Here is a 230,686-nt window from a genome sequence, read left to right as displayed (position 1 = left end):
CATGTCATGGAGGGCGGCGCGCGCCTGCCGCGCGAACAGGTTCAGTATTTCGTCTTCCAGCGCCTTGTCGCCCATGGTCTGTACGGCAAGATGCACCAGATCAATTGGACTTCCCGAGCTCATGCGACCGTGCTTTTCCAGCGAAGGAGCTTCGAATGCGATGCTTGCCGATGCCATGTCCCGATACCTCTTTTGCCTTGGCCTTTACGATCAGCCTACATCAAGAAGGAACAGGATGGAGTTCGGTTTAATTTCGGCACAGCAGCGACGCTATTTCTTTGCTTATGGTTAATTTGCGCTAAGCGCTACCAAATTAACGGGAATCGATCCGTGATCCGGTTTAAAAACTGTTAACAACAACCCGCTGTTGATCCACACTGGGGAGGCTGAATTGTCTAACACGCGGTAATGTGCCACTACAGTACGCTTACAGCAGGTGTGAACATGACGCTCTCAACTGCTAAATTATTGGACCAAGCCTTTCTTAAGTCCTGTTTGCAAGGAAGGTACGGACTGAAGTGAATAGGCGGCTTTTGCAAGGTTTTCTGCGCAGAGCCGTTGGCTTGATTGATGGTTTCGCGAGCGGCACAACGGCGTATACCGCAATCGGCCGGACGAGTATGTAACGAGGCGTAACCTGCATGGCAAAGAATCCGCACAGCGAGTCGATGGACGAGACCGCATTCCAGGCACTGGAAGATGCGCTGAAAATCGACTTCAACGATGAGCCGGAGCCCAAGGCAGCGCCGCGTCGAAAGTTATCATCATCTGCCCAGGAGGCGCCGGTGCCAGAAACACCGCAGCAGCGTTCATCAGCATCGCAGCAGAAGACCTCCGGAGGCGGATCGGGCCAGTTTCAGGAGAACCTCAAAGGCGGCTCCGAGCCGGTGGCACCAAAGTCGCCCGCATTCGCGCCGGCAAATGATAGTGGTCGGCGTACGACCTCTGCCATCATGCGATCGCTTGAGAGCGGCTCGATGCGTTCGGCGCTCCGCAACGCGGCAATCATTTCGGTCCTCTGGGCCGTTGGAGGTCTGGGCCTCGCACAACTCCTCTTCGGCAGCGCTCTTTGGGATGTAGGCTCCACGGCGGACGTCGTATCGCGTCCCGGCATTCTGGCCGTGATCGTCGGCATCATTGTGCCGATCATGCTGTTCTTCGCCTTCGCGATCATGATGGCGCGCGCACAGGATCTGCGAAACGCCGCACGCTCGATGGCGGAAGTCGCACTCAGGCTTGCCGAACCCGAGACGATTGCATCCGAACGTATCATGTCGGTCGGTCAGGCCGTCCGGCGCGAAGTCTCTGCCATGAACGAAGGCATCGAGCGGACCATTGCCCGTGCCACGGAACTGGAAACGCTTGTCCACTCGGAAGTCAGCGCGCTGGAGCGTAGCTATGCCGACAACGAGCTTCGCGTACGCGGTCTCGTGCATGAACTGGGCTCGGAGCGCGACGCGATCGTCAATCACGCTGAACGCATCCGCTCGTCCATCGTCGGCGCCCATGATCAGTTGAAGGAAGACCTGTCGCTGGCAACGGAGGAAATCGCCGTTCGCCTTGCGACCTCCGGCGAAGCCTTCGCGTCGATGATCGACACCCGCGCGGCGACGCTCATGGAGCGTTCAAACGCAGCAGGAGAAGCTTTGAGCACGCTTCTGGCCGCCAAGACGGAAAGTCTCGTCAAGGCGCTGGGAGCGTCCGGCTCCAGCCTGGCGAATGAATTCGACAGCCGCCTTGAAAACCTGAATTCCACGCTTGCCTCTCGTGGCCGTGAAATCCTGCGGGATTTTGAAACCCGTGCCTCGACGCTCGACGCGAGCACGGAAAAGCTCAATGCCGCGCTTGCCGAGCGCACCCGCCTGCTCAACGAGACGCTGGTTACCCGTACCCGCGAGATCAGCGAGAGCCTGACAGGCGGCGAGCGCCAGATTACCGGCTCCCTGAATACCGTCCTCAAGTCTCTGAACCAGTCGCTGGAAGACAAGGGCGCAAGCTTCCGCCAGAGCCTCCAGACCGCGGCAGATGACGCCATCATGGATCTCGACCTGCGAACAGGTCTCTTCGAGGATCGGCTGCAGGCTTCCATTGGCCAGCTGAGCACCACGTTCGATGACGGACTGGAGCATTTCACCTCAGCCTTCGACAAGCGTTCCGGCACGCTCGCCTCAAAGCTCACCGAGAGTCTCGCCCGCATCAGCGAAACGGTAAACGGCGGATCCGACTCCATCGAGGGCATTCTTTCGACCAGTATCGAGCGCCTTGGATCAACCCTGACCGATCATTCGCTTTCGATCGCGACGACGCTGAGCACCAGCCAGGAGGTTCTGGAGAGCTCGCTCGAGCGCGGCTCCAGCCAGTTGGGCGATGTGCTCGATAACCGGACCCGCAAGCTGACTGCTGAGCTGGAAGAACGTAACCGTGTTCTGAATGAAGGAATTGAAACACGCGGTCGCGTCCTGATCGACGATCTTCAGACACGCGGTCGCGCCGTGACGGAGAGCTTTAGCCAGACCGCAGGCCAATTGTCGGACGGTCTCGAGATCAGGACCGCCATCCTGACGGAAATGCTCGATTCGCGCCGCACGGCGCTGGTGGATACCTTCGACAGCAGGGCCGCGGCTCTGACATCAGAACTTGATCAACGCCAGACAACGATTGATACCGCCCTCGCCCAGAACAACCAGCGCCTCGAACAGACACTGAACTCGCATCAGCAGGCGCTCCTCGGCGGCCTTGAAGAGAGAACGCGCGGTCTGTCGGAGACGTTGGAAAGCCGAAGCGCCGCTCTGATCGAGGACCTCGATGACCGAAACCTGCAAATGGCGAGCGCTCTTGCGGCACATAGTGCCGTCATTACGGACAATGTCGCCAATGCGCACGAGCGGATGCAGACCGTTCTGAACGAACGCGGCGAAGCGCTCACCTCCGCACTTCAGGAAAGCGAAGCGCGCTTCCAGAGCACGATCACCACTCGCACCACGGCTCTCGAAGCTGCTGTGTTGAATGCACCGGACCGCATGGCCAATGTTCTGGACGAGCGCATCAGCGGAATGTCGCGCGTCCTGAGCGAGGGTCAAAGCCGCATCGAAACCAACCTGTCCCGCAGCATGGGCGAACTGGGCGAATTGGTGACCGGCGTGAGCGATCGGATCGCAGACACGTTAGACGACAAGGCCATGGCCCTGACGACCAGCCTCTCCGTTGGCGAGGATCGCCTGACACAAGCGATCGAGATGCATACGGAATCGGCATCGCGGGTTCTGTCGCAGGCTCATCAGAAGATCGAGGGCGACCTCGGTCAGCGCGTGAATGAACTCGGCACTCTGGTCGGCGAAGTTGGTGATCGCATTGCGGATTCCATGGGCGAGCATGCGCTTGCCCTGACCACCAGCCTGTCGCTCAGCGAAGATCGCATCACCGGCGCTATTGACGAGCGCACGGATGCCGCCGAGCGCAAATTGGTGCAGGCGCAGGAAAAACTGGAAGCCGGTGTCGGTCGCCGAATCGGCGAACTCAGCGAAATGGTCGAGGGTGTCACCGGACGCATTACCGAAGCGCTTGACGATCGGGCCATGACGCTGACGACGGGTCTCGCTCTCGGCGAGGATCGGTTTGCCCAGGCACTTGAAGATCACGCCAACAATGCCGAAGGCCGCATTCTGTCTGCCCATCGGCGAATTGAAGAGAACCTTGGCAGCCGTCTTGACCAGATTGGCGGTCTTGTCGCTGGCGCGTCGGAACGGATTGCAGAAACACTGGACGACCGCACGCTCGCTCTGTCGACCGGGCTGGCACTCGGCGAAGATCGGCTCGCACAGGCGCTCGAAGATCATGCCAACAATGCCGAAGGTCGCCTTCTATCTGCGCATCGGCGAATTGAAGAGAATCTCGGCAGCCGTCTTGACCAGATCGGCGGGCTTGTCGCTGGCGCGTCGGAACGTATCGCAGAAACACTGGACGACCGCACGCTCGCTCTGTCGACCGGGCTGACACTCGGCGAAGATCGGCTCGCACAGGTTCTGGATGAGCATGTGGAGACTGCGGAGCGCAGACTGGCAACAGCGCGGGATCGGATTGAAACAGGCCTGGGGCAACAGGTCGAGCAGCTGGCAAACACGGTTTCTGGTGCAAGCGAGCGTATCGCAGATGTCCTGGACGATCGTACTCTGGCGCTCGGCACCTCCCTTTCGCTGGCCGAGGATCGTCTGGGCTCGGTCCTGGATACCCAGTCTGAGCGCATGGCTCGCACCCTGTCGGACGGTCATCGCCAGCTGGATTCGGATCTGGAACGCCGTGTCGATCAGCTGTCCGGCACTCTCGGAAACGCCAGCGAACAGATCACCTCTGTTCTGGACGACCGCGCCACGGCCTTCGCGACTGCACTTTCGACGGGTGAGGAGCGGCTTGGCAACCTTCTCCACAGCGGAACCGAGCGAGTATCCCGCACCTTGACCGAAGGCCACCAGCAGATTGAGAGCGAACTCGGTCGCCGCGTCGAGGAACTCGGTTCCATCGTCAGTGGCGCTGGCGAGCGGATCGGCGAATCGCTTGATGACCGCGCACTCTCTCTGAGCACCACGTTTGCGCTGAATGAAGATCGTCTTTCGATGCTGTTCGAGGAAAAGGCAGCATCGCTGATGTCGACGGCCGAGCAGGCCGACGCGCGTATCGAACAGAGCTTCTCCTCGCGGGCGGAAGCCATCCGTTCTGCCTACGAAGACAACCAGCAGCGGCTTGACCAAACGCTTGCCAGCCGCCATGACCAGATTGCCCGGACGCTCTATACCGGCGCGGAAGCCATTGATCGGACCGTCGGCACAGCTGCCGAGCGGATCGACAACGCGCTGGCCTCCAGCACCTCAAGCATCGAACGTAGCCTGGATACCGGCATTGCACGTGTCACCGACGTGATCGGCAGTGGCCAGGCGCAGATCTCGACGGTTGTCGATTCCGCCGCGGAGAACTTCGCCAAGGCATTCGATACCGGCCATGATCGTTTGCGCGACACGCTGCAGAACAGCGAAAGCGCGATAAACTCTACGCTGGACAATGCGCAAACGCGCCTCAGCGATCTGATGACCGATCAGTCGATGTCGATCGGCGCTACGGTAGCCACAAGCGTTGGCATGCTCGAAATGTCGTTCGAGAACCAGGCTGACCAGCTTCGCAGCCAGATCGAGGCCGCAGGTTCCAGCCTTGATGAGCGGCTCCGCAATACGGCTGGCACCATCACGCAACGTCTCAGTTCTGCGGCGACCGAGATTGAGAGTTCCGCAGAGACCCTGTCGTCGCGGGTCCAGCAGACGGTGAGCGGCGTTGAATCGTCCCTCGCCCAGACAGGCGACCGCATAGAAACCACCTTCGGCGGTGTTGAGCAGCGTATCCGTGGCCATATCGATGATGTGACCGGACTGGTCGAGCTGGCAGGACAGGATCTGTCGCAGCGTCTGGCCGAACGCACGAGCGAGATCGAGCGCGTCAGCACCGAGAGCGTCAACCGTCTGAGTGAAACCGTCACGAAGGGCGTTTCCGATTTCGAGCGAATTGCAGGCGATGCGTCGAACCGACTCGACAGCACCTTCGCGACCGGAACGTCCCGTGTCGATGAGCGTCTTTCGACGATGGACCGCGCTATCGGCATCGGTCTCGAGAATGTCAGCAAGACGATCGAAGGCCGCGCCGCATCGCTGGCGACAAGCCTGCGCGATGCAATTGGAACGGCTGCGCGCGAATTCGATGCAGAAGCGCTCCAGGCTTCCGAGGCCTTGACCAAGGCTGGCGCTCAGTTTTCCGAACAGCTTGGCTCGAAGAACGAGGAATTCGCGCGTGCGCTGGAAGAGCGCTCGAATGAAATCGCCGGTCGCATCGGTGAAACGCAAAACCGCCTTGCGGGTCAAGCTGCTGCCGTCGCACAGGCGTTCTCTGAAGCTGGCAACTCGATCATGCATAAGGTTGCCGAAGCCGGATCTCTCGTTGAAAAGCAGGTCGGCACCATCAATGAATCGCTTGATGCGGCCCAGCAGCAGTTGGATCAACGGGGCGAAACCATTCGCGGCAAGCTTAGCCAGACGGTTGCTTCCATCGAGGGCACATTGCAGTCTGTCGATCAGACGATGGTCAACCGTGGGGCCGAACTGCGTGCCACACTCAACCAGACCGCGGATGACATCAACACTGCGATCGAGGCCGTCGACAAGGCTCTGGAAGCGCGTGGCGAAGCGATCCGGGCGAACCTTGATAACCGCACCCGCGACCTGAACTCCATGCTGGCGTCTCGCTCGGCAGAGCTCTCGCGTCTCATCGAGGAGCAGGCTCGTCCGCTTGTGAACCAGTATGCGGAAACCGGCCGTTCGGCCGCGGAACGTCTTGCTGCCGCCGCGGAAGAAGGCGCAAGCCGCGTCTCCGCAGCTGCGGAAGGCAGCAGCGTTCGGGTCCGTCAGGAAAGCGCGTCGATCGTCGAAGCCATCACGGCACGCACGAATGAAACGCTGGCCGCGATCACCGAACGCACACAGATGGCGGCAGGCACCGTCCGCAACCTCGAAAGCGGTTTGCTGCGGAATGTCGAAGATCTCGTCAGCCGTCTGGAAGCCAGCAATACTGGCATTTCCTCGCTGATCGATCAGGCCGCTCGCGAGATCGGCGTCACGGTCGATCAGGCCTCGGCACGTCTCGCGGCTGCCGATCAGAAACTCGACGCTGCGGCAGCCCGCTTCACCGAAAGCTCCTCCAACGCTGCCGATATGGTCGCAAGCTCCAGCCGTCTGCTCGACAACAACGTCGATCGGCTCACCCACATCTCTGGCCACACACTTGGTCAGGTTGGCAGCATCGTCGGTCGTTTCGACGAATACACGCGCGTGCTCGATCAGGCTTCGGAGCTTCTGTCTGCCGCCCAGTCGAACCTGTCCAGCACCCTGACCGAACGTCAGGATGCATTGCGCGCCCTCTCCTCCGGCCTTGTTCAGCGCTCGGAAGAGATCGAAACGAACATGCGCAACATTTCCACTATCGTGGAAGGTGCCCTGCAGCGTGTCGAAGAACGTTCCGCAGAGGTTGGCGGCACCATCCGCCAGAACCTCCAGTCGTCGTTCACCGATATCAGCCGCAACCTCGATGCAGCCCAGCGAGAAGCCGCCCAGACGGCAGAGGGCATGCGCAACGTCCTGATGAGTGCCAGCGAACAGGCAACCCAGGCCATCGAAGGAACCCTGTCGGAAGCCGAGAAGCGTTCACGCCTGCTGGCAGATCGTATGCGCGGTGGAATCGCCGGTTCGCTGGCGGATGTCGAGAAGGTGTTGGCAGACGCGGCGGACAAGTCCGATGCGACCGCGGAGCATATGCGCGACAGCCTGCGCCGGTCCGTGGAAGAGGCCGTACAGCGTTTTGCCGGTGCCACCGATGAAATCCGCCGTGCCTCGTCGGATATTCGCCGCGAGCTTGATGATACGCGCAGCGAACTGAAGCGCGGCGCGTTCGATCTTCCTGAAGAAGCAAAGGAAAGCGCTGCTGCCATGCGCCGTGCGGTCTCCGAGCAGATCAAGGCGTTGCAGGATATTTCGGCGCTGGTTGGGCGCTCCAGCCAGTCGCTTGAAGTCTCGCGGCCAACGACCCCGTCTGCCCGTGTCACAACAACGGCACCTGCCCCGGCGCCTGCACCCATGCCCGCCCCACCGCGCGCTCAGGTAGCTCGTCCGGAAGCGCAGCCGCAGCAACGTATCGAAGCACAACCGCAACCTCAGCCCCAGCCAGAGCGGATGACACAACGTGCGCCGGCTGCACCTCAACAGCCCACACCGCGTTATGACGACTTCGGCGGCGGGCTGCGCGGGAGCCTGCCCATAGATCGTCCGGCACCGCCACAGGCCCCGGTTCAACCTCAGTCCCCATCGGCTTCGGCTCAGCGGCGTCCTGAATCTGCTGCGCAGGCAACGCAGACCGGTGGCTGGATCAGCGACCTCCTTCGCGGCGCGTCGCGCGACGATGATGGCCACGAGGAACGCCCGGTTCAGCGTACCCAGGCGCGCCCGGCAGAGCAGCCGGTACGCAATGGCGATAGCCGCAATCCCCGTCATATGGTTGAATCGCTGAATTCACTGTCCGTCGATATCGCCCGCGCGATCGACCATGATGCATCCGTCGACCTGTGGCGTCGTTACCAGCGTGGCGAACGCGATGTCTTCACCCGTCGGCTTTACACACTGAAGGGGCAGCAGACGTTCGATGAGATCCAGCGCAAGTATCAGCGGGAACCGGAATTCCGTGTCGCAGTAGACCGCTATATCGCCGACTTCGAAAAGCTTCTTTCCGATGTTGCCCGCACCGACCGTGATCGTACCGTGACGCAGAGCTACCTGACCTCCGATACCGGCAAGGTCTATACAATGCTTGCTCACGCGGCAGGACGCTTCAACAGCTGATCGCAAGAGAGACCGGACCATAAATGCAAAACAGCCGCCCCATGAGGCGGCTGTTGTCGTTTCAGGATTGGTTGGCAAGGCCAAACCCAGTGGTCCGGGTTTCCCGCTACCTGCCTTCAGTGCAGGGAAGCACTCGCCGCAAGCCGTTCGTCCTTGTCGTGCAGGGCAAAGCGGTCGATCATGTCGGCACTGGCTTCATTGAACCCAAGAACCTGCACGTCGTGACCGGCCTGGCGAAACTTCAACACCACCTTGTCCAGCGCGCCAATGGCAGTGATATCCCACAGATGGGCCTTCGTGAGATCGATCGTAATCCGCTTGGTGGCGTCGGAAAAATCGAAGGAATGGATAAAGGCTTCCGCCGAGGCAAAGAAGACCTGCCCTTCGACCGAATAGGTCACGCTATCATCGTCAGCCTTCATCTGGCGCGTGACCTTGAAAAGCCGTGCTACCTTGCCGGCAAAGAAGATGCCCGACAGCAGCACGCCGACGATCACGCCCTTTGCCAGATCATGGGTTGCGACAACAGTGATTACCGTCGCCAGCATGACCACGGAGGACGGCAGCGGATGGCGTCGCAGATCAAGGATTGATCTCCAGGAAAAAGTGCCAATCGAAACCATGATCATGACGGAGACAAGCGCTGCCATGGGAATGATCTTGACCAGATCGTTGAGCACCACGATCAGGAACAGCAGAAAGGCGCCCGCGACGAATGTCGAGAGGCGCCCCCGGCCCCCGGAAGTCACGTTGATGACCGACTGGCCGATCATGGCGCAGCCACCCATGCCGCCAATAAGCGCCGAGGCAATGTTCCCGGCGCCCTGTCCGACGCATTCCTGGCTCTTGTTGCTTGGTGTGTCTGTCATGTCGTCGACGATCTGTGCCGTCAGTAGGGATTCAAGAAGACCGACCGCAGCGAGCGTCACCGAATAGGGAAAGATGATCTGGAGCGTCTCAAAGGTTAGCGGAACCTGCGGGAGGGTTAGAAACGGGATCGTCGATGGGAGTTCGCCGAGGTCCCCGACGGTGCGCAAATCCATGCCGAACCACCAAGCGACGGCAGTCAGGACAGCGATCGCCACAAGCGGCGACGGTATGGCTTTGGTGACATAAGGGAAGAGATAGATGATGGCGAGACCGGCTGCGATCATTGCATAGGTGAGGTTGGGAACGCCAACAAGCTCCGGCAACTGCGCCATGAAGATCAGGATTGCCAGCGCATTGACGAAGCCGGTGATGACGGACCGAGAGACAAACCGCATCACGCGCCCGAGCCGCAGCCAGCCGGCTGCAATCTGAAGGATGCCCATCAGGATGGTGGCGGCGAAGAGATATTGCAGCCCGTGCTCCTTGACGAGCGAAATCATCACGACGGCAGTTGCTGCGGTCGCAGCGGAAATCATGCCCGGTCGACCTCCAACAAAGGCTGCAACGCAGGCAATTGCAAAGGAGGCATACAAGCCGACCTTGGGATCGACACCCGCGATGACCGAAAAGCCAATCGCTTCAGGAATAAGCGCAAGGGCGACGACGATGCCGGAGAGGATGTCGCCACGAATGTTGGAGAACCACTCCTGACGGTAGTTTGAAAGTGTTTGCATGGAGGTTTTTTTTCACAGTTGATGCAACGGGCCGAGAAAGACTCGGTCCTTGAAAGCGAAAATTGGTTGCGTTGCTGTGTTGTCTGGCGGATCGGCGGCCAGAAGAGCCACCCGGGTTTTCACCGGGTCCTTGTGGATAAAGCTAGATAGCCCACACAATCAGATTTTGCAAACGCGCAGCGTACGCGGCCCCGGCCGGATATGGCGCATCAAAAAAAGGGAGGCGCTGCCGGCACCTCCCTGAAAAATCCTTGATCTTTGAAAACTCAGATCGAGCGAAGCGTCCAGTCCACGATATCGGCTCCCACCTTTGCGAAGGCTCGATTGATAGCGCCAATGAACTTTGCATTGTCTTCGCCGGAAACCGGTACAGAAGCCCGGAAGACATTCTGTGCTCGCACCGATCCGTTGCGATCGTTGAGAATCTTGACGGAGATCTCAACCTTCGCAGTCCGTGGGCCGGACGTATCGATCTCAAACGAGCGAATATCCGCGACCACCTGATAATCGATGGCAAGGCCCTGCCCCGGTTTGCCGACACCCGCCAGCTTGCCCGAATTTTCGAATGCCTGGACGAGCTTGGACTGCACCATCTTCGGCAGCCTGTCACCCCACTGTGAATTCGCCAGATACTGGATTTCAGAAGGCGAAACGCGCACCACCACCTGCTCGCTATCCAGCGATTTCAGTGCGGTCGGCTCTGGAACCAGGATCTGCTTGCTCTTGGCAGAAGGTCCTTGCGCCATCGGCGTGATCGACAGATCGAACGTGTCATTGTTCGCCTTGCTACCACAGCCAACAAGCAGCAGGGCCATGACCGGAAGGGCAAAGAGCGCCTTGGGAATGGAAATTGCCGGAACCATCTGCACCTCGGTTTTATCAAATCTTCGCATCAGCGCCGCGTCCTGCCATCATATTCCTTCACCGTTTCCCCGCCAAAGATCAGGCGCTGCGGGTTCTGGTCGAAGTTGGTGATCGTCTCGTTGAGATTCTGAACAGCCTTGCGGGTATCGCCAATCAAGGTTTGAACATCGCGCAGGCCGGTATTGGAGAAGCGGGCAAGGTTGTCCGCAATCGGCCCGATCCGGGAATTCAGATTGTCGGCGGTGGCCCGAATGGATTGCAGGGTTTTCTGCGCTTCGGCGAACAGACCCTTGGATTCATCGCCGCTGACCATCGTATCCACCTTGGCCAGAATGCCGTCGACACGTGTGGACGCCTGGTTCAGCTTCTGCGCCAACTGCGTGAAATCTTCGATCGCCTTGTTGATCTCATCGCGGCGGTCAGCCACTCCATCCACAACCTCGCGTGCGGAAGATAGTGCGCTGCGCGCATCCGCTGTCGCAGAGGTAATGTTGTCGACTGCGGTATTGACCTTTTTCGGATCGACCGCCGCCAGCAATTGATCGGCTCGCTTCAGCACCGACTGCGCCTCTTCGCTTGCCTTGTTGAACCCGGCAGCCGCATCACGCACTTCCAGCATGATACCGTCGATCTTGTCGGACGATTTGGCAATGTTGCCCGTCACGGTTTCAGCGTTTGTCAGGATATTGTTGATCTTGTCCGGATTAACGGCCTTTACCAGACCTTCAGCCGCTGCCAGCGTCGAATCCAGACGTTCCGAAACACGGTTGAACGTGCCGGAAAGCGCGGAAAGGCTCCGCAGGAAGTCGTCAATTGCATCCGAATTCGCGCTCAGGGCGCCGGTAAAGGCTTCAGCGTGCTGGATCGTCCGGGTCAGCGGACCGCGCGCATCCGTTACGAAACCTTGAATCTGGCCAATTGCATCATCCGCACGCTGCAGAATCTTGTCTGCGGTCGCCAGAAGGTTGGTCACGCTCGATTGATCCGCGATCAGCACCGCTGGCCGGCCCGTATCCTGCGCCTTCTGCAACAGGTTGTCCTCGCCGGTCTTGCCGCCTGACAATTCGATATAGGCAGCACCTGTCAGGCCCTGCACTTCCAGAACCGCCTTCGTCGAAGGGTATACCGGAGCACTGGTCTGGACCTCTGTGAACGCGATCGAATAGCGCGGATCATCCGGGTCGATATTCAGGCTGCGAACGGAACCAACGGGAATGCCGTTGAACCGCACCGCGGAGCCGACCGATAGACCGTTTGCGGAACCGGGAATACGAATGGCAAGCTCGGCCATGGGCCCGCTGCGGCCATACTGCGCCATCCAGTAGACGAAGCCGAATGCGGCAGCGACCACCAGCAGCGTGAAGAAGCCGACAAGGGCGTAGTTTGCTTTAGTTTCCATGGGCGTTACTTTCCTGGCACCGCATTCGCATCGCCGTAATCCGTTGTAACGGACCGGGCGCGCTTTCCGCGGAAATAAGACTGAACCCACGCATCGTCGCAGGCCAGCATGTCGTCCAACGTCCCTTCCACAAGCACTCGCTTCTGGCCCAGAACCGCAATGCGGTCGCAGACAGAAAACAGGCTGTCTAGGTCGTGGGTCACCATATAAACCGTCAGCCCCAGCGTATCACGCAATCGGGCAATCAGCATGTCGAACTCGGCGGCACCGATGGGGTCAAGACCAGAGGTTGGCTCATCGAGGAAGACGAGGTCCGGATCGAGCGCAAGAGCGCGAGCAAGCGCCGCACGCTTGATCATGCCGCCCGAAAGCTCTGAAGGATATTTGTCAGCCGCATCCGCCGCGAGGCCCACCATGTCGATCTTGAGATAGGCCAGTTCATCCATGAGCGATTGCGGCAGATCGAGATATTCCCGCATCGGCAGTTGGATGTTCTCCTTCACGGTGAGCGAGGAGAAAAGAGCGCCATGCTGGAACAGCACGCCCATGCGCATATCCAGCGCCATGCGGGTCTTCACATCGGCCTTTTCGTAATCGACACCGAGGATATGGATCGATCCCGAACTGTGCGGAACCAACCGCAAAACCGTGCGCATGAGAACGGATTTGCCCGTACCGGACGCGCCGACAAAGCCCAGGATTTCCCCGCGATAAACGTCGAGATCAAGGTGATCCAGCACGGTCTTGGTGCCGAAGCTGACGGTCAGATCCCGCACGGACAGGATCACCCGGTCATCATCCGGGTGTTTCTCTTCAGCCGTGGTATCGTCCTGAACTGCCATGCTCATCCTAGAAGTCGATTGCGGAATAGAAGATTGCAAAAAGGGCATCCATAAGGATGACCACGAAGATGGATTTCACCACCGAGGCCGTAACATGTGTGCCGAGCGATTCGGCACTGCCACCTACCTTCATCCCTTCGACAGCCGAAACGATGCCAATGGCAAGCGCCATGAACGGCGCCTTGATCATGCCAGATGCGACGGACGAATAATCCACCGCCTCATGCAGCCGTGACAGGAAGGTCTGGAAGGTGATCCCGGAGTAAATGAAGGTCACGATGGCCGCACCGTACAGGGCCGCGAAATTGGCGATGATCGTCAACAAAGGCAGCGCAATCGTCAGCGCAACGAGACGCGGAAAGACCAGAACCCCGACAGGATTGAGACCGATTACCGTCAGGGCGTCGATCTCCTCGCGCATCTTCATGGAGCCGATTTCGGCGGTGATGGCGCTGCCAGACCGGCCCGCAATCATGATGGCGGTCAACAGAACGCCGATTTCGCGCAACTGCAGAATGCCGACCAGATCCACGACGAAGAGTTCAGCGCCAAAATAGCGGAGCTGGAAGGCGCCTTGCTGGGCAATGATGGCGCCGATCAGAAAGGACATCAGGACGATGATAGGTACAGCCCGCACACCCATACGGTCGATGTGCGTCACCACAGATGCCGGGGAAACGCCAGCGCCGCGACCACCCTTGAGCTGCGCGCCGCCGACGGCTGAGCCGAGGATGTGCAGCCCCGCCAGCGCGTCCTGCCCCAAGCTCCAGACGGCCTTGCCTGCTGGCTCAAATATGCGCTGGAACAATGTGCGTTGATCTTTATCGGAAGACGGTCTTTTCAGCCCGTCCTCCGGCAGGACGTCAACCAGATCGGACAGCGTCTTGCTTGCGCCGATCAGTTCCACATCGCGTCCTTCGGCCTGCTTGCCGTTGATCAGACGACGAATCAGCCAGGCGCCGGACGTATCGACAGCGTCGATACCGGATGCATCGATTTCGAGTTTCCCCTGGCCTTGCTTCTGCTCGGCGGCCATGAGGTCGTTCAGAACCTGGCTGATGCCACGGTTGCGCCAGTCTCCAGCCAGAACGAAGCGTTCAACACTCTCAGCCGTAGAGGTCATCTCAAGGGTTGCGGCCTGTTCATCGGCCGACTTCGGCTTTGCCTGCATGTAGGGGTGCTCGATACGCTTTCGAAAATTGAATAGAACCTGTCGGCAATATATCCGCCAGTCTGTGAAATGCCATGGCATCCGATCCTGAAATCACCCTCCAGTAACCCTAAAGCCACAGAACAATTTCAGGTTAGGCCATCAATAGTCTGCAACTTCAACCTCTGTCCATCTACGCTTTCCAGGCTCGGCGTGAAACGGTCCATGTAATCAACAAGCCGAAAGCTGCCACCGCAGACATGACGTAGTAGGAATTCTGCCCGAGCGAATGATAGATCAAGCCTGACAGGAAGGTAGATGCAGCCAGGAAGGCGCCATTGTAGAAGAAGAACGTGCCTTGAATGGAGGATTCCTGACTTTCGTGCACTACCTCGACGATCTTCTGCTGCATTCCGAAATGAAGAAACGCGAAACTCAGCGCATGGCTGCACTGTAGCAGGACAGAGGCTTCAAAGCTCAAGGGGGTTGCAAACAGCGACCAGCGAATCACGGCGGCCACTGACCCGATCAGGATGAGACTGACCGCTGAAACATGCCGGACAATCCGTCCCGCGCAGAAAAAGAACAGAATCTCGGCAATGACGCCGGATGCCCAAAGAATGCCGATCTCCTGACCGCTGAAGCCTATGCCCTGCCAGTAAATTCCAGAGAAGGCGTAATACATTCCATGTGTGGACTGCACGATCGTACAGCCTATCATGAGCAGGTTGAGACTTGAACGAAACGGCAAGCGGGCCACCTGCCGCATACCGGTCGGATCAGCCGTCGGCGCTCTCATCGCTCTTCCCAGGCGCGGCGCCATCAGGGCAGCACACAGTGTCAGGAGATAGGTCAGCGCTGTCGCTTCCGGAACAATCCGGCTGGAGAGATGCGAAATCGCCCAACCGGCGATCAGGGTCGAAACCACAAAACCGATCGATCCCCAGACACGAATGGTACCGTAACGATATCCCCAGCGGCGAACGCCCATAACAGTAATCGATTCGAGAACCGGCATGAACGGAGCAAAAGCTGCGCCCTGCAGGCTGAAAATAATGAGAACCGTCCAGAAGCCACCGGCCCAGATCAGAAGCACGGCGGTCATCAGGGAAAGCACCGCAGAAACGATGAGGACCAGAACACGCTCCGACATACGGTCTGCGAGGGCGCCCGCAAGCGGCGCGGAGACAAGTCGAAGGATGATCGGAACTGTCAAAATGACGCCGATCTCGAATTCGTTCAGGGATAGCGACTTCAGCCACGCGGGAAAGAAAGGCAGCAGGATACCGTTCACGCTCATCGCCGCCGCATAGGCAAAGGCGCATCGCACGGCAAAGCCCGAAGGTGCGGAAGGAACGGCAGTCTCGGCCACGGCGGGCTCCGGCGATTCTCGAATTCAGAGATCGCCTCTCTTAAAGAAATTTCGGATGTTTGACAGCCCCGGTTGCAGCGGTTTGGGCAGCCAGACCGGCAATTCTGATAAAGCCTCGGCAATGTTGCGCAACGGCAATAGAGGCCACGCAAGCACGGGCAGCATGCAGGCCTTTGTTTGGATCCTGCCCTATGCTGCCTGCATGTCCTCACGCTGGTCCTTAGGCATGGGCAGTGTCTTGATATCGGCGGTCACGGCAACCTTTTGCCAGGAGATCAGCTCGAACGTACCATCCATATGCTCGGCTATGGCCGTGCAGCTTTCCACCCAATCGCCCGTATTGATGTAGCGAATGTCGCCGATATCCTCCATCGTGGCGTGATGAATGTGACCGCAGATGACGCCGTCCACGTTGTTGCGGCGCGCCTCCTCGGCAACGACGTTCTGGAACTCGCCGATGAAATTGACGGCCTGCTTTACCTGCAGCTTGGCCCAGGCGGAGAACGACCAGTAAGGCAGATGCAGCTTGCGGCGAATGGCCGCCAGAACCACGTTGATTGCGATAGCCGCATCATAGGCCCAATCGCCCAGGTAAGCGAGCAGTCGGATGTTGCGCACCACGACATCGAACTCGTCGCCATGAAGAACCAGATACTTCTTGCCGTCCGCCGCTTCGTGGATCATGCGCTCGGCCACCTCGATGCCGCCGAAGTGAACGCCGGGGAAGGAGCGGAGAAACTCATCGTGATTGCCGGGAATGTAGACGATACGCGTTCCCTTGCGCGCTTTGCGCAAGAGCTTCTGGACGACATCGTTGCAGCCCTGCGGCCAGTACCAGTTACGCTTCAGGCGCCAGCCATCAACAATATCGCCGACAAGAACCAGCGTTTCCGCTTCATGGTACCGCAGGAAGTCGAGAAGAAAGTCGGTCCGCGCCGCCTTCGATCCCAGGTGGATATCCGAGATGAAAAGCGTTCTGAAGTGTCTGGTTTCCGTCGTCACAGTCACGAGATCTTCCTTTCGTCGCACCGCCCCCATGACATTCAGAAATCAGAGTCATTTATCAGGAAGATGACAGGTGACCGGGATAACGGATTTTGCAGTCTCTCAACTGCCGTGAGATGTGCCCTTGAGTATGTGATACCCAAGAATTCAGTACTGTTCCCAGCCACGGATTGTTGTAAGAGACCACGAAGCACATGATGAAACGGAAGGAGCTGGCGATGGAGCAGCAGGGCAAGGATCAATCGGCGAAAGCAGCCCCACAGGCGGATCTTGATGAACAGGCATTGTTCTTCCACCGCTATCCGCGCCCCGGAAAGCTTGAAATCCAGCCGACAAAGCCTCTGGGCAACCAGCGCGATCTGGCTCTCGCCTATTCGCCGGGCGTTGCAGCTCCGTGCCTTGCGATTCGCGACAATCCGGAAGCCGCTGCCGACTACACTGCCCGCGCCAATCTGGTCGCGGTCGTTTCCAACGGAACCGCTGTTCTTGGCCTCGGCAATATTGGTCCCCTCGCCTCCAAGCCAGTGATGGAAGGCAAGGCCGTCCTCTTCAAGAAATTTGCTGCCATCGATGTTTTCGATATCGAGATCGCTGCCGAAACGGTCGACAGCATGGTCTCCACGATTGCCGCTCTGGAGCCCACCTTCGGCGGCATCAACCTTGAAGACATCAAGGCGCCGGAATGTTTTGAGGTTGAGCGCCAGCTTCGCGAAAAGATGAATATTCCGGTGTTCCATGATGACCAGCATGGTACAGCCATCATCGTCGCCGCAGCTATCCTCAACGGTCTGGAACTGGCCGGAAAGAACATCGAGAACGTCAAGATCGTCACTTCGGGCGCTGGCGCCGCTGCCCTGGCCTGCCTGAACTTGCTGGTATCGCTGGGCGCGAAACGCGAAAACATCTGGGTCCATGACATCGAAGGTCTGGTCTATGATGGCCGCAACGTTCTGATGGACCCGTGGAAGGAAATCTACGCCCAGAAGAGCGACAAGCGTCTGCTGGCCGAAAGCATCGGCGGTGCGGACGTTTTCCTCGGCCTCTCCGCCGCTGGTGTCCTGAAGCCGGAACTGCTGGAGCAGATGGCCGAAAAGCCGCTCATCATGGCGCTCGCCAATCCGACCCCGGAAATCATGCCTGAACTTGCGCGCGCTGCCCGTCCGGACGCGATGATCTGTACTGGTCGTTCCGATTTCCCGAACCAGGTCAACAACGTCCTCTGCTTCCCCTACATCTTCCGCGGTGCGCTGGATTGCGGTGCAACGACCATCAACGAAGAAATGAAGATGGCGGCGGTCAAGGCGATTGCCGGTCTGGCACGCGAAGAAATTTCCGATGTCGCCGCACGCGCCTATGCTGATGAGACGCCGGTATTCGGACCAAACTACCTTATCCCCTCGCCCTTCGACCCGCGCCTGATCCTGCGCATTGCGCCGGCAGTGGCAAAGGCTGCGGCAGAGAGCGGCGTCGCGGCCCGCCCGATCGCTGACTTCGATCACTACCTGGATCAGTTGAGCCGTTTTGTCTGGCGCTCCGGCTTCGTCATGAAGCCGATCTTCACCAGTGCGCGCGCCGCAGAAAAGAAGCGCGTGATCTTCTCCGAAGGCGAGGACGAGCGCGTGCTGCGTGCGGCCCAGGTGCTGCTTGAAGAAAAAACAGGCGTACCGGTTCTCATCGGTCGCCCATCGGTCATCGAGGCACGTCTGCAGCGTTTCGGCATTCGCATCAGGCCAAACGTAGACTTCGAGGTGGTAAACCCCGAGGATGATCCGCGCTACCGCGACTATGTCGATGAATATCTCTCGCTTGTCGGTCGCGCGGGCATCAACCCGGAAACGGCCCGCACCATTGTGCGTACGAACAACACCGTAATCGGCGCGCTTGCCGTCAAGCGTGGCGATGCGGATGCCCTGATCTGCGGCGTCGAAGGCGGTTTTGACCGTCACCTGCGTGATGTCAGCCAGATCATCGGCAAGCGGAAGGGCGTCTGCGCCTTCTCCAGCTTGAGCCTTCTGATCACGCAGAAGGGCCCGGTCTTCTTCACGGATACCTTCGTGAACGACAACCCGACGCATGAGGAGATTGCCGAGATCACCATTCTGGCGGCTCAGGAAATCCGCCGCTTCGGCATCGTGCCAAAGGCAGCCCTGCTGTCGCATTCCAACTTCGGCAGCCGTGATTCAGAAAGCGCACGCAAGATGCGCGCAGCACTGGAGATCATCCGCCAGCGTGCTCCCGACCTCGAAGTCGATGGTGAGATGCAGGCAGGTTCTGCCCTGTCGGAAAGTTTGCGCAAGCGTGCCATGCCCAATAGCGACCTGTCGGGCGAAGCGAACCTTCTCGTGTTTCCTAACCTCGATTCGTCGAACATCTCGCTGGGTCTTGTTCGCACCATGATGGACGCCCTGCATGTCGGGCCAATCCTTCTGGGTGCGGCCCAGCCGGCGCATATCCTGTCCACCTCGGTCACGTCCCGCGGTGTCGTCAACATGGCGGCGCTGGCAGTCGTGGAGGCATCCCATACGGATTTCGCCGCGATCTCTTAAGCCTCACACAGGCCGTTTATGATAATTTAAACCCGGAGGCCGGAAACTGCCTCCGGGTTTTCGTTTGTGTCGAAGCAGGGAAGCATCGTTCATGCCTCATCGCCAGCTATTCGCGGCTATTGTCCTGTGTCTGCCAGCAGTCGCATCTGCAGCGGATAATGCGGCACGTTGCGTGGCTCTCGGCAAGGAACTGTCAGGTGCGACGACTGTCATTGGCAGCACGCAGACGGCTAATTCCCACGCAAAGGCGTTGAGCGACATCACCGCAGCATCCCGCGAAATTCGCGGCGAAATGCAGCGACTTCGTTGCGGCACCGGCAGCATCGTCACCTTCGGGCGAAACGACCCCTGTCGGGATCTGGAGCAGCAACTTGCCGATACGGAGCGAGACAGGCAGGCCGTCCTTGCCTCTCGTACGGCACAGGGAAAGCTGGTGAATTCTCTCGGCAGGGATCCAGAGGTCATCCGCAAGGAAATGCTGCAGCTCAAATGCGGCGAGATCGACTATGCCAACGTGCCGGCCTCGATCAATCCCGATGCTCCGGGCGCAGCCTCATCGTCCATTCAGCGGACGGATACGCAGAAACCGGGTTCCTCGGTCATCACGCTTGGCAAAATGCGCCCCTCCACGCCAAAGGATCTCTCTCCGGTCCCGCCGGTCAGGGAATGGAAACCGGATCAGCCGGTTCGCACGGTTGGCCCGCAATTCTATCCGGACAGTCAGGACGCGGAGTTGAACCGGCCCGGCATAGAGCCGACTCAGTAATAAGCGGCCTAGACGTTACGACCTCTCTCGCCAGCGCTCCTCGCAAATGAGCTGGTCGAGATCGAGCCTTTGCCGCCAGCCTTTCACCGCCAGTTCCGGCTCCTGATAGAGTTCGCGCACATAGCCAAGGCAAAGCCATGCCACGATCTGGATCCGCTCAGGAATTCCGAGCAGCGCGCGAACATCGTCATCCTGGAAAATGCTGACCCAGCCAACACCTACCCCTTCGGCTCGTGCGGCAAGCCAGAGGTTCTGAACGGCGCAGACGGTCGAATAGACATCCATGCGCGGATTATGGGTACGCCCCAGCACCACCGGTCCGGCGCGGTCCGGATCGCAGGTCACGATAATGGACAGCGGCGCCTTGCGTATGCCCTCAAGCTTGAGGCTCCGATAGAGCTCTCGCTTCTCGTCGGCGAACATCGCCTCTGCTTCTGCATTCGCCTTGCTGAAGGCCTTCCAGGCTGCTTGCTTCGTTTCCTCTGACCGCACCAGGATGAAGCTCCAGGGCTGCATAAACCCGACGGAGGGCGCGGCATGGGCAGCTTTCAGCAAGCGACGGACCAGATCATCCGGCAGAGGATCACTCAAGAATTGGTCGCGCACGTCCCGGCGCGTGTGAATGGCTCGGTATACGGCCTCCCGGGCGTCGGCTGCAAAGGCTTCACCATCGACCATACAGTCTCGCACGCCGACATACCTCTCAATTTCACATCGATGGCCGGAACAAACGGGAAGCCTTTCAGCCTGAAGACGCAGCCAGCGTCGACGGACAGAGAGAAAGACGAGATCAAGCTCCGCCCTACCTCACCGATCGCGAAAACGGTTGGTGATGGGATAGCGGCGATCCCGGCCAAAATTCTTCTTCGTGATCTTTACGCCGGGCGCAGACTGACGACGCTTGTATTCCGCCAGATAGAGAAGATGTTCCACGCGATGTACGGTTGCAATGTCATGGCCGCGTGCCACGATCTGGTCGACCCCCATTTCGCCCTCGACAAGGCATTCGAGAATGTCGTCGAGCACGGGGTAAGGCGGCAGCGAATCCTGGTCCGTCTGGTTGGGGCGCAGCTCTGCCGAGGGTGCCTTGGACAGAATATTGGCGGGAATGACTTCGCCAACCGGACCGAGCGCCCCTTGCGGCACATTCTGATTGCGCCAGGCTGCCAGCGCATAGACCTGCATCTTGTACAGGTCCTTGATAGGGTTGAAGCCGCCGTTCATATCGCCGTAAAGCGTCGCATAGCCAACCGACATTTCGGACTTGTTGCCGGTTGTCACCACCATGGCCCCGAACTTGTTCGAAATCGCCATCAGAATGGTGCCACGCGTCCTGCTTTGCAGATTCTCTTCCGTGATACCTTCCTCGGTCCCCTCGAACATTTCCGAAAGCGCCGACAGAAAGCCTTCAACCGGCTCAGAGATCGGCACGATATCGTAATGCGCACCAAGCGCCTTCGCGCATTCTGCCGCATCCTTGAAGCTTTCTTCGGATGTGTAGCGGTAAGGCAGCATGACTGTGCGCACCCGGTCGCTTCCGAGTGCATCCACGGCAATCGCAGCGCAGACGGCAGAATCGATGCCGCCGGACATGCCGAGGACGACAGATTTGAACCCGTTCTTGTTCACGTAATCGCGGAAGCCCAGAAGGCAGGCGCGATAGTCCGCCTCTTCCCGCTCAGGAATGGTGACAACGGGTCCATTATTGCAACGCCATCCATCGTCGGAACGAACCCAATCCGTCGTCTCCAGTCCGGTTTCGAATTCTGCCATCTGGAAAGCAAGCGTCTTGTCAGCATTCAGACCGAAGCTCGCACCATCGAAAACCAGTTCGTCCTGACCGCCCAGCTGGTTGACGAAAATCAGCGGCAGACCGCTCTCGATAACCTGCTTCAGCGCCACTTGATGGCGAACTTCCACCTTGCCGCGATAATAGGGCGAGCCATTCGGCACGATGAGGATCTCGGCACCGCTTTCCGCCAGTGTTTCGCACACACCAAGATCGTTCCAGATCTCTTCGCAGATCGGAACACCGATGCGCACACCGCGGAAATTCACCGGTCCCGGCATCTCACCTTCAACGAACACGCGCTTCTCGTCGAACTCGCCATAGTTCGGCAGATCGATCTTGTCGCGCAGCGCCAGAATCCGACCGTTATCGACGATGGCAACGGAATTGTGGCGTCCCTTGTCGCTCTGGCGCGGAAGGCCGATCACGAAGCCCGGTCCACCATCCTTGCTGTCCTCGACCAGGTCTTCCAGCGCCTTCCAGCATGCTTTCAAGAAAGCAGGCTTCAGCACCAGATCCTCCGGGGGGTAGCCGCTCAGAAAGAGTTCGGTGAAGACCACGATATGCGCCCCGCTCTTGGCGGCATCGCGCCTGGCCTGGCGGGCGAGAGCAAGGTTTCCCGCGACGTCACCGACTGTCGGATTCAGTTGAGCGAGCGCGATATGGAAAGTCGAAGCGATATCCTGAGTCATGCCCCTGATTTAGCGTGCAGGACAAAGCTCCGCAACGCGCATGAGACAAATTTCGCCGGTAAACTTCAGCCGAAGCGGATGCGGCCGATGTCAGAAAGTTGAGCAACTTTCTCCCAAAATTCTGCGTGCAAAGCTTTGCAATCCCTCAACCATTAATGAATTAGTAAGAACACAACTATAACCTGAGCTACATCAGCAAGCAGTAATAAACCTTGGGTGAAAGTGCCCTTCCACTTTGATCCAAGACATGAGGCTTTGCCAGCACAGCCTCACAAAGAGAAAGGCCGGTTCCCCCCACCGGCCTTTCCTTTTTTCAAGCTTTCCTGAGAGACAGGATCAGGCGTTAACCGCCAAACGCTTTTCCTCACGTCCCGACTTCATGCGCTCTGCCAGCAGGAATGCCAGTTCAAGCGCCTGATCGGCGTTGAGGCGCGGATCGCAATGCGTGTGGTAGCGATCCTGAAGATCGCCAGCCGATACGGCACGCGCGCCGCCAGTGCATTCGGTCACGTCCTTGCCGGTCATCTCGATGTGGATACCACCCGGATGCGAGCCTTCCGAACGATGGATCTGGAAGAAGCTTTCCACTTCTGACAAGACGCGGTCGAACGGACGTGTCTTGTAGTTGTTCAACGTGATTGTGTTCCCGTGCATTGGATCACAGGACCAGACCACCTTGCGGCCTTCCCGCTCTACGGCGCGAATGAGGCGCGGCAGATGCTCGGCAACCTTGTCGTAGCCGAAACGGCAGATGAGCGTCAGACGGCCTGCTTCATTGGTCGGGTTCAGGATATCGATCAACTGAAGCAAACCATCGGCAGTCATGGATGGACCACACTTCAAACCGATCGGATTTTTGATGCCGCGGCAGAACTCGACATGAGCGTGATCGGGCTGACGCGTACGGTCACCGATCCAGATCATGTGGCCGGACGTGGCATACCAGTCGCCGGACGTCGAATCGACGCGCGTCAATGCCTCTTCGTAGCCCAGCAGCAGCGCCTCGTGGCTGGTGAAGAAATCCGTTTCACGCAGCGCAGGATTGTTTTCCGACGTAATGCCGACGGCCTTCATGAAGTCCATCGTTTCGGAGATGCGATCCGCCAGCTTCTTGTAGCGCTCACCCTGCGGGCTATCCTTGACGAAACCCAGCATCCACTGATGAACGTTTTCGAGGTTCGCATAACCACCCATGGCAAAGGCACGCAAAAGGTTCAGCGTGGCTGCCGACTGGCGATAGGCCTTGAGCTGACGCTCAGGCGCGGGAATGCGCGCCTCCGGCGTGAACTCGATGCCATTGATGATATCGCCGCGGTAGGACGGAAGCTCAATGTCGCCCTGCTTCTCGAAGTTCGAGGAGCGCGGCTTTGCGAACTGGCCAGCAATACGACCAACCTTGACCACTGGCTGCTGCGCGCCAAAAGTCAGAACGACAGCCATCTGCAGGAAGGCGCGGAAGAAGTCGCGAATATTGTCTGCGCCATGCTCCAGGAAGCTTTCCGCGCAATCGCCGCCCTGCAACAGGAAGCCATTGCCTTCGGCAACATTGGCGAGAGACTTCTTGAGACGACGCGCCTCACCTGCAAAGACGAGTGGCGGGAACGTGGAAAGCTGGGCTTCCGTCGCCTTCAGCGCGTCCGCATCCGGATAATCCGGAACCTGCTGGATCGGTTTTTGCCGCCATGTGCTTGGTGTCCAGGTTTCTGCCATTGTCTTTCGTCCGTTTTGATTACGCAGTGCCTCATCGCACCTCGTTTGAAGTTGGCGGCTTATAAACCTTTGAGGCAGCCTTGCATAGAGCGGAAAGGCGCATGTCTGGCCTGTATCGGGACCAATAAGAGGCCATCTCATGCACAGCAGAGACCGAACCAGGCAATGCCTGCCAACGCTGCCTACTTCATCGTTCCAAAATATAAGTCAGCTCTGATGTAAATTAACTCTAATATAAGTTAATCTATGTTAAACCAATCTCGTTTCGAAGATAGCAATACATAGTACTATATGGATAGACAAAGCTAATATTTTCGCCGCCGAGACGATTTAATGAAAAAATTTCGACTAAACAACTACAGGGCGATCACGTCGGACCAGCAAGGAAACTTCGGTGTCATGACTGCCCTCCTCATTGTACCGCTCATCGCTGCGGCCGGTCTGGCCGTAGATTTTGGCATGGCCGTGGATGAGCGAACCGCGCTGATGAATGCCGCCGATGCGGCGGCGGTAGGAGCCCTGTCGGAAAAATCGACATCCGTGGCGCAAGCCATGACCATGCCCGCGAACGGCGAAATCCAGTTAGGCAATGATGATGCCAGACGGCTTTTCCTGGCGCAGTTGCCACAGACACTTCGCGACCGTCTCAAATCCGTCAGCGTGAGTATAAAGCGTGAGAATTCGGAACTGACTTCCAATGTCAGCTTCACGGCAGCCATACCCACAGCCTTCATGGGCGTCATTGGCAAGGAGAGCATCGGGGTCAGCGGCGCGGCCAAGGCGACCTACCAGACCAACGCCTTCATCGATTTCTTCATGCTGCTGGACAACACACCTTCCATGGGTCTGGGCGCAACGAATGCCGATATCGACAAGTTGGAGGCAAACTTCGGTTGCGCTTTTGCCTGTCACGCCACCGGGAAAGCCGAGGACAATACCTTACAGGCTGCCCGTAACCTGAGCGTAAAACTGCGTATTGATGTTGTGCGTGATACAACGAAGAAGCTCACGAAAGACGTCGACCTATACAAACTGGTAAACAATCAATACCGCATGGCGGTTTATTCATTTGGCACAAACGCGGATAATCTCGGACTGAAGGAAATTGCCAAATTGACATCCAACATGGACGATGTCGATAAAGCCGTAACCAATCTTGATTTGATGTCCACGGTAAAGAACAACTATAACGAAAATACACTGACAGACTTTGCCAGCACTTTCGCGAGCATCAAGCCGGTGGTCGGCACAGTTGGCACGGGCAACAGTACGACTGATCGGCAAAAGGTAGTCTTTCTTGTTTCAGATGGCATGACCGATGCAGAAAAGGCGGTCTGCTCCGGCAGCCAGAAGGATGACCGCTGCATGGAACCTATAGATCCAGCTGCATGCAAGGACCTGAAAGACAAAGGCATCAAGGTCGCCGTCGTCTACACCACCTACATTCCATTGCCGGACGACAAATTTTGGGTGAACAGAATCAAGCCCTTTGATTCGCGTCTGCGCCCGAGCATGGAAGCTTGCGCAACACCCGGTTACTTTATTGAAGCATCTCCGAACGAAGACATCGGCAAAGCCATGCAGACCCTGTTCCGCAAGCTGATGAACTCCCCTCGCCTGACAACCTAAGTGCCATATTGGGAATATCGAAGCGCGAGCCCTGGCTCGCGCTTCCTAAAAATCAAGCAAAGCGAACGCATCAACCGTTGATGCGCTCTCCACCCTTCACGCGGTAGCTCGGCTTGTACATGGTCACAAGCTCTTCGGCAGCGGTCGGATGAACCGCCATGGTGCGGTCGAAGTCGTCCTTGGTCACGCCGGCTTTGAGCGAAATGCCCAGCAGCTGCGCCATTTCACCCGCGTCGTGCCCCAGGATATGCGCTCCGACCACCTTCCGATCTGCCGCATTGACCACGAGCTTCATGATCATCTTTTCGGCGCGTCCGGAAAGTGTTGCTTTCATCGGACGGAACTCCGCGCGATACACTTCGATTTCGTCGAAGCGTTTGCAGGCCTCTTCTTCGGAAAGCCCAACCGTGCCGATTTCCGGCTGGGAAAACACGGCGGTCGCAATCAGATCATGGTCCGGTGCGGTCGGATTGTTCTTGAACTCGGTCTCGATGAAGCACATCGCTTCGTGAATGGCGACTGGAGTAAGCTGGACCCGATCCGTCACATCACCCAGCGCGAAGATATGCGGCACATTCGTGCGTGAATAGGCATCCACGACAATGGCGCCCCGCGCATCGATTTCGACACCCGCGTTTTCAAGACCGAGGCCAGCAGTGTTCGGATCACGGCCGAGTGCGAGCATGATCTGATCGGCAGAAACGCTGGCGCCCGCCTTGGTGCGCGCTGTCAGCCCGCCCGCCGGAGATTTCGTGACCTCTTCGATCACGTCTGTCAGCATGATGCGGATGCCCTTGTCGACCATCGCCTTATGAAGGCCCTCACGCATGTCGCGATCGAAGCGGGACAGGATTTCCTTTCCGCGATAGATCAGTGTCGTGTCAACACCAAGCCCATGGAAGATGTTGGCGAATTCGACAGCGATATAGCCACCGCCCGCGATCAGGATGGATTTCGGTAGCTCCTCCAGATGGAAGGCTTCGTTGGAGGTGATGCAGAATTCGGAGCCCGGCAGCGATGCGTGCGGGTTTGCCGTGCCGCCGGTTGCAATCACGATGCGTTCTGCCGTCACGGTCGTGTCCGTCTTGACGAGACGGATCGTATGGGCATCCACAAGTTCTGCACGCGTATCCAGAATTTCAGCCCCGGCATTTTCGAGCCCGCGACGATAAAGCCCTTCAAGGCGGGCAATTTCCTTGTCCTTGGCTTCAATGAGCGCTTGCCAGTTGAAGCTGCTTTCACCGACAGTCCAGCCATATCCGGCCGCATCTTCGAAGTGCTCATGATATTGGGAAGCATAGACGAATAGTTTCTTCGGCACGCAGCCGCGGATGACACATGTGCCGCCGAAACGGTATTCTTCCGCAATCGCCACCTTCTTGCCCATCGAGGCCGCAAGCCGTCCGGATCTTACACCACCTGACCCGCCGCCGATAACAAAGAGGTCGTAATCATAGCTGGTCATGTGAGGCTCCTGTGGATTGTCCGGCGAACGGGATTGGCACTTCATATAGTGTGCGATGGCACACAAGGAAAAGCCCGGCAGAACCGGGCTCATCTTATAAACATCTGGAAGCGGTAGATCAGGGCTTCGGAGCGTTGCCCGTTGCATCTGCCGTCGGAGCCTTCACCTTGTTGGCATCCATCACGGTGCGCAGCTTGGCGGTGCTGTTGGCAGTCAGATCACGCGAAATGCCATTCGCCCAGATTTCTGCGGCGCGCATCGTTTCGCGCTGCACGAGCGGGAGCGTCTGAAGATATTTCTTGCCAACTGGCGAGGAGTAGAAAGAAGCGATCTGCTTCAGCTCATCAACCGTGAAGGACTTCGCGAAGGTCACCGCGACTTCTTTTTCCAGGTCGGCACGACGCGGAGCCAAAGCCAAGGCCTCCGCCTCGACAGTCTTTGAAATCTGCGTCTGGAAGTTCGGCGAAGCAACCGTGTATTCGTTCTTCAGGCGCTCGGCGAGATTCGGAAGAATGGCATCGAAACGATCCGTGGCATTCAGGGCTGCAATCGCATCCCGTGCCGCCTTCAGATGATCGGCAGGAATTTCCTGGGCGCTGACGGGGGCGCTCAGCGCTACACCGGAAAGAAGAATGGCGAGCGCGGCGGTACGGCCGAAAACCGCTTGTCTGATCATGTGTCAATGCTCCTGTCTTATTTCGCCTGCATCGTTCGCGCACCCGCCGGTCCGGCAATGATCGCAAACGATGCCATATTGATGAACAGCCCGTGCTCTACGACGCCGGGTATTGAATTCAGCTGGGTAGCCAATGCCTCTGCATCAGGAATACGGCCAAAAAAAGCATCGAGAATCAGGTGGCCGCCATCGGTCGTGAAGGCGCCATCGTCCGACTTTCTCAACTTCAAATCGCCCGAAAGCCCAAGCTTGGAAGCCAGTTTCTCGATCGCAATGCGCGTTGTGGCGAGTCCAAACGGATTGACCTCGATCGGCAATGGAAATTTGCCGAGAGTTTCCACGACCTTGCTTTCATCCGCAATGACAATCATCCGGCTCGACGCAGACGCGACGATCTTTTCGCGCAACAAGGCGCCGCCGCCGCCCTTGACCAGACGCAGCGCGCCGTCGACTTCGTCGGCACCGTCAATGGTCAGATCCAGCTCGGGAAGTTCATCCAGGGATTTGAGTGGAACACCAAGCTCCAGGCAGAGGCGCGCGGTTCGCTCCGATGTTGGTACACCCTGAACCCGCAGGCCGCCCGACACCTTTTCCGCAAGCAGTCGAACAAATTCTTCCGCCGTCGATCCGGTGCCGATTCCAAGACGCATCCCGTCTTCAACATGCTGGAGCGCAGCCTCGGCTGCCTTGATTTTCATTTCCCGGGCGTCCATCCGCCGCAAGCTCCCATCTGTTTCGTTGTGTGCTGTTTACACGGCCCGCCTGATAAACAAAAGTCCCAGTTTCTGCTTCTTGGAGACTATTCGAAGAGCAGAATACAAAGGCACACTCTCTCCTCTCCATTTGCAATTCTTGCTCACGATCCATAATCTCGCGCCACCCATGGACTTGGCGACACCCCCATTCTCTGCTTCGGAAGGTTTGATTTTGACTGCTACCCTTGTTGTTTTCGATCTCGACGGCACGATGATCGACACTGCGCCCGATCTGATCGAAAGCCTCAACCACACCATCGCAGCACGCGATCTGGAACCTGTCAGTTTCGATGATCTGACGCATCTGGTCGGACAAGGAGCACGGGTCATGATCCGGCGTGCATTTGACCTGCGCGGATATCCGCTGTCGGATCAGGAAGTCGACCCGCTGTTTGATCGCTTCATCGATCACTACAAGGCGCATATGCCAGGACAAAGCAGGCCTTTCGCCGGTCTTGAGGCAAGCCTGGACCGGTTGGAACGTGATGGCTGCCGCGTTGCTGTCTGCACGAACAAGGCAGAACAGCTGGCAGTGCCCCTTCTGCGGAAGCTGGGCCTCGCGGACCGAATGGCAGTCATCACTGGGGGAGATACCTTTGCGTTCCGCAAACCGGATGGGCGGCATCTGCTCGAAACGATCAGACTGGCAGGCGGCGATCCTGCCAAAAGCCTACTGGTCGGCGACAGCGTCAACGACATCCAGGCGGCCCACAATGCCTCAGTCGCATCGCTTGGCGTAACATTCGGCTATTCCGATGTGCCGATCGCCGATCTGAACCCCACACGCATCATCAGCCATTTCGACGAACTGACCGTCGAGTTGGTGCAGGAAACGCTCGCCGCAAGCCATCGCGCCCCGTTCCCGGTCACCGCCTGAACGCAAGAGGCCAGCCTGAAAGGCTGGCCCCTATGCTTACATCAGCATTCGGAAATCAGGCGCCGCGCGCCTTGCTTGTGATTTCGAAGGCCTTTTCAACAGCAACATCACGCTTGTAGACATCATCGAAATACTCGATGTGACCGTCCTTGTTCGGCCATGCCGTGAAATAAGCCACATAGACCGGGAACTTCTGCGGAACCTGTATAGCCTGGTTCTTGCCCTGAGCGATCTTGCCGGCCAGGTCCTGTTCGGTAATGCCCAGCACGGCGGCAGCCATCTTGCGGGGCTCCGCCAAACGCACACACCCGTGGCTCAACGCGCGCATGTCACGCTGGAAGAAGCTCTTCTGCGGCGTGTCATGCATATAGATGGCGTGGGCGTTCGGGAACAGGATCTTCAACTCGCCCAGAGCATTGTCGCTCGATGGCGGCTGGCGCACGGAAATCGCCTGCGTGGATCCGCGCCAGTCGACGGCAGTGGATGAGACCGCCTTGCCAGAGACTTCCACCTGGTAGCCCATGCGGTCGAGATAGCTTGGATCCTGCCGAAGCTTCGGCAACATCTCATTGATGATGATCGACTGCGGGACGCCCCAATACGGATTGAGCTCGACCGTCTGGATTTCGTCCTGGAAGAAGAAGGTCTGATGGCTCGGCGAACCCACCACCACGCGCATGGAGAACTGCTCCTGCCCGTTCTGGTGATAGTAAACCCGGAATGCTGGCTGGTTGATGAAGACATAGCGGCTGCCGAGATCGTCCGGCAACCATTTGCTCTGCTCCATCGCCACGATCAGCTTCTCGATCTTGTCGTCGGAGGTATGGCCGGTCATGGCGCGCACTGTCGCCGGACCGATGACACCATCGGCCTTCAGGCCGATTTCCTTCTGGAAGCTCTTGACGACCTCCACCAGCTCCGGCGCGTAGGTCGGCGTATTCTGGTATGACGCAAAGACAGCGGAATGCTGCGTCTTCAAGGCATCAGAACCCTTGTGCTGGATAGCAGCAATCACCTTGGCCAGATCAGCATTGCTTTCACCCGGCTTCAGCTTCAGTGTTTCAGGCACCTGCACCGCTTGCGCTTCATTCCCGGCAGCGGCGCGCACCTTGGCAAGCTCCGCCTTCAGCGCCAGGAATTGCGCGCTCTTCGGCGCCATGCCGTCCAGATAGACGCTTGCATCTGCAGCACTCTGCAGCCCTGGCAGAATGGAGGAAAGGTTGACGTCGCGTCGCTTCAGGTCGTGATATTCCGAGATCCGGTTCGGGTCGATCCGGCCACGTGCCATATCCTGCGCAAACAGCACAGCCTTGGCAGACAGCGCCAGCTCGAACTGCATCAGTTCCTTCTGATGCTCATCTGGAGCCTGAGCGACAGCAGGCTTGACCGCCGTGGCAGCAGGACTCTCCGCAGCGGGAGTGGGTACGGAAGAAGCATCGGCCGATACAGGCGTAACCGCCGGTGCTTCAACAGGCTTCTGGGCATCGGACACGCTGGATGTCACGAAAGTCGGCACCGGAATGCGATAATCAGCCGGGTTCAGACCGTAATCGCCAGCCTTTTCCATCAACGCTATTACCGCACGGGCGCGTTCGCTCACATCTTCCTTGTCTACCCAGAGGAGAGCGGCGTTCTTGGCGTAGAAGGCTTCGACCGCGTTCGCGACATCACTCGGCGCGGAAACCTTTGCCTGCGCAAGGAAACGGCTGGCATCCGTGGCCGACGCAGTCGCGAAACCAGAGGTCTTCACGGCGCGGAAGGCGTCTGCCTTGTAGGTGAAATATTTCGGGGCCGAAACTTTCGGCAGTGGCTCCGGATCGCTGAGATCAATCGCACGCTGGCTGATGGGTGGCTGCACACTCGTCGGCACGCGACCTTCAACCTGCTCCTGAACGCTTTGGCGCTTCTCGCCGCGCAGCATGTCCATAAGGGTCAAGGCGTTGGCCGTACCTGCGCCGATGGCAGAAGAAGCAATGCCGGAAAGCAGGGCGATTGCGAGAGAAGTCTTTGTGTATGCGTGCGGCAACGTCATCCCCGTCACGTTGAGGGCCTTGAATCAGCGGGCCTTGTGAGCCTTTGCGCCTGAATAGCTGGTCGTGAGCGCTGTGAAAAGTAAACGAAAAGCGATGCCTGACCGGTGAAAGAGCGCTGATCCTGCTCGCGATCGTTGCCGGAACATTAAGAAATCATTGGTTAATTTTTTACTGATAACTTGCTTGAAGAGGCATCAAGACGGTTCACAGGCGCTTGATCGGGCTCAATATAAATCCTTGGCGTGTCATTAAAAACACGCGACTAACCCACAATTTAGCCTCTCCTCATCAACCTTCGCAGTGCTTGCAGTCGCAAAACAAACGTATAGTAATGCCCGCGCCCGACCTTGCATCGGAAACCGACACCGCATAGGTGCAGCCGAGCAAACCAGTTTACGTCCGTGTCACGCAGAGGCTTTAAGATGACTACGCGCACCGAAACCGATACATTTGGCCCGATTGAAGTTGCCAGCGACCGCTATTGGGGCGCTCAGGCGCAACGCTCGCTTGGAAACTTCAAGATCGGTTGGGAAAAGCAACCCCTCTCCGTCATCCGTGCGCTTGGTATCGTCAAGCAGGCTGCGGCGCGCGCCAACATGGCCCTCGGCGGCCTGGATGCGAAGATCGGCGAAACCATCATCGCCGCCGCGCAGGAAGTCATCGACGGCAAGCTGAATGATCACTTCCCGCTTGTCGTCTGGCAGACCGGCTCCGGCACGCAGTCGAACATGAATGCCAACGAGGTTATCTCGAACCGGGCAATCGAAATGCTCGGCGGCGTCATGGGCTCCAAGAAGCCTGTTCACCCGAACGATCATGTCAACATGAGCCAGTCGTCGAACGACACCTATCCGACGGCCATGCACATCGCCTGCGCAGAACAGATCGTTCGCCATCTCATTCCAAGCCTCAAGCACCTGCATGCGGCGCTGGATGCGAAGTCGAAAGCCTTCGCGCATATCATCAAGATCGGCCGCACGCACACGCAGGACGCAACGCCCCTGACGCTGGGTCAGGAGTTTGGCGGTTACACCGCGCAGGTGGCTTCCGCCATCAAGCGGATCGAAGTCTCCCTGTCGGGCCTCTATGAACTGGCGCAGGGCGGCACAGCCGTAGGCACGGGTCTCAATGCGCCGGTCGGCTTTGCTGAAAAGGTTGCCGAAGAAATCGCCGCGATCACCGGCCTGCCCTTCGTCACCGCGCCGAACAAGTTCGAGGCACTGGCGGCGCATGATGCCATGGTCTTCGCTCACGGCGCCATCAATGCCGCAGCCGCTGCTCTGTTCAAGATCGCAAATGACATCCGCTTCCTCGGCTCCGGCCCCCGTGCCGGCCTCGGTGAACTGGCCCTGCCGGAAAACGAGCCGGGCTCGTCCATCATGCCGGGCAAGGTCAACCCGACCCAGTCGGAAGCCTTGACGCAGGTCTGCGCGCATATCTTCGGCAATCAAGCGGCCATCACCTTCGCTGGCAGCCAGGGCCATTTCGAACTCAACGTGTTCAACCCCATGATGGCCTACAACTTCCTGCAGTCCGTCCAGCTTCTGGCAGATGCAGCGGTTTCCTTCACGGATAACTGCGTTGTCGGCATCGAGGCGCGCGAAGACAACATCAAGCGCGGCGTCGAAAACTCGCTGATGCTGGTCACGGCTCTGAACGGCAAGCTGGGCTATGATGCCTGCGCCAAGATCGCCAAGACCGCGCACAAGAACGGCACGACCCTGCGTGAAGAGGCAGTCGGCGGCGGATACCTCACGAACGAGGAATTCGACCAGTATGTCCGCCCTGAAAACATGATCGGACCAAAGTAAGAAGCTGTTCCCTGACGCATGTGACTGGATAGAATTTCTATTCTTCCCTTGCGTCAGGGATCTGCAGCATAAGGGTTGCGCTCATCACTGGACGAACAACCGCGCTGACACTTGACTATAATCAAGCCCGACTTCGCGGCCTCTCTGTAATTGTTTAATTGCAATGGTATTTTAGCGCGCTAGGCGCTCCGACATTAATGCTTTTCCAATAAATTGCGAATAACCATTACCATCAGTCTCAAATCGATGACCGGAGCAGAGCAATGACGACGGCAGCTGCGCAGAAGGCGCAAGCCGCCGATGTGGCCGGACAGATCATACACGCCATGCGTGTAATGAATGTCTCTCCCATCCCGCGGAACTACCAGCTCTTCTACGAGGCCTACATAGGTACGAACCCGGCGTTGACCCGGGAACTCTCGCTGCTGGGGAACCGGCCTCGCCAGGAAGAACTCGACGAGCTTGCCGCAACATTCATTGGAACCGGTCAGGCTTCGATGATGGAGAAAGCCCACGGCAGGCTGGTGGAAGAGCTCGATGCGCTGCTCAGCCTCTTGCGCCGGGAACAGACCTCGCTCGAAAGCTACAATCGTCTGCTGGATGAAACTGCCACGACCATCAACGCGAAGAACAATTTCTCCGCAGACCTGCTGCGCAACGCCATATCTCTCCTGAGCAAGGCGACCGGCGACACCCTTGCACAGGGTGAGAAAACGGTTGAAGGCGTGGTTCAACGCAGCCAGGAAGTGGATCAGGTTCGTAAGGAACTGGACGAGTACAAGCGCATTGCGAACACGGATTCGCTGACCCGTCTCTCGAACCGCCGCGCCTTCGACGAGAAGCTGGCGACGCTTTACGACGATAGCATGCAATTGCCCGTCACGGCGCTCGTGCTGGCCGATATCGACCATTTCAAGAAATTCAACGATGCCTACGGCCATCCGGTGGGTGACAAGATCCTTGCATCCGTTGCTGCCGTCCTCAGATCAAGCGTCCGCAAGGATGTTTTCGTAGCCCGAACCGGCGGCGAGGAATTCGCTCTGATCATCGAGGGCAATACGACCGAAGAAGTGATGGCCATCTGCGAGCGTCTGCGCAAGGCGCTCGAAACAAGGCCATTCCGCAATTCACGCACGGGCATGGATTATGGACCGATCACGATTTCGATCGGCGTTGCCATGGCATCGCAGGCCGATGACGCCGGTGATCTCTACGTCAAATCCGATACGGCTCTGTATTGCGCCAAGAATGCCGGCCGCAACCGCCTGATGCTCTTCGAGGACGGCATGCGCAAGGACTATGGCGGCAAGAGCTGGCTGATCTACAAGAAGTAATCCGGCATAGATCGCCTGCGCCGTAAGCGACCATCACCACATGGTCGCTTTTGCGCGTTCAGGCCATTCCCTGTCATAGGTCTGTTGATCGAAATCCGCCTTCGCTCCCTTCAGCATCTGCCCGGGAGTTGGCAGTGTCTGCGGGTCGGCAAATCTGTCCGGGTTCCAAAGCTCGGCACGCATGACTGCACGCGCGCACTGGAAATACACCTCCACGATGGTAACAATGGTGACACTGCGCGGATGATACCCATCCATCTCAAAGCTCTGCAGCAGTTCAGGCTCGATGGAAACCACAGCCCGACCGTTGATGCGCATCACGCTGGTGGATCCCGGAATGAGAAACATCAGCGCAACACGCGGGTCGCGAACTATATTCTCAAGCGAGTCGACACGATTATTGCCTCTCCAGTCCGGAAGCAGGATCGTTCGATTGTCCTGAATGCGGACAACGCCGCCTAGGTCTCCGCGCGGAGAGCAGTCCAATCCTTCCGGTGCGACAGTTGCCAGCGCGACGAAAGGTGATGCCTCGATCATCTGGCGATATTCCGGCGTCAGCGCCTGTGTCACTTTGACGAGAGACGCTTCGCTCGGGTTCTTGTAGATGTCCCGCAATTGCTCGACGGATGTGATGACGGTCATGTGTTCCTCCCGTTGCATCACTGGAGTAAATCACGCGATCCAGGGCTGCAAGCGCGTTCTTGTGCTCTACTCGCCGCGCAGCTCTCCCACTTCATCCGCCTCATGGGGTATGCGCGCCAGGCGCCTGTACTCCCAGATCGCAACCGCAAACAGAATGCAAACCGCAAGCGCAGCAGTCCAGAGAGTTACCCATCCCCGCGTGACAAGCAGAAGCGCAAGGAGAGCTGCAATACCGGCAATATGTGACCAGGGCAGATAACCGGTCGTCACGCGCTTGACCCACAGGTTCCCGGCCAGAAATACCATCGGGCCGCCACATATCACCAAGGCTCTGGCCAATCCTCCGGTTTCGACCGGATGCGCAATCAGGTGTTCGGCGGCAACGGCACAAAGGATGATACCGGCCACGACCGGGATATGAGCATAGGTGAAGACATGGAGCGCGACCTCACCCGGCTCGTCCGACTCCTCGATCTCCTGCGATGCCTTTTCGTGACCGAAGTGAAAATAGATCCACCACATGAGGCCGGTCGCCAGAAATGAACCTGCGAGAATGACAACGATCAGCGGAGATATGTCCTGATCCGAGAAACTGCGACCCGTTGCCAGGATCGACTCGCCAAGACAGATCATGACGAACAATCCGCAACGCTCGGCCATATGCTCGCCGGATATGTCCCAGTCTTCGGTTGTAGAGCGACCATAGCCGGGCACCACGAACCTGAGCTCGGGGGCTAGAAATTCCAGTAGCAGGGCGCCATACCAGATGATCAATCGCGCATGCGGATCGCTCAGCGCACCCCAGATCCAAAGAATGGCGGACAGTGCAAACCAGAGGGAAACCCGCACGAAGTTGCGGCGGACATTTTCCATGACGCCGTTGAAGGCATAGATTGCAAACAGTGACCGGCCCAGCTGCATGGCGACATAGGTCGCAGCAAACATCAGGCCCCGTTCCTCGAAAGCCTTGGGAATGGCCGAAGACATCAGCAGGCCGAGAAACATGAGGCCGAACAGCAGCGCCCGAACGGGCATGCGCTCCGGATCCAGCCTGTTCGTCACCCAGGCCGTATGAATCCAGACCCACCAGAGGGCAAGGGCGAAAACGCCGCCTTCTGTCAGTCCCGCCAGCGTAAAGTCTTCCACGATGAAATGGGAAAGCTGGATGAGTGCGAAGACGAAGACGAGGTCGAAGAAAAGTTCGGGAAACCCGACCGTGCGTTCACGCTGGTCGCCATCCTTGACCCAATGGTCGTCGGCTTTGGTGTCGGTGTGCGCCATGAAACGTAAGCATTCTATGAGAGGCCGGGAAACGCACGAGGCCGTGCGCCCGTCAAATCACTGGCGGCTTAAAAGTTCCATCAATATCGATCTGTCTACGTTCAAGTTAGCGCATGTCGCGCAAAAGTGTGCAGCGGTTTTGCGATAACGACGTGCGACAAAACAGAGAGTTAAAGCGTCAGGAGCGAATCTGAAAGATCGCGATACGCTTTAGCGCGCGATGCCGGGTGTGTCCCTGTTCATCCCCTTCGCGGCAAGCTCCCGTTCGTATTCCGCGAACAGATCCTGTCCCTTTTCACCCAGTTCTCGCAGGTATTTCCAAGTAAAGATGCCGCTGTCGTGGCCATCATCGAACGCGATCCGGATCGCATAATTACCGGCAGCAACAACGTTTCGAATGCCCACCAATCGCTTGCCCGGCACCGTTACCTTCTGCCCCGGTCCATGCCCCTGCACCTCCGCTGAGGGGGATAGAACCCGCATCATTTCTGCAGGTACGGCAAAAGCAGCTCCGTCGTCAAAGCTGATTGTCAGGCTGCGCTTGTCGGCTGCCACCTTGATTTCGGTGGGCCAGGAAGAGGCGCTTGCATCACTCATATCGTCTATTCCGCATCTTCTATGCTTGCTGGCCCGGATGTTGGTGACCATTCAAGCATCTTCTGTCAAAACCATTTCCATCCGCCTTGACGCATGTCGCAGCAAGTCCCATCTTCCGCGAAGGAGGACACGCGCCTTGAACAGTCTGGTCAATCCCAACGATACCCATACGCCATTGCGCACGAATGCGCATCCAATGATTGACCCATTCGGTCGCATGGTGAGCTATCTCCGTGTGTCCGTGACGGATCGGTGCGATTTCCGCTGCACCTATTGCATGGCGGAAAACATGACTTTCCTTCCGAAGAAGGATCTTCTGACGCTGGAGGAGTTGGACCGACTCTGTTCCGCCTTCATCGGCAAGGGCGTCCGCAAACTGCGCCTGACAGGCGGCGAACCGCTTGTGCGCAAGAACATCATGTACCTCGTCAGGGCGCTCGGTCGGCACATCGAAACCGGTGCGCTGGAGGAACTGACCCTGACGACAAACGGCTCGCAGCTAACGCGTTATGCCGAAGAGCTTTACGATTGCGGCGTCAGGCGCATCAACGTCTCCGTCGACACGCTGGATCCGGACAAGTTCAAGGCCGTCACACGCTGGGGTGACCTTCAGAAGGTTCTTGAAGGCATTGAAGCCGCTCGCAAGGCGGGCCTGAAGATAAAGCTCAACGCAGTGGCTCTGAAAGGTTTTAACGAGCACGAGATCCCGTCAATGCTGCGATTTGCGCATGAACGCGGCATGGATCTGACGGTCATCGAAACCATGCCGATGGGCGAGATCGAAGAGGATCGGACGGATCAATATCTGCCGCTCTCCCAGGTGCGAGCCTCGCTCGAGGAACAGTTCACCCTCTCGGATATCCCGTTCAAAACGGGCGGTCCGGCACGATATGTCACTGTTCAGGAAACGGGCGGCAAGCTTGGGTTCATCACTCCCATGACCCATAATTTCTGCGAAAGCTGCAACCGCGTCCGGCTCACCTGCACAGGAACGCTCTACATGTGTCTTGGCCAGAACGATGCGGCCGATCTCCGCACCGCTTTGCGGGCATCCCCGGATGACGCCTATCTTTCGGCGGCCATCGACGAGGCGATCTCACGCAAGCCGAAAGGCCACGACTTCATCATCGACCGGAACAACCGGCCTGCCGTCAGCCGGCATATGAGCGTCACAGGCGGATGATCCTTCAGGAGGCCCGTCTGATAGCCACCTGTGCCGGTTGCTGAATGACGAAGCCTGAAATCCGCTCATAGAGAGCGCGGGCTTCTTCCGCCAGGGATTGGGCGGCAGCACTGGCCTCTTCCACTGTTGCGGCATTTCGCTGTGTCGTCTGATCCAGAACATTCACCGCTGAACTGATCTCGGCGATACCGGTCGCCTGTTCGCGAGAGGCCTGAGAGATTGCCACGACGTTGATATCGACGTCCTTGACCTGTCGGACGATTTCGTCGAGCGCAGACCCTGTCTGGTTCACGAGTGAAACGCCCTCGGCAACCGCTGCACCGGACGAGGAAATCAGTCCCTTGATATCCTTGGCCGCGTTGGCAGATCGCTGTGCAAGTTCGCGAACCTCCTGGGCGACGACGGCAAATCCCTTCCCGGCTTCCCCGGCACGTGCGGCTTCAACGCCCGCGTTGAGGGCCAGAAGGTTCGTCTGGAAGGCGATGGAATCGATCACGCCGATGATATTGCTGATTTCACGGGAAGACGCTTCGATCTTTGCCATGGCCGCAGTCGCATTTTCGACAATGGCGCCCGATCTCTCTGCACCCCGGCGCGTCTCCTCCACCAGGCGCTGCGCTTCTGCGGCACGATGGGAGGCGTCTCGCACCGTCGTCGTCAATTGATCCAGCGCGGCAGCCGTTTCCTCCAAAGACGCCGACTGCGTTTCGGCGCTGCGCGCAATATCGTTCGAGACCGAATTGATTGTCTGCACGTTTCCGGTCAGGCCCTGAGCCGATGCTTTGATGCCTGACACCGTCTCACCGAGCGTCTGGAACGCCAGATTGAGATCAAGCCGAACCTGCTCCAGCGCCGGGTCCAGTCTGTCGTCAATCTGCGCGGTCAGATCCCCGTGGGCGAGCCTGCCGATAGCCGCGCCGATCCGTTCAACGGCACTCATGCGCGCCGTAATATCCGTCGCGACCTTGATGACCTTGTAGACCACGCCCTTCGAATTGAAGACGGGCGTGTAGGCAGCCTGAATCCATACCTTTCGTCCGCCCTTTCCGAAGCGAATGAAGTTATCGGCGACAAATTCCCCCCGTCTCAGCCGTTCCCAAAACGCGGCATACTCGGCACTGCGCACATAGTCTGGATCGCAGAACATGGAGTGATGCTGACCGACGATCTCGCTGAGTTGATACCCCATCGCACCGAGAAAGTTCTCGTTCGCCTTCACCACTCTGCCGTCGCGTTCGAATTCGATGATCGCCTGGCTCTGGTCAATCGCAATCAGACGATTCTCGTCATCCTGAGCGGCAAGCTTGCTGGCTGTAATGTCACTCGCAATCTTCAGGATCCGCACGACCCTGCCATTTTGCATGACGGGATTATAGGACGCCTCGATCCAGAGATCGTTCCCCGCCTTCGTCTGGCGAAGGAATTGGCCGTGCTGAAATTTACCTGCGGAAAGGTCGGCCCAGAACCTGCGATATTCTTCCGAAGAACGGAGAGCCTCGGTACAGAAGAGCCGGTGATGCTGGCCAATGATCTCGCCGATCTCATACCCCAACGCCTTGCAGAAATTCTCATTGGCATGGAGAATCCTGCCCGACGGATCAAACCAGATCATCGCCTGAGAGCGAGAGATCGCCGCCATCTCATTGGCAAGGCGGGATGCACTGAACAGGTGACGAATGGCCATGTGTTTAAAATCCGAGCGAGTAACAACTTGCGGATTACAACTCATCAGCATTTAATTAATTGCTAAATATCAAGGACCACTTCCACTGGTTGAGAATTTGTGTTGTGACGGCATCGAAGTTTAGCGGATGCGTTGCCAGGATGCCCGAAGTCAATTTTCAGACCCGCAGTTGCGCCCGATGTACGCTGTGCTGCCGCCTTCCGGATATCGATGAACTCGACAAGCCGGCCAACGTCAATTGCGTCCACTGCGTCGAAGGCTTCGGCTGTCGTACCTATGAAAAGCGCCCCCACACCTGCCGGCAATTCCAATGCGACTGGTTGACTGATCCGGCTCTGGATGACGCGTGGAACCCGCTCGACTGTTACATGATGGTCTATCGTCAGGGGGCCCAGAGAACTGTCCTTGTCGATCCGAGCCTTGGCAAAGCCTGGCAACAGGGTCACTACGCCTCAATGCTCAAGGACCTCGCACGCCAAAGCGAGGCTGAAGGCGGATACCTCATCCTGTTTGCGGGGGATGAAGTTCGCCGTATTCGGCCAATCTGAGCGAAACGCAAGCCCCCGAAGTTCGGCGCAAGCTAAAGGGCCGCACGATGAAGCGCGACCCTTCGAATGTTTGCACGAGGCGATGCTGATCAGGCAGCCCAGCCACGCCGCGCTTGGCCGCCACCGGCATCTCCAACGCGGAAGTGCTCGATCTTTTCGGCAAGCGCCACCGCACGGCCTCTCAGTCCGTGGATTTCGGCATTGTTTTCCTCCACCATCGCCGCGTTGCGCTGCGTGATGAGCTCGACCTCGCCAAGCGCCTGGCTCACCTCGCCGATACCCACCGACTGCTCGCGCGTCGCTGACGAAATATCGGCCACCAGCTTCTGGACTGTGCTGACATGGGAGATGATCTGGCTCAGAGCCTCACCGGTCTGTTCCACCAGTTGAACGCCGTTGGATACCTGATGCGCACTCTGGGAAATGAGCCCCTTGATCTCCTTGGCAGCATTCGCGCAGCGTTGCGCCAGCTCGCGCACTTCCTGTGCCACCACCGCAAAGCCGCGGCCTGCCTCGCCTGCACGCGCCGCTTCGACGCCTGCGTTCAATGCGAGAAGGTTCGTCTGGAACGCGATCTCGTCGATCACACCGATGATCGTGCTGATCTTTTCGGAAGACCGGCTGATTTCACCCATGGCAGTGATGGCGTTGGTTACGACCTGACCGGACTGCACCGCGAAGGCTTCCGTCTGGTTGACTGATTCCGACGTGCGCTGAGCGCTGCCTGCCGTCGATTTGACGATATCGCTGAGTTGTCTCAGGGCACGCGTGGACTGTTCCAGTGCCGCCGCCTGCTGTTCGGTGCGCCGTGCCAGGTCATCCGCAGAACTGGAGAGGTTGCTGGAGCCGCTGTTGATGTCGGCTGCGACCGATCGAACGTCTGCGAGTGTTGCTGAAAGCGTGCGGACAGCCACGTTATAGGTACGGGCCATATCGACGAAATCGGCTGGCAGGTTTTCGTTCATCTCGACCTGCAGGTTGCCTTCAGCAAGTTGATGCAGAACGTCGGAGAGGGCCGAAAGCGCCATGCGTTGCTCGTTCGAGACCTTGGCACGCTCTGCGGCGCGACGTTCGGCTTCAGCAGTCGTGGCGTCACGCGCAGCAGAGGCTTCCTGCTCGAGCCGGATGTTTTCCAGCGCCGCATCGCGGAAGACGGTGACGGAACGAACCATGTCGCCGATTTCATCGCCGCGTTCACGTCCCTCGATACGGACCTCCAGATCGCCGCTTGCGAGACGGGTCATGATTTCGGTAACGCGGCGCAGCGGCGCCCGCAGCGTTTCAACCAGCATCAGAGCGCCGATGATGGCCAGCAGGGTGCCGATGACCGTTGCGGCGATCGAAAGGTTGGCGGAGCGTTCGCTATCCTGCTTGCCAGCCTCCTGAGCCTGGGCCACGAAATTCTTGAGGCCAGCCATGCCGTCCAGCAACTGCTTCTCGGTCGTCACGCGTGCGGCTTTCCACTGCCCCGCCAGCTCCAGCATCGTCGCGGATTGCTTTTCGACAGTGTCAAGAATCGGTGTAACCTGAGATGCGAAGTCCCGCATCGTCGGGTTCTTCTTGCCAAGGTCGGAAACCTTTTCGCTGGCTGCACGAAGCGCACGGATGTCGGACAGAAGTTCCTCGCGGGCACTGTTTGTCAAAGCCACCCGCAAACGTTCAGTATGCAGCTGCAGCATGTCGTTCAGGCGCAACGATTCGGTCAACTGCTCGACCAGCGCACGGTTGATCTGCAGATCGTCTTCCAGTGTCGCGAACCGGTCCGCTGCCGTATTCGTGTTCTGGTTCGCCGTCATCAGATAGGTATCGCGAACCGGCTGGAGAGCAGCCATCGCGTCACGAATGGCGCTCGCCTTGTCGGCAGCAGGCTGGTCGCTCTTGGCAATCGTCTCGATGGCGGTCAGCTTGTCCTTCAGCGTCGAGAGCGAACTCAATGCCTTCGTGGTGGCCTTTGCCTCAAGCTTCGGCAAATCCTTTCGAAGAACGCCGATATAGGTCACCGCGGCACGCGGCAGAGCCTCGTCATTCGTGATGTTCTTCACCGCATCGAACAGGCTATCCATGCGGGCCGCTGTTGTTCTCAGCGCATAGGCATCGAAAAGCGCGCCCTTCGCAAACTTCTCCTTGCTTTCGCCTTCCTTCCGCACGGTCTCGAACTGCGCGCTGACAGCACCGGCAAGCGCGCGGATTTCGTCCACGCTGGCCTCCATGGTCTGTTCGGTGCGGGTCGTCTTGCGCTCGATTTCCCAAAGCCCGGCAGTAGACTGCTTGAGCGCCGGCGCGGTCTGCTGGACAACAGAAAGACGCTGCCGATCCTCAGGCGTAACCACCAGCCCTTCCAGAATGGAGATTCCCTTCTCCTGCTCGGCAATCGCATCGTTCAATGCCTTGAGGCTTGCGCTACTTGGCTGAGCAAGAAACCCGAGAAGGGAAGCCTGCAGTCGCTCGAAATCGCCAATGTTCTCGATGGTGGCGCGTGTCACGGTCATGTGCCCGTTGAGCATGCGCGCGGTGTAGAAACCAGCGAGCCCCACGCCTGCGATCAACAGGATAAGGGGAACGACAAACAGCAAAACCTTCGTGACGATACGGCGGCTTTGTAACAAACGATCCAGGAACGACATTGCACCTCCTCGTGCAACTTCGGCGCGTCCATTCATGGGCGGCGGTACACGGCCATCCCTCATCATGCGGGAGCTTGAAACGAAGCTTTGCCAACTAGCTATTGAGCAATCGTTAATTCAGAACTCTACCAATTGACATGGATTTACAATCGAAAATTGAAACCTATGCCATCGAATTCGATCTAGAAGTATAAACTGCAGTAAATAATAATATGAGGACAATCAATTCAGATGAATTTCGAAATATGCAACATTAATTCAACAATTTATTTTTAAAACTGTTCCCATGTCATGTTTTTGACCGACATTACAAGCAATTTGGATTTCCGGGATGAGACAATGCGCGCAAACCATGGCCCTTGTCTCGGAACGCAAGACCGTTTTTCTGACGCGCGTTTTCCACCGTACAAGGGGTCCCGAAGATGGCTTGATCAACACGGATACTCTAAAGGCTTGCTTTTCCACTCATCCCCGCCAAGTGTTGAAGCGTCTGCCGGAACAGCGCGCCAATCCTGGCATGCTGTTCGATGAAATCGTCTTTTCATAACCAAACAACTGGTGCGTGCCGCTGTGATCGACTACAGCGAAATCGCTAATATATGCCTGAGGGAATCGAGAATGCCGTTATCATCGAATTCGCGTGGCGCCCTGATGATGACGATTGCCATGGGAGCCTTCACCACCAATGATGCGCTCATCAAATCGATCACGCATGACCTGAACATTGCGCAGATCATCTTTCTGCGCGGCATCGCGACAGCCATCATTCTCGCCGTCATGGCCTGGTCCTACGGAATCCTCGGGCAGTTCCGATTGATGTTCAATAAGGCCGTCATCCTCAGATCCGGCTTCGAGATCGGTGCGACCATTACCTATATCAGCGCCCTTTCGCACATCGATCTGTCTGTCGCCGCGACAATATTGCTCTCTCTGCCGCTTGCCGTGACCTTCGGAGCCTGGGCCTTCTTCAAGGAACCGGTCGGATGGAGGCGCTGGCTGGCCATCATCGTCGGCTTCGTCGGTGTCATCATCATCCTGAAGCCGAGCCCGGAAGCTTTCGTGCCCGCATCTCTGTTGGCGGTCATCACGGTCTTCTTCACAGCCGGCCGCGACCTGACCACGCGGCGGATCAACTCAGCCATCCCGACCCTGCTCGTCTCGCTTTTTGCCGGCCTGACCAACACGGTCTTCGGCGCGGTTCTCATTGTTCCCATGGGCGGCTGGATGCCCGTGAGCGGTCACTCCGTGCTCATCATCGTCGTGGCCGCCTGTTTCATTATTGCGGGCTATCTGTCGATCATCAGTGCCATGCGAACGGGAGACATCTCCTTCATCGCGCCGTTTCGCTACACGAGCCTCATCTTCTCGCTGAGCCTTGGCTATTATCTGTTTCAGGAGCGACCGGACGGCTACATGACACTGGGCGCCAGTCTCATTGTTGCATCGGGTCTTTATGCCTTCTACCGTGAGAAACAGCGCACACGGGAAACGCCCGCTGCCAAGAGTACGCAGACACCCAATTGAGAACGCAAATGCCCCTGCCTTCCGCGCCTGCCGTCGCCGTCATCCTCGCCGGGGGTCTTTCCCGCCGGATGGGTCGAGACAAGGCCGAAGTCTTGCTGGCGGGAACCAGACTGGTGGATCGCGTGGCCGCCCGGTTGCGTCACCAGAACCTGTCCGTATTCCTCAACGCGTCGGATGATCTCGGAACGTCGCTCCCCCTTGTTCCGGATACGCTGCAGGGTCATCGGGGGCCGCTTGCCGGAATTCTTGCCGCCATGCGCCACGGCGCAAGCCTGCGCGATCCCACGAGCCATGTGCTGACGGTGCCGATCGATAGCCCCTTCATACCGCTGGATCTTGCGGCCAGATTGAGCGCGGCTGCGACATCCGATGCAAGCATCGTGATCGCCGTGTCGCAAGGCGCTCTCCATCCGGTCGTCGGCTTTTGGCCGATCCGTTTGGCCGATGAGTTGCAGGCGTTTCTCGAAGGTCCGGAAAATCCGCGCATCAAGACGTTTCTGTCCCGCCACGATACCCGGACTGTCGAGTTTGCCGACATCGATACGCCCGTTGGTCCGTTCGACCCCTTCTTCAACGTCAATACGCCGGAGGACCTGCAATTGGCCCATCGCTACGTGGAGTTTGTGGGATGACCCCGAAGCTGTTTGGTATTGCTGGCTGGAAAAACTCCGGCAAGACGGGCCTCGCCGTACGCGTGGTGGAGGAGCTGACGCGCCGCGGTTTTCGCGTCTCGACCGTCAAGCACGCGCATCATGATTTCGATATCGATAAGGTCGGCGCAGACAGCTACCGTCATCGGCAGGCAGGCGCGCACGAGGTCGCCCTCGTCTCCGGCACGCGGTATGCAATCATGCACGAATTGCGTGGTGCCGATGAACCAAGCTTCGAGGAAATCATCTCCCGCCTCGCTCCGTGCGATATCGTCATCATCGAGGGCTACAAGCGCGAACCGATCCCGAAAATCGAGGCACGCCGCCTTGAAGCAGCCAAGCGCGAACCGCTGGCACCCAGCGATCCGTTCATTCTGGCCATCGCTGCGGATCATGCCGTGGAAGACACCGCCCTGCCCGTCTTCGATCTCGATGATACCAATGCGATTGTCGATTTCGTCATCGAGACGACAGGCCTGAAAGCCTGATGCGAAAAGACCGCCGGAACGATCTGGCCCGGCGGTCTCTGCATCATTCGGATACCGTTTAGCGGTTCTGTGCGACCGGCTTCACCAGCGCAGTGATACGACGGATCGTCACGCGGCGGTTCTGCTGCTCTGGTCCCTGTGTCGCGACCTTGAGGTAACGCTCGCCATAGCCCTGCGTCACCATGTTTTCCGGCGGAATACCAAAGGCATCCGTCAGAACTCGCGCAACCGATTCGGCTCGGCGGTCGGAAAGCACAAGATTGCTCTCGTCAGAGCCGACAGCATCCGTATGGCCTTCGATCAGGAAGGTCTCGGATGGATCGCGATCCAGAACCTTCTTGATGGCGTCCGCCACCTTCCGCAGGCTGGATGCCTGGTTCATCGGAATGTCGGCACTGCCCGTGGCAAAAGTGACTGTATCGAGATCGATACGACGAACCTTGTCGCGGATACGGGCCGAGTAACGCACTTCATCGACGGAGTAGACCCGCTCCACCCGTTCGACAGGCGGCTGTTCGAGGAAGCGATAGTAGTCGCGATCCGGATCGCTGGTCGTGTCTATGATATACTGGTTGACCGGAATCGTCAGGCGCATCGGGGGCAATTCGGCACCCGGATCACGCCAGCGGTAGTCGCGATCGGCCCGTTCATCGGCAAGCTCCGGCGCATAGAACAGGATGATTTCGCGGCCATCGCGTCCGACGCGAGAACGCTGGACCACATCGCCATAGCGATTTCGGATCGTCACGATCTGCACGCCGCCATCACGCTCGTAGATCTCACGGGTGCGTCCACCCGGCAGACGGTCATATTCGGGACGATAGCCGTCGCTGATGAAACGCTCACTATCGTCATGGCGAACGAAGGTCCGGTTATCGAACTGAATGATCACGCGGCCATCATCGGCACGGCGCACGTCATCCCAGCCACGTGGGTCTTCGAAGCGCGGGCGCTCGCGCAATCTCTCACCCTGAACGCGCGAGAAGGACTCGATGCGAACAGGTGCTGCCTGTTGCCCACCCGGCGCGGCTGCCTGGGCAGCGGCATCGGATGTCGGCGGTGGTGGCGGCGGAGCTGTCGGTGCTGGTACAGGCGCCTGCGCCTGACCTGGCGCCGGAGGCATACCGGGACGCTGACCATCTCGACGCTGACCCGGAGCAGCCGGTGCTCCGGGCTGGCCCGGTGCTGCGGCAGCGGCAGGCGCTTCCTTGGCACTATCAAGCACAGCGGCACCATTCTGGACAGGCAGGACCACTGGTCCCTGAGCCTGCGCGGGATTGTTGGCGATGGCCTTTGCCCGCTCGATTTCCTGCGGCGTGGTCGGTGACGCAGCAACAGGAGGCTGACCTGCTGCCTGGCCTGCTGCTTGACCGGGAGCCGGCGCAACGGCTGGAGCGTCGGAACGCTGGCCCGGCGCTACCGGCGGCTGGGCGGGTGCAGGTGCAGCCGGTGGCTGGGCAGCAGGCGGAGCTGCCGGGGGTGCTGCTGGAGGAGCAGGTGGAACGGATGGCTGCGTGCCGGCAGCGGGCGGTACTGCAGGAGGGTCGGCAGGTGCCGGTCTCCCGGGCTCGCCCTGAGGCGCCTGACCCTGAGGCGATTGACCCTGGGGCGCTTGACCTTGAGGCGCTACACCGGGGCGTGTTTCAGGTCGCGCATCGTTGCGCGGACGTTCACCCGCTGGACGTTCACCTGCCGGGCGCTCTCCCGCAGGACGCTCGGCACTTGGACGCTCGGCACTTGGGCGCTGCGCAGGTTCAGCCGGTGGTGCCGCGCGCTGCGCTGGCTCGGCAGGCGGCGCGGGACGTTCGGCAGGTGCCGGCTCTGCAGCTTTCGGCTCCCGACGTGGCGGATTATCGCCCTGCGGCTTCGGCTCTCTCTGGGGCTCTGGCTTGGCTTCCGGTTTGGGCTGTTCGGTTCTTGGCTGCTCTGCCTTGGGCTGTTCTGCCTTGGGTTCGGGCGCTGCACGGGCAGGTGCTTCCGCTGGCGGCTCGGCTCGCTTGGGTCGCGGCTGCTCGCCCTGCGGTTCAGCACGTTGAGGTTCACCACGCGGGCGACCCTGCGGCTCGGCCTGCGGTTCAGCGGCGGGACGCTCCGGGCGGGCGCCACCCTGCGCGCCGCGCGGCTGCTCGGGCTCTCCACGCGGGCCTCCGCCCTGCGCCTCTGGCGGCGGGCGACGCTTCTTCTGCTCTTCCTCGCCTGCTGCACCTTCCGGTCCCGGCGGCGGAGCCTGAACGTGAATGATGTCGGACTGGATGCCCTGTGCAGGCACCTGAATGCCCGGCATCGCGGCATGCACGCTGGGTGCCAGAAGGCTGATGGAAATCAATGGCATCGCCACACTGGCGAGGAGTATTGTACGCTTGGGCATGATTGCTCCCTAACTGCGTTATCAGTCGGTCGTCCCGAAGCATCGGCCCGAAAATCAGGGATTTTCGGCAAGAACGATGCGTAGATGCAGATGCAAGGGTGTCATACCGACGATGGTAGGACACCCTTGCCGATACCCTTCTTTTTCAGGGGCATTCGGCTCGCACCAACGGGAAGGTCAGTACTTTGTTCCAGAGGGAAATTGGCGCCGCGCCGCCTGAACCGGCGATGAATCGCTTTGGCAGCAGTTATTCATATTGAGTGCTAAGACATTGAATACAAACAATAATAAGCGTGATTTAGCGTCTTGACCTTAAGCTTCGGTTAAGGCTCCAATGGTCCAATCTTCTTGGCAAACCGCAAATTGCCGCAGAAGAGATCGACGTTACGGAGCCACGGAATGACGCCTGAAATGGAACTGATGCTGAAGGGCTACGGCATGACAACGGCCCAGATCCTCTATCGCATGCCCGACCACAAGAACCTGCTGCAGACCTATATCTGGCAGCATTACGATCTCGCCCCGGACTTCCCGGAAATGAAGACCTTTCTCAAATTCTGGCAGGAGAAGCTGGACGGGCCATTGCACTCGGTGCGCTATGTCCACCGAAAACTCATCGCGGCCAATGAATGGCGTGCTCTGAAGGGCGAATTCATCATCCACTGAGAACACGAAATGTCGGCAAATGCCGCCTGCGCTTGCCTTCCGGCGACCTTCAGCTTAAAGCCGCCTCTCTAGAGACGAAGTTTTGACGAGAGGCAGCCATGAGCAAGATCGACGAAGAAGCACTGGCGGAAGCCTATAACCGTGCGCTTGCGCTGGAAAAGTCGGGCGAGATCGATGCAGCCGTTGCTGCCTACCAGCAGGTGCTGGAAATCGATCCGGACGATCATGGTGGCGCGGCCGTCCGCATTGCGGCCATGGGCCGTGGCGAAACACCCCCCAAGGCCCCGGATGCCTATGTCGAGACGCTGTTCGATCAGCACGCCGAGAGCTTCGAGGATATCCTTGTCGAACAGCTTGGCTATGCGGTCCCCGTTCTGGTGCGCCAGCGCCTTCAGGATCTGAAGCTCGGACCATTCAAGCGCATGCTGGATCTCGGTTGCGGCACCGGCCTTACCGGCGGCACCCTGCGCGACATGGTGGACGATATCACCGGCATCGACATCTCCGAAAACATGGTTGAGATCGCCCACGAGAAGGATCTCTACGAGACGCTTTACGTCGCGGAAGTCGAGGACTTTCTCGAAGACAACGACGATGAAGCCTTTGATCTCGTTACGGCAACCGACGTCCTTCCCTATCTGGGTGCGCTGGAGCCACTTTTCTTCGGCGCGGCGGAAAACATGGTGGAAGGCGGCATTTTCGTCTTCTCGTCGGAAACATTGCCGGAAGAGGTTTTCGCAGGCCGCTCCTACATGGTCGGCCCGCATCAGCGCTTTGCCCACGCTGAAGCCTATGTGCGCGAGCGCCTTGCCGCCACCGGTTTCGAACTGATCGAGATATCCGAAATCAATGTGCGCATGCAGGATGGCAACCCTACCCCCGGACATCTGGTGATTGCCCGCCTGAAGGGCTGAACAACGCGATCCGGCCATTCCAATTTGTTTGGAACCGCTCTAGATTGAAGAAGCGCCGGGGCTCGCATTGGGCCTCGACGTTGCTTGGCGGTCTTTGCCTGCTGCCTGTCCCATAGACTCCCCGATCTGGAACGGAACTTATGCTGTATTTCCTTCTCAAGGCCCTGCACGTCGCATCGGACATCATCTGGGTCGGCGGCATGCTGATCAACGCCTTCGTCATCTCCATGGTGCCCGCCCCCATCCGCGGTGGCGTCATCACGGCCCTCCGCCGGTATGATCGCATCGTCACCACCGGCGCGCTTGCGGGCGTCTGGGTCTTCGGCCTCATTCTGGCAATCGGCTATATTGGCTTTTCCGGCGGCTGGCTTCACCTGAAGCTACTGATCGTCGTCATGCTGTCCGCCCTGCATGGCATGCAGAGCGCCTGGTTGCGCCGAATGGAAGCCAACCCGCTTCTGGATCCCCCTGCTTTCGTGCGCGCGGGCATGCCTATCGTGCTTGTTTCCACCATCGTCATCGTACTTCTGGCGATCGTGAAACCCTTCTGATCGTTGCTGTTCAACGATCCTTCAGGATCGCGGCCAGCAATTTGCCTTCCAGTTCCGCCAGTCCAGCATCCCCGTGCTTGCGCGGATGCTGCTGCGGAATGGCAAGGTCGAGCGAGATCCGGCCCTCGTCCAGCACGATCACCCGGTCGGCCAGATGCACCGCCTCACTCACATCGTGGGTAACGAGAACGGCGGTGAAACCCAGTTCCCGCCAGACACGGGCGATCAGGGTCTGCATGCTGATGCGCGTGAGAGCATCCAGCGCGCCGAGCGGTTCATCCAGCACCAGAAGGCCGGGCCTGCTGACCAGCGCCCTTGCAAGAGCAACGCGCTGCCTCTGACCGCCCGATAGCTGGGAGGGCCATTCCTCAGCCTTGTTGCGCAGGTGCACTTCCCACAGCGCTGCAAGCGCCTTCGTCCGGGCCTCGTCCTTGTCGACACCCTCGCCCAGACCAACCGCCACGTTCTTGGCGACGTTGAACCAGGGTAGCAGTCGAGGCTCCTGAAACACGATGCGCGCGTCGGCCTTGGCGGGATTCCCGCCCTCGTCGCGAAATGCAATCTCGCCGCCAGTGTGCTGGTCGAGACCGACCAGCAGCCTTAGAAGCGTGCTCTTGCCACAGCCGCTTTTCCCGACAATGGCCACGAATTGCCCGGCCTCGATATCGAGATCGATTCCACGCAGCACCTGATTGTCGCCAAAGTGTTTTTCAACGCCACGCAGATGGAGAGAAACCGCCTGCGTTGTCGTGGATGCAACATCGGGACGAGGGCCATGCGTGCTGCTAGAAGAAGCTAATGTTGCCGGACGTTCATGAATATGGAGAGACATCGCTGATCCTCACTTCTGATAGGCTGCATTCCAGGAAAGCGTCCAGCCTTCCAGGCGGCGTGCAATCACATCGGCAAGCTTGCCAAGCAGCGCGTAGATCACAAGCGCCAGCACGACGACGTCTGTCATCATGAACTCGCGGGCGTTGTTGGCCATGTAGCCGAGACCGGAAGATGCTGCGATGGACTCAGACACGATCAGCGTCAGCCACATGATGCCGAGCGCATAGCGTAGACCGACGAAGATGGAGGGAAGCGCACCGGGGAAGATGACCTTGCGGAACAGAGACCAACGGCTCATGCCGTAAATCCGGCCCATCTCCAACAGATCCCGGTCCACGTTGCGCACACCGTGATAGGTATTGAGATAGATCGGGAACAGCACACCCAGTGAGGTCAAGAACAGCTTTGCCTCCTCGCCAATCCCGAACCACAGAATGACCAGCGGAATAAGAGCGAGATGCGGAATGGTACGAACCATTTGCAGCGTCGTATCGGTCAGCTGTTCGGAAAGCTTCGACACACCGTTGATGATGCCGAGAAGAAAGCCGATCGTGCCACCGACCAGAAGACCCGCCAGCGCGCGTCCGGCGCTGACGAGGATATTATGCCCGAGGTCACCGCTCGCGGCTTCGCTCCAGAAGGCTTGGCTAACCGCAACCGGTGACGGCATGATCCGGTCGGATATGAACCCGGTTGAGGACCCGAACTGCCATAGCGCAATCAGGGTCACAGGCACGACAAGCGGAAGAACATGCGCGCGGCCAAGTCTTGGGAAGGAAGGGATGCGTTTGTTCGTCTGCTTCAGCGTGCGGCTGAACGTGAGATCGGCAAGTGCCATGAGAGTCTCCTCAAACCGGGTTCAATTCAGCAGAAGCAGCTCAGGAAGCTGCCACTGCTCGCAGTGTCTGGTGCCCACCACCGGAAAAGACCGTGCGTTGGGAAAACTCGCTACCGAAGCCTGTGCGCTGCGGAAGCGTGGTAATTCCCAATTCCGGGAACAGAAGCTCGGCCACCCGGTACGCCTCTTCCAGATGCGGATAGCCGGACCCAATCACCGTCTCGATGCCGATCTCCTGATACTCGCGCAGCCGTGCTGCCACGGTCTTCGGTGAGCCAACCAGCGCCGTGCCTGCACCGGATCGCACGAGCCCGATACCCGCCCAGAGGTTCGGGGAAACCTCAAGCTTGTCGCGACGGCCGCCGTGAAGAGCCGCCATGCGCTGCTGTCCAACGGAATCAGAGGCCGTGGCAAAATGCGCCTGTGCCTTGGCGATTGTTTCGTCGTCGAGCTTGGAGATCAGCCTGTCGGCCGCTTCCCACGCCTCCTCGTCCGTCTCACGAACGATGAAGTGCAGGCGAATGCCGAATGAAACGTCCCTGCCCTTTGCCGCGGCGGATTTGCGAACCCGCGCCACCTTCTCCGCCACCTGTTCCGGCGGTTCGCCCCAGGTCAGATATTTGTCTGCACGCCCGGTGGAGAATTCTATCCCCGCATCGGAAGAGCCGCCGAAATACAGCGGTGGGCGCGGCTGCTGGATCGAAGGGAAGCCAAGGCGGGCTTCCTTGGCCTTGATGTGCTTGCCATCAAGGTCCGCCTTGCCGGTCGCCAGCAGATCTTCGAACACCTGGAAGAACTCTTCCGCATGGTCGTATCGCTCGTCATGCGGCAGGAAGATCCCGTCACCAGCCAGTTCGGCAGGCGCACCGCCCACAACGATGTTCAGCAGAAGACGCCCTTCCGTGATGCGGTCCAGCGTCGATGCAAGGCGCGCATAATAGGCTGGCGATGCCGTGCCTGGGCGAATGGCCACCAGAAACTTCAGGCGTTCCGTGAAAGGTGCCAGCGAGGCCGCTGTCACGAAGCTCTCTTCGCAGGATACGCCGGTCGGCAACAGCACGCCGCTGTAACCGAGACGATCCACCGCAACCGCGATCTCTCGCAGATACAGATTGTCCGGCGCCCGGTTCAGATCACTGGCTCCGATATAGCTGCCGTCGCCGCTGGTCGGAATGAACCACAGAAAATCGATGGGTTTTTGCGTATTAGACATTGTGTCACTCCCTTTCGTGGGTTCAGCTTGCCTTCGGGCGCCAGACGATGTCCGTGATCGTCAGCTTCTTCGGAATGATCTTGAGTTCGAAAAACTCGTCCGCGAGCGCCTGCTGGTAGGCAATCGCCTGATCCGAGATCGTGCCAACGTCCCCGAGGTTGAAGCCTGTGCGCTGAAGCGTCTTGCGGGTAATGTCTTCCGGCACGCCGGTGATGGCAGAGAGCGCCGGAACCGTCTTGTCCAGGTTGGCCTGCGCCCGCTTGCCCACCTGCGCCAACTCGTCGAAGATCTCGAGAATGAGCCCACCGTTTTCCTTGGCGAAATCGCCGTTGGCGAGGAAGTAGCTCCAGCTGTCGACAATGCCCTGCGCCGTCGTCAGCACGCGCGTCTGCGGATCAGCTTCAGCAACCGCCGTGTAGGGATCCCAGATCGACCAGGCATCGATGCTGCCATTCTTGAATGCCGCTGCAGCATCCGGTGGCGCAAGGTCGACCAGCGTCACGTCCGTCAGGGAAAGCCCACCCTTGCGCAGAACCTTCACCGCGACATTGTGTGCGCTGGAGCCGCGCTTGAACGCCAGCTTCTTGCCCTTCAGATCGGCAATCGTCTTGATCGGCGAATCCGCCTTGACCAGAATTGCCGAGCCTTCGGAGCTGCCCTTGTACGTTCCTGCATAGACCAGGTTACCACGCGCAGCCTGTGCAAACAGCGGTGGCACATCGCCCGTTGGCCCGAAGTCCAGCGCGCCAGCACCCAGCGCCTCCAAAAGCGGCGGCCCGGATGAAAACTCGGACCAGGTGATTGTCACACCCTTGGCCGCAAAACGCTTCTCCAGCGCACCTTCTGCCTTCGCAAGCGCCAGAACGCCGCCCTTCTGCCAACCAATTCTGATGGTCGTGGTCGCGGCTCGTGTGATGCCGGGTAGCGTTAGTGTGGAAGCGACAACAGCGCCACCGAATAGAGCCAGCGTCTGCCGGCGTGAAAAATCAGTCATGTCCCCATCTCCAGATTTTCAACCGGCGTCCGAGCGTCCGGTGGTTCAGCGATGAGGTAAGGCTCCCATAGACGACCAATAGCATCGACATAAGAAAATCTCTTTTCAGCGATGCAAACGATAATTTCTTCCAATTCTATGGACTATTATGATTATCCACTTCCGGCGTGTTGGATTTCGCGTGCTTCCGTGGGATGAAAAACTGGTCTAATGAAAGCCAGCACTCAAAGAGGAATGGGTAATGGCAAAGGTAGCTTTCATCGGTCTCGGCGTTATGGGCTTTCCAATGGCGGGACACCTGAAGGAAAAAGGCGGACACGAGGTGTCTGTGTACAACCGCACAACCGCCAAGGCTGAGGCCTGGGTGTCGAAGTTTGGCGGTCGTTTGGGTAAGACACCGGCAGAAGCTGCCGAAGGTGCCGATTTCGTTTTCACCTGCGTCGGCAATGATGATGATCTTCGCTCGGTTACCATTGGACCGGACGGTGTTCTTGCCGCCATGAAGCCGGGCGCCATTCTGATCGACAACACCACCGCTTCTGCAGAAGTGGCGCGGGAACTGGCGCAGGCGGCCTCCGCCAAGGGCTGTGGCTTCATCGATGCCCCGGTGTCCGGCGGCCAGGCAGGCGCGGAAAACGGCGTCCTCACCGTCATGTGCGGTGGCGATCAGGCGACCTTCGATACAGCAAAACCGGTCATCGATGCCTATGCCCGCATGGTCGGCCTCATGGGTCCGGTCGGCGCAGGCCAACTGGCCAAGATGATGAACCAGATCTGCATTGCCGGTCTCGTTCAGGGCCTTTCAGAGGCTGTTCACTTCGGCAAGAAGGCAGGCATGGATATCGAAAAGGTGGTTGAAGTCATCTCGAAGGGCGCGGCCGGCTCCTGGCAGATGGAAAATCGCCACAAGACGATGAACGCAGGAAAATACGACTTCGGCTTTGCTGTCGACTGGATGCGCAAGGATCTTGACATCGTACTGACCGAGGCCAAGCGCAACGGCGCAACCTTGCCCGTGACAGCGCTTGTCGATCAATTCTACGCCGAGGTTCAGAAAATGGGCGGCAACCGTTGGGACACCTCATCCCTGCTGGCACGGCTCGAGAAGTAAGAAAATTGCAGCCTCGGGCCAATCCGGTACGAGGCTGCCTCCTACATCGGCAGCGGCCAGACGACAACAAAAGGCGCTAGTCCGAAGATGACGCCAAGCACCAGTAGAAATGTATTCCGTCCTGAGGTGTGATTGAACGCAGGTTCGGATTCCACTCTCAGCTTCATCACCTGCAGGATGTTGCGCACGATGCTGGTCTCATCCGCATTCGGATTTTCGAAAATCTCTGCCAGCTCAGTCTCCGCATTGGGAAACGGGTCGCGAAGCAAGTGTGCCGAACTGGATGCAAGCTTTCGCAAGGCGCGTGTAGCCAGCATGGCAGATGCGACGAGGCAACCAATAGCCAGAAGTGCAAACCCGATCCGTATCAGGCTGCCGGGGTCGCTTCCCAACTCGGCACCCAGACGGATCGCTGCTGCATAAAGTGTTACCAGACCGGCGACAGCACTCAGCGACAGACCGAAATTTAGCCGGTAGTGGTTCATCACCAGGTGACGTGAACCTTCCAGGTGCTCCAGGTGGATTTTCACGAGCAGTTCGACCGCCAGTTTCCTGGCCTCGAACCGGATGCGCCGCTCTTCGATCTGGGACGTCTCCATCAATCCTCAACTTGATCCGAGGAACCACCTGTCGAAACGGTAGACGGCCGTGCGGATAGCTCGGCTGCCGCTTACTCTTCGCCGGAACGCTGGTTGTCGAGCATCATGTAATCCAGCGGCAATTCCGTCGTGTACTTGATCTGCTCCATCGCAAACACCGAGGACACATCGCGGATCTCGATCTTGGAGATCATCCGCTTGTAGAATGCATCATAGGCGGCGATATCCGGCACGACGACGCGCAGAAGGTAATCCACATCGCCGCTCATACGGTAGAACTCCACCACTTCCGGGAATTCCGAGATGACTTCCGAGAAACGCTTCAGCCATTCCATGGAGTGACTGTTGGTGCGGATGGAGACGAAAACGGTCACTTTGGTGTTGACCTTGGCCGGATCGAGCAGCGCTACGCGACGCCGAATAACGCCATCCTCTTCCATCTTCTGGATGCGGCGCCAGCAAGGCGTGGTGGAAAGACCGACCTTCTTGGCAAGATCGGCCACGGCAAGTGTCGAGTCTTCCTGCAAAATGCGCAGAATCTTGCGGTCAAGACGATCCATATTCGCTCCTTCAGAGATTATTTTTCTTCATAGCCTGAAATTTGGAGCAAGTAACCGAAAATCGTTTCAACGAATAAGGCTGTCCACACTCTGTCGCAAAACGGGAAGCAGGTCTGCCTCGAACCACGGATTGCGCTTCAACCAGCCGCTGTTGCGCCAGCTTGGATGCGGCAACGGCAGGATGCGCACACCATCATTGACCATAAAACTTCGTCGCCAGTTGAACACCGTGTCTGTCATGCTTTGTTTGCCTGCGTGGTTCAGATGCCAGCCTTGGGCATACCCACCGATTGCGAGAACAAGTTCGATCTGCGGCATCGCATCAATCACGGCACGACGCCACAGGGGCGCGCATTCCCGGCGCGGCGGCAGGTCATGCCCCTTGGCATCGTAGCCGGGAAAGCAAAAACCCATCGGCGCGATCGCAAACTTCGCCGGATCGTAAAACTCCTCGCGCGTCACAGCCAACCATTGGCGCAGCCTGTCGCCGGATGCATCGTCGAACGGTATGCCGCTTTCATGAACGCGAAGCCCAGGCGCCTGCCCCGCAATCAAAATCCTGGCTGTAGAGGACATGACGACAACGGGCCGGGGTTCATGCGGCAGCCGGTCCTCAATGCCTTTGGCAGGAACATCCCGGCAGATCCGGCAGGCAGAAATCGCCGTCTGCAAGATTTCGATACGCTGCTCATCACCCGTCAAAGCCATTGCAGAGACAGTACTCCTTTCAAACCATCAAGCATATTGGAGAAATCGACGCCCTGATTTTCACGCTTCCGCTCTCTCCGCCACTGTGACGGACGCTGAAACCGTCCGGCCCAGATGCCGCGCTTTTCGTTTTCGGCTTTCAGCTGTTCACGCTGATAGGTCAGCAACCCCGCTGAAAGCGCAAACCCTGTACGAACCATCTGGACGTTCAGATTTGTATTCTGCCGATAACATATGACGAGCGGGCGGTCGTAACGGTCCACCTCCGTACCACGACACTCGACATCACCGTCCTTGACGAGGTCCACCAGTTGCTCCCGCGCAGCCTTTCCGCAAGGCCAGGGCCGGTCATCCACGGTGCGGCACGTTTGGTCCAGCTCCGGCGCATCAATGCCCGACAACCGCAAACGAGTCCCCATCTGCGCAAGCGTATCGCCATCGATGACATGGAAGGGGCCACGGAAAACCTTCTGCTCGCCCCCGCCCTGCAGCATGTTGGCCACAAATAGAAGTCCCAGAATGAAACAAGCAGTCAGGATCCAGTCCTGCGCCCTTCGGTAACGTCGATGCCTTCTATATGCACTCATTCAAATTCGATCTTAGAGCGGAATTCGACCTGATTGGATCAATTCTGTTGGCCCAAACCGGTTGTTCCACGAGGAGAAGGGCGCGTGGCGTAGCCATAGCATACGCCCAAGCCCTTCGACAAAGTGGACGGCCGGTTTCGGCCAACCCGCTGGGCAGCATGTATTTTCGCCATTACCTTCGGCTTTCGCCTCGGGCGTATGTCCCGATATGCCCATCGACAAAATCCTTGATCCTGACGAAAATCCATTGCTGCAGAATGATTCAATCAGGTTGAACTCCGCTCTAATTGCAAACGGAAGGCTGCCGAAGATGGCAAACAAAACCTTTCCGTCAGGATCTTCTTAAGATTTAGACCCTACCATTCCCAAAACGCGTATTCGATTGAAAATTGGCCATGAGTAGCGGCGTCAGCACATCCACCGACAAGATCATCGTGGACAAATCGCGGCACCACCGTAACAAAGCGGTGTCGAAGGCGGTTCGCGCCACGCGTGAGCGCTTGCAGTCCAGCGCCAATGGCAGCCACGCCTTCGATCACGATGCGCTTGCCTTGCATGTCAATAACATGCTGCAAAGTGCGCTCATCCTGCCCTTCTTCATCGTCCTCGTCGCAGCAGTCGGCACCTATATCACCAGCGATTCCTCCCTGTTGCCTTGGGCGCTGTTCACGCTTGCGGCGCACTCGCTGAACCTCCTGCTTGCGCGTCGCGCTTCGAAGACTGAACTGACGGCGCTCAATACCCAACGCTGGCAGCGCATGTTCATCTTCGGCCAGTTCCTGATGGGCGCCTGCTGGGCAACCTTTGCCTTTAGCGAATGCGCAGTCTGCGGCGGCGATGGCTATTACTTCTACAAGGGCGCGGTGCTGCTGATCGCGATATCCATCACAGCCATGAGCAATGTCCTGTTGCGCATGGCGGTCATCGTTGCCTTCCTGTTGCCGATGATCAGCCTTGGCCTCATCGCCCTCGACAGCCGCAACGTCTTCGATGTCGGGCTTCTCGGTCTATGCGCCACGGCCGTTCTGTTTTTCCACTACATCTCGAACCGCTTCTATCGCTCCAACCTGACGCTGATGTCCTACCAGTCGGAAAAGGACGATCTGATTGCCGAACTCGAGGTTGCCAAGTCGGTTTCGGATGAAGCCCGCCGTCGCGCGGAAGAGGCCAATCTGGCCAAGTCGCGTTTCCTCGCATCCATGTCGCACGAACTGCGCACCCCCTTGAACGCTATTCTCGGCTTCTCGGAGGTCATGAGTTCGGAAGTGCTGGGACCGATGGGAAATGGCACTTACCGGGAATATGCCGGTGATATCCACCGCTCAGGCCAGCATCTGCTCAACCTCATCAACGAGATTCTCGATCTGTCGCGCATCGAGGCGGGTCGTTATGAATTGAACGAGGAAGCGCTTTCACTGCTGGAGATCGCCGAGGATTGCATCGGCATGGTGCAGTTGCGCGCACGCGCCAAGAACATCAGCATCCATCAGCAGTTCGAGCCAAACCTGCCGCAGGTCTGGGCCGATGAGAAATCAATGCGGCAGGTCCTGCTCAACCTGCTGTCAAACGCGGTAAAGTTTACCAGCCAGGGTGGCGAGGTCACGGTAAAAGTCGGTTGGACCGCCGGTGGCGGTCAGTATGTCGCCATCAAGGACAATGGACCGGGCATTGCGGAAGATGAAATTCCGGTCGTGCTGTCGGCGTTTGGTCAGGGCTCCATCGCGATCAAGAGCGCAGAGCAAGGCACCGGCCTCGGGCTTCCTATCGTGCAGGCGATCCTGGCAAAGCACGACGGTCAGTTCATCCTGCGATCGAAATTGCGTGAGGGCACCGAAGTCATTGCAATCCTTCCCGCCACTCGCGTTCTGCAAAGTCTGCCCGCCGTAGCAGCGACGCGCGCGGTGGAACCGCGCCGCAAAAGCTTCGCCTGACCCCTTCCCTCGAAGCGCCAGGCAGCGCATAATGGCACCATGACAACGCTGTTCGACATCGCCGTTGAGACCGCCCGCCAGCTTCCGCCCGAGAAGCAGGATGATATTGCACGTCTGGTTTTGCAGATGGCAAGCGAGGACCAGTCCGTCTATCGCCTCAGCGAGGAAGAGTTGGCAGAGGTCCACGCTGGCCTACAAGAGGCCGATCAGGACGAACTCGTGGACGAAGCCCAGGCACGGAAGTTGCTGAACAGATTCAAGTGATGAAAATTCGCCTTACCAAGCGTTCTGCTCAGCAAATCGAAACGATACTTGAATTCATCCGCGACAGTTCTCCGACAGGCGCATCGAATGTCGCAGCCCGGCTTGATGCGGTACTGACCCTGCTTAAAGAGCAACCAGGCGCCGGCAGGCAAACGGATATCCCAACCGTTCGTCGGTTGGCTATTACGCCTTATCCATATGTCCTGTTCTACCGCCTCACTGAGAGCGAAGTCGTCATTCTCCGCGTTCTCCATACCAGCCGCCGAAAAGCGGCTGGCTGAAGCTGCAAAATTAATGGTGATGCGGAGTCGGTGTTCCCGCCGTGCTGACGCCTGCCTGTGCAAACGTCGCCATGCCGGAATGGCAAGCGGCAGCTGCCTTCACAATGCCTGCGGCAAGCGCTGCGCCCGTGCCTTCGCCAAGCCGCATGCCCAGCGCCAGAAGCGGCGTCTTGCCAAGTCGTTCGATGGCGCGCAGGTGGCCGGGCTCGCCGGACACATGGCCGATGAGGCAGTGGTCCAGGGCGGTCGGGTTCGCTGCCTTCAGAATGGAGGCGGCAGCCGTTGCCACATAACCGTCGATCAGGACCGGGATCTTCTCCACGCGCGCCGCGAGAATGGCACCCGCCATGGCCGCCACTTCGCGTCCGCCCAGTCGGCGCAGCACTTCCAGCGGGTCGGACAGGTGATCGCGGTGGAAAGCAACTGCCTGCTTGACTGCCGCGATCTTGCGGGCCAGCACCTCGCCCTCCGACCCTGTTCCGGGACCAACCCAGTCCTCAGCTTCTCCGCCGTAAAGCGCGAGATTGATGGCCGCCGCGATGGTCGTGTTACCAATGCCCATCTCGCCGATACACAGAAGATCAGTGCCACCGGCAATCGCCTCCATGCCGAATGCCATGGTCGCAGCACAATCCCGTTCGGAAAGAGCCGCCTCGCAGGTAATATCCCCCGTCGGGTAGTCCAGCGCCAGATCGAAAATCTTCAGGCCCAGATCATTGGCCGCACAGATCTGGTTGATGGCCGCGCCGCCAGCAGCGAAATTCTCAACCATCTGCTGCGTGACCGATGGCGGATAGGGTGTGATGCCATGGCGGGCGACACCGTGATTACCGGCGAAGATCGCGACCAGCGGACGTGTCACGGCAGGGGCGCGTCCCGTCCAGGCGGCCAGCCAGAAGGCGATTTCTTCCAGGCGTCCCAGCGATCCCTTGGGCTTGGTCAACTGCGCATCGCGTTCACGCGCAGCCACCAGCGCACGGGTGTCCGGGCCGGGAAGCTCGCGCAACAGCGTGCGAAAATCATCGAATGGCAGGCCGCTCATGCTCATCGGATCAATCTTCCTTGTCGTTAAGTCCAGTTCGCCCTTTGAGTTAGGCGATGGAATCTGATTTGCTGCGTCCTCCTTAATGAGAGCAGCCCGGAGGAACAACTGCAAAACGTGCCTGAATTCATAACCGATCTGGCGCGCTCCGTCGCATTCCTGTCGCGGCTGCCCGTTCCCGCACGCTTTTTCGAGGGGCATGATGGCTCCGTGGCCCGCGCATGTCGTGCCTTCCCGACTGCTGGCGCGCTCATCGCCCTGCCCTCCGCGCTGCTCATCTGGCTGATGGAAGGTAGTCCCGAAGCGTCTCTGCTTGCTGCATTTCTGGCGCTCGCGCTTGCCGCTTTGCTCACGGGCGGCCTGCATGAGGATGGTCTGGCCGATAGTGCCGATGGCCTGTTCGGTGGCCGCGACAAGGAGCACGCGCTCACCATCATGAAGGACAGCCGCATCGGCAGCTTCGGCGTCATAGGCCTCATCGCAAGCTTCGGTATTCGTGCGGCGGCGCTTTCGGCCCTTATCTCCACCCATGGCGGCACACTCGCCGCTTCTGCACTGATATCGGCGGCCGCAATCTCGCGTGCGCTCATGGTCTGGCACTGGGCCCATCTTCCCCCTGCGCGCGTCAACGGCACAGCGGTTGCCATGGGCCAGCCCCAATCCTCCGCCGTGCGCGTCGCGGTTTTCTCCGCTCTCGGGTTCGCGCTTTTGCTCATCGTTGCGGGCGCCTCCCTGGGCTCGGTCATTGCCATGCTCATGTGCGCGGCAGGCGCCGCTTTCCTGTTCATCCGCTACGTGCGGGAGAAGATCGGCGGCCATACGGGAGATACCATCGGCGCGACCCAGCAGATCACGGAAATGGCATGTCTCGCCGCTCTTGTGATCAGTCTGTAGAGAGCCAATATAATGGCCATGGTGACGCCCTGTATCCTTGTTTGTGCTCTCGATCCGCAATCCGGCATCTGCGTCGGCTGTGGGCGCACGGGCGATGAGATAGGAAGCTGGACCAGCATGACGGAGGCGCAGAGGATCGCGCTGATGCAACTCCTCCCTGCGCGCCTGAAAACGCTTGGCCCCGTCGATCCTCCGCAACAGGAGAACGCCCAGCCATGCTGATGATCGTGCTGGCCATTCTCGGTGCCGGTCTTGCGCTGTTGATCTTCAACAACGATGCGGGCCAGACCTTTGGCTTCGCCAATGATGATTTCGCCCATCTCGTTCAATTGTCGGCCATTGCCATCCTGCTGTCGGCTGGCGTTCTGGCGGGACGAAGAGGCAAGGCATCCGAGGTGCTCCGCAACATCGTCATCTGGCTGGTTGTCGCGCTCGTTCTGGTCGCTGGCTACGTCTACCGGGATGATTTCCGCAGCATCGGCGCACGCGTGACCGCTGGGCTGATCCCCGGTAGTCCGATGGTGATGACGACGAGTGAAGGCGGTTCGGAAGTCGTGCTCTACCGCGCCCGCAACGGTCACTTCCAGGCGCAGGTCAGCGTCGATGGCAAGACGATCCCGATGCTTGTCGATACGGGCGCGAGTTCCATCGTCCTGTCATGGCGCGATGCGCAAGCAATCGGCCTTGATCCCTCGAAGCTCGATTTCACAACACCCGTCATGACCGCAAATGGGCGAGCCATGGCGGCACCAGTCCGTCTGGATAATGTCGGCATTGGGCCAATCGCCCGGCAAAACCTGCGAGCGCTGGTGGCGGAACAGGGCCGCTTGGAGCAAAGCCTTCTGGGCATGAGTTTCCTCTCCACCCTCGGCTCACTTCAGATGCAGACAGATCAGCTCCGCTTGCGCGACTGAATATCGTTGGCCGTGAGTTATTTCCGCAGCCGGTAACCCGTCCGGAAGATCCAGAACAGCAGGCTGAGACAGATCGTCAGGAACACCGCAATCATCACGAGGCTGATCACCGGGTTCACATCAGCAATGCCGTAGAAGCTCCAGCGGAAGCCCGAGACCAGATAAAGCACCGGATTGAAGTGGCTGACCGTCTGCCAGAAAGGCGGCAGCATGTCGATGGAATAGAAGCTGCCACCGAGGAAGGTCAGCGGCGGCACCACCAGCATGGGCACAAGGTTCAACTGTTCAAAGTTGTCCGCCCAGATACCGATAATGAAGCCAGCCATCGAGAAGGTTATTGCCGTCAGCACCATGAAGACGAGCATCATGACGGGATGCTGGATCGACAGGTCCACGAAGAACGAGGCCGTAGCGAGGATGATTAGACCGATAATGATTCCCTTGCTGGCCGCGGCGCCGACGTAGCCGATCACCACTTCCGTCATGGACACGGGCGCTGACAGGATCTCGTAGATCGTGCCAGTAAATTTCGGGAAATAGATGCCGATCGCGCCATTGCTGATGCACTGGCCAAGGAGTGTGAGCATGATCAGTCCCGGCGTTATGAATGCCCCGTAGGACACGCCGTTGACTTCCTGGATGCGGGTACCGATGGCCGTTCCGAACACGATGAAATACAGCGAGGTGGTGATCACTGGCGAAATCACGCTTTGCAGCAGGGTCCGCTTCATTCGGGCCATCTCGAAAAGGTAGATGGATTTGATCGCTTCCCAGTTCATGCGCGATCTCCCACGAGCGAAACGAAGATATCTTCAAGCGAACTCTGATGGGTGGAAATATCGCTGATCATCAGGCCTTCGCTTTCCATAGCTGCCAGAACCGCGCCAATGCGTGCCTCGCCAGCGCCGTTTCCATACTCGTGGATGACGGCTCGCCCATCCTCCGAAAGATTAAGTTGCAGAGCCTCAAGCGAGGGCGGCAGAGCGGAAAGCGGTGACTTCAGTTCAAGCCGCAGCTGTTTTCGCCCCAGCTTCTGCATCAGCGCACGCTTTTCTTCCACCAGCAGAAGCTCGCCGCCGCTGATGACGCCAATCCGGTCCGCCATCTCTTCAGCCTCTTCGATGTAATGCGTGGTCAGGATCACCGTCACGCCGCCCTCCCGCAGGCGGTCAATCGCCGCCCACATGCCGCGTCGCAGCTCCACATCTACGCCGGCCGTCGGTTCATCCAGAAACAGAATGCGCGGCTCATGAGCCAGCGCCTTGGCAATCAGCACGCGACGCTTCATGCCGCCGGAAAGCTCGCGCAGCTTGTTGTCACGCTTGTCCCAGAGCGAGAGATCCTTGAGAATCTGTTCGATAAGCTTGGGGTTGGCTTTTTCGCCATGCAGACCACGCGAAAAGCTGACTGTATTCCAGACGGTCTCGAACTGATCCGTCGTCAACTCCTGCGGCACGAGGCCGATGAGCTTGCGTGTCTGCCGGAAGTCGCGAACCACATCATGGCCCCCCACCATCACGGTTCCGCCCGTGGGCATGGAAATCCCGCAGATGATGGAAATCATCGTTGTCTTGCCCGCACCGTTCGGGCCGAGCAGCGCGAGAATTTCACCTTCCTCGATGTCGAGGTTGACGCCCTTCAGCGCCGAAAATCCGTTGGCATAGGTCTTCTGAAGATTTCGAATGGAAACAATCGCGGGCATCGCGGACCTTCGCGTAAATTATGGAGGGTAGAAACATGGCAGGCGGAATCTGCAACGATCCCGCAGCGTATATAGGCAACCACCTCCGAAAAGGGAGGTCAAATATTCGGAGATCAGAAGGAAGGCGGCAACGGCAGATGGGCAATCATCTCGCCATCCTCATCCAACCCTTGCTCGACAAAGCCTGCACTGAGATAAAGCTGGCGCGCAGCCAGGTTCTCCGGTTCGTAACAGATGGAAATCTTTAAGACATGCGGCTCGCGGCGAATCTCGGCGATGACTGCGGACAGAGCAGCCCGCCCGAAACCCCTACCCTGCTGCCGTTCATCGATGATGAAGCGGTAGAGTTGCGCAACATCGTCAGCACTGGTCGCGTCATACATCAGAAAACCGACAGGCTCACCATCGTGCAGAATGGCGCGCGGTCTTGCGTCCTCGTCAGTCTCGGCCTCCTCAAGAGAATCGGCAACGCTCGCCACCATCCGCACCTGATCCGGTCGAAGACGCAGGTCGAGAAGCTTCGGCACAAGGTCAGCCGTGACTGGACAAAGCTGGATGATGGGCGGCTCAAGCGGCAAGGGTAGCGAACTCCTGTCTGACTTAATCCGGTTTGCGCCGGGGCTGGAATGTGTGTTCCTCCGCCGGAAAGCTACCCTCCCGCACGTCGCGTGCATAGTCCGCCGCAGATTGCGAGACCAGAGCGCCGAGTTCAGCATAGCGTTTGACGAAGCGTGGCTTGAACGCATCGAACAGACCCAGCATGTCGTCACAGACCAGCACCTGCCCATCGCAAGCGGCGGAGGCGCCGATACCAATTGTCGGGATGGCCAGCGACTGTGAAATCTCTCGGGCAACCGGTTCGACAGTCCCTTCAATCACCACCGCAAATGCACCCGCTTGCGCAACCGCAGCAGCGTCGGCGGCGATCTTTGTCGCCTCTTCATCGCTATGGCCCAGCGCACGAAAGCCGCCGGATGTATTCACCATCTGCGGCATCAGACCCACATGTGCCAGCACAGGCACGCCTCTGGTCGAGAGAAAATGAATGGTTTCGGCCATCTCCGCGCCGCCCTCGAGCTTGATACCATCGCAGCCAGTTTCCTGCAGAATGCGAACGGCGTTGCGATAGGCCTGCTCCTTCGATTCCTGGTAGCTGCCAAAGGGCATGTCGACGATCACGCAGGCTTGGGCTGCACCGCGCATCACGGCCTGCCCATGCGCGATCATCATGTCGAGCGTCACCGAGACGGTCGTCTCCATGCCGTACAGCACCATTCCGAGTGAATCGCCGACCAGCAAGAGATCACAGTGCGGATCCAGCAGGCGCGCCATAGGCGTGGTGTAGGCGGTCAGCGAAACAATTTTCTGCTGCCCCTTCATCGCGCGAATGGCGGTGATCGTCTTGCGTCGAACCTTTGTCGGTGCGCTCATCAATGGGTATCCTCTGCACGAGAAACGGGAGCAATGACCCGGTTGTCCAATAGCCGTGTCGTTCCAAAGCGAACGAAGAGAGCAACGACCACCGCCTCATCGCTCAGGTCCGTCACGCGCTGCAGCGTGGTCGCATGGCGCACGGCCACCACATCCGGCTCGGCCAATGGTTCGCGCTTCAGGAATGCCGTGAGCTCCGCCTCCAGCGCCACGGGATCCTTCAGACCCTCGCGAACAAGCCGCTCGGCAAGGTCGAGCGCCCGCGGTACGATGACCGCTGCCTTCCGTTCGTCCTCGGTGAGATAGACATTGCGCGACGAGCAGGCCAGTCCGTCAGGCTCGCGAACAGTGGCAACGGCAACCACCCGCACCGGCTGCGCCAGATCCTCGACCATGCGCCGAATGATCTGCACCTGCTGATAATCCTTCTCGCCGAAATAGGCGACATCCGGCTGAACAAGATTGAACAGCTTCGTCACGACGGTTGCCACGCCTGCGAAATGACCGGGCCGAACCTCACCCTCCAGCTGGCTGCCAATGGTCGGCACATCCACCACGGTCAGCATGGGGCTCGGATACATCTCGCTGACGTCAGGAGCAAAAAGAATATCGACACCAGCCGCTTCCAGCATCGCGCTGTCGCGGGCCAGATCACGGGGGTACTTGTCCAGATCCTCGTTCTTGCCAAATTGCAGCGGGTTCACGAAAATGGAAACGACGGTAGCACCGTTCTCGGCCTGAGAGCGCTCCACGAGCGTCATGTGCCCGACATGCAAATATCCCATGGTGGGAACGAAGCCGATCCTCCTGCCGTCGCCACGCAGAGCGCGGACAGCGGCCCGCAATTCCTCACGAGTCTTGATGATCTGCAAATTCCACTCCCGTCCTCACCCGTTGGCGGCCGGAACATGGCCGTCCGCCTTTGTTGCAGCGCATTTATCGCAGGCGCCGCCGGAGTGAAAGATATATCAGCCGGGAATTCAGATCAGTCGCAGTATCGATTGCCGGAAGCACGACTGCGCAGATCGAAATGGAAGTGGTTCCAGTGTTCGGCATTGCTGCCCGGACCGAGAACCGTGTTGAAATACTTGCAGCTATCGTCACGAACGGCCTTCAGCAGCGCTCCCTCGCGGAACGAGAACAGGCCCTTCTTTCGAACATCGATTTCGTGGCCGTTCTTCAATACGAACTTGCCGACATCTATGGCATTGCCGCGCGCGTGCTCGGACATCGGGTTGTAGCGTTGGCGACTGTTGTTCATGCGACGGCAGGAATATCCGCCCATGGGCTCGATCTTGCCGATGCCGCTCCAGTAGCGAACGCGCGAGGATGGCACGAGCTCGTTCTTCACCCATTGGGCAAAGGCAAGCGTCGTCTGGCAATTGAGGGTCACGGCCGGTTTGACCTGCACGCCTCCGGAGAGGCCATAGAGCTCAACCGGATAGTCGATGCCGCAACTCGGGCCATCGGAAATTTGCGGCTTGTCCCGGTAAAGCACACCCATGCGCTTCAACTGGGCGCGGCAGCTCGCTTCGGATGCCGGCATGGGAGAGGCGTCGGTGCGGGAGGATTGCTGTGCGATTGTCGGGTTGCGCGGCATCAGCATCGCTACCTGCTGCGGCTCCGGCTCGATCCTGCTCGGGGCGACGACTGGACGGGAATCGCTCCAGCGGGGTGGAGTTGCGGCGAGATCGCCCCGCACCGGCTGTTGCACCCGCTTGGGCGCGAGCGAATTCTGCTGCGGCTGGTTTTGGAGATAGAGATCCTGCGCCGGTTGCACAGGCGCGCTTGTTGCATAGGGTTGCGCGCTTCGCTGGGTGGGCCTGTTGCGCTGGACAGGCGCATCGGTGCCGATGCCGTCCACGACAGGCTGCGAGGCATTGCCTTCCGCAATATCGTTATTCTGCTCCTCGGCAAGGCCAACCACATGCGGAGCAGGCTGTCCGCCGCCGACGCCAAGCGCCGCATCCATATTGACGCCATTGGCATCATAGGTCAGCGTGCCAAGGGTCTTTGGAGGCTCACCCATCTGACGGGGCTGTGTCATCGCCTCGTCGCTGTCTATCATGGGAAGACGCGCCTGGCGCGTCGCTGCCGGGGGCATGGGCTGCGCGGCGGGCTCGTAAGGGTTGCCCACCTGCTCCATCGGCTGCTGGGCTGGCGCGGCATAGGCGTCCATGGAAGGCGCCTGTTGAACCGGAACCCGTCCCGGCGGAATGGCGCTGACCCGCGTGCCACGGTCAATAGGTGCAGGCGGCACCAGCCCGTCTGCGGTGCAACCCACCAGCATCGTGGAGATCATCAGGAAGGCCACGGCCCTTCGGGTGTTCAAAGCATACGCCATACAAGCTGCTCACATTGGGGAACCGGGCCGTCGTCCTGAACGTGCAACGATCATCCAGGGCCATCGTGTGCCACCCTTGCCGGAATGCCACACCTCAAAATTCTAGGCACACAGGGTAAACAAAGACTTTCGAGATCGGGGTCTTTTCAGGGCAATATTGTAGCAACGACTGATGGAACCGCCTCAGACCTGAACGATCGTGTTTGAAAATCGCTCAAATGCCAAACGCCCGCTGCGGTTTCGCAACGGGCGTTCGTTTGGTCTCGATACTCGCTTATCAGGCGGCGCGGTGCATGCGCATGTCCTGTTGGCCAAGACGGAACCCGGAGAGCAGGCTCTGCAACTGGCGGCTCTGTTCTTCCAGCGTCTGGCTGGAGGCCGTGGTTTCCTCCACCATGGCAGCATTCTGCTGGGTCATCTGGTCCATATGGCTGACGGAGGTATTGATTTCCTGCAGACCCGTGGCCTGTTCGCGGGACGCTGTCGCAATTCCCTCGACCTGCGCATTCACCTGTTCGACAAGCTTGACGATCTCGACGAGAGCGTCGCCCGTGGTGCGAACCAGCGAGACGCCCGCCTCGACCTCATGGGCCGAATTCTGGATCAACTGCTTGATCTCCTTGGCGGCATTGGCAGAGCGCTGGGCAAGTTCGCGCACTTCCTGCGCCACCACCGCAAAGCCGCGACCTGCCTCACCCGCACGGGCCGCTTCCACACCGGCGTTGAGCGCCAGGAGGTTGGTTTGGAAAGCGATCTCGTCGATCACGCCGATGATCTGGCCGATACGGTTCGAGGAGTCCTCGATACGGCCCATGGCGGTGATCGCCTCGCTGACGATTTCGCCGGAGCGGCCGGCACTCTTCTTGGTTTCCGCCACCATGGCGCGGGCCTCCACGGCGCGCTCCGAAGCTGTCTTTACTGTCGAGGTAATTTCTTCCAGCGCCGCAGCCGTCTGTTCCAGGGCAGCAGCCTGTTGTTCCGTGCGGCGGGAAAGATTGTTGGTCGCATCGGAGATGTTGGCGGAACTGCTGTGGACAACGTGACCCGTTTCCGAAATCTGCTGTATGGTCGAGCGCAGCGAACTCACAGCAAGATTGAAGTCGTTGCGAAGCTTCGTGTAGTCCGCCCCGAGATCGTCAAGCGCGATGGAAAGATCGCCACGCGCAAGGGCTTCAAGTCCGTGCCCCAGCGCGCCCATGGCCCGCTGCTGGCCCTCGGCCGCCGCACGGATCTGGTGCGCAGACTGCTCCCGGTCCTGAGCAATGGCGCGCTGCTGTTCCGCATCGCGTGCCTGGAGTTCGGTGCGTTCATTGACCGCCGTGCGCAGAACTTCGATGGAATGCGCCATCTCGTTCAACTCGCGAGAAGCTGTGCCAATCTCGACAGCCACATTGGCTTCACCCTGTGCCATGCGGCCCAGAACCTGACGCATCGCGTTGATGGGCTTCGTAATGCCGCGCACGATGACATAGGCAGCTGCAGCCAGCACAAGCAGACCGACGCCGCAGACGATGCTGAAACGGATAGCCTTCTTCAGGAACAGCGCCTGCAGGTCGTCGACATAGACGCCCGTGCCGACAATCCAGCCCCAGGGCTCGAAACCGACGACATGCGAATACTTGCCGACCGGCTTGTCAGCGCCCGGCTTCGGCCAGTCGTAATCGACGTAACCTTGACCACCGGCCTTCACGGTCTTGACGAACTCGACGAAAAGAAATTTGCCGTTCGGGTCCTTGTTCTGCGTCAGGTCCGCACCGTTCAGTTCCGGCTTGATCGGGTGCAGGACCATGCGCGGATGCATGTCGTTGATCCAGAAATAGCCTGAACCATTGTCGTAGCGCATCGCGCCGATCACCCGCTTTGCCTCGGCCTGGGCCTGCTCGCGTGTCAGTTTGCCGCTCTTCTCCTGGTCGTAGGCAGCCTTCAGCAAGCTGATCGCATTCGCGTTCATCGCGGCAAGAGCCGATTTGCGTTCGGCCTCGACTGCTGAGTAACTTTGCATCAGACTGATGGCCATGGCAGAAATCAGGATAACCACTGCAAGTCCAACCAGCATGAATAGCCGCGTCGATAGACCGAATTTCTTCATGGAAGTACCCCATCTAAAAAAAATTTTACTCAAATTAGAAGCAGCTTATTACGGTTCGGTAAATTCCGAGCAAGACTCTTGTCATTCATCAAATCGCTACGGTTAAACGCTTCAATACTCTGACATTTTCCCCACTGGTATATTGCAGCGCAACACGTTCTGAGAGATTGTGAGTGCGGCACTCAAGCAGAATTCTGTATTTTATTGCACGCTACTTGCACATTCAGCATGAAGGGGACGACCGAGTGAGCGACACAAACGAAAATGTGAAGCCGGATGGCGAACTGACCTTGCGGACCCTTGCCATGCCCGGAGACGCCAACCCGGCGGGCGATATTTTCGGTGGCTGGGTCATGGCACAGATGGACTTGGCGGCCGGCATCCGGGCCGGTGAGCGCGCCCGTGGCAGGGTCGTAACCGCTGCAGTGAAGGAGATGGCCTTTCAGCGACCGGTCAAGATCGGCGACACACTCAGCATCTACACCTCGATTGAACGGATCGGACGAACGTCGATCACGCTGCATGTGGAAGCCTGGGCTATCCGATCACGGCACGGCATCACGGAAAAGGTAACGGAAGCAACCTTCATCATGGTTGCCATCGACGAAGTCGGACAGCCGGTTGCTGTGCCTGCCTGACAGGCGACATTATCAATTCGTCTTTACGAAAAGACTGCTGGGGTCGAAGCCGAGGCCAGGGAATACTTTCGCATTCAGGTTGGCAGCCGTGATCTCGAACTGCTGGAAAAGGAGTGCCGCCAGCAGTTCGCGAATGTCACGCGTGGGGGCCAGATCCCGCCCCTCGAACAATTGTCCTTCGGCCAGTCCCGGCCAATCGGCAAGAACGCGCCCTCCGGCAATCGCCCCTCCGGCAAGGAGGGCCGCGCTTGCTGTACCGTGATCCGTGCCGCCCATTGAATTCAAACGAAGCGTGCGACCGAACTCGGTTATGGCCACCACTGCGGTTTGTTGCCAGGCAGCCTCACCCATACCGGCCTGAAGGTGCAGAATTGCCTCGGTCAGAAGGCGCACTGCTTCTGCGAAACTCCGCTTCTGTTCCTGATGCGTATCCCAGCCGGCAAGAGAGAAGCTGGCGACACGATAATCCTCCGCCAGTAGCGAGCCGGCAAGTTTCGCCAGGTCTGCAATGCCTGTCATGCGCGCCTGCGGATTCACGATTGGCGGCAGCGGATCAAGATCGGACATGCCAGCACCCGCCTTGCCAAAAAGTGGGTCAGTTTGAAACAGTGCCTGCAGACTGTTGATTTCGTCCTGAGCCAAGGGGAAATCGCTTTGTGTCGCCCAGACGTCGGTCTTGTTACCGCCCGTCATGATCAGTTCGACGCTGGTGGTTATGTCGACCGCTGCGCGCGAAGCCGTGCGAGGTATCAACGCAAGTGCTCGGTTCAACCAGCCGGTCCGTGATCCGCTTCCGATGGGATTTCCCGTTTCGATCACGTCTTGTGCCTCGAAATGGCTGGAGCGACCTCGATATGGACTGGCAATGCCATGCGCGAAGGACAGATGACCCGCTCTCCACAACGACATCAGACCAGAAGCCGCAGGGTGAAGACCAAAAAAGCCGTCGAGGTCGATCAATCCGCTCGCTGGCGTCAGGGCAAGGTCTGGACGCAGGACGCCGAGATTGGCATCGCCATAGGGCTGGACGAGGTCGACCCCATCCATGCCGCCGCGCAGCAGTATCACGACAAGGCGACGGTCGCCCGATGTCGCGGCTAGGCTGACATTCGGCAATAGGGATGAAGCCGCAGCAGCACCGAGTGATGCCAGAAAGCCGCGGCGTTTGAGCCGGAATTCGCGATTGGCCGCCATCGTCATCTCCGATTGAACTGCGGTGACGCCAGCACCATGGTCAGCCCATGCACTTTGCTGGGCGCTGCTGAAACAAGTTCCCGCGTTTGAGCACTGGCAAGATCGGCAAGCACCGTGTCGAGAAGCGCCAGCGGCGCCACATCGGATGCCAGAAGTCGCACCGCCATCCGCGCCCAGGCGACACGTTCGGCCAGATGACCTGGCATCAGCCAGCTCGCCGCATCGTCCGGAAAACCGGCCGGGCTTGGCGGCTCCCAGACAGGCTGCCCCATGCGACGCAGAGACTGGAGCGTCAGCAATCGCGCCACGCCCGGTTTTCGCCGTGGCGGCACCTTGCCATCCGGTGGCGGCACATCGTCACCGTCGCGATCATCATCGGCATTGACGAGTGCGTCGAACTCACCACCCTTCACGTCAAACGCGCGCAGGGCCGAGACCACGAATTCGAAAGGCGCCATGACTTTGCTGGCCTCCGGCGCGAAGGCTGCCGGATGCTCGAGCATTGCGCGATAGACCTCCGTCAGATTGCCGCCAGTCGCCTGCCAGCGCCCGATCATCCCGCTCAGCATGTCCGGATTGACCTCTTCGCTGATGAAGTGGCGAACGAGCTTGTTGCAGATGTGGCGGGCAGTTGCCGGGTGATTGGCGAGATCCGCCAGCATCTCCAGGTGATCAGACCCGTTGCGTGCACGGTCGCTATAGGATTTGCCGAGCAGGACATGGGCACCGGGCTCCGCCCGGCCTGGACGATTGCTGACTTCAAGGCTGCGGAGATCGAGGGACAGGCCGGTCAGGATCAACGCAGCGCCGTTGACATCGGCAGCGGTAAACTCCGCCTGATCTCCCAGAGAGTGCACTTCCAGTAGTTCCTGCGCCAGGCTCTGGTTCAGTGTCCCCCCGCTTCTCTCGGCGACCGGAGACTGCGGCCCGACGGAGGATGCCTGGTCAAGATAGATGAGCATGGCCGGATGCAGCACCGCCGCCTTCAGCAGGTCTCCAAAGTTGCCAGCGAGATTAGGCCGTATTGCCTCTGCCTCGAACAGCGGCGCAAGAAGTCGCATCTCGTAGGTCTTCGTCGCATTGATGGCGAAATGATTGACCCAGAAACTGGCCAGCCGTTCGAAGAACCCGTTTTCGCAGTAAACCGCCTGCGCGACACGCGACAGGGCATCCCGGCGCAGCAAGCGCTCCGCCTCCCGCTGCGTCTCCTGCCGGAGACCGGGATTGGGTCTGCCATCCTGCGCGGCGCGCGCCTCGACCGTCCGAACGGAGACAAGCCGACCCAGCGTTTCCCGACGCCCGAGGGCGCCCTCGCGTGGAAAACGCGGCACCGACTTCGACCCCTTCTGGAGCTGGAGCATCAGCGCATTGATGTCAGATGGAGGCGTCTCTCGCGGTTTCAGTCCATAGCAGAACCGTCTCGCGGCGATGGTCGAAAAGGAGGCGGCCATCCATAATCCTTGTGAAAATATGATTCTGAATCATCTTACATAGTCGAACATGTAACGGTGTTTGGAGTTGGGCAATACGACCATTTTCGGACACTTTGAGCATCTGGATATCGGTCCGGTAATAATCGATTAGCTTTCATTCGAACTTGTCCTGAAATCAGACATCCAAAATGGGCCACGGCCTCAGTCTTACAAGGGTTTGCCGCCCGCTTTTAAGAATATCTTATTGAGCATCTATTAGAAAACACGGCGATGTGAATATTCGGGTGTAGGCGATGCCGCGGAAGTCAGCAATCGAACAAAAGCCGTGTGACAGCCTGAATGCCGATGTGCGTCAGCTACAGGCGCAAACTGTCTGGGCGCGCAGTGTGTCGACCGTACTGACGAATGCGGGCATTTCTGCGTCGGCCTATGCGCTCATCTTCTTTCGGCAGGATACAGGGCAGGAAGGTATCTACTGGCTCGGGCTGATCTATCTGTCCCTGCTCTTCCGGTTCGGGATCTCGCGCTACATCAAGCATTTCGATCTGAACAGGAAAAATCCGGAAGCGAGCCTGTCGCTCATTACGCTGGGCTCCTGCTCGTCGGGCCTCGCCTGGGGCTCCCTCCCGTTTATTCTTCCCAATTTCAACGCCTTCAGCCTGGATGCGGGCCTGTATCTGATGATGCTTGGCATCTCGATCGGCTCTGTGCTGCTCGGGGTGGGCTATCGCTGGGTGTCCGTTGCCTTCTCGACGCCGATCCACCTCGCTGTCATCGTGTCGGTGGTCTCCACTGGCGGCATTTCGGGGATCATCGTCGCCCTGAACGTCGTCGTCCTCACCATCATCCTGCACAGAAGCTGTCAGAACAGCGAGAGATCGTTTCTCGAAAGCATTACCCGAAAGCTGGAAGCAACAGCGCTTGCGACATCTCTGACGGCAGCCCATTCGGAAATGCTGCAGGCCAACGCGCGACTGGAACTGCTCGCCAGCTGCGATCCGTTGACGGGACTTGCCAATCGCAGTGCCTTCAACTCGACGCTGGCAAACGCGATCCAGGAAGCCCGCGATACCGAAGGCAAGATCGGCTTGCTCGTCGTCGATCTCGACCGCTTCAAGCACGTGAACGATACGATGGGCCACAAGGCCGGGGATAGCTTGCTGACGGAGTTCGCCCAGCGCCTGCGCAATTCGCTACCGCCGGGCAACACGTTCATCGCGCGGCTGGGCGGCGACGAATTCGCCATAATCGTCACCGGTAACGATGCAGTTCTGGAAGCAACCCGCTCCGCAGACATCATTCTGCGTCAAGTCCGCAAACCATTCCTCCTCAGCGGTCAGAACTGTTCCGTCGGAACTTCGGTGGGGTTGGCGGTCTATCCCGATCACGCGACGCAGGCGGATGAATTATTCGTATCTGCCGATATGGCGCTCTATCGCTCCAAGGAGCAGGGACGCGGACGCTGGCGCAAGTTCGATCCGAAGCTGCGCATTGCAGCGGAGCGGCAGCGGCAGATCGAAGCCGATATTCTGGAGGCAATCGAGCAGCACAAGATCGAGGCATGGTTCCAGCCGCAGGTGTGTCTGCAGCGGGACATCATTCTCGGGTTTGAGGCGCTCGTGCGCTGGCACCACCCGACCCTCGGCTTCATTGCGCCCCCGGAAATCGTACAGGCCGCCTATTCGATCCAGGCATCCGACCGGCTGACCGGCGCCATTGCCGATGCGGCCTGCGCGATGCTCAAGCGCCTGCCAGAGCTCGGCCTGCCCGAAGCAACCGTTGCAATCAACGTTTCGCCGCGCGAATTCGCCCTCTATTCCGTATCCGAGATGCTGGATGCCAAGGTGAAGCAGCACGGCATCAAGCCTAGCCTGCTCGAGATCGAGATCACGGAGGAAGCACTGCTCGATACCGTCATCGCCGGAGAGCAGTTGAAACAGCTGGAGAGATCAGGCTTTGCGCTGGCCGTCGATGATTTCGGTGCCGGACACTCCTCGTTGACCCGCCTCATCGACCTGAAGGTTGATCGCCTCAAGATCGATCGCGGCATTACCACCGGCATTGCCGCGTCACCGCGCAACCAGGCCATCATTTCGGCGCTGATCCGGCTTGGCGAAGCGCTGTCCATGACCATTCTCGCCGAGGGCGTGGAAACGGAAGAGGAATCGAGAACCCTTCGCTCGCTCGGCTGCCAGATCGGCCAGGGCTACCTCTTCTCGCGTCCGATGAACGCCCGCGCGCTGGAGGAATGGCTGCGCCATCCACGTGCACGCAGCCTTCCCAAAGCAGCCGTCGCCTAAACGACACGGTACTCTACAACCGTTTCAGACAGTAGGAAAAGTGGGCGTCCGGCTCGACGGTCAGATATTCGAACTGCCAGCCATACTCGACGCAGAACTTGTTGACCGCCTGCACGACGCCATAGACCACCGGCTTGATGACATTGCCTGTGCAGAAATCATGGCCGCAGATCCGCCCGTCACGCTTGACCTTCTGGTCGCAGAGAACAAGCTCGTTCCAGGTATTCGCATAGGAATGATCGGTATCGATATAGACCCAGTCGAAGAAATGATCGGCAAATTCCGGCAGCATCTCGGTCGAGCCGCCAAGGTGCAGCAGCACCTGCTGTTGCCTGATCTCGCTGGCAAACATGCTGCTGACGCGCTCATAGCCTTCGTTGTAGCGCGTCAGATCCCAGGGATCGATCAGGTGAAGCTGAGCCGGACGGTTGTGATCCATGATCTCGCGCGAATAATCGCCAAAGGCGACGCCGATCTCCGCGACAATACCGCCATGGGGAAGCCGGTGAAGAAGCTCCGTACGGTTGGGAAGCAGACGGCAGTTTTCGGTGTGATGCAATGAAAGCATCGTGCGCGGCGTGCTGTTCTTCAGCTCGATGCGCTTCTCAAGGGAAAGCATGGGAAATGTGAACTCCGGAACGGGGAAGATTTGGCAATTCAGTATTTGCGTATAGCATCAAGTAACGCTGACCTCATATAGAGCGGCCCGATCAAAGATCAACGCGCCCGCTTGCGTCGCTACGGCTGTGAGCTGTTCCTAATTTGTTTCGCTGCCGCCCTTCCAATTTGGCAGGACTCTCGCCATATTCGCGTGCATGTCGAAAGCTCCGAAAAAATCTCCGCCCCAGAATTCCAGCAACGGTTTCGAGGAAGCGCCGCAGGCCGCTTTCGAAGGCGCCCCCCTGTCGGGCTCCTTGTCGGGCTCTGTGTCGGACTGGGTGAAACAGCTGGAAGCGGAAGCGGAGGCCTCTTCCGTCGAAACGCAGCGCGAAATCGCGTCCAAGGCGGGCAAGCACCGCAAGAAGATCGAGATCGCCGCGCGTGAGCAGGCCATCCGCGAGGCGAAGGAAGAAGAAGCCGCCCGAGCGAAGGAAGAGGCAGCCAGAGCGAAGCGCAGTGGCCAAGCGGCCGTGAGCACAAACAAAAAAACAACTTCACAGAAAACCTCCCGAGGCGTGTCCATCGGCGCGTCGTCGGATCCGAAAACGCGCGCCGCCGCCGGTCTCAATCCCGTCGCGGGCATGGATATGTCGCTGGAGGAGGCGCAAAGCCTTGCACCCGGGGCTGTGACCGCCACGGTCGATGCGCTGTCGAAGCTCATTGAAAGCGGCAATCCGCTGTTCAAGGATGGCAAGCTGTGGACGCCGCACCGTCCGGCCCGTCCGGCCAAGTCTGAAGGGGGCATTCCCATCCGCATGGCGTCGGAATATCAGCCGGCGGGCGATCAGCCCACGGCGATTGCCGATCTGGTGGACGGACTGAACAGCGGCGAGCGGAGCCAGGTTCTGCTCGGCGTTACCGGCTCGGGCAAAACCTTCACGATGGCGAAGGTCATCGAGGCCACGCAGCGCCCTGCCGTCATTCTCGCGCCGAACAAGACGCTGGCGGCGCAGCTCTATTCGGAATTCAAGAACTTCTTTCCCGACAACGCGGTGGAGTATTTCGTCTCCTACTACGACTACTACCAGCCGGAAGCCTATGTGCCGCGCTCCGATACCTTCATCGAGAAGGAAAGCTCGATCAACGAGCAGATCGACCGCATGCGCCACGCGGCCACGCGCGCGATTCTGGAGCGTGACGATTGCATCATCATCGCCTCGGTATCCTGCATTTACGGTATTGGTTCGGTCGAAACATACACCGCCATGACCTTCCAGATGGAAGTCGGCGACCGTATTGACCAGCGGCAGTTGCTGGCGGATCTCGTGGCGCAGCAATACAAGCGGCAGGACATCAATTTCGTGCGCGGTTCCTTCCGCGTGCGCGGCGATACAATCGAAATCTTTCCTGCCCACCTGGAAGATGCCGCCTGGCGCATCTCGCTTTTCGGAGACGAGATCGACTCGATCACCGAGTTTGACCCGCTGACGGGCCACAAGACCGGCGACCTGAAGTCGGTAAAGATCTACGCCAATTCGCACTATGTCACCCCGCGCCCCACGCTGAACGGCGCGATCAAGGCTATCAAGGAAGAGCTGAAGCATCGTCTGGCGGAGCTGGAAAAGGCGGGACGCCTGCTGGAAGCGCAGCGACTGGAGCAGCGCACCCGCTACGATGTCGAGATGATGGAAGCCACGGGCTCCTGCAACGGCATCGAAAACTATTCGCGCTATCTCACGGGCCGCAGACCCGGCGAGCCGCCACCGACGCTGTTCGAATATATTCCGGATAACGCCCTGATCTTCATCGACGAGAGCCACGTCACGATTCCGCAGATCGGCGGCATGTATCGCGGCGACTTCCGCCGCAAGGCGACGCTGGCGGAATATGGCTTCCGCCTGCCCTCCTGCATGGATAACCGCCCGCTTCGCTTCGAGGAATGGGATGCCATGCGCCCGCAAACGGTGGCCGTGTCCGCCACGCCGGGAAATTGGGAGATGGAAGCGGCGGGCGGCGTGTTTGCCGAACAGGTCATCCGTCCGACGGGCCTCATCGATCCGCCGGTCGAGGTGCGCAGCGCCCGCTCCCAGGTGGACGATGTTCTGGGCGAGATCAAGGAAACCTCGCTCAAGGGTTACCGCACGCTGGTCACGGTTCTCACCAAGCGCATGGCGGAAGACCTCACCGAATATCTGCACGAACAGGGCGTGCGCGTGCGCTACATGCACTCGGATATCGATACGCTGGAACGCATCGAAATCATCCGCGATCTGCGCCTCGGCGCCTTCGATGTGCTGGTGGGCATCAACCTGTTGCGCGAGGGTCTGGATATTCCAGAGTGCGGCTTCGTCGCCATTCTCGATGCGGATAAGGAAGGCTTCCTGCGTTCGGAAACCTCGCTCATCCAGACCATTGGCCGCGCGGCCCGTAACGTGGATGGCAAGGTCATCCTCTATGCGGATAATGTCACCGGCTCCATGAAGCGCGCGATGGAAGAAACCAGCCGCCGCCGCGAAAAACAGATGGCCTATAACACCGAGCACGGCATCACGCCGGAATCGGTCAAGGCGCGTATTTCGGATATCCTCGATAGCGTCTACGAGCGCGATCACGTGCGTGCCGATATCTCCGGTACCGCTGGCAAGGGCTTTGCCGACGGCGGGCATCTGGTGGGCAACAATCTGCAGGCTCACCTCAATGCGCTGGAAAAGAGCATGCGCGATGCCGCCGCAGACCTTGACTTCGAAAAGGCCGCCCGCCTGCGCGACGAAATCAAGCGCCTCAAGGCGGTCGAACTCGCCAGCATGGATGACCCTATTGCGAAGGATGAGGCCAAGGCGCAGGAAGGCGTAAGACGCAGCGCAGAGGCCACGCGCCAATCCTTGGCACCGGAAGCAGGCAGCAGCTACTTCGCCAAGCCCTCCCTCGACGACATGGGACCGGGCACCGATACGGCCAAACCGCTGTTCCGCAAGAACACTCTGGACGAAATGACGGTTGGACGAACCGAAAAGCCCGTACCCGGCAAGCTGCCGGAGAAGCCGCGGCATGACAGAAGCCACGAGTCGATCTCCCCCCTTGAGGGGGAGATGTCCGGCAGGACAGAGGGGGGCAAGCCCCGCCACTCTCCACTTCTAGAAGGCCAGCCGGAACGTCTGAATTCAGACGACCCCCGCCCCCTCGTGCGCGGCAAAGTCGGCGTCGGCTCCTACGAAGATCCGGCAGAACAAAAGCGCAAGAGCCGCACCAAGGGCAAGACCGGCAGACCAGGGCGGTAAGTCCTGGTCATGGCGCTCCTCGAATTTCTGGGTGATATTCTCAGCTACATGACCGCCGGTAACCGCGCAAAATCGCGGCCTTTGCTGTCTATGGAAATTCCCAAAGCAGTCAGCGGAAACTCGAAATTACGCAGTGGCATTCCTCAATGATGGAGGGACGGCGTCAACTATTCAGCCGCCTATCAAATTCACCTAGGAAGTCTTTCACCTCCTTATAGCGTAAATCGCGCTCCTTTTTATTGTTTACGCCTTCACGCGCCGCAATCAGGTACTCTCCTGACACCACCTGCGGGAATTCAATTAGGGCTCCATCCAATAAGCCAGCAGCAGCTTTTTCGGCTAGATCGCTATTCTTCGCAAGAACGCAAAAAAGCGAGAACGCGTTCGATTTTGTCAACCAGAAGCTTTGCTTGGAGGCCTCGGAAGAGTTAATTGCACCAGCAACAAAATTGAAATTTTTGATAATAATATTACGGTCTGGAAAAGAATTATTATAATCATCGAGACAGTCTTTCACCCTCTCATTTCGGTTATAAGACCCCTTCAAGTTATAAGCCATTAGATTTAGCGTAAACATGAGATGATTCATTCTCTGAATTTCATATTCGGTAAAAAGTTTACTTTCAAGAATCCATTTTTTGAACTCGGATACATCCACCTTTCTGGCCCAATTTAGAAATTCTTTGGGTATGTTCGGATCATAGACAAAAGACTTTTCATCGAATTCTTCGGCATCTGGATCCTCGAAATCCAGCTGTCCATTCAGAAGCTTGGCCGTCATCATAAATTCGCCCGAAGAATACTCGGACGATAGTTTTTCAATGGCGGTCATAGAGTAATATGTGCGATTAAGCCTTTTGAATATTTCAAACAGAGCAGGATCATTCTCTCCTAGATCGAGATCAACCAAACTTACTTCGTACTTGAGAAAATCTTCCTGGATCTGCTGAGGCATTTCATCAAACAATTCTCCATTGTATCGAAAGCCTCCGTTTATAAAGTCTATTATCGTAGTAAGACGTTGCTGACCGTCGACCACACATGACGTAGTCTGCTTTGTTTCAATATTAATGGTCCCTTTAGCAATGAATATCTGCGGAAAAGGAAACCCTTTTATGATTGTATCGATAAAATCTGTTTTGTGTATGTCACGCCAAACGTAATTCCTTTGAAAGTAAGGAGACAATATAAGGCGACCTTGATTGACCTCATTAAACAAGTCTACGACCTGCTTAGTACGCGCATTATACCTGATCATTTCCTCAACTCTCTTATTGTTGGAATTTGCTTCTGAATGAAGCAGTCTTCGCTTAGGTAAATCGCAGCGGTCAATTCTGCGCAGACGTCATTATATTCAGTTCTAATTTCATTGAAGAAATCCATCCATTCGGATTTGAATTTTCCCGCTGGCAATAGATCTGGTCGTATCATGCCGCGTTGCGAAACGTAAAATTTAAAGCTCTCCACTCCACTTTCGCCCTTACGCAATCTTGGAAAACTGCTAGTATTTTGAAACGAATTTGTGGATGTAATTACCCAGCTTAAATACTTCGAAAATAGATTCGAGCTTATGATAGCAAGATCAAGATCGGACCGCTGAGGATTGTAGGGCGTCTTCTTGAAAGCGCTCTGACCTAAGTGGCCCGAACCCGCAAGCTTTATCGACGCTAATTCAATCGAGAAATGACTTGCAACACGCATCTTAAGCTGATGCCAGCGATGTTCATTACCTTGGAAGCACGCAGGAAAATTGGAAAGATAGATGGCCGCGCTTTTGAAAGCATCATCGGAATTGAGATTCAATATATTTACATGTCGCGCATCTAACATAGCTGCCCCGCAAATTCATGCGCACCTACTTATCGCGCTTAGATTGAAAACACAATCACGTTATTGCCCGCTGAGATTTTGACCCTCTAATCATTCGGACTTTTGCACGGCATTTTGTTTAAGTGCCTCAACAACTCTACTGGAAATACCCCGAAGTCGTAATTGCGGTATCAGAGGTTGGTCAATGGCGGCAGATTATCTAAGTCTCAGACGCTTGGCATTAGAACGTCATGCTTCTTGCCGTTGCGATGGGGTCGTAAATTTAGGAGGCTTCCCCCCCCTCACTCTTCCCTCACCCCCAGCGCCACGACATCCACCGGCTGCACCCGCCCGTCCTCGATCACCCCACCGCGCGGCAGGTTGGCGGGCCACACCCTTTCCGCGCCGTTTGGGCCACGTCCGGCCACGCGCCAGCGCCTTGCGCGCCCCTCTCGCCATCGCAGCAGCAAATGCAGCAGGCCCAGCACGAAGACCGGCGGCACGAGCAGCCATAGCGCCTTGATGATATCCGGCGAGGCGCGGAAGGTGGCGAGCAGGTCGGCAGCGAGATTGTAGTTGTCCATGGCTCAGGCGCCTCCCGGTCTACGCCCTTGATGCGCAGAGCGCGGGCAGCAAGGTGAGCAGGTACACGCCCGCCCACCCGCACGCCGCATCGCATCACACGCATCGTTTCAAACGGGGGAAGGCGCGCCAAAGGCCAGCTTGCACAGGAATGCCCCGCAATGCCCAATCGCAGATGAGGCAGCGTGAAACACCAAAACGGCCGCACCGGTCCCGCAATCGTTTCCGATTGGGGGCTGGTGGTGCCGTGGCCTCTGGCGGCCGGGGAGTTAGAAAATCGTCAACACACGACCGCCCTGACCTTTGGGTGCAAGCACCTTGGACATACGTCAGGGCCTCCCCAGCCATAGAAGGTGGAGAGCTTTATAGGGCAAGCTCAATCACTCAGCCACCAACCAGTGACTGAGAGGGCATCTCATATCGCGGATGCCAGCCGTTGTTGAAGGGGTTTCTACGCCCCGGAACCGGCCCGTTACTTCCGGTTCCGCAGCCAGCCTATGCCGCCGAGGTTGCATCTGCAATTGCAAGATGTGGGGGATTTATTCCGTGCATGCGCATGCAATCAGGCGCTTGAGAGCCTGGGGGCGTGGGCGCAACGCAAAAGTTTGGTACCCCCCTCTGTCCTGCCGGACATCTCCCCCTCAAGGGGGGGGGAGATCGATTCGTGGTTAGCCCTTCGCTCCAGATCTTGCCCTATCGTGCGTAGCAAACCCCATCGACGGGAGATGGTGTACGAGCATCAGCCGTTCTGCCGATCTCCCCCGCTTCAAGGGGGAGATGTCCGGCAGGACAGAGGGGGGTTAAGCCCCGGATAAAGACTGTGCGTCGAGCACTCAAGTCCGATCCGACCCACCTACGTTCGAAAAACCGTCGCCGTCTCCAATATTTTTTCACCCCTCACTCCGCCACCCTATTCCACCCATGTTTCAATTCCCTCGTTCCGCAACGGTTACACCGGCAGGCGTGCTGGCGATGCGGGACCGGCGCGGGTGTGAAGGGGTAGACGCAAAACCTTCACCTCCGGGTTCGCGGAAAATGGTCTCCCTCTGGCGACACGGGGGAAATGGCAGGGCTTCGGATCTAACCCTCCATTTCATCTCCGAACTGGCGCGTCAGGCGTGCCTGTGTGGCACACATGGGGAATGGTGTCGGGAAGGTCTGTCGGGTCAATCCGCCGGATCACCGGGAGCCGATAGGTTTCAACAAACCTTTCCGGCAGCCATTTCAGGCAGAGAGACCGAAGTCGCGGGCAAAAACCGCTGAACGGGGCGCTGAGAGGTGTCACCTTCTACTACCATATCGAGGCAGCTTTCAGTGCCCCGACCGAATACCCCGTATCCCGACAAGATACGGCCCGAACTGACCCTCACACCACGGGCAGGTTCTGCCGCGTGAACGAGCATGCGCGTCTTCAAAACAGGGAGCGACGATGGACGCTACAGTCAATAATCCCGACACGGATCAGAAAGAGCACACCATACGCAAGATCAGCGAGGCACTTGCCATGCCGCTTCTGAATTGCCGCAACCGTGAATGCCGCCGCAGGCTGGCGTGTTGCGGTCCGGAAAATGCCCTCCTACCGGTTTGCTGGTCCAGCATGCCGCGCAGCATGGGCGAACCATCTCTTGCATTTGGCGAAGGCGTTTTGGCACTGCACAACGCCTTCCTCCTGAAACAGAAACAACCGGAATATCCGGCCAGGATTGATCCCGTTCAAATGGCGGTGGCGGAGAGCACTATTCGTGCCCTCATTCCTCGTCGGCAGTGGAAGCAGCTTCGACGCTGGTTCATTTCGCTCGGGCGTTGATCACGAATTGCTGATTGTTAAACGGCCATCAACCGGTTTTTGCGATACATCTTCCTAAGACAGCAGATACGCAGAAGGACTGAGAATGATCGGCTTCATCAACACGCACAACCAGCCCGTTTTCATCAATCCGGCGCAGGTGCTCTACGTGACCGTTTATGAAGCCGATGTCTCGATCATCGCCCTTGCCATGGCGGGTCAGGGCGGCAAGCCGCTTTCGCTCTATGTGCGCGGCAGCGCCGATCAGGTTCAGCGCCGCATTGCGGGACAATTGCACGAGGATGTCTGAGCCGATCAACCGGCCAGTCGCTCTCCATCCGCCGTCGATCCCTTGGGACCGGCGGAGAGATCAACCGCAGCAAAAGCGGTGGCGATAAGGTCCGGGTCAGCACCCGGCTTCGTCGCCTCGGAAGACAGGATCTGGCGGAACCGTCGCGCACCGGCAAAGCCCTGGAACAGGCCCACCATATGCCGCGTGACATGGTGCAGGCGCCCGCCGGAGGCGATCACCTCGTCCGCATAGGCCATCATCGTATCGCGAAGCGCCAGCCAGTCGAACTCCCGCTCCGGCTCTCCATAGACCGCCGCATCGACACCCGTCAGCAACCCGGCATTCTGATAGGCAGCCCGGCCAAGCATCACGCCATCGACATGTTTCAGGTGCTCGCCCGCCTGATTCAAATCCTGAATTCCGCCGTTTATCCCGATGAAAACATTGGGATGTTCGCGCTTCATGGCATAAACCAGAGCGTAATCCAGCGGCGGAATTTCCCGGTTCTCCTTCGGGCTCAACCCTTGCAGCCAGGCCTTGCGGGCGTGGATCCAGACGGCATCGCTGCCCGCCGCAATAACCTTGGCGAGGAAATCCGGCAGCACCGTTTCCGGCTCCTGATCGTCAACCCCGATGCGGCATTTCACCGTCACCGGCAGGTTCGTCACCGCCTTCATCGCCGCAACGCAATCGGCCACGAGGTCCGGCGTCTTCATAAGGCAGGCGCCAAAGGTGCCACTCTGCACCCGGTCGGACGGACAGCCGACATTGAGGTTGATCTCGTCGTAAGCGAAGTCCGCCGCGATCTCCACCGCCTTCGCCAGCTTGGCCGGGTCGGAACCTCCCAGCTGCAGCGTCACCGGATGTTCTGCAGCATGGTGCGACAGCAGCCTCTCGCGCGGACCGTGGATGATCGCATCCGCCACCACCATCTCGGTAAACAACACCGCATGGCTCGACAATTGCCGGTGCAGATAGCGGCAGTGTCGATCGGTCCAGTCGATCATCGGGGCGACTGCGAACAGCCTATGGCGGTTCAGATACTTGTCTTTCAACATGGGAGAAATTTCGTTCCAGCTCTCTTGGGCGCGCTACCCTCTACCACAGGATGCCGGAGGAAAGAACCCGCAGCATGACCCGCCTATTTATACAGAACCACCAGCAGTCCGCGCACGGTTTCGGTGCCTGCATTGGCAATGGCATGCGCCACGTCAGCGGGATAATGCGCGGTTTCACCCTCCTTGAGGACGACACTCACCGCGCCGCTCTGCACCTGGAATTCGCCATCCAGAGACGTGAAATGCTCGAAGGTGCCAAGCGTATGCGGATCACTTTCCAGCCTGCCGCCCGGTTGAATTTCCACCTCATACCATTCGGTCTGGCCCGCCAGTCTCGGCGGACCGAGTATCTTGAGCTGACAAAGCCCGTCAGCGCTTTGAATACGCGGCGTCAGGGTTCCGGTGGTAATCTCGATCTGCACTGTCTGTCTCTGGGAGGACGTCCCGCCGATCAATTCGGCAACATCGATCTCCAGCGCCTGCGTCAGGCTCCAGACGACGGCGAAGGTGGGATTTGCCTCGCCCCGCTCTATCTGGCTGAGCATGGATTTGGAAACGCCCGAGCGCAGCGCAAGCTGTTCCAGCGTCAGCCCCTTTCGCTTGCGCTCCTTCTGTACGGCAGGACCAATCTTGGGCGTTCGTTTCGACAAGGGCATCCTCGCATATCTTGAACCAGAATTCCTTTATATCGGAATTCGTTCACTATCAAAAGCATCGATTTAAGTGGATCACTCTTGACGAATGATCCAATATAGTGAATTTTTCCGACATAACGGAATGGAGGATCCATGTCGCTCAAACTGGAAGATCACATCAGGCAGGTTCTGACGCAGATTGAGGCGGATGGCCTCTACAAGCGCGAACGCAACATCACCAGTCCACAGAGCGGCTCGATCACGATTTCGGCCGCTGGTGGTGACCGTCGCGTGGTCAATCTCTGCGCCAACAATTATCTCGGGCTGGCCGACCACCCTGAAATCATTGCTGCAGCAAAGCATGGGCTGGATGCATTCGGCTTTGGCATGGCGTCCGTCCGGTTCATCTGCGGCACGCAGACGCTCCACCGTGAACTCGAGCACACCATCGCCCGCTATCTGGGCAAGGATGACGCAATTCTCTTTGCCGCCTGTTTCGATGCCAATGGCGGTGTCTTCGAGCCGCTGCTCGAAGCCGAGGACGCGATCATCTCCGATAGCCTCAACCACGCCTCGATCATCGATGGCGTGCGTCTGTGCAAGGCCAAGCGCTTTCGCTTTACCAATGGCGACATGAACGAACTGGAAGATCGCTTGAAAGAGGCGGATCTGGCAGGCTCACGCTTCAAGCTGATTGTCACCGACGGCGTGTTTTCCATGGATGGCTATATCGCCAACCTGCCCGCCATCTGCGAACTGGCAGAACGCTACAACGCACTCGTGATGGTGGATGATTGCCATGCCACCGGCCATCTGGGTGAAGCAGGACGAGGAACGCCCACCCTCACCGGCGTTGGTCAGAAGGTGGATATTCTGACCGGCACGCTGGGCAAGAGCCTCGGCGGCGCCATGGGCGGCTATGTGGCCGCATCGCAGCCGATCATCGATCTCTTGCGCCAGCGCGCCCGCCCCTATCTCTTCTCCAACAGCCTTGCACCTGCCGTTGCCGCAGGTTCCATCAAGGCGATCGAGATTGCAGAACAGGCCGATGATCGGCGGATAACGCTGGCAGCCCATACGAAGCGTTTTCGCGAAGGCATGCAGACAGCCGGGTTTGAACTGTTGCAGGGCGAAACCCCCATCATTCCCGTCATGCTGCACGAAGCACGGCTGGCGCAGGACATGGCGCGCGCACTGGATGAGCGTGGGGTGTTCGTCGCGGGTTTCTTCTTCCCGGTCGTGCCAAAGGGCAAAGCCCGCATTCGCACGCAGATGTCTGCCGCGCTGACGACACAAGACATCGATTTCGCCATCGCCGCCTTTACCGATGCCGGCAAGTCGCTCGGCATCATCTGATTTGTTTCTGGGAGATTACTCGTGAAAGCTCTTGTCAAAGCGCACGCTCAGCCGGGTCTCTGGCTGGAAGAGCGGCCAGTGCCCGAAATCGGACCGGACGACGTTCTGGTGAAGATCCGCAAGACCGGCATCTGCGGCACCGACATCCACATCTATGCCTGGGACGAATGGGCGCAGAGAACAGTTCCGGTACCCATGGTGGTCGGCCATGAATATGCAGGCGAAATCGTTCAGGTCGGCTCGAATGTCCGCAATCTGCAGATCGGGCAGCGCGTATCGGGCGAAGGCCATGTCATCGGCATGAAAAGCCGCGCCGCGCGCGGTGGGCGTTATCACCTCGACCCGGAAACCAAGGGCATCGGCGTCAACATCCCCGGCGCTTTTGCCGAATATCTGGCACTGCCCGCCTTCAACGTCGTACCGCTGCCCGATAGCGTCGATGATGAACTGGGCGCAATTCTCGATCCGCTCGGCAATGCAGTCCACACCGCCCTCTCCTTCGATCTCGTCGGCGAAGATGTGCTGATCACCGGCGCCGGGCCGATAGGCATCATGGCGGCGGCCATTGCCCGCCATGTTGGCGCTCGGCACGTGGTCATCACCGACATCAACCCCACGCGCCTTGCGCTCGCGGGTGAGGTCGCGGATGTTGTCCCGGTCGATGTCAGCAAGGAAGATCTGCACGACGTAAAGGCCCGCCTAGGCATGAAGGAGGGCTTCGACATCGGGCTGGAAATGAGCGGCGCTCCGCCCGCTTTCGCGCAGATGGTCGATCATCTGGTCATGGGCGGCAAGATTGCCATGCTGGGCATTCCGGCACGCCCTGCGCCCGTCGACTGGACCAATGTCGTCTTCAAGATGCTGACCATCAAGGGCATCTACGGCCGCGAAATGTTCGAAACCTGGCACAAGATGCTTGCCATGCTGGAAAGTGGGCTGGATGTCCGCAAGGTCATCACGCACCGGATGTCCGCCAGCGAGTTCAAGACCGGCTTCGATATCATGCAGGGCGGCAATAGCGGCAAGATCGTTCTGGACTGGACGACCTGACGACGAACCCTCTCCTCCCGACTGATCGGTCGCGAAAGCGCAAATGCGTTCGCGACCGCATCCTGAAGTTCGCCGATGCAGGATTCTGCATCCTCGCATGCAGAATCAATTTCAGATCTCTGAAAAATGTCCTAAGCAAAACAGCACTGTAAAAGGCATTGAGGAGAGACACCATGACCGACGCGACCACAACCGTCATTCCGGCACCGCCGCTGACACTGCTACCGGTCAAGGGCTCCTCAGCCACCTTCCCAGTCCGCCGCGTATATTGCGTTGGCCGCAACTATGCCGACCATGCCATAGAAATGGGCCACGATCCTTCCCGTGAGCCACCCTTCTTCTTCCAGAAGAACCCGCAAAACCTCGTAACGGACGGACGTTTTCCCTATCCTCCCCTCTCGGAGGATGTTCACTTCGAAGTGGAACTCGTCATGGCGCTGAAAGCCGGCGGCGACAACATCGCGCTGTCGGACGCGCTGGACTGTGTCTGGGGTTACGGCGTGGGAATCGACTTCACCCGTCGCGATTTGCAGGCCGCCATCAAGAAGGCGGGTCGCCCCTGGGAAGCGGCAAAGGCGTTTGAAGCATCGGCTCCGGTTTCCGCACTCGTTCCCGTCGAAACGACTGGTCACCCGCATACAGGCGCCATCTGGCTCGATGTGAATGGAGAGCGCAAGCAAACCGGCGACATGGCGCAGATGATCTGGAAGCTGCCGGAAATCATCGTTGAACTATCGAAGCTCTTTACGCTGGCGGCAGGCGATATCATCATGACAGGAACCCCTGCAGGTGTTGGCCCGATCGTCAGAGGCGACCACATCGCCTGTGCCGCGGAAGGTGTCGCAGAGTTTTCTGTGACCGTCATCTGATCAAAGTCTGGGAGGACATCTGTCATGCCGATATATGCGCTGGGCGAATTCGAACCGAAGCTACCTGCATCCGATCGCTACTGGATCGCGCCCGGCGCGCATGTGATGGGCAAGGTCGATCTCGCAGAAGATGTCGGCATCTGGTTCGGTGCGGTCCTGCGCGGCGACAATGAATGGATCACGATCGGTGCTCGCACCAACATTCAGGAAAATACCGTGATCCACACAGACTGGGGTTCGCCGACAACAATCGGTGAAGACTGCACGATCGGCCATTCCGCCATCATTCACGGCTGCATTATCGGCAACAATTCGCTGATCGGGATGGGCGCCACAATCCTCAACGGTGCAAAGATCGGCAACAACTGCCTTGTCGGTGCCAATGCGCTTGTGACGGAGGGCAAGGAGTTTCCCGATAATTCGCTGATCGTCGGCTCGCCAGCCAAGGCTATCCGTACACTGGATGAGGCATCAGCGGCGAAGCTCAAAGCTTCGGCACTCAACTATACAGAGAACTGGAAGCGCTTTGCATCTGAACTAAAGGAGATTTAGCAATAGACGTCTGATTAAAATCATAAGAACAAAATTTACTTTTCCCGCTTAGCTTCGCCTCAAGCATAGGACCGCCGCTTGACGCGGACAGGTGGGAATCGATGATCGATACACGCTTTCAATTGGACGACAAACGTCCACTCAGATCGTTGGTGGATGAGGCGTTAGCCCAGGCCCCGCGCAAAATGCGTTTCCCCAAGGCGCTATCCCATTCCTACGGTGCCTATTCCGCCGAGATGAGATCCCGAAAGTCGCTGCCTGCCGCAGCCATCTGTCTGGCGCTCTTCAACTGCGGCCTGATTCTTGACTATAAATTCGCGTCCGGTCTGATCTGGCAGTTCTTCGGGATCCGTTTCTTTTGCACGACCCTGCCAATTCTTTTCGTGATCTGGGTCAGCAACCGGTTTCTGAACCATGTCTTCCGGGACTGGTCGATCGCAGCGAGCCTCGTCTGGGGCGCGGTCATGCTGAACGTTCTGGTCGAAATGCGCGGTTCGACGGCTGCTCACCTTGCGTTCAGCATCGGGCTCTATCTCATCGTCATCAATATCGTATTTCACCTCAGGCCGCGGGTGGCGACGACCCTGTCGGTCGGCGTGTGTCTGACCACCGTCCTGATGACATGGCAAAGAATGGTCAAGTTCGACGACCAGACAATCCTCGCCATAACGTTCCTGATCGCGGCCACGATCATTACCCTGCTTGCCAACTTCCGACATGATGCAACCATGCGGCACCTGTATCTGCTCATTCTGCGCGAACAGATCCGTACGCAGGACATGGAACAGGCAAACCAGGAACTGAGCGAAATTTCCTATACGGACGCTCTCACGGGTGTTTCAAATCGCCGCCGCTTCGACCTCGAGTTCGAACTTGCCTGCCGGAATGCGCGCGAACAGTACGGCGTCCTCGGATTGCTTCTAATCGATGTGGACCACTTCAAACGGTACAACGACACGCACGGCCATCCGGCTGGCGATGCGTGCCTGAAAGAAGTGGCCACACGAATTTCGGAGCAAACCCGCCGGGAACAGGATATCATCGCCCGCATCGGCGGCGAGGAATTTGCGATCATTCTGCGGGATACCAGTCCGGACGGTGCCGATCGCGTTGCATCCCGAATTCACGCGGCAATGCAGGCGCAGTGGCCTCAAGATCTGCCGCCCGTGACAGTCAGCATCGGCTTGGCCATCATGACGGGACCCTCAGCGACGTCCATCATGCAAGCAGCTGATACAGCGCTCTACGAGGCCAAGGAGCGCGGACGCAACCGTACCATCACCACGGCGCTCGCTGCCTGATCAATTGTTGCAGGCAGCGCAGAGCCCGCGTATCTCGATGGTGGTTTTCGAAGGTTTGAACCCCTTGCCGCGCGTCCACTGGTTCAGTTGATCATCGATTACATGATCATGAAACTCACTGACATGACCGCAGCTCTCGCAGATCGCGAAAGCCACTGTACCATGCGAGCAGCATGTATGTTCGCGATGCGCGCAGGCCACGAAGGAATTCAAGCTTTCCAGCCGATGCACCAGGCCAAATTCCAGCAGCTTTTCCAGCGCCCTGTAGACCTGCAACGGTGCCCGAAACCCATGATCTCGCAGCTTGTCGAGAATGGTATAGGCGCTCAGAGGCCCCTCGGATCGGGTCAGCACATCGAGCACCAAAGTCTGGTTCTTGGTGAGATTGACCGTACTCATCGGCGTCCTCCTGAAATGAGATCAGTCTGCGCTTCCCGACGACCGGGTCGCGGCAGAAGACTGATGATGAAAAGAAGCAGGGCCGCAACAACGATAGATGGCCCCGAAGGCGTATCCTGATAAAGCGAACCGAACAGGCCGAGCACGACCGATACCGCACCAAAGATGGAGGCGAGAACCGCCATGCGTTCGGGGCTGCCGGCGAACTGGCGCGCCGTTGCGGCGGGAATGATGAGCAGCGCGGTGATCAACATGATGCCGACGATCTTCATTGCGATTGCAATGACCAGCGCCATCAGCAGCATGAAGCAAAGGCGGGCCCGCTCCGGGTGCAGCCCCTCAGCCTCAGCCAGTTCATGGCTGACTGTAGAAGCGACCAGAGGCCGCCAGAGAAACACCAGGCTGACCAGCACCAGAGTGCCACCGCCCCAGATCAACGCGATATCCATCCAGGTCACCGCGAGGATATCACCGAATAGATAACCGATCAGATCAATCCGGACCCAGGTCATGAACGCCACCATCACAAGGCCAATGGCGAGCGTCGAGTGAGACAGGATGCCAAGCAGCGAATCCGCTGAAAGTGCATGCACCCTCTGCAACAAAAGCAGCAGAAGAGAGACGGCTACAGCAACAGCGAATACGCTGATCAATAGATTGGCTTCCAGCAACAGGGAGAGCGCCACGCCCAGCAGCGCCGAATGTGCCATCGTATCGCCGAAGTAAGCCATACGCCGCCAGACAACGAGACAGCCCAAAGGTCCAGTTGTAAGCGCGAGACCCACTCCAGCCAGTAGAGCGCGAATGAAGAAATCGTCAAGCATGGCGATCCCCCGCCAGGCCGGGCGCATGGACGTGCTTGTGGTCGTGACTATGTTCATGACCGTGATGATGATCATGGCCGTCGTAATGATGTCCATCCTCGGGGTGGCAGTGATCGGTGATGGTACCATCCCGATGCTGGACGCGCCCATCGGGCAGGTGTGTATGGTCATGTTGGTGATTGTAGAAGGCAATGCCGGGGCGGGACGCGCCGAACAATCGACGATAGTCCTCGCTCTGGCTGACGGCAGCAGGCGTTCCACGGCAACAGACATGGCCATTCAGGCATACAACCGTATCGGTGGCTGCCATCACCACATGCAGATCGTGCGAGATCATGAGGATGCCACAACCGGTCTTGTCCCTGATCTCGCCAATCAACTGGTAAAGCGCCGTCTCCCCGGCAAAATCCACGCCCTGAACGGGCTCATCCAAAACCAGCAAGTCAGGATCTCGGGCAATCGCACGGGCAAGAAGCGCACGTTGAAATTCACCGCCGGACAGGTGCTGTACTTCCGCCTTCACAAGATGCGGGATCGAAACCGCATCCAGCGCCGCATCCAGCCTGTCCTTGCTCAGTGGCCCCGTAAGCCTCATCAGCCGTTCGACGGTTAAAGGCATAGTCCGATCTATGGCGAGCTTTTGGGGAACGTAGCCCACCTTGAGGCCCGCAGACCGCTGCACCTGCCCCTCGTCCGCCTTCAGAACGCCAATGGCAAGCTTTGCGGTTGTGGATTTGCCCGCTCCGTTCGGGCCGATCAATGTAACGATCTCGCCTTTACGAAGCGTGAGATCGATGCCGCGCACGAGCCACCGCCCTTGTCGGCGGATGCCCGCATTCGACATGGTCACGAGAATTCGATCGGAGGTGCCCGGCTCAGCCAGCATGAAAAATCCTGTTCTGGTGTTGCCCTCTGCTATTGCACACGTTATAGGGTAACACAATTCATGTAATAACATTACGTGACACATTCAAGGAGCCAGACATGAAGACTTCCCTCGCCGCCCTCTTTGCAACCGCTTCGGTTTTCGCCGCAAGTAGTGCTTTGGCAGCACCGGAGGTCGTGGTTTCCGTCAAGCCAATCCATTCTCTCGTCGCGGCGGTAATGGAAGGCGTTGCCGTGCCGAAGCTGATTGTGGAAGGTGCTGCCTCGCCGCATACCTTTACGATGAAGCCTTCGAACGCCCGTTCGCTTGAAAAGGCGGATGTGATTTTCTGGGTCGGAGAAAACCTCGAAGCCTTCCTGGAGAAGCCGCTGGATGCTCTGGGCAAGAAGGCAACGGTCGTCGCGCTGTCGGAAGCTCCAGGCGTCGCAAAACTGAAGCTGCGCGAGGGCGGTACATTCGAGAGCCACGATCACTCGGACGAGGGTCACGATGACCATGCCGGCCATGATCATGCCAAGCACGACCATGACAAGCACGATCACGCTACAGAGGCCGGGCATGACGATCACGATCATGAAGGTTTCGACATGCATCTTTGGCTGGATCCGTCGAACGCCAAGGCAATGGTGAAGGAGATTCAGGCGCGCTTGATCAAGGCCGATCCGGAGCACGTTGCGATCTACAATCGCAATGCTGCGGAACTTGAGAAAAAAATCGACGCCTTGGATCAGGAGATCCGCAGTGCGCTGGCGCCAGTGAAAGCCAAGCCGCTTGTGGTCTTCCACGACGCCTATCAGTATTTCGAGCATCACTATGACATCAATGTCGTGGGCTCGATCACTGTCAGCCCGGAAACCGTACCGGGCGCGGAACGGCTGAGCGAGATCCACAAGAAGCTGGCGTCGCTGAATGCCGTCTGCGTCTTCGCGGAGCCGCAGTTTCAGCCAAAGTTGATTGATGTCGTAACCGCAGGTACGAAGGCCAAGAGTGGCACTCTGGACCCTGAAGGCGCAACACTGAAGGAAGGGCCAGAGCTCTACTTCAGCCTCATGCGCAGCATGGCCAAATCCCTTGTCGATTGCCTGGGAAAAGACGCCTAACGATAGAGAGGGCGCTAAATGATGCGCCCTTTTTTGGAACTCAATATGTAATGTTATAACAAATAGGAATTCTGCGATGGATAATAGACTTCCCGTTACCGTCCTTTCCGGTTTTCTGGGCGCAGGCAAAACCACCCTTTTGAATCACATCCTCGCCAATCGCGATGGTCTTCGCGTTGCGCTGATTGTGAACGACATGAGCGAGGTGAATATCGACGCCAGTCTCGTACGCGAAGGTGAGGCCAATCTATCGCGCACTGAGGAACAACTGGTAGAAATGACCAATGGCTGCATCTGTTGTACGCTGCGCGACGACCTTCTGACCGAGGTGCGTCAACTGGCCGAGCAAAAGCGTTTTGACTACCTGCTGATCGAATCGACCGGCATTGCAGAACCGCTACCCGTCGCCGCTACATTTGAATTTCGCGATGAAGACGGTAACAGTCTTTCAGACGTCGCACGGCTGGACACGATGGTGACAGTGGTCGACGCGGCAAATCTGCTGAAAGATTATGGCTCCTCCGATTTTCTCGCAGACCGGGGAGAAACCGCAGGTGATGGCGACGATCGCACCCTGGTGGACCTTCTGGTAGAGCAGATCGAGTTCGCCGACGTCGTCATCCTCAACAAGGTGTCTGCCGCGACGCCGGACGAGGTCGATGCCGCCCGCAAAATCATCAGCGGACTGAACCCTGTCGCAAAAATCATCGAGACCGATTTCGGTATGGTGGAGCCAAAGCAGATTCTGGGCACCGGACTGTTTGAATTCGGCAAAGCGGAAACCCATCCACTCTGGTTCAAGGAATTGCATGGTTTCAAGGACCATGTGCCGGAGACCGAAGAATACGGCATCCGCTCATTCGTCTACCGTCAACGCCGCCCCTTTGATCCAGAAAAACTGCACCGCTTCATCAGCAAGTCCTGGCCGGGTGTCATCAGGGCGAAAGGCTTCTTCTGGCTGGCGACAAGACCCTACCATGTTGGCGAGCTTTCACAGGCGGGAGCGATCATCAGGACACAGAAGCTGGGCCTCTGGTGGGATGCTGTGCCTCGTGAGCAATGGCCGCAGGACAATGGTTTCCGCGATGGCCTTGCCCGCTATCTCGATCCGGTCTGGGGGGATCGTCGCCAGGAACTGGTGTTCATCGGTGCCGACCCGATGGACGAAGCCTGGATCCGGGCGGAACTGGACGCCTGCCTGCTGAAGGACAAGAGCTTCCAGCCAGACCGCTGGCGCGACCTGCCAGATCCATTCGCGAGTTGGTCTCCCAAGGCTGCCTAAGCGAAAGGCCGAGGCCGCCGCAGGATGATGCGGCGGCCCAGGTTTCCACGGGTCAGCGACCAGCAATGATGTTGGCAATAATACCGCTGGTGACACCGATCAGCAGAAACTCATTGTTCACGCGGACCCAGTGATAGCCACGCGGGGGCGCCGAAAGACGATAGCGGCGATAATCGCGGATTTCCGCCAGACGCGCGCGCTCAGCGCGCGAGAGCTTTTGTCCGCGATGCCAACGCTGTTTCTTGACGATCGTCCGCTTCTCGATCACGGTTCGCTCAACGGTTCTGGTGCGATCCGGACCGTGTCCGCGATGATCCTGAGCCTGTGCCATCGGTGCTGCCAGAATGGTGGCGGCGGTCAACAAGGTTACGATCGTTTTCATCTCAGCGTCCTTTCGTATGTTCGATGAAGCGAAAGTACGGCCGCAAAGATGAATGCGATATGAACTCATATATTACAAATAAGCAATGAAAACATGAACTTGCATTAACAAAACAGGTCGAGTTTTATCGGGGCGTGCGACCCGAACAGGATCGGATCGCACAGCCAACAGTTCAATTACCGCGAAGGCCCTTCGCGCTCTGCCGATGCAGCCCAAAGGTTGATGTCGGCATCCTTCGCGAAGACCTCGATGTCGGAAAGTTCCGCCTCGGAGAAATCCGGCTTCTCGAGCGCCTTCACGCAATCTTCCACCTGCTCGGGACGGCTGGCGCCAATCAGCGCAGAGGTCACGCGGCCACCACGCAGCACCCAGGCAATTGCCATCTGCGCAAGTGTCTGCCCACGCTTTTCAGCAATGGCATTCAGCCCGCGCAGGTTCTCGATGTTGCGGTCATTGAGGAAAGCAGGCCGCAAGGATTTGCCCTGCGCGGCACGGCTGTCATCTGGAATACCGCCGAGATACTTGGACGTCAGCATGCCCTGCGCCAGAGGCGAGAACACGATGGAGCCAATGCCGAGATCGTCCAGCGTATTCAGAAGGCCATCTTCTTCCACCCAGCGATTGATGATGGAATAGCTGGGCTGGTGAATGAGACAAGGTGTGCCCAGATCCTTCAAGATTGCCGCAGCCTCCTGCGTCCGCTTCGAATTGTACGAGGAGATGCCGACATAGAGCGCCCTGCCCGACCGCACGATATGGTCCAGAGCACCGCATGTTTCTTCCAACGGCGTATCCGGGTCAAACCGGTGGGAATAGAAGATATCGACGTAATCGAGACCCATGCGCTTCAGCGACTGATCGCAGGAGGCGATGAGGTATTTTCGGCTTCCCCACTCGCCGTATGGACCCGGCCACATGTTGTAGCCTGCCTTGGACGAGATGATGAGTTCATCACGATAGCCTGCGAAATCCGTTCTCAGGATCTCTCCGAACGCCGTTTCAGCGCTACCTGGCAGCGGGCCGTAATTGTTGGCGAGATCAAAGTGTGTGATGCCAAGATCGAACGCCTTGCGGCAGATATCACGCTTGCGCTGGTGCGGTGTGTCATCGCCGAAATTGTGCCAGAGCCCGAGTGAAAGCGCCGGAAGCTTGAGGCCGGAGCGGCCACAGCGATTGTATTTCATACGGGAATAACGATCTTCAGCCGGTTGCCAGGCCATGATTTCTCCTCCGAATTGCAATTGGAAATGCGCGTAAAAGGCGGTTGGCGTTGATGCCAGAAAGAAAAACGGCAGGGCGCATCCTCTCCGCACCCTGCCATTCTTGTGTTACGCGTTGAGACCGCTGCCCCATGGACCGTGATGCTTGTCTACGCCGTCAACGCGATCGAAGCCGTGGGCACCGAAGAAGTCACGCTGCGCCTGAATGAGGTTGGCCGTGCCTCGGCCGCGACGGTAGCTATCGAAATAGGCAAGAGCCGAAGACAGCGCCGGCACTGGCAGACCAGACATGACCGCCGTGGAAACCACACGGCGAAGCGCGCCATCGGTTTCCTGTACCAGCTTCGAGAACGCAGGCGTTACGATGAGGTTTGCCGTGTCCGGATCCTTCGTGAAGGCGGACGTGATTTCGTCCAGGAACTGCGAGCGGATGATGCAGCCAGCGCGCCAGATGCGGGCAATCGTCGGCATCGGCAGGTTCCAACCATACTCCTTCGATGCCGCCGCCATGACGGCAAAGCCCTGCGCATAGGCACCGATCTTGGCGGCCAGCAGCGCATTTTCGAGATCATCCAGGAACGAAAGGCCGTCCGTGCTCGGCATGGCAACCGTCTGCGGCAGACCCAGGATTTTCTCAGCCGCCTCGCGCTCCACCTTCTGGCTGGAGAGAATGCGGCCAGCAACAGCAGCCTCAATGCCGGTTGCAGCAACGCCCAGATTCTGTGCCTCGATGACGGACCACTTGCCCGTACCCTTCTGGCCAGCGGCATCAAGGATCATGTCGACCATGGGCTTACCCGTCACCGGGTCGGTTGCGGCCAGAACCTTCTCGGTGATCTCGATCAGATAGGAATTCAGGCGCCCTTCATTCCAGCGACCGAAGACCTGACCGATCTCACTGGCCGAGAGCTTCATCCCGTCGCGCAGAATGCCGTAGATTTCGGCGATCATCTGCATGTCGGCATATTCGATACCGTTGTGGATCGTCTTGACGAAATGCCCTGCTCCGTCATTGCCGAGCCAGGCCACGCAAGGGTCGCCGTTGAACTTGGCCGAGATGGATGTCAGCACCTTCTCGACACGCTTCCAGCTATCCTCAGTGCCACCCACCATGATGGAAGGACCATGGCGTGCGCCCTCTTCCCCGCCGGAAACACCCATGCCGATGAAGGTCAGCGGGCTATCCTTGAGAGAGTCGAAACGACGGATGGTGTCGCGGAAATTGGCATTCCCTGCGTCGATCATGATGTCGCCAGCATCAAGATAGGGCTTCAGAAGCTCCATCTGCTGATCGACCGGCTCACCAGCCTTGATCATGATGATGATCGGGCGCGGCGGGCGGATGGCAGCAACGAATTCTTCTAACGTCTCGCAAGGAATGATCTGCCCCTGCAGGGCTCCGGCTTCGGCAAAGAACTTTTTCGTGGCCTCCGGGCTACGGTTGAAAACGGCAATCTTGTTGCCTTTTTCCGCGATGTTCAAAGCCAGGTTTGAACCCATAACGCCAAGACCAATAAGGCCGATTTCTGCCTGTTCCACGGACGAACCTCCATAAAGATTGGATGGGTGTTGTGGCACTCAGTTAGGTAATCGGCAAGGCAAAAGCCATGGCAAATCGATTAAATTTTCAGATACGAATGAACATGCATGGATCGTTTTAGCCTCGCACGGTGAACACTTGCCTTCATGAGGAAACGCACCATAAATCAGTGGGAGGAAGGAGAACAGATGATGCCGGTGCTTGAAGCAAAGGCGATCCATACATCCATCGAGCGAGACTGGAAGCAGGTCTATGACTTCGCTTGCAAGCCTGAGAACATGGCGCGGTGGGCATCGGGCCTTGGCAGCGGCCTACAGAATGCGGGAGACCATTGGTTGGTGGATGGTGGCCCGCTCGGTGAAATCAAGGTTCGCTTCTCCCCTCAGAATGAGCATGGGATAGTCGATCACTGGGTTGAGATGCCGTCCGGCATGATCGTCTACAATGCATTTCGTATCGTACAGAACGGCGACGGTGCAGAGGCCATATTCCTGGTCACGAGACTGCCCGGCATGTCGGAGGAACAATTCGAACAGGATTCCCGCCATGTCGAGACCGATCTCGGCAATCTGAAGCGGATCATGGAAGCAGAGATCAGCGCTTGATGCTGTGCTTTATGTTCCAGCGATCGTGATACCAAAGCCACTGCTCCGGATGCTCCCGAACCCAGCTCTCCACCTTGTCGTTTAGGAGCTGACCCGTGGCCTGAACATCGACGGCCCCTGTAGCCGTGCGTGGGATCTCGATCCGCGGTTCGATCTCCAGACGGTAGCGATTATCCGCCAAACGGATGCAGCGAGCGGGGTAGACCTCGCAATCGAACTGACGAACGAGCTTCGCCAACAGCGGGTTTGTCTGCACCGGATTGCCGAAGAAGCGTGTCATCAGGCCCTTCTGGAACTTCTGGTCCACCAGCACACCGATGCCCTTGCCCGCCTCCAATTGGCGCGCGAGCGCAAAGGAGGAACCCGCATGGGACGGCACAAGCTTGCCCATGCGCGCCGAGCGGAAGTTGAATACCTTTTCCGCAATGTATGGATTGTTCGGTGGACGGAACATCACCGTCACATTCAGGCCGAAGGCGGCACCTGCCACGGGAAGCAGTTCGAAATTGCCGGTATGCGCCGTAAAGACAATGAACGGGCGCGGATTGTCCCGAAGATCCAGAAACAGCGGAATACCCGATACCTCGATCCGTCCCGGCTTTTCCGCTGCCGGATCGAAGTCAAACAATCGATCGAGGAAGACGTACTCGGCTGCGAGCCTGCCCATATGGCCCCAGCTCGCCAGCGCGATATCAAGTCGCTCTTCCTCGGATTTTTCGGGAAAAGCATTGGCAAGGTTCACCAGCATCAGCTTATGGCGACCGGTCATCGGACCGATCTTGCGAACCAGCCAATCGGCAAAGCGAATGGCAGGATCCGCAGGCAGAAGCTTCAGCAGATTGAGAAAGCCGAACGTGATCTGCGCCAGAAACCACTGACGAAACTTCCGTGCGGCCAACACAATCCGGGTGATGAACATCTTCACCGGATCAATCCATCCGCAACACGATTTTCCCGAAGATCCGACGGCCTTCCATGCGCTCCAGCGCCTTGTCGATCTCGTCGAACGTCACTTCGGTATCAATCACCGGATGCACGATACCCCGCGCCATCTTCTGCATGGCGTTGGCCATGTTTTCCATGCGGCATCCAAAGGAGCCCAGTAGCTTCAGCTGTTGCTGGAACAGCATCATCAGATTGATATCGGTCGAAACACCGGATGTGGAACCGCAGGTCACCAGACGACCACCGCGCTTCATGCACAGCATGGAACCGGCCCAGGTGTCCTTGCCGACGTGTTCGAACACCACGTCCACGCCCTTCTTCTTCGTGATCTTGCGCACCACGCCTTCGAAACGGTCTGTACGATAGTTGATCACGTGATCGGCACCGAGCGCCTTGGCCTTCTCGATCTTGTCGTCGGAGCCAACCGTGGTGATCACCGTGCAGCCCATTTTCTTGGCCAGCTGGATTGCGGCGCTACCAATGCCAGATCCGCCAGCGTGAACGAGGATCGTCTCGCCCGGCTCCAGCTTGGCATTGTCGAACAGCATGTGCTCCACGGTACCGAAGGTCACAGGCGCAAGAGCCGCCGCGACAGCATCAACGCCCGGAGGCGCCGGGACCAGCTGGCGGGCCGGGATATTGATCTTTTCCTGGGCAAAGCCATCCAGATGGAAGCCGTGCACGCCCTGGACATGTTCACACAGGTTATCGCGACCCTCGCGGCACGGCTTGCAGAGGCCGCAAGTGCGCGCACCATAGACAGATACCAGCTGACCCGGCAGAACGTTGGAAACACCCGGACCGATAGATTCGACCACGCCGGAAGCTTCCGCACCGATGGTAAGCGGCATCTTGCGCTTGGCAAATGCCATGCCGCGCCAGCCCCAGACATCGATATGGTTCAGCGCAACCGCCTTGACCCGAAGCGTCACTTCACCCGGCGCCGGAGCGTCCGGCTCAGGGATGTCGGTTGCTTCAAGACGGCGATCATCGATCAGTTGCAAAGCGCGCATGAGATATTCCTTCGCCAGAAGGCGTCAAAACTGTTTGGGCAGAATAGCCTGAGTTGAACCGGCTTTTAGGCTGGCTCAGCCGTCATGACAAGACTTGCGTTCTGACCACCGAAGCCAAACGAATTGGAAAGCACGGCAGAAACCTGCTGATCGCGCTTCGTGTTCGGCACCACATCCAGAACGATGGCCGGATCCGGGTTCACATGGTTGATGGTCGGCGGCAGCGTTCCCGTCAGCATGGTCTGGATCGAGAACACGGCTTCCACCGCACCGGCAGCCGTCAGCGTATGGCCGATCATCGATTTGTTGGACGAACAAGGAATGCCGTCCTTCAAACGATCGCCGAACACCGCCAGCATCGCGCCGTATTCCATCTTGTCGTTTTCCGGCGTCGAAGTGCCGTGCGCATTGATGTACCCGATGCCGCTTTCATCCATGCCAGCATCTTCCAACGCAGCGCGGATTGTCGCGATGGCCGGCCCACCATCCGGTGAAGACCGTGTACGGTGGAAGTGATCGGCCTTTTCGCCGCAACCCTTCAGGATACCCAGAACCTTTGCGCCGCGCGCGACGGCGGATTCCAGCGATTCCAGAACAAGCGTTGCCGCACCTTCCGCGATGACGAAGCCATCACGATCCTTGCTGAACGGCTTGGACGCCTTTTCCGGCGGGTCGTTCTGCGTGGACAGGGCGGACAGCAGCGAAAAGCGAATCAAGGCTTCTGCACTCACAGATCCGTCAGTCGCAACCGTCAGCGCACGATCAGTCCGGCCCTGGCGAATGGCTTCGACGCCAAGCTGGATCGCAGTTGCACCGGATGCACAGGCTGTGGACAGCGTGACCGGTAGACCGCGCGTGCCGAACATGTCGGAAAGGCGCTCTGAGATAGAACCGAATTGAACGGCCTCGAGAAAGGCCGGATCTGGCCGTTCACGCATGGCCGCCAGAAAACGATCATAGGCATCTGCTTCCGCCTGCGGCGGCGGCGCACGATCGGCAAGCTCGAAACGCGCATTCCATTCCGGCTCTACCGGTGGCGCTGCCAGAAAGAGCGGACCGTTGAAATCACCGGACAGGCCAGCCTGGGCCAGCGCTTCGCGCGTTGTCTCGCGCGCAAAGGCAAACGACCGCTCAACAGCGTTTTCCCGCGGGATTTGGATGAAATCCACAGTACCGCTGATGCGGGTGGAGAGCCCCTCGGTCGGGAAGCGCTCGATCTTGTGGATGCCGGATTTACCGGAGGTCAGTGCAGACCAGTTATCCTGCAGCCCCTGCCCCAGCGAGGTGATGACACCCATGCCGGTTACGGCGATAATGGGACGGCCCAGGTGATCCTTGAATGCTTTCGTGCTCATCATCGATTCCTCAACCGTTCGCCGAAAGGACGGCAAGTCCCTCGCCCCGGATATAACCGACCGTGGTCACCACAGCCTTTGCCGCGGCTCCCTGCATCTTCGTTTCGTGATCCGGATCGAAGGCCGGAATGGTGGCCTTGCCATCCAGCGCGAGTGCCGCAAGCGCCAGGCCAAGCGGGAACTGCGCTTCCATGGCATGTCCTGTCACGCCGCCAAACCCGCGAATGGCCGCGCCATTGAACGACGCCTCAAGCACTGATTTTTCGCGTGCGGCAAGATCGCTCATTCCAGTCGATCCGGAGAAAACGACCACGTCATCACCGAGCTTGGGCGCAACCTCCGCCGCAAGCCGTTGCAGCCGCTTTTCGAGACCACCATCGTCTCGCGATCCACGGTCAGCATCGATGGCATCGACAACCGCGTAGATATGCGCGCCACGCGCTTCAGCATACTGGCGGGATTCCAGAACGAGGAATGCGCCGACAGAGCCCATGATCATGCCGCCACCTTCGCTGCCATCTCGAGTCCAGAGCGGCTTCCATTCACCGGTCTGATGAGCGCGAATGCCTTCGACAAGCAGAATGATGTCGGCGCGCTCGGCCACGAAGGCACCGCCCACCAGCGAATGGGTGGACTGGCCGGACTTGATGCGATGATAGGCCGTTTCGACGGCGGAAATGCCCGCCGCCTCTTCGCCCATGAAGGTGCGGGATGAACCGGTGACCTTGTGGACGATGGAGATATTGCCAGCCAGAAGGTTGGAAAGCTGGGCAAGGAACAGCGTCGGACGAAGCTCGGTTGTCAGCTTCTCATTCAAAAGACGCTCGCGGTCGTTGCGCTTCAGCGCCTCATCAACGATCAGGCTGTCGACCTTGATATCACGCTCGCCGCCGCCGGCAGCCACGATCATATCCATCGTGCCGCAAGCTTCCGCGTTTTCCTTCAGACCTGCATCTTCCAGCGCAAGACCGGCGGCGAACACACCGAGACGCTGCCAGTTTTCCATCTGACGCTGATCACCGCGCTTGGGGATCTGCTGCGACCAGTCGATTTCCGGCATCGGGTGAACAGGATAAGGCTTGAAGCGCTCGCTATCCACCCGCGGCGGAAGAACTTCCGCGCCGGTCAGCAGGGCCACATGCGGCTCCTTGCCGACACCACGGCAGGTGACGATACCGACGCCGGTAATCACAACGTCATTGGCTGACTTGCTCATCTCAGGTTCAACCTTTCAGATGCGCATGCCCTTATTGGGCGGCAAGCGCACTCAACAGCCCAACTTCAGCGGCGCGCTTGCGCACGATGTCCGCAAGAGGCACTTCCTCAAATGGCATGGTGCGCAGCTTGAGCTGTGCATCGCAGACCTTCTTGCCGGCAGACGAAATCTTCGCCTTGGTCACGGCGTAGCCAGACCCTTCATGCTCCAGAAACGCCTCGATATCGAGAACCGCCTCAGGCTCAACGAATGTCCGCATCTTTGCGCCATCAACAGACATCAGGAATGGCATCGCTGCAAAATTGGAAGCGGCAAGAATCATGAAGCCGCTGGCCTGCGCCATGGTTTCAATCAGAAGAACGCCGGGCACGAGCGGCATTCCAGGAAAATGCCCCTCGAATACGGGGCTTTTCGCCGGAACGACGGACCGTGCCTTGAGCGTTTTGGATGACAAATCGACCGCTTCAACGCGGTCGATCATCTGGAAATATTCAAGAAGCATACGCTCCCTCAGCCAGGGCTTTTCAGCCCTTTGCTGCCCTCAGTTCGTCAATCTTGGCGCAGAGGTTTTTCAGCACGAAATACTCTTCCGTGGAAACCTTGCCTTCGTTGACTTCCTGCGTCCACTGCTCGAGCGGGATCTTGATGCCGAATTCCTTGTCGATCGCAAAAACGATATCGAGGAAGTCCAGGCTGTCGATGCCCAGATCGTCGATCGTGTGGCTTTCCGGCGTAATGGTTTCGCGGTCGATCTCGCTGGTTTCAGCGATGATGTCAGCGACTTTATCGAATGTAGCGGTCACGCTCATATCCTCTGAATTCTGTCAGTCAGGGTTCCACATAGGGAAAACCGACTGCAATGCCAATGGCCTGCTGAGTGCGGAGCAATATTTTGCACCGACACTGTTGCCTAAACATCAAATTGCACGGGTAATGAGGCAGCACCTCAGCCCGCAATGCCTTCCACCAAAGCCGCACGAATGACTTCGAGCACGGAATCCGGCTTTATACCTGTCGCAACTGTCTGGCTCGGCAGGTTATCCCACGCACTCGGCGGAAAACCACGCCCGTCCGGCTTCTGGATCGTCTGGCCATCGGCAATGCCGCCGCAGACAACCCGAATCGCACCTGTACGCGTCTCGAACAGATCCGGACGGACGAGATAGACGGCGGCACAACTATCGTGCACCACCATACCATCGCCGACACGACCTTTGTAGAACTCGATATAGAGCTGCGAGATATCCGACAGAAGCTTGACGTCCGAGCGACCGCTCTCAACCATTTTTGCCAGATAACCGCTCGTCATCACGGTCTTCATTGTGACATCGAGCCCGATCACGACCACCGGCCAGTTTGCTGTCATCACCACATCTGCCGCTTCCGGATCGCCATGAATATTGGCTTCCGCCGCCGGCGAAACATTGCCGTTCACGTCGAAGGCGCCACCCATGATGATGACCTGCTTGACCAACTGGGCAATCTCCGGGTCAGCCTTCAAGGCAAGAGCCAGATTGGTCATGCGTCCAACGGCTATGAGCGCAACCTCTTTCGGATTGGCGCGGACGGTATCGATGATGAACTGGTAGGCAGGGCGAGGATCGGCCTGGCGCGAAACGGCTTCCGGGACTGCAACGTCACCGATTCCGTTATGTCCGTGAATGGCCGTCGGCCAATAGCTGCCGCCGCGTGCAGGATCGAATGTCTCGCCAGCCCCCTTGGCAACCGGAGCCGCGATATCCCAGGCTTCTGTCAGATAAAGCGCGTTCCGTGTCGTCAGTTCGATCGGCGCATTGCCAAAAACAGTCGTGACGCCAATCAGATCGATCTGAGGATGACGCGCCAGAAAAAGCAGCGCCATCGCATCGTCGATACCGGGATCCGTGTCGAAAATGACCTTGTTCATTTGATAATTCCTGAATTCGAATTTGCCAGCACAATAGCGTCGGCTGGTATCGGCGCAAGCATGTCATCTTGCAGACCCTCGCCTTTTACCGGCATTGTCCGCCGCAATTCCGTGAATGGACGATCTTGCGCCTGTGCTGATTGAATGACAGAAGGCGGCAACGCCCGCCTCAATCACCGAGCCATTCCCGTGCACGACATCGCCACTCACCTGCTGCTGTTCCTGTTTCTTGCCGCAATCGTCGCAGGATTCGTTGATTCGATTGCAGGGGGCGGCGGACTGATTACCGTTCCCTGCCTGCTTCTGGCAGGGCTTCCGCCTCTGGAGGCACTGGCGACGAACAAGGTGCAGGGGCCTTTTGGCGCGGCTTCGGCAACCATAGCTTACGCACGGAAGGGACATGTGAAGCTGTCGACACAGTTACCGATGGCGCTGATCGCATTTGCGGCCGGCGGCATCGGTGCACTCATCGCCTCGCATGTGCCGGGCAAGTTTCTGGGCGCAGCCATTCCGTTTCTTCTCGTCGGGATCGCGCTGTTCTTCGCGTTCAAGCCCAATCTCTCCGATCAGGATAGCACCCGCCGGATTTCACCCGCCGTCTTTGCCGTGACTGCTGTCCCCCTCGTCGCGCTTTACGATGGCGTATTCGGGCCGGGCGCAGGCTCGTTCTACATGCTGGGCTTCGTACTTCTCGCAGGTTTTGGAATGTTGAAAGCAACAGCCCATACCAAGCTGCTGAACCTCGGCTCAAACCTCGGTTCACTCGCAGTCTTCGCGATCAATGGAGCGATTCTCTGGAAGGTTGGTCTGCTGATGGGCGTCGGACAATTGATCGGCGCACAGATCGGCTCCAGTCTGGCAATGAGAAGCGGCGCAAAAATCATCAAGCCGCTGCTGGTCATCTCCTGCGTCGCACTCGCCACTAAATTGCTGGCAGATCCTACCCATCCAATCCGTGTCTGGCTGGGCATCTAAAGCATGGCGCGCAAAAGTGTGCAGCGGTTTTGCGGCAACGAAATGCGATAAAACAAAGACTTCAAGCGTGAGGAGCGAATCTGAAAGATCGCGACGCGCTTTAGCCCTTCATTTTCAGCGGAAGTCCTGCGGCGATGAAAAAGACGTCATCGGCCTTGGCAGCCAGCATCTGATGCAGGCGACCGGCATGATCCCGAAACTGTCGCGCCATGCGGTTGTCCGGCACAATGCCGAGACCCACCTCGTTCGAAACGAAAATGAAATGGCCTGCTCCAGCAGCGAGACTATCGATTAGGCGTGCACTTTCGAGTGAAACATCACGCTCGGCCATCATCAGATTGGTCACCCATAGGGTCAGGCAATCGACGAGAATCACGCGGTCGTCGGACTGTATGCCAGCGAGCGTTTCCACGAGGGCCATCGGCTCTTCATGCGTCGTCCAGTGCTCCCCGCGCTGTTCACGATGCAGCGCCACCCTTTCGCGCATCTCGTCATCATAGATTTGCGATGTCGCGAGATAGTGGCGATCAAGTCCAGACTGGAGAGCGACGTTTTCTGCGAAGCGGGATTTTCCGGAGCGGGCGCCACCAAGAACAAAAGTCACGCGGAACCGCGTCGATTCGGTCATTTATGTGTACCTAGAACGAAAACACCCGCGATTGGCTTACGAAAGCGGCACATTCGTAGCGAAAGAGGTTGCCGCCGGGCTCATCGTAGCCGATATCGCAGGTGTATTTGGAGATATGCTAGCACAACAAGCATGTTGTTCAAGGGGGCTTCACCATCGAGCCGCACCGAAGATTTGTTTGGCTCCGGTACGCACTACCTGCCGGAGCCTGAGCGGAAACGACCGCGTCAACTGCATAGCGTGCAAATCGTTACCGGCTGGTTATCAGCCAAAACAAACTTCCATCTTCATGGCCCAATCAGCCAAATGGTGCATCAGGATTTTGTGAGGCTTTATAAAAGAATTTATCAATTCGAGGTGAGACTTAGCCCAATTTGCTTTTGGTCAAGGCTGAATCAGGGCATTGTACAACCGCGATGGATAAACTCGACATTCTGCGATGAGCAGCAACAGAGGGAGTGATCAGGCAATGTGGTATGGTGCAACCGGCGCAAGCGCGCTCTTGGCCTACTTTGCATTTGCCGCTTCCGCTCAGGCTTCCGCGTGCGGCCGCGTCTCGATTGCGGAAATGAACTGGAATTCGGCTGCCATTGCCGCACAGGTCGACAAGCTCATTCTTGAAGCGGGTTACGGCTGCGATGTCGAACTTGTCGCAGGCGACACCATCCCGACGGTCAGAACCATGATCAACCAAGGCACTCCGGACATTGCTCCGGAACTCTGGGTCAATTCCGTCAATGCAGAACTTAACGAAGCCTATGCATCCGGCAAACTTGTGCAGGGAGCAGAGATCCTGGCCGATGGAGCCGTGGAAGGGTGGTGGATCCCGAAATATGTCGCGGATGAACATCCGAACCTGCGAACCATTGCTGATGCGCTGGCCAAGCCCGAGCTCTTTGCAGAAAACAGCGAAAGCCGTCAGGGCGTTGTCCACAGTTGCCCTCCCGACTGGAGCTGCAGCATCACGACGCAGAACCTGTTTCGGGCAACGGGTGCGGAAAGCAAGGGTTTTTCCCTGAAGCCGGCAGGCTCAGCGGAGGAGTTTAACGCGGGTCTTTCCAGAGCTTTGAATGAGAAGCGCGGCTGGCTGGGTTATTATTGGGCGCCAACGGCTATTCTGGGCGAGCACCCCATGGTCAAGCTTTCGTTCGGCGTTCCCTTCGACCAGCTTGAGTGGGATGAGTGCACGTCCCGGGCCGGATGCGCCAATCCCAAGATCAATTCCTATCCCGTGTCCCAGGCCTTCACTATCATATCAAAGGGTCTGTCGGACCGTGCCCCTGACGTTACGGATTATCTGCGCAATCGCAAATGGGGCAACGCGACGATCAGCTCGTTGATGGCTTGGCAGGCTGAAAACAACGCCAGCAACCGTGATGCCGCCCTGCACTTCCTTCGCCAGAACCTCGATATCTGGACCAGATGGGTTCCGGTTTCAGTTTCGGACAGGATAAAGCCAACCCTATAGGAGCGATATGTTGAGGCCGTGGATCGTTCGCCGTATCCTTCGCTTCGATTCGGCAAAGAATGCAGACGGAACATATTCATGAGCACTGTGGCGCCCATTGGGAACCGTGAAAATGTGGCAGATGCACTGGCATCCATGACACAGGATAATGAGAACTGGCTGAAGTTGATGATGGAAAACCCATCCTCGGACGACGTTCTGCTCGACGGTCTGCATCTTTATCTCGACCGGGCCGCGGCAGGGCGTTTCCTCAACACTCTGAAGCTTCAAAAAACGGGAGAGTGGATCGGGGGAACGGCACCCGCCCGGATCCAGATAAGGTTGAGCGAGGCTGCGAAATCGAGCCAGCATCCCGCCTTTACGGCGTTCCGTGAGGGTTACAATAAGTCCGGCGGTTTGCAGCGTGCCTACCCGGCTGCCAAAATCTGATCTCAGGAAGAATTTGCGCGGGAGAAGTTTTTCTGCCTCTCCCGCAGCTCAATTCTTAGCGAGCGGCGCGCTCTACCTTACGACCGGCGTCCTGCGTGGCGTTCACGGTATTGGCGGCATCCTGGCCAACGCCGCGGATCGTGTTGCCGCAGGATGCGAGCGAAGCGGCGGTTGCCATGAGAGCAGCGATAACCGTAACTGTCTTGAGCGTCATTTTGAAAGTCTCCGAATTGAACGACACAGAACCGGAAATTTTGTTTTCCGGCGCAGTAACGCGCGGAATGTGAAAAGGTTCACGGTGAAGTGAAACAGTTTTCAGAAGCCCGTCAGATATTCCGTAAGCCATCCTTTCGTCGTTAACGATATGTTTGACGGATAGCACCATCGTCGCTTGCACATCCCTTCGACATTCACATGAGCGGAAGATCTGATGACGGCGCCGAACCCTGCGAGACTCGTTGTATTGACTGCGGGCGGCCTCAATCCGCAGGTCATGATCAACGCTCTCCACGCCCACTTTCCCAACCTGACCGTGATTCAAGAGAATTACGAGAGCAAGACCGATGTCCTGAAGCGACGTGCGCGGCGGCTGGGCTGGCTGCAGGCAGTTGGGCAATTGGGTACCATGATCGTATCCCGCCTGGGCAAGCGCATCACACAGAAACGGACCGAAGAAATCATCGAGCAATACGGCCTGATATCCCAGCCGTTATCGACCGTGCCTGTAACGCGTGTCTCATCCCTCAACGATCCGGATGCGCACGCCGCCATCCTCCGCGCAAAGCCTGATCTCCTCTTTTCGATCTCTTGTCGGCTCCTGTCTCGCAACACACTGGCGGCCATTCCCTGCCCCATCGTCAATTTCCACGCCGGAATAAACCCGAACTATCGCGGGCAGATGGGAGGGTACTGGGCACGCGTGGAGAATGACGAGAGTAATTTTGGAGCGACCCTCCACTATGTGGATCCAGGAACGGATACTGGCGATACGCTCGCCGAGGTTCGGGTAAGACCGGCAGCAGACGATACGATCTCGACCTACCCCTTGCTGCTCACCGCCGCCAGTATCGATCCTACGGTACAAACATTGACCTCGGTCCTTGATGGCACCGCGAAGCCTTACGCGCCATCCGGTCCTTCCCGCCTGCGTTTTCCGCCGCCCCTATGGACATATCTTTTCAATGGCGTGACCAAATCAATCTGGTAAGACTCTCAAACTCGCAAAATTTTGCAGCCGGTTGTCAAACTTGATCCAGGTCAGTCTCAGGCAGGTTGCAGGGAGTATAGGGATAGTCAGGCAGAACGCCTATCCACGCTGTCGAACACCGCATGATGTGGGGTGACGACATATATTTGAGGCTTTTAGAAATGCATTATGACTGGACTGGAAATGACCATCGTCGGCGTGTGCTGTTTCGCCTCGGCTGGGCCTTTGTATCCGTTACCGCCGTCTTTTCCGTGGCGATTTTTCACTACACGTGACGGACAGGTCCGCAGCATAGTCAAGCTCTCGTGATGGAATAACGACGTCCGGAGCATTTTCGGTCGCTAAAGTCGAGAATGCTCCGAAATGTCATCCTCATGTAGAGAGCGTCAGGCGTTCAACTGGGCATAAGATTCGCGGATTGAATCTGCCACCGCTTTGGCCGGAATGGAGAGGTCCGGCACCACGACCATTCTGACATCGAATGACATCAGTTCTGGAAGCCCCTCCTTTGGCCCCAGGATAGCCATCTCATCCGAGACATAGGACCGAGCCATCGGAGCAATCGCAAGATCGGAAACGATGGCGGCACGTTGGGCCATCGTATTCGCGCTCAAATAGGCAATCCGATACGGGCGCTTCATATCTTCGAGCCTGTTCAGCGCCTCCTGCCTCCAGAGGCAACCATCTTCCCAGATCGATAGTGGCAATGGGTCACGCATATGTGCCGTTCCGCACTTTGCCCCGACCCAGACAAGCTTGTCCTCGAATACAACCTCCCCTTCAGTCAGCAGAGGACGCCAGACGCTGTTCATCAACACGAGATCGAAGCGCTGCTCCTCCATCTGGCGACGAAGCCGCACACTCCCATCGACCGTGACATCGACCATGATGCCGGGGAATTTCGAGGCAAAGTTCTTCAAAATGCCCGGCAGCAAACGCTCCGCAATGTCGTCCGGCGCGCCAAGCCGGACCACGCCGGAAAGCTCCGGCATGATGAAGCGAGATACTGCCTCATTGGAGAGAGCGATCAGCCGCCGCGCATAGGTCAGCAAGACCTCGCCCTGAGGCGTCAGCGCAACGGACCGCGCATCCCTCAGAAAAAGCGTAGTCCCCAGTTGGTCTTCCAGCTTCTTGATCTGCATCGAGACTGCAGAAGGCGTTCGCAGAACAACTTCAGCCGCAGTCGAAAAATTTCCGGTATCCGCAATCGCGACAAACGTTCTCATCACATCGTTATCGAGAAGCGGCAGGGATGCACGGAACGGCCCGTTCATTATGATAACTTTCAGAAATTCTGATATTAATAATGATATCATTTCAAGCGGCTGATAGTCAATTCGATCATTTCTGGGGCCAACATCACGATTTTTGATGGGTTGGATGAAAACAATCAAATTGTAGAAAGCATTTAATAAGCGCATCCTTCCATTGCATAGCCGGAAAGGAGCATGATCATGGCTTTCGCAGGTTCACACTCAGCATCATCATTGATAACCGCAAACCGCGTAAGCGGTAGTTTTCTGGCGTCGGTCATAGGCAAGGCCTCGGAATTGATCGCGGCCCATAGAAAGCGCAAGGCGCTTGCCATTCTTGAAGCGCTGCCAATGGACGTCCGCAAGGATATTGGCTGGCAAACGGGCAACTGAGACAGAGTTTAATCGGAATGCCTTTCAAATATGCAGGAGGATGAGGCTGTCTTTCATGCGACATCTTGCATGTCGCAAATGAATGTATCAATGTCGGATTGAGCACATTCAAGGCAGCCTCTTTCACGCGAGGAATAGACGCCTTGCCACGGAGCCCCTGCAATGACCATCAAGCCACCGGTCAAAAAACGTACGCTGGTTTTCTTCCTGATCCCGGAATTTACACTTCTTCCGTTTTCTGCGGCGGTCGAAACCCTTCGGATTGCCAACAGGATGTTGGGATACAAAGCCTATGACTGGCGCCTGACCTCCGCTGATGGACAAAAGGTCTACTCCTCGAGCGGCATTGCATTGGAAGTCGATTCTTCGCTGGCCGACGAGCGACGCAACCTGAGCGGCGAGCAGCGACCGAGCATGGTGTTGATCTGTTCCGGCATCAATGTCGAGAGCTTCAACAATAAATCCGTCTTCGCTTTCCTGCGAGAAACCTACAATCGGGGCGTTTCCGTTGGCAGCCTCTGTACGGGCGCCCATGTGCTGGCGCAGGCCGGTCTGTTGAACGGCAAGCGATGCGCCATCCATTGGGAAAACCTGCCCGGCTTTGCCGAAGCCTTTCCCCAGGCCGAAGTCTATGCCGATCTCTATGAGGTCGATGGCAATCTCTACACCTGCGCAGGCGGAACGGCCTCGCTGGATATGATGCTGAACCTGATTGGCCAGGACTTCGGCGAGACACTGGTCAACCGGGTTTGCGAACAACAACTGACGGATCGCGTCAGAAACCCGCACGACCGTCAGCGGCTTCCCTTGCGCGCGCGACTGGGTGTGCAAAACAACAAGGTTCTGCAGATCATCGAACTGATGGAGAGCAATCTTTCGGAACCATTGTCGCTCATTGATATCGCCGACAGTGTTGACCTTTCACGCCGGCAGATCGAGCGCCTGTTCAGCCAGGAAATGGGACGTTCCCCTGCCCGCTACTATCTGGAAATCCGCCTCGACCGCGCAAGGCATCTTCTGGTTCAATCCTCGATGCCCATCGTGGAAGTGGCCGTGGCCTGCGGATTCGTGTCAGCATCGCATTTTTCGAAATGCTACCGTGAGGTCTATAACCGCTCGCCGCAGCAGGAACGCGCGGAACGCAAGCTGGTGTCGAATACGCCGCGAACACTGGTTCCGGCTTGAGATTACATGAAAATGGCCGCACCTCCCGGTACGGCCATCTCTTAAACCTTATCCTGCCGAACTATCAGGCGGCGCTGCGGCGCGCGGCAGCCTGGTGGGACTTGATCTGCAAAAGCGTGTCGAGGTTCTGGTTTACGCGGCAATAGAATTCTTCGTCGATGAACGGCCTCAACATGAAGTCGTTGCCGCCAGCCTTCAGGAAGCGGGCCGATAGCAGGCGGTCCGTCGAGGACGACACGCCGATGATGCGCAATTCGTGGGAGCCACGGACGGAGCGGATGCGCCGGGCCAGTTCGAACCCATCGATGTCGGGCATGTTATAGTCTGTCACAACCAGACCGATATCCGGGTTCTTCTTCAGAATATCGATGGCCTTGGATCCGCTTTCGGCAACACTGACGCGGAAATTGTAACGCTTGAGGCGGGTCGAGAGGAGTGCGCGCGCTGTCGGACTGTCATCCACGATCAGCACATGGTGACGATGGTTCGTCAGGAAGCGGCAAACGGATTCAACAAGCATTTCGACCGCGAAGACATTGTCTTTCAGAATGTAGTCGACGATGTCCTTCGCCAGCAGTTTCTCACGTGTGTGCTCCTGGAAGGTGCCGGTGAAGACAATGGTTGGAATGTTGAGATCGACGAGATAGTTCAGCGCCTCGCCGTTTTCGGCGCCTGGCAGATTGATGTTGGATATCGCGAGGGTGACAGGCACATCCGACAACTCGTTTGCCATCATGAGATCTTCATAGGTCCGGCAGATCTCCGCATCGATCCCGAAGATTTCCTTCAGACGCTGACGGATCATGGACGTGAAGACGTTCGAGTCCTCGGCAACAATGATTCGAGCATCCGGAAACTGCTCGCCCGTATACTGCATCCCGGATACGCCCAGATAAGTCATTGTTTGCCCCCTAGCTCCTTGACTTTGAGTAGGCTAAAGCATCGGGACTTGAAGAAACATTAAGCGCGCAAGACCAGCGGCGATGAATTCAACAAAAAAGCGGCCTTTGAGGGCCGCTTTCCCGAATATGGTCAATCAATTCTTGATCAGGCGCGCAAGACGGCATTATCCGGATCAAACGGGCTCTCACCAACGACTGCCGCCTCATAGACTGTGCCAAGAATCTTCACTTTCAGCTGGGTACCGAGGTCAGAGTGAGACGGCTTCAGCATGGCAAGTGCGAGCGATTTTCCGACGCGCCAGCCGTAGCCACCGCTGGTCACGCGCCCTACCAGTTCGCCGGACTGATCGTAGATCGCCTCAGAACCGCGCGCATCGACATCCGTCGTGCCCTTCACCTCCAGAGTGCTGAATACCCACTTCACGCCGTTTTCCTTGTAGGCGACGACAGCGTCCCGGCCTATGAAGCTCTTCTCTGGCTTGATGAAGCGGTCAAGCCCGGATTCATACGCATTGTATTCGATGGAAAGCTCGCGACCCATGTTGCGATAGGACTTCTCGACCGCCATGGAAACCATGGCACGGATACCGAACGGCTTGATGCCGAATTCGGCACCGGCCTCCATCAACTTGTCAAAGATGTAGGCCTGCATCTCGATGGGATGATGCAATTCCCAACCCAATTCACCGACAAAGTTCACGCGTAGCGCATGTGCCGTCGCAACGCCCACGGAGATCTGCTTGCCTGTGAGCCAAGGGAAATCCTTGTTCTCGAGGCTGGTGCGGGTCAGCTTCTTCAACAACTGGCGGGACTTCGGGCCTGCCAGAACCAGAACGCCGTATTTCTGCGTGATCGGCTGAAGAACGACAGAGCCATCCTGCGGAGCAAGACGGTGCAAGAGATCGTGGTCATGCGCCTCCAGGCCGCCGGCAGATACCATGTAGAAGCGTCCTGGTGCCCATTCATAGATCGTGAACTCGGCACGAACTCCGCCCGCAGGCGTCAGGATGTGCGCGAGCGTGATGCGGCCCCGCTTCTTTGGAATGGCGTTGGCGAAGATACTTTCGAGCCAGTTGCGAGCGCCCGGCCCTGAGACTTCGATCTTGGCGAAGGGCGACATATCCAGCACACCGACATTCGTGGTGACATTCTTCACCTCGTTGCCCACATGCTCCCAATAGTTCGACCGGCGGAAAGACCACTTTTCGACGTACCGACCGTCTTCGAGCGGGGCTGCGTAATTGTGGTTGGTGATGACATCCGCGCCGACACCCTTCTCGCTCTCCGGCAGTTCATAACCTTCCGGAGCATACCAGTTTGCGCGTTCCCAGCCGTAGAGCGAACCGAAGACGCCCCCCAGCTTCTTGAGCCGATCGTAGATCGGTGTCGTCTTCAGCGGACGGGCGGCGGCACGCTCCTCATCCGGATAGTGCATGGTGAAGACGTTGGCATAGGCCTCTTCGTTCTTAGCGATAAGATAGCCTTCCGTCGCATAGGGACCGAAACGGCGCGGGTCCACGCCCATTAGATCCACGGTCGGCTCGCCATCCACGATCCACTCGGCCAACTGCCAGCCAGCACCGCCTGCCGCCGTGATACCGAAGGAGTGGCCTTCGTTCAGCCAGAAATTCTTGAGGCCTGGAGCCGGCCCGACAATCGGATTGCCATCGGGCGTGTAGGCGATGGCGCCGTTATAGACCTTCTTGATGCCCACTTCGCCGAAGGCCGGCACACGGGCAATTGCCGTTTCGATGTGCGGCATCAGGCGGTCGAGATCTTCCTGAAACAGTTCGTATTCGCTCTGGTCGGAAGGACCATCGACATAACAGACCGGAGCACCCACCTCGTAAGGTCCGAGGATGAGGCCACCCGCCTCCTCGCGCATATACCAGGCGGAATCGGATTCGCGCAAAACCCCCATTTCCGGCAGGCCTTGCTTGCGCCGCTCCTGGATGGCCGGATGCGGTTCTGTGACAATGTACTGGTGCTCGACCGGAATGACCGGAATGTTGATGCCGACCATCTCACCCGTCTTGCGAGCAAACGAGCCGGTGCAGGAGATGATGTGCTCGGCGGTGATTTCACCCTTGTCGGTCGTCACCTTCCATAGGCCATCCGCCTGCTGCTCGATACCCGTGACGGTCGTGTTGCGGTAGATCGTGGCACCGCGATCACGCGCGCCCTTGGCAAGTGCCTGTGTCAGATCTGCTGGCTGGATGTAGCCGTCGTCCGGATGCTGGATTGCACCGAGCAACCCCTCGGTCTCACAGAGGGGCCATACCTCCTTCACCTGTTCCGGTGTCAGGATGTTGACCTTGACCCCGATCGTTTCGGCAATGCCCGCATAATACATGTACTCGTCCCAGCGATCCTTTGTCCGGGCGAGACGAATGTTGGAGACTTTCGCAAAACCGACATTCATGCCGGTCTCTTCCTGCAGCTCCTCGTAGAAACGGACCGAATACTTGTGCAGCTGGCCGACCGAGTAGGACAGGTTGAACAGAGGCAGCAGACCGGCGGCGTGCCAGGTGGAGCCGGACGTCAGCTCCTTCCGCTCGATGAGAACGACATCGCTCCAGCCCTTCTTTGCCAGATGATAGAGCGTCGAAACGCCGACAACGCCGCCACCGACGACGACTGCCCTCGCATGTGTTTTCATCGAAAAACCCCTCTGATGAGACCCGGACACAAAGCGTATTCTCCGGGCCAAATTGCATGGGCCGACTATGCAATCTGAGGCGCGTCGCCAAACGCCTGTTTACGACATGCGTACGGCTTGCCGCGACGCCTTCAAACTTTCCATTTGTCAGCTTGCAGACGCATCCCCGGCTTCTCGATCGTGCACATCCTTGGGGTCGTACTGCTTTTCTTTTTCCGAGGCTGGCGCTCGCATCGTGTAGAGCGTGCCATGAACGTTGATGTCCTGCTTGGCGTAGGGAATTTCGATCCCCTCGTCTTCGAAGCGTCGCAGGATTTCGGCACGCAGCGCGTTCCTGATATTCATACCATCGCTGATATCAGCGACATGGAAACGCAATTCGAAGTCAAGCGACGAAGCCCCGAAGCGCAAGAACTCCACGTGTGGCTCAGGATTGCGCAGGATCTGCGGTACGGCTCCGGCAAGTTCCAGCAACAGTTCAATGACACGTCGCGGATCCGTTCCATAGGCAACGCCGACGGGAATTTCGGAACGCTGCATGCGGTTGCGGTGCGTCCAGTTACCCACGGCCGCATTAATGAGATCGGAGTTCGGCACGATGATCGATTGCTTACGGAACGTCTCGATCTCGGTTGCGCGAACCGATATGCGCTTTACGATACCTTCGGTCGTGCCAGTAATGATGTGGTCGCCGACCTTGAAGGGGCGTTCGACCAAGAGAATGAGGCCTGACACAAAGTTCGAGACAATGTTCTGGAGACCGAAACCGATACCAACCGAAAGCGCAGAGGCAACAAGCGCAAGGCTCGACAGATCGATCCCGGCGGCGGACACGCCGATCACCACGGCCAGGCCCATGCCGAGATAACCGATACCCGTTTTGACGGAGTTGCGAACCCCGGCATCGACCTGGCTTCGCGCCATCACGTTCCGGTCGATCCAGCGCTGCGCGAACCGCGTCACCAGATAGCCAGCCATGAACAGCAGGACACCGACAAGAATTCCGATCAGTGAGATATTGATGTTGCCGATCGAAATCTGCGTCAACAGACGGATGGCGGCGGCCTTGATGTCCTGTGTCTGGAAACCCCAGGTCAACAGAATGACGGGGACAACGAGAATGACCGAAAAGGCATAGATGCTGAGCCCCGCCACCAGCCCGATCTGGTCGAGCATGATCTCATTGCTCTTGAAACGCGCAGCGACATACTTGCCGACAGAGGTGCTGGCAAAAGCGCCCTGCTTGCCCACAGCCTTGCCCGACAGGATGCCGATGTATCCCGTAGCGACCAATGCGCCTGTGAGCACGATCTGTGTGGAGAAGAAGCGCGCCAGCCCGACATAGCCGGAAAGCGCCGCCAGAAGAAGCGCGATGCCGAGCGCCCTCAGAGCGAGCGGAAACCCTCTGGGCCACGAGCGACCGGGTGCATCGGGATCCTTGTCCTCGGCCAACACCGGCTTGAGGAATGACATCGCCAGCAGGATGACGCCGATGAGGACCGACGCAATCAGGCTCTTGGCGATGGACAGTACGACCGGCGAGTTCAACACTTCGCTGACTTCGGTCAATGCGAAATCAAGCCCATTGATCAAAGCCATCGCGAGGATCAGCCAGAACAGGACTTTGGCACCCCTGTTCGAAACGCGGATAAGTCGCCAGTGCGGATGTTCTGGCCCTAGCACGAGATAGCTCAGGCGGGCAACGAAGACGACCACCCAGATGAAGCCGAGGAACGTGCCGACCAGAGGACGAATATCAGGCCGGAGAACGCCGAAACTGTCCATGAAGAAGAATGTCGACAGCATGAAAGCCGTCAGCGAAAAAGTCTGCAAGACAAGTGACCAGAAGGCAAAGGACAGGCGCGTGATATAGGGCGGATTATCGATCGCCGGATCGCGCTTGACCATCTTTCCCAGCATGCGGTAGCCGCCTGCGAGGAAGAACAGCGCGGCACCGATCGACAGGAAGACGGCGCTTAACAGCTGCAGCTTCTTGAACTTCCAGGCGAAGCTCAGCCAGCTCGCCATCGTTTCCCGAAACGTTTCGACCTCATGCCAGAAGGTGGAGCCCGCATCGGCCAGCATACCCCAGGAGAGATCCGTATGCTTGAGCAGCGCATCGGAAAACAGCCTGCGGCGCTGCTCGGTAATCTTGGCAGAGAGTTCCTTTGCGCCATTCGAGATCTGCCCGAGTTCGCTGGAGAAAGCGGTCAGTTCCCCCCTCTCCGCCGCAAGCCGGTTGCGCTCCTCAGTGACAACCGCCGCTTCCGGTGGTTGCCCTTCCTGCGGCGGCTCTCCCAGTTCCTTCACACGCGCATTGATCTGATCAAGCCGCTGCTTGAGACCACCCAGATGTTCGCTGAGCCGCGCGACAAGATCATCCGCCTGAGCCTTCAGCTCGGCAAGCTGCATGTCATCGACGCCCTGCGCGTTGGAACGCGCCGAAATCGATCCCAGCACTTTCTTCGCTTCGGTGATCGTCGCCTGGGTCTTGGATTGTGGCGCAGCATTCGTGCCAGCAGCGGCCGCGGGTGCTGCTTCGGGCGCGCTTTGTGCCCAGGAGCCGGACGGGCTGCCGACAAGCGCTAGGGTCACTAACGCTACGGCCACGAGGCCCCGGAAAGCGTTTCTGCAAGATCTCTCATTCAGCCGCAATGGTGCAAACCTCGAAAAACAGGATGGCGGAAGCGTTACTGCTCATCGGTAGGAACAGGAACTCGTCTGATTCGCAATGGACCGCTCACAAAGCCAAAGCAACGGGCAGAACTAAGGCACAGACAAACCAGGGAACAAATTCAATCACAAGCCGTTGACCGGCCATCGAACATCGAAATGAGGGTAAGGTCCATGGAAAACGCAGGTATCGGCTGGCTCGCAGCGATCATCATCGGCGGCATCGCCGGTTGGTTGGCAGAACAGTTCATGAAGAGCAATATGGGCGTTCTGATGAACATCCTGCTCGGTATCGTCGGCGCAATTGTTGCCAACGCAATCCTCGGCTTATTCGGCGTCGTGCTTGGTGGCTGGATCGGTTACTTGATCGCAGGCTTCATTGGCGCCTGCATTCTCATCGCCGTTGGCCGTGCCATCAGGCGATAGGCAGCGGCTTGATACTGATCTGACTTGAAGGCCGGGCACAATGTCCGGCCTTTTCCATTGGTGGCTAAAGCATGTCGCGCAAAAGTGTGCAGCGGTTTTGCGACAACGACATGCGATGAAGCAAAGCGATAAAGCGCCAGGTGCGACCCTGAAAGAGCGCGACGCGCTTTAGGGCAATTTCGGGATATCGTCCCAAACGCCACGTTCCAGAGCGAGACCCTCGACTGCGAGATTATGGTCTTCCCGTTGCGGCAATCCTGAAATGGTCACCGCGCCGATACAGCCTACCCCCGATACCCTGATGGGAATGCAGCCACCATGAGGCGCAAAATCTGCAACAGGCAGGCCCCACTTGCTTTCAAGTGTTGCTTGCTGCTGCGCCAGATCAAGACCGATCGCATAGCTTGAACGGTGAAATCTCAAAACAAGATTGCGCTTGCGGCGGATCCAGTGCTCGAAGTCCGGCTTACCGCCCGGCAGGCTGGTGAAGAAGGCCTGCATCCCGTTGATGTGAACATCAATGGCCAGGACATGAGACCGTGCCGAGGCAATGTCTCGCAACCGCGACCCCAGCGACCAGGCGCGCGCGAGATCGAAGCGGTCAAACTCCAGCAGTTTTTCCTGACTGGCGATAATCTCGAGATCGTTTTGTGTCGTCATATGCATGCTCTCCTGTTGCAACGAACAGTAAGGCAGCCACAGACAATTTTCGATGGGATGAAATTGCATTTTTTCTTCGGGTCAAGAATCCCGGATTCTCAGGCGTTTTGACGATCTCCCTCCATTTTTCTGCAAGCTGCATCCAACTTTTTTCAAAAGGGCGCTAGACAAGGTCAAAAGACCTCTTTATACGCCCCCTCACACCAGCGGCGCACACAACACCAAGCGCTGACGGGGATGGGTGATTAGCTCAGTTGGTAGAGCAGCTGACTCTTAATCAGCGGGTCGTAGGTTCGAGCCCTACATCACCCACCAGACATTTCAAACACTTACGCTGATACTGAATTGGTTGGTTTCCTACTAGCGGGAAACCTTTGCGACTTCGCTTTGCGTTCTCGCTCCACGAAGAACACGCAGTCCCTTCATAGGTCTGGCTTATTTTTCCATACCCCGTTTGACACGCAGCTTACATGCATGCTCGACCCGTTGTGGACTACAGGAAGAGCCTGATGTGTCTCGGAGTCAACTTTATTGCGACTGCTGAAAACAAAAAGCGCACGGCAGCCTGACAGGTCTGCTTTCATGCGCTTTCGTCGATGCTCAAAGAGCAGCGTGTATTGAGGCTTAAGCGCGGGCGTCCACTGCGGCCTGGTCAACCTCTTCCAGGAACAGGCGCTGCAACTCCGTCTGCACAGCATTCATGAAAAGACCCGCTTGATGGGAAACCTCTTCCGCAGAGGTGCCGAGCCGCGAGAGACGGGCAGAGAAATCGGCCATCTGGCTGCGCCAGTAGCGATTGGCTTCCTCGCCATGAAGGTTCAGCAGAACCTGAGCACAACGCCGTATATCCGCCATCCGCCGGTCGGCGGGAAAATGTGCAAGCGTCATGACCTCTCCTGTACGCGAAACGCCCGAATCAACTGAATTACCTGCACACAATCGCCTGAAGTGGTTCTCAAATTCTAAACACGGTCACCTCATTTGAAGTGATGTATCGCTGCGGGACGCTTAGCCGCGCCGAGTTGACCTCACGTGACGTCAACACCAGGGCTTGGAGGTTTCCGTTACGCGATGCACAACCCCTTCCCTCACGAGTTGTTGACCGATCGATGAACCGTTGCGCATGACGACACGCAATTGTCGTCCGGCGCCATCTTCGTTCTTGTTCGGCCAGTCCGTCAGTTCGAACGGCCCGGCATTCAAGAGGTCACGCAGCCGAACCTTGGCAGCGAAACCCTTGGAGCGCTCCTGCGGGCAAGCCGCATCTTCCGTGCGCGGCGCCGACACATCCGCCAGCCGGATCTGCTGCTTGCGGAACCAGAAGGTGGCGCCATCGACAACGCAGTTATCAAGGCCGGAGGTGCCACAAAAATAGAAGGTTCCGCTGAAGCTTTTGCCGACCAGATCGGCCGGCACGACCTTTGCCAGTTCGCCTGCTGGCTTTACGGTCGGCGCTGGAATATTGGCTGGCGGGATCGGTCCACTGGCATCCTTGCCAGATGAGTTCGCAGGCGCACTTGCAGGCTTCAAGTTCCAGGACGCCGGAAGCCAGCGCCGGACCGTCTGCATGTTTTCGGAGACGGCGATCCCGCCACCGACCACCGCCAGCGCCGCGACCCAAGGCCACAAGGCACCACGCGCTTTGGAGCCGGTACTGGATTTGCGACGCTTGCGGCGTGCCTTGCCTGATGCAGCGGCCATGGTTTGCACCTCACAACTTGAAACATGTGCCTCGGACCATAGCGAAACAGGTCTCACGGTTTCGTTAAGGGCGTCTTTACCCTGTTCCCGGCCGTGGCCGAAACCGCAATCGGAACTGCGCCATCCACAGCTTGTTCGGCGGCCAATGATGGATCGAGTGAAAGGGCGCACGCCCAAGACCCGCCATCCAGTGCGGCCTGAGGCGTGCACTGATGTTGCTGTCCGTTGCCAAAAATCCCAAGGAACAAGCCGGAAGCCGCAACGTTAGGCCCCCAGTCAATACGGTAGGCGGCACCATGCAATTGAATACGGCATCCTCTTCCCAGTCTCTTCAGGCTCAGACTGAAACCTCGGCACACAAGGGTCCTTCGAGGATTTACTATGTCCACCCCTTGGCGCTCCACGGTCTGGATCAGTGGCGGGAAATATTCGCTCATGCCGCCGAGCTGGGATTTGATACCGTACTTTCGGCACCGCTCTCCCAACGAGCCCAGAGCGGCAGTGTTTTTGTATCCAGTGACCTGGACGCTGCTGACGGCCTACTGGGGCTGCCAACGGATCTGAAGCAGGCAGTGAGCGAACTGACAAGCATGGCGCGCGCGGAAGGCCTGCGTTTCATGATGGATATCGTGCCAGACCGTATCGCTGCCCCGTTCAGCGAGGCTGCCCCCGTCTCGGATCCACGCCTGTCTCCGCTGACAGCCGGCGGACAATCGATCTCCTCACTGGCAGCAGACGCGCAGGAACAGCACATTCGGCGCTGGGAAGATCGGATTGGTGCCCTCGTGGAAAGCGGAATCTCAGGATTCCGCTGCCTCGGCCTGAACCGCCTCCCTCTATCGGTATGGAACCGACTGACGGTGGCTGGCGAAAACGCCGATTTTCTCGCATGGACGCCCGGAACTGATTTTGCACTGCGTCAGCAGCTTGCGGACGAAAAGTTTGCGGGCTGCTTTTCATCGTTCGCATGGTGGGATCTTCAAGAGCGCTGGTTTCTTGAGGAGTATGCCCTTCAGCGGACCCTCGGTGCTCAGATTGCCTTTCCCGAGGCACCCTATGGCAAACGCGTAGCGCACGGCATCGATAGTGTCGAAATCCGCCTGCGCCGCGCGAGGCTTCGTCTTTCGCTTGCTGAGACCATTGGCCAAGGACTGATGATCCCCATGGGTTTCGAATTCGGAGACCCCGTGCCTCTGGATCCGACCTATGGTTCAGGTCAAGGTTTGCGGCGGCTCAAAGCGGCTTCCAGTTATGACTTGCGAAGCGACATTCGTGATGCAAATCAGATGCTTGAACAGCGGAAACCAGCTCCAGCACCCTACCTGCATCTCGTTTCAACCGGCAAAAGCCAGACGCTGGCCCTCCTCCAGTCGGATCAGGAAGATCTTCGCGTCTCGAGCCGCGTCAGCGTCATGCTGGCGAACACCGATTTCCGCCGCCCGGCAAAGGCACCGCTTGGCGCCGTTCAGGAAGCAGCTTCAGGCTTCCTGCCGCTCCGAGACGCAAGCAATTCGACCATCGAGGCGGCGCAGCTGAAACTGCTGAAGCCCGCTGAGCTTCGCATTCTGGAAGGACACACATCGCAATCGATAACGGGTGTCCTGAACGTTGCAGAGGCTGCCGAGGCGGCACGAAGCCCGCGCCTTGCGATCGAAAACATCACGCCGACGGTGGATGGAGGTCGGTTCCCCATCAAGCGCATTGCGGGCGAGACCATCACCGTCGAAGCCGATCTCTTCGGCGATGGGCATGACCCGATCTCTGCTGCGCTTTTCTGGCGTGCCGCCGATGAAGAAAGCTGGACAGAGGTTCCCATGCGCCTCGTCCTTAACGACCGTTGGCAGGCAGAGTTCGCCCCGCAGCGCATGGGCCGGCATGAATTCGCGGTTGAGACTTGGAGAAACCCGTTTCAGATCTTCCGGTATGAGTTCGGCAAAAAGCACGAAGCGCGGCTGGATCTGAAGCTCGAAATTCAGGAGGGAATACTTCTGGTGAAATCGGCCCGGGACCGCGCGGAGGGTAGCTTGCGGCAGGATCTGGAAGATGTGGCAGCCAAGCTGAACGAAGGGAATGAACAGGTCCGGACTTCCATTCTACTGGCACCTGACACTGCTGAACTGATGGCAAAGGCAGATAGCCGGCCTCACCGTATTCGCTCTGTGCCGATGCCTGTAGAGGTGGAACGGAAAGGCGCAGCGTTCGCGAGCTGGTATCAGATCTTCCCCCGCTCACAGAGTGGAGATCCCAATCGCCACGGCACATTCGACGACGTGATCAAGCGTCTGCCTGCCATCCGGGACATGGGCTTCGACGTTCTTTATTTTCCGCCCATTCACCCGATCGGAAAGACCAACCGCAAAGGGCGGAATAACTCGCTGATCGCGGGACCGAACGACCCCGGCAGCCCTTACGGCATCGGCTCGGAGGCTGGTGGTCATGATGCGATCCACCCGGAACTCGGTACCTTCGAGGACTTTCGACGGTTGGTGGAGGAAGCCAGGCGTCATGGTCTGGAAATCGCGCTTGATCTGGCCATTCAGGCCTCCCCCGACCACCCTTGGCTGAAGGAGCATCCAGGCTGGTTCGACTGGCGGCCGGACGGCACCGTGCGCTATGCCGAGAACCCGCCGAAGAAGTACGAGGACATCGTCAATGTCGATTTCTACGCAAAGGACGCGGTGCCGGGCCTGTGGATCGAACTGCGCGATGTCGTGCAGAAGTGGGTTGATCAGGGCGTCAAGCTGTTCCGCGTCGATAACCCACACACAAAGCCCTTTCCCTTCTGGGAATGGCTGATCGCCGATATTCGCAACCGGCACCCAGACGTCATCTTCCTGTCGGAGGCGTTTACGCGCCCCAAGGTCATGTACCGGCTGGCGAAGGTCGGCTTCTCACAGTCCTACACCTACTTCACCTGGCGCAACACGAAGTGGGAGCTGGAGACCTACATGCGCGAGATTACGACGGAAGCGCCAAAGGATTTCTTCCGCCCCCACTTCTTCGTCAACACGCATGATATCAATCCGGACTTTCTGCAGAACGCCCCGCGTCCTGCCTATCTCATCCGTGCGGCGCTGGCTGCGACTCTCTCAGGTCTCTGGGGCGTCTATAACGGGTTCGAGCTTTGCGAAGGCCGCCCCGACGTAAAACGCAAGGAGTATGCGGATTCGGAGAAATACGAGATCCGCGCCTGGGATTACGATCGACCCGGCAACATTAAAGGCGAGATCGCACTGCTGAACCGCATCCGTCGCGAAAACCCGGCTCTGCATTCCCATCTCGGCCTACGCCAGCTGATCGCGTTCAACGACAACATCATCTTCTATGAGAAGTCGAACCCGTCCCGAGACAACGTCCTGCTGATTGGGGTGAGCCTCGATCCACACCATGCGCAGGAGGCAGATGTAGAGATACCGCTTTGGGCATGGAACCTACCGGACCATGGCACGCTTAACCTGGAAGATCTGATCGGCGGTCAGAAATTTTCGCTGACCGGTAAGTGGCAACGTCTGCGGCTGGAGCCGCATTTGCCCTTCTCGATCTGGCGCGTGCGATAGGAACAGGGAGCGTAACCGTGGACATGATGCAGACCCCCCATGGACAGCAGTCCGACCAGAACCTGCTCTGGTACAAGGATTCCATTATCTATCAATTGCACGTCAAATCCTTCTACGACAGCAATGGCGACGGGATCGGGGATTTTCGCGGCCTGACCGAAAAGATCGATCACATCGCATCACTCGGCGCGACAGCGATCTGGCTCCTGCCCTTTTTCCCGTCACCGCGTCGCGACGATGGTTATGACATTGCCGATTATGGAGAAGTCAGCCCGGACTACGGCACGATGGATGACTTCCGCGAATTCGTGGCGGCTGCCCACAGCCGCAACATCCGCGTCATTATCGAGCTCGTTATCAACCACACGTCAGATCAGCATCCATGGTTCCAGCGCGCACGAAACGCTCCGGAGGGTTCGCCGGAACGCGATTTCTACGTCTGGTCAGATACGGATCAGAAGTTTCCCGAAACCCGCATCATCTTCCTTGATACCGAGAAATCCAACTGGACCTGGGATCCCGTGGCGGGCGCCTACTACTGGCATCGGTTCTACTCGCATCAGCCGGATCTGAACTTCGACAATCCGCAGGTTCTGGAAGAGCTGCTGAATGTCATGCGCTTCTGGTTGGAAACCGGCATCGACGGTTTCCGTCTTGATGCGATTCCCTATCTCGTTGAACGCGAAGGCACGATCAACGAGAACCTGCCCGAGACGCACGACATCCTGAAGAAGATCCGCGCTGCACTCGATGCGACGCATCCGGGAAAGATGTTGCTGGCGGAGGCGAACCAGTGGCCGGAGGATACGAGCGAATATTTCGGTGAGGGTGACGAGTGCCACATGGCGTTTCACTTCCCGCTGATGCCGCGCATGTATATGGCGATCGCGAAGGAAGACCGCTTTCCGATCACCGATATCATGCGGCAGACTCCAGAAATCCCGGAAAACTGCCAATGGGCCATCTTCCTGCGCAACCATGATGAGTTGACGCTCGAAATGGTGACGGACGAGGAGCGCGACTATCTCTGGAATACGTATGCGGCAGACCGCCGCGCCCGCATCAATCTCGGCATTCGCCGCCGTCTTGCTCCCCTGATGGAGCGGGACCGGCGCCGCGTCGAACTGATGAACGGGTTGCTGCTCTCCATGCCGGGAACGCCAGTGCTCTACTATGGCGATGAGATCGGCATGGGCGACAATATCTATCTCGGCGATCGTGATGGCGTGCGCACGCCGATGCAGTGGTCACCGGATCGAAATGGTGGCTTCTCGCGCGCGGACCCGGCACGGCTTGTGCTCCCCCCGGTCATGGACCCGCTTTACGGCTACGAAGCGCTGAACGTCGAAGCGCAGAGCGTGGACCAGCATTCGCTGTTGAACTGGACCCGCCGCATGTTGGCTCTGCGCGGTCGCCATCCGGCTTTCGGTCGTGGTTCCTTGCGCTTCCTTACCCCCGGCAATCGCAAGATCCTTGCCTATCTGCGCGAATACAATGGCGAGACAATTCTCTGCGTCGCCAATCTTTCTCGCCTTCCGCAGGCCGTGGAACTGGATCTGGCCGAATTCGAGGGGCGAGTACCCATTGAACTCACGGGCATGTCGCCCTTCCCGCCCATCGGTCAGCTGACATATCTTCTGACGCTCCCGCCGTTTTCCTTCTACTGGTTCCAGTTGGTAGCAGAAGCAGACGGTCCTGCCTGGCGTACAGAGCCGCCGCAGCAGATGCCAGACCTTCAAACGCTGGTTATCCGCCGCGACCTGACGGAACTGGTTGACGAGCCCCGGCTTTCGGAAAGCCTCTCGCGCTCGATTCTGCCGGAATATCTGGCAAAGCGCCGCTGGTTTGGCTCGAAGGGTGAAAGGCTGAAGCAGGCGCGTCTCGTCGCCGCGACGCCTATGGGCACCACACACAATATTCTGCTGGGAGAATTGGAAGCCGAACTGGAAGGTCACACGGAGACCTATCTGGTTCCGCTCACGCCCGTCTGGGACGATCTTCAGCCATCAGCACTGTCACAGCAGCTTGCACTGGCGCGCATACGTCAGGGGCGGCGCGTCGGTTTCCTGACGGATGGTTTTAGCGTCGAAGCAATGGCGCGAGGCGTCCTTCGTGGCTTGTGCGAGCGCTCCACAATCTCGGGAAGAACTGGAACGCTGGAATTCATCGGCACGGATCAACTCGATTGCATGAGCATTTCGGACGATCTGCCCGTGCGATGGCTGTCGGCCGAGCAATCCAACAGCAGCCTCATCATCGCAGACATGGCCATGCTGAAGCTTATCCGACACATATCGCCCGGCATCCACCCGGAAGCGGAGATGACCCGATACCTGACACAGGTCGGTTACAAGAACACCGCGCCGCTGCTGGGAGAAGTTGTTCGCACCTCGCCGGATGGCGAACGTTTCACGCTGATGATCGTGCAAGGCGCCATCCGCAATCAGGGCGACGCCTGGACATGGATGCTGACCAACCTTCGCCGCGTCCTGGACGACATTGCCATAAGCCAGCCGGACGCAGATGCGCAGGCAGATCTCACGCGTCCATTGATCAATTTTACCGCGACACTTGGCCTGCGTCTGGGGGAGCTTCACGCCGCTCTGGCACAGGACACAGACGACGAAAACTTCGTTCCTCTGCCCGCGCTCGAGGAAAACTGCGACATCTGGCGCGACAGCGCAGTCGGCCAGATCGAGAGGGCGCTTGCCATTCTCGAAGAGGACGTAGACCAATTGGAGCCCGACGTCGCTGCCATGGTACGCCCTCTCTTGGCTGAACGGCAGCATCTGCTGGATCTGGCACATCAACTTTCGCGCTCGGCCGAAGGTGCCATGATGATTCGCAATCACGGTGACTTCCACCTGGGTCAGGTTCTCGTTGCCGAGGATGATGCCTACATCATCGACTTCGAGGGCGAACCGGCCCGAAGCCTCGCGCATCGCCGCGCAAAGACGATTCCCTTGCGTGACGTGGGAGGCCTGCTGCGCTCGCTCAGCTATCTCGCGGCGACGGCGGAACTGGAAACCGAAGCCGTGGCCGAGACCCACACGCCAGAGCGCGGCGAAGTTATCCGCCGCTTTGTGGAAGAAGCCGAGCAGCGCTTCCTGGATCAGTATCTGCAGGCAATCGGCAATTCGAAGAACCTCCAGTTCGATCCGGTGAAGCGCCAGCAGATGCTTGATCTCTACCTCCTGGAGAAGGCGGCATACGAGATCGCCTACGAGGCCCGCAACCGCCCCAAATGGTTGCCCATCCCGCTCCGCGGCTTCGCGGCCATCGTTGAAAGATTGTCAGAAAGATCAGCATGAACATCGAACGCTCCGAATTGACAGCCGGTCTTGACCCCTATGCCGTCGAGGCCTTGATAGCCGGACAACATGGCGACCCGTTTTCCATTCTCGGGCCGCATGATGGGTCCGGTGCGCGGATCGTTCGCACCTTTTTCCCGGGCGCCGAGGGCGTGGATCTGGTGGAGACGGCCGGCGGTCGCGTGCTGGCCAGGATGCACCTCATCCATCCCGCGGGTCTCTTCGCAGGTTCGGTTCCTGTCGGGGCCGCCTATGCGCTCAATATACATTGGCCAGAGGCCGATCAGACAATAGAAGATCCCTACGCCTTTCCTCTGCTGCTGGGTGAGCTTGATCTCCATCTCATCTCTCAGGGGACTCATTACGCCTTGGGCCGCACTCTCGGGGCGGTCGCTATGGAAGTGGATGGCATATCCGGCGTTCGCTTCTCGGTCTGGGCGCCCAATGCGAGACGGGTATCCGTTGTAGGCGACTTCAACTCCTGGGATGGCCGACGCAACCCCATGCGCCTGCGCCGTGAGGCAGGCATCTGGGAGCTGTTCATACCGAGGATTGGCCCCGGTGATCGCTACAAGTTCGAGATTGTCGATCAAAATGGCAATCTCCTTCCGCAGAAGGCCGACCCGGTTGCACGCGCCAGCGAAGCGGCGCCCGCAACCGCATCCATCGTGGCCTCCAGCACGCCGTTCCAGTGGTCGGACGACAACTGGATGCGAACCGCAGCTGAGCGCCGTTCTGGCGAAGGGGCAATGTCTGTCTACGAAGTCCATCTTGGTTCGTGGGTACGTATCCCGGAAGAAGGCAACCGCTGGCTCGACTGGATAGAACTCAGCCAGAGACTGGTGCCCTATGTGGCAGACCTTGGTTTCACACACATTGAACTGCTGCCAATCATGGAGCATCCCTTCGGCGGATCATGGGGCTACCAGCCACTCGGTCTTTTCGCTCCGACCGGGCGATACGGTACACCCGAAGATCTCGCCTATTTCGTCGACCGCTGCCACGCTCATGGTATCGGTGTCATTCTGGATTGGGTACCTGCGCACTTTCCCACGGATGTCTGGGGTTTGGCACGCTTCGACGGAACCGCGCTCTATGAGCATGAAGATCCTCGGGAAGGCTTCCACAAGGACTGGAATACGCTGATCTACAATCTCGGGCGCAATGAGGTGAAGGGTTTCCTGATTGCCAGCGCCATGGAGTGGCTGGAGCACTTCCACATCGATGCCCTGCGCGTCGATGCCGTCGCCTCGATGTTGTATCGAGATTACTCGCGAGACGCCGGGGAATGGATTCCGAACAAATACGGCGGACGGGAGAACCTTGAATCGGTCGAGTTCTTCAAGCATCTCAACAGCATCATCCATCAACGATGCCCGCATGCGTTCACCGTGGCTGAGGAATCAACTGCCTGGCCCGGCGTGACCCGCCCGGTGGAAGAAGGCGGCCTCGGCTTCGATTTCAAGTGGAACATGGGCTGGATGCACGACACGCTGCATTACATGCAGAACGAACCCATCTACAGAAAATATCATCACGGGATGATGACCTTCGGCATGGTCTACGCCTATTCGGAGCGTTTCATGTTGCCGATTTCCCATGATGAGGTGGTTCATGGCAAAGGCTCTCTGCTCCGAAAGATGCCGGGCGACGACTGGCAAAAAATGGCAAACCTCCGCGCCTATCTCGGCTTCATGTGGGCACATCCCGGCAAAAAGCTGCTGTTTATGGGCAGTGAAATCGGCCAGAAAACCGAATGGAATCATGATGGCTCCGTAGTCTGGGATCTTCTGGATGATCCGCAGCACGCCGGGCTTCAGCGCCTCGTCAGGGACCTCAACACGATCTACCGCGACAACCCGGCTCTCCAATTCGGCGATCTGCATTCGGAGGGTTTTGACTGGATCGTTGGAGATGATGCCGAGAACTCGATTCTCGCAATGCTACGGAAAGACGGGAGCGATGACGGCAAAGTGCTGGCTATCTCAAACTTTACGCCCGTTCCACGCAGTTCTTACCGGGTCGGCGTACCCGCTGCAGGGTGCTGGAGAGAAATCCTCAACAGTGATGCCGCCGTCTACGGCGGCAGCAATCATGGTAATATTGAGGTCTGGAGCGAGCCTATGCCCAGCCACGGCCATCAACAATCGCTGCTTTTGACAATTCCACCGCTGGCTACAATATTCCTAAAACTTCAGCAGGAAGTACCAGCCTAACCATAGTCTCTGGCATCTGCGGCCGCTAATTCAGATCACGACAACGACGGCAGCAAAGTTACTTGCTGTCGTCCCTTTTTTTGTTATCCGCTTCGGCAAATGACGGCGCAGACACGTCTTCGCACAGCCATTCGGCGTTAAAGCGCAAACTGCTTTCGAGGACGGACGAACCACTTTCCTCACGCACGACGAGCGACAGATGGAAATGACTTCTGTCGCGAATTTCGTCACGCGCAACATCGACGAGGATGCGCGACGCCTCTCTGACCGCCGCGCGGCAGGACGGAAGCTCCAGTTCAACGTCTTCCGTCTCCTGGCCCGCCTCATCGCGAAATCTGAAGCAAAATCGAGTCATGTTCGTGCCTTTATCTCCATAAGACCAAATCACCAGACCGCTCCGATTGTTCCGCATTTCAGCAAATGGCGCGGGAACATGAACTCATTGATTCGTCTAGGCTTTGTCTAACGAATGACAAAGCTTGATCTTGATAAATCACACTTGTGATTGGTTAACAGGTTCCATAGAAGCACGCACTGCGACGCCGATGTGTCTGCCCGATTCGGTCTCGGACTGGGCAGCAGGCGTCTGGAAGGAATGGGAGAGCCAGTGAGCATCCATACGGATGCTCGGCGCTCTGTAGGATACGCGAATGAATCTCGAATCAATCCTCGACTGTCAGGAACGCGGCTCACGGGCTCGCATCCTCGGGTCTCACCAGTCAGAAAACCCCTACAAATCCAATCGAAATCCCGGTGAACAGGGCGAAGAGACTACTCTTCTTCAAGAAGCCTGGGAGTTCGGTTGGTTGATCGAAGACTGTATGCGCCGGATTGGGACAGGCTTTTACCTTTCCTTAAGAAACCAGTCAGCTTTGGCTGCGGGAAAGTTAATCGATACTTGAGAAGCGTCAAACCGAGACGCTATCAAGGCGAAGCCGACATGACGTCGGTCAGGGGCTCGCGGACCCCCTACTCATCATGAGTTGGTGAGCCCCGTTCTTCGGTCCGCACTTTCTTCCAATTTATTCGAATAAGATCAGCTCGCATAGGCGCGAATGTGCCGACATTGACCTCACCGTTGGCTGCATGCGCGGTTGCTGGCAGAACCAACTGCAGGCTTCTGCGACAAGTACTGCCACATTGATCGTGAGCGAGAACCCAAAACGAAAAATCCCCGGCGTTGCCACCGGGGACTGTTCAAATTCTAAACTTGCGAGGCGCGGATTACTCTGCGTCGCCTTCGGCAGCCTTCTTCTTGGCAGCGGCCTTCTTCTTCGGAGCCGGAGCTTCTTCGCCCTCAGCGCCTTCAGAAGCCTCAGCCTTGGCAGCCTTCTTCTTCGGAGCAGCCTTTTTCTTGTCGGCCTTGGAAGCGCCTTCAGCGTCTTCTTCGTCGTCAGCCAGAAGCTCTTCCTTGGAAACGGTCTTGTCCGTTACGTCGATCTCGCTCAGGAGCTGGTCGATGACCTTTTCTTCGAAGATCGGAGCGCGGAGCGAAGCAGCTGCACCCGGCGTGTTGCGGAAGTAATCGAGGATTTCGCGCTGCTGGCCAGGGAACTGCTGAAGCTGTGCGTAAAGCGCGCGCTGCATTTCCTCTTCGGTCACTTCAACGCCAGCCTTTTCGCCCAGTTCGGAGAGAACCAGACCCAGACGGACGCGGCGCTCGGCAAGCTTGCGGTATTCTTCACGAGCTTCCTCTTCCGTCGTGTCTTCGTCGGCGAAGGTCTTGCCCGACTGAGCCAGATCGGTGTTGATCTGACGCCAGATGTTTTCGAACTCGGCATCAACCAGCGAAGCAGGTGTTTCGAACTTGTACTGTTCGTCCAGCTGGTCGAGGATCTGACGCTTGACCTTCTGGCGCGTTACGTTGCCGTACTGGCCTTCTATCTGGCCGCGAACGATTTCCTTGAGCTTTTCAAGGGATTCGACGCCCAGCTTGGAAGCGAGTTCATCGTTGAGCTCGATAGCCGACGGAGCAGCAACTTCCTTCACGGTGATGTCGAAGGTTGCTTCCTTGCCAGCAAGGTTGGCAGCCGGATATTCCGACGGGAAGGTGACCGTGATGGTCTTTTCATCGCCGGCCTTGACGCCAACCAGCTGGTCTTCGAAGCCCGGGATGAACCGGTTGGAACCGAGAACCAGATCAGCATCTTCGGCAGCGCCACCGTCGAATGCGACGCCGTCGACCTTGCCGAGGTAGTTCATGGTTACTCGATCGCCGTTCTCAGCAGCACCGTCCTTCTTTTCAAAGGAGCGAGCGCTTTCGGCAATCTTCTCGATCTGTTCGTTGACTTCGTCTTCCGAAACTTCGACCACTTCGCGCGTGACCTTGATACCCTTGGTCGGCTGAAGTTCGATCGGCGGAATGATTTCGTAGGAAAGCGTGAATTCCAGGTCGGCCTCAGCGGAGAGGATCTTCTCGGCTTCTGCCTCGTCCTCAGTCATCTTGATGCTTGGCTGGGTCGCAGACTTTTCGCCGCGCTCGGAAAGAATCGCGCTGGGACGGTCGCGAACGATCTCGTTGACCAGCTCGGCCATGATCGACTTGCCGTACATCTTCTTCAGGTGAGCAACCGGCACCTTGCCCGGACGGAAGCCGTTGATACGAACCTTGTCCTTGGCATCAGCCAGGCGCTCGTTCATCTGCTGTTCCATGTCCTTGGCCGGGATCACGACCTTGATTTCGCGCTTCAGCCCTTCAGCGAGCGTTTCGATAACCTGCATTGTCATACCTTCATATTCATGCGGCGGTGCTCACACTGCCGTGGTTTCATGAGCACGACGCCGGTCTCGCCGGTCGTGGCTTTTATGCAATCTCGTTGCGCTGGGGTCTCATGCGCCGGCAAGCCAACGAGCTTCCGGCGACAGACTGCGCGATCTTTTTGGTGCGGGTAGAGAGACTTGAACTCCCACGCCTTGCGGCACCAGAACCTAAATCTGGCGTGTCTACCAATTTCACCATACCCGCGCCCCAAAACCGCGTCGAAAATCCTCGCAGAGGCCTTCCGGAGCGCGCGTCTCTATAACAACGGTTTTTCTGCCACGCAAAGGAAAAATGACAGAGATCGCGGTGATCGCACCAAACCCCCAGATTTGGACGGTTTCTCTCTGCTAGAGCATCAGGAGGCCCGCATTCCCGGGAATTCAGCCTGCCATGCATCTGAGGCATGCCTTCTATACGCATATCGCACTGCACAATCCATCAGCCTCGGCGTATAAGATTGTTCAACAACGGGCCTTGAGCCCAAGTGCTTCGACTGATGGCTCCTCCTCCCATGCGATCGTCGAAATGGCCTGGCGACCTCCTCCTCCCATTCGCCGGCCAACCCCAATGACGCCCGCCGGTCCTCCTCCCCCGGCGGGCGTTATGCGTTTCAGAGCATCCAAACTGCACCCGCTCAGGCAATTTGCCCACCTATTCGCCATAAATCCTAACAAATTTGTCGGAGACATGCGTTTTGCGCATGGGTGGCATACGAAGCGAGCGCTGTTCTTATTTGCACTGCAGCATATACTGCACTTAATCGATTGAGAGGCGATCAACCGCCTCACCCAAGCACGAAGGATAAGAACATGAACATCGCACGCTCGCTGAACAACTGGCGCAAGTATCGTCAGACCGTAACCGAACTCGGCCGCATGTCGGACCGCGAACTGACTGACCTCGGCATTGGCCGCTCGGACATCCGTCGCGTTGCCCGCAACGCTGTTGGTATCTAAGACTTCGGGCCTATCCGGCCACAGCGTTCTGGCACTCGCCACTCTACAAATAGCCTCCCGGAAGGGGGGCTTTTTTTATGGGCAGAGCGCGGCGCCGCCTGTCATTTCACTGCTCATTAAAACAGCGTAGATGCAAAATTCAGCATCGCAGTGCACAAATGCATAGCAGTCGCCTGCTTTTTGCACTGCAATGTACGAATGAGAGAATGTATAAGAGATCCATAGCCAAGGCGAACAGCGCCAGGCCAAACCAAAGCTAAGGATCACGACAATGAACCCGATTCGCCTCGCAAAGAGCTGGATCAGCTACCGCCGCACAATGAACGAACTGAGCGGCCTTTCTTCTCAGGCTCTCTCTGACATTGGTCTGACACGCTACGATATCCGCAACGTCGCTTCGCGCTCGTTCCGTTAATTGGAATGCGCCCTTCGGCATGATGCCGTTGGAGCTTGATATTGCTGGTGATGCATGGCCCCCTGGCACACGCTCTGGGGGCTTTTTGCTGCCCGGTTGATGGGCTTGAGAGGCGATGAGGGACCCTCACCGCCTTCGGACATTAATGACCGGCAATTTCCGTTCGATCGACCAGCTTCAGCGTGTGGTCCGGCTGAACGACAAAGGTCTCGGCATACTTCTCCCCGCCGTCACGAACGGTCTGCGCAACCGTTGTGCCAACCATATTGATACTGAGGCGACCTTCGCTTGCATGGCTGAGATCGGCGGCAAAGGCCAGCGTGCTGACACCGATGACGAACGCGAAACCGGCAGCGATAATCTTCTTCATGATCCGTTACTCCTTTCGAAGTCGGGGCACCCTGAACGGCCCCCGGCAGGCAGCGCAAATGCGTTTGCCTGCTACTGATCTGGTTCGATCACGACGGCAAAACAACGGCAGACACGTTCACCTTTGCGTGCTTTGCCAGGTTGCGCTTCAGTGAGCGCGTGGCGATGGCCTTTTGTTTAAAAAGTCTATCTCCGCCGCAAAAACGGATCCTCACAAGCGCTGGCCATTGATGCCTCGTATTCGGAAATCAGACGGCTGCACAGTTCGGACACGGATGGAATATCATCGATTGAGGCAACACCCTGCCCCGCAGACCAGACATTCTTCCAGGCCTTGGCTTCGTTTGCCATGTCCATGGGGCCATGCGACACGAGATTGCTTGGATCGAGACCAGCTGCAACTATGCTCTGGCGCAGGAAATTGGCGTTCACGCCGGAAATTGCATCCGTGTAGATGATATCGCCAGCTGCGGCATTCCGGGTCATGACCTTCTGGTCGTCGCTGACCATCGATTCTTTGGTCACCAGGAAGCGCGTCCCGAGGTAAGCGAGATCTGCACCCATCAGGCGAGCAGCAGCAATCTGCGCACCGGTGCTCATGGCGCCAGAAAGCAGGATGGTGCCGGAAAAGAACGAGCGGATCTCGGGGATCAATGCGAATGGGCTCATCGTGCCCGCGTGCCCGCCCGCCCCTGCACAGACAGCGATAATGCCATCGACACCGGCTTCCGCAGCTTTTTCCGCATGCCTGCGATTGATCACGTCATGAAACACAAGCCCGCCATAGGAGTGGACGGCATTGACGACATCCGGCACCGCGCCGAGCGATGTGATGACCACGGGAACTTTGTGCTCCACCACAGCGCGCAGATCGGCTTCGATCCGCGGATTTGAGCGATGGACAATGAGGTTGACACCAAACGGAGCCGCATGCGGCGCATCAGCAAGTCTGGTCCGGATCTCGTCAAGCCAGGCGACGAACCCTTCGGTCGTGCGCTGGTTCAGCGCGGGAAACGTTCCCAGCAGTCCGGCCTTGCAGGTTTCAACAACAAGATCGGGACCCGAAGCCAGAAACATGGGTGCGGCGACGGCGGGCAAACGTAGGTCGCGAAGTTGCGCAGGAATTGGCATCGGTCCTCCCAAGATCGATTTTTTCGATGCGCATGTTATAAACCGCAGTTTACGTAAACGGCAATAGGGATGCGACGCTGCCTGTCTTCGCGGGCACATTGCGAACTGCAAAGGCTGATCAGACCAGTCTACGCTCACCCATCTTGAACCAGGCTTTGGCAATCTTGCCGTCCTGAACTTCGTAGATGCAGATGACCTCGACCTGACCCTTGCCCTCGGGGAAATTGCGGGTCACCAATTCATGGTCGACGACAGTATTCCCCATCACCATGCGCGACAGGAGTTCACCGTGCAGGTCCGGCTCCAGGAAGCGCTCGATGTGCCGCTTGCGGATGTCTGCTTGCCCCACGCACAAAGTGTCATTCGGAAACGCAAGATAGTGGCAGTCATCTGACCACCAGCGCATGAACTCATCGATATCTTTGCGGTTATAGGCATTGAGTTGCGACGAAATAACCTCTTCTGCACCCGGAATAGATGGCATGCCTGCTCCTCAATCTTCTGAAACGAAGGGTCATCTTCGTTTCCAGTTTTAAAGGTCAGGAATAGTCTGGGATGGTGGCAGGGTCTACTCTGTCACGATGCAGAGTCACCTCCGCGTGGTCGTATCGGCAAAATTTTCAAGACAAAAAAATAGCCCGCTGCTGGTACAGCGAGCCAACATTTGACACCGGCGCCTCAGTGGCCGCGCGCTGCGGCCACCATTTCACGAAGCTGGTCTTCACTGCGAACACCCTGCCGATAAAGCTCGATGGTGATTGCTGCGAGACGATTGGTCTCCTCCTGATCATCGAGCGGGCAAATCTCGGCTTTCAAACGCTCGAAAACCTGCTGGCACTTCGCCAGATCCTCCGAGTTCAAAGGCTCCTGATTCCGCCTCGTTTCACTCCTGATCATTAACTTCTCCTGCACTGCATGTGATAAGACCACTGTGGCGGCACGCACGGGCTCGCCTACAACATTCCTGTTCAGTGATCTTTGATATGGATCGCCTTTGGCGAACAAACCCGCAGCGAAATGCGGGCACGACGACTCGTGACGCAAAACTGGCTAAATGATCGAAATCATCGACGAGATCGCCCTTGCACGTACTCCGACAGGTATGCGTGGCTGAAAACAGCACGAGAGCGGGCGGACGCGCTGCGCATTGGACCTGTGGCTGTACTTTTCATTAACCTTCTCCCGCTCGGTCCGCCACAACGGTCTTCGCTAGATTAGGTTCCAAAAAAACTTAGGCCTTATCCGATTTTGGCGACGCGCCGTTGAAACCGCGCTACAGGAACAGTTCACCCGAGGCGATCCTGACCGCTTGTCCGCCGATCCTGGCCCGGAATATTTCAGCATCCTTGATGTCAATGTGCAGGTGAATGTAGGAAGGGCGGCCCATCTCGACGCCCTGCTCGATCAGGATCGGATGGTTCCCGTCGGGCAATGCATCGAAATGGTGGATCGCGCCGGCCATGGCAGCGACAGCACCGCCTGTCGCAGGATCTTCGGGAATTCCCATGTCTGGGGAAAACATACGTGCGTGGAATTTGGCAGCATGGTGTACGCCAGCCCGGCAATAGACATAGGCAGAGGTCAAGCGCCCTTCCACAAAGGGGGCCGCGCGCTCCCAAAGACCCGCATCGAATTCCAGCGACTGAACAGCAGCGAGATTATGGACGGGCATCATGAGGAAGGGAACGCCTGCACTCCAGACCGACGGAACATGATTCTCGAAACCCAGATCGGATAGCTTCAGGCCAAGCGCGTCCGCCAATCCCTGGCGATCAAGATTGAGGTCGATCGGCGCGGGCTTTCTCGGAAGATCGAACTCAGCAAATCCTGCCTGGCCTTCGGAAAGGCTGACGGCGCAACGAACCGGTCCGACCGCCTCTTCCAGCATGAACACCGTATCGAGCGTGGGTGCAGAATCAGAGCGGTTCATCTCAGTCAGCGCAATGGCAGTACCCACTGTCGGATGTCCAGCGAAAGGCAACTCACGCCCTGGAGTGAAGATTCTCAGCTTTGCAGCATGGGCGGGATTGTCTGCCTTGTGAACGAATACCGTCTCCGACAGGTTCATTTCACCCGCAACCGCCTGCATCTTTTCGGTCGACCAATCATCGCCCCCGAAAACGACCGCCAGAGGATTTCCAGCAAGACGCTGGTCGGTGAAGACATCGTACACTACGTAACGCAAAACCAAGATGAAGCCTCCTGACATCCGCAAACCCAACGGGCTGCTCGCTGCAAGTTGGTCGACAAACTGTCCGAAACCTCCGCTGTGTTCAACCCGTGAACGTTATCTTCCAGAGAAAACAGATTGAACCGCGACACGCGTGAGATCGTCCATGGAATTGGCAAGCGAAGACCAGGAGTCCGATTTGACGGCATAGACCGCATCAATCTCGGACAAGGTTTCGTTATTCATATGAACAGTCACACGATCCAGGATCTCTGCATCGCTCCAAGGCAAGTAAACCGCCCTGAAGACGATGCAACGCCCGTTCGAATAGGCTGCAGACAATTGACCTAGACCCCTCGCCTTCGATACATCAAGGCCCGTTTCTTCCCCGAGCTCGCGGTTCATGCTGCCCATGACGTCGCAATACCCATCAACAACATCCGAGGGATCAAGCGATCCTGCAGCGAAACAGATGCGCCCGGCATTCGCCGTGTGCGCCGCCATGCGGATGAGGATCGCGGAGCCATCTGTGGATACAGGAATTGCCGCGCCGAACAGCAACCGGATCTTTGCGCGGTCTTGCTGGCGACGCCACCAGAGCAGTGTCGAGAAGCGCGTCATCCTGGCTGTCGTCAGAAGCCGGTCATCCCGCTGGGTGATGGTCTCCTGCAGCAGGATGGGACCGTCGAACAAGTGGTGATTGGCTTGCTTCTCCAACGCCCACTGCGCCTCTATATCGGCGCGGTGTGCCTCCCAAAGAGAATGCGGCCCCTCTTCCACGATTACATCGACCGCTGAAATCGGGAAAGCCTGGAGAGGCGGCGAAGGGAAATCGATCGAGCTCGGATTTGAATCAGTCATCCGCAAGAGATAGCAGCATAAAAAGCGGCCCCGCAATCACTCGCGAGGCCGTTAAAAGCAATCATCCGGTAACGGTCAAGCCGCCTTGACTTCCGCACTCCGGATCAGGCGACCCAAACGCTGGATACCTTCCTCGATCATCTGCTCATTGGCGCATGAGAAGGACAGGCGCAGCGTGTTTTCGCCAGAACGATCCGCAAAGAACGCCTGTCCCGGAACGAAGGCCACCTTTTCGGTTTCGATCGACCGCGCCAGCAGCTGAGCACCATCGAGGCCCTTGGGAAGGGTTACCCAGATGAACATTCCGCCCTCGGGTTTGGTCCAGCTTGTGCCCGCAGGCATATACTTCTCCAGCGCGGCCAGCATGGCATCGCGGCGCGCACTGTAAGCCGCGCCGATCTTCGCGACCTGATCGTCGAAGATGCGTTCCGCAACAGTCGCAATCGCAATCTGATTGATCGTCGACGAATGGAGATCGGCAGCCTGCTTCATCAGGACGAGCTTGCGGATAACGCTCATGTTCGCCACAACGAAACCGACGCGAAGGCCTGGAGCCAAGGTCTTGGAAAAGCTGCCGGAATAGATCGTCCGTGTGTTTTCAATACTTCCCTTGCGCGCGATCTCGATGGCAAGCAGCGGGGAAACCGGCTCACCATTGTAACGCAGCGACTGGTAGGCACCGTCCTCAATCACGGCAATATCCAGTTCGTCCGCCAGATCCAGAACCTTCTCACGTCCCTGGCGGTCGACAGTTTCGCCGGTGGGATTTGCAAAATCCGCCGAGAGGTAGGCAAACTTGACCGCGCCCCCGTTCTTGGCAGCCTGTTCGCGATAGGTATCAGGCGTGCGGTTGCCATTCGGGTTCAACTGATCGTAATGCGGCTCATAGGCGTTGAACGCCTGCAAGGCACCCAGATAGGTCGGCCAGGTGACGAGAGCTGTATCCTTCGGTGACAGAAAGAGCTTGCCAAGATAATCGAGCGCCTGCTGCGAACCGGAGGTGATGAAAACGTTGTCGACCGTGCATTCGATGCCGATCTTCTTCATCTGGCCGACAAGCCATTCCCGCAGCGGCTTATAGCCTTCACTGACCGAGTACTGAAGCGCTGCATTCACCTGCGCGCTGGAGAAGATTTCGGCATAAGCATCCTTGAAGGCTGCATCGGGGAATAACGCCGGATCGGGAATGCCCCCGGCGAACGAGATGATGTCCGGTCGCTCGAGAAGCTTGAGCAGTTCACGGATTTCAGAAGCGCGCATACGCGTGGAGCGTGTCGCAAAAATATGATCCCAATCGAGCACCGATGTTTCCTCTTATTTCGTTTCGTTGTCGAATTTTGTACAACATATTCGATAGGTCAGCAACACTGACCTATCGAATATTCGTCGATCCTTGAACATCCTGCATAAGGCATTGTTTACTCGTCCTTTTCTCCTCCTTGGACGAGCTCCTGACCTCCGCATTCACCCTGTTCCCTAGCAGAAAATCTTAGGCCGTGTGAAGATCCTCGTCGGCGAGAGGCGCTAATGCTTTCTTGAGAGAAAACGCATAAGAATCATGAGTAATCAATGATATGCGATGCTCATGAAACCCATCTGGCCTAACCTTTTCCAGATCACACTTTATAACGGACCGGGAGCCCAGCAGCTTATCCGGCGTATGCTGGATGATTTGTTCCTGCCTTGGCCCCATATCATTGCGGGACTGGCGATCATCATTTGTGCCGCCTATTCGGCGTGGCTGGGCGGAGACCGTTTCGCGACGGAAGCAATAGCGATCATGATCGTGCACATGAGCTACCGGATCGCAATTCATAGGCACTATCTCAGTTCCGGCTATGCCGACAGGGAGCGTTACTGGACACGGCTTTTCTTTGCATCCGCCTTGATCTCCGGCCTTGCCTGGGGCACCTCGCTCTCGCTGCTCATCGTCTCGGCACCGAATGAGGTCAAATATCTGACGTTGACGGTTGCCTGCGTCATCATCCAGTCGGCGACCGCGCGTGCATTCATGGCCCCTTTACCACTCATCCTTCAGACGCTGTTGCTGGTGATAATGGTGGTCTCTACGTCCGTCTGGAATGGGGACTGGATCGTTGCACCGGCTGCCGTTCTTTTCATTGCATTCCAGGCCGGTCACATGCGCCATCTGATTGCAATGCGGTTCCGCGAATGGCAGGCACAGAAGGACAAGGATCATCTCCTGGCGCGGCTGGCGAAGGCCAATGACGACTTGTCCGAAGCGAATGAAGCACTGCGGAAAGCAGCGTTGACAGACGGGTTGACGGGTTTGGCGAACCGTCGCGCCTTTGATCTGCATCTGGAACTTCATTGCTCGCCCGATGCTGGCACGTCAGAACCTGTCTCGCTGATTTTCTTCGATGTCGACCGTTTCAAATCGTTCAACGATACTCACGGCCATCAGGCAGGCGACCATTGCCTGGAACTCATCAGTCACTGCGCACGATCCGTGCTAACGAGCACCTGGCAAATGGCGGCCCGCTATGGCGGTGAAGAATTTGCATTGATCCTGCCGATGACGGGCGCTGACGAGGCACGCCGTATTGCCGAAGCACTGCGTGAGAAAGTCTCACACCTACCGATCCCGGTCGGCGCAGAAGAAACACACGTCACCATCAGCCTTGGCGTCGCAACCGCGGACAAGTTAACCGCCGCGACGCCTTCGGCCCTTCTCACGCATGCGGACCTCGCTCTCTACCGCGCGAAGCAGCGTGGGCGAAACCGGGTGGAAGTAGTCGAAACCGCGTCAGAAACAGAAATACATGACGCATTGCGATATCTGAGAACGACCTGAGACCTGCCCCGAATTCCTGCGTCCGCTAGAAAATCCGCTAAAAGCAAAAACCGGACGATTGGATCGCCCGGTTCAGACTGCTGATAACTCTGCCATTTAACTGCAACGTCATCCTCGGCCTTGTGCCGAGGATCTGCTGACGTCCAATAACATCAGGCGGTCGTAGACGCTCGGGACAAGCCCGAGCATGACGGAGGTTTAGTTGACGGCCTCGTCGACCAGCTTGTGTCTGCCGATCCCCGCAACGCCGTTAGGCGCGCAAACAAATGATGCCGGGGATCGGCAGTTTTCTCTTAGTTGACGGCCTTGTCGACCAGCTTGTTCTTGCCGATCCATGGCATCATGGCGCGCAGCTTTGTGCCAACTTCTTCGATCTGGTGGCTGTCGTTCATGCGGCGGATGCCCTTGAAGCGCGCTGCACCCGAACGGTATTCCTGCATCCAGTCGGAGGTGAACTTGCCGGTCTGGATGTCGTGCAGAACGCGCTTCATTTCAGCCTTCGTTTCAGCCGTGATGATGCGCGGGCCGGTCACGTACTCGCCCCATTCTGCCGTGTTGGAGATGGAGTAGTTCATGTTGGCAATACCGCCTTCGTAGATCAGGTCTACGATGAGCTTTACTTCGTGCAGGCACTCGAAATAGGCCATTTCCGGGGCATAACCGGCTTCAACCAGGGTTTCAAAACCAGCGCGGATCAGTTCGACGAGACCGCCGCACAGAACGACCTGTTCGCCGAAGAGGTCGGTTTCGCACTCTTCCTTGAAGTTGGTCTCGATGATGCCCGAACGGCCACCGCCAACGCCGCAGGCGTAGGAGAGAGCGAGTTCAAGCGCGTTGCCGGAAGCGTTCTGGTGAACGGCAACCAGGCACGGCACGCCGCCGCCCTTCTGGTATTCGCCGCGAACCGTATGGCCGGGGCCCTTCGGAGCGATCATGACAACGTCAACCGAGCTCTTCGGCTCGATGAGGCCAAAGTGAACGTTCAGGCCGTGCGCAAAAGCGATTGCAGCGCCGTCGCGAATGTTGCCAGCGATGTCGGCCTTGTAGATGTCGGCCTGCAGTTCGTCCGGCGTCGCCATCATCAGAAGGTCGGCCCAGGCGGCAGCTTCTGCAACGGTCATGACCTTGAAGCCATCGGCTTCTGCCTTCTTGATGGTCGGCGAACCGGCCTTCAGGGCGATGACCACGTTCTTGGCGCCGGAATCCTTGAGGTTCAGCGCGTGTGCGCGACCCTGCGAACCGTAGCCGACGATGACAACATTCTTCGACTTGATGAGGTTGAGATCAGCATCCCGATCGTAATAAACGCGCATCTTATGGTCCTTCCCTATGCGGTTTGTGTTCTGACTATTGTTCAAGCGTCCGAATGCGCACGCCCGGCGCCTTCGGTATTCTGTGACGCGCCATGTAACGACAAGAAGGCATGAACAGCCTTCTCTGCCTGGCGCGCATTGTCTTTCAGGCCATTTTCGCCCAGCAGCATGCGCACATGCAGATCCGAAACGATGAGGCCGTAGAGTGTGTGGTAGGCGCTGTCGGCATCTGGAAAGCGCAAGAGACCGGCACGACGGCCTGCTTCCATGAGGCCGATGGCACGGCGGTCGATCTGTCGACGGCCATGCTCGATCAAGAGGCGACCCAGTTTCGACCCCTCGCGGCTGGCCTGTCCGATCGCAAGTCGATTGAGCGCGAGCGAAACCTCACCGGAAAGAACTTCCAGCAGGTCCCGGCCAAACGTCTCCAGGTGTTCGCGGAGCAGGTCGGCAGTCAGGCGACCACCACTGCGTTCGAATGTGCGAACCTTGCTTGCCTGATAAGCGATCATCGCCGCCAGAAGACCGTCCCGATCACCAAACCATTTGTAGAGGCTTTCCTTCGAGCAGTTGGCGGCACGGGCCAGACCTGATGTCGTCAGCGCTTTCTCGCCGCCATCGACCAAAAGTTTGAGCGCCTGTTCCAGAACAGCGTTCTGGCGCGGCGAAAACTCCGGCATGTCAGACAGTTCAGCGGTCACGGTTTGCTCACTCCTCGTAGTACCGTACGGTACGGTTCCGTCGTTTAATGTGGTTCCTGTCCGCGGTCAAGAGGGCTGCGTGTCGAGGCCGAGTTTTTTGTTTCATCAGAGTGGCGAAGGCATTGCGTGGCAATATCAACCGGCAGTCATGTGGCCGAATACATATGCTGCGGATATCGGACTTGTTGTAATCTGAAGGACGAATCCACAAGGCGATCGTCATGAAAAAACGCGCTTCAATTGCGCTCGCAATCACATTTTTGATGGCCACCGCAGCCACCGCCGCAGAAAACCGCTGCGGCTGGATCGTCAATCCAACGCCTGGCAATTACTGGCTCGACGACAAGGAAGGCTCCTGGACGATCATGACGCAGGGCTCGGATGTCGAAGCAAAAGGCGCTGAGAACATGCCCGATTTCTCGGCGGGCCAGTTCGTCCGTACCAACGGCTATTACGGTTACGCCTGCACCTGCATGTCTGTCGATGTTGACCGGGCTGAAAAACGCATTACGCAGATCCACTCGGTCAAGCAGTTGGCGTTGGCCAAGTGCAAGGGCGATAAGTCTCTGCCAAAACCGAACGTCGATTAATCAGACACCGCCTTCTGTGGCATCGAAACGGGCACGCGCCTCCCGGACTTCTCCGTGGTTGCGCTCTGCCCACATCAACACCTGCGAAAGTGCGCCGAACAGAGAATAGCCAAGCGGAGTCATGCTATATTCTACGCTTGGCGGTTTGGTTGGGAACACCGTCCTGTCGATATAGCCGTCCCGCTGAAGTTCACGCAGTGTCTGGGTGAGCATGCGTTGGGAAATATCCGGCACCAGGCGTCGCAATGCTCCAAACCGGTATGGCCGCTCTGACAGAGCGTGAAGAATGAGCGTCGACCATTTGCCGCTGATTTGGTTCATGACATCGCGGATCGGACAATTGGTGGCATCCCAATCCAGTTGCCCACCTGTAAGCAAACTGATCCCAAAGCCGGTGGTACGCTGATCCAAGATAGTTCCCTTTCTGTAACCTTCTCCCGAAAAACTGCCTTCTTTACACCGCTCCGTCAATTCCTATTCTAAAGCTACTCTCAAAATGAGAGCTTTAAAAGGGCTCAACAGACGCCCCAAGCGGTAGGAATTCCAATGACGAAAGTTCTAGTAACCGGCGCTTCAGGACAACTTGGTCGAGGCGTCATCGCTGAACTCTTGAAGCAGGCGAAGCTTGAGCCTTCCCAGATTGTCGCAGGCAGTCGCGATCCCGCCAGTCTTGCTGACGCGCAAGCAAAGGGCATTGAGACCCGCCGGGTAGACTTCGATGACCCTAATGGCATGGAAGAAGCATTCGCCGGTATTGATCGTCTGCTCATCATCTCCAGCGGTGAACTGGCGGTACCCAGCAAGCGGGTTCAGCAGCATAAGGCGGCTGTCGCCGCGGCTGCCAAGGCAGGCGTCGGCCACGTCATCTATACCTCGATGCCAAATCCGGACAACTCGCTCATCAGCTTTGCCCCTGACCATTTGAACACCGAGCAAGCAATCAAAGCCAGCGACCTGAGCTACACGATCCTGCGCAATTCCTGGTACACAGAGAATTATTTCATGAACCTGCCGCAGAACCTTGCGACCGGAACATGGTATACGTCGCAGGGCGGCGGAAAACTTGCCAACATCACGCGTGGCGATTGCGCAGCAGCAGCGGCAGCAGCCTTGGCTTCACCGCCTGAAGGAAACGCAACCCTCACGCTGACCGGCCCGGAGTCACTGGCTGCCGAAGCCGTCTCCGGCATCGTTGCGAAGGCAACCGGCAAGCCTCTGGCAGTCGTGCAACTCACCGACGAGCAACTGTCTGGCGGCATGCGTGGTGCAGGGCTGCCCGACTTTCTGATCGAGATGCTGGTATCGACGGAAGCCAACATCAGAGCCGGAAATTTTGATCTGGTAACGGATCATTTCGAACAGCTTACCGGCCGCAAGCCGCAAACGGTCGCCGACTTCTTCGAAAAGAACAAGGCAGCCCTCGGCTGACTCCTGCAAACCGGTAGGTGCGTGGTGCCGGATGAGGATGCCCACTCCTCTTCCGGCCCACGTCGCCGATATCGGTGCTTTCAGATGTGTTCGCCGCAAGCTCTTCTAAATCGGCGAACGGTCTCAGCCATTCCATATTCCAGCGCATCCGCCGTCAATCCGTGGCCGATAGACACTTCAGCCAGATGCGGAATTCTCCCGACGAGCGCCGGCAGGTTCTCCACCGTCAGGTCATGTCCTGCATTGACGCCCAGCCCCTCGGCCAGAGCGGCGTCTGCAGTCCGCCCCAGAAGTTCAAGCTGGCGCTCACCCTCCCCGGCATTGTCGAAACAGCCGCCATAAGGGCCAGTATAGAGTTCGATCCGATCCGTACCGGTTGCTTTGGCAAGCTTCACGGCCTCTGCGTCACCGTCACCATCCGCAAAAACCGAAACCCGCATCCCGCCTGCCTTCAGGCGTGCGATTACTGGCTTCAAAATCTCGCTTTGCGTCCGAAAGTTAAATCCATGATCTGATGTCGCCTGAGACGGATCATCGGGAACGAGTGTCACTTGCTCCGGCTGTGTTTTCTCGCAGAGTTGGAGAAAGTCCTCGCTCGGATAACCCTCCATATTGAACTCGGCCTGGGGAAACTCGTCGTCGATCAATGCCCTCAGCACCGGCAGATCGGTGAAGCGAATATGTCTCTGATCAGGTCTGGGATGCACCGTCAGACCGTAGGCACCAGCCTGCAAGGCAATTCTGCCCAGATGGGCAACACTGGGCCACGGCAGATCGCGACGATTACGAAGCATCGCGACGGCATTGAGATTGACGGAAAGCTTTGCGGGCATTGTCGTATCCTTGCGGTGAGAGCGATTTTCTAACCCAAACCCGCAATCACTCGCAATGCCTCCGACACAACAGGCACACGCTAAAAACTGAACATTCTATCATTTCTTGTGATGATAGATTGGTAGTATCGCAATTTGTCGAAAATGCTAAGTTGTATTCATAGTAACAGTAAAGTGGGTACGAGGGGTATTGTTTATAATTATCTCGCAACTGCGAGATCATTCGCATGAGGAGGCGGAATTCGTGCGAAATACTATCTTTGATACACAAGCAGGAACAGCATCACTGGGAGGAAATGGGAACTACGACTTTCTACCGACACTGACGGATGCAACAGTAGCGGCAGATGCACCATTGGCGATTGCCGAAATGGCGGATCTTTTCGGCGTAACGCACAGGACTTTGCACTTCTATGAAGAGAAGGGCCTGATCAGCCCTCACCGGCTTGGTGCCATGCGGGTCTACGGCGTAGATTGCATCCGGCGGATGTCGATCATCTCTGCCTGCCGTGAAATGGGACTGTCGCTGGCATCAATTCAGGAGCTGATGTTGCAGATTGCCGATGCGCAGACGCAACAGGAAGCAGACCTTCTGTTCAAGACGGCTCTTGAAACGCGAAAGCGCGAACTGGCAAGCGAACTGTCCACCCTCCACCGACAACTCCAGCAGATCAGGACGTTTACGGATGGTGTAAACCACGGAATTCCTCGAAAGGACGAATGCTTGCCGGCATTGACCGATCAGGAACGTGACTGCCTTCTGTTGCTGACGGAGGGGTACAAGGGTGCCCCGCTGGCGGAACGTCTCGGAATATCCGGCACCCAACTGATCGACCTGGAGGAGCAATTGATAGCGAAGCTCGAGGTTGCCAATCGCTATCAGGCGGCAGCGAAGGCGTTGATACTCGGTATATTGACCCATTGAGGAACGAGATCAGGCGGTATCTTTAGAATCTTTCAAAAATGTAACGTGACGAATCCGAGGTGTGAACGTACCGATGGAAGCAGTTTCAACGGGGGTTTCATTCATGGTTTCTTTGCTGTCGCGATACGCAACGCCGTTATCACCGGGCTGTTTCTGGTTTCACTGGTTTCTGGCATCGCTCTCTTTTTTCATTGGGGTCCGGTCGGCTTCCACGGCATTCATGAATGGCTCAGCATGGTCCTGATTGCGCCGTTTCTCCTGCATTTGTGGAAAAACTGGCGACCGATGACGAGCTATTTCAAGCGCGCACCCATGGCGATTGCGTTGGGCGTTTCGGTGCTCGCCTGCATCCCGTTCCTCGTACCCTCCGGCTCCGCAAGCGGCGAAGCGGGCGGCAATCCAATCAGCGGCATCGTCAGGCTGTTGAGCAGCGCAAAGCCTGCCCACATCTCGGCCATGGCTGGCAAGCCTGAAGAGGAAGTGATTGCCATGCTCAAGCAGGCAGGCTTCACAGCTGCAGCACCAGATCTGCAGCTATCGGCGATTGCGCAGCAATCCGGCAAGAGCGACCGTGATCTGGTGGCTACGCTCTCGAAAATGAAATCCAAATAAGTCCGCTAATGCATGTTCGTTTCGCTCAACCGGATTCGGTTGAGCGAAACGAACATGCATCATTTCAAAGTCTTACAGCGTCGTCCGCGCGTTCAATCGAACGCGCCGCGCTGTAGCCAGTCGTCCGTTGAAGAATTCAACGGACGATGGTGATCGTTTCAGCGGCGCGGGTAATGGCCGTATAGAGCCAACGCTCACGCGTATCGCGGAATGCCCAGCTTTCGTCAAAAAGCACGACATTGTTCCACTGAGAGCCCTGCGCCTTATGCACCGTCAGCGCATAGCCGAAATCAAAATCATCGTACCGCTTCTTGGTGGTCCAGGGGATTTCCCCCTCCTCCTCGAAGGCCTGCTTGAGAAGTTTGATCTTGGCGGCACCACGATCCATATCGTCATCTTCCGGGCGGATCATCAGGTTGATGCCAGGCTTCACCGTCTCACGCGACGAGCTCATCACCTGCCACAGCGAGCCATTGAGCAGACCCTTGGCCGGATCATTGCGCAGGCACACGAGCTTGTCGCCGGATTGCGGATAGGGAAGATTGAAGCCCTTCAACTCGCGAAGGCGTTGGTTATAGCGACGCCGCGTCTTGTTCGTGCCCACCAGTACCTGGTCGGCCTCCAGCACCAGTGACTGATTGACATCGTGACGGGAAATGACCTGCGCTGTGCCGTAATCCCCGTGCATGATCTCGCGACCCTCACGGACCTGCATGGCAAGCTGAATGATCGGGTTATCGCGTGCCTGCCGATGGATATCCGTCAGCAGATAATCCGGCTCCTGTTCCGTGAAGAAACCGCCACCCGTGACCGGCGGCAACTGGCCGGGATCCCCCAGAACCAGAATCGGAGTTCCGAAGCTCATCAGGTCGCGACCGAGTTGCTCATCCACCATCGAACATTCGTCGATGACAATGAGCGCCGCCTTGGCCAGCGGACTCTGACGATTGATGGAAAACATGGGCGCGATGGATGTCTTGCCCGTCTCTTCGTCTTCGACGGCCTCTTCCCCGCGCGGTCGATAGATCAACGAGTGGATCGTTCTGGCATTCGACGCACCGCGGGAACGCAAAACCTGCGCTGCCTTGCCCGTGAAAGCCGCAAACAGCACTTCGCCATCTACGTTTTCAGCGAAGTGCCTGGCAAGCGTCGTCTTGCCCGTCCCGGCATAACCGAACAGACGAAAGACCTGGCTGCGGCCTTCTTTCAACCATTTGGAGACCGCCTTGAGGGCCTCGTCTTGCTGAGGTGCGAATTGCATGCCTCTCTTTCCGGGATTCGGAACAGAATAGCAACCTCAATTCCTCATGAAGCGGCTGCAGCCCCTCGCATCGGATCATTCGTCAGTTCAATGGGCTTGCCGTGTGGCGTGGCTTCGGCTGCTCTTTGCCAACTGTGCTCAAGCGCAAGCAGCGTCGCCGAAGACGCAAAATTCTTCTCGGACAGCAGATGACAGAGCGCGGCAACCCAGGCTTCGAAGTAATCCGATCCGTCGGCTGCGCGACCCGGACGATGAACCTCACGCGACAGGCTGTCGGCCCATTCCTGCCAGCTGAACACACCCTTCTGATGAAGGTGAACGGTCATGGCAAAGGCCTGCGCCTGCCAGGGTTCTGAAAACACCGGATCGCCTTCTCGTGATCGCGGAAGACCAATCGACTGCGTCAGCGGGCTTTGGGTTTCATGCAGACTCAAGATAGCTCTCCCAGGCATCGACCGAAATCGTCAGGCCGGGTTCTGAACCCCTTCCCCAGATCTCCTGCCCATCAAAGACGACGGTATACACCCATTGCGGGTTCTCGCCCTTTCCGTGAGCATTGTCATCGGGAAACACGAAAGATCCCTGCACCGCCTCAACAATGCCGACCTTGTCTCGAGCATAGCGTGGCAGGCGCGTGTGATGGGCAGGATGCTCATTGATGGTTCGAACCCGCTGGCCGACTGAAAACAGCGGAGCGCTTTCAACCGACCTGTCGCAAGGGCCACCCTTTGCCAGCACCGCGGCAACCTTGTCGACGGTCAGGATACGCTTGGGTTGCGCCGCCTGCATTTTCGAATGCCCCTCCGCGATCTCGGAACCGGTTACGAAACCATGCCGTTCAAGCAGCACTTCCAACGCCCGGATCCAGATTTCGTAGTAGCTGGCAGAAAGATAGTTCGCGGGGGGAATGCATTCGCGCGCATGGCGGCTCTCATCAATGGACCACGCGCCGAAAGCACCACAGGACAGCGTGATCCCCAGAGCCCGCTTCTCCCATTCCGCATGAAAATACGGCTCATCGGTTTCAGGCGAGACTGGGCCGAACCCCATCTGGCCACCAAGATCGTGAGGGCCGTTCATTTCTGCCTCGCGGAGGGTGAAAGGGCCAATCCCGTTCCAATCATGGAATCGCGCGTCACGAGCTGCATGAGTTGTTCGACATCCATGTCGTCAGTGCCCACTGGACGCTGGGGAATGACCAGATAGCGAAGTTCGGCAGTGGAATCCCAGACCCTTATTTTCGTCGTCTCAGGAAGCACGACGTCGAACTCCGCAAGCACACCGCGCGGGTCCATCACGGCGCGAGACCGATAGGCCGGCGCCTTGTACCAGACCGGCGGCAGGCCGAGGACGGACCACGGGTAACAGGAACACAGGGTGCAGACGACAAGGTTGTGCGTATCGCCAGTGTTGAACACAGCTCGCATGTGCTCGCCCTGCCGTCCCGTGAAACCAAGGCTTGCAATCGCCGCAGTCGCATCGCGCTTCAACCAGTCTGCGAAGTCTGCGTCCACCCATGCGCGGGCTACCACCTGCGCACCATTACGTGGTCCGACCTTCGTCTCGTAGGTCTCGACGATGGCGTCGATTGCAGCGGGATCGATCAGCCCCTTCTCGGTCAGCACGGTCTCGAGAGCCCGGACACGCGCCTCCATGTCCGAGTAATGATTGTCGTGGTGATGATGGCTGTGGTGATGATCGTGATCATGATGATGATCGTCTGAACTCTCTGTCGTCACCGGCAGACCCCTTTCGAAGCAGATGCAACTGTCCGGCGGATCATACGCAAGATCCTGCTCACATGCCAATTTGCACAATTGATAGAATTGCGCTTGATTTTGATGGGTGAAGCACGACCATAACCTCACGAGATGGCTTTAAAAATTTCAGGATTTTCCATGCGCGATGATTTGCCGACCGTCAGCTTTCCGAACACAATCACGGTTCCTGCTTTGGGGATTGGAACCTGGAAGATGGGCGAGGACCCTGACAAGGTACCGGACGAGGTGAACAGTATTCGGGCTGCGCTTGAATCCGGCTGGAGCGTTGTCGATACTGCTGAGATGTATGGCGAAGGCGGTGCAGAACTGGTCGTGGGCGCGGCTTTGCGCGGATGTCGCGACAAGGCATTCGTCGTCAGCAAGGTCTATCCCTGGAACGCCAGCACGCGAGGTGTTCAGGATGCCTGCGCTCGCAGCCTCGAACGGTTGGCCATCGACAAGATAGACCTCTACCTCCTCCACTGGCGGGGTGACGTGCCTCTGACAGAAACGGTTGCGGGCATGGAAATCCTGCGTCAGCAAGGCATGATTGGTGCCTGGGGCGTATCGAACTTCGATGTCGATGACATGGAAGAGCTGTTTTCCATTCCGGGCGGAGAAAACTGCGCTGCGAACCAGGTTCTCTATAACGCTGCTCGTCGCGGCATAGAATTCGATCTCCTGCCATGGTGCCAGGAGCGCGGCCTACCCGTGATGGCCTATTCTCCGCTGGGACAGGGTGATCTGCTGCACCACAAGGAAATCATCCGCCTGTCGAAAGCTTATCAGGCAACACCTGCGCAAATCGCGCTCGCCTTTGTGCTGGATCGTGATGGCGTGCTCGCAATTCCAAAGACGAGCAGGCCGGATCGTATTCATGAACTGAGCGAAGCCGTCGATCTGGAAATCTCCGACGAGGACTGGGCAGAACTGGATCGGGCATTGCCTCCGCCTGCCGCCAAGAAACCGCTTGAAATGATCTGATCGAAAAAGAATACGGCGGGAAACAATCCCGCCGCCATCTTGATCTTGTTCGGGAAGGATCAAAACTCTTCCCAGCTCTCCGCCGTGGCAGCACGGCCAGAGAAAGCGGCCGCCACTTTTCGCCCAAGGCTGCGTGCCGGAGAAACCACCGGCTGCGGTGCAGCCGATCGTGTTGCGGGAGCCGCCACGACGACACTCTGGACCGGACTGCGACCGGAATTCGAGAGACGGAACTGCGCCAGCAATTGTGCAAGCGATGTGGACTCCTTAGCCAGGGAGTGGCTTGCAGCGTTGGTTTCTTCCACCATTGCCGCATTTTTCTGGGTGTCCTGATCCATCTGGTTCACAGCCGTGTTGATCTGCTGAAGACCGGAGGACTGTTCCTGCGCCGCCTCGACAATGGCGCTCACATGGCCGTTGATTTCGACAACTTCGGAGGAAATCTTGGTCAGCGCCTCACCGGTCTGCCCTACCAGAGCAACGCCAGACTGCACATGCTCGTTGGACGTGGTGATGAGACCCTTGATATCCTTTGCGGCACTGGCCGAACGTTGTGCAAGTTCCCGCACCTCCTGCGCCACGACGGCAAAGCCCTTGCCTGCCTCGCCCGCCCGTGCCGCTTCGACGCCAGCATTGAGCGCCAGCAGATTTGTTTGAAACGCAATCTCGTCGATGACACTGATGATGCTGGAAATCTCGGAAGAGGATTTCTCGATCTGCTGCATGGCAATGACGGCGCGACGAACCACCTCGCCGGAACGTTCTGCCTCTGCCTTGGTGTGCGCGACCAGCGAACCGGCTTCCTGCGCCCGACGCGTTGAGTCCTTCACGGCAGTCGTAATCTGCTCCAGCGCCGCAGCCGTCTCTTCGACGGAAGCCGCCTGCTGCTCCGTCCGCTTTGCCAGATCGTCCGCCGAAGCACGGATCTCGTTGGCACCGCCATCAATCACGCGCGCATTCTCTGCCACACGCATCAGCGCGTCCTCAAGCTTGGCGGCTGAATCATTATAGCTGAGGCGAATGCCATCAAGGCTCGAGACGAAAGCGTGGTCGATCCGGTGGGAAACATCACCTTCAGACAAGCGGGTCAGTGCTGCGGCAAGATGGTCGACTGCAAACTGGACGTCTGCCGCCTCCTGTGCCTTCTGGGCCTCCCGCGCCAGTCGCTCCTGCTCGGAAAGACTGCGATTGGCCGCAGCTTCCGTTTCCAGTCGCAGGCGCTCGACGGCATTGTCACGGAACACGGAAACCGCCTTGGCCATGGCGCCGATCTCATCTTTGCGATCAATGCCATCGACAGGTTCGGAAACCTCACCGCCAGCCAGGCTGACCATGCGGCGTTGAAGACCTGAAATCGGTCTGTTGATGCCGCGCGTCGCCACGATTTGCGCACCCACAAGCCCCAGGCCGAAAAGAAGCGCCAAACCGGCAAGCGTCATGAGGATCGTGCTGTCTGCCTGCTGTTTCAGCCCGTTACTCTCATTGCGCAGCGCTATGAGATTGACGTTGTTCCAGGTCCGCAGATCATCCCGCCACTGCTTCACCTTTGCATCCGACTGGGCGAGCAAAGCCATGGCTGAGGGACGCTGCCCTCTATCCAGCGCGGCAAACGCCTTGTCGAGAATTGCGAAGATCTCAACGGCTCGCTGTTTGAAAGCATTGATCTCCGAAGCATCTTCCGGTGTCAGCTGTGCTGCTTCATCCAGGCGCTCAAAGAGCGTTTTCTTGGCGTCTTCGTAGGTCGCGCGGAATTCTTCCCGATTGGCGGTCTCGTCTGCAAAGGCATACTGGTAGCCGGTATAGGGCGCATTCAGCAGCGACGTAACCGAACGGAACATATCGCTGGAAGCGACCGTATCCTTCGTCACAAACGAATAGAACATATTCGCGGTATGACGATATTCGTAGGATACGTAGGCTGCCCCGGCAATTCCAATGGCAGCCATCGGAATGAGAACAGTATAGATTTTCGATTTGATCGATGCGTTCTTGAAGAAAGACATGGTCCCTCATGCTGGCCAAATTCAGACGTCGGCGGCATGAGCATCATGATCGAGCGCGCACCAAGGATGCTGCGGGATGTCATTCCCGCAGGTAACGATGGAGTTTTTTCCAAGCACCAATCATCTTTATAAGCAAAACCTAAACAGATGATTATATGTCGTGTTGGAAGACTCGACGCTTTACCTAGGCGCGATTCTCGACCCGGCAAGCAATGAGCCTGACGGGTCGAAAACATATTTAGCAAAATGTTACATTCCCTGCGGACCGCGATTCATCGCAGCGATCCCGGTACGGCAAATCTCGATGAGGCCAAATGGCTTCATGATGGCGACGAACTGATCGATTTTCGAAGACTTGCCCGTGATCTCGAAGATGAAATGAGAAACGGTGGCATCGACGACCTTGGCGTGGAAAGCATCTGCAAGGCGCAGCGCTTCCGCACGCTCTTCGCCTTCGCCTGCAACTTTCACCAGCGCGACTTCGCGTTCGATCGGACGCTCCTGCCCCAACTGCGTTGCACGCACGGTCAGATCAACGACGCGGTGAACCGGCACGATCCGATCCAGTTGCGACTTGATCTGCTCCAGAACGCCCGGCGTTCCGCTGGTCACGATCGTAATGCGGGACAGGTGAGCCTCATGCTCCGTTTCGGAAACCGTAAGACTTTCAATGTTATAGCCACGCCCGGAGAAAAGGCCGATCACGCGGGCCAGAACCCCCGGCTCGTTGCTGACGAGAACCGAAAGCGTATGCCGCTCCTGCTTCGCCGTTTCCTGTTGAATGAAGTAGGCTGAACCGGTGGGTTGAAGATGTGCGTTCATGATGATGTTCCCTGATCCTGTTCCTGGCAGCCCTTAAACGAGCTGCCGCCCCTTCGCGTCAATGGCGGTCGCAACGGCCTCGTCGGTCGCTTCGTCCGGCAACAACATCTCGTTATGAGCCTTGCCCGACGGAATCATCGGGAAGCAGTTAGCGAGATTGGCAACGCGGCAATCGAAGATGACCGGCCGCTTGACCTCGATCATCTCGGCAATCTTGTCATCCAGCTCGCCGGGATTGTCGCAATACATACCGACGGCCCCATAGGCTTCGGCCAGCTTCACGAAGTCCGGCATGGCTTCAGTGTAAGAGTTGGACAGACGGTTGCCGTGCAACAACTGCTGCCACTGGCGGACCATGCCCATGTACTGGTTGTTCAGGATGAAGATCTTGACCGGCAGATTGTACTGGATGGCGCAGGACATTTCCTGAATGCACATCTGGATCGAGGCATCGCCTGCGATGTCGATGACAAGCGCTTCCGGATGCGCGACCTGTGCGCCAATCGCTGCCGGCAGGCCATAGCCCATCGTTCCCAGACCGCCAGAGGTCAACCAATGGTTCGGCGCTTCGAAACCGAAGAACTGCGCCGCCCACATCTGGTGCTGGCCGACTTCCGTCGTGATGAACGTTTCACGTCCCTTCGATGCCTCATACAGCCGCTGAATGGCGTATTGCGGCATGATGACGTCATTGGAATTCTTGTAGGCGAAGGACTTGCGGGCCCGCCAGCGGTTGATCTGGTCCATCCACTCCGCCGTCTGTGCCTTTTCCGGCTTATTGGGCAGGGCACGCCAGACGCGGACCATATCTTCCAGAATCCGGCCGACGTCGCCAACAATCGGAATATCGACGCGAACATTCTTGTTGATCGATGATGGATCGATATCGATATGAACCTTGCGGGAGTTCGGCGAGAAGGCATTCAGGCGGCCCGTAATACGGTCATCGAACCGGGCGCCGATGCAGACCATGACGTCGCAATCGTGCATCGCCATGTTCGCTTCATAGGAACCATGCATGCCCAGCATGCCCAGCCAGTTTTCGCCGGATGCCGGATAGGCGCCAAGCCCCATCAGCGTGGATGTGATCGGGAAGCCGCTCAGTTCAACCAGTTCACGCAGCAGACGGGTTGCTTCCGGACCGGAATTGATGACGCCACCGCCGGTGTAGAGGATCGGGCGACGGGCGCTGGCCATCAGTTCGACAGCGGCACGGATCGCATTCAGATCGCCCTGAACCTTCGGCTGATAGCTCTTTTCGACGGCATCATTCGTCTTCGGCGTATAGGTGCCCGTGGCGAACTGGATATCCTTCGGAATATCGACGACGACCGGGCCCGGACGCCCAGACTGGGCAATGCGAAACGCTTCGTGAATGATGCCCGCCAGCTCATTGACGTCCTTCACCAGCCAGTTGTGCTTGGTGCAGGGGCGCGTGATACCGACCGTATCGCACTCCTGAAACGCATCGGAACCGATCAGCGTGGTGGGAACCTGGCCGGTCAGGCAGACCAGCGGGATCGAATCCATCAGCGCGTCCTGCAGCGGCGTGACCGCATTGGTCGCACCAGGACCGGAGGTAACCAGCATGACGCCGACCTTGCCCGTCGAGCGGGCATAGCCTTCGGCAGCATGACCAGCGCCCTGCTCATGACGGACGAGAATGTGCTGAATGTCGTCCTGCTGAAAGATCTCGTCATAGATCGGAAGCACTGCGCCGCCGGGATAGCCGAAAATGTGCTCGACGCCATTATCTTTCAGGGCCTTCAGAACGATCTCCGCCCCTGTCATTCTATTCTCTGTACCCGTCATGTCCAAATCCGTTTCTGCTGTTTTCGAAGCGGCCGCAGGGCCTGATTGAAGGCATAAAAAAAGGCCCCTTGAGGAGCCTTCGGTAGCGCATGGGTGCTTTCGCCGGATGGTTACACCATCCTGCCCATGCGCCTTCCCACCACGATAAGTGCGTTTGATACGATCATGGGCGGAACTGTTAGCCATAAAATTTCGCAACGTCAATGCAATTGAGCAAGAAATGGCCGCTGGACCAGCCGTTTTCGCCGCATTTCTCGCCAACTTGACCCGCGCTTTTGAACCATATGCAATGAGGCCCTTCCACCTCGCCTGTCCGCTACCGTACCGACCATGATGATGTTCGAAAACGAAGCGTGTGTCACAGAGCGGAAAGGACTTGTTAAGGCCGGATCACTATGGTCATGGAAATTAAGCATTATTCCATCCGAGGATGATGATATCCGGTCATAGCCTGATGACAGAGGCCATTCGTTGCGCAATCACGACCTTCAAAAATCGGCATCGGCTGGAGAGCAGGAACGGCGGGACGGGATGCACCCCGGCAACCGACTGCTGGGTCGCGTCGTTGCCTGCACGGGGTCGCGCGCAACCATCTCGGCAGTGACCGAAGGTGGCTCGACGGAACTCTCCGAACTTTGGTCTGTAGGCCGTTTGATTTCCATCAGCGTCGGAACGAACCGCGTCGTTGCCCTCACCTGCTCCATGGCAACAGCCGGGAACCAGTGGGGCGAAACGCGTGACAACGAATTCCATGTCGAGGTCGAACTGCTCGGAGAAGTGCGCGTCGGACCTGACGGACGCGAGGAATTCAGCGGCGGCATTTCCGCCTATCCCTATCTCGGCGCCATTGCACATCGAATCCGCTCCGCCGACCTCGTTCGCATCTATGATACCGGCAAGGCGGATACCTGCGTGGTCGGAAAGCTCACGCAGGACGAAAGCATCGACGCAGCAATCCACATCCCCTCTATGCTTTCCAAGCATTTCGCCATCGTAGGCTCCACCGGCGTTGGCAAGTCGACGGCAGTCTCGTTGCTTCTGCACAAGGCGATTGAAATCGACCCCAAGCTGCGTGTTCTCATTCTCGATCCTCACAACGAGTTCGCCGCTGCCTTTCCAGACCATGCCGTGGTCATCGATACGGACAATCTGGACCTGCCGTTCTGGCTGATGCGTCTGGACGAATTCTCCGAGATTGTATTCCGCGGGCGCCCGGCTGTAGCCGAAGAAATGGACATCCTGCGAGACCTGATTCCGGAGGCAAAGAAAGCCTTTCGTGGCAGCGAATCTTCGTTGATGCGCCGGCAGACCGAACGAAGCTCGGTCACCGCAGACACGCCCGTTCCCTACCGCATGGCTGACCTGCTCGCGCTGATTGACGAGCGCATCGGCCGTCTGGAGGGTCGAAGCGAGAAGCCCGCGCTTCGTTCGCTGAAGATGCGCATCATGGCGGCGATCAATGATCCCCGCTATCACTTCATGTTCTCCAACAATACGATCAATGACACGATCATGGAGACAATTGCGCATATCTTCCGGATTCCGGGAGACGATCGTCCGATTTCCACGTTCCAGCTGTCCGGCATCCCTTCGGAGGTCGTGAATTCGGTCGCCTCCATCCTGTGCCGCATGGCCTTCGAGCTGGCGCTGTGGAGCGACGGCGCCATTCACATGCTGGTGGTTTGCGAAGAAGCGCATCGTTACGTTCCGGCAGACAGGGACCTGGGCTTTTTCCCGACCCGTCAGGCCATTGCGCGCATTGCCAAGGAAGGCCGCAAATACGGCGTTTCTCTGGGCGTCATCACCCAGCGCCCCGGCGAGCTGGACCAGACGATCCTGTCTCAATGCTCGACCATATTTGCAATGCGACTGGCCAATGACCGTGACCAGGACATCATCCGTTCGGCGATCCCGAACTCGTCCGTCTCGAATACGAGCTTCATCTCCTCCATCGGCAACGGTGAAGCGATCGCCTTTGGTGAGGCAATCACGGTTCCCATGCGCATGCGCTTTACCCGCCTCAGCGAAGATATGCTGCCGAAGGCAAACGGCGTATCCGACAAGGGAAGCGAGATCACGCCTGACAATGTCGATCTGCGCACGATCGTCACACGCATGCGTGCAATCAGCGGTCCCGATATTTCTGCCTTCCAGAAAAGTGTAAGCGCTTCCGATCAGAGGGAGGGCATGCGCCTGGATGCCCCGGCCGCAGAGCCGGAAGTGGAAAGCTGGGAGCGGGAACTGAAGGCCCAGGTCGAGCGCCGCTATTCAAGCCCGCCTCCAACGCCTCCCTATTCTCCCGGTGCTGAACGCCTGACGCCCGTCGAGCCTCGATTGGAATCCTATCGGCCGGATATGCTTCCCGGCGCCCGCAATGAGCCACCTGCTCCGGCTGACTCGCGGATCCTGCGACGCGAGCCTTCGCCGGAGCCCGCGCCAAACTATCCGCCGCAGCCGCGTTCCTACGGAAACGAGGATGTTCAGGCCGTTCGCAATACGCTCCTGCGCCGCGAAGGATCTCTGCGGGACTCGCTTCTCAGAAAACCGCTGAGCAGCCTCTACGACAAGGATTGAGCCGGGCCGTAGGGGTCAAATCGCTCCCAGCTTTCATCCATCTGATTGCGGAACCACGTCATTTGGCGCTTGGCGTATTGTCGCGTGAGGGCAGAGCCTCGCTCGATAACCATTTCGCGCGTCATGTCTCCATGCAGATGCGCAGCAATTTCCGCAACGCCAATCGCCTTTATTGCTGTCGCATCCGGAGGAGGATCGAGCGTAAGAAGTCGCTCGACTTCGTCCAGCGCGCCTGTCGCCAGCATGATGTCAAACCGCCGGTTGATACGAACATGCAAAAGATCACGGTCCGGAAGAACGACGAGCTTCCGACTTCTGACGGGATCGACGATAACCGGCCCTGACTGTTGCTGGAAATGGGCAATGGACTTGCCCGTCGCTCTGAACACCTCCAGCGCCCGCACGATCCGGTGTCCGTCAGTCGGGGTGAGGCGCTCGGCAAGCGCGGGATCACAGGCACGGAGTTCCGCATGCAAAGCTTCCGGCCCATCGTCGAGCAGACGCTGACGCAAACCCTCCCGGATCTCGGCTGGAATTTCCGGCATATCGGAGAGACCGCCTGTCAGGGCCTTGAAGTAAAGCCCGGTTCCACCAACGAAGACTGGCAGACGGCCTCCCGCGCGTAATTCAGGTAGCAAAGCCTGCACATCTCTCAGCCAGTCGCCAGTCGAATAGCTGCGAACAGCCGGAACATGACCGTAGAGATGGTGCGGGATTTCCTCCATCTCCTCTTCGGAAGGACGCGCAGTCAGCACGCGCAGCGTATCGTAGACCTGCATACTGTCTGCGTTGATCACGACACCGTTGTGTTGACGGGCAAGCGATAGCGCAAGCGCCGACTTGCCGCCCGCCGTTGGCCCGGTTATCAGGATGGCCTCGATATCTTGCCGAAGGTTGTTCATCATGGCTCTCGTTGCCACGCTCATTGCCCATCCGTCAAACCCTGTTCTTGATGCCAAGGCAGGAGAACGCGCAGCCGAAGCCGTCAATGCTGCCGGTCTGTACTGGCTGGCCGATGGCATCGCCTGCGATGTGGCGCTTCGCAACGAAGCTGATGCGGCCATAAGCGAGCAGCAGTTGCGCCACGCCCTCTCCGACCTGCCGATCGATGTGGTCGTTCAGCATGTCGAGACACGCCGGAAGAAGATCCTCATCGCCGACATGGATTCCACCATGATCGGCCAGGAGTGCATTGACGAGCTTGCGGATGTCGTTGGGCTGAAGGAGCAGGTCTCTGCCATCACCGCCCGCGCAATGAACGGCGAAATCGCGTTCGAACCGGCACTTCGGGAACGGGTGGCGCTGCTGAAAGGTCTCCCGATCACGGTCGTGGATGATGTTATTGCCAAGCGCATCACGCTCACCTCCGGCGGGCCGGAACTCATCGCCACCATGCGCGCCAAAGGCTTCTATACGGCACTCGTATCGGGCGGTTTCACCGTCTTCACAAGTCGTATCGCTGACATGCTGGGCTTCCACGAAAACCGCGCTAACCTTCTGCTGGAGAAGGATGGCATCCTGACCGGGGAAGTCGCCGAACCGATTCTCGGCAAGCAGGCCAAGGTCGACGCGCTGAACGACATCGCTGAGAAGCTTGGGATCTCCCCGGATGAGGCGATGGCAGTCGGTGACGGCGCGAATGATCTCGGCATGCTGGGTCTCGCCGGCTCGGGCGTTGCGCTCCACGCAAAGCCCACGGTATCGGCGCAGGCGAAGATGCGCATCGACCATTCGGATCTGACAGCGCTTCTCTACATTCAGGGCTATCGCAGAAGCGATTTCGTCACACCATGATTGCCGGTGGAGCACCGCGGATCATTCTGGAGACGGAACGGCTGGTTCTGCGCAGCTGGCTTGAGCGGGACCGCGATCTCTTTCGGGAGATCAACGCAGATCCGAAGGTGATGGAATTTTTTCCCTTCCGCCGCAACCATGCCGAAGCCGATGCGCTGTTTGATCGCGTCAACGCGATGATCAAGGAAGACGGCCTCGGCTTCTATGCTGTAGAATTGAAGGAGACGGGCGAAGCCATGGGCTTCTGCGGTCTGGCTCCGGCCACCATGCCCGGCATCTTTCCCCCGGAGACGATCGAGATCGGTTGGCGCCTTGCCACCCGCTTCTGGGGCCACGGCTACGTCACCGAAGCGGCGGCCGCACTCATCAGCCACGGTTTTGGCGCCATGCAACTGGCGGCAATCGTTTCCTTCGCGGTCGAGAGCAATCACCGGTCAACGGCTGTGATGAAGCGCATCGGCATGAGGCGCTGCCCGGAAATGGATTTCGACCATCCGCGCGTGCCGGAAACACACCCGCATCTCAAGCGGCATGTCACCTACGCAATCATCAATGAAACGGTCTTGCCCGGACTGAAGGATTGAAGTCCCGCTCTATTCGAGCGGGATTGCAACGAAACGCAGTTGGCCATCCGGTCCCGCAATCATCATATGCGCGTTGCGGCGCCCCTCGCCCTTCAGCTCGTTGATCCGGTTGATGACATCATCCGGCGATGACGTGAAGCTCTGGCCAACTTCCACGATGACTTCACCGACCTTCAGGCCCTTTTCCGCCGCAGGGGAACCGGCCTGCACGGCGGTGATAACAACGCCTTCGACGCTGTCGGCAATGCCGAAGTTCTTTTGACGTTCGTCTGTCAGATCGGAAAGAGTGAGCCCAAGGACGGAAACAGTATCCTGTGGCGGCTGGGGCGCCTGGTTCTGGCCGTCCTTTTTCTGGTCTTTCTCAGCAAGGGCAGGTGCATCGTCACCCGTCTCGGCCTCGGCCCCATCCTCAAGCCGGCCAAGGGTGACCTTGACTGTCTGTTCCTTGCCATCACGCATGATGATGACGTCCACAGCCTTGCCGACAGGGCTTTCGGCGACCGCGAGCGGCAGATCGCGCATTTCCTTCACCTGCTTGCCATCGAAAGTTATGATCACATCGCCAGCCTTGATAGTTCCGTTGTCAACCGGACCACCCTTGATCACGCCGGAAACGAGCGCGCCGCGCGCTTCCTTCAGGCCCAGGCTTTCGGAAACTTCATCTGTCACAGGTTGGATGCGCACGCCGAGCCAGCCACGACGCGTTTCACCGAACTCGATCAGCTGCTGCACGATATTTTGCGCAAGTTCTGTCGGAACGGCGAAGCCGATCCCGATCGAGCCACCGCTTGGGGAAATGATGGCTGTGTTGATGCCGATCACCTCGCCATACATGTTGAACAGCGGGCCACCGGAATTACCCTTGTTGATGGCAGCATCGGTCTGGATGAAGTTGTCGTAGGGTCCGGCATTGATGTTACGGCCCCGCGCCGAGATGATGCCGATGGTCACCGAACCGCCGAGCCCGAACGGATTGCCGATGGCCATGACCCAGTCGCCAATGCGCATTTTCTTGGAATCGCCGAACTTCACCGCCTTGAGAGGCGCCTTTGGCTCAACCTTCAGAACAGACAGGTCCGTCTTTGTATCCGTGCCGACGAGCTTTGCCTTGAGCTTCGTGCCGTTCGGGAAGATGACCTCGATATCGTCGGCACCCTCGATGACGTGATTGTTGGTGACGACATAGCCGGACGGATCGATCACGAAACCGGAGCCCAGCGAGTTGACCTTGCGGTTTCCCTGACCCTTTTCCTGACCGTCGAAGAAATCGTCAAAGAATTCCTGGAACGGCGAGCCCTTCGGCGATTGCGGGCTGGCGCCCTCACCCTTGACGCTCTGCGAGGTCGAAATGTTGACGACAGCATCGAGCAGCCCTTCCGCCAGATCCGCCACGGAGGCAGGTCCGGTCTGCGGCATCGCAACCTTTGGCGCTGTCGTCGGTGCGTTAGGCACCTGCGCGAAAGCTGGCACGACTGGCCCAGTGATTGGCCCACTGGCCAGCGCCACAGCCAGAACGGATGCCATCGAATACCTCAAGGACAGTTGGAAGGTCTTCACAGTCAGGCTCCTCGTTCCGGAATGCTTTAGCAATGCGTCATTTAAGCGAGACGCTTCATGAAAGATAAGGCGGAATAACGACAGGGGAAATTATCTTTTCGTGAGCCCACAGCGAAGTTACTGAACTTAAGCAAGCGACCACGAAAATGCAGAGGGCGGCTCGAAAGCCGCCCTCGCTATTGAATTACTGCTGTGCAGGCTGCGCCGGTGCCGCAGGCGGCACGCTTCCTGCGGTCGCGCCGGAGCTTTGGTTGAAGTACTTGAAGAACTGCGAGTCCGGGCTGAGAACCATCGTCGTTCCCTTGTCGCTCAGAGCAGCCGTATAGGCACGCATGGAGCGATAGAACTCGAAGAAGCCAGGATCGCGAGCGAAGGCTTCGCCAAAGATCCGGTTACGCTGCGCATCACCCTCACCGCGAATGATTTCCGCATCACGCTGGGCTTCCGACACAAGTTCGACCACCTGACGATCCGCGATGGCGCGACGGCGCTGGCCCTGTTCGTTACCACGGGCACGGATCAGCTCCGCTTCGGCAAGACGTTCTGCCTTCATGCGCTGATAGGTCTGCTGCGAGACTTCACGCGTCAGATCCGTACGACGGATGCGAACATCGCGAATGTTCAAGCCGAGGCTTTCCGCAGCGGCCTGCAGATCGGCCCGGACCTCCTGCATCATCGCGGAACGTTCGTCGGAAAGCGCGGCGCTGAAGTTCCGCAGACCGTAGACACGGCGCAGAGCAGCATCGAGACGCGTACGCAGACGCGATTCGGCGGCGTTACGGTCACCGGATACGGTACCACGGAAGCGGCCAGCATCGGAGATCTGGTAGACCACGAAGGCATCGACTTCGTAGAAGGCACCACCGCGAACCTGAACGCGGATGTTGTCGATATCGAAGCGCAGCGCGCGGTTTTCGATATACTGCACGCGATCAGCATCCATGAAAGCGAAGGGCAGCTTGAAGTACAGGCCCGGTTGCGACTTCACCGACTGGATCTGACCGAAACGCACGACGATAGCCTGCTCGCGCTCGTTCACGACAAAGACGGATGAATAGGCAAGGAAAAGCACGAGGCCAAGTCCAATCAGGACGGCCGGGAGACGACTGGAGTTCATGGACGGCCTCCCTGGTTCGTGTTGGTCGTACCCGCATTCGGACGGATCATTTCATTGAGCGGCAAGTAGGGAACAACGCCCTGCTTGTCGTCCAGAATGATCTTGTTCGAGTTCTTCAGCACGTTTTCCATGGTCTCCAGGAAGATGCGCTCACGCGTCACATCCGGAGCAACCTTGTAGGCGTCGTAGATGGATACGAAGCGCTGTGCTTCACCGGTCGCCTCATTCACGACGCGATCCTTATAGGCTGAAGCCTCTTCGCGAACCTGTGCCGCCTGACCGCGTGCCTGACCAAGCTTCTGGTTGGCATACTGGTTGGCTTCTTCAACGAAACGATCTTCGTCCTGCTCGGCGCGCTGCACTTCTTCGAAGGCATCGGCAACCTCGCGCGGCGGCGCTGCATCTTCGATCGGCACCGCATTGATCGCAATACCGGAACCATAGGTATCCATGGTGCCCTGAATGATATCGCGAACCTCGGTGGAGATCTGTTCGCGCGCATTACGGAACACATCCTGTGCCGGGCGACGGCCAACGACTTCACGCATGGCGCTTTCAGCAACCTGCTGCAGCGTTGCGTTCGGGCTTTCAAGGTTGAAGAGATAGGCGCGCGGATCGGTGACCGTAAACAGCACCGAGAACTGCACGTTCACAATGTTCTGGTCGCCGGACAGCATCAGGCCTTCGGTAGAATTCGCGTTGCCACGCCCACCGATATTCTGCTGCTGCTCAGTAACCTTCACGATCTCGACCGTTTCCACGGGCCAGAAATGCCAGTGAAGGCCCGGACCTGAAACTTCGTCCTTCGGCTTTCCGAAGCGAAGCTCTACGCCGCGCTCATCCGGCTGAACCGTGTAGACCGATTGGAATGCCACAAATGCCAGAATGACGAGGAGAACGATTGCCAGCGCTCCACCGTTGAACCCGCCGGGCACTGCTCCGCGCAACCGGTCCTGGCTGCGACGAATAATGTCCTCCAGGTCCGGCGGTCCGCCGTTACCCCCTCCATTGCCGCCGCCACCACCTCGGGGGCGATTGGGGCCTTGCCCCCAAGGCCCCTGATTATTGCCGCCGCCCCCCCAGGGACCGCCGCCATTCTGATTGCTCCAAGGCATCAAAACCTCTTTGTTCGTGAAACTCCCACCCTCGATCAACCGCGCCGGAACTTGCGGCAGCCGGGTCTTGCCCCGTTATAGGTATGCGCAACACCGCTTTCAACGCGCCAAGGGGTCACTTCGCAGTGTTTGGTAACGAAATGTTTCAAATGGCCGCAGCCCGACGTCGATAAACGGCAAAAACCGTTGGAAAATTGTCCTTCTCGCCTGCCGGAACCGGTTCTCTTTCCACACATTCGAATATGTGGTCATCAACCACTGGAAAGTACGTGTCGCCATCTTCGATCACCGCATCCACATGAGTGAGATACAGGCGATCGGCGAGCGGCAGGGCCTGCGCATAGATCTCGCCACCACCGATCACCGCTATTTCGCGGGCATTTGTCTCGACGGCAATCGCTTGCGCCCGCTGCAAAGCCTTGGCGAGCGAATCGACCGTTTCGACACCGTCCGCCGCATACGCAGGATCCCGTGTCACAACCACATGCGGACGCCCAGGCAACGGTCGTCCGCCGAAGCTCTCGAAGGTCTTGCGACCGACGATGACCGGATTTCCCAGCGTCATCGCCTTGAAGCGCTTTAGGTCGGTCGACAACTTCCACGGCATATCGCCGTTGCGACCAATCACCCTGTTGGTCGACACCGCCGCAATGAGAACGACCGGCCTTTTTGCGTCATCATCCATTACACGGCCACCTTGGCCTTGATATGCGGATGCGCCTCATAGCCGACCAGGTTGAAATCCTCGAACGTGAAGCCGAAGAGATCGGTCACGTCTGGATTGATCTCCATGCGCGGCAGCGGCTTTGGCTCGCGCTGCATCTGAATTTCTGCCTGCTCGAAATGGTTGGAATAGATGTGGGCATCACCCAGCGTATGGATGAACTCACCCGGCTTGTAGCCCGTAACCTGCGCCACCATCATCGTCAGAAGCGCGTAGGATGCGATGTTGAATGGAACGCCGAGGAAGATATCCGCAGAACGCTGATAAAGCTGACAGGAGAGCCGGTCCCCGGATACGTAGAACTGGAAAAGGCAATGACAGGGCGGAAGCGCCATGTCGTCCACCTGGGCAGGATTCCAGGCAGAAACGATGTGACGGCGTGAGTTCGGGTTCTTCCTGATCGCATCGACGAGATTGGCGATCTGGTCCACGTGCCCGCCATCCGGCTTTGGCCAGGAACGCCATTGATAGCCGTAGACCGGACCCAGATTACCCTGCTCATCTGCCCATTCGTCCCAGATCGAAACACCGTTTTCCTTCAGATAGGCAATGTTCGTATCGCCCTTCAGGAACCACAGCAATTCGTGGATAATGGAACGCAGATGCAGTTTCTTTGTCGTGACGATCGGAAACCCATCCGCAAGATCGAAACGCATCTGATAGCCGAAAACGGAGCGCGTGCCAGTTCCGGTCCGGTCTCCACGGTCGGTTCCGGTTTCCATGACATGGCGAAGAAGGTCGAGATACTGTTTCATGACAGGCCTGTAGATTCTGCTGGAGCGCAATTATAGGCCCGAAGGCCGCAAACGATAGTGCTCGCGGGTCTTATCCACGCTGCTTTGCCAATTGTATGAAGGGAATGCACAATCTCCCCTTTTCATCGCGCAGAGAAACACCTATATCAGCTTCGCCGGGGCTTGCTCCGGCTATGGCGATAAATGGTCGGTGTAATAAACCTATTGGACCCGGGGGCGGTACCCGGCGCCTCCACCAAAAACCGGTCGGCAAGTGAGTATGTCTCAGACCGGCTTTTGATGGGGGCGAAATAGGATCGACAAGGGCGTAAAGATCGTACTTTTGCTCGGCATGATACCGCCGTTATCGGGTCACAAGTGTAGTTGCAAACGACAACAACGCTAAGGGTTACGCTCTCGCTGCCTAATGGCGGTGCGGGAAACCCGCTCCAAGTCCTCTAGGTTAGCCCCTTGAGGCGGGGTCCGAAGGCACCTGGCAACAGAAGCCTTCACCTTCCCGCTTCACGTGTTTTTCGCTATCTTCGTCATGACTCGTCTCACCGGGGCTTCCGCAGGGAAACTTGCTGGCTTATAACGGGCAGACAAATCGCAAGAAAAACATCGAACTGATTGGAAGACAATGACGATGGGTCAGGATCATATCCGTTACGACATTCTGGCACAGGACGCCCTTCGCGGCGTTATTCGCAAGGTTTTGTCAGAAGTGGCTGCTACCAGCCGCCTGCCGGGCGACCATCATTTTTTCATCACGTTCCTCACCGGCGCCCCGGGTGTTCGAATTTCGACTCATTTGAAGGACAAGTATCCGGAACAGATGACAATCGTCATCCAGCACCAGTTCTGGGATCTCAAGGTGTCCGATACGCATTTCGAAATCGGTCTTTCGTTCTCGGACACGCCCGAGCGGCTCTACATTCCATTCAACGCTATACGCGGTTTCTACGACCCATCCGTGAATTTCGAACTCGAATTCGAAGTCCCGCTTGCAGATGAGGAAGAGGCTTCCGCAGAGATCACCGCCTATCCCGCGGATGCTGTGGCCAAGCCTGCCTCTGAGGAAGAAGCGAAGTCCGATGACGACAAGAAGCCCGGTTCGGGTTCCGTTGTCTCGCTGGATTCCTTCCGCAAGAAGCACTGATTGCTGTGTGCAGGTGCTGCCATGTGCGCTGACATCATCAACCTGAAATCGGCCCGCAAGGCCAAGGCCCGCTCCGAAAAGGAGCGGCAGGCAGAGCAGAACCGCATCACATTTGGCAGAACCAAGCAGGAAAAGTCTCTGACCAAAGCCTTGAACGAGAAGGCGTCAAAGCAACTCGATCAAGGCAAGCTGGAAAAGAATGACGAGGCTGACTGAATGTCGGCCTCCGGTTTGTTGAAAAGGGCTTTCGCCTATTTTCCGTCATTCTCGGGCTTGTCCCGAGCATCTACAAACGTTTCATTTTGTTGGACTTCAGCAGATTCTCGGCACAAGGCCGAGAATGACGTCGCTGGTGGTAGGCCAGATTGTCAGTAGTCTGGAGGCTGACTAAATGTCGGGCATTGTTCATTTCCTCTGGGAACCCCTGTGAAGGCCGGAAATCGCCCGCATGATCCGCAAGCATTCCGCCACGCTCCATGGACACCGCACAAGCTTCACGCTTGAGGATGTGTTCTGGGACGAACTGAAGCTTATCGCAGAAACGCGCCAGATTAGCCTCGCGGGCCTGATTGCTGAAATCGATGATAATCGCGAGGCAGAGAGCAATCTGTCTTCCGCGCTCAGGGTCTATGTCCTGCAATGGATCAAGTCCCAGAGGCTCTAACAAGCTCCCACAGCCTTTGGCGTCAGTAGGGTGCGACCCCGGGCAAACCGTTGTTTGGGCGGAATTGATCGCCGGTCGGGGGAATCGTCAGGGTGGGCGTCGTATCCTCAGCGGCAGGCTGGCGCTGGTCGTTCGCCTTTTCCTGCTCACGCTGTCTCTGCGCTTCTGCCGCCCGCTCTTTCGCTTCCTGCTCGGCGCGGGCACGCGCCTCGGCCTCCGCCTTTTCCCGTTGCGCTTTGCGCTCTATCTCAAGCGACTGATAGAGGGACACTTCCCTGCGCAAGCGCTGCTTTTCAAGAACGCTGGCCTGAAGCGTCTCGACCCGTCTGCGCTCACGCTCGAAAGCGCGAAGCGAAAGATAGTTCGTTAGCCCACCCACTTCCAGCTCACGCGTGGGCGCGTCCCACGGACCAGAAAACTGAAGCCCAACACTCGCCTCGCCGCCAGCAATCGCGTTCTCGCCAAGCGCATACGTGACAACAAGCTTTCCATCCAAAGTCTGGTCGGGAAGATTGAACCGCGCCTCCCCGGACAAAGCGGCCGGTCCGGCCTGTGCGGCAATGCTTTGAAACCGCAATTGGCCGGAACTCATCGTGAAGGGCAGCGTCACGGCTCCGATTCGGGTTGGCCCTGCATAAAGCAGCGCCTCGGCTATCGGGCGAACATTGCTCTCGGTCACATCGCCCTGAATGCGGTCGGCGGCACTGAGGAGAGAACTCACCGGATCCTGTGCCAGATCCGGCAAGACACCATCAGCAAGCCGCAACGAGCCCGATCCGCTGAGCGCCGTCACAAGGCCTGCCGGTGTCTTGGCCGTGGCTTCCGCGGCCAGTTCGAAGCTGAGCTTCCCCGTCGCGACAGGATGGTTGGCGCGCAGCCACATCAGAGGCGCCAGATCTGCATCCTTGAGCGCAAGACGCGATTGCAGCAGACCGATGCCATCGCTGTTCGACAGCGCCAAGCGGCCGGAAATCGTGCCGCCAAGCCATTTGCCGCGCAACTCCTCCAGCGTCATCCCGCCACTGCGATTGACGAAACGCATCGCCACATTTTGCGCAGGCTGGGTGCCCGGCGATACGAGAATCTCGTTTACGGACACATCGAGATTGAGGTCAGCCTGCCGGAACATTGGCGCTGCCAATGGCTTGGTGGACAGCTCACCCGTTTCAGCATCCTGCAGCGGTCCGTAAACCGCTTCGGCAAGCCACAATAGGTCCATGGCACCCAGGTTGAGCTTGCCGCTGATCGTCGGGATCGGAGCAGCACGATCAAAAACCAGATCACCACCCATCGCATTCCCAGCGACAGTACCGGAGAGTTCACCAAGGCGAACAGCCTTCGCATCCAACGTCATCTTTGATCGCAGATCGACGGGCAGGCCAGTCCCAAGCTGCGGCAGGCCGAAACCGCCGGCAAGCAGGGTCGGCTCGAGATCGGAACTCTTGAGGCTTACGGAATAGTTGCCATTGCCGAAACTGTCCGGCGCAAGGTTCATCCCGCCTTGAGCTACCAATTCGGTCAGATCCGTTCGGTAACCGAACCGAACCTGTATCGGCTGGGAAAGCTTGCCACTGGCGCTGACATCGATGACGCCGTTGTAATCTCCGTCAAACGGGAAAGTGGCTATGCCAATCTGGTCGAGAAGCGTGAGCGATTCAGTATTCGCCAGTCTGGCCGAAGCTTGAAATTCGGTTTCCCGCGTCAGGTCAAAGAGATGCAGGGCCTTAATGTCAGAGGAGATCAGCGTGCCGTTCGAACTGCCGCTTACCTTAAGGACAGTTTCATCACCCAGCGTGATGTCCGCCGTGAGCTTCGTATCGGCATACCGGTCAGCACTACGCGCCATGCGTTCCAGCACTGGGTGTCGCGGCAGGCGCTCTCTCAGCATCGCCAGAAAACCTGCTGCGTCCGGCGCCGTGAGACTGACAGTGCCCTGCCCCGCATAATCGAAGATCGAGCCTTCTCCACTCCCCTTTGCCAGAAGGCTGGCGCCTGCCAGATCGGCAATGGCCAGTTGCGGCACGGTCAATTTTCCGTCGCCAAACTCGAAGCGCGTTTCAAATCCCTGCGCGCCCACGCCGAAAGCCGTCAGCCTGTCAGCCTTCAGATGCGCTGACAGCTTGTGGTCCAGCACATCGTCACCGGCGTCATTGCCGGTCATCAGAGATGCCAGTGCCCGCAAGGCATCGAGATCGATCTCATTGCCTGCAAGATCCACCGCAAGCTGGGGCACCGCTGCCGCCTCTGTGGCGGACGTCCGGCGCACTTGCCCCTTCAGGGTCGCGCCACCCACTGCGACTTCAAGATTGTTGAAGACCTGCACGCCGGTCGTCAGATCGACATCGGCGGAGAACCCGGCTGCCTTGAGACGCCGGATTGCCGGATCGACCTTGCCGGTCAACCAGTCGGAAAAGCCGGAAGGCTGGTTGGAGGCAAGAACCATCTTGCCCTTGAAACCGGCACTATCCCTGAGGGTCAGCCGACCATCAAGTTCTACCTGAGTCCGGCCCGGAAGCGTGGCGACTGCATTTTCGATTTGCCATCCCGTCTGGGCGGGGCGAATGTCCAGACGGATATCCCGCAGGGTCGTCCCCTCCGTCACGATTGCCGGAAGGCTGATCGTTGCCCGTCCTGGCACCTGCGGCACGGGGATATTGGCAGCCATTTCAATCAGGGCATGAAGGCGTCTTTGGGCAGAAACATGCGGATCGCGGGCCGTCTTGCCTTTGGCCAGCATGTCGCCCGCCAGCTTCTCGACATCCACCTGCTGGCCGTCCGCCGTCAGCAGGAATTCCGGTCTATCCCCGGTATCCAGCGTCGCCTCGCCGGTGATGACATAGGGGTTATCGACGGCACCGGCTTCAACACGGTATTCGGGGATCCGGATGCGCTCGTTCGTCAGCTCGAACTTGCCTTTGGTGCGTGGCGGCGGAACGCGCTTCTCCGCAACCGCCACGCCGTTGGCGACCGGCTGATCCTGAAACACGAGATTGAAGGCGCCCTTATAGGCCGGCTTCGCATCGGCCACGCCGAGCATACCGTCGAGTTGAACCTCCACCGGCTGGATATCCGGCCAGAGCCGGAGTTTGAGAGACACTTGACCGGCCTGTGCGTCTGGCTCGCCGCTGCTCAGCGAAAATCTTGCTTCATATCCGTCCAGCGTTCCGTTGCCTTCGGCGCGCCACGGTCCCGCAAGCGAGCTTGCAGACAGGTCTGCTGTGAGCTTGCTGAGAGTTCTGTTGCGACCGGTCGCCTCGTCAATGAACTGGATCTCGGCGCCCGTGATGTGCACATCTTCCAGCACGACGTTACGCGCGGGAATAGCCGGACGGCTGCCGCGCATCCAGTCCAGCTTGCCGTCCTTCAGAAGGCGGATACGGGCCTTGGGGTTCACCAGCCGCATATCGAAAACACGCGCCTCGCCGGAGAGGAAGGGCGCCAGTTCCATATCCATGGAAAACTCCGCCACCTGGATCAGCGGCGTTCCATCAAGGTCCTGCCCCACGCGCACATCGCGCATCGTGACCGAAGGAAAAGGCAAAAGCCGGGCATCGACGCTACCATGCACGGTAACCTTCTTGCCAAGAATGCGGCTGGCCTGTTCTTCGAAACTGAGCCGGAAACTGCTCCAGTCCACGAATAGCGGAGCGAACAGCGCGGCGAACAACGCGATGACCACCAGACCGCCAAACAGCAGGAAAAGACGTCCCAGCAACCGGACCACTCCTTGATTTCGGAGGTCTATTTAAAATTCTACAAGCTCCGGCACAAGCCGTACAAGGGTCGCATCAGGCGCTTTCCCGCAGGATCTTGCCAGGATTGAAGATATTCTTCGGATCGACCGCCCGCTTGATTGTCCGCATCAGGCCAAGCGCAGGTCCCGCCTCCTCTTCAAGAAAACTCATCTTGCCCTGCCCGATGCCGTGCTCGCCCGTACACGTTCCGCCGCAGGCCAGAGCGCGGCGGTTCAACCGCTCGACAAAGGCTTCGACGCGCGCAACATCCGCTGGATCCTTGTCGTTGAACAATATCGACAGATGGAAGTTGCCATCCCCGGCATGACCGACGATGGGGGCAAGGAAGTCATTCTCTATGATATCCGCATGGGTCGCAGCCACACAATCCGCCAGTTGCGAGATCGGCACGCATACATCCGTTGCTAGTATGGTAAGGTCGGGACGCAGCGCGCGCGCTGCCCAATACGCATCGTGCCGCGCCTTCCAAAGCTTGGCGCGCTCCTGCGCATCTGCCGTCCAGCGAAAACTCTCGCCACCGCATTCCTCGGCAATCATGGAAAACTGCTCGGATTGCAGGGTCACTGTCTGGTCCGTGCCATGAAACTCAAGAAAGAGAGTTGGCTTTTCTTCGTAGGAAAGACCGGAATAGGCATTGCAGGCGCGGATCTGGACCTCATCAAGCAGTTCGATGCGCGCAACGGGGATGCCCATCTGAATGGTCATGATCACGGCATCGCAGGCCGCCTTGACGCTTGGAAAAGCGCACACACCGCCGCCGATCTTTTCCGGTATTCCCTGAAGTCGAAGCGTAATGGAGGTGAAGACGCCGAGCGTCCCCTCCGAGCCCACGAAGAGCCGGGTCAGATCGTAACCTGCGGAAGACTTCTTGGCGCGGCTGCCGGTAGCAATCTCCCCGCCATCTGCCGTCACGACAGTCATGGCCAGCACATTGTCCTTCATGGTGCCATAGCGCACGGCATTCGTACCGGAAGCCCTCGTGGCCGTCATGCCACCGATAGAGGCGTTTGCACCGGGGTCGATCGGGAAAAAGAGGCCCGTATCGCGAAGATAGACATTCAACTGCTCACGCGTCACCCCCGGCTCGACGGTCACATCCAGATCTTCCGGCGAAACGCGCAGGATACGGTTCATGCGCGAGAAATCGATGGATATGCCGCCCGAAGGTGCATTGACCTGCCCTTCCAGCGACGAACCGGTGCCGAACGGAATGATCGGCACACCATGCTCGGAGCACGCTCTGACCACCGCTTTCACGTCATCGGAATTCTCGACGAACACCACAGCATCCGGCAATTGCCGGGTCAGATAGGTGGTCGTGTGGGTATGCTGCTCGCGAAAGGCCTGCCCGGTCTGAAGCTTGTCGCCAAGCGCCCCCCGCAACGCCTCGATGACAGCCGCGACTGCGGCCTCGTTTCGCACACCGGGGCGTACATCCCTCAAGACCATGATCTTCTCCATTGAATGCCGAGCGGTAGAACCTGACATCTTTGGTAGGAGAGGATCATTGTTTTGTCTATCAGTTTCGGCTCACTAATGCCCTTCTCCGTGCAACGATCGGATGGGATCACTCCGCTGCCAGAAGCGGCCTTTCCTTCTCCTCATTGGCTGCCGGACGCGACGCGGTGACCAGCTCCTCATGCAGCCTTTGCTCTTCATGCGCATGCGGCTTGGCAAAGCGTGCGATCAGGAGATAGGCAAGCGGCGTAATGAACAGGGTGACGATCGTTGCGAGACCCAGTCCGCCAACGATGACCCAGCCGAGTGCAATACGCGCTTCCGCACCCGCACCCTGCGCAAACACCAGCGGCACGCCGCCGAGAATCGTCGCAATCATCGTCATCATGACTGGACGCAGGCGAAGGCGGCAGGCCTTTTCGATGGCGTCTCGAACGGCCATACCCTGATCTCGCAGCTGATTGGCAAACTCCACGATCAGGATGCCGTTCTTGGCCATGACCCCGACAAGCAACACAAGTCCGATCTGGCTGTAGACGTTGAGAGTTGATCCCGTCAGCACTAGCGCGAAGATGGCGCAGGCAAGACCAAGCGGCACCGTGGCCATGATGATGATGGACGACAGCACGCTTTCGAACTGTGCGGCCAACACCAGGAAGATGATGGCAATCGCAAAGCCGAAGGTAATGGCCATGCCGCTCGAATTCTCACCCAGCGTCTTGGCTTCCGCCAGCGGCATCAGCCGCGCACCCGGAGGCAGAAGCGGTTGCGCCAGTGCCTGCGCTTCCTGAAGCGCCTGACCAAGCGAAACGCCATCGCCGAGACCGGCAGAAATCGAAACCGCGGCCAGTTGCTGCTCGCGGTTCAGGCGTGGCGCGACCGCCCCTTCCTTGAGGCTGACGACAGTAGACATTGGCACGACCTTGCCGTCATTGGTGCGCAGGAAGATGTTCTGCAGATCGGTCGGATCATCGATCGGCTGCATCGTGGAGGTCAGCTTGACCGGATAGGCCTCTCCGTTGACGAAAACATCAACGATAGAACGCCCTTCCAGCAAAGCCTGCATGGCGGTCGACAGGCCAGTGATGTCGATGCCCAGATCAGAGGCACGCTCGCGGTCAATGGAGACCGAAAGCTGCGCCTGCGTCGGTTCGTTGTCGAGACGCGGCGTCTGGAAATCCGGGTTCTTTTCCATCGCCTGAACGAGCTTGATGGCGGCATCCGTAAGCTTCGCGTGCTGGTTGCCCACCAGCGCGAACTGCAGGCCATTCCCCGCCCCGCGAATACGCAGACTGTTGGACTGGATCGCGAAACCGCGAACTGCCGGAACTTTTGCCGCAGCTGCATTCACATCCGCAACGACCTGGTTCTGGGTGCGCGTGCGTTCGCCCCAGGGCGCCAGCGTCATCACCATGAAACCGCTATTGGTGGAATTGCCCATGCCGGAAATGGAGAAGATGTTCCGGATCTCACCGGAGTCGACCAGCGGCTGAAGATTTTCCTCGACGCGGCGGATCTGGTCCTGCGTGTACTCGAGGCTCACACCCTGCGGCGTGGTCAGGCGCATTGCGACGAGGGAGCGATCTTCCAGCGGCGTCAGCTCGTTCTTGACCAGACCGAAAGCGACGAAGGCCGCCGCGCCGAACATGACCGCCACTGCGATGATGACGATCGGCGCATTGAGCGTAAACCGCAGCCACTTCTCATAGGTGTTCGCAAAGAGATTACCGAAGCTTGCGAGAAGCCCCTTCGGCTCGCTCATCGGCTTGGTCAGCATGCGAGAGGCCAGCATGGGGCACAGCGTGAGGGCGGTGATCGACGAAAGCCCCACGGCGAATGCCAGCACGAAACCGAACTCGCGGAACAGGCCACCCAATTGTCCGGGCAGGAAGGAAAGCGGAATGAACACAGCCGCCAGTGTTGCCGTAGTGGCAAGAACCGCAAAGAAAACCTCCTGCGTGCCCAGCACCGCCGCAGCGCGCGGGCCCATGCCTTCCGAACGTCGGCGCACGATGTTCTCGAGCACGACGATCGCGTCGTCCACCACGAGACCCGTTGCCAGCACGATGGCCAGCAGCGTCAGGATGTTGATGGAGAAGCCGACGAGGTAAATCGCCGTCAGCGTTCCGATCAGCGCAACAGGCATGGTCAGCGCCGGAATGAGCGTCGCGCGCCAGTCGCGCAGGAAGAGATAGAGAACGACGACCACGATGAGCGCAGAAAGCCCCAGCGCCAGTTCCACCTCATGCAGCGCACCGCGAATGAACACGGCGTCATCCGAGGTTATGATGATCCGCGTTCCTTCCGGAAGCACCTTCTGCAGCTCGGCGACCGCCGCTGCAACGCCCGTCGAGATGTTGAGCGTGTTGGATTGCGCCTGACGGATGATACCGAGACCGACGCCCTGCACGCCGTTGGACCGAAGCGTCGTGGTTCCGTCATCGGCGCCGAGATTGACGCTTGCAACATCACGAAGGCGGATATTGTCCTTGATCAGTACGTTCTCGAAGTCGCGCGGCGTCTCCAGGTTTGCCGTTGCGCGAACCACGATATCCTGCGTGCGGCTTGTGAGCGAACCGGCCGGAACATCGAGCGCTGCACTGGAAAGCGCAGTGGAGACATCGGCGACCGTGAGGCCACGGCTGGCGAAAGCCGCCTGATTGAGATCGACACGGAAGATCTTTTCCTGATCGCCGTAAAGCTCGACATCCGCAACGCCCTCCACCGCTGCGAGCCGGTCAACCACCTGCTTGTCGACAAGCAGGGTCAGGTCTTCCATCGAAAGCTTTGAAGACGTTACGGCAAGCCGCATGATCGGCTGTGAATCGGAGTCCGCCTTGACGATGCGCGGCTCGTCCACTGTATCAGGCAACTGATAGGAAACGCGGCCAATCGCATCGCGCACATCGCTTGCGGCAACGGCAAGATCAACCGTGTCGTTGAACTCCATGGTTACGCGGCTGGCACCGAACTGCGATTCGGAAGACAGGGCCTTCAACCCGCTGACGCGGGCGACAGCGCCCTCTATGACCTGTGTCAATTCCTGGTCAACGGTCTGGGGCGAAGCACCTTCGTAATCGGTCCGAACAGTAATGACCGGCTGATCAACATCAGGGAGTTCGCGAACTTCCACGCCGACGAAGGCGGCCAGACCGGCCACGACCAGAAGCGTATTGATAACTGCCGCCAGGATAGGGCGGCGAACGAACAGAGCCGTGAAGGTGGATTTTGCATCCTCTGCCTTCATGTCGTGCTGATCCTTGCTGCTCATCGGGTCGCTGCCTCCGCCACGCGCTGGGGCTCGCCCTGAATGCGAACCGGCTGGCCTTCACGAACACGCTGCAAACCTTCTGTCACGATCCGGTCATCCGGCTTCAGGGGTGCCTGCACCAGAACGGTATCCGGATTGCGCTGGATGACACTGACGCGAACCTTCTGCGCCTTGCTATCGGCTACCTTCCAGACGAAGGCACCTTCGGCATCCCATTGAACCGACAGGGGGTCCACGGCCGGATAGCTTTCACCGGCGAACCGCATCGCCACCTGGAAGGACATGCCCGCACGCAGCAGATCCGTTGGATTATCGATACGGCCACGAATGCGCACGGTACGGCTTGCAGCATCCACGCGGTTGTCCACGGAGTCGATCACGCCCTTGAACACCTGTCCCGGGCGGCTGACGGAGGTTGCTTCGAAGGAAGCACCCGTTTCGATCTGGGTGATGAAGCGTTCCGGCGCGTAAAAGTCGACGAGGATCTCGGAGCGATCGTCCAGCGTCACGATACTTGTCTGCGTCGTAACGTTGTCACCGACATTCGCCGGGACGATTCCTGCCACACCATCGATCGGCGCGGTGATTTCCCGCCGCTTGAGGTTCAACTGCGCCGTGCTCAGCGCCAGCTTGGCGGCCTCTTCGGCAATCTGCGCATCCAGCGCATCAAGACGGGTCACGCTTTGGAGGTTCTTGTAAGACGCAGCCTTCTCGACCGCACTCCTCAGCGCTACCTGCGCCTTGTCGCGCTCGATCAACTGCTCGTCATCATCGAGGCGAGCGAGAACCTGACCCTTGGTAACCTTTTGACCTGCCTTGACGAGAATTTCGTCAATCGTGCCGGTTGCCTGCGGCATCACCACGACGGACTGGATGGCAACACCGCTGCCAATGGCTGTCAGCCGATCATTGATCGTGGCTGTCACGACGGGGCGAACGGCAACGAGCGTGGCCCGTTGACCTCCGCCTTGGCCTCCCGCTTGACCTCCCCCTTGGCCTCCACTCTGGCCAGCGCCCTGACCCTGCCCTGCCCCTTGGGCAGCACCCTGGCCGTTTCGCGCGGGGTTGTCAGATTGAGCCGTTTTCTGCGCGTCTATCGCTGCCGGCTGGATCAGACCCACCAGACGCGCGGGCACACCCATTCCAACGAGACTTCTTGCCGCATCGGCGCTGACAAAGATCCACAGACAGAGCCCCGCGAACAGCACGACAATACTGAGGAGCAATTGCTTCCAGATGCGCATTCAGTCACTCCGGTTGAATTGAAGACGTTATCAAGTATCGCGTTCTACGGTTGGTTAGACAACGCTGGATTACCAATCTTGCCAAATTGTAACCTGACGGAAACTCACGGAATCGTGAGCCGAAAGCCACAGGATACGAATATGCATATTGATGCCATTTCTCATCTGGCGCATCACTGGAATAAAACCAGAACGTAGCCTATGGCCTTGTGCTTCCGGAATCATTAGATTGCGCTGATGACGAACAGTTTCGATGACATTCCGTTCTTCGATGAAGAACCGGATCACGGCTCCCGCCGTTCCAAGCCCCCTGCTCCCTCTACGGCAGCGCCCGGCAGCGGCCTGGGCATTGCGGCGCGTGCCATGGCCGCACGCGACCAGAGCCGCCCGGCCCCTGACTATCTTGGCGGCCTGAACCCGGAGCAGCGGGAAGCAGTCGAATCGCTTGATGGGCCCGTTCTGGTGCTGGCCGGTGCGGGCACGGGCAAGACTCGCGTCCTCACCACGCGCATTGCCCATATCCTTGCGACCAATCGCGCCTTTCCAAGCCAGATCCTGGCCGTGACCTTTACCAACAAGGCTGCGCGAGAAATGAAAGAGCGCATCGGCGTCCTCGTCGGCGGTGCGGTCGAAGGCATGCCGTGGCTTGGCACTTTCCACTCGATCGGCGTGAAGCTTCTACGGCGTCATGCAGAGCTTGTCGGCCTTCGCAGCGACTTCACCATTCTGGATACGGACGATGTTATCCGTCTGATTAAACAGTTAATTCAAGCAGAAGGCCTGGATGACAAGCGCTGGCCTGCGCGCCAGTTCGCAGGCATGATCGACGGCTGGAAAAACAAGGGGCTGACGCCGAAGGATATTCCCGAAGGCGATGCGCGCGCCTTTGCCAACGGCAAGGGTCGCGAACTTTATGCCGCCTATCAGGCGCGACTGAAGACACTGAATGCCTGCGATTTCGGTGACCTCCTGCTGCACCCGATCGATCTATTCCGCCGCAATCCGGATGTGCTGAAGGACTACCATCAACGCTTCCGCTACATTCTGGTGGACGAGTATCAGGATACCAACACCGCCCAATATATGTGGCTGCGGCTTCTGGCACAGCGCCCGAAGGATGTGCCGCAAAACGTCTGTTGCGTCGGTGACGACGACCAGTCCATCTACGGTTGGCGTGGCGCTGAAGTGGATAACATCCTGCGTTTCGAGAAGGATTTTCCCGGCGCGAAGGTCATTCGCCTTGAACGGAACTATCGCTCTACCGAGCATATTCTCGGCGCCGCAGGACACCTGATTGCGAACAATGAAGGTCGCCTCGGCAAGACGCTTTTCACGGAACGCACCAATCCCGATGACGAAAAGGTGATCGTCCACGCGGCCTGGGACTCGGAAGAAGAAGCCCGTGCCGTGGGCGAAGAGATAGAGCAGCTTCAGCGCAATAAGCACAAGCTGAACGACATGGCCATTCTCGTTCGCGCTTCCTTCCAGATGCGCGAGTTCGAAGATCGATTCGTGACCCTCGGCCTTAACTACCGGGTTATCGGCGGTCCGCGCTTTTACGAGCGCCTCGAAATTCGCGATGCGATGGCCTATTTCCGCCTCACCTGCCAACCGGCGGACGATCTGGCCTTCGAGCGGATCGTCAACACGCCAAAGCGTGGGCTGGGCGATACGACCGTCCGCACCCTGCATGATTATGCCCGTGCCCGCGACATTCCCATGCTGGCCGCCGCGGCAGACTTGATCGAGACCGACGAATTGAAGCCCAAGGCGCGCAAGGCGCTTTTCGATGTGATTCAAAGTTTCAGGAGATGGTCGGAACTGCTTGAAACCACTCCCCATACGGAGCTGGCCGAGCAGATTCTGGAGGAATCCGGCTACACCGATATGTGGAAGAACGACAAATCGGCGGAAGCGCCGGGTCGTCTGGAAAACCTGAAGGAACTCGTACGCTCCATGGAAGCGTTCGAGAGCATGCGCGGCTTCCTGGAGCATGTCTCACTCGTCATGGATGCCGAGCAAAACGAGGATATGGATGCCGTTTCCATCATGACGCTGCATTCGGCAAAAGGTCTGGAATTCGAAACCGTTTTCCTGCCCGGCTGGGAGGAAGGTCTTTTCCCGCACCAGCGCGCATTGGATGAAGGCGGTCGGGCAGGCCTCGAGGAAGAGCGTCGCCTCGCCTATGTCGGAATCACCCGTGCCAAGCGGCGCTGCCACATCTGGTTCGTCTCGAACCGGCGTATCCATGGCCTCTGGCAATCCACCATGCCGTCGCGCTTCCTCGATGAATTGCCGCCGATGCATGTGGATGTTGCCGAATCGGAATCGAGCTATGGCGGTTATGGTCGCGGCGGCTACGGACAGTCGCGTTTCGACAAGGCGGATCCCTTCGCCAATTCCTATTCCACCCCCGGCTGGAAGCGCGCTCAGGCCAACAAGAGCGAAGCCACCCGCGACAACTGGGGCAGCCGTTCCGGCCATGCTGTCGAGCGGATCGGTTACGGCGAAAGCGGACCACGCAGCAGGACCATTGACGGCGAATTGGTCGCCAAGTCGGTAGCCGATACGCCATCGAAGTTCCGGGTGGGCGACCGCGTCTTCCACATCAAGTTCGGTAACGGCAATATCTCGAACATTGAAGGCAACAAGCTGACGATCGATTTCGACAAGGCCGGCCAGAAGCGCGTGCTTGATGGCTTCGTCGACAAAGCGACGTAAGTCCGCAAGAGGCAGATGTGAGCACTTCAGATACCGACCTGACCGACCTGATCATGTGGAGACGCCACCTCCACACCATGCCGGAAGTTTCTGGTGAAGAGCACCAGACTGCGGCAGAGGTCGTGCGCTTTCTGCAGGCTTCGTCGCCGGATGAGATCGTGACGGGTCTCGGCGGCACGGGCGTTGCGGCGGTGTTCAACGGTCGAGAGCCGGGGCCAACAGTCCTGTTTCGTGCGGAACTCGATGCCCTGCCGATTGCTGAAGTGACCGAAGTTGCACACAGGTCGAAGATCACTGGCAAAGGCCACATGTGCGGCCACGATGGGCATATGGCGATGGTGGCCGGTCTGTCGCGAGCCTTCAGGCGCGAGCGCCCGGCATCGGGACGCGTCATCTTGCTTTTTCAACCCGCTGAAGAAACCGGCGCGGGTGCTGCGGCCGTAATAGCAGATCCCGCATTCAAGGCAATCAAGCCCGACTTTGCGTTTTCGCTGCACAATATTCCCGGTCTGCCTCTTGGACACAGCTGGATCAAATCAGGCCCGGTCAATTGCGCCTCCTGCGGGCTGCGGATCGCGCTAACAGGCAAGACCGCGCATGCCTCTTCGCCAGAGAGTGGCACCTCTCCGGCTCCTGCCATCGCAGAACTTATTCCTGCCCTGACGGCTCTGCGAAAAGGCCATATCGAAACCGAGGATCTGGTGCTGACCACGGTCACCCACGTTGCAGTGGGTGAACCGACATTTGGCGTGGCACCGGGTGACGCTGAACTCTGGGTAACGCTGCGCACCGTCAGCGATGACGGTATGTCCGAATTGCGCGAGGCAGCGGAAGGTCTGGCACGAACCCTGGCCGAGAAACATCAGCTAGGCGTCTCTTTCAGCTATCATGATGAATTTCGTCATTGCCGTAACGATGAAGAGGCGGTGGACATCATTCGCCGCGCCTTGGACAAGGAAGATCTGCCCCATTCCACCGGCCAGATGTTCAAGTTTTCCGAGGATTTTGGCCGTTTCGGAGACGCTGCGAAAGCGGCCATGTTCTTCATTGGCGCCGGAGAAAATCAGCCCGCGCTTCATAACCCGGACTATGATTTTCCCGACGCCCTGATCCCGATCGGCGGACGCATATTCCTGCGCATCGCGAAAGAACTGCTGGGATAGAGGCCTGCGTGTCGGCACTTCAGCCCCGACACGATCATGGCGTCAATCAGGTATCGCCTTTCAGATAGTCCACAAGCGTCCGACGACCGCCGTTATCCGGCGCATTGTCTGATGCGGAGGCCGTGCTGGCAGGCGCGGAGCCACCGCCACGCAGGTTCAGTTTCCGCAGCGCAGCCGCCGGGATCGTACCATTATGACGATCGACAATGATCATGTGCGTAACTTCGCCACGCTGGAAGGCGCGCAGGAACTTGTCGTAATTCGCAAATGCCACGCAGCCATGCGAGTCACCGCGCGTCCGCAGCAGATAGCTATGCGCCAGCAGGCCGGTTCGACCGAGCGGATTGACGCCATCGGTCGGCGTGAGGCGAATGGCAGCGACACCGTGGAAAAGCTTTTCGCGCATCGACAGGCGATAGGTGCCCGGAGGTGTCGGACCACGCATCTTCACATGCGTATATTTCGGGTTGTCACGCATTTCACCAATGCCGGAATGGGCTTCCAGACGCTCACCGCTCGGCATGTGCACAACACCGTTGGTGATGTCGTAGACCGCAACCTTCATGCTGTTGCCGCCGCGATCCGGCCACGGAACGCTCTTGGCAGGCGCTTCCTTCATCGGGTTCTCAGGACGGGCAAAGGCCAGCGCCTTGGGAGCTTCCTCTTCCTCCTCTTCAACCGCGGCAATGGCGGGCTTCTGAACTGGCTTTGGCTGTGCGGATGGCGCAATCGCCATGGCCAGCGCATTGGCTGCCGGACGGCGGATCGGAAGAGGACCGGCCATCGGCAGGCCATCATCCACGGATGGCGCCATGGCTTCTGCCACAGCAAGCTCGGCAGGGCTTTGCAGATCGGCAACTTCAACCTGCCCCTCGTCTACATTGCCCTTTGGCAGTGCATCCCAGGCAGTCTCGGTCGGCGGCGCGATGATAACGGTCTCGTCAAGCGCAGCCACAAGGGCGGTCTTCACGTCGCCGCTCTTCGGCCGCTTGGCGGCAAGGCTGGCGAATTGCTTGTCCATCTCGGCTTGGGCGAGAGCTGCCGCAACACCGGATTTAACGGCCTGATCGGCGGGAACCTGTGCATTCAGATAGGCCAGATGCGCACCGTCAAGCCGCGCGGTTTTTTCGGTCGTTCCACCGTTCAGGCGGGAGAACTTCGCGATTTTCAGAACCCGCTCCGCTTCGGAGATGGGGGCAGCGAGAATCGGCTTCAAATTCAGTGAAGCCTTCAGCTGGTGAGAATAGTCGGAAGGTTTGATGCTACCCATGCTGTGAACGGTCGCAAGCGCGCCCATCATCCAGCCACCAATGGCAAGGCCGAAACCGAGTGCAACCGTACCCTTGATGAGACCATAGGCGGGAGACGCCTGCTTCGTCTGGCGGCGTCGCGAAGATGTTTTGACGGTCCGAGCCGTCTCGAAAGCCACTGCCATGATACGCATCACCCCTTACTCAGTCGAACAGCCGAAGCGAACAAACCTGCTCCGGACAAAAGAGCCCGCCTGCAATCGACGTGAGCTTGGGAGTACCCACGAACATGAGACGTTCGCGGATAAGAATGACAAAGTATGGTAACCAATGTGTTTACAAGGCCCCCTGAAAGTTCAGCAAGCCATTATAAACCGATACCGCCGGAAGTTTAACCGAAATGCGGCAAACCGACGGCAAGCCGTCAAAATGCCGCATATCAGCAATTTTTAGGTGTATTAATCTGATCAACCGTCGCTTTTCAGGATGACGGAACGCTCGAAGAAAAACCACGGGCGCAGGCGCACACCAATCACGTTTCCGGCAAAAGCAGCCACCGCCCAGAGATAGCCGTGGAGGCTGCCGGAGGCGATTCCCGAAAAATAGGCCCCGATATTGCAGCCATAGGCGATCCGCGCGCCGTACCCGAGCAGCAATCCGCCAACCACGGCAGCAAGGATCGAGCGCAGTGGAATATCAAGCGAGGGCGCAAACCGGCCTGCCAGGGCCGCGGCAAGCATAGCCCCTGCGATGATGCCGAAATCCATGACAGAGGTGATATCCGCAAACACGCTCTGAGAAAGGGCTTTCGCATTGCCGGGCATCTGCCAATAGGCCCACTGGGTGGGGTCTATACCAATCAGTTGCGCTCCCTTCGCGCCCCAAAGGGCAAATGCGGAGGTAATCCCCCACGGACGTCCAGCAATCGCGAGGGTGGCGAAGTTGAGAATGACGAGCGCGACGGCACCTGCCACAAGCGGCCATGGACCCCGCAAGTACCGCTCGAAACCCTGCCGTGGTGGCGCGGGCTCTTCCTCAAGTCGACCACGGCGCTTTTTTTCGAGGATCACCGTAAGGCCTGCAATGGCGGCGAAGATAACAAGGGACACAGCTATCCCGCCAGCAGCACCGAACGTCTGCCAGAGCGCAGTTGGCGGCACGGATGGTAGAGCGAGCCACCAGTCGAAATGAATGGTTCCGAGCAGCGAGCCGATGATGAAGAACAGAAGCGTCACCAGCATGCGCGCGTTTCCACCACCCGCAGTAAACAATGTGCCAGATGCGCACCCACCGCCAAGCTGCATGCCCACGCCGAACATGAAAGCCCCGACGATGACACCGATCCCGGCAGGCGACACATTTCCCTTCACCTCATGGCCAAACAAGGTGCCGGATGCGAGAAACGGAAAGAATAGAAGAACGGCAAGTGCCAGCAGCAGCATCTGAACGCGCAATCCACGCCCGCGACCCTCTGCGATGAAGACGCGCCAAGCCGAGGTGAAACCGAAGGCGGCGTGGTAAAGCGAAACGCCAAGGGCACCGCCGATCAGAAACAGCGCGCCCTGAGCAGGACCGTATACGGCACCGAGCGCGAGGGTTCCGACAACAAGTACAACCAGCGAAGCAAGCCCGGCTGTTCCCAATGGCGGCACGCTCGACGTCCCCGGCACTGGGGAAGTTGAGGCAAGTGACATCTTGAATCTCCTGAATGATCCGACCTAGCTAGAGCGCAGCCTTCGAGCCGACGAGGTATCAGATTGCGAGTTCGCGTCTGCTGGCGGAATTATTTTGCATTGGTTCTAATATAGGGAACCCTAGCAACAAACTTGATCGAGCCTCGGCAAATTGGCATCTTGCGGCAAAGCAAATCACGGGAGACACATCATGCGGGCCTTGTTGCTGATCGATATTCAGAACGGTTTCTGCCCCGGTGGAAATCTCCCGGTCCCGGACGGCGACGCGATCGTGCCTATCGCAAATCGCCTGATCGACGAAGGGCCCTATGATGTGATCGTCGCCTCGCAAGACTGGCATCCGGACAATCACGGCAGTTTCGCATCACAACATCCGGGCAAGAAGCCGTTCGACATGGGAGAGCTTTCCGGACAGCCACAGGTCATGTGGCCGGATCACTGCGTTCAGGGTACTGCCGACGCAGAGTTTCATCCGGATCTTGATCTGGAGCATATCGATTACATTCAGCAAAAGGGTGAGAACCCGGCAGTCGATAGCTACTCGGCATTTCGCGACAATGATCAGGCCGCAATCACCGGCCTTGCGGGCTACCTTCGGGCGCAGCAGGTGACGGAGCTTGATCTGTGCGGACTGGCGACGGATTACTGCGTAAAGTTCTCCGCGCTGGACGCAAGAGAGATGCTGCCGGAGATCAAGGTGCGTTTCATCGAAGATGCGAGCCGCGGTATCGATCCGCAAGGCGTGAAAGCCGCTATCGAAGAAATGCGCGCCGCGGGTGTATCCATATGCAGAAGCACTGATATTCTGGCAGACTGAGCTGCATTTCGGGATCCAGAGGCTTGCCGCCCTATCGCAATAAGCTTAATTGCCTCGCGCATAGAGGTATTCCATGCGCACCCTTCCCTTCTGGCACGGCATCAGGGCCGGCCTTATCGTTGCAATGTCAACGACCCCCTTCGGATTGCTGTTTGGCGCAATTGCGGTAGACGGCGGCGTCAGTCCGCTTGAAGCGACATTGATGAGCGGCATCATATTCGGCGGCGCGAGCCAATTGGTCGGTGTGCAGATGTTCGGCAGCCATGTGCCTGCGTGGCTGATCGTGCTTTCCGTCTTCGCGGTCAATTTCCGTCACATCCTGTATTCGGCGGCCATGACGCCGTTGGTCAAGGACTTTGGTCCCCTTCAGAAAGCTGCGGCCTTCTTCTTCCTCACGGACCCGCAATTTGCCGAAGCCGCCAAGCGTGTGGACCGCGTCGGCAAGCTGGAAACCGCGTGGTACTTCGGCGCAGCCTTCATCATCTACGTCGTCTGGGTGGGAAGTTCAGCACTTGGTGCAGTGTTCGGGCAGTTGATCGGCAACCCGAAAGCCTGGGCCTTCGATGCATTGTTGCCGATCTATTTTCTTGGCCTGGTGATGGGGTTTCGCAAACGCCCGCTCTTCGGCGCTGTCGTTCCCGTCAGTGCTGCAGCCTCGATCATCGGAATGCACACGGTCGGCTCCCCATGGCATGTCAGCATCGGGGCCGTGGCTGGCATTATCGCAGCGCTGATGCTGCACAAACCGCAGTCGTCTGCAAAAGATGAAGGCGCAAAGCCATGAGCCTCGATCTCAGAACCGCCCTCATCATCCTCGCCGCAGGCATCGCGACCTATCTCACACGGATCGGGGGCTTCTGGCTGCTGAGCAATGTGAAAAACCTGCCTCCACGGCTGGAGACAGCGTTGAACGCCGTACCGGCAGCGGTTTTGACGACGCTTGTTGCGCCCGCCTTCTTCGATGGCGGAATTGAACTCAAGATCGCAATGATCGTCGCGCTGCTGGTCGGCCTGCGCCACAACGGCATCCCCCTCATCCTGGCCGGATGGGGAGCTGCCATGGTGTTGCGGCATTTCGTGATGACCTGAGAAGTCTCAGATTGGTTGAGTTGCCTGCTTCAGCCAATCAAGCACATCCGCCTCGGAAATCAGCGGCGACAACTTCTCGAACACTGTCGCGTGGTAGGCATTCAGCCAGTCGCGCTCTTCGGAGGTCAGGAGATCCGGCAGAACCAGACGCCGGTCGATGGGGCACCAGGTCAGGGTCTCGAAGCGCATCATGGGGATGTCACCGCCTTCGATCGTCTCCGGTTCGCTGACATAGATCAGGTTTTCGATACGAATACCGAAAGCTCCCGGACGATAGTATCCGGGTTCGTTGGAGAGGATCATGCCCGGCAGGAACTCCTGTGTAGAGAGCCGTGCAATGCGTTGCGGCCCTTCATGCACGGAGAGATAAGAGCCGACACCGTGGCCTGTGCCATGGCCATAATCCGCGCCAGCCTTCCAGAGAGCAATACGTGCCAGCGGGTCCAGATCACAGCCGCGCGTACCCTTCGGGAAGCGTGCGGTCGAAATTCCGATCATGCCCTTCAGCACCAGCGTGAAGAAGCGTTTCTGTTCTTCCGGCACCGCGCCGATCGCAACCGTGCGGGTAATATCGGTCGTGCCGTTGATGTACTGCGCCCCGGAATCGATGAGGAAAAGCTCACCGGACGAAAGCGTGCGGTTGGTTTCCGTTGTCACCCGATAGTGAATGATCGCGCCGTTTGGTCCCGCCCCGGAAATCGTATCGAACGAAATATCCTTCAGCGGGTTCTGGAAATCCTGCCCGACGCTGGCGCGGAACCCTTCCAGCCGCGTCACGACATCGATCTCCGTCATGCTTCCCGGCTGCTGGCTATCGAGCCAATGCAGGAAGCGCACCATGGCAGCGCCATCCTGAACATGGGCTTCCGCCGATCCGCGCAGTTCGACTGCGTTCTTGACCGCGCGCGGCAGACGCGCCGGATCGATCACTTCGAGTGCGATACCGCCTGCTGCCTCGATGGCCCGCTTCAACGCAAACGGCGTTGCTTCCGGGTCGATCAGTATTTTGCCGCCATTGGCGCCATACGCTGTCACGCGCTCGACAACCGATGCCGGAGCATGGACTGACGCCAAGGTTTCGACATGGCTTTTTGCTTCACCGACGAGCTTTGATGCATCGATAAAGATCTCGGCCTTGCCGTCTGCCGTGATGACCGCCCGCGCCAGCGGATGCGGCGTGTGCGGCACATCCTGGCCCCGCACGTTGAAGATCCAGGCCACGGACGAAGGATCACCGATCAGAACAGCAGAGGCTCCCTTCTCTTTCACCCAGGCAGCAATCTCTGAAATCTTGTCAGTTGCAGGCTTGCCCGCATGGCTTTCCTGCTGAACGCTGACGGTACCCTGAGGCTCTGCCGGGCGATCAGCCCAGATTGCATCGACAGGATTGGTATTCACGAGGATCAGCGAGCCACCGCACTCGTCCAGCGCCTTTTCCAACCGCTTGGCGTCGCTGCCGCCATGCAGCCACGGATCGATGCCGAGCCGCAGTCCTTTTGAGCCATGGTCGGCGAGCCAGAGATGCGGTGGCTTCGCAACAAGATCACCAGCAGTGAATGTATCGGGATGCACCTGCTGCGCGAGCTGGGTCGTGTAACGACCATCGACAAAGACGACTGCCTTGTCCCGGAGAATGAGCGCGATACCAGCGGATCCCGTAAAGCCGGTGAGCCATGCAAGCCGCTCAGCGCATGCCGGAACATATTCGCCCTGAAACTCATCGGCACGCGGCACCAGAAAGCCATCGATACCAAGAGCATCAAAACGCTCGCGAAGCGCGGCAACGCGCGCCGGACCTGTTTGCGGGGAGGACGTGGTTTCAAAGGACTGGAACATGGGCATGTCTTTCAGTTGAGCGCCTGCGATTGGAAGTCCGCCTGAAGCGCGATTCCAACCCGAGTGGTTCGATCCCGACATTTGCATCCGTTCGCAGCCCCCTCAAGAGGAAATGTCAGGATCACGAAAACCACCGCGCCATGTTTGGTAGCAGTTCGACATATGCAACAGGCGCAATCCACTCATGTTGCAGTGCACCTAACGCTCGGCGCATCGATCGCCTACATTAAAGCCATCGAAGGGCGCAGCGGCGCCCACCAGCCTAGGAGGCTAGACAATGGCAAATTCATTCCTGCACAATGCTTTCAACCGGATCGTGGAAGCCCGCGAGCGTCAAGCCCGCCGCTACGTCAACAGCGCCCTCTTGCGGCTGGACGATACGAGCCTCGCGGCACTGGGCAAGTCGCGCGAAGAGCTTCGCCGCGAAGGTGCTTCCAACTTCCCGCTCTGAAGCCGACATAGACTTGAATATGCGAGGCGCTAGCTCCGCGCCTCGTGGCGCAGATGGATGGTCACCCAGCCATTACGCCAGATCGTCTTCACATGGGCGAGACCGGCACCGCTGTAGGCGGCGATGACCTTCCAGCGCTGTGATGCAAGGATGCCGGAGAGAATGACATCTCCACCCGGCGACAGATGTGTCACCAACTGCGGTGCCATCTTGATCAACGGTCTGGCGAGAATGTTCGCGATGATGAGGTCGAACGGTCCGTGTCTACGGAACGCTGCGGAATAGAAGCCCGGCGCCGTCTCGAAACTCATGCCTGCCGAAATCCCGTTCAGCTTGGCATTTTCGCGCGCGACACGCGTTGCAATTGGATCGATGTCGGTTGCGAGTACCGGAATCTTGCGCAGCTTGTATACGGCGATTGCCAGCACGCCGCTACCGGTTCCCAGATCCAGCGCGTTGCGCGGCGGATGAGCGCGAACCACGCTTTCAATAACCTCGAGGCAGCCAGCAGTCGTGCCGTGATGGCCGGTGCCGAAAGCCTGGCCCGCATCGATTTCGATGGCCAGATCGCCGGATCGCACCTTGTCGCGATCATGGGAGCCATGAACAAGAAAGCGGCCCGCCCGCACAGGCTTCAGTCCCTCGAGCGACTTGGCAATCCAGTCGATATCCGGCAGCACTTCGCGCTCGATTTCAAGCGTGGGATAACCCTCCGCGATCGTCTCCGCAAAACGTGCGCGTACCTCGTCCTCATCGGCCAGCATCATGTAGATCGATGCTTCCCAGCGGTCTGCCTTTTCGTCGATCTCGGTCGTGCCGATGGCGTAATCCTCTTCGCCGAAGCACAGCGAAAGCAGTTCAAGGATATCCTCGGATTCCCGCTCGGTGACGGTAACGAAAAGACGAAGTTCACTCACGGAAAGCTCTTTCTGACCCGGACAAATCAAGCGGAACCAATGGCACGAAAGCCCCCGCAGCGGCAAGCCGCAGATCCCTTAGCCCTTGATGAGATTTTCCAGCTTTTTTATCGCCGTGTCAGGGTTCTCTCCGTAAGCAATCGTTCCGGAGAACCGCCCGCCATTGTTGAGCAGGAAAACGGACGCCGTATGGTCCATCGTGTATTCGCCGTCCGGTTGCTTCTCGTCTACCGGCACCTTGCGCGCATAGACGCGGAAACCCTTGATGACCTCGGCAACCTTGCTGGGGTCACCGGAAATGCCCACAACACGGTCGGTGACATTTGAGATATAGTCTTTCAGCAGCGCAGGCGGATCGCGCTCGGGATCGACCGTGACGAAATAGGCGTTGATCTTGTCACCCTTCGGATCAACCTTGTGCAGCCAGCCATTCAGCTCGAACAAGGTTGTGGGACAGACCTCCGGACAATGCGTAAATCCGAAAAAGAGTGCTGTCGGCTTTTGCTGGAATGCCTTCTCGGTGATCGGCTGGCCATTCTGCGCCACCAACTGAAACGGCACGCCAAACGGCCCCTCGGTGATCTGCTGTTTCGAGCGGGTCACGTCGTAGGTGAGCCAGCCAAGAATGCCCGCCATGACAGCGACAGCAACCCAAAGGACGATCCGCACAGTTCTCAACGATTGATCCTCGCATTCCAAAACCAGATATGCGTTTAGAACCTTGTGGGTGGAACTGCAATTGTTTGAAGCATGTGGAGCCTGAGCGCGCGCATATGCCTCACGCAGATGTGCTTACATGCACCAAGCCGCGAGACTTTCCGACATCGCCAGAAACAGCGCGGAGCCGTTGGCAATCCAGCCCGCAAAGCCCAGACCCAGCGCAGCCGTAAACACAAGCAAAATCAACGCAGTCAAACTGCGACGATACAGTGAACGTGAGTATATTTCAGGTCTATCCGGCCACATACCACAGTCTTTGCCACTCATTTTCAGTGGAACGTGATTAGCGAATGCTTAACGTGTTATTGCTCATTCTCTAACTCGCGGAGGGGTAGTCGCAGAACTGCCGCACGCGTGAAAGTTAGCATTCGTTAGTTATACCAGATTTGTCCTTCAAAGCCACCTTGGCTCTCAAACAAAATGCGGTCCCCTATGGCGAAGAATGCAGGCATGTTTTCGATGACTGTCAATCAGCGGCTGCTGACCCTTGGCTTTGCCGCCCTCCTGGGCATGGCATCAATGCTGGCGGCCGGATGGTATCAGAAGCACCAGGTTGAGCAGAATTTGCACAGTGCGGCCGAGGTCCGCAAGGTTGTGGCCACGATTGCGGATCTTCGTTCCGCTTCGCTGGAACTTGCCCTGACGGCGATGGACTCCATCATTGACCGCGAAGAAGGCAAAATGCAGCCGGAACGCACCGAAACAATCAGGAAGACGACTGCCGAGCTTGCCGCAGCGGCGCCTGTTGTCACGGGCTTTGCGGCGACCGTCGGGAAGCAGGACATTGCGCGCGATTACGCCCCTGATGTCGCAAAGCTTACAAGCCTGATTGGCCGCGACCTGCCAGCCTTGATAGAGTCGCGCGCCGACGCAGATGCTTTTGGAAAGATTGACGATCTCATCGACGAGACCGGCGACCATGTCACCAAAATTCTGGATTCGCTTTCCACGGAAGGCGACCAGTTGGCCGATGCTCGCATGGCCGAAGTGCAGACCCTGTCGGACAACATCTTCTACTTCCAACTGATGGTGGCCGCACTTGCATTCGTCACGGTCGCATTCCTGCAGTTGCTACACACCGGGGCCATTCGCAGAAGCCTGGCAAACCTGTCGTCCAGTATGCAGCGCATTGCCGATGGCGACTGCTCGACGCCAGTCTCCGGCACCGAGGGCAAGGACGAAATCGCCTCCATGGCACGCAGCACGGAGCGCTTCAGACGCGCGGCTCTTGAGAAACGCAATCTCGAGCAGGAGGCCGCCGAAACGAGTGCTCGCACCGATCGCGAAACCCGTGAGCGAATTGCCGCACAACAGGCTGATGCCGAAACCATTCGGGAGGCGACAATGGCGATTGCCTCCGCCCTTTCCCGTCTCACCGCTGGCGACCTGCAGGTATCGCTGGAGAAGCCATTCCGGCCTGATCTGGAGCCCATCCGGGAAGATCTGAACCGACTGAGTGAAAAGCTCCGGCTGGTCATGCAGGAAATCAACCAGAGCTCTTCCTCCATCCAGGCCAATGCGCAGCAGATGCGCTCCGCCGCGGACGACTTGGCGAAACGCACCGAGCAGCAGGCTGCCTCTCTTGAGCAAACCTCCGCGGCGCTGGAACAGATTACCCGCACCGTGCGCACGGCGACCGACCGGGCGGAGGGTGCAAGCCAGATGGTCAGCAATTCGAAGGACTTTGCGGAAAGCTCCTCCAAGGTCGTGAGTGACGCGATGGCAGCCATGGAGCGCATCGAGGCGGCGACTGGCGAAATCGGCAAGATCATCAACGTGGTCGAAGAGATCGCCTTCCAGACGAACCTTCTGGCGCTCAATGCCGGTGTCGAGGCCGCACGCGCCGGCGAGGCCGGCAAGGGCTTCGCCGTGGTAGCGCAAGAAGTGCGTGAACTGGCAGGACGCGCCTCTGGTGCCGCCAAGGACATCAAGGCACTCGTGACGCGATCCAACACCGAAGTACAAACGGGAGTTGACCTCGTCAGGGCAACTGGCGAGGCTTTGCATAGAATCGGCGACGATGTTCTGCAAATTAACGAGCACGTTAGTGCAATCGTAACCTCGGCGCGCGAACAATTCGTTGGGCTTTCGGAAATCAATTCCGCAATCGGCCAGATGGACCAGACGACGCAACAGAACGCGGCCATGGTGGAGGAAACCAATGCATCAAGCCACACCCTGGCCAATGATGCGGAAACCCTCGCCAGGCTTATGCGGCAGTTCCGCGTCAATGGTAGTGGCCCCGTTGCCGTGCAGGATCATGTAGCGCCTGCCGCAGCGGTTCACCGTCCGTCTCCTGCTCGCACCCTGATGAACAGGGTTGCGAGCGCCATCACCAGCAACAGTTCTGCCGCGAAAAAAATCGCGACCGAATCCAACGAGAAATGGGAAGAGTTCTAAACCATGTCGAACGCTATCAAGCAGTCCGGAGCCTATCTCGAGATCGTCTCATTCCATCTGGGCGATCAGGAATTCTGCATCGACATCATGGCAATTCGTGAAATTCGCGGCTGGGCGCCGGTCACTCCGATGCCGCACACGCCGCCTTATGTTCTCGGCCTCATCAACCTGCGCGGTGCGGTGATCCCGGTCATCGACATGGCGTGCCGCCTGGGCATGAAAATGACCGAGCCATCGGAACGCGCTGCCATCATCGTCACCGATATCGCCGGCAAGCTCGTCGGCCTGCTGGTCGAGCAGGTGTCCGACATGATGACCATCAAGAGCGAAGATCTGCAGCCTGCGCCGGAAATCATTCCGGAAGCACAACGCGCCTTCTGCCGCGGCATCGTAGCGCTGGAAAAGACCATGGTCTGCTTCCTCAACCTCGACACCGTGATTGCAGACGAACTCGCTCAGGCTGCCTGAGCCAGTTCACAACCGGCTGCGTGATGGCACCGATACCCTGGTCGAAAGACCGGGGTTTTCGGCGTTCGGCATCACTTGGGAGGACCGTTCTTCCAGACAACGTTCTGGTTGAAGAGCGGAACGGTGGAAATTGCCATCTTGGCAGAGCCGTCCACGATCTGGCGTGAATGGATGAGGTATACCAGCGTGTTGTTCGGCTTGTCATAAATTCGGTTGACGACAAGCTTCTTCCAGATCAGCGACATGCCCTGCTTGAAGACCTCCTCGCCCTCCTTGGAAAGCTCGATATCATCGATCTCGATTGGGCCGGTCTGGCGGCAGGCTATGGAGTTGTTCGAGGGATCTTCAAACCAGTTGCCGTTCTTCAACCGATCCAGCACGCCGCGGTCGAAATAGGTAACGTGGCAGGTCACGCCCCTCACCTTGGGATCAGTCATGGCATCGACAATGATGTCATTGCCCATCCAGTCCACACCCACCTCACCGACCACTTCGGCACGTGCAGGCGTAACTGAAAGGGCCATTGCGAGCGCAGCAACGGCAAGAGACGCAATAGCCACAGTCTGCTTCAGAAACTTCGGATAGGAAAACATGGATTGCGCACCCTCAAGTAAATTTGAAAATGGTTATCTTCGCCGCAAGACATAAGAACTAGCCAGCACCTTACAAGAGATAACCAGAACTCACATTGACCCGGCGCAACCTTTTGGGCATTCTACAATCATGATCAAGTTCGCGACGCCTGTGACCACAATGCTTACCATCCGCCCAGCAGGGCGTGTGGCCGGCTTGGTGCGTTAAGAACCTTGTCCTGCCCGCATCCCCTGCCAATCACGAGGCGGGGATGATGCTTAGTCTCTGCTTCGACACATCGAAGAGAGAAATCATGGGTGACAGCCAATCAATCCCGATCAACACAAATGCACGCTGGCCTCAGGGCCTCAATATTCGTGCCCGCGATGCTGCCGACGCAGCAGATATTGCTGCATTGCATAACCTGCCCGGCTACCGCTTTGGGACGTTGCGCACGCCCTATCACACTCAGGAAGAAATACGAAAAGGCATTGAGAGCCAAGCAGGTAACTTCACTTCACTGGTTGCCGTCATGGACGGCCTGATCATTGGCGATATCGGAATGACGCGTTTCGCCGGGCGGCGATCACATGTAGCGAACTTTGGCATGGGCGTGCATGATGACTATCGAGCCCGTGGCATTGGTTCGGCCCTGATTGGGGAAATCCTTGCCATTGCGGATAACTGGTACAACATCAAACGTTTGGAACTGTCCGTCTACACCGACAACGAAGCAGCGATCAGGCTTTACCGAAAGGCCGGTTTTGAGGTGGAGGGAACCCATAGAGACTATGCATTTCGCGATGGTCAATATGTAGCTGCCCATACAATGGCACGAATCAGAAGCTGAACAACCTGCGCCGGGTGGGGTGATAGCCAACACCCGCGTCACACGCTGCCATAGTCAGCTACCCACCAATCAGCGCCAGCCACTCGTCCTCGTCCATAACGGTCACGCCCAGTTCACGCGCCTTGTCAAGTTTCGAGCCAGCTCCCGGACCGGCGACGAGGTAATCCGTTTTCTTGGAAACAGAGCCCGCAACCTTGGCGCCGAGACCTTCGGCCCGTGCCTTCGCCTCATCGCGCGTAAACTTCTCCAGCGAACCGGTGAAGACGACCGTCTTGCCTGCCACCGGACTGTTGGTGGCGGCAACAGGCTCCATCGCCTGCGGCTTCACCTCTTCAAGCAGCCGGGAGATGACCTCGATATTGCGCGGCTCCTTGAAGAATTCGACGATTGCGCGCGCCATGACCTCGCCGATACCCTCGATGGCGTTGAGATCATTCCAGGCCTCGCCGCTCAGGCTGGACGCTTCCTTCATGGCCGCCTCGAAGGCTTCATAGCTGCCATAGGAGCGCGCCAGGAGCTTCGCTGTCGTTTCACCCACATGACGAATGCCAAGGGCGAAAATGAAGCGGTTGAGCGCAATCTCCCGGCGGTTATCGATGGCCTCGTAGAGCTTGCGCACACTGACCTTGCCAAAGCCTTCGATATTCTCCAGCTTCGTGAGTGAAGCCTCCTGACGCTGCTTCAGCGTGAAAATGTCGGGCGCTGTGCGAATCTGGAGCGAAGGATCTTCCGCCTCGAAGAAGAAATCGATCTGCTTCGATCCCAGGCCTTCGATATCGTAAGCGTTTCGAGACACGAAATGCTTCAAATGCTCCACCGCCTGCGCACGGCAGACGAAGCCGCCAGTGCAGCGCGTAACGGAGTCCAACCTGCCCGTCTTTTCATTCCGCTCGCGCACAGCGTGGCTGCCGCAAACCGGGCACTTCTTCGGAAATTCGTAAGATACGGCATCCGAGGGACGCTTCTCCAACACAACGTCCAGCACCTGCGGAATGACATCCCCTGCCCGCTGCACGATGACCGTATCGCCGATGCGAATATCGTGACCTTCCGGGCGGATGCGATCACCCGCATTGCCGATCCCCTTGATGTAATCCTCGTTATGCAGTGTCGCGTTCGTGACCACCACGCCACCGACGGTTATCGGCGTCAGCCGCGCAACCGGCGTCAACGCACCCGTGCGGCCGACCTGAATATCGATGTTTTCCACTGTGGTGAAAGCCTGCTCGGCCGGGAACTTGTGTGCGGTCGCCCAACGTGGCGAGCGCGACCGGAAGCCTAGCCGTTCCTGCAGCGCCAGCTCATCCACCTTGTAGACCACGCCATCGATATCGTAATCCAGATCCGGGCGCTGAAGGCCGATGTCCCGGTAATGATCGAGGATATCGGATACCTTCGTCAGCCGCTTCATCAACGGATTGACCGGAAAACCCCATTCCCGGAATGTCTCGACCATGCCCATCTGCGTCGTGGCGGGCATCTCGGACATCTCACCCCAGGCATAGGCGAAGAAGCGCAGCTTTCGGCTGGCGGTTACTTTCGGATCCAACTGACGAAGCGAACCAGATGCGGTGTTTCGCGGGTTCACATAGGTCTGCTTGCCTTCCGCCTCCATCTGCTGGTTCAGCGCGAAGAAATCGCTTTTGGCCATGTAGACCTCGCCGCGCACTTCAACGACAGCCGGAACGCCCGCCGGCAATTGCTGCGGAATCTCCTTGATGGTGCGAATATTGGCTGTCACGTTTTCGCCGGTCGTACCGTCACCACGCGTGGCAGCGCTTACCATCCGTCCATTTTCATAGCGGATCGACATGGAAAGCCCGTCGATCTTTGGCTCTGCCGTGAACGCAATCGAATCGTCCGGGAAACGCCCCAGGAAGCGATAGACCGAGCCAATGAAGTCCTGCACATCCTCATCGGAAAATGTGTTGTCCAGAGACAGCATCGGCCGTGAATGCGTGATCTGCGCGAAGGTTGGCAGCGGTGCAGAGCCAACGCGTTTCGATGGACTGTCTGCACGAACAAGCTTCGGAAAGCGCGCCTCAATCGCGTCATTGCGGCGCTTTAGCGCATCGTAATCCGCGTCAGAGATCTCGGGCGCATCTCCACCGTGGTAGAGAAGATCGTGGCGCGCAATTTCAGCCGCCAGAAAGGCCAGTTCGGCAGCGGCCTGCTCTTCGTCCAAGCTTTCGACAGATATCTGTTCCGCAGCCATATCAAACTCCCTGCAAACCGCTGAACCGTACTTAAAGCATGTCGCGCAAAAGTGTGCAGCGGTTTTGCGATAACGACATGCGATAAAACAAAGAGTTAAAGCCTCAGGAGCGAATCTGAAAGATCGCGACACGCTTAGCGCAATCGGCACGAATGAAAAATGCCGAAGAGGGTTCCGCTCGACGGACCCACAGTCTTTGCCGCGCAGGCATTCACGCAAGTGTGGCCTGAACCATCTGGACAATTGTGCATCGCAGCAGCAATAGAGGATAAATAAAGTCAACTTTATTGGAGATAGGACATGGCGCTTGGCTGGCGTGATACGGGCTTGCACTATGGAAAAATAACGCGCGCGCTCCACTGGGCCATGGCACTGCTGTTTCTGTGGCAATTCTTCGGCATGGGCTTGCGGCTTCTTCTGGGTCGAACACCGCTCGTCAGCTTTTTCGTCGGAACTCATGCCTCGATCGGCACGCTCCTGATGACGCTCGCCCTGATCCGCGCGCTCTGGGGCCTATCCAACTTGCGAAATCGCCCGGCCCATGAGGGTGGGCTGGTGGGAACAGCGGCGCGCCTTGGGCATCTTGGGCTTTATACCCTGATGCTGATAGTTCCGCTTCTTGCGCTGCTTCGCGCCTATGGCTCGCAGCGCGGTGCGGCCATTTTCGGCGTACCTGTTATTCCGGGCGCCCCTGAGAAGATCGACTGGCTGGTGAATGCAGGCAATGCCGCACATGGCCTTCTGGCATGGTGTCTTCTGGCCATGGTGGTCGGGCACATCGGCATGGTCATCATTCACCGCACGATTTGGAAGGATAACGTGCTGAACCGCATGGCAGGCAGACCGCTTGTCGCGGCGGAGTAAGCTGAGAATCAGCCGCTGGCCAGCAAACGGGCAGCGGCGGCCCTTGCCTCATCGGTCACTGTTGCGCCGGAGAGCATGCGCGCAATTTCTTCGGCACGGTGTTCCGGCGTCATGGTGGCCACGCGTGTTGCGATCTTGTCTGATCCTTCGACTGGACCCTTGGAGATCAGAAGATGCGTTGCTGCTCTTGCGGCAACCTGCGGCGCATGCGTGACGGACAGCACCTGCACCTTGTCCGAAAGCCGTTTCAACCGCTGGCCGATCGCATCAGCCACAGCACCGCCCACGCCGGTATCGATTTCATCGAACACGAGCGTCGGAGCTGAACCACGATCCGCCAAGGCCACCTTGAGCGCCAGCAGGAAGCGGGAAAGTTCGCCGCCGGACGCCACCTTCATGATCGGCCCTGGCCGCGTGCCGGGGTTCGTCTGCACGTGGAACTCGACAGTATCAATGCCCTCGGCGCTGGCATTGTCCGCATCCGGCGTAACATTCACCATGAAGCGCGCCCGCTCCAGCTTCAATGCCGGAAGCTCTGCCATCACCGCATCCGCCAAAGCATTGGCACCGTTGACGCGCTTGGATGAAAGGGAAGTAGCCGCGCGGTCATAGTCGGCCTTGGCGCTCGCCGCAGCCTTCTCCAGCGCGCCAAGCCTCTCCTCACCCGCATCCAGTTCGGCGAGATCAGCGACCATCTTGGCGGCCAGCGCGGGCAGTTCTGCCACCGCAACGGAATATTTCCGGCTCGCAGCGCGGAGCGAAAACAGACGTTCCTCGACGCGCTCCAGCTCACGCGGATCAAATTCCGTACGCCGAAGCGCAGCCTCGGCTTCCATCTGCGCGTTCGAAAGATTATCGAGCGCGGCATCGAGCAGTTGAACCGTATCTTCCAGCAGGCCGGGCGCCTCATGGCTCTTGCGTTCCAGACGGCGCACCAGCGAAGCAATCAACGGAACCGGCGAAGCATTACCGTTCAGAAACTCGCAGGCCTCCGCAATATCGCCTGCAATACGCTCGGACTTCTGCATGCGGGCGCGATGCTCCGCAAGCTCATCCTCTTCGCCATCGCGGGGGCTTAAGCCCTCAAGCTCCTCGACCGAGGCTCTGAGATAGTCGGCCTCACGCGCAGCAGCTTCCACGCGGGCACGGTGCGTTTTCAGCGCCCGTTCCGCATCGCGCCAGGATTTGTAGAGCCCACCAAGCTGCGCTACCTCTTCCGTCAGGCCGGTAAACGCGTCGAGCAGGGTGCGGTGGGCATTGATGTCGACAAGGGCGCGGTCGTCATGCTGCCCGTGAATTTCGACGAGGTACTGGCCAAGCTGGCGCATCAGTTGGACACTAACCGGCTGGTCATTGATGGATGCCTTGGTGCGACCGTCCGCTGACTGGACGCGGCGGAAAATCAGATCGCCGTCATCGTCGAGCCCATTTTCACGCAGAAGAAGCCGCACGGGATGATGGCCGGGAACATCGAAAACAGCCGTCACCTGCCCCTTGTCCAGCCCATGCCGCACAAGGCCGCCATCGCCCCTGCCGCCCAGCGCCAAGGAAAGGCTGTCGAGTAGAATGGATTTGCCCGCACCCGTTTCGCCCGTCAGGACCGAAAGCCCTTTTTCGAAGGACAGGTCAAGCCGCTCGATCAAGACGATATCGCGGATCGACAACTGGATGAGCATGACGTTCCTATTTCACTGGATGAGCAGGGACGCTGGGCAATCAGACGCCAATCAGCTTTGCGCCAGCGCGAGAAATCCATGAACCGCGGTTTTCGCGAGGCTCCAGACCACCGCCCTTCAACAACTTGAAGGAGTCCGCGTACCACTGGCTATCAGGATAGTTCTGACCGAGGACGGCGGCCGCCGTCTGAGCCTCTTCCTGGACGCCCATTGCGTAATAGGCCTCAACGAGACGGGCCAGCGCCTCTTCAACCTGGTTGGTACGGCCGTAGTTCTCGACTACGTTGCGGAAACGCTGGATTGCCGCAAGATACTCCTTGCGCTCCAGATAGTAGCGGCCGACCTGCATTTCCTTGCCGGCCAGCTGGTCGCGCGCGAACCGCATCTTGGCCTGCGCATCTTCAACATATTCCGACTTCGGATAGTTATCGACAACCTTCTGCATGGCTTCGATCGTGTTACGCGCAGCCTTCTGGTCCTGCGTCACATCTGCAATCTGCTTCGAATAGGACAGGCCCACGAGATACTGCACATAAGCGCTGTCCTGCGAGCTGGGGTACTGCCTCAGGTAGCGGTTACCCGTGGCCACGGCTTCATCATACTGCGCAAGGCGGTACTTGGAGAAAGTACTCATCACGAGCGCCTTGCGGCCCCATTCCGTGAAAGGGTTCTGCCGATCGATCGAGTCGAACTTGCGGCTGGCTTCCGCAATATTGCCCGCCTTCATATTGGCAAGGCCCTGATTGTAAAGCTGCTCCGGAGGATCCGTCGCAAGCCCGAGCTTGGTAATATCGATGTCAGGATCTGACTGGCATGACGTGACCAGCGCAGACGTGCCGACCAACAATAGAGACACCAGCGCTACTCGTGCAGTGTTTCTCATTCCAACAGACATAGACTCAGTCATTCGACAGTTCCCGATTGCCACGCGATATTACATCGACCGCCCGAATTGGCGTTCTAGCCATATAAGAAGCAAGAGAGCAACGCAATGATGTGGCTTTGACGCAATTTTGTGGCACGTTTGCCCAAGTTCCCAAAAGAAAAGCCGCCTTGTGCGGGCGGCCAATCAGTTTTTGCAGTGTCAACTCAACCGACCGATGGAGCGAGCTCCTGAACCTTGACCGGCACGAATTCGCGTGCACGAACCCGCTGACTGCGGCTTGGGGCTTCAACCACCTCATAGGCGGTGGGATCGCTCATCAGCGCCTTCAGTGCATTGGCATTCATCTTGTGTCCGCCACGATAGGAACGGTAGCAGCCGATGAACTGCGCACCGGCAAGCGCCAGATCGCCCACGGCATCCAAGGTCTTGTGGCGAACGAACTCGTCAGCGAATCGCAGACCTTCCACGTTCACCACCGTATTGTCGTCTGAAATGACCACCGAGTTCTCCAGCGAAGAACCCAGCGCAAACCCGGCAGCCCAAAGGCGCTCGACATCACGCATGAAGCCGAAGGTGCGAGCGCGCGAGAGTTCATCACGGAACACATTCGCAGTCAGATCACCCTTCCAGGACTGGCGACCGATCAGCGGCGATTCGAAATCGATTTCCACTTCGAAGCGTGTGCCATCATAGGGACGAAACTCGGACCACGAAGCCCCTGATTCAATGCGCACCGGCTTCAGAACGCGAATGTAACGGCGCTTTTCGCCGAGATTGACCATTCCAGCGCTCTCGATCGCTTCGATGAAGGGAAAGGAAGAGCCATCCATGATCGGCATTTCAGCGCCCTCGACTTCAACGATGACGTTGTCGAGCCCAAGAGCATAAAAGGCCGCCATGACATGTTCGATCGTCGCAACAGACCGTGGCAGCGAGGTGCCGAGCACCGTGCACAGATCCGTATTCCCGACGTTGGAAGACACCGCCCTGTATTCAACACTTGAACCATCGGCAAAACTGCGGCTGAAAATGATGCCAGTCCCTGGATCTGCAGGCTGGAACGTGATCGAGACCGGGCTTCCGGAATGAACACCGATTCCCGAAAGCGTTACCGGCGATGCGATCGTTGTTTGAAAACCCAAAAATCCAACAGTCATTCGTTTTGCCTTCATGTCTCCCGTCAATGCGGGAGTTATGTTCTTGGGGGTTAGACTCAAATCCACCTGACTCAGAACCCATTTATGATCCTGTAGATACGGCGGTCTCCTCCACAATCCAAATCACTGTTCATTTCGGATTGTAACGAAAACCCCCGCTCGAAATCGTCTCAACCGATTCTCGCAACCCTCTAGACCGCAAAGAAAAACCCGGACTTGCGATCCGGGTTCTCATTGTTTTGCGATTCTCTTTGTTTCAGGTGGATTGACGGCGCAGGAAGGCCGGAATTTCCAGCTGGTCGTCATCCTGATGATGTGATGACGGAACGGCACGACCGTGATCGTCCAGGTTGCCGCGACGTGGTGCGTACAGGCTTGCTTCTGGCGAAAGCGCACGACGCTGCTGCGAAGCGGCGGATGGTGCTGCCGTCATGTCGGAAGCAACTTGCTCTTCTTCATCACGGCGACCAAGCGAATTCGTGATGCGCTTGAGAAGGCCCATCGGTCCACGCTCTTCCTGTGGGGCTGCCACAGGCTGCGTGCGCTGTTCCATTTCAGCCTTCACCACCGGTGGGAAATCTTCCACCTTTGGCATGCGAACCTGATCAACGGTCTGACGAACGATGGGAGCGATAGGCTCGATCGGTGGAGGCGCCATACGCGGTGCAGGTGCGGCGGCCATCGGCTGCGGAGCAGGCTGCGCCGAGAAGCTCGGAGCCTGCGGTGCTGCCGTGAAGGACGGAGCTGGAGCTGCGGCATAGGAAGGTGCTGGCGCCGATGGCTGCATCGGAAGCGGAGCCGGACGCTGGGCAACGGGCTCGACCGGAGCAGCAGCCTGGAACAGGCGGCTCTGCGGACGGAACTCGTCAGCGGCTGGCGCAGCAGCAACCGGTGCAGGCTGCGGTGCTGGCGCCTGCTGGACAGGTGCTGCAGCCACTGGTGCCGGGATCGAAAGTTCGCGTTCCATCTGGGCTTCTGCCTGACGGATCGTTTCCGCAACCGGATCAACCGGAGCAGGACGGGGGGCCTGCATCATCGCAGGCTGAACTGCGGCCGGAGCCGAAGCAACGGCCGCGGAAGGACGGATAATCGGCTTCTGCGCAGCGCGCATGTCGGCTCCGCGAAGATCGTTTGCGTTGTGCGCACGATCAATGCCGGTTGCCACGACGGAAACGCGAATGACGCCTTCCAGAGCTTCGTCGAAGGTCGCACCGAGGATGATGTTGGCATCCGGATCGACTTCTTCGCGAATGCGGCTTGCCGCTTCGTCGACTTCGAACAGCGTCAGGTCGCGACCACCCGTGATGGAGATCAGCAGGCCCTGCGCGCCCTTCATGGAGGTCTCATCCAGCAGCGGGTTGGCAATGGCCGCTTCGGCAGCCTGCATTGCACGACCTTCGCCGGAAGCCTCGCCGGTGCCCATCATTGCGCGGCCCATTTCGCGCATCACGGAGCGAACGTCCGCGAAGTCGAGGTTGATGAGACCTTCCTTGACCATCAGGTCGGTGATGCAGGCAACGCCGGAGTAGAGAACCTGGTCCGCCATGGCGAATGCATCGGCAAACGTGGTCTTGTCATTGGCGATACGGAAGAGGTTCTGGTTCGGGATGATGATCAGCGTATCGACGGACTTCTGAAGCTCCTGAATACCCTGCTCCGCCAACCGCATGCGGCGGCCACCTTCGAAGTGGAAAGGCTTGGTAACGACACCAACGGTCAGGATACCCTTGCTGCGGGCAGCCTGGGCAACGACCGGCGCAGCACCCGTACCCGTACCGCCGCCCATGCCGGCCGTCACGAAGCACATATGCGTGCTGGACAGGTGATCCATGATTTCGTCGAGGCATTCCTCAGCGGCAGCGCGACCGACTTCCGGCTGCGAACCCGCGCCAAGACCTTCGGTGACCTGAACGCCCATCTGGATGATTCGCTCGGCCTTCGACATCATGAGGGCCTGCGCATCCGTGTTGGCAACGACGAAATCGACGCCTTCCAGGCCTGCGGTGATCATGTTGTTGACGGCGTTACCGCCGCCTCCGCCAACGCCGAAGACGGTGATCCGAGGCTTCAGCTCGGTAATGTCCGGCTTTTGCAGCTTGATGGTCATATGAACCGTTCCTTTTTTCTCTGGCCGCCTCGCCAAGCGCGCCGATCTCTTTCATTACGCTGACACCCTTGCCTGAAACTAGAGCGTCAAAAACTCTCCTTGAGCCACTGCCCCATGCGGGCAAAACGGCCACCACCGCCGCCGAGCGTGGACAGAAGCCCACCCTGCTCGGAATGCGTTTCCATGTCTGCGACCTGCGGATAGATCAAAAGACCGACCGCAGTCGAAAAGGCCGGACCCTTGGCGGCCGTCGGCAAACCGGAGACCCCCATGGGGCGACCAATGCGGACATTACGGGCAAGAATACGGCGGGCCGTGTCCGGCAGGCCGGTCAGCTGGCTGGCACCGCCTGTCAGAACCACACGCTTTCCGACGATCGGGCTGAAACCCGATTTCTGAATACGATCGCGAATCAGCTCCAGCGTCTCCTCAAGGCGAGCCCGGACGATTCGGGTCACCAGAGCGCGCGGAACCTGTGTCGGCTGATCGCGATCGTCTTCGCCAATCGGCGGAACGGAGATCAGGTCACGCTCATCGGCTGCGGTGGCAATGGCGGAGCCATGAACCACTTTCAGGCGTTCTGCATCTTCGATTCGGGTGGAAAGCCCGCGGGCCAGATCGGTGGTCACATGGTGACCTCCAATGCTGATGGCATCGGTATGAACCAGCTTGCCCTCGGCGAAGACGGAGATCGTCGTCGTTCCGCCACCCATATCAATGGCGGCGCAGCCAAGCTCGACTTCATCATCCACCAGAGCCGCAAGGCCGCTGGCATAAGGCGTTGCGACGATGCCTTCGACCGAGAGATGAGCGCGGTTGACGCACAACTCGATGTTCTTGAGTGCCGCCCGCTCCGCGGTCACCACATGCATGTCGACGCCGAGAAGATCTCCATACATGGAAAGCGGGTCGCGAATCCCCTGCTCTCCATCGAGAGAAAAGCCTGTCGGCAGCGAATGAAGAACGGCACGATCCTGTCGGCGAGACTGTTGGCTGGCAGCGACAAGTACCTTGCGAAGGTCGGAAGCCTCAACTTCCTGCCCGCCAAGATCAATGCTGGCCGTGTAGACATCGCTGGTCAGGCGACCTGCAGACATGTTGACGATCAGGCTGTCGACGGTCAGGCCCGCCATGCGCTCAGCTGCATCGACAGCAAGACGCACGACGCTTTCGACGGCATCGATATCGGCAATCACGCCGGACTTAACGCCACGCGAACGCTGGTGACCGATCCCGATGATTTCGACATTGTGCGTGCGATTCGGCAGAATCTGGCTCTCCTTGCGGGGCGTCAGACGGCCGATCATGCACACGATCTTGCTGGAACCGATATCGAGTACGGAAACGACATGCGACCGCTTCGAAGACAGAGGCTTCAAGCGGGGCAGACCCAAACCGGAAGAACCGAACAAACTCACGTCTGACCTCCAGCTTTCTTTAATGCTTTCGCGCGTGCGGCCAGAGCCTGTTCACGTCGTTCCTGTGCGTCTTCGGTCAGGCGGATTGTCGTGCGATCCGGCAAGCGAAGGTCGATGGCGGCGATATCCCGCTCAAGCACACCTTCAGCAGCCTCGTATTTGGCCAGAGAGGCGAGCGCTTCTTCGACGCCCTCTTCGGGCAGCTTGATGATGACGCCGTTGTTCAGGTGCAAATCCCAGCGGCGACCGGCAACACGCACATAAGCGCGCACGCGGGAGCGAAGATCCTGCCAGCCTGCCATTTCCGTCTGAAACGAAGCAGCAGCCTTTTCAGCACCACGACCGACGAAGAGCGGAAGGGAAGCAAACTTGCTGTCGCGAAGCGGTGCGATTACGCTGCCATTCTTCTCGATCAGCGATAGCTCGGAACCGTTCTGCCAGATGCCGAATGCCTCTCGTTCCTTGAGCGTCACCTCAATGGTCTTCGGATAGACTTTGCGCACCTCGGCGTACTGAACCCAGGGCAGCTTGGTCAGCTTCTGGCGTGCGCCTTCGACATCCAGCGCGACGAGCGAGGTCGTGCCATCCAGCCCGAGCAGTTGCAGGATGTCGATTTCCGAGGTTTCGCTGTTACCCGAGACGCGCACATTCTCGATGGCAAAGCCCACAGCCGCCGTTGTGCTCTGCGCGAAATCGTCGGTGTGGCCGCCGAGCGACATGCCATAAAGACCGACCATACCGAAGAAGGCGAAAACGGACACCGTACCGGTATGGCGAGGAATATGAACGCGGCCCGTCGCAAGGCTCACGCAGAAGCGCACGACGCGCCGGAGCGGGCGCGGCAACACAAGGCGCTCATCACTGGACTTGCCAGCTCCGTAGCGCAGATCTTCACCGGTATTGGATTTACCGTTCAGCGAGAACACGACGCATCCTCCACCATCCAACGGACGAGTTCACCAAAGCTGCGACCGCCGTGAGCGGCCATTTCAGGCACCAGGGAGGTGGGCGTCATGCCAGGCTGGGTGTTGATTTCCAGCCAGATGAGCTCGCCATCTTCAGTCTTGGTATCGTCGAAACGGAAATCGGAGCGACTCACGCCGCGGCATCCCATCGCCTGATGCGCCTTGACCGCCAGTGTTTGAACCTTTTGGTAAATATTTGGTGAAATTTGCGCGGGAATGACATGCTTTGAGCCGCCATCCGCATATTTCGAGTCGTAATCGTAAAAGGCGCCAGAAACAGGCACGATTTCGGTGACCCCAAGCGCCACCCCGTCCATCACACCGCATGTCAGCTCGCGCCCCGCAATGTAGCGCTCAACCATCACGCGGTCGCCGTAGCGCCAGTCGGAAGATCCGATGACCTGCGGCGGATGCGACTGACCTTCCTTGACGATGACAACGCCAAAGGACGATCCTTCGCAGACCGGCTTTACCACATAAGGCGGCTCCATCGGATGCTCGTTGCCAATATCGAAGCGGTTGAGATCCAGTCCGGCAGCAACAGGAATACCGGCGGCGGCTGCAACGGTCTTGGCGCGCGCCTTGTCCATGGCAAGCGCCGAAGCAAGCACGCCGGAATGGGTGTAGGGAATTTGCAGGTATTCGAGTACACCCTGAATGGAGCCATCTTCGCCATAGGGCCCATGCAGCGCGTTGAAAGCGACATCCGGGCGCAGGTCAGCCAGCACAGCGGCAATGTCGCGCCCGACATCCACGCGCGTCACACGAAAGCCTTCGCCTTCCAGAGCAGTCGCGCAAGCATTTCCCGAGGACAAGCTGACCGGGCGCTCGGCGGACAATCCACCCATAAGAACAGCCACATGCTTGCCACTCATTGAACACTCCTTGAAGACCGGGCCTGTTAGACCCCATTCCTTGCGCCAAACTGGTGCGAGAACCTGATTCCCGCGCGTCTTCATTAGTGCCGCAACATGGTTAATGAATCGTTTACTTTCGTTAACCCGCCATTGAAAAGCGTTGCGGATCAACGCCTACGCGGACATTGATAAAGAGTCGGAAAATATTGCTTCAGGCCTTTTCCTCGAAGGAAAATTACCCTAAACGAGGCCCGCGCCTTTTATTAAGGCTGCCTTATTAAGAAATCGGACAAGAAAATGACCCATGCGATGCACACTGCGTCGCCGGCCGCCGAGCCGTTGAAACCCGCTGCACTGAATTCCCCTGCACGTGTTCTGACGGCCAGCCTGGTCGGAACGACGATCGAATTCTTCGACTTCTATGTTTATGCCACGGCTGCGGTCCTGGTGTTCCCTGCGCTGTTCTTCCCAAACAGCGACCCTATGACGGCGCTTCTTGCGTCCTTCGCGACATTCTCGATTGCCTTCTTCGCCCGCCCGTTTGGCGCCGTCGTCTTTGGTCACTTTGGCGATCGCGTCGGTCGCAAGACGACACTGGTGGCAGCACTTCTGACGATGGGCATCTCGACGGTTATCATCGGATTGCTCCCGTCCTATGAGCAGATCGGCGTCATCGCGCCTCTTCTGCTGGCTCTTTGCCGGTTCGGGCAAGGCTTTGGTCTTGGCGGCGAATGGGGCGGCGCGGTCCTGCTCGCCACGGAAAATGCCCCACCCGGCAAACGCTCATGGTATGGCATGTTCCCGCAACTCGGTGCGCCGGTCGGCCTCTTTCTGTCTTCCGGTATCTTCTGGCTTTTGCTGCATGTGATTTCGCAGGAAGCGCTGTTGAGCTGGGGGTGGCGCGTGCCGTTCCTCTCTTCAATCATTCTGATCGCGATAGGTCTCTGGGTTCGCCTGTCGATCACTGAAACGCCAGCGTTCCAGAAGGCGATCGATAGCCACGAGCGGGTGGAAGTCCCGGTGGCGGAACTGTTCCGAAACCACAAGCGCAGCCTCGTGCTCGGCACCTTCGTGGCGCTGGCAACCTTCGTGCTGTTCTACATTGGTTCGGCCTATCTTCTGTCCTACAACGTCAAGGTTCTGAAGATCTCCTTCATCGATGCGCTGGAAGTGCAGCTTCTTGGATCTGTTGTCTTCGGCCTCTTCATTCCCATCGCTGGCAAGCTGGCAGACCGCGTTGGTCGCCGGGAACTGTTGATCGTGGTGACGATCCTCATCGGCCTGTTCTCGTTCCTCCTGCCGACGCTGATGACAAGCGGAGAGACAGCCATCTTCATCTTCTCTGCTTCATCCATGGCGCTGATGGGTTTGACCTACGGCCTCATCGGTACGGCCCTTGCAGCCCCCTTCCCAACGGCTGTGCGTTACACGGGCTCCTCCATCACCTTCAACTTCGCGGGCATCTTCGGCGCCTCGCTTGCGCCTTACATCGCCACGTGGCTGCAGACGAACTACGGCATGTTCTATGTCGGGCTGTATTTGGGTGTAGCGGCGGTTATCACGCTGATCTGCATTCTTCTCTCTGGCAAGAACGAAGTCTGATCCGAAGTAGAATCGAAAACATAAAAAAGCCCGCGAAATCGCTGATTTCGCGGGCTTTTTTCTAAGATATCAGGCTTATTCCGTGGTCACGCCCTGGAATGGTCGAACCTCGCGGCCCGGCATGAAGATGCCAAGGCGCTTGATTTCCCATTCGAGCTTGACACCCGAGGTCTCGTAAACGCGCTGGCGTACCAGTTCGCCGAGATATTCCAGATCGTAGCCGGAAGCATGGCCGATATTGATCATGAAATTGCAGTGAAGCGATGACATCTGCGCACCACCGTTCATCAGGCCGCGGCAACCCGCTTCATCAATCAACTCCCAGGCCGAATGTCCGGGCGGATTCTTGAACGTTGAGCCACCGGTCTTTTCCTTGACCGGCTGGACCGTTTCACGGTGATGGCGAACGGCATCCATCTCGGAGCGGATCTTGGCGCGATCGTCGGCATAGCCTTCGAAAAGTGCGTGGGTGAAAATGAGGCCAGCGCCTGCTGTTGAATGACGGTAGCTGTAACCCATGTCGGCATTGGTCAGGACATGCTTGTTGCCTTTGCGATCAACCGCATGAACTTCAACGACACGTGCAGAGGTTTCCCCACCATTGGCACCGGCATTCATGCGCAGCGCACCGCCGATGGAACCGGGAATCCCGTAGTAGAATGCAAAACCGCCGATACCATTATCCATGGCCATCGCAGCGATGTATTTGTCGGGGCAGATGGCGCCGGCAAGAATGCGGTTCTCGCCCGCAAGCTCCAGCTGACCGAAACCCTTTGCGGAAAGACGCAGGACAACGCCCGGAATTCCACCGTCGCGCACAAGAAGGTTGGAGCCTACGCCCATCACCGTCAACGGCACGTCTTCCGGCAGAAGCTTCAGGAAGGTGATGAGATCTTCCTCGTCATGCGGCTGGAACATGAGCTCGGCCAGACCACCGGCCTGAAACCAGGTGACCCGGTCCATCGGTGCATCGGGCGTCAGCCTGCCTCTCAATTCATTGACCCCGGACCCCAGCGAGGCCAGCAGCTTTTCCCCATTCACCTGCTTCATCAAGATTGTCCCGAAATGCTTTCCAGTTCCCTGGGCAGCGAGGCTGCCCATTGCGTAATGTTCCCAGCCCCCAGAAGAACCACGAAATCACCTGATTTTGCAATGCTTGAAATGATGCCCGGCAATGCGCTGGGCGCAGACATGTAGCGCGCATCACGGTGACCGCCCGCCTTGATGCGGGAAACCAGGGCTTCAGAGTTGATGCCATCGATTTCATCTTCACCAGCCGCATAGACCGGAGCCAGGATGATGCTGTCCGCATCGTTGAAGCAGGTGACGAAATCCTCGAACAGGCTGTGAAGTCGCGTATAACGGTGCGGCTGATGAACAGCGATGATTCGGCCCTGGCAGCTTTCGCGTGCCGCCCGGAGCACAGCCTTGATCTCCACCGGATGATGGCCGTAGTCGTCGAATACGGAAACGCCATTCCACGTGCCCGTCAGCGTGAAGCGACGCTTCACGCCACCGAAGGAGGCGAGACCCTTGCGAATGTCTTCTTCCGAAATGCCAAGCCGGTTGGCGACGGCAATCGCTGCGGTGGCATTCGAAATATTGTGACGCCCCGGCATCGGGAGGCTGAGATCCTTGAACTGGAACACGCGACCGGTACGGCGGCGGCGAATCTCCACGTCGAAGATTGCCCGTGTCCCATCCATGCGGATATTGGAAAAGCGAGCATCGGCCTGCGGGTTCTCACCGTAGGTCACAATCTTGCGATCCTCGATCTTGCCGACCAGTTGCTGCACTTCCGGGTGATCGATGCAAAGCACGCCGAAGCCATAGAACGGAACATTCTCCACGAACTGACGGAATGCCGCCCGCACAGCGTCGAAATTGCCGTAATGGTCCAGATGTTCCGGGTCGATGTTCGTGACCACCGCCACATCGGCCGGCAGTTTGAGGAAGGTTCCGTCCGACTCATCGGCCTCGACCACCATCCATTCGCCCTCGCCCATGCGGGCATTGGTGCCGTAGGCGTTGATGATGCCGCCGTTGATGACGGTCGGATCCAGCCCGCCCGCCTCCAGAAGCGTCGCAACCATCGAAGTGGTCGTCGTCTTGCCATGCGTGCCGCCGATGGCGATTGCATTGCGGAAGCGCATCAACTCGGCCAGCATTTCGGCGCGGCGAACGATCGGCAGGGACTTCTCACGCGCAGCGATCAGTTCCGGATTGTTCTTCTTGATCGCGGTCGAAACGACAACGACTTCCGCGTCGCCGAGGTTCTCCGCCTGATGGCCGACGAATACCGGAATGCCTTTTTCGCGCAGGCGTTGGACATTGGCGCTATCCGACTGGTCGGAACCCTGAACGCGATGGCCAAGGTTATGCAGCACCTCGGCAATGCCGCTCATGCCGATACCGCCAATGCCGATGAAGTGGACGAGGCCGATCGCCTTCGGCATCTTCATGCTGCGACTCCTTTGAATGAAGAAACTTGCTGTTTTGCGGCAATCGCGATCACCAGATCGGCAAGCAAGGCCGCAGCGTTCGGGTGTCCCACCTTTCTGGCCGAGGACGCCATCTGCGCCATGCGTTCCGGCTCGTTCATTGCGCCGGAAATGATCTTGGAAAGCTTTTCCGGAGAAAGCTCCGCCTGTGGCACGACCTTGGCGCCGCCGACCTTCACCAGCGCGGCAGCATTGGCTGCCTGATCGTGGTCTAGCGCATAGGGGTAAGGCACCAGGAGAGCGGGCCTGCCGATAACGGCAAGCTCGGACACAGTCGACGCGCCGGATCGGCTGATCACGAGATGGGCTGCGGCAATACGCTCCGCCATGTCACCAAAGAATGGCGAGACGTCGGCGTTCATCTGCAGCTTGGCAAGGCAGCTATCGACCTGCGACCGGTCATCGGGACGCGCCTGTTGCGTCAACCGCACGCGGGCCCGCTCGCTCTCGTTCAGCAATGCCAGCGCGGTTGGAATGGCCCCGGAGAAGAACTGTGCGCCCTGGCTGCCGCCAAACACCACGAGGTTGAACGGGTCGTTGCCGATAGACGGCTGGTAAGGTCTGTTCGCCGCCGCAAGCACAGCGGGGCGCACAGGGTTGCCGGTGATTACCGTCTTGGCGGCGTGCTTTCCACCATCATCAGGCAGGAAGCCGCCGGCAATGGCCTGTACGCGATTGGCCAGAGCCTTGTTAGCGCGGCCCATGACTGCATTCTGCTCATGAATGAGCGAAGGAATACCCATGCCGGTCGACGCCAGAAGCGGCGGGATTGTGGGATAACCACCAAATCCGACCACAGCGGATGGACGGATGCCCGCCATCAGCTTGCGGGCTGCTCTTAAGCCTTTCCACAAGGTCAACATGGATTTTGCGATTGAGATCGGGTTCTTCGAACCCAAGGTCGCGGACGGCACAACGTGGATCTCGTCGGCAGGAAAGGAACCTGCAAAGCGCTCGGCGCGCTTGTCCGTCACGAGATGAACAGACCACCCGCGCGACTTCAAATCGTGCCCCAGCGCCTCCGCCGGAAACAAATGGCCGCCGGTACCACCGGCGGCGAGGAGGATAACACCTTTGCTCATTCATCTCACTCCGCAGGCACGCCGTGGGAAACCCTGAAGAGGCTTCGCTCCTGCGCCCGTTTTTCCGGACGATGACGGGTCAGCGCCAGAATGAACCCAGCCGTGATGCAGATCGCGATCATGGAAGACCCACCATAGGATATCAGCGGCAGCGTCATGCCCTTTGCCGGCATAAGCTCCAGATTGACGCCGATGTTGATCATCGACTGGATACCGATCTGAAGAACGAGACCCGCGACTGCAAAGCGATTGAAATCGTTCTTTTCACGATAGGCGTGGCTCAAGCCGCGAATGACGATGAAGGCAAAAATCGCCACCATGGCCATGCAAAACACGATACCGAATTCTTCCGCCGCGACGGAGAAAATGAAGTCCGTATGGCTGTCCGGCAGGATGCGCTTGACGATGCCTTCACCCGGACCCTGACCAAACCAGTCGCCGCGAATGATCGCCTCGCGCGCGGTATCAACCTGGAATGTATCCCCCTCACCCGTCATGAAGCGGTCGATACGCCCTGCAACGTGAGGGAAGATGTAATAGGCGCCGACGATTCCCCCTGCACCAAGACCACCAAGGAGGATGATCCACAGCCACGGCATGCCGGCCATGAAGAACATTCCGCCCCAGACCGCGCTGACAAGGATCGTCTGGCCAAGGTCGGGCTGCGCCACAAGAAGCGCGCCAACAATGCCAAAGAGAATGATCGCGAAGAAGTTGCCGGGCACTTCCGGTTGGCGCGCGTGCTCGGCAAACAGCCAGGCACAGACCACGACGAATGCAGGCTTCAGAAATTCCGATGGCTGGATCGAAAGGCTACCAATGGCGAACCAGCGGCGCGAGCCCTTGATTTCCGTTCCGAAGAACAGCGCAAGAACCATCATCGCGATCGACATGATCAGGAGAATGATAGCAGCCCGGCGTACCTGTCTCGGCGTCAGGAAGGAAAGCCCGATCATCACCAGGATAGAAGGAGCAAGGAAGATGGCATGACGTTCCACGAAGTGGAAGCTCGGCAGCCCGATACGCTCCGCCACCGGCGGTGACGCCGCAAAGGACAACATGAAGCCGATGCCCATCAACAGAATGAAGGTCGCCAGAAAAAAGCGATCGATCGTCCAGAACCAGTCTGCCAGTGCCCCTCGATCGGCGCGACTTACCATCTTACTGTCCTTTTTCCGGCTCGATGAGCATTGTCACGCCATCGAGTGCTGCCACCAGAGATACGAACCGGTCGCCTCTGACTTCGAAATTCCTGAACTGGTCAAAGCTCGCGCAGGCCGGAGACAACATCACGACACTCGTCCCGCCATCTGCCAAGGCATCCTTCGCTGCATGCTCAACCGCACGTTCCAGCGCCCCGGAGATCTCGTAAGGGACTGCTTCACCCAGCGTTGACGCAAACTCCGGAGCCGCCTCTCCAATCAGATAGGCTTTCACAATACGCGGGAAGAGTGGCGCGAGGCTTGCGATGCCGCCAGATTTGGGAAGTCCGCCAGCAATCCAGAAAATGCGGTCGTAGCTGGAAAGGGCTGGCGCTGCTGCATCGGCATTCGTTGCCTTCGAATCGTTGACGAAGGTCACGGAGCCCTTGCGGCCAACAGGCTGCATGCGGTGCTTCAGGCCAGGAAAGCTGCGAAGCCCTGCTTGGATCTCCTCGATCGACACGCCGACGGCAAGGCAGGCTCCGATGGCCGCTGCCGCGTTCTGCGCATTGTGCGATCCCTTGAGGGTATCGATGCCCTGAAGATCCGCGATCGGCTCCGATTTGCCGGCTTGCGCGTGAACGATCCCGCCATCTGCGAAATAGAACCCGTCGGCCAGCACCGTGCGGCGGGAAATGCGATTGACCCGGACACCCGCCCGCTCGATGCGATCCGCAATCAGCGTGCAGTAACTGTCATCGACACCGACGATGGCAGTCTGGCTTCCGGCAACCAGTCGCTCCTTCACATCCGCGTAATGTTGCATAGTCCCGTGACGATCCAGATGATCCGGCGTCAGGTTAAGCAGGATGCCCGCACTGGGGTTGATCGTCGGTGCAAGATCGATCTGATAGGACGAGCACTCGACCACATAGAAGCGCCCAGCCTTGGGCGGATCGAGCGTCAGCACGGCGGTCCCGATGTTGCCGCCAAGTTGCGTATCCCGTCCACTGGACTTCAGAATATGCGCAATCAGAGCCGTTGTGGTGGATTTGCCGTTAGTCCCCGTGATTGCAATAAATGGGCAGTCCGGCGCATGGGCGCGGCGTTCCCGCACGAACAGCTCGACATCACCAATGATCTCGACGCCCGCCGAGCGAGCCAGATCCACGCTCCAGTGCGGCTTGGGATGCGTCAACGGCACGCCGGGGGAGAGAACGAAAGCTGCTTGCGCCGCCCAGTCAATCTCTCGAAGATCGCCGGTTTTAACACCGGCCTGCTGCGCCTTCGCAACGCTGTCTGGATTATCATCCCAGGCAATCACATCTGCGCCACCGGCAATCAAGGCCTGCGCCGTTGCGAGACCCGAACCGCCGAGGCCGAAAAGCGCGACCTTGCGCCCGGCAAATGTTGTGACAGCGATCATGGTGGTTACCGCAGCTTGAGCGTGGAGAGGCCAAGCATGGCGAGACCCACGGCAATGATCCAGAACCGGATGACGACCTGGCTTTCCGTCCAGCCCAGCTTTTCGAAATGGTGATGGATTGGTGCCATGAGAAACACGCGGCGTCCCGTCAGCTTGAAGAAGCCGACCTGGATGATGACAGACAGCGTTTCCATCACGAAGAGGCCACCGATGATCGCCATGACGATCTCGTGCTTTGTGGCAACCGCCACGGAACCGATGAGGCCGCCCAGCGCGAGTGAACCGGTATCGCCCATAAAGATGGCGGCGGGCGGAGCGTTGAACCAGAGGAACCCTAGTCCCGCCCCGATGACAGCGCCCAGGATCACCGCCAGTTCTCCCGTTCCGGGCACGAAGTTGATCTGCAGGTAGTCCGCAAAGACGGCATTGCCGGCCAGATAGGCAATGATGCCGAAAGAGGCGGCGGCAATCATGACAGGCACGATCGCAAGACCATCGAGACCATCGGTCAGGTTCACGGCGTTACCTGCAGCAACAATCACGAAACCGCCGAACACGACGAAGAAGACGCCGAGATTCAAGAGAACGTTCTTGAAGAACGGGAACGTGACCGAGGTGCCGAGCACGGAGCCGTTCGGCGCATTGGCGATGGAGACGCGCATCATGAAGTAGACCGCAATCCCGGCGATCAGGAATTCGATGCCCAGACGCGCCTTGCCAGAGAACCCTTTATCCGTCTGCTTCGTGACCTTGAGATAGTCATCGTAAAAGCCGATGGCGCCAAAACCGAGCGTGACCAGCAGGGTGGCGACGACGTAGATGTTGGAAAGGTCTGCCCAGAGCAAAGAGCCGCCGACGATACCTGTCAGGATCATCAGGCCGCCCATGGTGGGGGTCCCGGCCTTCTTGAAATGCGTTTGCGGGCCGTCGGCGCGGATGGGCTGCCCCTTCCCCTGCCGGATGCGGAGCGACGCAATCATGCGCGGCCCGAACAGGAAGACGATGAGCGCTGAGGTGAAGAGCGCGGCACCTGTCCGGAACGTGATGTAGCGAAACAGGTTGAAGATCTGAAAGCTGCTCGCAAGCTCTACAAGCCAAATCAGCATGGGAAGTCTTTCTTCTGGAAGGTCAAATCAGCGCCCCGTGTCAGACAAGGGCGGATAGTTGTCAATAAGCGCCGCGACGATCTTGCCGAAGCCGATGCCGAGAGAGGATTTCACCATCAGCACGTCGCCCGGTACCACATTGCGAACGGCAAACTCCACCAGTTCCGGCGTCGTTGCGCGATATTCCACCTGAACACTGTCCGGAAGCGCATCACGCAGCGCCGCCATTTCCGCCCCCGCCAGCCACACATGCTCTATCCCGGCGGCCAGAAGTGGTCCGGCAAGTTCCTCATGCACCTTCTGCGAAAAGGCGCCCATTTCCAGCATGTCGCCCAGAACCGCAATGCGGCGGCCCGCACCCTGCGGTGGCGTTGCAGCCAGAAGCGCGATTGCTGCCCGCATGGAGGCGGGATTGGCGTTGTAGCTCTCATCGATCAGGGTGAGATGTCCGCCGGTCATCGACAGGCGATGCCGTTCGCCCCTGCCCTTGACGGGGCGAAGATCCGCCAGCGCAGCACGTGCTGCGTCAACATCGGCGCCCAGCAACGAGACGACCGCCAGTGCCGCCAGCGCATTTTCCGCGATGTGGCGACCCGGAGCCCCGATATGCACTTCCACCGTTTCGCCATCCAGCACCGCCCAGATGGTGGACCCTTCGGCGGAACCTTCGAAATCCGCAAGACGGTAATCGGCTTTGGCATGTTGTCCGAAGGTCAGAATGTTCGGAAGCGCCAGTTCCTGGGCAATCCGCTCCAGATAAGCGAACTGCTTGTTATCGCGGTTGAGGAGAACAGCGCCACCCGGCTCAACCCCCTCGAAGATCTCGGCCTTTGCAGAGGCAATCTCTTCCAGGCTGTTGAAATGCCCGAGATGAGCCGCCGCAATCGTCGTGATGATCGCGACATGCGGGCGCACCATCTTTACCAGCGGGCGGATCTCGTTCGGGTGGTTCATACCGATTTCAAAGACACCATAATCGGTATCGGCAGGCATGCGCGCCAGTGTCAGCGGCACGCCCCAGTGATTATTGAAGGAGGCGACAGCCGTATGCACCTTGCCAGACGGTGCAAGAAGAGTACGCAGCATTTCCTTGGTTGTCGTCTTGCCGACGGAGCCGGTAACACCGACGATCTTGGCGTCGGTACGCGCGCGCGCGGCAACAGCCAGACGACCGAGTGCTGCGAGCACATCATCCACAACGATCATCGGTGTCGTAATCCGGCCCATGGCCGGAAGCTTGGCTTCCGCAACGACCAGAAGCGCCGCACCGTTTGCCATGGCCGTCGTTGCATAATCGTGTCCGTCGACGCGGTCGCCCTTGATCGCGAAAAATGCCTCACCCGGAGCAATGGTGCGGCTATCGATGGAGATGCCGGTTATCCCGGCAGGAAGCGAACCGATGGGCCGCCCCCCCATCGCAGCAATCATATCTGCCGTTGTCCATAGCCAGCTCACTGCGTCACACCCTCCAAAGCTTTTCGCACCTCGACATGGTCGGAGAACGGCAGCACCGTGGTGCCAACCGTCTGGCCCTCCTCATGGCCCTTACCTGCCACGATCAGCGTATCACCTGCGTCCATCAGCGAAACCGCATGACGAATGGCCTGCGCCCGATCGCCGATTTCGGTAGCGGATGGTGCGGCAGCCATGATTTCGGAACGGATGGTCGCCGGATCTTCCGATCGTGGATTATCGTCGGTAACGATCACGATATCCGCCAGACGCGCCGCGATCTCTCCCATGATCGGACGCTTGCCCTTGTCGCGATCACCGCCACATCCGAAGACGACGATCACGCGTCCGGTCGTGAACGGACGAACGGATGTCAACACGTTTTCCAGGGCTTCCGGCTTGTGGGCATAGTCGACATAGGCCGGTGAGCCCTGCCGTGTCTGGCCCACCAACTCCAACCGGCCAGAGGCACCAACGAGGCGCTCCAGCGCCGCCATGGCGACCTTCTGCGCAACGCCTGTGGCAATCGCCAATCCAGCCGAAACCAGAGCGTTCGCGATCTGGAAATCCCCGGCCAGCGGAATGTGCACTTCGTGGATCTGACCATCGACATGCACTTCCGCCAACTGCTTGTGCCGAAAATGCTCGACCCGCTTGAGGCTGAGGAAATTGCCGCCACGCCCGACCGTCAGCACGTCGTGGCCCGCAGCCTTGGCAACCTCGATAGCCTTGGCCGACCATGGATCATCCGCGAAGATGACCGCGGGACTGCCCTTCGGAAGCAATGTATCAAACAGCCGCATCTTGGCGGCCATGTAGTCTTCCATCGTCGGATGGTAATCCATGTGGTCGCGGCCGAGATTGGTAAAGGCTGCGGCGGCCAACCGCACACCATCCAGGCGGCTCTGGTCGAGGCCGTGACTGGAAGCCTCCATGGCTGCGTGCGTTACACCCTCGCGCGCGAGTTCGGCCAGCAGCGCATGCAGGGCAACCGGGTCAGGCGTGGTGAGCGAGCCATATTCATTGCGCGTGGGAGAAATGACACCCGTCGTGCCGATCTGCGCGGCAGCAAGGCCGGCGTGCGCCCAGATCTGCCGCGTGAACGACGCTACGGAGGTTTTACCCGCCGTTCCCGTCACGGCAACGATCGTGCCCGGCTGCGCGTCGTGAAAACGGGCAGCAGCCAGTGCCAGAACCCTGCGGACATTCCCGACACGAATGACCGGTATGCTGGTATTGAGCTCTTCGGACGAGATGATTGCAGACGCACCCCGTGTCACGGCGTCCGCGGCGAATGCTGCACCATTTGCCTTGTTGCCGGGAATGGCAACGAACAGCATGCCCGGTTCGATCTTGCGGCTATCGGCAGAAATGCCTCTAATTGCGAGATCGCGAACGCCGTCCGGCTGTGCGGCAATCTCCGGAATGATCCCGGAGAAGTAATCAAGTTTCATCGGTACCCTCTCTGCGAAGCGGCCTGTCCCGTAGCCGCGAATCGACGGGCCCATTCATTATGGCCTAATAGGACACAAGCATGGCGGAACCGTTTTCTCCAAATCTTGGTTTTACACCGAGAACAGCGGCGGAGCGGCTGATGATCTCCTTGACCATGGGCGCGGCACTGTTACCGGCCAGAACGGCTCGGTCTGTCTCGCTGCGCGGATCGTCGATGAAGGTCAAAACCACATATTGCGGCTTGTAGATGGGGAACGCGGCTAGGAAGGCGTTGAAGTTGTGATCGTGGTTATAGCGCCCGTTGATAACCTTGTCGGCCGTCCCCGTCTTGCCACCCACATCAAAGCCTTCCACCAGGGCGTTCTTGCCAGAACCCTGCGTTCCATTCCAGCCGAACAGCCAGCGCATGTTATCGCTTGTTGTCTTCTTGATAACAGTCGAAGCCACTTCGTTCGCCTGCTCCACAGAGCGCGGCAGGAATGTCGGCTGGATGAGGCGACCGCCGTTTACCAGCACGGCTCCGGCAACCGCGGTCTGAAGTGGCGTCGTCGACACACCGTGACCGAAGGAAATCGTGATCGAGTTGATCTTCTTCCATGCTTTCGGCTGCGACGGCGTCGCAACTTCAGGAAGCTCCGTTTGCATGCGCGACAAGAGGCCCAGCCGTGTTAGGAATTCCTTGTGTCCCTCAATGCCGACGGCATCCGCCATTTTCGCGGTACCGATGTTGGACGAATACTGGAACACTTCCGGCATGGTGAGAAAACGTCCCTTGCCGTGGAAATCCTTGATCGTGAAGCCACCGATGCGGATTGGATAACGCGCATCGAAACTGTCGTTCATCGAGAACTTGCCTGAATCGAGGGCCATGGCCAGCGAGAAGGATTTGAACGTGGAGCCCATCTCGAACGTGCCGTTCGACATGCGGTTCAGCCAGCCTTCCTCACCACCTGCTGCCGGATCGTTCGGATCGAAATCCGGTGCGGACGCCATGGCGAGAATCTCACCCGTATTGGCATCCAGCACAACGCCGCCCGCCCCCTTGGCGCGGAACTTCTGGATGGCCGACATCAGCACTTCCCGCAGGATTGCCTGAACGCGAACATCGATCGAAAGCTTGACGGGTTCCAGCGGCTGGTCGCTCGTCATGCCCACGGCTGCGAGATCGGCAAGGCCCTGACTGTCGATATATCGTTCCATGCCTGCAACGCCGCGGTTGTCGATGTTGACGTAACCCACGATGTGGGCAGCCGTGGCGCCTCCCGGATAGAACCGGCGCTTCTCGGGCCGGAAACCGATGCCGGGAATACCCAGTGCCAGAATTTCGCTCTGCTGCTTGGGTGTAAGCTGGCGACGAAGCCACTGGAAGCGGGATTTGGACGAGAGCTTGTGGTAGATCTGCTTGGCATCGATGTCCGGCAGAACCGTGCGCAGTTTCTCGATGACTTCATCCGGATCAACGATCTTGTGCGGCTCCGCAAACAGCGAAACCGTGCGAATGTCGGTGGCCAGCACTTCACCGTTCCGGTCCAGAATGTCCGGGCGCGATGCCATCAGCCGGTCGGCAGGCATGATGCTCGACGTCGCTTCCGGCTCCTTCATGGCATAAAAGACCAGCCGTCCGCCAATCACACAGTAGAAGCCGAGGAAGCAGGCGATGATGATGCCGACGCGATTGCGGGCCTGCGCGGATTTTCGCTTGCGGCTGCCCTCGAAACTGGCGCCGCCAAAGGCGGGTCTCTTGGCGCCTGCGGAAAAATGAGCCCGGCTCTTCAGAACCATTACGCGCGAAAGGAAAGCCATCAGTGGTTCACCGATCCGGTTGCAATAGAATCAACGCTTGGAGTCTTGCCACGCGCAAGCGGCACGGGGATCTTCGATTTCGGCGGCTTGGCCTTGGCTGCATCAACACCCTTCAAGGCGGCAGCAACTTCAGGGTCCACCTGCGCGATCAGTTCTTCGATCGTCGTCTCAGGCTGCGGCAACTGCGATTTTGGCATCGGCAGTTCCTTAGGCATCGCAAGCTGGGTCGGCTGCGTCGGCTCCAGTTCCAATTCCGCCTGATACTGACCGATCAGGCGATGAAGCCGGTTCGGCTGCGTCAGCAAGGCCCAGTCAGCTTTCAGCAGATCAATTGTATCGTGTTCCAGCCGGATTTCCGTCTCCAGCCGACGCACTTCTTCCAGTTTGAGATCTGCCCTGTGCTTGATGCTGTAGGTCACGACGGCGGTAGCCGTCATGACGCCGATCAGCACGAGATCGAAGCTCCTCAGCATATTCAGGCTCCCATCTTTTCCAGGCTGGTCAGTTCAGGCAGATCGAAAATCGAGAAATCCACGGCGCGAGCCGGACTTGCAGTTCTGAAGGCTGCACGTAGCTTGGCGGACCTTGCGCGAGGGTTGACGGATGCTTCCGCCTCGGTCGCAGACAGCATTCCTTTGCCAACCGGCTCGAAAATCGATGGCTTGTCCTCAACCATCGGCAGATGGCGTGACCCGCTCGCCTTGCCGGACCGATCCGTCAGAAAGCGTTTCACCAGACGGTCTTCCAGCGAATGGAAACTGACAACCACCAGTCGGCCGCCCGGCTTTAAAGCCTGCTCCGCCGCAAACAATGCCTGCGCAAGCTCACCCAGTTCATCGTTCACGAAGATGCGCAGCGCCTGAAATACCCGCGTTGCAGGATGGATCTTGTCCTTGGCCTTGCGTGGGTTGACGCTCTCGATGAGGTTGGCAAGATCGCGCGTCGTGGCAAAAGGTTCGCTCGCACGGCGCTTTTCGATGGCGCGCGCGATGCGCCCCGCCTGCTTTTCCTCACCCAGAAATCCAAAAATGCGCGCCATGTCGCCAGCCTTGGCGCGGTTTACGACATCAGCGGCTGAAACGCCGGAAGCAGACATGCGCATGTCCAGAGGGCCGTTGCGCTGAAACGAAAAGCCGCGATCCGCCTCATCAATCTGCATCGAAGACACGCCGATATCGAGAACGATACCGTCCAGACCACCATCAGGAGCGTGGGATGCGAGTTCTGAAAAGCGCGAGGAAATGAGTTTCAGGCGACCGCCAAATTCAGCAACCATTGGCTGACCGCTTGCGATCGCATTGGGGTCGCGATCGAGCGCAATGACATTGGCGCCGGTGGAGAGAATGGCGCGGGTATAGCCACCCGCGCCGAACGTACCGTCAAGGATCACCTTGCCCGGAGCCGGAGCCAAGGTCTCCAGCACCTCGTTCAGCATAACCGGAATGTGACGTACCAGTCCGCCATCGGCCTCGGAGTTACCCTCGCCAAGATTCGCCGCCATTCCAATCCCCTGTTCTAGGCAGGCCGCACCGGAAGACGAGCGCGACCCTCTCTGGCCACCACCTGCGCCTCGTGAAACGCCTGGGGCTGCCATAGCTGAAAATGATCCGAGCGACCCACGAAGGTGACTTCCGTCGTGATTCCGGTGAAGTCGCGAATGAAATCCGTGACCGCCAACCGGCCCTCCGCATCGAGCCGCATGTAGACGCCGCCGCCGTGCACCAGCAGCGACATCATGTTGGCCTCCGGCGAGAATGGATCCGCCTGGGCGATCTGCCGCTCGTACCGCTCGAGCAGGTCCGGACCGCCGACGCTGATCGCCGGAAAAACCAGGTCCTGGAGACAATAAAGCTCCTGGACGTTCCGCTGCGTCAAAACGGCACGAAACATCGCAGGGACGGAAACACGCCCCTTCGAGTCGATCCGGTTCGTCGCATTGGACAAGAAGCGGTTCATAACGCCAAACATCCGCCTCCAAGAGATGCGGGCGGCCATGACCACCCGCGTCAAACCCACAAAGGCACACAACCCGGCCGTTCAGACGGAACGTGTTCCGCCCGTTTCTTCCCGTGGGAAGCGATCCGAGCCTGTCCGATTGAGCGGGGGTAAAGCGCCCCTTCGCAGTGTGGATTTGGGATACCATGGGACCATATGGGCGTCAATGGGAAGCGACCCCACCGAGGGATCGCGGCATTAATAATTTATAACCCGTTAAGTTTAACAAAGGGTTAGCGAGGGCACTTTCCGAGTCCGTGACAGAACACGGAAAATCACACTCCCGTGAGCTGACAAACAACTGAAATCATTGGTTTTTGCAGGCCCTGCCAAGACTCTTGGATCTGACTGCCAACAACCAGAAAGGGAAGTGGCGGAGAACCATCTATCGTTAACGGGGCAGCCGGGATCCCGCGAATCCGAAACCACCCAGAGGTAGCATTCCACCAAAGAAGAAATCGCCAGTTGGCCTGTAAGCCGGGTTCTGTATGGCCCCGGTTTCCCGGAACGTGGCAGCCATTCATCTGGGACAGCGTTTGCACGCTGCCTCACGCAACCCACCCGGATGACTGGCCCGGAAACAGGCTGTAGCACCGCAAGCGGCACCCGCGTCATCCCTATTCGGTCTTGCTCCCGGTGGGGTTTACCTTGCCGGTCCTGTTGCCAGTCCCGCGGTGGGCTCTTACCCCACCCTTTCACCCTTACCCCGCCGCCTCTGATGCTCGCTTGAGCACAAGAGAAAGCGGGGCGGTTTGCTTTCTGTGGCACTATCCCTGGGGTCGCCCCCGCCGGACGTTATCCGGCACCGTATTTCCGTGGAGCCCGGACTTTCCTCACCCTACCGCCTTTCGGCATTGGTAAAGCGCGGCTGCCCGGCCAACTGGCAGCGCCTGCTTAAACGGTTTCCAGTCGCAGGGCTACTGCAAATCACGCGAAATGCGCCGCAAACGAAACGGGGTAGCCCTCGCCTTCCAGCGAGCCGTTCTTGATCAATTGCGCCCCCAGCCGTCCAATCTCATCGGAACTTTTGGCGGCCGAACCACACCCGCCCGTGACAACTGCGATTGCGGGATCTTCCGTAAAGTCGATGAAGGGATAGGCGGTCGCCGTCTTCGCCACCACGCAGGCGCCCGTGGAGATGCGATCAACGTCGATCTGCGGCACCAGCGACCGTATGATCCGGGCATGGTGATCCCGCGCAACCTCACGCCCGCCGCTCCTGAACCACTGCTGCAACTCCTGAAGCGATCCCAGCTTCAGATCATCAGGATCGCCACCGATCTTGAGGTAGATCTTGCCGTCCGGATATCGCACAGGCGGCAGCAGATAGATGTGGTCAGCCGTGTCGCGTGGCTCGTAGATCAGCGAAGGCATACCGGCAAAGGCAGGTAATTCGCTTTCGGGTATTTCGAAAAAAGTGACCGTTCGACCATAAACCGACATCTGAACCGGTTGTGGCAACAGACTCTCGACAATGGAAAATCCGCCAGCGGCAAGCAGCACCCGCTCTGCCCGGTACACCGAACCCTCGCGAGTTTGCACCGAGATCAGATTGCCATCACGTCGGATGGAACCGACCGTCTCGGCAATCAGGGTCGCCCCCTGTTTCCGGCAGATCTCGGATTGCGCCGATACCAGTGCGCGCGGATTGACGTAACCGGCACTGCGCGCTTCAAAGACACCTTCGCTACCCGACTCGAAGCCGAAATAGCCGAAGCGAGAGATAAGTCCCGGATCATCCAGAAGTTCGGGCTGAACCCCTAGTTGCTCGGCAGCGCTGAGAATTCCCTCAATGTAGCTGTGACCGCTGGCCCGCTCGGGACCGACCATCAGGCAACCGGCTTCGTGATAGAACCGGATACCGCTCTCCTGCTCAATTTGCGCGTAGCGGGCAATCGAGCGGTTCGCGAGACGAGCCCAGACCGGGTCTGGATCAATGGTTCGCGTTATGCGCGCCTCGTCGTAATGGCTGCCGAAGACACCGTTATGGTTTCCGGCGTCCTTCGGCTCGTCCGGGCCGATCAGTGCGACGCCATCGGTTGTTTGTGAAAGATGGCGGGCCGCTGCGGAACCCATCATTCCTCGACCCACAACAATGTACTTGAATGGAGTATGCATGAAATCGCGGATGAAACTTAGATTTCATCCGTCCCTTGAAAACGCGGCAGCTCGGTCAGCAACCGATGCAAAGTTTCAATAGTCGACATATCGGCAATGCCGTCCACGCAGGCAGGCCGGAAATGCCGTTGGAATGCCTCAACGACGCCTTCTGTTTTCTCGCAGAATTCGCCCGTGATTTCGATGCCGTATCCATAGAGTGCCAGCATGCCCTGCAACGCCTCGATCGGCTGCCCGCTTTCACCCTTCTGGAAGAAACGGCCGCTGCGAATGGGAGAAGGCTCGACCCAATGGCCGACGCCCTGCCGGTGCAATTCCCGCCACGGAAACCGCTCGCCCGGATCGACCTTTCGGCGCGGCGCAACATCCGAATGGGCCAGCACCCGCTCCGGTCGGATGCGCCACCGGGCGATACAGTCCCGGCAGAGGCGAATGACGGCCTCGATCTGCTCGCTGGAATAATCCGGCAAACCGCCAGGATGGCCCGCATTTGCGATCTCGATGCCGATGGACCGCGAATTGATATCCGTTTCGCCAGCCCAGACACTTTTACCCGCATGCCAGGCACGACGACTTTCCGGCACCAGTTGCACGATGCGACCATCCGGCCAGACGAAATAATGGCTGGAAACCTCGCTCTGGATATTCTTCAGCCAGGACAGCGCCTGACCATGGTCAGGCATACCGGTGTAATGAAGGATAATCATGTCTGGCGCATCGCAGCCTTTGCGTTCGCCATGGTTCGGCGACGGCTCCACGCGCGCGCCGACGAAATCTGCCTCGAGTTTCATGCTGCCTTGCGTTCTTTCGCAATCGCCGCATAGGCCGCGTTCAATGCCGCCATGCGCTCATTCGCCGCCGCATGCAATTCTGCGGGTACGCCGCGTGCAATCAACTTGTCCGGGTGATGCTCGGCAACGAGCCTGCGATACTGCTTGCGAATTTCGGAAAAATCCTGATCCGGCGACACGCCAAGGATAAGATACGGGTTGCCGCCATCCATGGTGATATGCCGCGCCATGATGCGCCGGAAGTGATCTTCGTCGATCTGGAAGATTTCCGCTATGCGCGCGAGAAATGCCAGTTCGGCCTCATGCACCATCCCATCCGCCTTGGCGATATGGAAAAGGCCATCGATGACGTTCTCCAGCATGGGGCAGTTGCAATCACCGGAACCGCAGAGATTTGCGAGCTTCTCGGCATAGGCTTCGTAGCCGGCGACGTCCTGGCGCGCCAGATTGTAAAGCCGGGCAACGTTCTTTGCCTCTTCTTCTGGAAAGTCGAAAATCTGCTTGAAGGCCTCGACTTCCGAGGCAACAACCGCACCATCAGCCTTGGCCATCTTGGCAGAGAGCGCGATGATTGCGATGGAGAATGACACGCGCCTGCGTGTTTCCGGATCACCTTCGAACAAGGTTCGGACGGCCTCCACCATGCGCGAAAGCGTATTCGTGGCGGCGTCACCAACTGCGTGCAGCAGTCGGTCCCACAAAGAGGTCAGTTGAAGGCATGCGAAATCGAAAATCATGACTCACCAGACCAAATTTAACCCGCGATGGCAAGCGAAGACGAAGGCAATGGCATTAAACTTTATCCATCCTACGTCGGCCCGACGCGGATGGATCTTCCCGGAAACAAGGACCCATCTCACCAGCAATCTCCGCAAGGACTTGTCCACAGACGAAGACCGCATCCGATAAGCGTTGACATCTCCGGCGCCCATTGAACCGATTGAATTGTGTCGGCATCATGTTTACGCCGCGAAATCACGGATTTTCTTGAGAAATTCACTTTACAGCCGCAGTCTCGTGTCGCATCCATTCGCCAGATTTGAGACAGGCGCTTGAGGCGCGAAGGAGGATCGATGGCCAAACAGAAAGTAGCAATGCTGACAGCAGGCGGACTGGCACCGTGCCTTTCATCGGCAGTCGGCGGTCTCATTGAGCGCTATTCCGATATCGCGCCAGAGATCGAGTTGATTGCCTACCGCTCGGGCTATCAGGGATTGCTGCTTGGCGATCGAATCGAAATCAACCAGGACATGCGTGAAAAGGCGCATCTGCTTCACCGCTACGGCGGTTCCCCCATTGGCAACAGCCGCGTCAAGCTGACCAATGCTGCGGACTGCGTGAAGCGGGGCCTTGTCAAGGAAGGCGAGAACCCGCTGAAGGTTGCAGCTGACAGGCTCGCCGCCGATGGGGTGACGATCCTGCATACGATCGGTGGCGACGACACCAACACCACCGCCGCCGACCTTGCCGCCTATCTCGGCGCACACGGCTACAACCTGACTGTGGTCGGCCTGCCGAAGACGGTTGATAACGATGTCGTTCCCATCAAGCAGTCGCTGGGAGCCTGGACTGCGGCCGAAGTTGGCGCACACTTCTTCGACCATGTCAGCAATGAACAAAGTGCTGCGCCGCGCACGCTGGTGATTCACGAGGTCATGGGCCGTCACTGTGGCTGGCTGACCGCGGCCACCGCCCGTGCCTATATCCAGGACACGAAGAACAATGAATATGTCGAAGGTTTCATGATGAACACCCAGATGAAGAACATCGACGGGCTCTACCTGCCTGAGATGGCCTTCGATCTGGATGCGGAGGCGGCCCGCCTTCGCGCCATCATGGACCGCTGCGGCTTTGTGACGCTCTTCGTTTCGGAAGGCGCTGGCCTCGACACCATCGTTGCCGAAAGAGAAGCGGCGGGCGAAACCGTCAAGCGCGACGCCTTCGGGCACGTCAAGATCGATACCATCAATGTCGGAAACTGGTTCCAGAAGCATTTCGCAACCCTTCTGGGTGCGGAACGTTCGATGGTTCAGAAATCGGGTTACTATGCGCGCTCGGCACCGGCCAACTACGAAGACCTGCGATTGATCCAGAGCATGGTCGATCTTGGCGTGGAAAGTGCGTTGAACGGCGTGTCCGGCGTGACCGGTCACGATGAAGATCAGAATGGGAAATTGCGCACAATCGAATTCCCGCGTATCAAGGGTGGCAAGCAATTCGATCTGTCTGCCGGTTGGTTCAAGGACGTCATGGACTTCATTGGACAGCCCTACCGGTCAGCCTGATCAGGACTATGGTTCAGCAGCGATGATCTCAGGCATGGGAAGTCATGAGGTCGGGGAGGACTTGAGATGAGTTTAGAGACGACGCTGATGACAGCAGCATTGGCCCTGCTCGCTTTTCTGCTACCATCCGTCGCGGCTAACCTTCTGAGAGATCAATGCATTGCGCGCGGGAAACTGCGCGCAATCCTGTTTTTACCGGGCCTCTGGATCGGCTATCTGCTGGCGGCTGCGGTGGCAATCGCTGCTTTCAACATGTGCCGCATTTATCTGCCTGCAATGCAGGGCTCATTTGCCTGGATCGGCATTGCCTTCCTGATGCTCTTTGTCTTCAGGTCACAGATCAATCGGTTCCGCGTCAGGATTGCCGACAACGATAACCTCCCGAACCAGAACACGGCTTCGGCGTCTTTCCGGCTTGGCTGGCAGGCATTTCGCCCATCCCTGATCATCGCCCTCTGGGCCGTCCTGCTTCAACTCAGTGATTCTTTAACCAATTCAGCAATTTTGAGCCAGGAAATTGCCCTTCCGCTTGCGGTTGCGGCCCTTGTTGCGCCCCTCATCCAGCTCGCTCTGGCAGAGCGATCAGCACGCAAGCTGCGGGCATTTCGCAAGGTTTATCAAGCCTCGCACAAGCCTCGCACGCGATTTATTGCAAGCCGCGCAGTGACTGCCGGCTATCGCAAGATTGCCGCTTGAGCGCTTGGAGCTTGCCGCA

At 58.3% G+C, this 230,686-nt stretch carries 198 protein-coding genes, 2 tRNA genes, 2 other RNA genes and 1 other annotated feature (1 of these 203 running past the window's edge); of the genes, 75 read left to right on the top strand and 127 right to left on the bottom strand.

What is annotated here, in order from left to right; genetic code table 11:
* On the bottom strand, window positions 1-123 hold the beginning of the coding sequence (locus ASD54_RS09310; RefSeq protein ID WP_244484734.1) for an Hpt domain-containing protein. The gene continues 192 nt to the left of window position 1, outside the view; the window shows 123 of its 315 coding nt (coding positions 1-123); its start codon is at window positions 121-123; its stop codon lies beyond the left edge, outside the window.
* A gap of 518 nt (window positions 124-641) precedes the next feature.
* On the opposite strand from ASD54_RS09310, the gene ASD54_RS09305 reads away from it, so the two are divergent.
* Complete coding sequence (locus ASD54_RS09305) at window positions 642-8,423, top strand: hypothetical protein (RefSeq protein WP_062554297.1); 7,782 nt, start codon at window positions 642-644, stop codon at window positions 8,421-8,423.
* A 116-nt stretch (window positions 8,424-8,539) separates the two neighbouring features.
* Here the strand turns inward: ASD54_RS09305 and ASD54_RS09300 are convergent, their stop codons facing one another.
* The 7 genes from ASD54_RS09300 to ASD54_RS09270 form a co-directional block, all read right to left on the bottom strand.
* A complete protein-coding gene (locus tag ASD54_RS09300) occupies window positions 8,540-10,027 on the bottom strand; it encodes a SulP family inorganic anion transporter (protein ID WP_062554296.1) in 1,488 nt (495 codons plus the stop codon).
* Between the two features lie 77 nt (window positions 10,028-10,104).
* Window positions 10,105-10,160: a sequence feature (sul1 is cis-regulatory element that is thought to sense ions involved in sulfur or methionine metabolism; They are found in Alphaproteobacteria), on the bottom strand.
* 133 nt (window positions 10,161-10,293) lie between these two features.
* Window positions 10,294-10,920 (bottom strand): ABC-type transport auxiliary lipoprotein family protein, encoded by a 627-nt coding sequence (locus ASD54_RS09295; protein WP_244484717.1) that lies wholly within the window; start codon window positions 10,918-10,920, stop codon window positions 10,294-10,296.
* Window positions 10,920-12,290 carry an MlaD family protein gene (locus ASD54_RS09290; RefSeq protein ID WP_062554295.1) on the bottom strand — a complete coding sequence of 457 codons (1,371 nt, stop codon included), beginning with the start codon at window positions 12,288-12,290 and terminating at the stop codon, window positions 10,920-10,922. Before ASD54_RS09290 ends, ASD54_RS09295 begins: the two co-directional genes overlap by 1 nt.
* Before the next feature lie 5 nt (window positions 12,291-12,295).
* Window positions 12,296-13,132 carry an ABC transporter ATP-binding protein gene (locus ASD54_RS09285; protein WP_183898005.1) on the bottom strand — a complete coding sequence of 279 codons (837 nt, stop codon included), beginning with the start codon at window positions 13,130-13,132 and terminating at the stop codon, window positions 12,296-12,298.
* A gap of 7 nt (window positions 13,133-13,139) precedes the next feature.
* Window positions 13,140-14,255: an MlaE family lipid ABC transporter permease subunit gene (locus tag ASD54_RS09280; RefSeq protein WP_162249575.1), complete on the bottom strand. Its 1,116-nt coding sequence runs from the start codon at window positions 14,253-14,255 to the stop codon at window positions 13,140-13,142.
* A gap of 220 nt (window positions 14,256-14,475) precedes the next feature.
* A complete protein-coding gene (locus ASD54_RS09275) occupies window positions 14,476-15,654 on the bottom strand; it encodes an MFS transporter (protein WP_062554292.1) in 1,179 nt (392 codons plus the stop codon).
* Window positions 15,655-15,843: 189 nt separating this feature from the next.
* A complete protein-coding gene (locus ASD54_RS09270; RefSeq protein WP_062554291.1) occupies window positions 15,844-16,692 on the bottom strand; it encodes a UDP-2,3-diacylglucosamine diphosphatase in 849 nt (282 codons plus the stop codon).
* A 185-nt stretch (window positions 16,693-16,877) separates the two neighbouring features.
* On the opposite strand from ASD54_RS09270, the gene ASD54_RS09265 reads away from it, so the two are divergent.
* Window positions 16,878-19,205: an NADP-dependent malic enzyme gene (locus tag ASD54_RS09265; RefSeq protein ID WP_062554776.1), complete on the top strand. Its 2,328-nt coding sequence runs from the start codon at window positions 16,878-16,880 to the stop codon at window positions 19,203-19,205.
* A gap of 91 nt (window positions 19,206-19,296) precedes the next feature.
* Complete coding sequence (locus ASD54_RS09260) at window positions 19,297-19,971, top strand: hypothetical protein (RefSeq protein ID WP_062554290.1); 675 nt, start codon at window positions 19,297-19,299, stop codon at window positions 19,969-19,971.
* A gap of 15 nt (window positions 19,972-19,986) precedes the next feature.
* Here the strand turns inward: ASD54_RS09260 and bluB are convergent, their stop codons facing one another.
* The 3 genes from bluB to ASD54_RS09245 all read right to left on the bottom strand — a co-directional run bounded on the left by bluB (window position 19,987) and on the right by ASD54_RS09245 (window position 24,162).
* Window positions 19,987-20,649, bottom strand: a complete 663-nt coding sequence (gene bluB, locus ASD54_RS09255) for a 5,6-dimethylbenzimidazole synthase (RefSeq protein ID WP_062554289.1) — start codon at window positions 20,647-20,649, stop codon at window positions 19,987-19,989.
* Between the two features lie 129 nt (window positions 20,650-20,778).
* Window positions 20,779-22,452 carry an NAD+ synthase gene (locus tag ASD54_RS09250; RefSeq protein ID WP_062554288.1) on the bottom strand — a complete coding sequence of 558 codons (1,674 nt, stop codon included), beginning with the start codon at window positions 22,450-22,452 and terminating at the stop codon, window positions 20,779-20,781.
* A 336-nt stretch (window positions 22,453-22,788) separates the two neighbouring features.
* Window positions 22,789-24,162, bottom strand: a complete 1,374-nt coding sequence (locus ASD54_RS09245) for a 3-deoxy-7-phosphoheptulonate synthase class II (RefSeq protein ID WP_062554287.1) — start codon at window positions 24,160-24,162, stop codon at window positions 22,789-22,791.
* A gap of 333 nt (window positions 24,163-24,495) precedes the next feature.
* Here ASD54_RS09245 and ASD54_RS09240 point away from each other — a divergent pair, with 333 nt between their 5' ends.
* Window positions 24,496-25,791: a pilus assembly protein TadG-related protein gene (locus ASD54_RS09240; protein ID WP_082547157.1), complete on the top strand. Its 1,296-nt coding sequence runs from the start codon at window positions 24,496-24,498 to the stop codon at window positions 25,789-25,791.
* Window positions 25,792-25,861: 70 nt separating this feature from the next.
* Here ASD54_RS09240 and gor read toward each other — a convergent pair whose 3' ends face one another.
* The 3 genes from gor to rpiA all read right to left on the bottom strand — a co-directional run bounded on the left by gor (window position 25,862) and on the right by rpiA (window position 28,645).
* Window positions 25,862-27,256, bottom strand: a complete 1,395-nt coding sequence (gor, locus tag ASD54_RS09235; protein WP_062554285.1) for a glutathione-disulfide reductase — start codon at window positions 27,254-27,256, stop codon at window positions 25,862-25,864.
* Between the two features lie 118 nt (window positions 27,257-27,374).
* Window positions 27,375-27,932 (bottom strand): DUF2059 domain-containing protein, encoded by a 558-nt coding sequence (locus tag ASD54_RS09230; RefSeq protein ID WP_062554284.1) that lies wholly within the window; start codon window positions 27,930-27,932, stop codon window positions 27,375-27,377.
* Between the two features lie 17 nt (window positions 27,933-27,949).
* Entirely contained in the window at window positions 27,950-28,645 is a 696-nt protein-coding gene (gene rpiA / locus ASD54_RS09225; RefSeq protein WP_062554283.1) for a ribose-5-phosphate isomerase RpiA, read from the bottom strand.
* Between the two features lie 214 nt (window positions 28,646-28,859).
* Here rpiA and gph point away from each other — a divergent pair, with 214 nt between their 5' ends.
* Window positions 28,860-29,564 carry a phosphoglycolate phosphatase gene (gene gph / locus ASD54_RS09220; RefSeq protein WP_280139173.1) on the top strand — a complete coding sequence of 235 codons (705 nt, stop codon included), beginning with the start codon at window positions 28,860-28,862 and terminating at the stop codon, window positions 29,562-29,564.
* 55 nt (window positions 29,565-29,619) lie between these two features.
* Here the strand turns inward: gph and ASD54_RS09215 are convergent, their stop codons facing one another.
* Window positions 29,620-31,596 carry a L,D-transpeptidase family protein gene (locus ASD54_RS09215; RefSeq protein WP_062554282.1) on the bottom strand — a complete coding sequence of 659 codons (1,977 nt, stop codon included), beginning with the start codon at window positions 31,594-31,596 and terminating at the stop codon, window positions 29,620-29,622.
* 423 nt (window positions 31,597-32,019) lie between these two features.
* On the opposite strand from ASD54_RS09215, the gene fumC reads away from it, so the two are divergent.
* The gene (fumC, locus tag ASD54_RS09210) at window positions 32,020-33,408 is read left to right on the top strand and encodes a class II fumarate hydratase (protein WP_062554281.1); all 1,389 of its coding nucleotides are present in this window, start codon (window positions 32,020-32,022) and stop codon (window positions 33,406-33,408) included.
* A gap of 263 nt (window positions 33,409-33,671) precedes the next feature.
* Window positions 33,672-34,742, top strand: coding sequence for a GGDEF domain-containing protein (locus ASD54_RS09205; protein WP_062554280.1), 1,071 nt, complete (start codon window positions 33,672-33,674; stop codon window positions 34,740-34,742).
* Between the two features lie 33 nt (window positions 34,743-34,775).
* Here ASD54_RS09205 and ASD54_RS09200 read toward each other — a convergent pair whose 3' ends face one another.
* The 3 genes from ASD54_RS09200 to ASD54_RS09190 all read right to left on the bottom strand — a co-directional run bounded on the left by ASD54_RS09200 (window position 34,776) and on the right by ASD54_RS09190 (window position 37,262).
* Window positions 34,776-35,384, bottom strand: a complete 609-nt coding sequence (locus tag ASD54_RS09200) for a pyridoxamine 5'-phosphate oxidase family protein (RefSeq protein ID WP_062554279.1) — start codon at window positions 35,382-35,384, stop codon at window positions 34,776-34,778.
* A gap of 66 nt (window positions 35,385-35,450) precedes the next feature.
* A complete protein-coding gene (locus ASD54_RS09195; RefSeq protein ID WP_062554278.1) occupies window positions 35,451-36,665 on the bottom strand; it encodes a low temperature requirement protein A in 1,215 nt (404 codons plus the stop codon).
* A 210-nt stretch (window positions 36,666-36,875) separates the two neighbouring features.
* Window positions 36,876-37,262 (bottom strand): DUF971 domain-containing protein, encoded by a 387-nt coding sequence (locus ASD54_RS09190; RefSeq protein ID WP_062554277.1) that lies wholly within the window; start codon window positions 37,260-37,262, stop codon window positions 36,876-36,878.
* Window positions 37,263-37,458: 196 nt separating this feature from the next.
* Between ASD54_RS09190 and moaA the strand changes: the two genes are divergently transcribed.
* Window positions 37,459-38,445: a GTP 3',8-cyclase MoaA gene (gene moaA, locus ASD54_RS09185; protein WP_062554774.1), complete on the top strand. Its 987-nt coding sequence runs from the start codon at window positions 37,459-37,461 to the stop codon at window positions 38,443-38,445.
* 4 nt (window positions 38,446-38,449) lie between these two features.
* On the opposite strand, the gene ASD54_RS09180 is transcribed toward moaA, so the two are convergent.
* Window positions 38,450-40,129 carry a PAS domain-containing methyl-accepting chemotaxis protein gene (locus ASD54_RS09180; RefSeq protein WP_062554276.1) on the bottom strand — a complete coding sequence of 560 codons (1,680 nt, stop codon included), beginning with the start codon at window positions 40,127-40,129 and terminating at the stop codon, window positions 38,450-38,452.
* Window positions 40,130-40,269: 140 nt separating this feature from the next.
* Here ASD54_RS09180 and ASD54_RS09175 point away from each other — a divergent pair, with 140 nt between their 5' ends.
* Window positions 40,270-40,677: a hypothetical protein gene (locus ASD54_RS09175; RefSeq protein WP_062554275.1), complete on the top strand. Its 408-nt coding sequence runs from the start codon at window positions 40,270-40,272 to the stop codon at window positions 40,675-40,677.
* 89 nt (window positions 40,678-40,766) lie between these two features.
* Here ASD54_RS09175 and ASD54_RS09170 read toward each other — a convergent pair whose 3' ends face one another.
* The gene (locus ASD54_RS09170) at window positions 40,767-43,301 is read right to left on the bottom strand and encodes a methyl-accepting chemotaxis protein (RefSeq protein ID WP_062554274.1); all 2,535 of its coding nucleotides are present in this window, start codon (window positions 43,299-43,301) and stop codon (window positions 40,767-40,769) included.
* A 618-nt stretch (window positions 43,302-43,919) separates the two neighbouring features.
* Between ASD54_RS09170 and ASD54_RS09160 the strand changes: the two genes are divergently transcribed.
* Genes ASD54_RS09160 through mobB form a run of 3 tightly spaced genes read left to right on the top strand, consistent with a single transcriptional unit; the run spans window position 43,920 to window position 45,963 of the window.
* Entirely contained in the window at window positions 43,920-44,825 is a 906-nt protein-coding gene (locus tag ASD54_RS09160; protein ID WP_062554272.1) for a DMT family transporter, read from the top strand.
* An 8-nt stretch (window positions 44,826-44,833) separates the two neighbouring features.
* Window positions 44,834-45,457, top strand: a complete 624-nt coding sequence (gene mobA / locus ASD54_RS09155; protein WP_062554271.1) for a molybdenum cofactor guanylyltransferase MobA — start codon at window positions 44,834-44,836, stop codon at window positions 45,455-45,457.
* A complete protein-coding gene (gene mobB, locus ASD54_RS09150) occupies window positions 45,454-45,963 on the top strand; it encodes a molybdopterin-guanine dinucleotide biosynthesis protein B (protein ID WP_062554270.1) in 510 nt (169 codons plus the stop codon). The genes mobA and mobB overlap by 4 nt, the downstream gene beginning before the upstream one ends.
* A gap of 58 nt (window positions 45,964-46,021) precedes the next feature.
* Here the strand turns inward: mobB and ASD54_RS09145 are convergent, their stop codons facing one another.
* Window positions 46,022-48,331, bottom strand: a complete 2,310-nt coding sequence (locus ASD54_RS09145) for an OmpA family protein (RefSeq protein ID WP_062554269.1) — start codon at window positions 48,329-48,331, stop codon at window positions 46,022-46,024.
* Window positions 48,332-48,730: 399 nt separating this feature from the next.
* On the opposite strand from ASD54_RS09145, the gene ASD54_RS09140 reads away from it, so the two are divergent.
* The 3 genes from ASD54_RS09140 to ASD54_RS09130 all read left to right on the top strand — a co-directional run bounded on the left by ASD54_RS09140 (window position 48,731) and on the right by ASD54_RS09130 (window position 50,462).
* Entirely contained in the window at window positions 48,731-48,997 is a 267-nt protein-coding gene (locus tag ASD54_RS09140; protein WP_062554268.1) for an usg protein, read from the top strand.
* Window positions 48,998-49,095: 98 nt separating this feature from the next.
* Entirely contained in the window at window positions 49,096-49,911 is an 816-nt protein-coding gene (locus ASD54_RS09135) for a methyltransferase domain-containing protein (RefSeq protein ID WP_062554267.1), read from the top strand.
* Window positions 49,912-50,051: 140 nt separating this feature from the next.
* Entirely contained in the window at window positions 50,052-50,462 is a 411-nt protein-coding gene (locus ASD54_RS09130; protein WP_062554266.1) for a CopD family protein, read from the top strand.
* A gap of 10 nt (window positions 50,463-50,472) precedes the next feature.
* On the opposite strand, the gene ASD54_RS09125 is transcribed toward ASD54_RS09130, so the two are convergent.
* Genes ASD54_RS09125 through ASD54_RS09110 form a run of 4 tightly spaced genes read right to left on the bottom strand, consistent with a single transcriptional unit; the run spans window position 50,473 to window position 54,341 of the window.
* The gene (locus ASD54_RS09125) at window positions 50,473-51,294 is read right to left on the bottom strand and encodes an ATP-binding cassette domain-containing protein (protein WP_082547155.1); all 822 of its coding nucleotides are present in this window, start codon (window positions 51,292-51,294) and stop codon (window positions 50,473-50,475) included.
* A gap of 9 nt (window positions 51,295-51,303) precedes the next feature.
* A complete protein-coding gene (locus ASD54_RS09120) occupies window positions 51,304-52,134 on the bottom strand; it encodes an ABC transporter permease subunit (protein WP_062554265.1) in 831 nt (276 codons plus the stop codon).
* A 40-nt stretch (window positions 52,135-52,174) separates the two neighbouring features.
* On the bottom strand, window positions 52,175-53,347 hold the full coding sequence (ssuD, locus tag ASD54_RS09115; protein WP_062554264.1) for an FMNH2-dependent alkanesulfonate monooxygenase: 1,173 nt from the start codon (window positions 53,345-53,347) through the stop codon (window positions 52,175-52,177).
* Between the two features lie 22 nt (window positions 53,348-53,369).
* Window positions 53,370-54,341 carry an aliphatic sulfonate ABC transporter substrate-binding protein gene (locus ASD54_RS09110; protein WP_062554263.1) on the bottom strand — a complete coding sequence of 324 codons (972 nt, stop codon included), beginning with the start codon at window positions 54,339-54,341 and terminating at the stop codon, window positions 53,370-53,372.
* 241 nt (window positions 54,342-54,582) lie between these two features.
* On the opposite strand from ASD54_RS09110, the gene ASD54_RS09105 reads away from it, so the two are divergent.
* Window positions 54,583-55,452 carry an NAD(P)-dependent oxidoreductase gene (locus ASD54_RS09105; RefSeq protein ID WP_062554262.1) on the top strand — a complete coding sequence of 290 codons (870 nt, stop codon included), beginning with the start codon at window positions 54,583-54,585 and terminating at the stop codon, window positions 55,450-55,452.
* A gap of 41 nt (window positions 55,453-55,493) precedes the next feature.
* On the opposite strand, the gene ASD54_RS09100 is transcribed toward ASD54_RS09105, so the two are convergent.
* The 4 genes from ASD54_RS09100 to ASD54_RS09085 form a co-directional block, all read right to left on the bottom strand.
* Entirely contained in the window at window positions 55,494-56,051 is a 558-nt protein-coding gene (locus tag ASD54_RS09100; protein WP_062554261.1) for a hypothetical protein, read from the bottom strand.
* A 71-nt stretch (window positions 56,052-56,122) separates the two neighbouring features.
* Window positions 56,123-56,611 (bottom strand): Lrp/AsnC family transcriptional regulator, encoded by a 489-nt coding sequence (locus ASD54_RS09095; RefSeq protein WP_062554260.1) that lies wholly within the window; start codon window positions 56,609-56,611, stop codon window positions 56,123-56,125.
* Window positions 56,612-56,677: 66 nt separating this feature from the next.
* Window positions 56,678-57,319 carry a uracil-DNA glycosylase family protein gene (locus ASD54_RS09090; protein WP_062554259.1) on the bottom strand — a complete coding sequence of 214 codons (642 nt, stop codon included), beginning with the start codon at window positions 57,317-57,319 and terminating at the stop codon, window positions 56,678-56,680.
* A complete protein-coding gene (locus ASD54_RS09085) occupies window positions 57,310-57,906 on the bottom strand; it encodes a thermonuclease family protein (protein ID WP_082547154.1) in 597 nt (198 codons plus the stop codon). The genes ASD54_RS09090 and ASD54_RS09085 overlap by 10 nt, the downstream gene beginning before the upstream one ends.
* Window positions 57,907-58,301: 395 nt before the next feature.
* Here ASD54_RS09085 and ASD54_RS09080 point away from each other — a divergent pair, with 395 nt between their 5' ends.
* From ASD54_RS09080 to ASD54_RS09070, 3 genes are read left to right on the top strand one after another with little or no spacing between them, the layout of a single operon-like run.
* Window positions 58,302-59,837: a HAMP domain-containing sensor histidine kinase gene (locus ASD54_RS09080; RefSeq protein ID WP_062554257.1), complete on the top strand. Its 1,536-nt coding sequence runs from the start codon at window positions 58,302-58,304 to the stop codon at window positions 59,835-59,837.
* Window positions 59,838-59,876: 39 nt separating this feature from the next.
* Window positions 59,877-60,101, top strand: coding sequence for a hypothetical protein (locus ASD54_RS09075; protein ID WP_062554256.1), 225 nt, complete (start codon window positions 59,877-59,879; stop codon window positions 60,099-60,101).
* Window positions 60,101-60,382, top strand: coding sequence for a type II toxin-antitoxin system RelE/ParE family toxin (locus ASD54_RS09070; RefSeq protein ID WP_062554255.1), 282 nt, complete (start codon window positions 60,101-60,103; stop codon window positions 60,380-60,382). Before ASD54_RS09075 ends, ASD54_RS09070 begins: the two co-directional genes overlap by 1 nt.
* Window positions 60,383-60,392: 10 nt before the next feature.
* Here ASD54_RS09070 and cobT read toward each other — a convergent pair whose 3' ends face one another.
* Window positions 60,393-61,430 (bottom strand): nicotinate-nucleotide--dimethylbenzimidazole phosphoribosyltransferase, encoded by a 1,038-nt coding sequence (gene cobT, locus ASD54_RS09065; protein ID WP_062554254.1) that lies wholly within the window; start codon window positions 61,428-61,430, stop codon window positions 60,393-60,395.
* 102 nt (window positions 61,431-61,532) lie between these two features.
* Between cobT and ASD54_RS09060 the strand changes: the two genes are divergently transcribed.
* Genes ASD54_RS09060 through ASD54_RS09050 form a run of 3 tightly spaced genes read left to right on the top strand, consistent with a single transcriptional unit; the run spans window position 61,533 to window position 63,232 of the window.
* On the top strand, window positions 61,533-62,318 hold the full coding sequence (locus ASD54_RS09060) for an adenosylcobinamide-GDP ribazoletransferase (protein WP_062554253.1): 786 nt from the start codon (window positions 61,533-61,535) through the stop codon (window positions 62,316-62,318).
* A gap of 12 nt (window positions 62,319-62,330) precedes the next feature.
* The gene (locus tag ASD54_RS09055; protein WP_312223346.1) at window positions 62,331-62,540 is read left to right on the top strand and encodes a DUF1289 domain-containing protein; all 210 of its coding nucleotides are present in this window, start codon (window positions 62,331-62,333) and stop codon (window positions 62,538-62,540) included.
* The gene (locus tag ASD54_RS09050) at window positions 62,534-63,232 is read left to right on the top strand and encodes a TIGR02281 family clan AA aspartic protease (RefSeq protein ID WP_062554252.1); all 699 of its coding nucleotides are present in this window, start codon (window positions 62,534-62,536) and stop codon (window positions 63,230-63,232) included. Before ASD54_RS09055 ends, ASD54_RS09050 begins: the two co-directional genes overlap by 7 nt.
* A gap of 17 nt (window positions 63,233-63,249) precedes the next feature.
* On the opposite strand, the gene ASD54_RS09045 is transcribed toward ASD54_RS09050, so the two are convergent.
* The 7 genes from ASD54_RS09045 to ASD54_RS09015 form a co-directional block, all read right to left on the bottom strand.
* On the bottom strand, window positions 63,250-64,011 hold the full coding sequence (locus tag ASD54_RS09045; protein WP_062554251.1) for an ABC transporter permease: 762 nt from the start codon (window positions 64,009-64,011) through the stop codon (window positions 63,250-63,252).
* A complete protein-coding gene (locus tag ASD54_RS09040; protein ID WP_062554250.1) occupies window positions 64,008-64,934 on the bottom strand; it encodes an ABC transporter ATP-binding protein in 927 nt (308 codons plus the stop codon). Before ASD54_RS09040 ends, ASD54_RS09045 begins: the two co-directional genes overlap by 4 nt.
* Before the next feature lie 113 nt (window positions 64,935-65,047).
* Window positions 65,048-65,512, bottom strand: coding sequence for a GNAT family N-acetyltransferase (locus ASD54_RS09035; protein ID WP_244484716.1), 465 nt, complete (start codon window positions 65,510-65,512; stop codon window positions 65,048-65,050).
* Window positions 65,513-65,534: 22 nt separating this feature from the next.
* Entirely contained in the window at window positions 65,535-66,365 is an 831-nt protein-coding gene (panB, locus tag ASD54_RS09030) for a 3-methyl-2-oxobutanoate hydroxymethyltransferase (protein WP_062554249.1), read from the bottom strand.
* Window positions 66,365-67,237, bottom strand: coding sequence for a pantoate--beta-alanine ligase (panC, locus tag ASD54_RS09025; RefSeq protein WP_062554248.1), 873 nt, complete (start codon window positions 67,235-67,237; stop codon window positions 66,365-66,367). The genes panB and panC overlap by 1 nt, the downstream gene beginning before the upstream one ends.
* Before the next feature lie 113 nt (window positions 67,238-67,350).
* Window positions 67,351-68,709, bottom strand: coding sequence for an extensin family protein (locus ASD54_RS09020; RefSeq protein ID WP_062554247.1), 1,359 nt, complete (start codon window positions 68,707-68,709; stop codon window positions 67,351-67,353).
* Window positions 68,710-68,986: 277 nt separating this feature from the next.
* Window positions 68,987-70,798 (bottom strand): methyl-accepting chemotaxis protein, encoded by a 1,812-nt coding sequence (locus tag ASD54_RS09015; protein WP_062554246.1) that lies wholly within the window; start codon window positions 70,796-70,798, stop codon window positions 68,987-68,989.
* A gap of 305 nt (window positions 70,799-71,103) precedes the next feature.
* On the opposite strand from ASD54_RS09015, the gene ASD54_RS09010 reads away from it, so the two are divergent.
* A complete protein-coding gene (locus tag ASD54_RS09010) occupies window positions 71,104-71,436 on the top strand; it encodes an acyl-CoA thioesterase (protein WP_062554770.1) in 333 nt (110 codons plus the stop codon).
* 12 nt (window positions 71,437-71,448) lie between these two features.
* Here ASD54_RS09010 and ASD54_RS09005 read toward each other — a convergent pair whose 3' ends face one another.
* Together ASD54_RS09005 and ASD54_RS09000 are read right to left on the bottom strand one after the other, a co-directional pair.
* Window positions 71,449-72,636 (bottom strand): DUF1501 domain-containing protein, encoded by a 1,188-nt coding sequence (locus ASD54_RS09005; RefSeq protein ID WP_062554245.1) that lies wholly within the window; start codon window positions 72,634-72,636, stop codon window positions 71,449-71,451.
* Complete coding sequence (locus tag ASD54_RS09000; RefSeq protein ID WP_062554244.1) at window positions 72,633-74,081, bottom strand: DUF1800 domain-containing protein; 1,449 nt, start codon at window positions 74,079-74,081, stop codon at window positions 72,633-72,635. The genes ASD54_RS09005 and ASD54_RS09000 overlap by 4 nt, the downstream gene beginning before the upstream one ends.
* Window positions 74,082-74,356: 275 nt before the next feature.
* On the opposite strand from ASD54_RS09000, the gene ASD54_RS08995 reads away from it, so the two are divergent.
* Window positions 74,357-76,363 carry an EAL domain-containing protein gene (locus ASD54_RS08995; RefSeq protein ID WP_062554243.1) on the top strand — a complete coding sequence of 669 codons (2,007 nt, stop codon included), beginning with the start codon at window positions 74,357-74,359 and terminating at the stop codon, window positions 76,361-76,363.
* A gap of 13 nt (window positions 76,364-76,376) precedes the next feature.
* On the opposite strand, the gene ASD54_RS08990 is transcribed toward ASD54_RS08995, so the two are convergent.
* Entirely contained in the window at window positions 76,377-76,982 is a 606-nt protein-coding gene (locus ASD54_RS08990) for a class I SAM-dependent methyltransferase (RefSeq protein ID WP_062554242.1), read from the bottom strand.
* A gap of 196 nt (window positions 76,983-77,178) precedes the next feature.
* Here ASD54_RS08990 and uvrB point away from each other — a divergent pair, with 196 nt between their 5' ends.
* On the top strand, window positions 77,179-80,241 hold the full coding sequence (gene uvrB / locus ASD54_RS08985; protein WP_062554241.1) for an excinuclease ABC subunit UvrB: 3,063 nt from the start codon (window positions 77,179-77,181) through the stop codon (window positions 80,239-80,241).
* Between the two features lie 163 nt (window positions 80,242-80,404).
* Here the strand turns inward: uvrB and ASD54_RS08980 are convergent, their stop codons facing one another.
* A complete protein-coding gene (locus ASD54_RS08980; RefSeq protein ID WP_162249568.1) occupies window positions 80,405-81,460 on the bottom strand; it encodes a DUF262 domain-containing protein in 1,056 nt (351 codons plus the stop codon).
* Between the two features lie 892 nt (window positions 81,461-82,352).
* Complete coding sequence (locus tag ASD54_RS08975) at window positions 82,353-82,634, bottom strand: hypothetical protein (protein ID WP_062554239.1); 282 nt, start codon at window positions 82,632-82,634, stop codon at window positions 82,353-82,355.
* 1,427 nt (window positions 82,635-84,061) lie between these two features.
* Between ASD54_RS08975 and ASD54_RS08970 the strand changes: the two genes are divergently transcribed.
* Window positions 84,062-84,439: a hypothetical protein gene (locus ASD54_RS08970; protein ID WP_062554238.1), complete on the top strand. Its 378-nt coding sequence runs from the start codon at window positions 84,062-84,064 to the stop codon at window positions 84,437-84,439.
* 85 nt (window positions 84,440-84,524) lie between these two features.
* Window positions 84,525-84,728, top strand: coding sequence for a hypothetical protein (locus ASD54_RS08965; RefSeq protein ID WP_062554237.1), 204 nt, complete (start codon window positions 84,525-84,527; stop codon window positions 84,726-84,728).
* Between the two features lie 5 nt (window positions 84,729-84,733).
* On the opposite strand, the gene dusA is transcribed toward ASD54_RS08965, so the two are convergent.
* Together dusA and ASD54_RS08955 are read right to left on the bottom strand one after the other, a co-directional pair.
* Window positions 84,734-85,768: a tRNA dihydrouridine(20/20a) synthase DusA gene (gene dusA / locus ASD54_RS08960; RefSeq protein WP_062554236.1), complete on the bottom strand. Its 1,035-nt coding sequence runs from the start codon at window positions 85,766-85,768 to the stop codon at window positions 84,734-84,736.
* An 83-nt stretch (window positions 85,769-85,851) separates the two neighbouring features.
* Complete coding sequence (locus ASD54_RS08955; RefSeq protein ID WP_062554235.1) at window positions 85,852-86,424, bottom strand: XRE family transcriptional regulator; 573 nt, start codon at window positions 86,422-86,424, stop codon at window positions 85,852-85,854.
* Window positions 86,425-86,556: 132 nt separating this feature from the next.
* Here ASD54_RS08955 and ASD54_RS08950 point away from each other — a divergent pair, with 132 nt between their 5' ends.
* The 5 genes from ASD54_RS08950 to ASD54_RS08930 all read left to right on the top strand — a co-directional run bounded on the left by ASD54_RS08950 (window position 86,557) and on the right by ASD54_RS08930 (window position 91,531).
* On the top strand, window positions 86,557-87,759 hold the full coding sequence (locus ASD54_RS08950; protein ID WP_062554234.1) for a glycine C-acetyltransferase: 1,203 nt from the start codon (window positions 86,557-86,559) through the stop codon (window positions 87,757-87,759).
* A gap of 21 nt (window positions 87,760-87,780) precedes the next feature.
* Complete coding sequence (gene tdh / locus ASD54_RS08945; protein ID WP_062554233.1) at window positions 87,781-88,809, top strand: L-threonine 3-dehydrogenase; 1,029 nt, start codon at window positions 87,781-87,783, stop codon at window positions 88,807-88,809.
* A 173-nt stretch (window positions 88,810-88,982) separates the two neighbouring features.
* The gene (locus tag ASD54_RS08940; RefSeq protein WP_062554232.1) at window positions 88,983-89,678 is read left to right on the top strand and encodes a fumarylacetoacetate hydrolase family protein; all 696 of its coding nucleotides are present in this window, start codon (window positions 88,983-88,985) and stop codon (window positions 89,676-89,678) included.
* A 24-nt stretch (window positions 89,679-89,702) separates the two neighbouring features.
* Entirely contained in the window at window positions 89,703-90,230 is a 528-nt protein-coding gene (locus ASD54_RS08935; RefSeq protein WP_062554231.1) for a gamma carbonic anhydrase family protein, read from the top strand.
* Between the two features lie 101 nt (window positions 90,231-90,331).
* Window positions 90,332-91,531 carry a GGDEF domain-containing protein gene (locus ASD54_RS08930; RefSeq protein ID WP_082547152.1) on the top strand — a complete coding sequence of 400 codons (1,200 nt, stop codon included), beginning with the start codon at window positions 90,332-90,334 and terminating at the stop codon, window positions 91,529-91,531.
* Here ASD54_RS08930 and ASD54_RS08925 read toward each other — a convergent pair whose 3' ends face one another.
* From ASD54_RS08925 to ASD54_RS08915, 3 genes are read right to left on the bottom strand one after another with little or no spacing between them, the layout of a single operon-like run.
* Complete coding sequence (locus ASD54_RS08925; RefSeq protein ID WP_062554229.1) at window positions 91,532-91,930, bottom strand: Fur family transcriptional regulator; 399 nt, start codon at window positions 91,928-91,930, stop codon at window positions 91,532-91,534.
* The gene (locus ASD54_RS08920; protein WP_062554769.1) at window positions 91,927-92,754 is read right to left on the bottom strand and encodes a metal ABC transporter permease; all 828 of its coding nucleotides are present in this window, start codon (window positions 92,752-92,754) and stop codon (window positions 91,927-91,929) included. The genes ASD54_RS08925 and ASD54_RS08920 overlap by 4 nt, the downstream gene beginning before the upstream one ends.
* A complete protein-coding gene (locus ASD54_RS08915) occupies window positions 92,747-93,640 on the bottom strand; it encodes a metal ABC transporter ATP-binding protein (protein WP_062554228.1) in 894 nt (297 codons plus the stop codon). Before ASD54_RS08915 ends, ASD54_RS08920 begins: the two co-directional genes overlap by 8 nt.
* Before the next feature lie 98 nt (window positions 93,641-93,738).
* Here ASD54_RS08915 and znuA point away from each other — a divergent pair, with 98 nt between their 5' ends.
* Complete coding sequence (gene znuA, locus ASD54_RS08910) at window positions 93,739-94,740, top strand: zinc ABC transporter substrate-binding protein ZnuA (RefSeq protein ID WP_062554227.1); 1,002 nt, start codon at window positions 93,739-93,741, stop codon at window positions 94,738-94,740.
* Window positions 94,741-94,816: 76 nt separating this feature from the next.
* Window positions 94,817-96,022, top strand: a complete 1,206-nt coding sequence (gene zigA, locus ASD54_RS08905; RefSeq protein WP_062554226.1) for a zinc metallochaperone GTPase ZigA — start codon at window positions 94,817-94,819, stop codon at window positions 96,020-96,022.
* Between the two features lie 52 nt (window positions 96,023-96,074).
* Here the strand turns inward: zigA and ASD54_RS08900 are convergent, their stop codons facing one another.
* The 3 genes from ASD54_RS08900 to gndA all read right to left on the bottom strand — a co-directional run bounded on the left by ASD54_RS08900 (window position 96,075) and on the right by gndA (window position 99,163).
* Window positions 96,075-96,404 (bottom strand): RcnB family protein, encoded by a 330-nt coding sequence (locus ASD54_RS08900; RefSeq protein WP_062554225.1) that lies wholly within the window; start codon window positions 96,402-96,404, stop codon window positions 96,075-96,077.
* A 176-nt stretch (window positions 96,405-96,580) separates the two neighbouring features.
* Window positions 96,581-97,624: an L-glyceraldehyde 3-phosphate reductase gene (mgrA, locus tag ASD54_RS08895; RefSeq protein ID WP_062554224.1), complete on the bottom strand. Its 1,044-nt coding sequence runs from the start codon at window positions 97,622-97,624 to the stop codon at window positions 96,581-96,583.
* Between the two features lie 108 nt (window positions 97,625-97,732).
* Window positions 97,733-99,163: an NADP-dependent phosphogluconate dehydrogenase gene (gene gndA / locus ASD54_RS08890; RefSeq protein ID WP_062554223.1), complete on the bottom strand. Its 1,431-nt coding sequence runs from the start codon at window positions 99,161-99,163 to the stop codon at window positions 97,733-97,735.
* Between the two features lie 192 nt (window positions 99,164-99,355).
* Between gndA and ASD54_RS08885 the strand changes: the two genes are divergently transcribed.
* Window positions 99,356-99,769, top strand: a complete 414-nt coding sequence (locus tag ASD54_RS08885) for a hypothetical protein (RefSeq protein ID WP_062554768.1) — start codon at window positions 99,356-99,358, stop codon at window positions 99,767-99,769.
* Here the strand turns inward: ASD54_RS08885 and ASD54_RS08880 are convergent.
* The 7 genes from ASD54_RS08880 to ASD54_RS08850 all read right to left on the bottom strand — a co-directional run bounded on the left by ASD54_RS08880 (window position 99,759) and on the right by ASD54_RS08850 (window position 106,204).
* Window positions 99,759-100,694, bottom strand: coding sequence for a lipid A biosynthesis lauroyl acyltransferase (locus ASD54_RS08880; protein WP_062554222.1), 936 nt, complete (start codon window positions 100,692-100,694; stop codon window positions 99,759-99,761). The two genes, ASD54_RS08885 and ASD54_RS08880, sit on opposite strands and share 11 nt — an antisense overlap.
* A gap of 4 nt (window positions 100,695-100,698) precedes the next feature.
* Complete coding sequence (locus tag ASD54_RS08875; protein ID WP_062554221.1) at window positions 100,699-101,727, bottom strand: zinc-binding dehydrogenase; 1,029 nt, start codon at window positions 101,725-101,727, stop codon at window positions 100,699-100,701.
* 65 nt (window positions 101,728-101,792) lie between these two features.
* Window positions 101,793-103,082: a beta-ketoacyl-ACP synthase gene (locus ASD54_RS08870; RefSeq protein WP_062554767.1), complete on the bottom strand. Its 1,290-nt coding sequence runs from the start codon at window positions 103,080-103,082 to the stop codon at window positions 101,793-101,795.
* Window positions 103,083-103,092: 10 nt separating this feature from the next.
* On the bottom strand, window positions 103,093-104,298 hold the full coding sequence (locus tag ASD54_RS08865) for a beta-ketoacyl-ACP synthase (protein WP_062554220.1): 1,206 nt from the start codon (window positions 104,296-104,298) through the stop codon (window positions 103,093-103,095).
* Between the two features lie 31 nt (window positions 104,299-104,329).
* Entirely contained in the window at window positions 104,330-104,800 is a 471-nt protein-coding gene (locus tag ASD54_RS08860; RefSeq protein ID WP_062554219.1) for a 3-hydroxyacyl-ACP dehydratase FabZ family protein, read from the bottom strand.
* 22 nt (window positions 104,801-104,822) lie between these two features.
* A complete protein-coding gene (locus ASD54_RS08855) occupies window positions 104,823-105,107 on the bottom strand; it encodes an acyl carrier protein (protein ID WP_137137101.1) in 285 nt (94 codons plus the stop codon).
* 137 nt (window positions 105,108-105,244) lie between these two features.
* Complete coding sequence (locus tag ASD54_RS08850; RefSeq protein ID WP_062554218.1) at window positions 105,245-106,204, bottom strand: nucleoside hydrolase; 960 nt, start codon at window positions 106,202-106,204, stop codon at window positions 105,245-105,247.
* Between the two features lie 189 nt (window positions 106,205-106,393).
* On the opposite strand from ASD54_RS08850, the gene ASD54_RS08845 reads away from it, so the two are divergent.
* Complete coding sequence (locus ASD54_RS08845) at window positions 106,394-107,179, top strand: TSUP family transporter (RefSeq protein WP_062554766.1); 786 nt, start codon at window positions 106,394-106,396, stop codon at window positions 107,177-107,179.
* A 100-nt stretch (window positions 107,180-107,279) separates the two neighbouring features.
* Here ASD54_RS08845 and cobU read toward each other — a convergent pair whose 3' ends face one another.
* Window positions 107,280-107,807 (bottom strand): bifunctional adenosylcobinamide kinase/adenosylcobinamide-phosphate guanylyltransferase, encoded by a 528-nt coding sequence (gene cobU, locus ASD54_RS08840; protein WP_062554217.1) that lies wholly within the window; start codon window positions 107,805-107,807, stop codon window positions 107,280-107,282.
* 469 nt (window positions 107,808-108,276) lie between these two features.
* On the opposite strand from cobU, the gene ASD54_RS08835 reads away from it, so the two are divergent.
* Window positions 108,277-109,275, top strand: a complete 999-nt coding sequence (locus tag ASD54_RS08835; RefSeq protein ID WP_062554216.1) for a glycine betaine ABC transporter substrate-binding protein — start codon at window positions 108,277-108,279, stop codon at window positions 109,273-109,275.
* Between the two features lie 78 nt (window positions 109,276-109,353).
* A complete protein-coding gene (locus ASD54_RS08830; RefSeq protein ID WP_062554215.1) occupies window positions 109,354-109,704 on the top strand; it encodes a hypothetical protein in 351 nt (116 codons plus the stop codon).
* A 55-nt stretch (window positions 109,705-109,759) separates the two neighbouring features.
* On the opposite strand, the gene ASD54_RS08825 is transcribed toward ASD54_RS08830, so the two are convergent.
* Window positions 109,760-109,882: an entericidin gene (locus ASD54_RS08825; RefSeq protein WP_137137243.1), complete on the bottom strand. Its 123-nt coding sequence runs from the start codon at window positions 109,880-109,882 to the stop codon at window positions 109,760-109,762.
* A gap of 252 nt (window positions 109,883-110,134) precedes the next feature.
* Between ASD54_RS08825 and ASD54_RS08820 the strand changes: the two genes are divergently transcribed.
* Complete coding sequence (locus ASD54_RS08820; protein WP_062554214.1) at window positions 110,135-110,911, top strand: formyl transferase; 777 nt, start codon at window positions 110,135-110,137, stop codon at window positions 110,909-110,911.
* A 386-nt stretch (window positions 110,912-111,297) separates the two neighbouring features.
* On the opposite strand, the gene ASD54_RS08815 is transcribed toward ASD54_RS08820, so the two are convergent.
* Window positions 111,298-112,185: a LysR family transcriptional regulator gene (locus ASD54_RS08815; protein WP_062554213.1), complete on the bottom strand. Its 888-nt coding sequence runs from the start codon at window positions 112,183-112,185 to the stop codon at window positions 111,298-111,300.
* A 180-nt stretch (window positions 112,186-112,365) separates the two neighbouring features.
* Here ASD54_RS08815 and ASD54_RS08810 point away from each other — a divergent pair, with 180 nt between their 5' ends.
* On the top strand, window positions 112,366-112,557 hold the full coding sequence (locus tag ASD54_RS08810) for a hypothetical protein (protein WP_156379139.1): 192 nt from the start codon (window positions 112,366-112,368) through the stop codon (window positions 112,555-112,557).
* Between the two features lie 162 nt (window positions 112,558-112,719).
* Window positions 112,720-113,742, top strand: a complete 1,023-nt coding sequence (locus tag ASD54_RS08805) for a GlxA family transcriptional regulator (RefSeq protein ID WP_062554211.1) — start codon at window positions 112,720-112,722, stop codon at window positions 113,740-113,742.
* 64 nt (window positions 113,743-113,806) lie between these two features.
* Here the strand turns inward: ASD54_RS08805 and ASD54_RS08800 are convergent, their stop codons facing one another.
* The 3 genes from ASD54_RS08800 to ASD54_RS08790 all read right to left on the bottom strand — a co-directional run bounded on the left by ASD54_RS08800 (window position 113,807) and on the right by ASD54_RS08790 (window position 119,913).
* Window positions 113,807-114,643, bottom strand: a complete 837-nt coding sequence (locus tag ASD54_RS08800; RefSeq protein WP_062554210.1) for a response regulator — start codon at window positions 114,641-114,643, stop codon at window positions 113,807-113,809.
* A gap of 146 nt (window positions 114,644-114,789) precedes the next feature.
* Entirely contained in the window at window positions 114,790-117,303 is a 2,514-nt protein-coding gene (locus ASD54_RS08795; RefSeq protein WP_062554209.1) for an FAD-dependent oxidoreductase, read from the bottom strand.
* A gap of 147 nt (window positions 117,304-117,450) precedes the next feature.
* A complete protein-coding gene (locus ASD54_RS08790) occupies window positions 117,451-119,913 on the bottom strand; it encodes a mechanosensitive ion channel family protein (RefSeq protein ID WP_156379138.1) in 2,463 nt (820 codons plus the stop codon).
* 237 nt (window positions 119,914-120,150) lie between these two features.
* On the opposite strand from ASD54_RS08790, the gene ASD54_RS08785 reads away from it, so the two are divergent.
* Window positions 120,151-120,402 (top strand): GlsB/YeaQ/YmgE family stress response membrane protein, encoded by a 252-nt coding sequence (locus ASD54_RS08785; protein WP_062554207.1) that lies wholly within the window; start codon window positions 120,151-120,153, stop codon window positions 120,400-120,402.
* A gap of 168 nt (window positions 120,403-120,570) precedes the next feature.
* Here the strand turns inward: ASD54_RS08785 and ASD54_RS08780 are convergent, their stop codons facing one another.
* Window positions 120,571-121,062 carry a heme-degrading domain-containing protein gene (locus tag ASD54_RS08780; RefSeq protein WP_062554206.1) on the bottom strand — a complete coding sequence of 164 codons (492 nt, stop codon included), beginning with the start codon at window positions 121,060-121,062 and terminating at the stop codon, window positions 120,571-120,573.
* A 239-nt stretch (window positions 121,063-121,301) separates the two neighbouring features.
* Between ASD54_RS08780 and ASD54_RS08775 the strand changes: the two genes are divergently transcribed.
* A tRNA-Lys gene (locus ASD54_RS08775) sits at window positions 121,302-121,377 on the top strand.
* Window positions 121,378-121,686: 309 nt separating this feature from the next.
* Here ASD54_RS08775 and ASD54_RS08770 read toward each other — a convergent pair.
* Both ASD54_RS08770 and ASD54_RS08765 read right to left on the bottom strand, forming a co-directional pair.
* On the bottom strand, window positions 121,687-121,950 hold the full coding sequence (locus ASD54_RS08770; protein ID WP_062554205.1) for a DUF6074 family protein: 264 nt from the start codon (window positions 121,948-121,950) through the stop codon (window positions 121,687-121,689).
* A 150-nt stretch (window positions 121,951-122,100) separates the two neighbouring features.
* A complete protein-coding gene (locus ASD54_RS08765) occupies window positions 122,101-122,763 on the bottom strand; it encodes a thermonuclease family protein (protein WP_062554204.1) in 663 nt (220 codons plus the stop codon).
* Between the two features lie 296 nt (window positions 122,764-123,059).
* Between ASD54_RS08765 and ASD54_RS08760 the strand changes: the two genes are divergently transcribed.
* Genes ASD54_RS08760 through glgB form a run of 3 tightly spaced genes read left to right on the top strand, consistent with a single transcriptional unit; the run spans window position 123,060 to window position 131,847 of the window.
* The gene (locus ASD54_RS08760) at window positions 123,060-126,320 is read left to right on the top strand and encodes an alpha-1,4-glucan--maltose-1-phosphate maltosyltransferase (RefSeq protein ID WP_062554764.1); all 3,261 of its coding nucleotides are present in this window, start codon (window positions 123,060-123,062) and stop codon (window positions 126,318-126,320) included.
* A gap of 26 nt (window positions 126,321-126,346) precedes the next feature.
* Window positions 126,347-129,631, top strand: coding sequence for a maltose alpha-D-glucosyltransferase (treS, locus tag ASD54_RS08755; protein ID WP_062554763.1), 3,285 nt, complete (start codon window positions 126,347-126,349; stop codon window positions 129,629-129,631).
* Window positions 129,628-131,847, top strand: a complete 2,220-nt coding sequence (gene glgB / locus ASD54_RS08750; protein WP_062554203.1) for a 1,4-alpha-glucan branching protein GlgB — start codon at window positions 129,628-129,630, stop codon at window positions 131,845-131,847. Before treS ends, glgB begins: the two co-directional genes overlap by 4 nt.
* A gap of 58 nt (window positions 131,848-131,905) precedes the next feature.
* Here the strand turns inward: glgB and ASD54_RS08745 are convergent, their stop codons facing one another.
* Window positions 131,906-132,259, bottom strand: coding sequence for a hypothetical protein (locus ASD54_RS08745; protein ID WP_156379137.1), 354 nt, complete (start codon window positions 132,257-132,259; stop codon window positions 131,906-131,908).
* Window positions 132,260-132,497: 238 nt separating this feature from the next.
* Here ASD54_RS08745 and ASD54_RS26550 point away from each other — a divergent pair, with 238 nt between their 5' ends.
* Window positions 132,498-132,749 carry a CrpP-related protein gene (locus ASD54_RS26550; protein ID WP_156379136.1) on the top strand — a complete coding sequence of 84 codons (252 nt, stop codon included), beginning with the start codon at window positions 132,498-132,500 and terminating at the stop codon, window positions 132,747-132,749.
* Between the two features lie 322 nt (window positions 132,750-133,071).
* On the opposite strand, the gene tig is transcribed toward ASD54_RS26550, so the two are convergent.
* Both tig and ASD54_RS08735 read right to left on the bottom strand, forming a co-directional pair.
* Entirely contained in the window at window positions 133,072-134,568 is a 1,497-nt protein-coding gene (gene tig, locus ASD54_RS08740; protein WP_062554201.1) for a trigger factor, read from the bottom strand.
* Window positions 134,569-134,727: 159 nt separating this feature from the next.
* Window positions 134,728-134,812, bottom strand: a tRNA-Leu gene (locus ASD54_RS08735).
* Between the two features lie 605 nt (window positions 134,813-135,417).
* Between ASD54_RS08735 and ASD54_RS26110 the strand changes: the two genes are divergently transcribed.
* The gene (locus ASD54_RS26110; RefSeq protein WP_082547150.1) at window positions 135,418-135,564 is read left to right on the top strand and encodes a DUF1127 domain-containing protein; all 147 of its coding nucleotides are present in this window, start codon (window positions 135,418-135,420) and stop codon (window positions 135,562-135,564) included.
* 271 nt (window positions 135,565-135,835) lie between these two features.
* Window positions 135,836-135,979 carry a DUF1127 domain-containing protein gene (locus tag ASD54_RS26105; RefSeq protein ID WP_082547149.1) on the top strand — a complete coding sequence of 48 codons (144 nt, stop codon included), beginning with the start codon at window positions 135,836-135,838 and terminating at the stop codon, window positions 135,977-135,979.
* Between the two features lie 142 nt (window positions 135,980-136,121).
* Here the strand turns inward: ASD54_RS26105 and ASD54_RS08730 are convergent, their stop codons facing one another.
* The 7 genes from ASD54_RS08730 to ASD54_RS08700 all read right to left on the bottom strand — a co-directional run bounded on the left by ASD54_RS08730 (window position 136,122) and on the right by ASD54_RS08700 (window position 141,812).
* A complete protein-coding gene (locus ASD54_RS08730; protein ID WP_062554200.1) occupies window positions 136,122-136,349 on the bottom strand; it encodes a hypothetical protein in 228 nt (75 codons plus the stop codon).
* Between the two features lie 185 nt (window positions 136,350-136,534).
* Window positions 136,535-137,479: a nitronate monooxygenase family protein gene (locus ASD54_RS08725; protein WP_062554199.1), complete on the bottom strand. Its 945-nt coding sequence runs from the start codon at window positions 137,477-137,479 to the stop codon at window positions 136,535-136,537.
* 118 nt (window positions 137,480-137,597) lie between these two features.
* A complete protein-coding gene (locus tag ASD54_RS08720; RefSeq protein WP_062554198.1) occupies window positions 137,598-137,963 on the bottom strand; it encodes a nuclear transport factor 2 family protein in 366 nt (121 codons plus the stop codon).
* Between the two features lie 194 nt (window positions 137,964-138,157).
* Window positions 138,158-138,376, bottom strand: coding sequence for a hypothetical protein (locus ASD54_RS08715; protein WP_062554197.1), 219 nt, complete (start codon window positions 138,374-138,376; stop codon window positions 138,158-138,160).
* A 376-nt stretch (window positions 138,377-138,752) separates the two neighbouring features.
* Window positions 138,753-139,670 carry a PhzF family phenazine biosynthesis protein gene (locus ASD54_RS08710; RefSeq protein ID WP_156379135.1) on the bottom strand — a complete coding sequence of 306 codons (918 nt, stop codon included), beginning with the start codon at window positions 139,668-139,670 and terminating at the stop codon, window positions 138,753-138,755.
* Window positions 139,671-139,766: 96 nt separating this feature from the next.
* Complete coding sequence (locus ASD54_RS08705; protein WP_062554195.1) at window positions 139,767-140,510, bottom strand: hypothetical protein; 744 nt, start codon at window positions 140,508-140,510, stop codon at window positions 139,767-139,769.
* Between the two features lie 75 nt (window positions 140,511-140,585).
* Complete coding sequence (locus ASD54_RS08700) at window positions 140,586-141,812, bottom strand: PLP-dependent aminotransferase family protein (protein WP_062554194.1); 1,227 nt, start codon at window positions 141,810-141,812, stop codon at window positions 140,586-140,588.
* Window positions 141,813-142,095: 283 nt separating this feature from the next.
* Between ASD54_RS08700 and ASD54_RS08695 the strand changes: the two genes are divergently transcribed.
* Window positions 142,096-143,325 (top strand): GGDEF domain-containing protein, encoded by a 1,230-nt coding sequence (locus ASD54_RS08695; protein WP_162249566.1) that lies wholly within the window; start codon window positions 142,096-142,098, stop codon window positions 143,323-143,325.
* Between the two features lie 293 nt (window positions 143,326-143,618).
* Here ASD54_RS08695 and ilvC read toward each other — a convergent pair whose 3' ends face one another.
* Both ilvC and ASD54_RS08685 read right to left on the bottom strand, forming a co-directional pair.
* Entirely contained in the window at window positions 143,619-144,638 is a 1,020-nt protein-coding gene (gene ilvC, locus ASD54_RS08690) for a ketol-acid reductoisomerase (RefSeq protein WP_062554192.1), read from the bottom strand.
* 41 nt (window positions 144,639-144,679) lie between these two features.
* Window positions 144,680-145,318 (bottom strand): TetR/AcrR family transcriptional regulator C-terminal domain-containing protein, encoded by a 639-nt coding sequence (locus ASD54_RS08685; RefSeq protein ID WP_156379177.1) that lies wholly within the window; start codon window positions 145,316-145,318, stop codon window positions 144,680-144,682.
* 242 nt (window positions 145,319-145,560) lie between these two features.
* Between ASD54_RS08685 and ASD54_RS08680 the strand changes: the two genes are divergently transcribed.
* Window positions 145,561-145,929, top strand: coding sequence for a DUF4087 domain-containing protein (locus tag ASD54_RS08680; protein WP_062554190.1), 369 nt, complete (start codon window positions 145,561-145,563; stop codon window positions 145,927-145,929).
* Here the strand turns inward: ASD54_RS08680 and ASD54_RS08675 are convergent, their stop codons facing one another.
* On the bottom strand, window positions 145,930-146,313 hold the full coding sequence (locus ASD54_RS08675) for a helix-turn-helix domain-containing protein (RefSeq protein WP_062554762.1): 384 nt from the start codon (window positions 146,311-146,313) through the stop codon (window positions 145,930-145,932). It lies immediately after the preceding gene.
* A 162-nt stretch (window positions 146,314-146,475) separates the two neighbouring features.
* Here ASD54_RS08675 and ASD54_RS08670 point away from each other — a divergent pair, with 162 nt between their 5' ends.
* Complete coding sequence (locus tag ASD54_RS08670) at window positions 146,476-147,357, top strand: SDR family oxidoreductase (RefSeq protein ID WP_062554189.1); 882 nt, start codon at window positions 146,476-146,478, stop codon at window positions 147,355-147,357.
* Window positions 147,358-147,437: 80 nt separating this feature from the next.
* Here ASD54_RS08670 and ASD54_RS08665 read toward each other — a convergent pair whose 3' ends face one another.
* Window positions 147,438-148,190 carry a pyridoxine 5'-phosphate synthase gene (locus ASD54_RS08665; RefSeq protein ID WP_062554188.1) on the bottom strand — a complete coding sequence of 251 codons (753 nt, stop codon included), beginning with the start codon at window positions 148,188-148,190 and terminating at the stop codon, window positions 147,438-147,440.
* Between the two features lie 244 nt (window positions 148,191-148,434).
* Between ASD54_RS08665 and ASD54_RS08660 the strand changes: the two genes are divergently transcribed.
* Entirely contained in the window at window positions 148,435-149,115 is a 681-nt protein-coding gene (locus ASD54_RS08660) for a MerR family transcriptional regulator (RefSeq protein ID WP_156379134.1), read from the top strand.
* 45 nt (window positions 149,116-149,160) lie between these two features.
* Window positions 149,161-149,727, top strand: a complete 567-nt coding sequence (locus ASD54_RS08655) for a DUF4405 domain-containing protein (protein ID WP_244484715.1) — start codon at window positions 149,161-149,163, stop codon at window positions 149,725-149,727.
* A gap of 136 nt (window positions 149,728-149,863) precedes the next feature.
* Here ASD54_RS08655 and ASD54_RS08650 read toward each other — a convergent pair whose 3' ends face one another.
* Genes ASD54_RS08650 through nthA form a run of 4 tightly spaced genes read right to left on the bottom strand, consistent with a single transcriptional unit; the run spans window position 149,864 to window position 152,727 of the window.
* Window positions 149,864-150,988 carry an ATP-dependent RecD-like DNA helicase gene (locus ASD54_RS08650; protein ID WP_062554186.1) on the bottom strand — a complete coding sequence of 375 codons (1,125 nt, stop codon included), beginning with the start codon at window positions 150,986-150,988 and terminating at the stop codon, window positions 149,864-149,866.
* Window positions 150,989-151,032: 44 nt separating this feature from the next.
* Complete coding sequence (locus tag ASD54_RS08645; RefSeq protein ID WP_062554185.1) at window positions 151,033-151,422, bottom strand: nitrile hydratase accessory protein; 390 nt, start codon at window positions 151,420-151,422, stop codon at window positions 151,033-151,035.
* Complete coding sequence (nthB, locus tag ASD54_RS08640; RefSeq protein ID WP_062554184.1) at window positions 151,409-152,068, bottom strand: nitrile hydratase subunit beta; 660 nt, start codon at window positions 152,066-152,068, stop codon at window positions 151,409-151,411. The genes ASD54_RS08645 and nthB overlap by 14 nt, the downstream gene beginning before the upstream one ends.
* Window positions 152,065-152,727, bottom strand: coding sequence for a nitrile hydratase subunit alpha (gene nthA / locus ASD54_RS08635; protein ID WP_062554761.1), 663 nt, complete (start codon window positions 152,725-152,727; stop codon window positions 152,065-152,067). Before nthA ends, nthB begins: the two co-directional genes overlap by 4 nt.
* 159 nt (window positions 152,728-152,886) lie before the next feature.
* Here nthA and ASD54_RS08630 point away from each other — a divergent pair, with 159 nt between their 5' ends.
* Window positions 152,887-153,732 (top strand): aldo/keto reductase, encoded by an 846-nt coding sequence (locus ASD54_RS08630; protein WP_062554183.1) that lies wholly within the window; start codon window positions 152,887-152,889, stop codon window positions 153,730-153,732.
* Window positions 153,733-153,791: 59 nt separating this feature from the next.
* Here ASD54_RS08630 and ASD54_RS08625 read toward each other — a convergent pair whose 3' ends face one another.
* The 3 genes from ASD54_RS08625 to ASD54_RS08615 all read right to left on the bottom strand — a co-directional run bounded on the left by ASD54_RS08625 (window position 153,792) and on the right by ASD54_RS08615 (window position 158,369).
* Window positions 153,792-155,735, bottom strand: coding sequence for a methyl-accepting chemotaxis protein (locus tag ASD54_RS08625; RefSeq protein WP_062554182.1), 1,944 nt, complete (start codon window positions 155,733-155,735; stop codon window positions 153,792-153,794).
* Window positions 155,736-155,984: 249 nt separating this feature from the next.
* A complete protein-coding gene (ilvN, locus tag ASD54_RS08620; protein WP_062554181.1) occupies window positions 155,985-156,557 on the bottom strand; it encodes an acetolactate synthase small subunit in 573 nt (190 codons plus the stop codon).
* A gap of 33 nt (window positions 156,558-156,590) precedes the next feature.
* Window positions 156,591-158,369 (bottom strand): acetolactate synthase 3 large subunit, encoded by a 1,779-nt coding sequence (locus tag ASD54_RS08615; RefSeq protein WP_082547148.1) that lies wholly within the window; start codon window positions 158,367-158,369, stop codon window positions 156,591-156,593.
* A 471-nt stretch (window positions 158,370-158,840) separates the two neighbouring features.
* Here ASD54_RS08615 and ASD54_RS08610 point away from each other — a divergent pair, with 471 nt between their 5' ends.
* Window positions 158,841-160,943, top strand: coding sequence for an ATP-binding protein (locus tag ASD54_RS08610; RefSeq protein ID WP_062554179.1), 2,103 nt, complete (start codon window positions 158,841-158,843; stop codon window positions 160,941-160,943).
* Here ASD54_RS08610 and miaA read toward each other — a convergent pair.
* Window positions 160,928-161,848, bottom strand: a complete 921-nt coding sequence (gene miaA / locus ASD54_RS08605) for a tRNA (adenosine(37)-N6)-dimethylallyltransferase MiaA (RefSeq protein WP_082547147.1) — start codon at window positions 161,846-161,848, stop codon at window positions 160,928-160,930. The genes ASD54_RS08610 and miaA overlap by 16 nt on opposite strands.
* On the opposite strand from miaA, the gene serB reads away from it, so the two are divergent.
* Entirely contained in the window at window positions 161,847-162,737 is an 891-nt protein-coding gene (gene serB / locus ASD54_RS08600) for a phosphoserine phosphatase SerB (protein ID WP_062554177.1), read from the top strand. The genes miaA and serB overlap by 2 nt on opposite strands.
* A complete protein-coding gene (locus ASD54_RS08595; protein WP_062554176.1) occupies window positions 162,734-163,321 on the top strand; it encodes a GNAT family N-acetyltransferase in 588 nt (195 codons plus the stop codon). Before serB ends, ASD54_RS08595 begins: the two co-directional genes overlap by 4 nt.
* Before the next feature lie 9 nt (window positions 163,322-163,330).
* Here the strand turns inward: ASD54_RS08595 and ASD54_RS08590 are convergent, their stop codons facing one another.
* The 5 genes from ASD54_RS08590 to ASD54_RS08570 form a co-directional block, all read right to left on the bottom strand.
* The gene (locus ASD54_RS08590) at window positions 163,331-164,845 is read right to left on the bottom strand and encodes a DegQ family serine endoprotease (RefSeq protein ID WP_062554175.1); all 1,515 of its coding nucleotides are present in this window, start codon (window positions 164,843-164,845) and stop codon (window positions 163,331-163,333) included.
* A 217-nt stretch (window positions 164,846-165,062) separates the two neighbouring features.
* Window positions 165,063-165,995 carry a protease modulator HflC gene (locus tag ASD54_RS08585; protein ID WP_062554174.1) on the bottom strand — a complete coding sequence of 311 codons (933 nt, stop codon included), beginning with the start codon at window positions 165,993-165,995 and terminating at the stop codon, window positions 165,063-165,065.
* Window positions 165,992-167,110, bottom strand: a complete 1,119-nt coding sequence (gene hflK, locus ASD54_RS08580) for an FtsH protease activity modulator HflK (RefSeq protein WP_062554760.1) — start codon at window positions 167,108-167,110, stop codon at window positions 165,992-165,994. Before hflK ends, ASD54_RS08585 begins: the two co-directional genes overlap by 4 nt.
* Window positions 167,111-167,255: 145 nt before the next feature.
* Entirely contained in the window at window positions 167,256-167,795 is a 540-nt protein-coding gene (locus tag ASD54_RS08575) for a dihydrofolate reductase (protein WP_062554173.1), read from the bottom strand.
* Window positions 167,795-168,589: a thymidylate synthase gene (locus tag ASD54_RS08570; protein ID WP_062554172.1), complete on the bottom strand. Its 795-nt coding sequence runs from the start codon at window positions 168,587-168,589 to the stop codon at window positions 167,795-167,797. Before ASD54_RS08570 ends, ASD54_RS08575 begins: the two co-directional genes overlap by 1 nt.
* 115 nt (window positions 168,590-168,704) lie before the next feature.
* On the opposite strand from ASD54_RS08570, the gene ssrA reads away from it, so the two are divergent.
* From ssrA to ASD54_RS08550, 4 genes are all read left to right on the top strand, one after another.
* Window positions 168,705-169,082, top strand: a transfer-messenger RNA (tmRNA) gene (gene ssrA / locus ASD54_RS08565).
* 132 nt (window positions 169,083-169,214) lie between these two features.
* Window positions 169,215-169,727 (top strand): SspB family protein, encoded by a 513-nt coding sequence (locus ASD54_RS08560; protein WP_062554171.1) that lies wholly within the window; start codon window positions 169,215-169,217, stop codon window positions 169,725-169,727.
* Window positions 169,728-169,748: 21 nt separating this feature from the next.
* Complete coding sequence (locus tag ASD54_RS08555) at window positions 169,749-169,943, top strand: DUF4169 family protein (RefSeq protein WP_062554759.1); 195 nt, start codon at window positions 169,749-169,751, stop codon at window positions 169,941-169,943.
* Between the two features lie 232 nt (window positions 169,944-170,175).
* Entirely contained in the window at window positions 170,176-170,391 is a 216-nt protein-coding gene (locus ASD54_RS08550) for a ribbon-helix-helix domain-containing protein (protein ID WP_062554170.1), read from the top strand.
* Window positions 170,392-170,413: 22 nt separating this feature from the next.
* Here the strand turns inward: ASD54_RS08550 and ASD54_RS08545 are convergent, their stop codons facing one another.
* The 4 genes from ASD54_RS08545 to ASD54_RS08530 form a co-directional block, all read right to left on the bottom strand.
* Window positions 170,414-174,106 (bottom strand): AsmA-like C-terminal region-containing protein, encoded by a 3,693-nt coding sequence (locus ASD54_RS08545; protein ID WP_062554169.1) that lies wholly within the window; start codon window positions 174,104-174,106, stop codon window positions 170,414-170,416.
* A gap of 73 nt (window positions 174,107-174,179) precedes the next feature.
* Entirely contained in the window at window positions 174,180-175,595 is a 1,416-nt protein-coding gene (locus tag ASD54_RS08540) for an FAD-linked oxidase C-terminal domain-containing protein (RefSeq protein ID WP_062554168.1), read from the bottom strand.
* Window positions 175,596-175,713: 118 nt separating this feature from the next.
* The gene (locus ASD54_RS08535; protein ID WP_062554167.1) at window positions 175,714-178,875 is read right to left on the bottom strand and encodes an efflux RND transporter permease subunit; all 3,162 of its coding nucleotides are present in this window, start codon (window positions 178,873-178,875) and stop codon (window positions 175,714-175,716) included.
* On the bottom strand, window positions 178,872-180,119 hold the full coding sequence (locus ASD54_RS08530) for an efflux RND transporter periplasmic adaptor subunit (RefSeq protein ID WP_062554166.1): 1,248 nt from the start codon (window positions 180,117-180,119) through the stop codon (window positions 178,872-178,874). The genes ASD54_RS08535 and ASD54_RS08530 overlap by 4 nt, the downstream gene beginning before the upstream one ends.
* 237 nt (window positions 180,120-180,356) lie before the next feature.
* Here ASD54_RS08530 and ASD54_RS08525 point away from each other — a divergent pair, with 237 nt between their 5' ends.
* Window positions 180,357-182,840, top strand: a complete 2,484-nt coding sequence (locus ASD54_RS08525) for a UvrD-helicase domain-containing protein (protein WP_062554165.1) — start codon at window positions 180,357-180,359, stop codon at window positions 182,838-182,840.
* A gap of 17 nt (window positions 182,841-182,857) precedes the next feature.
* The gene (locus ASD54_RS08520; protein ID WP_062554164.1) at window positions 182,858-184,003 is read left to right on the top strand and encodes an amidohydrolase; all 1,146 of its coding nucleotides are present in this window, start codon (window positions 182,858-182,860) and stop codon (window positions 184,001-184,003) included.
* A gap of 46 nt (window positions 184,004-184,049) precedes the next feature.
* Here ASD54_RS08520 and ASD54_RS08515 read toward each other — a convergent pair whose 3' ends face one another.
* Together ASD54_RS08515 and ASD54_RS08510 are read right to left on the bottom strand one after the other, a co-directional pair.
* A complete protein-coding gene (locus ASD54_RS08515) occupies window positions 184,050-185,438 on the bottom strand; it encodes a DUF2778 domain-containing protein (RefSeq protein WP_244484714.1) in 1,389 nt (462 codons plus the stop codon).
* Between the two features lie 282 nt (window positions 185,439-185,720).
* On the bottom strand, window positions 185,721-186,947 hold the full coding sequence (locus ASD54_RS08510; RefSeq protein ID WP_062554162.1) for a YeeE/YedE family protein: 1,227 nt from the start codon (window positions 186,945-186,947) through the stop codon (window positions 185,721-185,723).
* 190 nt (window positions 186,948-187,137) lie between these two features.
* Here ASD54_RS08510 and pncA point away from each other — a divergent pair, with 190 nt between their 5' ends.
* The 3 genes from pncA to ASD54_RS08495 all read left to right on the top strand — a co-directional run bounded on the left by pncA (window position 187,138) and on the right by ASD54_RS08495 (window position 188,853).
* Window positions 187,138-187,764 carry a bifunctional nicotinamidase/pyrazinamidase gene (gene pncA, locus ASD54_RS08505; RefSeq protein WP_062554161.1) on the top strand — a complete coding sequence of 209 codons (627 nt, stop codon included), beginning with the start codon at window positions 187,138-187,140 and terminating at the stop codon, window positions 187,762-187,764.
* Window positions 187,765-187,837: 73 nt separating this feature from the next.
* The gene (locus ASD54_RS08500; protein WP_062554160.1) at window positions 187,838-188,548 is read left to right on the top strand and encodes an AzlC family ABC transporter permease; all 711 of its coding nucleotides are present in this window, start codon (window positions 187,838-187,840) and stop codon (window positions 188,546-188,548) included.
* Window positions 188,545-188,853, top strand: coding sequence for an AzlD family protein (locus tag ASD54_RS08495; RefSeq protein ID WP_062554159.1), 309 nt, complete (start codon window positions 188,545-188,547; stop codon window positions 188,851-188,853). The genes ASD54_RS08500 and ASD54_RS08495 overlap by 4 nt, the downstream gene beginning before the upstream one ends.
* Window positions 188,854-188,859: 6 nt before the next feature.
* Here ASD54_RS08495 and ASD54_RS08490 read toward each other — a convergent pair whose 3' ends face one another.
* Window positions 188,860-190,689 carry an aminopeptidase P family protein gene (locus ASD54_RS08490; RefSeq protein ID WP_062554158.1) on the bottom strand — a complete coding sequence of 610 codons (1,830 nt, stop codon included), beginning with the start codon at window positions 190,687-190,689 and terminating at the stop codon, window positions 188,860-188,862.
* Between the two features lie 277 nt (window positions 190,690-190,966).
* On the opposite strand from ASD54_RS08490, the gene ASD54_RS26940 reads away from it, so the two are divergent.
* On the top strand, window positions 190,967-191,140 hold the full coding sequence (locus ASD54_RS26940; protein WP_062554157.1) for a hypothetical protein: 174 nt from the start codon (window positions 190,967-190,969) through the stop codon (window positions 191,138-191,140).
* Window positions 191,141-191,169: 29 nt separating this feature from the next.
* On the opposite strand, the gene ASD54_RS08480 is transcribed toward ASD54_RS26940, so the two are convergent.
* Both ASD54_RS08480 and ASD54_RS08475 read right to left on the bottom strand, forming a co-directional pair.
* The gene (locus ASD54_RS08480) at window positions 191,170-192,057 is read right to left on the bottom strand and encodes a 50S ribosomal protein L11 methyltransferase (protein WP_062554758.1); all 888 of its coding nucleotides are present in this window, start codon (window positions 192,055-192,057) and stop codon (window positions 191,170-191,172) included.
* A 78-nt stretch (window positions 192,058-192,135) separates the two neighbouring features.
* Window positions 192,136-192,735 (bottom strand): SCO family protein, encoded by a 600-nt coding sequence (locus tag ASD54_RS08475; protein ID WP_062554156.1) that lies wholly within the window; start codon window positions 192,733-192,735, stop codon window positions 192,136-192,138.
* 492 nt (window positions 192,736-193,227) lie between these two features.
* Between ASD54_RS08475 and ASD54_RS08470 the strand changes: the two genes are divergently transcribed.
* Both ASD54_RS08470 and ASD54_RS08465 read left to right on the top strand, forming a co-directional pair.
* Window positions 193,228-195,177, top strand: a complete 1,950-nt coding sequence (locus ASD54_RS08470; protein ID WP_244484713.1) for a methyl-accepting chemotaxis protein — start codon at window positions 193,228-193,230, stop codon at window positions 195,175-195,177.
* 3 nt (window positions 195,178-195,180) lie between these two features.
* Entirely contained in the window at window positions 195,181-195,645 is a 465-nt protein-coding gene (locus tag ASD54_RS08465; protein ID WP_062554154.1) for a chemotaxis protein CheW, read from the top strand.
* A gap of 71 nt (window positions 195,646-195,716) precedes the next feature.
* Here ASD54_RS08465 and ASD54_RS08460 read toward each other — a convergent pair whose 3' ends face one another.
* Window positions 195,717-196,169: a CreA family protein gene (locus ASD54_RS08460; RefSeq protein ID WP_062554757.1), complete on the bottom strand. Its 453-nt coding sequence runs from the start codon at window positions 196,167-196,169 to the stop codon at window positions 195,717-195,719.
* A 362-nt stretch (window positions 196,170-196,531) separates the two neighbouring features.
* Here ASD54_RS08460 and ASD54_RS08455 point away from each other — a divergent pair, with 362 nt between their 5' ends.
* Window positions 196,532-197,068, top strand: a complete 537-nt coding sequence (locus ASD54_RS08455) for a GNAT family N-acetyltransferase (RefSeq protein ID WP_062554153.1) — start codon at window positions 196,532-196,534, stop codon at window positions 197,066-197,068.
* Between the two features lie 58 nt (window positions 197,069-197,126).
* Here ASD54_RS08455 and ligA read toward each other — a convergent pair whose 3' ends face one another.
* Window positions 197,127-199,283, bottom strand: coding sequence for an NAD-dependent DNA ligase LigA (gene ligA, locus ASD54_RS08450; protein WP_062554152.1), 2,157 nt, complete (start codon window positions 199,281-199,283; stop codon window positions 197,127-197,129).
* A gap of 300 nt (window positions 199,284-199,583) precedes the next feature.
* Between ligA and ASD54_RS08445 the strand changes: the two genes are divergently transcribed.
* Window positions 199,584-200,147: a cytochrome b gene (locus ASD54_RS08445; protein ID WP_062554151.1), complete on the top strand. Its 564-nt coding sequence runs from the start codon at window positions 199,584-199,586 to the stop codon at window positions 200,145-200,147.
* An 8-nt stretch (window positions 200,148-200,155) separates the two neighbouring features.
* Here ASD54_RS08445 and recN read toward each other — a convergent pair whose 3' ends face one another.
* From recN to ASD54_RS08410, 7 genes are all read right to left on the bottom strand, one after another.
* Window positions 200,156-201,823 (bottom strand): DNA repair protein RecN, encoded by a 1,668-nt coding sequence (gene recN / locus ASD54_RS08440; protein WP_062554150.1) that lies wholly within the window; start codon window positions 201,821-201,823, stop codon window positions 200,156-200,158.
* 40 nt (window positions 201,824-201,863) lie between these two features.
* Complete coding sequence (locus ASD54_RS08435; RefSeq protein ID WP_162249565.1) at window positions 201,864-202,730, bottom strand: outer membrane protein assembly factor BamD; 867 nt, start codon at window positions 202,728-202,730, stop codon at window positions 201,864-201,866.
* Window positions 202,731-202,912: 182 nt separating this feature from the next.
* On the bottom strand, window positions 202,913-203,866 hold the full coding sequence (gene lpxC / locus ASD54_RS08430) for a UDP-3-O-acyl-N-acetylglucosamine deacetylase (protein ID WP_062554148.1): 954 nt from the start codon (window positions 203,864-203,866) through the stop codon (window positions 202,913-202,915).
* Window positions 203,867-204,122: 256 nt separating this feature from the next.
* Complete coding sequence (gene ftsZ, locus ASD54_RS08425; protein ID WP_062554147.1) at window positions 204,123-205,973, bottom strand: cell division protein FtsZ; 1,851 nt, start codon at window positions 205,971-205,973, stop codon at window positions 204,123-204,125.
* An 86-nt stretch (window positions 205,974-206,059) separates the two neighbouring features.
* A complete protein-coding gene (ftsA, locus tag ASD54_RS08420) occupies window positions 206,060-207,391 on the bottom strand; it encodes a cell division protein FtsA (RefSeq protein ID WP_062554146.1) in 1,332 nt (443 codons plus the stop codon).
* Window positions 207,388-208,308, bottom strand: coding sequence for a cell division protein FtsQ/DivIB (locus ASD54_RS08415; protein WP_280139180.1), 921 nt, complete (start codon window positions 208,306-208,308; stop codon window positions 207,388-207,390). Before ASD54_RS08415 ends, ftsA begins: the two co-directional genes overlap by 4 nt.
* A complete protein-coding gene (locus tag ASD54_RS08410; protein WP_062554756.1) occupies window positions 208,305-209,231 on the bottom strand; it encodes a D-alanine--D-alanine ligase in 927 nt (308 codons plus the stop codon). The genes ASD54_RS08415 and ASD54_RS08410 overlap by 4 nt, the downstream gene beginning before the upstream one ends.
* Before the next feature lie 279 nt (window positions 209,232-209,510).
* Here ASD54_RS08410 and ASD54_RS08405 point away from each other — a divergent pair, with 279 nt between their 5' ends.
* Window positions 209,511-210,815, top strand: a complete 1,305-nt coding sequence (locus tag ASD54_RS08405; protein WP_062554144.1) for an MFS transporter — start codon at window positions 209,511-209,513, stop codon at window positions 210,813-210,815.
* A gap of 75 nt (window positions 210,816-210,890) precedes the next feature.
* Here ASD54_RS08405 and murB read toward each other — a convergent pair whose 3' ends face one another.
* From murB to ASD54_RS08325, 16 genes are all read right to left on the bottom strand, one after another.
* Window positions 210,891-211,865: a UDP-N-acetylmuramate dehydrogenase gene (murB, locus tag ASD54_RS08400; protein ID WP_062554143.1), complete on the bottom strand. Its 975-nt coding sequence runs from the start codon at window positions 211,863-211,865 to the stop codon at window positions 210,891-210,893.
* Complete coding sequence (gene murC, locus ASD54_RS08395) at window positions 211,865-213,277, bottom strand: UDP-N-acetylmuramate--L-alanine ligase (RefSeq protein ID WP_062554142.1); 1,413 nt, start codon at window positions 213,275-213,277, stop codon at window positions 211,865-211,867. Before murC ends, murB begins: the two co-directional genes overlap by 1 nt.
* Entirely contained in the window at window positions 213,274-214,398 is a 1,125-nt protein-coding gene (gene murG / locus ASD54_RS08390; protein WP_062554141.1) for an undecaprenyldiphospho-muramoylpentapeptide beta-N-acetylglucosaminyltransferase, read from the bottom strand. Before murG ends, murC begins: the two co-directional genes overlap by 4 nt.
* A 5-nt stretch (window positions 214,399-214,403) precedes the next feature.
* The gene (gene ftsW / locus ASD54_RS08385; protein WP_062554140.1) at window positions 214,404-215,558 is read right to left on the bottom strand and encodes a putative lipid II flippase FtsW; all 1,155 of its coding nucleotides are present in this window, start codon (window positions 215,556-215,558) and stop codon (window positions 214,404-214,406) included.
* A gap of 1 nt (window position 215,559) precedes the next feature.
* Window positions 215,560-216,966 carry a UDP-N-acetylmuramoyl-L-alanine--D-glutamate ligase gene (murD, locus tag ASD54_RS08380; protein ID WP_062554139.1) on the bottom strand — a complete coding sequence of 469 codons (1,407 nt, stop codon included), beginning with the start codon at window positions 216,964-216,966 and terminating at the stop codon, window positions 215,560-215,562.
* A 5-nt stretch (window positions 216,967-216,971) separates the two neighbouring features.
* Window positions 216,972-218,072: a phospho-N-acetylmuramoyl-pentapeptide-transferase gene (gene mraY, locus ASD54_RS08375; RefSeq protein ID WP_062554138.1), complete on the bottom strand. Its 1,101-nt coding sequence runs from the start codon at window positions 218,070-218,072 to the stop codon at window positions 216,972-216,974.
* A gap of 27 nt (window positions 218,073-218,099) precedes the next feature.
* Window positions 218,100-219,527: a UDP-N-acetylmuramoylalanyl-D-glutamyl-2,6-diaminopimelate--D-alanyl-D-alanine ligase gene (locus ASD54_RS08370; protein WP_062554137.1), complete on the bottom strand. Its 1,428-nt coding sequence runs from the start codon at window positions 219,525-219,527 to the stop codon at window positions 218,100-218,102.
* Window positions 219,524-220,978: a UDP-N-acetylmuramoyl-L-alanyl-D-glutamate--2,6-diaminopimelate ligase gene (locus tag ASD54_RS08365; protein WP_062554136.1), complete on the bottom strand. Its 1,455-nt coding sequence runs from the start codon at window positions 220,976-220,978 to the stop codon at window positions 219,524-219,526. The genes ASD54_RS08370 and ASD54_RS08365 overlap by 4 nt, the downstream gene beginning before the upstream one ends.
* Window positions 220,979-221,042: 64 nt before the next feature.
* Window positions 221,043-222,782 carry a penicillin-binding protein 2 gene (locus tag ASD54_RS08360; RefSeq protein ID WP_062554135.1) on the bottom strand — a complete coding sequence of 580 codons (1,740 nt, stop codon included), beginning with the start codon at window positions 222,780-222,782 and terminating at the stop codon, window positions 221,043-221,045.
* Window positions 222,782-223,255 carry a hypothetical protein gene (locus ASD54_RS08355; RefSeq protein ID WP_062554134.1) on the bottom strand — a complete coding sequence of 158 codons (474 nt, stop codon included), beginning with the start codon at window positions 223,253-223,255 and terminating at the stop codon, window positions 222,782-222,784. The genes ASD54_RS08360 and ASD54_RS08355 overlap by 1 nt, the downstream gene beginning before the upstream one ends.
* Window positions 223,256-223,257: 2 nt before the next feature.
* Window positions 223,258-224,283, bottom strand: coding sequence for a 16S rRNA (cytosine(1402)-N(4))-methyltransferase RsmH (gene rsmH / locus ASD54_RS08350; RefSeq protein ID WP_062554133.1), 1,026 nt, complete (start codon window positions 224,281-224,283; stop codon window positions 223,258-223,260).
* A gap of 14 nt (window positions 224,284-224,297) precedes the next feature.
* Window positions 224,298-224,738: a division/cell wall cluster transcriptional repressor MraZ gene (gene mraZ, locus ASD54_RS08345; RefSeq protein WP_062554755.1), complete on the bottom strand. Its 441-nt coding sequence runs from the start codon at window positions 224,736-224,738 to the stop codon at window positions 224,298-224,300.
* A gap of 496 nt (window positions 224,739-225,234) precedes the next feature.
* Window positions 225,235-225,661: RNase P RNA component class A (gene rnpB / locus ASD54_RS08340), an RNA gene on the bottom strand.
* A 43-nt stretch (window positions 225,662-225,704) separates the two neighbouring features.
* Window positions 225,705-226,895 (bottom strand): FAD-dependent oxidoreductase, encoded by a 1,191-nt coding sequence (locus ASD54_RS08335; RefSeq protein ID WP_062554132.1) that lies wholly within the window; start codon window positions 226,893-226,895, stop codon window positions 225,705-225,707.
* Between the two features lie 17 nt (window positions 226,896-226,912).
* Window positions 226,913-227,686 carry an N-acetylmuramoyl-L-alanine amidase gene (locus tag ASD54_RS08330; protein WP_062554131.1) on the bottom strand — a complete coding sequence of 258 codons (774 nt, stop codon included), beginning with the start codon at window positions 227,684-227,686 and terminating at the stop codon, window positions 226,913-226,915.
* Window positions 227,683-228,423 carry a DnaJ family molecular chaperone gene (locus ASD54_RS08325; protein ID WP_062554130.1) on the bottom strand — a complete coding sequence of 247 codons (741 nt, stop codon included), beginning with the start codon at window positions 228,421-228,423 and terminating at the stop codon, window positions 227,683-227,685. Before ASD54_RS08325 ends, ASD54_RS08330 begins: the two co-directional genes overlap by 4 nt.
* A 336-nt stretch (window positions 228,424-228,759) precedes the next feature.
* Here ASD54_RS08325 and ASD54_RS08320 point away from each other — a divergent pair, with 336 nt between their 5' ends.
* Together ASD54_RS08320 and ASD54_RS08315 are read left to right on the top strand one after the other, a co-directional pair.
* Window positions 228,760-229,971 (top strand): pyrophosphate--fructose-6-phosphate 1-phosphotransferase, encoded by a 1,212-nt coding sequence (locus ASD54_RS08320; RefSeq protein WP_062554129.1) that lies wholly within the window; start codon window positions 228,760-228,762, stop codon window positions 229,969-229,971.
* Between the two features lie 66 nt (window positions 229,972-230,037).
* The gene (locus ASD54_RS08315; protein WP_062554128.1) at window positions 230,038-230,667 is read left to right on the top strand and encodes a hypothetical protein; all 630 of its coding nucleotides are present in this window, start codon (window positions 230,038-230,040) and stop codon (window positions 230,665-230,667) included.
* Window positions 230,668-230,686 lie beyond the last annotated feature (19 nt).

The sequence above is a fragment of the Rhizobium sp. Root149 genome (genome assembly GCF_001427345.1).
Classification (GTDB): Bacteria; Pseudomonadota; Alphaproteobacteria; order Rhizobiales; family Rhizobiaceae; genus Neorhizobium; species Neorhizobium rhizoryzae.
Note: the sequence above shows the minus strand (reverse complement) of the source record. Positions and strands in the feature narration are given on the sequence as shown.

Coding starts and splice junctions, on each gene's coding strand:
- ASD54_RS09090 (WP_062554259.1), bottom strand. CDS start 57,319: ATGGCTTTGACGGGTGATGAGCAGCGTATCGAAATCTTGCAGACGGCG.
- ASD54_RS09190 (WP_062554277.1), bottom strand. CDS start 37,262: ATGAGTGATGCAAGCGCCTCTTCCTGGCCCACCGAAATCAAGGTGGCA.
- ASD54_RS08780 (WP_062554206.1), bottom strand. CDS start 121,062: ATGACGACACAAAACGATCTCGAGATTATCGCCAGTCAGGAAAAACTG.
- ASD54_RS08405 (WP_062554144.1), top strand. CDS start 209,511: ATGACCCATGCGATGCACACTGCGTCGCCGGCCGCCGAGCCGTTGAAA.
- serB (WP_062554177.1), top strand. CDS start 161,847: ATGGCTCTCGTTGCCACGCTCATTGCCCATCCGTCAAACCCTGTTCTT.
- ASD54_RS08445 (WP_062554151.1), top strand. CDS start 199,584: ATGGCGCTTGGCTGGCGTGATACGGGCTTGCACTATGGAAAAATAACG.
- ASD54_RS08770 (WP_062554205.1), bottom strand. CDS start 121,950: ATGACGCTTGCACATTTTCCCGCCGACCGGCGGATGGCGGATATACGG.
- ASD54_RS08725 (WP_062554199.1), bottom strand. CDS start 137,479: ATGCCAATTCCTGCGCAACTTCGCGACCTACGTTTGCCCGCCGTCGCC.
- ASD54_RS08650 (WP_062554186.1), bottom strand. CDS start 150,988: ATGCAATTCGCACCTCAGCAAGACGAGGCCCTCAAGGCGGTCTCCAAA.
- ASD54_RS08875 (WP_062554221.1), bottom strand. CDS start 101,727: ATGCGCGCTTTGCAACTGATCGATGATCGCCGTCTTGAAGCAACCGAC.
- ASD54_RS08435 (WP_162249565.1), bottom strand. CDS start 202,730: ATGACTGAGTCTATGTCTGTTGGAATGAGAAACACTGCACGAGTAGCG.
- lpxC (WP_062554148.1), bottom strand. CDS start 203,866: ATGACTGTTGGATTTTTGGGTTTTCAAACAACGATCGCATCGCCGGTA.
- ASD54_RS09085 (WP_082547154.1), bottom strand. CDS start 57,906: ATGAGTGCATATAGAAGGCATCGACGTTACCGAAGGGCGCAGGACTGG.
- ASD54_RS08625 (WP_062554182.1), bottom strand. CDS start 155,735: ATGTCTTTCTTCAAGAACGCATCGATCAAATCGAAAATCTATACTGTT.
- ASD54_RS08800 (WP_062554210.1), bottom strand. CDS start 114,643: ATGACTTATCTGGGCGTATCCGGGATGCAGTATACGGGCGAGCAGTTT.
- ASD54_RS08860 (WP_062554219.1), bottom strand. CDS start 104,800: ATGCTTCTTGAATATTTCCAGATGATCGACCGCGTTGAAGCGGTCGAT.
- ASD54_RS08575 (WP_062554173.1), bottom strand. CDS start 167,795: ATGGATGATGACGCAAAAAGGCCGGTCGTTCTCATTGCGGCGGTGTCG.
- ASD54_RS08850 (WP_062554218.1), bottom strand. CDS start 106,204: ATGAACAAGGTCATTTTCGACACGGATCCCGGTATCGACGATGCGATG.
- ASD54_RS09005 (WP_062554245.1), bottom strand. CDS start 72,636: ATGACGATGGCGGCCAATCGCGAATTCCGGCTCAAACGCCGCGGCTTT.
- rsmH (WP_062554133.1), bottom strand. CDS start 224,283: ATGGCGGCGAATCTTGGCGAGGGTAACTCCGAGGCCGATGGCGGACTG.
- ssuD (WP_062554264.1), bottom strand. CDS start 53,347: ATGTCTAATACGCAAAAACCCATCGATTTTCTGTGGTTCATTCCGACC.
- ASD54_RS09000 (WP_062554244.1), bottom strand. CDS start 74,081: ATGGCCGCCTCCTTTTCGACCATCGCCGCGAGACGGTTCTGCTATGGA.
- ASD54_RS08935 (WP_062554231.1), top strand. CDS start 89,703: ATGCCGATATATGCGCTGGGCGAATTCGAACCGAAGCTACCTGCATCC.
- miaA (WP_082547147.1), bottom strand. CDS start 161,848: ATGATGAACAACCTTCGGCAAGATATCGAGGCCATCCTGATAACCGGG.
- hflK (WP_062554760.1), bottom strand. CDS start 167,110: ATGCCTTGGAGCAATCAGAATGGCGGCGGTCCCTGGGGGGGCGGCGGC.
- ASD54_RS08995 (WP_062554243.1), top strand. CDS start 74,357: ATGCCGCGGAAGTCAGCAATCGAACAAAAGCCGTGTGACAGCCTGAAT.
- ASD54_RS09160 (WP_062554272.1), top strand. CDS start 43,920: ATGCCGTTATCATCGAATTCGCGTGGCGCCCTGATGATGACGATTGCC.
- ASD54_RS09205 (WP_062554280.1), top strand. CDS start 33,672: ATGACGACGGCAGCTGCGCAGAAGGCGCAAGCCGCCGATGTGGCCGGA.
- ASD54_RS09095 (WP_062554260.1), bottom strand. CDS start 56,611: ATGGATCGTCTTGACCGCAAGATTCTGCGCATTTTGCAGGAAGACTCG.
- ASD54_RS09240 (WP_082547157.1), top strand. CDS start 24,496: ATGAAAAAATTTCGACTAAACAACTACAGGGCGATCACGTCGGACCAG.
- znuA (WP_062554227.1), top strand. CDS start 93,739: ATGAAGACTTCCCTCGCCGCCCTCTTTGCAACCGCTTCGGTTTTCGCC.
- ASD54_RS09260 (WP_062554290.1), top strand. CDS start 19,297: ATGCCTCATCGCCAGCTATTCGCGGCTATTGTCCTGTGTCTGCCAGCA.
- ASD54_RS09230 (WP_062554284.1), bottom strand. CDS start 27,932: ATGATCAGACAAGCGGTTTTCGGCCGTACCGCCGCGCTCGCCATTCTT.
- ASD54_RS09295 (WP_244484717.1), bottom strand. CDS start 10,920: ATGCGAAGATTTGATAAAACCGAGGTGCAGATGGTTCCGGCAATTTCC.
- ASD54_RS08915 (WP_062554228.1), bottom strand. CDS start 93,640: ATGCTGGCTGAGCCGGGCACCTCCGATCGAATTCTCGTGACCATGTCG.
- ASD54_RS09105 (WP_062554262.1), top strand. CDS start 54,583: ATGGCAAAGGTAGCTTTCATCGGTCTCGGCGTTATGGGCTTTCCAATG.
- ASD54_RS09020 (WP_062554247.1), bottom strand. CDS start 68,709: ATGGCGTATGCTTTGAACACCCGAAGGGCCGTGGCCTTCCTGATGATC.
- moaA (WP_062554774.1), top strand. CDS start 37,459: ATGATTGACCCATTCGGTCGCATGGTGAGCTATCTCCGTGTGTCCGTG.
- ASD54_RS08590 (WP_062554175.1), bottom strand. CDS start 164,845: ATGGCATCCGTTCTGGCTGTGGCGCTGGCCAGTGGGCCAATCACTGGG.
- ASD54_RS09195 (WP_062554278.1), bottom strand. CDS start 36,665: ATGGCGCACACCGACACCAAAGCCGACGACCATTGGGTCAAGGATGGC.
- ASD54_RS26940 (WP_062554157.1), top strand. CDS start 190,967: ATGGCAAATTCATTCCTGCACAATGCTTTCAACCGGATCGTGGAAGCC.
- ASD54_RS08680 (WP_062554190.1), top strand. CDS start 145,561: ATGAAAAAACGCGCTTCAATTGCGCTCGCAATCACATTTTTGATGGCC.
- ASD54_RS09175 (WP_062554275.1), top strand. CDS start 40,270: ATGCCCGAAGTCAATTTTCAGACCCGCAGTTGCGCCCGATGTACGCTG.
- rpiA (WP_062554283.1), bottom strand. CDS start 28,645: ATGGACGCCCGGGAAATGAAAATCAAGGCAGCCGAGGCTGCGCTCCAG.
- ASD54_RS08510 (WP_062554162.1), bottom strand. CDS start 186,947: ATGTCACTTGCCTCAACTTCCCCAGTGCCGGGGACGTCGAGCGTGCCG.
- ASD54_RS08365 (WP_062554136.1), bottom strand. CDS start 220,978: ATGAAACTTGATTACTTCTCCGGGATCATTCCGGAGATTGCCGCACAG.
- ASD54_RS08835 (WP_062554216.1), top strand. CDS start 108,277: ATGTGGTATGGTGCAACCGGCGCAAGCGCGCTCTTGGCCTACTTTGCA.
- mraY (WP_062554138.1), bottom strand. CDS start 218,072: ATGCTGATTTGGCTTGTAGAGCTTGCGAGCAGCTTTCAGATCTTCAAC.
- ASD54_RS08855 (WP_137137101.1), bottom strand. CDS start 105,107: ATGAGCGTGACCGCTACATTCGATAAAGTCGCTGACATCATCGCTGAA.
- ASD54_RS09200 (WP_062554279.1), bottom strand. CDS start 35,384: ATGACCGTCATCACATCCGTCGAGCAATTGCGGGACATCTACAAGAAC.
- ASD54_RS08745 (WP_156379137.1), bottom strand. CDS start 132,259: ATGCGGAACAATCGGAGCGGTCTGGTGATTTGGTCTTATGGAGATAAA.
- ASD54_RS08665 (WP_062554188.1), bottom strand. CDS start 148,190: ATGCCCGCAAAGCTTTCCGTCAATCTCAATGCCGTCGCGATGCTTCGT.
- ASD54_RS08495 (WP_062554159.1), top strand. CDS start 188,545: ATGAGCCTCGATCTCAGAACCGCCCTCATCATCCTCGCCGCAGGCATC.
- ASD54_RS09140 (WP_062554268.1), top strand. CDS start 48,731: ATGACGCCTGAAATGGAACTGATGCTGAAGGGCTACGGCATGACAACG.
- ASD54_RS08515 (WP_244484714.1), bottom strand. CDS start 185,438: ATGGCAGTGGCTTTCGAGACGGCTCGGACCGTCAAAACATCTTCGCGA.
- ASD54_RS08930 (WP_082547152.1), top strand. CDS start 90,332: ATGATCGATACACGCTTTCAATTGGACGACAAACGTCCACTCAGATCG.
- ASD54_RS08630 (WP_062554183.1), top strand. CDS start 152,887: ATGCGCGATGATTTGCCGACCGTCAGCTTTCCGAACACAATCACGGTT.
- ASD54_RS08815 (WP_062554213.1), bottom strand. CDS start 112,185: ATGAACGGGCCGTTCCGTGCATCCCTGCCGCTTCTCGATAACGATGTG.
- ASD54_RS08805 (WP_062554211.1), top strand. CDS start 112,720: ATGACCATCAAGCCACCGGTCAAAAAACGTACGCTGGTTTTCTTCCTG.
- ASD54_RS08470 (WP_244484713.1), top strand. CDS start 193,228: ATGTTTTCGATGACTGTCAATCAGCGGCTGCTGACCCTTGGCTTTGCC.
- ASD54_RS09290 (WP_062554295.1), bottom strand. CDS start 12,290: ATGGAAACTAAAGCAAACTACGCCCTTGTCGGCTTCTTCACGCTGCTG.
- ASD54_RS08355 (WP_062554134.1), bottom strand. CDS start 223,255: ATGCTGAGGAGCTTCGATCTCGTGCTGATCGGCGTCATGACGGCTACC.
- ASD54_RS08465 (WP_062554154.1), top strand. CDS start 195,181: ATGTCGAACGCTATCAAGCAGTCCGGAGCCTATCTCGAGATCGTCTCA.
- ASD54_RS08760 (WP_062554764.1), top strand. CDS start 123,060: ATGCAATTGAATACGGCATCCTCTTCCCAGTCTCTTCAGGCTCAGACT.
- ASD54_RS08320 (WP_062554129.1), top strand. CDS start 228,760: ATGGCCAAACAGAAAGTAGCAATGCTGACAGCAGGCGGACTGGCACCG.
- ASD54_RS08530 (WP_062554166.1), bottom strand. CDS start 180,119: ATGCGCATCTGGAAGCAATTGCTCCTCAGTATTGTCGTGCTGTTCGCG.
- ilvN (WP_062554181.1), bottom strand. CDS start 156,557: ATGAACGCACATCTTCAACCCACCGGTTCAGCCTACTTCATTCAACAG.
- ASD54_RS09075 (WP_062554256.1), top strand. CDS start 59,877: ATGACAACGCTGTTCGACATCGCCGTTGAGACCGCCCGCCAGCTTCCG.
- ASD54_RS09300 (WP_062554296.1), bottom strand. CDS start 10,027: ATGCAAACACTTTCAAACTACCGTCAGGAGTGGTTCTCCAACATTCGT.
- ASD54_RS08765 (WP_062554204.1), bottom strand. CDS start 122,763: ATGGCCGCTGCATCAGGCAAGGCACGCCGCAAGCGTCGCAAATCCAGT.
- ASD54_RS09050 (WP_062554252.1), top strand. CDS start 62,534: ATGCTGATGATCGTGCTGGCCATTCTCGGTGCCGGTCTTGCGCTGTTG.
- ASD54_RS08410 (WP_062554756.1), bottom strand. CDS start 209,231: ATGAGTGGCAAGCATGTGGCTGTTCTTATGGGTGGATTGTCCGCCGAG.
- ftsW (WP_062554140.1), bottom strand. CDS start 215,558: ATGGTAAGTCGCGCCGATCGAGGGGCACTGGCAGACTGGTTCTGGACG.
- ASD54_RS08455 (WP_062554153.1), top strand. CDS start 196,532: ATGGGTGACAGCCAATCAATCCCGATCAACACAAATGCACGCTGGCCT.
- ASD54_RS08795 (WP_062554209.1), bottom strand. CDS start 117,303: ATGAAAACACATGCGAGGGCAGTCGTCGTCGGTGGCGGCGTTGTCGGC.
- ASD54_RS09145 (WP_062554269.1), bottom strand. CDS start 48,331: ATGCCCAAGCGTACAATACTCCTCGCCAGTGTGGCGATGCCATTGATT.
- ASD54_RS09040 (WP_062554250.1), bottom strand. CDS start 64,934: ATGCCCGCGATTGTTTCCATTCGAAATCTTCAGAAGACCTATGCCAAC.
- ASD54_RS09285 (WP_183898005.1), bottom strand. CDS start 13,132: ATGGCAGTTCAGGACGATACCACGGCTGAAGAGAAACACCCGGATGAT.
- ASD54_RS08525 (WP_062554165.1), top strand. CDS start 180,357: ATGACGAACAGTTTCGATGACATTCCGTTCTTCGATGAAGAACCGGAT.
- gor (WP_062554285.1), bottom strand. CDS start 27,256: ATGACCAGCTATGATTACGACCTCTTTGTTATCGGCGGCGGGTCAGGT.
- ASD54_RS08825 (WP_137137243.1), bottom strand. CDS start 109,882: ATGGCAACCGCCGCTTCGCTCGCATCCTGCGGCAACACGATCCGCGGC.
- ASD54_RS08695 (WP_162249566.1), top strand. CDS start 142,096: ATGAAACCCATCTGGCCTAACCTTTTCCAGATCACACTTTATAACGGA.
- ASD54_RS08615 (WP_082547148.1), bottom strand. CDS start 158,369: ATGACGGGTACAGAGAATAGAATGACAGGGGCGGAGATCGTTCTGAAG.
- ASD54_RS08810 (WP_156379139.1), top strand. CDS start 112,366: ATGGCTTTCGCAGGTTCACACTCAGCATCATCATTGATAACCGCAAAC.
- dusA (WP_062554236.1), bottom strand. CDS start 85,768: ATGTTGAAAGACAAGTATCTGAACCGCCATAGGCTGTTCGCAGTCGCC.
- ASD54_RS08540 (WP_062554168.1), bottom strand. CDS start 175,595: ATGGTCTTGAGGGATGTACGCCCCGGTGTGCGAAACGAGGCCGCAGTC.
- ilvC (WP_062554192.1), bottom strand. CDS start 144,638: ATGCGCGTTTATTACGATCGGGATGCTGATCTCAACCTCATCAAGTCG.
- fumC (WP_062554281.1), top strand. CDS start 32,020: ATGACTACGCGCACCGAAACCGATACATTTGGCCCGATTGAAGTTGCC.
- ASD54_RS09080 (WP_062554257.1), top strand. CDS start 58,302: ATGAGTAGCGGCGTCAGCACATCCACCGACAAGATCATCGTGGACAAA.
- ASD54_RS08490 (WP_062554158.1), bottom strand. CDS start 190,689: ATGTTCCAGTCCTTTGAAACCACGTCCTCCCCGCAAACAGGTCCGGCG.
- ASD54_RS08870 (WP_062554767.1), bottom strand. CDS start 103,082: ATGAGCACGAAAGCATTCAAGGATCACCTGGGCCGTCCCATTATCGCC.
- ASD54_RS08715 (WP_062554197.1), bottom strand. CDS start 138,376: ATGATCAGGAGTGAAACGAGGCGGAATCAGGAGCCTTTGAACTCGGAG.
- ASD54_RS08820 (WP_062554214.1), top strand. CDS start 110,135: ATGACGGCGCCGAACCCTGCGAGACTCGTTGTATTGACTGCGGGCGGC.
- ASD54_RS09010 (WP_062554770.1), top strand. CDS start 71,104: ATGCCCGGAGACGCCAACCCGGCGGGCGATATTTTCGGTGGCTGGGTC.
- ASD54_RS08335 (WP_062554132.1), bottom strand. CDS start 226,895: ATGCATACTCCATTCAAGTACATTGTTGTGGGTCGAGGAATGATGGGT.
- ASD54_RS09180 (WP_062554276.1), bottom strand. CDS start 40,129: ATGGCCATTCGTCACCTGTTCAGTGCATCCCGCCTTGCCAATGAGATG.
- ASD54_RS09100 (WP_062554261.1), bottom strand. CDS start 56,051: ATGGAGACGTCCCAGATCGAAGAGCGGCGCATCCGGTTCGAGGCCAGG.
- ASD54_RS09045 (WP_062554251.1), bottom strand. CDS start 64,011: ATGAACTGGGAAGCGATCAAATCCATCTACCTTTTCGAGATGGCCCGA.
- ASD54_RS09280 (WP_162249575.1), bottom strand. CDS start 14,255: ATGACCTCTACGGCTGAGAGTGTTGAACGCTTCGTTCTGGCTGGAGAC.
- ASD54_RS09055 (WP_312223346.1), top strand. CDS start 62,331: ATGGCCATGGTGACGCCCTGTATCCTTGTTTGTGCTCTCGATCCGCAA.
- tig (WP_062554201.1), bottom strand. CDS start 134,568: ATGCAGGTTATCGAAACGCTCGCTGAAGGGCTGAAGCGCGAAATCAAG.
- ASD54_RS09215 (WP_062554282.1), bottom strand. CDS start 31,596: ATGACGTTGCCGCACGCATACACAAAGACTTCTCTCGCAATCGCCCTG.
- ASD54_RS08550 (WP_062554170.1), top strand. CDS start 170,176: ATGATCCGCAAGCATTCCGCCACGCTCCATGGACACCGCACAAGCTTC.
- mobB (WP_062554270.1), top strand. CDS start 45,454: ATGACCCCGAAGCTGTTTGGTATTGCTGGCTGGAAAAACTCCGGCAAG.
- ASD54_RS09125 (WP_082547155.1), bottom strand. CDS start 51,294: ATGTCTCTCCATATTCATGAACGTCCGGCAACATTAGCTTCTTCTAGC.
- ASD54_RS08955 (WP_062554235.1), bottom strand. CDS start 86,424: ATGCCCTTGTCGAAACGAACGCCCAAGATTGGTCCTGCCGTACAGAAG.
- cobU (WP_062554217.1), bottom strand. CDS start 107,807: ATGACCGAATCGACGCGGTTCCGCGTGACTTTTGTTCTTGGTGGCGCC.
- ASD54_RS08460 (WP_062554757.1), bottom strand. CDS start 196,169: ATGGCCCTTTCAGTTACGCCTGCACGTGCCGAAGTGGTCGGTGAGGTG.
- ASD54_RS09250 (WP_062554288.1), bottom strand. CDS start 22,452: ATGACTCAGGATATCGCTTCGACTTTCCATATCGCGCTCGCTCAACTG.
- uvrB (WP_062554241.1), top strand. CDS start 77,179: ATGTCGAAAGCTCCGAAAAAATCTCCGCCCCAGAATTCCAGCAACGGT.
- ASD54_RS09305 (WP_062554297.1), top strand. CDS start 642: ATGGCAAAGAATCCGCACAGCGAGTCGATGGACGAGACCGCATTCCAG.
- ASD54_RS09135 (WP_062554267.1), top strand. CDS start 49,096: ATGAGCAAGATCGACGAAGAAGCACTGGCGGAAGCCTATAACCGTGCG.
- ASD54_RS08585 (WP_062554174.1), bottom strand. CDS start 165,995: ATGAACTCCAGTCGTCTCCCGGCCGTCCTGATTGGACTTGGCCTCGTG.
- treS (WP_062554763.1), top strand. CDS start 126,347: ATGCAGACCCCCCATGGACAGCAGTCCGACCAGAACCTGCTCTGGTAC.
- ASD54_RS26110 (WP_082547150.1), top strand. CDS start 135,418: ATGAACATCGCACGCTCGCTGAACAACTGGCGCAAGTATCGTCAGACC.
- ASD54_RS08670 (WP_062554189.1), top strand. CDS start 146,476: ATGACGAAAGTTCTAGTAACCGGCGCTTCAGGACAACTTGGTCGAGGC.
- mraZ (WP_062554755.1), bottom strand. CDS start 224,738: ATGAACCGCTTCTTGTCCAATGCGACGAACCGGATCGACTCGAAGGGG.
- ASD54_RS08685 (WP_156379177.1), bottom strand. CDS start 145,318: ATGCCGGAGTTTTCGCCGCGCCAGAACGCTGTTCTGGAACAGGCGCTC.
- ligA (WP_062554152.1), bottom strand. CDS start 199,283: ATGGCTGCGGAACAGATATCTGTCGAAAGCTTGGACGAAGAGCAGGCC.
- ASD54_RS08785 (WP_062554207.1), top strand. CDS start 120,151: ATGGAAAACGCAGGTATCGGCTGGCTCGCAGCGATCATCATCGGCGGC.
- ASD54_RS09245 (WP_062554287.1), bottom strand. CDS start 24,162: ATGGCAGAAACCTGGACACCAAGCACATGGCGGCAAAAACCGATCCAG.
- ASD54_RS08500 (WP_062554160.1), top strand. CDS start 187,838: ATGCGCACCCTTCCCTTCTGGCACGGCATCAGGGCCGGCCTTATCGTT.
- ASD54_RS08925 (WP_062554229.1), bottom strand. CDS start 91,930: ATGAGTACGGTCAATCTCACCAAGAACCAGACTTTGGTGCTCGATGTG.
- ASD54_RS08535 (WP_062554167.1), bottom strand. CDS start 178,875: ATGAGCAGCAAGGATCAGCACGACATGAAGGCAGAGGATGCAAAATCC.
- ASD54_RS08315 (WP_062554128.1), top strand. CDS start 230,038: ATGAGTTTAGAGACGACGCTGATGACAGCAGCATTGGCCCTGCTCGCT.
- ASD54_RS08950 (WP_062554234.1), top strand. CDS start 86,557: ATGTCGCTCAAACTGGAAGATCACATCAGGCAGGTTCTGACGCAGATT.
- ASD54_RS26105 (WP_082547149.1), top strand. CDS start 135,836: ATGAACCCGATTCGCCTCGCAAAGAGCTGGATCAGCTACCGCCGCACA.
- ASD54_RS09070 (WP_062554255.1), top strand. CDS start 60,101: ATGAAAATTCGCCTTACCAAGCGTTCTGCTCAGCAAATCGAAACGATA.
- ASD54_RS08555 (WP_062554759.1), top strand. CDS start 169,749: ATGTGCGCTGACATCATCAACCTGAAATCGGCCCGCAAGGCCAAGGCC.
- ASD54_RS09270 (WP_062554291.1), bottom strand. CDS start 16,692: ATGGGGGCGGTGCGACGAAAGGAAGATCTCGTGACTGTGACGACGGAA.
- ASD54_RS09170 (WP_062554274.1), bottom strand. CDS start 43,301: ATGTCGTTCCTGGATCGTTTGTTACAAAGCCGCCGTATCGTCACGAAG.
- bluB (WP_062554289.1), bottom strand. CDS start 20,649: ATGGTCGATGGTGAAGCCTTTGCAGCCGACGCCCGGGAGGCCGTATAC.
- ASD54_RS08940 (WP_062554232.1), top strand. CDS start 88,983: ATGACCGACGCGACCACAACCGTCATTCCGGCACCGCCGCTGACACTG.
- ASD54_RS08900 (WP_062554225.1), bottom strand. CDS start 96,404: ATGAAAACGATCGTAACCTTGTTGACCGCCGCCACCATTCTGGCAGCA.
- nthB (WP_062554184.1), bottom strand. CDS start 152,068: ATGAACGGCCCTCACGATCTTGGTGGCCAGATGGGGTTCGGCCCAGTC.
- ASD54_RS08885 (WP_062554768.1), top strand. CDS start 99,356: ATGCCGGTGCTTGAAGCAAAGGCGATCCATACATCCATCGAGCGAGAC.
- ASD54_RS26550 (WP_156379136.1), top strand. CDS start 132,498: ATGAATCTCGAATCAATCCTCGACTGTCAGGAACGCGGCTCACGGGCT.
- recN (WP_062554150.1), bottom strand. CDS start 201,823: ATGCTCATCCAGTTGTCGATCCGCGATATCGTCTTGATCGAGCGGCTT.
- murB (WP_062554143.1), bottom strand. CDS start 211,865: ATGAAGCAGGTGAATGGGGAAAAGCTGCTGGCCTCGCTGGGGTCCGGG.
- ASD54_RS09130 (WP_062554266.1), top strand. CDS start 50,052: ATGCTGTATTTCCTTCTCAAGGCCCTGCACGTCGCATCGGACATCATC.
- ASD54_RS08965 (WP_062554237.1), top strand. CDS start 84,525: ATGATCGGCTTCATCAACACGCACAACCAGCCCGTTTTCATCAATCCG.
- ASD54_RS08920 (WP_062554769.1), bottom strand. CDS start 92,754: ATGCTTGACGATTTCTTCATTCGCGCTCTACTGGCTGGAGTGGGTCTC.
- mgrA (WP_062554224.1), bottom strand. CDS start 97,624: ATGGCCTGGCAACCGGCTGAAGATCGTTATTCCCGTATGAAATACAAT.
- ASD54_RS09265 (WP_062554776.1), top strand. CDS start 16,878: ATGGAGCAGCAGGGCAAGGATCAATCGGCGAAAGCAGCCCCACAGGCG.
- ASD54_RS08560 (WP_062554171.1), top strand. CDS start 169,215: ATGGGTCAGGATCATATCCGTTACGACATTCTGGCACAGGACGCCCTT.
- murG (WP_062554141.1), bottom strand. CDS start 214,398: ATGAGCAAAGGTGTTATCCTCCTCGCCGCCGGTGGTACCGGCGGCCAT.
- glgB (WP_062554203.1), top strand. CDS start 129,628: ATGAACATCGAACGCTCCGAATTGACAGCCGGTCTTGACCCCTATGCC.
- cobT (WP_062554254.1), bottom strand. CDS start 61,430: ATGAGCATGAGCGGCCTGCCATTCGATGATTTTCGCACGCTGTTGCGC.
- ASD54_RS08330 (WP_062554131.1), bottom strand. CDS start 227,686: ATGAAACTCGAGGCAGATTTCGTCGGCGCGCGCGTGGAGCCGTCGCCG.
- ASD54_RS08570 (WP_062554172.1), bottom strand. CDS start 168,589: ATGAAACAGTATCTCGACCTTCTTCGCCATGTCATGGAAACCGGAACC.
- ASD54_RS08975 (WP_062554239.1), bottom strand. CDS start 82,634: ATGGACAACTACAATCTCGCTGCCGACCTGCTCGCCACCTTCCGCGCC.
- ftsZ (WP_062554147.1), bottom strand. CDS start 205,973: ATGACCATCAAGCTGCAAAAGCCGGACATTACCGAGCTGAAGCCTCGG.
- ASD54_RS09110 (WP_062554263.1), bottom strand. CDS start 54,341: ATGACTGATTTTTCACGCCGGCAGACGCTGGCTCTATTCGGTGGCGCT.
- ASD54_RS08990 (WP_062554242.1), bottom strand. CDS start 76,982: ATGCTTTCCCTTGAGAAGCGCATCGAGCTGAAGAACAGCACGCCGCGC.
- ASD54_RS08720 (WP_062554198.1), bottom strand. CDS start 137,963: ATGCCATCTATTCCGGGTGCAGAAGAGGTTATTTCGTCGCAACTCAAT.
- murD (WP_062554139.1), bottom strand. CDS start 216,966: ATGATCGCTGTCACAACATTTGCCGGGCGCAAGGTCGCGCTTTTCGGC.
- ASD54_RS08360 (WP_062554135.1), bottom strand. CDS start 222,782: ATGGCTTTCCTTTCGCGCGTAATGGTTCTGAAGAGCCGGGCTCATTTT.
- pncA (WP_062554161.1), top strand. CDS start 187,138: ATGCGGGCCTTGTTGCTGATCGATATTCAGAACGGTTTCTGCCCCGGT.
- ASD54_RS08595 (WP_062554176.1), top strand. CDS start 162,734: ATGATTGCCGGTGGAGCACCGCGGATCATTCTGGAGACGGAACGGCTG.
- ASD54_RS08730 (WP_062554200.1), bottom strand. CDS start 136,349: ATGAAGAAGATTATCGCTGCCGGTTTCGCGTTCGTCATCGGTGTCAGC.
- ASD54_RS09015 (WP_062554246.1), bottom strand. CDS start 70,798: ATGAAGAAATTCGGTCTATCGACGCGGCTATTCATGCTGGTTGGACTT.
- ASD54_RS08830 (WP_062554215.1), top strand. CDS start 109,354: ATGAGCACTGTGGCGCCCATTGGGAACCGTGAAAATGTGGCAGATGCA.
- zigA (WP_062554226.1), top strand. CDS start 94,817: ATGGATAATAGACTTCCCGTTACCGTCCTTTCCGGTTTTCTGGGCGCA.
- ASD54_RS09120 (WP_062554265.1), bottom strand. CDS start 52,134: ATGGCACTTGCCGATCTCACGTTCAGCCGCACGCTGAAGCAGACGAAC.
- ASD54_RS08325 (WP_062554130.1), bottom strand. CDS start 228,423: ATGATTTTCGATTTCGCATGCCTTCAACTGACCTCTTTGTGGGACCGA.
- ASD54_RS08970 (WP_062554238.1), top strand. CDS start 84,062: ATGGACGCTACAGTCAATAATCCCGACACGGATCAGAAAGAGCACACC.
- panB (WP_062554249.1), bottom strand. CDS start 66,365: ATGAGCGCACCGACAAAGGTTCGACGCAAGACGATCACCGCCATTCGC.
- ASD54_RS08705 (WP_062554195.1), bottom strand. CDS start 140,510: ATGACTGATTCAAATCCGAGCTCGATCGATTTCCCTTCGCCGCCTCTC.
- murC (WP_062554142.1), bottom strand. CDS start 213,277: ATGAAGATGCCGAAGGCGATCGGCCTCGTCCACTTCATCGGCATTGGC.
- ASD54_RS08865 (WP_062554220.1), bottom strand. CDS start 104,298: ATGAGCAAGTCAGCCAATGACGTTGTGATTACCGGCGTCGGTATCGTC.
- mobA (WP_062554271.1), top strand. CDS start 44,834: ATGCCCCTGCCTTCCGCGCCTGCCGTCGCCGTCATCCTCGCCGGGGGT.